Origin of the sequence: Cobetia sp. MMG027 (genome assembly GCF_027947415.1) — a bacterium.
In the GTDB taxonomy this organism is placed as follows: Bacteria; Pseudomonadota; Gammaproteobacteria; order Pseudomonadales; family Halomonadaceae; genus Cobetia; species Cobetia marina.
This window is the reverse complement of the sequence record NZ_JAQJIO010000002.1, coordinates 288358-451282: the sequence shown is the minus strand read 5'-3', so window position 1 is coordinate 451282 and position 162925 is coordinate 288358. Positions and strand designations below refer to the sequence as shown.

At 61.4% G+C, this 162925-nt stretch carries 154 protein-coding genes and 4 tRNA genes (1 of these 158 cut by a window edge); 47 read left to right on the top strand and 111 right to left on the bottom strand.

The features are described from left to right. From cysD to PJK54_RS04040, 5 genes are all read right to left on the bottom strand, one after another. On the bottom strand, positions 1–438 hold a 438-nt coding region (gene cysD, locus PJK54_RS04060; RefSeq protein ID WP_271302314.1), incomplete at its 3' end, for a sulfate adenylyltransferase subunit CysD. Positions 439–716: 278 nt separating this feature from the next. Then, entirely contained in the window at positions 717–1451 is a 735-nt protein-coding gene (locus PJK54_RS04055; protein WP_176493332.1) for a metallophosphoesterase, read from the bottom strand. Positions 1452–1727: 276 nt separating this feature from the next. Further along, positions 1728–2174 (bottom strand): DUF1249 domain-containing protein, encoded by a 447-nt coding sequence (locus PJK54_RS04050; RefSeq protein WP_077374279.1) that lies wholly within the window; start codon positions 2172–2174, stop codon positions 1728–1730. Between the two features lie 268 nt (positions 2175–2442). After that, entirely contained in the window at positions 2443–3081 is a 639-nt protein-coding gene (locus PJK54_RS04045; protein ID WP_271302313.1) for an NUDIX domain-containing protein, read from the bottom strand. A 152-nt stretch (positions 3082–3233) separates the two neighbouring features. Continuing rightward, the gene (locus tag PJK54_RS04040) at positions 3234–3923 is read right to left on the bottom strand and encodes a tetratricopeptide repeat protein (protein WP_077374285.1); all 690 of its coding nucleotides are present in this window, start codon (positions 3921–3923) and stop codon (positions 3234–3236) included. A gap of 243 nt (positions 3924–4166) precedes the next feature. Between PJK54_RS04040 and PJK54_RS04035 the strand changes: the two genes are divergently transcribed. Continuing rightward, complete coding sequence (locus tag PJK54_RS04035) at positions 4167–4706, top strand: GreA/GreB family elongation factor (protein WP_077374288.1); 540 nt, start codon at positions 4167–4169, stop codon at positions 4704–4706. Between the two features lie 45 nt (positions 4707–4751). Here the strand turns inward: PJK54_RS04035 and PJK54_RS04030 are convergent, their stop codons facing one another. Both PJK54_RS04030 and PJK54_RS04025 read right to left on the bottom strand, forming a co-directional pair. Continuing rightward, complete coding sequence (locus PJK54_RS04030) at positions 4752–5807, bottom strand: methyltransferase (protein WP_271302312.1); 1056 nt, start codon at positions 5805–5807, stop codon at positions 4752–4754. Between the two features lie 72 nt (positions 5808–5879). Continuing rightward, complete coding sequence (locus PJK54_RS04025; RefSeq protein ID WP_136938659.1) at positions 5880–6737, bottom strand: methyltransferase domain-containing protein; 858 nt, start codon at positions 6735–6737, stop codon at positions 5880–5882. Positions 6738–7063: 326 nt separating this feature from the next. Here PJK54_RS04025 and PJK54_RS04020 point away from each other — a divergent pair, with 326 nt between their 5' ends. Then, the gene (locus tag PJK54_RS04020; RefSeq protein ID WP_164850279.1) at positions 7064–8233 is read left to right on the top strand and encodes a glycosyltransferase; all 1170 of its coding nucleotides are present in this window, start codon (positions 7064–7066) and stop codon (positions 8231–8233) included. Positions 8234–9009: 776 nt separating this feature from the next. Further along, the gene (locus tag PJK54_RS04015) at positions 9010–9498 is read left to right on the top strand and encodes a hypothetical protein (protein WP_271302311.1); all 489 of its coding nucleotides are present in this window, start codon (positions 9010–9012) and stop codon (positions 9496–9498) included. Positions 9499–9544: 46 nt separating this feature from the next. Here PJK54_RS04015 and PJK54_RS04010 read toward each other — a convergent pair whose 3' ends face one another. Next, a complete protein-coding gene (locus PJK54_RS04010; protein WP_271302310.1) occupies positions 9545–9865 on the bottom strand; it encodes a hypothetical protein in 321 nt (106 codons plus the stop codon). A 702-nt stretch (positions 9866–10567) separates the two neighbouring features. Here PJK54_RS04010 and PJK54_RS04005 point away from each other — a divergent pair. Continuing rightward, positions 10568–11680, top strand: coding sequence for a hypothetical protein (locus PJK54_RS04005; RefSeq protein WP_271302309.1), 1113 nt, complete (start codon positions 10568–10570; stop codon positions 11678–11680). Between the two features lie 195 nt (positions 11681–11875). Here the strand turns inward: PJK54_RS04005 and PJK54_RS04000 are convergent, their stop codons facing one another. From PJK54_RS04000 to PJK54_RS03990, 3 genes are read right to left on the bottom strand one after another with little or no spacing between them, the layout of a single operon-like run. Then, the gene (locus PJK54_RS04000) at positions 11876–12097 is read right to left on the bottom strand and encodes a hypothetical protein (protein WP_271302308.1); all 222 of its coding nucleotides are present in this window, start codon (positions 12095–12097) and stop codon (positions 11876–11878) included. Between the two features lie 42 nt (positions 12098–12139). Then, on the bottom strand, positions 12140–14008 hold the full coding sequence (locus tag PJK54_RS03995; protein ID WP_271302307.1) for a hypothetical protein: 1869 nt from the start codon (positions 14006–14008) through the stop codon (positions 12140–12142). Between the two features lies 1 nt (position 14009). Beyond that, positions 14010–14411: a hypothetical protein gene (locus PJK54_RS03990; protein ID WP_271302306.1), complete on the bottom strand. Its 402-nt coding sequence runs from the start codon at positions 14409–14411 to the stop codon at positions 14010–14012. 60 nt (positions 14412–14471) lie between these two features. On the opposite strand from PJK54_RS03990, the gene PJK54_RS03985 reads away from it, so the two are divergent. After that, the gene (locus tag PJK54_RS03985; RefSeq protein WP_271302305.1) at positions 14472–15488 is read left to right on the top strand and encodes an acyltransferase family protein; all 1017 of its coding nucleotides are present in this window, start codon (positions 14472–14474) and stop codon (positions 15486–15488) included. Between the two features lie 6 nt (positions 15489–15494). Here PJK54_RS03985 and PJK54_RS03980 read toward each other — a convergent pair whose 3' ends face one another. The 18 genes from PJK54_RS03980 to PJK54_RS03895 form a co-directional block, all read right to left on the bottom strand. Next, complete coding sequence (locus PJK54_RS03980) at positions 15495–17165, bottom strand: LamG-like jellyroll fold domain-containing protein (protein WP_271302304.1); 1671 nt, start codon at positions 17163–17165, stop codon at positions 15495–15497. Further along, a complete protein-coding gene (locus PJK54_RS03975) occupies positions 17166–18323 on the bottom strand; it encodes a hypothetical protein (RefSeq protein ID WP_271302303.1) in 1158 nt (385 codons plus the stop codon). It lies immediately after the preceding gene. A gap of 76 nt (positions 18324–18399) precedes the next feature. Then, complete coding sequence (locus tag PJK54_RS03970) at positions 18400–21777, bottom strand: hypothetical protein (protein ID WP_271302302.1); 3378 nt, start codon at positions 21775–21777, stop codon at positions 18400–18402. Positions 21778–21805: 28 nt separating this feature from the next. Beyond that, positions 21806–22204, bottom strand: a complete 399-nt coding sequence (locus PJK54_RS03965) for a hypothetical protein (RefSeq protein ID WP_271302301.1) — start codon at positions 22202–22204, stop codon at positions 21806–21808. A 33-nt stretch (positions 22205–22237) separates the two neighbouring features. Next, complete coding sequence (locus tag PJK54_RS03960) at positions 22238–25723, bottom strand: hypothetical protein (RefSeq protein WP_271302300.1); 3486 nt, start codon at positions 25721–25723, stop codon at positions 22238–22240. A 62-nt stretch (positions 25724–25785) separates the two neighbouring features. Then, positions 25786–26226, bottom strand: a complete 441-nt coding sequence (locus PJK54_RS03955; protein ID WP_271302299.1) for a hypothetical protein — start codon at positions 26224–26226, stop codon at positions 25786–25788. Positions 26227–26743: 517 nt separating this feature from the next. Next, entirely contained in the window at positions 26744–27643 is a 900-nt protein-coding gene (locus tag PJK54_RS03950; RefSeq protein ID WP_271302298.1) for a DUF6731 family protein, read from the bottom strand. 67 nt (positions 27644–27710) lie between these two features. Beyond that, complete coding sequence (locus PJK54_RS03945) at positions 27711–28463, bottom strand: hypothetical protein (protein WP_271302297.1); 753 nt, start codon at positions 28461–28463, stop codon at positions 27711–27713. A 52-nt stretch (positions 28464–28515) separates the two neighbouring features. Further along, positions 28516–29010 (bottom strand): hypothetical protein, encoded by a 495-nt coding sequence (locus PJK54_RS03940; RefSeq protein ID WP_271302296.1) that lies wholly within the window; start codon positions 29008–29010, stop codon positions 28516–28518. Positions 29011–29031: 21 nt separating this feature from the next. Next, a complete protein-coding gene (locus PJK54_RS03935) occupies positions 29032–29640 on the bottom strand; it encodes a phage tail protein (RefSeq protein ID WP_271302295.1) in 609 nt (202 codons plus the stop codon). Positions 29641–29642: 2 nt separating this feature from the next. Further along, positions 29643–29960: a head-tail joining protein gene (locus tag PJK54_RS03930; protein WP_176493351.1), complete on the bottom strand. Its 318-nt coding sequence runs from the start codon at positions 29958–29960 to the stop codon at positions 29643–29645. Positions 29961–29964: 4 nt separating this feature from the next. Then, a complete protein-coding gene (locus PJK54_RS03925) occupies positions 29965–30960 on the bottom strand; it encodes a major capsid protein (protein WP_271302294.1) in 996 nt (331 codons plus the stop codon). A 99-nt stretch (positions 30961–31059) separates the two neighbouring features. Then, positions 31060–31476: a head decoration protein gene (locus PJK54_RS03920; protein ID WP_271302293.1), complete on the bottom strand. Its 417-nt coding sequence runs from the start codon at positions 31474–31476 to the stop codon at positions 31060–31062. 21 nt (positions 31477–31497) lie between these two features. Next, positions 31498–32556, bottom strand: a complete 1059-nt coding sequence (locus PJK54_RS03915) for a head maturation protease, ClpP-related (protein ID WP_271302292.1) — start codon at positions 32554–32556, stop codon at positions 31498–31500. Positions 32557–32565: 9 nt separating this feature from the next. Beyond that, positions 32566–34062, bottom strand: a complete 1497-nt coding sequence (locus PJK54_RS03910; protein ID WP_271302291.1) for a phage portal protein — start codon at positions 34060–34062, stop codon at positions 32566–32568. Position 34063: 1 nt separating this feature from the next. Next, the gene (locus PJK54_RS03905; protein ID WP_043336586.1) at positions 34064–34303 is read right to left on the bottom strand and encodes a head-tail joining protein; all 240 of its coding nucleotides are present in this window, start codon (positions 34301–34303) and stop codon (positions 34064–34066) included. A 32-nt stretch (positions 34304–34335) separates the two neighbouring features. Then, positions 34336–36399 carry a phage terminase large subunit family protein gene (locus PJK54_RS03900; protein ID WP_271302290.1) on the bottom strand — a complete coding sequence of 688 codons (2064 nt, stop codon included), beginning with the start codon at positions 36397–36399 and terminating at the stop codon, positions 34336–34338. Continuing rightward, positions 36392–36892: a DUF1441 family protein gene (locus PJK54_RS03895; protein ID WP_271302289.1), complete on the bottom strand. Its 501-nt coding sequence runs from the start codon at positions 36890–36892 to the stop codon at positions 36392–36394. The genes PJK54_RS03900 and PJK54_RS03895 overlap by 8 nt, the downstream gene beginning before the upstream one ends. Before the next feature lie 260 nt (positions 36893–37152). Here PJK54_RS03895 and PJK54_RS03890 point away from each other — a divergent pair, with 260 nt between their 5' ends. Next, positions 37153–37374: a DUF2188 domain-containing protein gene (locus PJK54_RS03890; protein WP_176493358.1), complete on the top strand. Its 222-nt coding sequence runs from the start codon at positions 37153–37155 to the stop codon at positions 37372–37374. Positions 37375–37526: 152 nt separating this feature from the next. Here PJK54_RS03890 and PJK54_RS17855 read toward each other — a convergent pair whose 3' ends face one another. After that, positions 37527–37853 (bottom strand): HNH endonuclease, encoded by a 327-nt coding sequence (locus tag PJK54_RS17855; RefSeq protein ID WP_442870665.1) that lies wholly within the window; start codon positions 37851–37853, stop codon positions 37527–37529. A gap of 141 nt (positions 37854–37994) precedes the next feature. Between PJK54_RS17855 and PJK54_RS17850 the strand changes: the two genes are divergently transcribed. After that, positions 37995–38204, top strand: coding sequence for a DUF2188 domain-containing protein (locus PJK54_RS17850; protein ID WP_442870664.1), 210 nt, complete (start codon positions 37995–37997; stop codon positions 38202–38204). Positions 38205–38250: 46 nt separating this feature from the next. Beyond that, complete coding sequence (locus PJK54_RS03885) at positions 38251–38442, top strand: DUF2188 domain-containing protein (protein ID WP_271302288.1); 192 nt, start codon at positions 38251–38253, stop codon at positions 38440–38442. A gap of 5 nt (positions 38443–38447) precedes the next feature. On the opposite strand, the gene PJK54_RS03880 is transcribed toward PJK54_RS03885, so the two are convergent. Beyond that, entirely contained in the window at positions 38448–38747 is a 300-nt protein-coding gene (locus PJK54_RS03880; protein WP_271302287.1) for a hypothetical protein, read from the bottom strand. 249 nt (positions 38748–38996) lie between these two features. On the opposite strand from PJK54_RS03880, the gene PJK54_RS03875 reads away from it, so the two are divergent. Continuing rightward, positions 38997–39179, top strand: coding sequence for a DUF2188 domain-containing protein (locus PJK54_RS03875; protein WP_271302286.1), 183 nt, complete (start codon positions 38997–38999; stop codon positions 39177–39179). A gap of 47 nt (positions 39180–39226) precedes the next feature. Here PJK54_RS03875 and PJK54_RS03870 read toward each other — a convergent pair whose 3' ends face one another. The 14 genes from PJK54_RS03870 to PJK54_RS03805 all read right to left on the bottom strand — a co-directional run bounded on the left by PJK54_RS03870 (position 39227) and on the right by PJK54_RS03805 (position 46727). Then, the gene (locus tag PJK54_RS03870) at positions 39227–39652 is read right to left on the bottom strand and encodes a hypothetical protein (protein ID WP_271302285.1); all 426 of its coding nucleotides are present in this window, start codon (positions 39650–39652) and stop codon (positions 39227–39229) included. Next, positions 39640–39993, bottom strand: a complete 354-nt coding sequence (locus tag PJK54_RS03865; RefSeq protein ID WP_131431534.1) for a phage holin, lambda family — start codon at positions 39991–39993, stop codon at positions 39640–39642. Before PJK54_RS03865 ends, PJK54_RS03870 begins: the two co-directional genes overlap by 13 nt. Before the next feature lie 44 nt (positions 39994–40037). Further along, positions 40038–40568 (bottom strand): glycoside hydrolase family 24 protein, encoded by a 531-nt coding sequence (locus PJK54_RS03860; protein WP_271302284.1) that lies wholly within the window; start codon positions 40566–40568, stop codon positions 40038–40040. A gap of 400 nt (positions 40569–40968) precedes the next feature. After that, positions 40969–41199: a hypothetical protein gene (locus tag PJK54_RS03855; protein ID WP_084208173.1), complete on the bottom strand. Its 231-nt coding sequence runs from the start codon at positions 41197–41199 to the stop codon at positions 40969–40971. A 544-nt stretch (positions 41200–41743) separates the two neighbouring features. Beyond that, positions 41744–42301 carry a hypothetical protein gene (locus PJK54_RS03850; RefSeq protein ID WP_271302283.1) on the bottom strand — a complete coding sequence of 186 codons (558 nt, stop codon included), beginning with the start codon at positions 42299–42301 and terminating at the stop codon, positions 41744–41746. Positions 42302–42336: 35 nt separating this feature from the next. Further along, a complete protein-coding gene (locus PJK54_RS03845) occupies positions 42337–42873 on the bottom strand; it encodes a VRR-NUC domain-containing protein (protein WP_271302282.1) in 537 nt (178 codons plus the stop codon). Next, positions 42870–43172, bottom strand: coding sequence for a hypothetical protein (locus PJK54_RS03840; protein ID WP_271302281.1), 303 nt, complete (start codon positions 43170–43172; stop codon positions 42870–42872). The genes PJK54_RS03845 and PJK54_RS03840 overlap by 4 nt, the downstream gene beginning before the upstream one ends. A 178-nt stretch (positions 43173–43350) precedes the next feature. Continuing rightward, a complete protein-coding gene (locus PJK54_RS03835) occupies positions 43351–43707 on the bottom strand; it encodes a hypothetical protein (RefSeq protein WP_271302280.1) in 357 nt (118 codons plus the stop codon). Next, positions 43700–44443 (bottom strand): replication protein P, encoded by a 744-nt coding sequence (locus tag PJK54_RS03830; RefSeq protein ID WP_271302279.1) that lies wholly within the window; start codon positions 44441–44443, stop codon positions 43700–43702. The genes PJK54_RS03835 and PJK54_RS03830 overlap by 8 nt, the downstream gene beginning before the upstream one ends. After that, the gene (locus PJK54_RS03825; protein ID WP_271302278.1) at positions 44385–45284 is read right to left on the bottom strand and encodes a DnaT-like ssDNA-binding domain-containing protein; all 900 of its coding nucleotides are present in this window, start codon (positions 45282–45284) and stop codon (positions 44385–44387) included. Before PJK54_RS03825 ends, PJK54_RS03830 begins: the two co-directional genes overlap by 59 nt. Then, a complete protein-coding gene (locus tag PJK54_RS03820) occupies positions 45281–45541 on the bottom strand; it encodes a hypothetical protein (protein WP_271302277.1) in 261 nt (86 codons plus the stop codon). The genes PJK54_RS03825 and PJK54_RS03820 overlap by 4 nt, the downstream gene beginning before the upstream one ends. Beyond that, a complete protein-coding gene (locus tag PJK54_RS03815; protein WP_271302276.1) occupies positions 45538–45858 on the bottom strand; it encodes a hypothetical protein in 321 nt (106 codons plus the stop codon). The genes PJK54_RS03820 and PJK54_RS03815 overlap by 4 nt, the downstream gene beginning before the upstream one ends. An 81-nt stretch (positions 45859–45939) precedes the next feature. After that, the gene (locus PJK54_RS03810) at positions 45940–46434 is read right to left on the bottom strand and encodes a phage regulatory CII family protein (RefSeq protein WP_271302275.1); all 495 of its coding nucleotides are present in this window, start codon (positions 46432–46434) and stop codon (positions 45940–45942) included. Between the two features lie 62 nt (positions 46435–46496). After that, positions 46497–46727, bottom strand: a complete 231-nt coding sequence (locus tag PJK54_RS03805) for a DNA-binding protein (protein ID WP_271302274.1) — start codon at positions 46725–46727, stop codon at positions 46497–46499. Between PJK54_RS03805 and PJK54_RS03800 the strand changes: the two genes are divergently transcribed. From PJK54_RS03800 to PJK54_RS03775, 6 genes are all read left to right on the top strand, one after another. Next, the gene (locus PJK54_RS03800) at positions 46728–47540 is read left to right on the top strand and encodes a LexA family transcriptional regulator (RefSeq protein ID WP_271302273.1); all 813 of its coding nucleotides are present in this window, start codon (positions 46728–46730) and stop codon (positions 47538–47540) included. A gap of 296 nt (positions 47541–47836) precedes the next feature. Continuing rightward, a complete protein-coding gene (locus tag PJK54_RS03795; protein ID WP_271302272.1) occupies positions 47837–48112 on the top strand; it encodes a hypothetical protein in 276 nt (91 codons plus the stop codon). A 1178-nt stretch (positions 48113–49290) separates the two neighbouring features. Then, positions 49291–49905 (top strand): hypothetical protein, encoded by a 615-nt coding sequence (locus PJK54_RS03790; RefSeq protein ID WP_271302271.1) that lies wholly within the window; start codon positions 49291–49293, stop codon positions 49903–49905. After that, positions 49902–50816: a DNA cytosine methyltransferase gene (locus tag PJK54_RS03785; RefSeq protein ID WP_271302270.1), complete on the top strand. Its 915-nt coding sequence runs from the start codon at positions 49902–49904 to the stop codon at positions 50814–50816. The genes PJK54_RS03790 and PJK54_RS03785 overlap by 4 nt, the downstream gene beginning before the upstream one ends. A gap of 184 nt (positions 50817–51000) precedes the next feature. Next, positions 51001–51150, top strand: coding sequence for a hypothetical protein (locus tag PJK54_RS03780; protein WP_160317839.1), 150 nt, complete (start codon positions 51001–51003; stop codon positions 51148–51150). 13 nt (positions 51151–51163) lie between these two features. After that, positions 51164–51397, top strand: coding sequence for a helix-turn-helix transcriptional regulator (locus tag PJK54_RS03775; RefSeq protein ID WP_271302269.1), 234 nt, complete (start codon positions 51164–51166; stop codon positions 51395–51397). Here PJK54_RS03775 and PJK54_RS03770 read toward each other — a convergent pair. From PJK54_RS03770 to trpB, 5 genes are all read right to left on the bottom strand, one after another. Next, positions 51366–52610 (bottom strand): tyrosine-type recombinase/integrase, encoded by a 1245-nt coding sequence (locus tag PJK54_RS03770; RefSeq protein WP_176493380.1) that lies wholly within the window; start codon positions 52608–52610, stop codon positions 51366–51368. The two genes, PJK54_RS03775 and PJK54_RS03770, sit on opposite strands and share 32 nt — an antisense overlap. Positions 52611–52771: 161 nt before the next feature. Further along, a tRNA-Arg gene (locus PJK54_RS03765) sits at positions 52772–52848 on the bottom strand. A gap of 96 nt (positions 52849–52944) precedes the next feature. Then, positions 52945–55320, bottom strand: coding sequence for an EAL domain-containing protein (locus PJK54_RS03760; protein WP_271302268.1), 2376 nt, complete (start codon positions 55318–55320; stop codon positions 52945–52947). 469 nt (positions 55321–55789) lie between these two features. Beyond that, positions 55790–56629 carry a tryptophan synthase subunit alpha gene (gene trpA / locus PJK54_RS03755; protein ID WP_084208158.1) on the bottom strand — a complete coding sequence of 280 codons (840 nt, stop codon included), beginning with the start codon at positions 56627–56629 and terminating at the stop codon, positions 55790–55792. Positions 56630–56754: 125 nt separating this feature from the next. After that, the gene (gene trpB / locus PJK54_RS03750; RefSeq protein WP_077374435.1) at positions 56755–57990 is read right to left on the bottom strand and encodes a tryptophan synthase subunit beta; all 1236 of its coding nucleotides are present in this window, start codon (positions 57988–57990) and stop codon (positions 56755–56757) included. 181 nt (positions 57991–58171) lie between these two features. On the opposite strand from trpB, the gene PJK54_RS03745 reads away from it, so the two are divergent. Beyond that, positions 58172–59140, top strand: coding sequence for a LysR family transcriptional regulator (locus PJK54_RS03745; protein ID WP_271302267.1), 969 nt, complete (start codon positions 58172–58174; stop codon positions 59138–59140). 117 nt (positions 59141–59257) lie between these two features. On the opposite strand, the gene purU is transcribed toward PJK54_RS03745, so the two are convergent. Then, positions 59258–60112 (bottom strand): formyltetrahydrofolate deformylase, encoded by an 855-nt coding sequence (gene purU, locus PJK54_RS03740; protein WP_077374535.1) that lies wholly within the window; start codon positions 60110–60112, stop codon positions 59258–59260. Positions 60113–60475: 363 nt separating this feature from the next. Between purU and PJK54_RS03735 the strand changes: the two genes are divergently transcribed. Then, positions 60476–62056, top strand: coding sequence for a ribonuclease J (locus PJK54_RS03735; RefSeq protein WP_084209644.1), 1581 nt, complete (start codon positions 60476–60478; stop codon positions 62054–62056). 214 nt (positions 62057–62270) lie between these two features. Here PJK54_RS03735 and PJK54_RS03730 read toward each other — a convergent pair whose 3' ends face one another. The 10 genes from PJK54_RS03730 to PJK54_RS03685 form a co-directional block, all read right to left on the bottom strand. Continuing rightward, positions 62271–62558 (bottom strand): H-NS family histone-like protein, encoded by a 288-nt coding sequence (locus tag PJK54_RS03730; protein WP_077374537.1) that lies wholly within the window; start codon positions 62556–62558, stop codon positions 62271–62273. A 238-nt stretch (positions 62559–62796) separates the two neighbouring features. Beyond that, positions 62797–63783, bottom strand: a complete 987-nt coding sequence (gene moaA, locus PJK54_RS03725) for a GTP 3',8-cyclase MoaA (RefSeq protein WP_176493384.1) — start codon at positions 63781–63783, stop codon at positions 62797–62799. Continuing rightward, positions 63783–64346, bottom strand: coding sequence for a molybdenum cofactor biosynthesis protein MoaE (locus PJK54_RS03720; RefSeq protein WP_077374541.1), 564 nt, complete (start codon positions 64344–64346; stop codon positions 63783–63785). Before PJK54_RS03720 ends, moaA begins: the two co-directional genes overlap by 1 nt. Position 64347: 1 nt before the next feature. Continuing rightward, positions 64348–65163, bottom strand: a complete 816-nt coding sequence (gene moaC / locus PJK54_RS03715; RefSeq protein ID WP_271302266.1) for a cyclic pyranopterin monophosphate synthase MoaC — start codon at positions 65161–65163, stop codon at positions 64348–64350. Between the two features lie 167 nt (positions 65164–65330). Next, positions 65331–66701 (bottom strand): molybdopterin molybdotransferase MoeA, encoded by a 1371-nt coding sequence (gene moeA / locus PJK54_RS03710; RefSeq protein WP_271302265.1) that lies wholly within the window; start codon positions 66699–66701, stop codon positions 65331–65333. A 35-nt stretch (positions 66702–66736) separates the two neighbouring features. After that, positions 66737–67360: a molybdopterin-guanine dinucleotide biosynthesis protein B gene (gene mobB / locus PJK54_RS03705; protein ID WP_271302322.1), complete on the bottom strand. Its 624-nt coding sequence runs from the start codon at positions 67358–67360 to the stop codon at positions 66737–66739. A 470-nt stretch (positions 67361–67830) separates the two neighbouring features. Continuing rightward, positions 67831–68580: a molybdenum cofactor guanylyltransferase MobA gene (gene mobA, locus PJK54_RS03700; RefSeq protein WP_271302264.1), complete on the bottom strand. Its 750-nt coding sequence runs from the start codon at positions 68578–68580 to the stop codon at positions 67831–67833. A 95-nt stretch (positions 68581–68675) separates the two neighbouring features. Then, on the bottom strand, positions 68676–69368 hold the full coding sequence (locus PJK54_RS03695) for an ABC transporter ATP-binding protein (protein WP_271302263.1): 693 nt from the start codon (positions 69366–69368) through the stop codon (positions 68676–68678). 188 nt (positions 69369–69556) lie between these two features. Then, complete coding sequence (locus PJK54_RS03690; RefSeq protein WP_205632739.1) at positions 69557–70231, bottom strand: ABC transporter permease; 675 nt, start codon at positions 70229–70231, stop codon at positions 69557–69559. 26 nt (positions 70232–70257) lie between these two features. Next, positions 70258–71187, bottom strand: a complete 930-nt coding sequence (locus PJK54_RS03685) for a substrate-binding domain-containing protein (protein ID WP_084208151.1) — start codon at positions 71185–71187, stop codon at positions 70258–70260. Between the two features lie 546 nt (positions 71188–71733). Here PJK54_RS03685 and PJK54_RS03680 point away from each other — a divergent pair. From PJK54_RS03680 to PJK54_RS03670, 3 genes are read left to right on the top strand one after another with little or no spacing between them, the layout of a single operon-like run. Further along, entirely contained in the window at positions 71734–73266 is a 1533-nt protein-coding gene (locus tag PJK54_RS03680; protein WP_271302262.1) for a sigma-54-dependent transcriptional regulator, read from the top strand. Next, a complete protein-coding gene (locus tag PJK54_RS03675) occupies positions 73263–75524 on the top strand; it encodes a cache domain-containing protein (RefSeq protein ID WP_271302261.1) in 2262 nt (753 codons plus the stop codon). Before PJK54_RS03680 ends, PJK54_RS03675 begins: the two co-directional genes overlap by 4 nt. A gap of 40 nt (positions 75525–75564) precedes the next feature. Then, positions 75565–76251: a helix-turn-helix domain-containing protein gene (locus PJK54_RS03670; RefSeq protein WP_271302260.1), complete on the top strand. Its 687-nt coding sequence runs from the start codon at positions 75565–75567 to the stop codon at positions 76249–76251. Positions 76252–76396: 145 nt separating this feature from the next. On the opposite strand, the gene PJK54_RS03665 is transcribed toward PJK54_RS03670, so the two are convergent. Together PJK54_RS03665 and upp are read right to left on the bottom strand one after the other, a co-directional pair. Beyond that, on the bottom strand, positions 76397–77677 hold the full coding sequence (locus tag PJK54_RS03665; protein ID WP_271302259.1) for a uracil-xanthine permease family protein: 1281 nt from the start codon (positions 77675–77677) through the stop codon (positions 76397–76399). Positions 77678–77799: 122 nt separating this feature from the next. Further along, positions 77800–78429 (bottom strand): uracil phosphoribosyltransferase, encoded by a 630-nt coding sequence (gene upp, locus PJK54_RS03660; RefSeq protein ID WP_077374565.1) that lies wholly within the window; start codon positions 78427–78429, stop codon positions 77800–77802. A gap of 466 nt (positions 78430–78895) precedes the next feature. Here upp and PJK54_RS03655 point away from each other — a divergent pair, with 466 nt between their 5' ends. Then, the gene (locus PJK54_RS03655; RefSeq protein ID WP_271302258.1) at positions 78896–79699 is read left to right on the top strand and encodes a sulfotransferase family protein; all 804 of its coding nucleotides are present in this window, start codon (positions 78896–78898) and stop codon (positions 79697–79699) included. A 339-nt stretch (positions 79700–80038) separates the two neighbouring features. On the opposite strand, the gene PJK54_RS03650 is transcribed toward PJK54_RS03655, so the two are convergent. Further along, positions 80039–80665, bottom strand: a complete 627-nt coding sequence (locus PJK54_RS03650) for a sulfotransferase family 2 domain-containing protein (RefSeq protein WP_271302257.1) — start codon at positions 80663–80665, stop codon at positions 80039–80041. A 166-nt stretch (positions 80666–80831) separates the two neighbouring features. Between PJK54_RS03650 and PJK54_RS03645 the strand changes: the two genes are divergently transcribed. Beyond that, positions 80832–81767, top strand: a complete 936-nt coding sequence (locus PJK54_RS03645) for a glycosyltransferase family 8 protein (RefSeq protein ID WP_271302256.1) — start codon at positions 80832–80834, stop codon at positions 81765–81767. 63 nt (positions 81768–81830) lie between these two features. Here PJK54_RS03645 and PJK54_RS03640 read toward each other — a convergent pair whose 3' ends face one another. The 6 genes from PJK54_RS03640 to PJK54_RS03615 form a co-directional block, all read right to left on the bottom strand. Then, positions 81831–83036: a glycosyltransferase family 4 protein gene (locus PJK54_RS03640; protein ID WP_271302255.1), complete on the bottom strand. Its 1206-nt coding sequence runs from the start codon at positions 83034–83036 to the stop codon at positions 81831–81833. Between the two features lie 21 nt (positions 83037–83057). Then, entirely contained in the window at positions 83058–83771 is a 714-nt protein-coding gene (gene ung / locus PJK54_RS03635) for a uracil-DNA glycosylase (RefSeq protein WP_141392391.1), read from the bottom strand. 1 nt (position 83772) lies between these two features. Further along, positions 83773–84270 carry a xanthine phosphoribosyltransferase gene (gpt, locus tag PJK54_RS03630; RefSeq protein WP_077374580.1) on the bottom strand — a complete coding sequence of 166 codons (498 nt, stop codon included), beginning with the start codon at positions 84268–84270 and terminating at the stop codon, positions 83773–83775. A gap of 171 nt (positions 84271–84441) precedes the next feature. After that, entirely contained in the window at positions 84442–84987 is a 546-nt protein-coding gene (locus tag PJK54_RS03625; RefSeq protein WP_077374582.1) for an adenine phosphoribosyltransferase, read from the bottom strand. Continuing rightward, positions 84987–86288 carry an NCS2 family permease gene (locus tag PJK54_RS03620; RefSeq protein ID WP_084208142.1) on the bottom strand — a complete coding sequence of 434 codons (1302 nt, stop codon included), beginning with the start codon at positions 86286–86288 and terminating at the stop codon, positions 84987–84989. The genes PJK54_RS03625 and PJK54_RS03620 overlap by 1 nt, the downstream gene beginning before the upstream one ends. A 300-nt stretch (positions 86289–86588) precedes the next feature. After that, positions 86589–87200: a riboflavin synthase subunit alpha gene (locus tag PJK54_RS03615; protein WP_136938677.1), complete on the bottom strand. Its 612-nt coding sequence runs from the start codon at positions 87198–87200 to the stop codon at positions 86589–86591. Between the two features lie 633 nt (positions 87201–87833). Between PJK54_RS03615 and PJK54_RS03610 the strand changes: the two genes are divergently transcribed. The 5 genes from PJK54_RS03610 (at position 87834) to PJK54_RS03590 (ending at position 92410) form a co-directional block, all read left to right on the top strand. Continuing rightward, positions 87834–88877: a methionine ABC transporter ATP-binding protein gene (locus tag PJK54_RS03610; RefSeq protein ID WP_077374589.1), complete on the top strand. Its 1044-nt coding sequence runs from the start codon at positions 87834–87836 to the stop codon at positions 88875–88877. Then, positions 88858–89511, top strand: a complete 654-nt coding sequence (locus PJK54_RS03605) for a methionine ABC transporter permease (protein WP_077374591.1) — start codon at positions 88858–88860, stop codon at positions 89509–89511. The genes PJK54_RS03610 and PJK54_RS03605 overlap by 20 nt, the downstream gene beginning before the upstream one ends. Positions 89512–89671: 160 nt before the next feature. Beyond that, positions 89672–90490 (top strand): MetQ/NlpA family ABC transporter substrate-binding protein, encoded by an 819-nt coding sequence (locus PJK54_RS03600; RefSeq protein ID WP_077375588.1) that lies wholly within the window; start codon positions 89672–89674, stop codon positions 90488–90490. Positions 90491–90694: 204 nt separating this feature from the next. Further along, positions 90695–91183 (top strand): GAF domain-containing protein, encoded by a 489-nt coding sequence (locus PJK54_RS03595; protein WP_077374593.1) that lies wholly within the window; start codon positions 90695–90697, stop codon positions 91181–91183. 195 nt (positions 91184–91378) lie between these two features. Continuing rightward, positions 91379–92410: an alpha/beta hydrolase gene (locus tag PJK54_RS03590; RefSeq protein WP_271302254.1), complete on the top strand. Its 1032-nt coding sequence runs from the start codon at positions 91379–91381 to the stop codon at positions 92408–92410. Positions 92411–92500: 90 nt separating this feature from the next. On the opposite strand, the gene PJK54_RS03585 is transcribed toward PJK54_RS03590, so the two are convergent. The 7 genes from PJK54_RS03585 to glpT form a co-directional block, all read right to left on the bottom strand. Beyond that, a tRNA-Val gene (locus PJK54_RS03585) sits at positions 92501–92577 on the bottom strand. A gap of 40 nt (positions 92578–92617) precedes the next feature. Continuing rightward, positions 92618–92694 (bottom strand) — tRNA-Val (locus PJK54_RS03580). A gap of 37 nt (positions 92695–92731) precedes the next feature. After that, positions 92732–92808, bottom strand: a tRNA-Val gene (locus tag PJK54_RS03575). A 286-nt stretch (positions 92809–93094) separates the two neighbouring features. After that, on the bottom strand, positions 93095–93817 hold the full coding sequence (locus PJK54_RS03570; protein WP_084208139.1) for an MIP/aquaporin family protein: 723 nt from the start codon (positions 93815–93817) through the stop codon (positions 93095–93097). A 198-nt stretch (positions 93818–94015) separates the two neighbouring features. After that, positions 94016–94738 carry an MIP/aquaporin family protein gene (locus PJK54_RS03565; protein WP_077374599.1) on the bottom strand — a complete coding sequence of 241 codons (723 nt, stop codon included), beginning with the start codon at positions 94736–94738 and terminating at the stop codon, positions 94016–94018. A gap of 1 nt (position 94739) precedes the next feature. After that, a complete protein-coding gene (gene glpK, locus PJK54_RS03560; RefSeq protein ID WP_271302253.1) occupies positions 94740–96233 on the bottom strand; it encodes a glycerol kinase GlpK in 1494 nt (497 codons plus the stop codon). An 88-nt stretch (positions 96234–96321) separates the two neighbouring features. Further along, positions 96322–97665, bottom strand: a complete 1344-nt coding sequence (gene glpT / locus PJK54_RS03555) for a glycerol-3-phosphate transporter (RefSeq protein WP_077374603.1) — start codon at positions 97663–97665, stop codon at positions 96322–96324. A 420-nt stretch (positions 97666–98085) separates the two neighbouring features. On the opposite strand from glpT, the gene PJK54_RS03550 reads away from it, so the two are divergent. After that, a complete protein-coding gene (locus PJK54_RS03550) occupies positions 98086–98868 on the top strand; it encodes a DeoR/GlpR family transcriptional regulator (protein ID WP_084208138.1) in 783 nt (260 codons plus the stop codon). 57 nt (positions 98869–98925) lie between these two features. Here PJK54_RS03550 and PJK54_RS03545 read toward each other — a convergent pair whose 3' ends face one another. After that, a complete protein-coding gene (locus tag PJK54_RS03545) occupies positions 98926–99333 on the bottom strand; it encodes a hypothetical protein (RefSeq protein WP_271302252.1) in 408 nt (135 codons plus the stop codon). A 97-nt stretch (positions 99334–99430) separates the two neighbouring features. Here PJK54_RS03545 and glpD point away from each other — a divergent pair, with 97 nt between their 5' ends. After that, a complete protein-coding gene (gene glpD / locus PJK54_RS03540; RefSeq protein ID WP_271302251.1) occupies positions 99431–100933 on the top strand; it encodes a glycerol-3-phosphate dehydrogenase in 1503 nt (500 codons plus the stop codon). 126 nt (positions 100934–101059) lie between these two features. On the opposite strand, the gene PJK54_RS03535 is transcribed toward glpD, so the two are convergent. Then, entirely contained in the window at positions 101060–102457 is a 1398-nt protein-coding gene (locus PJK54_RS03535) for a class II fumarate hydratase (protein ID WP_271302250.1), read from the bottom strand. A 440-nt stretch (positions 102458–102897) separates the two neighbouring features. On the opposite strand from PJK54_RS03535, the gene PJK54_RS03530 reads away from it, so the two are divergent. Together PJK54_RS03530 and nadB are read left to right on the top strand one after the other, a co-directional pair. Continuing rightward, entirely contained in the window at positions 102898–104166 is a 1269-nt protein-coding gene (locus PJK54_RS03530; protein WP_191237483.1) for an FUSC family protein, read from the top strand. Then, complete coding sequence (nadB, locus tag PJK54_RS03525; RefSeq protein WP_271302249.1) at positions 104163–105896, top strand: L-aspartate oxidase; 1734 nt, start codon at positions 104163–104165, stop codon at positions 105894–105896. Before PJK54_RS03530 ends, nadB begins: the two co-directional genes overlap by 4 nt. Here nadB and PJK54_RS03520 read toward each other — a convergent pair whose 3' ends face one another. Both PJK54_RS03520 and PJK54_RS03515 read right to left on the bottom strand, forming a co-directional pair. Beyond that, positions 105897–106694: a hypothetical protein gene (locus PJK54_RS03520; RefSeq protein ID WP_271302248.1), complete on the bottom strand. Its 798-nt coding sequence runs from the start codon at positions 106692–106694 to the stop codon at positions 105897–105899. It abuts the gene before it with no gap. Further along, positions 106654–106929, bottom strand: a complete 276-nt coding sequence (locus PJK54_RS03515; RefSeq protein WP_077374619.1) for an FAD assembly factor SdhE — start codon at positions 106927–106929, stop codon at positions 106654–106656. Before PJK54_RS03515 ends, PJK54_RS03520 begins: the two co-directional genes overlap by 41 nt. A gap of 268 nt (positions 106930–107197) precedes the next feature. Here PJK54_RS03515 and PJK54_RS03510 point away from each other — a divergent pair, with 268 nt between their 5' ends. From PJK54_RS03510 to lapB, 3 genes are all read left to right on the top strand, one after another. Then, the gene (locus tag PJK54_RS03510) at positions 107198–107494 is read left to right on the top strand and encodes an integration host factor subunit beta (protein WP_077374621.1); all 297 of its coding nucleotides are present in this window, start codon (positions 107198–107200) and stop codon (positions 107492–107494) included. A 119-nt stretch (positions 107495–107613) separates the two neighbouring features. Then, entirely contained in the window at positions 107614–107919 is a 306-nt protein-coding gene (locus PJK54_RS03505) for a lipopolysaccharide assembly protein LapA domain-containing protein (protein ID WP_077374623.1), read from the top strand. Then, positions 107920–109098 carry a lipopolysaccharide assembly protein LapB gene (gene lapB / locus PJK54_RS03500; RefSeq protein WP_084208132.1) on the top strand — a complete coding sequence of 393 codons (1179 nt, stop codon included), beginning with the start codon at positions 107920–107922 and terminating at the stop codon, positions 109096–109098. A gap of 169 nt (positions 109099–109267) precedes the next feature. Here lapB and PJK54_RS03495 read toward each other — a convergent pair whose 3' ends face one another. Further along, positions 109268–110725, bottom strand: a complete 1458-nt coding sequence (locus tag PJK54_RS03495; protein ID WP_077374627.1) for a sodium-dependent transporter — start codon at positions 110723–110725, stop codon at positions 109268–109270. A gap of 408 nt (positions 110726–111133) precedes the next feature. Here PJK54_RS03495 and PJK54_RS03490 point away from each other — a divergent pair, with 408 nt between their 5' ends. Both PJK54_RS03490 and PJK54_RS03485 read left to right on the top strand, forming a co-directional pair. Next, positions 111134–111787, top strand: coding sequence for a potassium channel family protein (locus PJK54_RS03490; RefSeq protein WP_077374629.1), 654 nt, complete (start codon positions 111134–111136; stop codon positions 111785–111787). Beyond that, on the top strand, positions 111784–113178 hold the full coding sequence (locus tag PJK54_RS03485) for a TrkH family potassium uptake protein (protein WP_271302247.1): 1395 nt from the start codon (positions 111784–111786) through the stop codon (positions 113176–113178). Before PJK54_RS03490 ends, PJK54_RS03485 begins: the two co-directional genes overlap by 4 nt. A 138-nt stretch (positions 113179–113316) precedes the next feature. Here the strand turns inward: PJK54_RS03485 and ihfA are convergent, their stop codons facing one another. The 15 genes from ihfA to galE form a co-directional block, all read right to left on the bottom strand. Next, a complete protein-coding gene (gene ihfA, locus PJK54_RS03480; protein ID WP_103751403.1) occupies positions 113317–113679 on the bottom strand; it encodes an integration host factor subunit alpha in 363 nt (120 codons plus the stop codon). 26 nt (positions 113680–113705) lie between these two features. Then, positions 113706–116090, bottom strand: a complete 2385-nt coding sequence (gene pheT / locus PJK54_RS03475) for a phenylalanine--tRNA ligase subunit beta (RefSeq protein WP_271302246.1) — start codon at positions 116088–116090, stop codon at positions 113706–113708. Positions 116091–116146: 56 nt separating this feature from the next. Next, complete coding sequence (pheS, locus tag PJK54_RS03470; protein WP_084208128.1) at positions 116147–117166, bottom strand: phenylalanine--tRNA ligase subunit alpha; 1020 nt, start codon at positions 117164–117166, stop codon at positions 116147–116149. Positions 117167–117524: 358 nt separating this feature from the next. Next, positions 117525–117878, bottom strand: coding sequence for a 50S ribosomal protein L20 (rplT, locus tag PJK54_RS03465; RefSeq protein WP_043335644.1), 354 nt, complete (start codon positions 117876–117878; stop codon positions 117525–117527). Between the two features lie 45 nt (positions 117879–117923). Beyond that, positions 117924–118118 carry a 50S ribosomal protein L35 gene (gene rpmI, locus PJK54_RS03460; protein WP_043335648.1) on the bottom strand — a complete coding sequence of 65 codons (195 nt, stop codon included), beginning with the start codon at positions 118116–118118 and terminating at the stop codon, positions 117924–117926. 100 nt (positions 118119–118218) lie between these two features. Continuing rightward, complete coding sequence (gene infC / locus PJK54_RS03455) at positions 118219–118758, bottom strand: translation initiation factor IF-3 (RefSeq protein WP_077374638.1); 540 nt, start codon at positions 118756–118758, stop codon at positions 118219–118221. Between the two features lie 34 nt (positions 118759–118792). Then, positions 118793–120691, bottom strand: a complete 1899-nt coding sequence (gene thrS / locus PJK54_RS03450; RefSeq protein WP_084208127.1) for a threonine--tRNA ligase — start codon at positions 120689–120691, stop codon at positions 118793–118795. 345 nt (positions 120692–121036) lie between these two features. Continuing rightward, positions 121037–121912: an OmpA family protein gene (locus PJK54_RS03445; protein ID WP_065392602.1), complete on the bottom strand. Its 876-nt coding sequence runs from the start codon at positions 121910–121912 to the stop codon at positions 121037–121039. Positions 121913–122190: 278 nt separating this feature from the next. Then, entirely contained in the window at positions 122191–123345 is a 1155-nt protein-coding gene (locus tag PJK54_RS03440; protein WP_271302245.1) for an amidohydrolase, read from the bottom strand. A gap of 111 nt (positions 123346–123456) precedes the next feature. Next, on the bottom strand, positions 123457–123969 hold the full coding sequence (locus PJK54_RS03435) for a DUF2489 domain-containing protein (RefSeq protein ID WP_077374644.1): 513 nt from the start codon (positions 123967–123969) through the stop codon (positions 123457–123459). A 155-nt stretch (positions 123970–124124) separates the two neighbouring features. After that, a complete protein-coding gene (locus PJK54_RS03430) occupies positions 124125–125267 on the bottom strand; it encodes a glycosyltransferase family 4 protein (RefSeq protein WP_077374646.1) in 1143 nt (380 codons plus the stop codon). Further along, positions 125264–126616, bottom strand: a complete 1353-nt coding sequence (locus PJK54_RS03425; RefSeq protein ID WP_271302244.1) for a UDP-glucose dehydrogenase family protein — start codon at positions 126614–126616, stop codon at positions 125264–125266. The genes PJK54_RS03430 and PJK54_RS03425 overlap by 4 nt, the downstream gene beginning before the upstream one ends. A gap of 1 nt (position 126617) precedes the next feature. Next, entirely contained in the window at positions 126618–128513 is a 1896-nt protein-coding gene (locus PJK54_RS03420) for a phosphoethanolamine transferase (protein ID WP_271302243.1), read from the bottom strand. A 25-nt stretch (positions 128514–128538) separates the two neighbouring features. Continuing rightward, positions 128539–129369: a 3'(2'),5'-bisphosphate nucleotidase CysQ gene (gene cysQ / locus PJK54_RS03415; protein WP_077374657.1), complete on the bottom strand. Its 831-nt coding sequence runs from the start codon at positions 129367–129369 to the stop codon at positions 128539–128541. Positions 129370–129536: 167 nt separating this feature from the next. Beyond that, on the bottom strand, positions 129537–130556 hold the full coding sequence (gene galE, locus PJK54_RS03410) for a UDP-glucose 4-epimerase GalE (RefSeq protein WP_084208121.1): 1020 nt from the start codon (positions 130554–130556) through the stop codon (positions 129537–129539). A gap of 526 nt (positions 130557–131082) precedes the next feature. On the opposite strand from galE, the gene PJK54_RS03405 reads away from it, so the two are divergent. Next, the gene (locus PJK54_RS03405) at positions 131083–132579 is read left to right on the top strand and encodes an SLC13 family permease (RefSeq protein ID WP_271302242.1); all 1497 of its coding nucleotides are present in this window, start codon (positions 131083–131085) and stop codon (positions 132577–132579) included. A gap of 144 nt (positions 132580–132723) precedes the next feature. On the opposite strand, the gene gltS is transcribed toward PJK54_RS03405, so the two are convergent. Further along, entirely contained in the window at positions 132724–133914 is a 1191-nt protein-coding gene (gene gltS, locus PJK54_RS03400) for a sodium/glutamate symporter (RefSeq protein ID WP_077374665.1), read from the bottom strand. 458 nt (positions 133915–134372) lie between these two features. Then, on the bottom strand, positions 134373–136097 hold the full coding sequence (gene leuA, locus PJK54_RS03395; RefSeq protein ID WP_271302241.1) for a 2-isopropylmalate synthase: 1725 nt from the start codon (positions 136095–136097) through the stop codon (positions 134373–134375). A 511-nt stretch (positions 136098–136608) separates the two neighbouring features. Between leuA and PJK54_RS03390 the strand changes: the two genes are divergently transcribed. After that, positions 136609–137094: an Lrp/AsnC family transcriptional regulator gene (locus PJK54_RS03390; protein WP_077374671.1), complete on the top strand. Its 486-nt coding sequence runs from the start codon at positions 136609–136611 to the stop codon at positions 137092–137094. Between the two features lie 170 nt (positions 137095–137264). On the opposite strand, the gene hppD is transcribed toward PJK54_RS03390, so the two are convergent. Together hppD and PJK54_RS03380 are read right to left on the bottom strand one after the other, a co-directional pair. Next, positions 137265–138347: a 4-hydroxyphenylpyruvate dioxygenase gene (gene hppD, locus PJK54_RS03385; RefSeq protein WP_271302240.1), complete on the bottom strand. Its 1083-nt coding sequence runs from the start codon at positions 138345–138347 to the stop codon at positions 137265–137267. A gap of 355 nt (positions 138348–138702) precedes the next feature. Continuing rightward, complete coding sequence (locus PJK54_RS03380; protein ID WP_077374677.1) at positions 138703–139308, bottom strand: LysE/ArgO family amino acid transporter; 606 nt, start codon at positions 139306–139308, stop codon at positions 138703–138705. A gap of 161 nt (positions 139309–139469) precedes the next feature. On the opposite strand from PJK54_RS03380, the gene PJK54_RS03375 reads away from it, so the two are divergent. Then, on the top strand, positions 139470–140408 hold the full coding sequence (locus PJK54_RS03375) for a LysR family transcriptional regulator ArgP (RefSeq protein WP_077374680.1): 939 nt from the start codon (positions 139470–139472) through the stop codon (positions 140406–140408). Positions 140409–140462: 54 nt separating this feature from the next. Here PJK54_RS03375 and argE read toward each other — a convergent pair whose 3' ends face one another. Together argE and PJK54_RS03365 are read right to left on the bottom strand one after the other, a co-directional pair. Further along, on the bottom strand, positions 140463–141701 hold the full coding sequence (argE, locus tag PJK54_RS03370; protein WP_308478074.1) for an acetylornithine deacetylase: 1239 nt from the start codon (positions 141699–141701) through the stop codon (positions 140463–140465). Positions 141702–141841: 140 nt separating this feature from the next. After that, positions 141842–142720, bottom strand: a complete 879-nt coding sequence (locus PJK54_RS03365; protein WP_271302239.1) for an EamA family transporter — start codon at positions 142718–142720, stop codon at positions 141842–141844. Positions 142721–142886: 166 nt separating this feature from the next. On the opposite strand from PJK54_RS03365, the gene PJK54_RS03360 reads away from it, so the two are divergent. Then, positions 142887–144263 carry an aminotransferase-like domain-containing protein gene (locus PJK54_RS03360; protein ID WP_271302238.1) on the top strand — a complete coding sequence of 459 codons (1377 nt, stop codon included), beginning with the start codon at positions 142887–142889 and terminating at the stop codon, positions 144261–144263. Positions 144264–144389: 126 nt separating this feature from the next. Here PJK54_RS03360 and fdhA read toward each other — a convergent pair whose 3' ends face one another. Further along, positions 144390–145598: a formaldehyde dehydrogenase, glutathione-independent gene (gene fdhA, locus PJK54_RS03355; RefSeq protein WP_084208117.1), complete on the bottom strand. Its 1209-nt coding sequence runs from the start codon at positions 145596–145598 to the stop codon at positions 144390–144392. A gap of 420 nt (positions 145599–146018) precedes the next feature. On the opposite strand from fdhA, the gene PJK54_RS03350 reads away from it, so the two are divergent. Further along, positions 146019–146396: a hypothetical protein gene (locus PJK54_RS03350; protein WP_077374692.1), complete on the top strand. Its 378-nt coding sequence runs from the start codon at positions 146019–146021 to the stop codon at positions 146394–146396. A gap of 450 nt (positions 146397–146846) precedes the next feature. Beyond that, a complete protein-coding gene (gene cfa, locus PJK54_RS03345; RefSeq protein WP_077374696.1) occupies positions 146847–148025 on the top strand; it encodes a cyclopropane fatty acyl phospholipid synthase in 1179 nt (392 codons plus the stop codon). Positions 148026–148124: 99 nt separating this feature from the next. On the opposite strand, the gene PJK54_RS03340 is transcribed toward cfa, so the two are convergent. Further along, complete coding sequence (locus PJK54_RS03340; protein WP_240499676.1) at positions 148125–148724, bottom strand: MarR family transcriptional regulator; 600 nt, start codon at positions 148722–148724, stop codon at positions 148125–148127. A 232-nt stretch (positions 148725–148956) separates the two neighbouring features. Beyond that, positions 148957–150516: a sigma-54-dependent transcriptional regulator gene (locus tag PJK54_RS03335; RefSeq protein WP_084208116.1), complete on the bottom strand. Its 1560-nt coding sequence runs from the start codon at positions 150514–150516 to the stop codon at positions 148957–148959. 461 nt (positions 150517–150977) lie between these two features. Here PJK54_RS03335 and phhA point away from each other — a divergent pair, with 461 nt between their 5' ends. The 3 genes from phhA (at position 150978) to PJK54_RS03320 (ending at position 153459) form a co-directional block, all read left to right on the top strand. Next, positions 150978–151859, top strand: coding sequence for a phenylalanine 4-monooxygenase (gene phhA / locus PJK54_RS03330; protein ID WP_271302237.1), 882 nt, complete (start codon positions 150978–150980; stop codon positions 151857–151859). Positions 151860–151925: 66 nt separating this feature from the next. Then, positions 151926–152264, top strand: coding sequence for a 4a-hydroxytetrahydrobiopterin dehydratase (locus PJK54_RS03325; protein ID WP_191237496.1), 339 nt, complete (start codon positions 151926–151928; stop codon positions 152262–152264). A gap of 1 nt (position 152265) precedes the next feature. Beyond that, complete coding sequence (locus PJK54_RS03320; protein ID WP_136938698.1) at positions 152266–153459, top strand: amino acid aminotransferase; 1194 nt, start codon at positions 152266–152268, stop codon at positions 153457–153459. Between the two features lie 116 nt (positions 153460–153575). Here PJK54_RS03320 and PJK54_RS03315 read toward each other — a convergent pair whose 3' ends face one another. The 4 genes from PJK54_RS03315 to PJK54_RS03300 form a co-directional block, all read right to left on the bottom strand. Further along, positions 153576–154829 (bottom strand): LysR family transcriptional regulator, encoded by a 1254-nt coding sequence (locus tag PJK54_RS03315; RefSeq protein WP_271302236.1) that lies wholly within the window; start codon positions 154827–154829, stop codon positions 153576–153578. 262 nt (positions 154830–155091) lie between these two features. Next, positions 155092–155475 carry a RidA family protein gene (locus PJK54_RS03310; protein ID WP_077374712.1) on the bottom strand — a complete coding sequence of 128 codons (384 nt, stop codon included), beginning with the start codon at positions 155473–155475 and terminating at the stop codon, positions 155092–155094. 160 nt (positions 155476–155635) lie between these two features. Continuing rightward, positions 155636–156895 carry a D-amino acid dehydrogenase gene (locus tag PJK54_RS03305; protein WP_141392336.1) on the bottom strand — a complete coding sequence of 420 codons (1260 nt, stop codon included), beginning with the start codon at positions 156893–156895 and terminating at the stop codon, positions 155636–155638. A gap of 321 nt (positions 156896–157216) precedes the next feature. Next, complete coding sequence (locus tag PJK54_RS03300; RefSeq protein WP_271302235.1) at positions 157217–158548, bottom strand: MATE family efflux transporter; 1332 nt, start codon at positions 158546–158548, stop codon at positions 157217–157219. A gap of 436 nt (positions 158549–158984) precedes the next feature. Between PJK54_RS03300 and PJK54_RS03295 the strand changes: the two genes are divergently transcribed. Then, positions 158985–159944 carry a LysR family transcriptional regulator gene (locus PJK54_RS03295; protein ID WP_077374722.1) on the top strand — a complete coding sequence of 320 codons (960 nt, stop codon included), beginning with the start codon at positions 158985–158987 and terminating at the stop codon, positions 159942–159944. A gap of 131 nt (positions 159945–160075) precedes the next feature. Here PJK54_RS03295 and PJK54_RS03290 read toward each other — a convergent pair whose 3' ends face one another. Next, positions 160076–161800: a putative bifunctional diguanylate cyclase/phosphodiesterase gene (locus PJK54_RS03290; RefSeq protein ID WP_139345447.1), complete on the bottom strand. Its 1725-nt coding sequence runs from the start codon at positions 161798–161800 to the stop codon at positions 160076–160078. Between the two features lie 500 nt (positions 161801–162300). Here PJK54_RS03290 and queC point away from each other — a divergent pair, with 500 nt between their 5' ends. Further along, positions 162301–162925, top strand: partial view of a 7-cyano-7-deazaguanine synthase QueC gene (gene queC, locus PJK54_RS03285; RefSeq protein WP_084208111.1) — the 5' portion only. Its footprint extends 119 nt past the window's final position; 625 of the gene's 744 nt are visible here — the first part of the coding sequence; the start codon lies at positions 162301–162303; its stop codon lies off the right edge, out of view.

Sequence of the window (162925 nt, the reverse complement as noted above, 5' to 3'; positions counted from 1 at the left end):
TTTCGCGCGTGAAGCTTCCTCGTCACGACGCGCACCGCCGAAGGCCGCATCGAAACCATGCTTGTCCAGCGCCTGCTTCAGCGACTGGGTCTTCATGATGTCAGTGTACTTGGCGCTGCCGTGCTCGAACGGGTTGATGTTCGCCTCGACGCCTTCCTGATTGATGTGCTCGATCAGTTCCATGCCGACTTCCGCGGCCATCTCATCGCGGAACTTGATCATCTCCTGGAATTTCCAGGTGGTGTTGACGTGCATCAGGGGAAACGGCGGCACGCCCGGCGCGAAGGCCTTGCGCGCCAGATGCAGCATCACGGCGGAGTCCTTGCCGATGGAGTAGAGCATGACCGGATTGGAGAACTCGGCCGCCACTTCACGAATGATGTGGATGGACTCGGCCTCGAGCTGCTTGAGGTGGGTCTGACGTTCGGGGGTAAGCATCGCGTGCGGCAACCTCGTGAGCGCTGGGAGTCGCCCTGGAAGGCGGCCCGTGACAATCAGTGGGCGTGCCCGCGGGTCGTGTCGATCGAGATGACTCTCACTCTCTCACCCCCCACGGAGCATGCTGGATACCGATACGGTACCCGCGCCGCCTTGATAACGTCAAAGAATCAGAAAATATCTTTTAAGATCAAAAATGAATACATGACCTCCGCTGCCCCGGGACACGTCAGCCCCACGCCGATGCCGAAACGCCGCGAGCGGGAGCGCGAAGGCGCTCACAGGCTGACACGCTCCACCCAGGTCTCGAGGCGCTCTCCGTCGAGATCCACGACCCTGAAGCCTGGCCGCGCCGCTTCATCGACGGCGAAATCATGGCTGAGCGGCGCGAACTGGTCTGACGTGGAGGGTACGCCATAGACGGCGACACTGCCCTGCCCGCTCGGGCGCCGGGTGGCGAAAGCCTGATGGATATGGCCGCACAGGATGGCCCGCACCTGCGAGTGATGACTCAGGGTGTCCCACAGGGCATCACGGTCGGCCAGGCCCAGCTGATCCATCCAGTCCGAGTCGATCGGCACTGGATGATGATGCATCGCCAGCAGCGTCGGCCTCGTATCCTCCTGGAGCGACAGCGACAGCGCCGCCAGCTGCTCGCGGCCAAGCTCGCCCCCCGCCTGTCCAGAGATGCGCGAGTCCAGACACAGCAGACGCCAGTCACCAAGATCAAGCTCTTGATGGAAAGGACGCAGCTCCTGCATGAAATCCGGGTGGTCATGATTGCCGGCGAACCAGAACCACGGACACCCCAGGGCATCGAACAGCTCCCCCGCCAGACGGTAGGAAGCAGGGCTCTCATCCTGGCTGACATCCCCGGTCACCAGCAGGATGTCGGGACGCAGGCTTGAGGCATGCGCCATCACGGCCTCCAGCTGGCGCAAGGGGAAGCCCAGTCGTGAGCGCGCGTCAGGGTCGGCACGCAGATGACAGTCACTTATCTGGATCAGTCGCATGGGTCTCTCGAACAGCGGAAAAAAGAACAGAACCGCGATGGCCGAGCCATCGCGGTTCTTTCAGGCAGTCAAGCGGACAGCCGGTCAGGCGTGGAATCTGCAACGCGAATTCTCTTTCTGATCATGACGCTGGCGCTGCCCTCACTCCCCCATCCCGGCGGGCCTCACGACAGCCTCGTCACGGCAGCCTCGTCACGAGAACCTCGTCACGGCAGCCTCGTCACGAGAACCTCGTCACGAGAACCTCGTCACGGCAGCCTCGTCATGGCAGCCTCGTCATGGCAACTCAGGCACATCGGCTTGCCCGAAAGCCTGAGCATGGCTCAACCACTCGCCGAGGAAACGATTGAGCTGAAGCTTTTCATCCGGCTGGTGCATGCGAGGGTTCGGATAGCGGTTGCGCCCCGAGAAATGCCGTTGACGCTGGAAGTCGGTGACTTCGGCCATGCGTACATCGTGATAGAGATGCACGCTCATCCGCGGGGAATCGATGATGTGATCCAGCACGCCAGTCTGGGCAACCGTGACCATGGTGGTATAGGGCGCGCACTCGACCACCTCGAGCAACAGGGTACCGAAGTGGCCCTGATTGCCCGCCAGGGGAAAGGCGAAGCTGTCCCCCGCCTCGGCCTTGCCGAGGATGCGCGTGAGGCGCAGATAATTGGACCCGCACTCGGCATGGAGTGCTTTTAGGTCGGCCACATAGGCTTTCTTGACCTGCATGGGCAAACTCCTTGCGAATCTCAGAACATTGGCGTGCTGTCTAGCAAGGCACACCCTGTATCGTGCATGGCATGATGCGGGCAAAGCGCGACAGATCAAGCGCCGTGAGAGCGCCCGGCAGCGGGGTTTCGGCGCTCGGCACTGACGCAGGCATTGATCGACTGCCGGCCTGCCGGTGGCAGCAAGCCTCTAGAATAGCAGTTCTGGTGGGCAGGTTGAGGAACCCTGCGTGAGCCAAGGGGGATTGCCAAGCAACGCCTTCGCTGTCTCAGGCGTGCATCACCCGCAGTGCAGCACGCTCCCGCAACAGCCACTGCATGGCCATGATCGCCATGGCATTGCCAAGCCTGCCCTGCTCCAGAAGCGACAGGGCCGCCTGGAAATCGAGCACATGCACGCGAATATCCTCGTTCTCTTCTGCCAGCCCATGCACCCCGCCCAGTCCGCTGCTGTCGCATAGCCCGATGAACAGGGTGACCTCTTCGGTGCAGGCGCCGGGGCTGGGGTAATAGCGGTAGAGCTCGATCAGCTCCTTCAACTCGCAACCGGCCTCCTCGACCGCCTCACGCCGCGCGACCTCCGCCGCGCTTTCCTGCTTGTCCACCAGGCCGGCGATGGGCTCCAGACTCCAGGGGGTGCGCTCGTCCTCGAGCATACCGGCCCGGATCTGCTCTACGAAGACCACACGATCCGTCACCGGGTCATAGGGCAGCACACCGACGGCATCATGGCGAACATGCACCTCGCGCTGGATCACACCACTCCAGCCACCGTTGAAACGCCGATGGCGAAGCTCGCGCTGCTCCAGGCGAAAGAAACCGTCCTGCAGCACCCTGGTCTCGACCCGTTCGACATCGTCATGCGCAAAGACCTGCTGCCCTGCCACGTGCTCTGGTGTATCGCTCATGCATCCTCCTTGGCTGAAGTCGTATTATCCCGACCTCGCCCTGCGCTGGCCAGCCCGCCCACTGGACGTGAAAGCGGCACTGTCCGAAGGAAGTGCCCCTCGTCCAGTGCCGCCGAACGGTCACCGTTGTCCTGAAGCCGCGTGCGCGACACTCACTCCAGTCGTGTGATCAGTGCCTTGATCTCGCGCTTCAGCTCCTGATCGGCCAGCTCACGATTGGGCCGAGCCGGGCCCTTGAGCGCGAGCCGTGCATGCTTGAGTGCCTCGGCCTTCCTGCCCTCGGAGGCCAGATAGTCGGCATAGTAGAAATTGGTATCCATGCCCTGAGGATTGACGGCCAGCCCCTGACGCAGCACCTCCCCCGCCTTGTCATCATCGCCAAAGCCGACCGGCCACCCCGGCGCCTTGTCATACAGCGCCCCGAGCGTCACGTAGGCAGAGGCATTGTCGCCCCGGGGGTCAAGCTTGATGGCCTGCTCAAGGGTGGCCTTGGCTTCCTTGGCCAGATCCAGCGCCCCCAGTCCCCCTCGCGCCTTGGCCCACGACGCCAGGATGATACCCTCCCAGGTCAGCACATGGGCGTTGTCCGGGTATTGGTCCGCCAGCGCGCGCACTTCCTTGCCCAAGGCCTCCATGCCGGTTTCCTGAGCGTCCCCGGAGGACTGATAGTTGACCTGGGCCCAGCGTTTCATGAGTCCGAAGACGGCATCATCTCCTTCGGCGGCCTGGACGCCGGTCATGCCGGCCAGCGTGATGCCCAGCGCCATGCCTCCTGAGAGCATCAGCTGGTAGACACGATGCGTGGCGCGACGAGTACGGCGTAGCGATGACGGGATTGGCATGGACAGCTCCCTGAAATTCATTATTGTTGGCGGGATGATACGGCAATGCCCCTTGAGACCTGCGCCCTGGCAGGCGTGCTGGCAAATTGCCGCAATGGCGATATCACGAGAACGTGAACGGCATGCCAAGACTGTAACGAACGTTTGAATCTGCCGCCAACCCCCCTTGGTCGCAGGCCTCAACGCAAGACAGCGCCCTTTGCGGGCGCTTGCCCTTCATTTTCGCAGGCTGTGGAGAAAGACATGCAAGGTCGTAACATGACGCGCTGGCGCGATCCCAAGACCGATCCGCGTCAGGAAAAGAAGAGCAACGTGATCACCCCGCAGGGCCACGCGAAGATGAAGGCGCTGGCCGACCACCTGAGGCGCGTCAGGCGACCGGAGCTATCGCGCAAGACGGGCGAGGCCGCCGCCATGGGGGATCGCAGCGAGAATGCGGATTACACCTACAACAAGAAGGCACTGAATCAGACCATCGCCAAGATCGCCTATCTGGAAAAGCGTCTGGATGAACTGACCATCGTCGACCGCCTGCCCGCGGATCTGGAGCGCGTGTATTTCGCGGCCTTCGTGACGCTGGAGGATGAACAGGGAGAGGAGATGGAGATACGCATCGTCGGCCCTGATGAGACCGACAACGCGCGCCGCTGGATCAGCGTCGATGCCCCCCTCGCCCGGGCACTACTGGGCAAGGGGCTGGATGATGACGTGAGCGTGGCAGCGCCGGGCGGCGAGACCACCTACATCATCACGGCCATCCGCTATCAGTCGCCGGAGGCGTAAGCGGCGGGCTGAGCATCAGGTCGCAGGGAATCAGGCCACAGAGGATCAGCGCGCCTTGCGTGCACGATAGACCTTGAACTGGCGCGTTTCGGCCAGCACCTCGAATTCGCCGAAGGCCGCCTGCAACAGATCCGGATAGGGCAGGAAGGCATTGGCCACCAGCGTCAGGGTACCGCCCGGCACCAGGTGATCCGGCGCCTGGCTGATCAGACGCGCCGCCGGTCCGTAATCGATATCGCGCTCATGATGGAACGGCGGATTGGCCACGATGGCCTCGAACCGCTCGCCCTCGAACGCCGCGAAGACATCGCTCAGGCGTACGTCCGCCTCAAGCCCGTTGAGCGCCAGACTGCGCCGGGTTGCCTCCACCGCGAAGGCACTGACATCGCCTGCCATCACGCGCGCACCGTGACGCGCCAGCCAGCAGCTGATGATGCCGTCACCCGCCCCGATATCCAGCGCCCGCTTGTAGCCACGGGTCGGCAGGTTCTCCAGCAGCAGCGCGGTACCCGGGTCCAGCTTGGCATTGCCATAGAGGCCCGGATGGCTGGTCAGGCGCAGCTCCAGCGCCTCGAATTCGCCCCAGCCTTCTGTCCATTTTCCAGCCACTGCCAGTGGCGATTCACTGCTGGCGGCCTGTTCGGCCGTCAACTCACGCGTGGCGGATGACCACAGCTGGCAACGACGCGCGGTATCGTCCTTGCGGGCCGTCATTCCCAGTGCCTTGAGGATGCGCTCAGCGCGCTTGATGCCACCGTTGACCTCGCCCACCACCTTGATCGGCGTACCTGCCGGCAATACATGGCACAGCGCCACCAGCCACCACTCGCCCAGCGCATGCGCCTTGGGCCAGAACAGCAAGGCACCCGCCGCCTCGCCAATCGTGGTATCCGCGCGGGCTTCGGCAAAGGCCACCGCATGGCTGACCCGGTGCCCGGCCTCCCGCGCGGCATTCACGATGCCGGTGTCATGCCCCCAGACACGCCGCTGGCGGTCCGATGACAGCCACCAGTCATCACGCGGTGCAGCGACCCACAGCCAATCACGGAAATCACTGTCCTGGCGTTCAAGCAACTGGCAGGCGGGGGTTTGAGCAGACATGAAGACTCCGAAAAGATAGGAAACGGCAGATGATGAACAGCAAGACGGCGCAGAAGCCTGCGCCGTGACACCTCAGGCAGGGCGCACCAGCTCATAGTGCAGATAGCGTCCGAGATGGACGAAGGGGGGCGTGCGCCAGTGCTGGCACTCGAGGGCCAGCAGTTTCTGCATGTCCCCCTCACTCAGCGGGTCGCGCGAGCGCAGATAATCATGGAAGACTCGCAGCCCTGTCAGCTCGCGCACCTCAAGCCCGGCCTCCTCGGCCCACTGGCGAATCTCGACATCACGCAGCGGCGAGATGGGCGTCAGACGCTTGCCCGTCCCCCATCCGGCCAACCGCCCGTCCAGCACCTTGTCGAAGTTGCCCTTGGTGACGTTGGAGAATGCCAGCGCGTCGCGATTGAAGACGCTCAATGACATCACGCCACCCGGTGCCAGCAGCTGTGCCAACAGCAGAAACCCTTCACGCGGGGAGACCAGCCACTCAAGAACGGCATGGCAGACCACCACCGGCCATTGTCGGTGGGTGGCGGCGGCGAACCCCTGCAGGTCACGTCCATCCCAGGTCAGGCGCTCTGTCAGGGTGGCCTGCGTCAGCGGGGCCGCATCCTCCTCTGGAGAGGACAGTCGCTGCATGGCGCGCTCACGCATCTCACCGGAAGGCTCGACCAGCGTCAGCTGATGGCCACGCGACAACCACCAGTGCGCCATCTGACCAAGTCCGGCCCCGATCTCGAGCACCTGGGTGGCCGGCAGATGGGCGAAACGCTCCTCCATCAACTGGCGAGTCAGCGCCAGACGCACCCTGCCACGCTCAGTGGTATAGAAGCCGCGCTCGAACTTTTCCGCCAGCCCATCGAAATGACGATCCGCCGTGGCACGACGGACACGGGATTCCCCTCGAACAGGCGGGTTGGAAGCATCAGACATGGCAGACAGGATCTCGAACGTGAAGGAATCGGAGGTCACGACTGGACGACAGTCGGCAGTGCAGACGCCGAAAGGCGCCGCGCGGGACAAGGCGGCAGGTAGGCTACTCCATCAAAGCCAGAATGCAAGCAGACTGCGGCGCAGAGCCCTGACATCCGGCCGGGAAGGCGGCATTCCCCCGCTCATTGAATCCACGTAACATGGCACCCTCCGCTCATCCCGCTCCCCTTGCCTCAGACCGAGCGCCGGATCCCCGGCAGTCTTCCGTCACTGGCACCGCTGGGAGTTGATGGCTCATCCCACATCTTTTCGGACAGATGGCCACCATGAAACAACGCGTCCTGCTTGTGGTACGCAAGCTCAACATCGGCGGGATCCAGCGAAACACCGTCAATCTGGCCAATGTCCTGTGCCGCGAAGGTCACGAGGTGCATGTGCTCGTGCTCAAGGGTGAACTCGAACTCATCCCGGACCCGGGCGTACATGTCCACCAGATCGACTTCGACAAGGCATTCCGCAAGACCGGCATTGGCCTGGTGTATGACCTCTTCACCCGCGCAGTGCTCAACCCTCTGATCAAGGGCTCTGGATTCGTCTGGCGCGGCTATTACGGTGGCGCCTACCTGCGGCGATTCATCCGTACCCTGGAAACACGCCATGGCCCCGTCGACCGGGTGATCATGCGCGGCCAGGGCGCCTTCGAGACGGTCTGGTCACTCAAGGACCCGCGCCTGTGGCAGGTCACCGTGTCCTGGCCCGGTGACATCCGCCAGGGCTGGCGTCAGAAATTCCTGCTCAAGCGCCTGTACGCCGACAAGCAGATCATCTGCAATACCGACAATGTCCGCGAGCAACTCGAGCGACTGCTCTCGCAACACGCTGTCACGCCTCGACGCCTCGCCACCATCGGCAACGTCTGCGATCTCGATGCCATCGCGCAGATGGCGGATGAGCCCGTGGAGCTGCCATCACGTCCCTATGTCGTGCAGGTATGTCGCCTGTCGGACGTGAAGCGTCAGGATGTCCTGATCAAGGCCTATCTCGCCGCGGATATCGAGGAAGACCTGGTCATCGTCGGCGATGGGCCCAAGCGCGAGAGTGTGGAGAACCTGATTCGCGAGCTCGGGGTGGGCGACCGGGTCCATCTCATCGGCAGCCGGGTCAATCCCTACCCGTGGATGAAGCATGCCCGTCTGTTCATTCTCAGCTCGCGCAGTGAAGCCTTCGGAATCGTGCTGGTGGAAAGCATGTGCTGCGGCACGCCATGCGTCGCGCCGGATGTCCCCGGTGGGGTCCGCAATGTGCTGATCCATGATCAGGCGCGGCTGATCTCCGAGAACAGCATTGAAGGCCTGGCAGCCAAGATCCGCGAAGGGCTCGAGAACCCGCCGTCACTCGCCGAGGATCCGGAGTTGATCGAACGTTTCCGCGACACCCGTATCATGCAGGAATTTCTGGCCCTGCCAACAGATGCCGAGGCAGCACATCGCGACTGAACACAACGCGATGGAATGACGAGATGCCCTGCCCCGCCCGGCACGACTGCCATTCTCCGGGCAACAGGTCAGGGCATCATAAATGACGTGCCATGCATGAGGCGCCGTGCTGCTCAAGCCGGGGTCCGGCTCACCCTGAAAGCTGCTGGCGCATGGGCGCGCAGGACGTGACCCGGAAGCCAGAGGGCAGGCAAGCGAGAGACAGCAGAAAGACACCCTGTACAGAGAGTGACGAGAGATTCAGGAAAGAATGACGCGGGGATGAATGAAGGGCTGGCGCCCCCTGCAGGAGTCGTATAATCCCGTTACCATGGGCTTTGCGCTCCATTTTCTCTTTTACCATACACAGCACCATACACGACAATTAGTACTGAATTGGACTTCAATAGTGCGTCCCTCGATAGTCCGACTGCGCACCGAGGTCAGGTCAGAACACAACGTATAGTCACACCTCGATCGTTACCACCGGCAAGTTCGGTGCTAGGCCGATGACCTGATCCCCTTCCACGTAGACCATGCTACCCACTTGGGCATCGCCCTGGCAGGTTCGTCCCCCGCCTCCTACCAGAGACACGCGCACGCGCGAGCCGCCCACACTAATCACCTCGCCTACTTGGCGAGGCGTAGTCGGCAGTAACGCCAGCAAACGTCGGTATGGATTGCTCATTATATCCCACTCCCCTGGACTCGAATTGATATCGCCCACAGAACCCACTGATCGAAGCGCTGCAGCCAAATAGACTGCCACACGCTCATCTCACCACTGGACAGCCAAGATGATGCGTAATGCCGGTCGTACGCTCTACATGACGCATGACACGCCGCTATACAAGGCATTCAACCAAGGCACGCAGATGAGTGACTTCCTTGCCCGCTACACGCTGTATAACCACATGACCACGCGACGGAAGAATCCGGTGGGCCATGATGAAGCTATTCAGCGCGCTTCGGACATGTTCGTGAACTATGACGTGCCGACCAGCCGAGGACTTCAGTACCTCAACGATGTGGGCGCGGTGATGTTCACCAAGTACTTCCTGCGTATCCAGCGAAGCCTGTTCCAGATATTCCGCGAACAGCCGGCACGTACGCTGTCTCTGATGGCAGCCGAGTCCATGCTGGGGAATGCGCCGACGGTGATGGATTCCACCCTACTCAGTAAGCTCACCGGCGGTGGCCCGCTGATGGCAGATGGTGCCTTGGGTTGGTTCCAGTCACTCGACGACATCTTCACGATCAACATGGCACTGCGACCGTTCAACTAATCAGGAGGGATAGAGAAGGGGGCCGATTGGCCCCCTTCCTTGTGGGTTACTTGAACTCGCACCGCGATGGCGGGTACGGGTGCTCATCCAAAGGTGCGTCTCTGTCGAGGTAGTCAGCTAGTTCCGCATCGTACTTCTTGAGTGCCGCTTGATAACGGGCCTCTGCCTGCTCTGCCGGTGTCCCGTACCTGTGTTCATGGATACGTTCCTTGATATGCAGGAACGTCCCCACGACTACGAAGATGACCGCTGCAATGACCAGTAGGCCGAACCACGCCATCGAAATGACGTAGCTCAACCAGATACCGAACATGCAGGTCAGAAGTGCCCCGATGATGATGGCTCCTGTTCCCAGTATCTCCTTCAAACTCCCTCCTAGCTAAAGATGCTCTTGCGCTTACCGTTCTTGCGGCCAAACGGGTTCGGGTTCGGCTCAGGCTTCTCGTGCTACTAGGTTCACCGTTCAGGCATTGTTCATATCTCGGCAATAGCGTGCAAATTGGAAACACACCTGACGACCTGGGCATATCCGCCTTAGATTATGCCACCTACCTCGGCATCGCCTTGGCAGGTACACACCCTGCCCCCTACCAGATCCACGCGAACGCGCGAGCCGCTGGCGCTGATCACCTCGCCTACTTGGCCCGGCGTGGTTGGTAGTAACGCCAGCAAACGGCGATATGGGTTGGCCATTCTACCTCACTCCTTCTATTTGACTCAGACCGATACCACTCGCAACGCGAGTAGATCGCCGTAGCAGCTCGTTGGCCTAGCGTACGCTCAAAGTGCCATCGATACACCAACTCAGGCATCATGCTCGTTCAGTATTCCAAGCCGTATCTCCATTCAGAGAAACCACCAATTGAATTTTAATACTCTTGGTATTCAGGATTAGATAGTCTATCCCGAGTAGCTATGGCAGAACATCTGGTCAAAAACAACGTTTTATTAACTATGCTACAATGCAGCAATTAACGCTCCTACAATTGAGCGATGGTTTATATTGATAACTTATAAACCTCTGGCATTAAAGTAGCATTTTTCAATATATTATACTACAGGACAAACCATGAACAAAAAACGTGACAACATAATAAAGTTACTATTAGTAGCAGGCATAGCATTTTCACTTATTATCCTATCATGCTACTTCTATATATTTCATAATGGACTTAGTGAATCGTCTAGTGACTGGGCAAATTTTGGCTCTCTCTTAGCTGGTGCTTTTACCTTTTGTGGATCACTTGCAACTATCGCAACATTGCTTCTTATTCATGAAGAAAACAAAAACAATAGTATTGTTATCAAGCATCAATCAGAAGCATTAGCTTTTGAGCAATATTTGAAACACAGAGAATTATTTTTTAGCCTTCTAACCGAAACAGCAAAAAACTTAGCAAGCGACATAGAAATATACAACATAGACGATCTATATAGAAAAATATTCCCAGATAACAATCCAACTGCGCGTCCAGTTTATGCTGTCGAGTTGGTAGAAGCTACAAAATGCAAAGCAGATGATTTAACCGACATAGTGGAACAATATAAGATTCTTAAGTCTTCTCTAGAAAACCACAGTTCTGACTCTGCTCACGCAGCACTAAGGATAATATCCATGCTTCATATCAACTGTCTAGCAGAACCAGGCAACGGAGACTTTGTTTTTGGTGATAAAAACCTAGGCCTGAATGTATATAGCTTAGAAAATAAAATACATGAGATACATAAAATACTTAACGCTCTTCTCTACTTTACTGGAAATCAACATAGGGACAGCATAGATCATCTTGCCAATAACACAATACTCAAGACATCCTTATTGAATGATTTCATAAGAACACATGAAAGAGATTGCATTTTTTATTTACACATTAAAGACAAAGAGCTAGAAGTATTGAATGAAATATATGTAGAACTTTCTAACAACACTACTGCTGCAGCGCTCTTTAAGGATACGAGATATAGAATTCAAACTGGCTTATCGAGTCAAAAAAATATCAACAAACTTATTAAAGAAATAAACTATTTTATAGCTGCCTATCACGCAGAGTACTTAAAAAACCATAAGAGACGGAATTTTTTAAGTAAAAAACAAGTGCTCTGCAACGATAAAGCCTATACTTTAATCAATAAGCTTGATGAAGTTCACCAAGACCAGCTTTCCTTAAGATACAAGGATTAACTAAAACAATGGAGAGGAAGGGCGAATCTCTTCCTCTTCATTAATAAACAAAGCACAATGCGCTATCACCTTTATTTACACTTGGGGATATTTCAGACAATTAAACACCTTAAAATATATATTATTTAATGCGACCAATACCGAATAAGCAGCAATCATACTAATACAATAAAAACTAGCAACATAGTGACAGCATCACACCTCGACCACTACCACCGGCAGGCTCGGAGCCACGCCAGTGATCTGGTCCCCCTCCACGTAGACCATGCCACCCACCTGGGCATCGCCCTGGCAGGTGCGCACCCCACACCCTACCAGATCCACGCAAACGCGCGAGCCGCTGACGCTGATCACCTCGCCTACCTGGCGCGGCGTGGTCGGCAGCAACGCCAGCAGGCGGCGATATGGATTGGCCATGCTATCCCCCTCCTTTGCTTGAACTGATACCACACGACGCCATCACAGATGGAATCTCTGCAGCTCGATAGACTGGCGCACGCTCAGGGCACGCCCCTGCAGGCTGGCGCTGACGCTCACGCCACGCGAGACACCACGCCAGCCATCGCACTCGATCATCATGCCAGGCAGCAGCAGGCCGCCCAGAGAGGCCGCCAGGGGCATCTGCAGGCTCTCGGTGCTCTGGCGTAGGGTAGCGGCCAGCTCAGCGATCCCACGCGACTGGGCCGGTGCCTGATCGGTGATCAGGGCATCCACTACGGTGGGTGCCAGCTGATCGCCTGCGGTGCCCTGCCGGATGATCTGGGCCTGGATGCCGCCGGTGTCGCCATGCAACCAAACGGCATTGCGGGCATCACCAGGCTGCTGATCGCTGCCCAGCTGGGTGATGATGTCACGCGGCACCGCCAGATCAGCCTCGCTCTCAACCCAGCGCCAGGGCGCTGCCTCGAAGCGTGACGCGACGATGATGGTCTGATCCTGCTGATGGGCCTGCACATAGCCGCCGGCCGCCTGAGCGATCCGCGAGATGGCGTCGATGGGCGCGAGGCTGTCATAGCTCCACGCGCCGGCGGGCACCACCCAGTCAGTCATGCGCCAATCCAGTGACCAGCCCTCTGGCAGCTCAGCACGGGCGAGCTGCGAGGCGGTGGCTTGGCTGTCCTCGGTGTGGCTGCGCGCGGTGGCGTAGGGCGCGCCCAGGTACGCCGCGAGCGAGCGGCCGCTGATGGTCACGCTATGGCTCTGCCAGCTCTCAGAGCGTCGCCAGCCATCCACCAAACACCGCCACTGCTCGCCATTGATCTCGGCCATCACCTCCACCGGCTGGCCATCGGTGCCGGTCACCAGCGCTTGAGCATCACGCCCTGCCAGGCCGGCCGAGAATGACCATGCCCAGCTGTCAGCGTCGATGCTGAGCGACATCTGGGTGACCGGCAGCTCCAGGCCATCGGAGAGGCGCACCAGGCGCGCGGAGTTTTGCACGATATAAAGCCTTTTGACGGGAATGGTCGGGGTAGGGATCTCGCACGTCAGACCGAACTGCAGCACCCACGGGGCGCTCGGCATGGCGTGGCAGAATTGCAGGGTCGTGCCACCCTCCACCGGCTCGAGCACCGGCGGCTCAGTCGGGTCTGGCGGCAAGTCGATGCCAGGCGGTGGCCGACGGGCCTGCTCCCAGGGCACGCGCCAATCGTCGCCAGTGGTGCGCCCCTGCTGATAAGGCACATCCATCGTCACCGGCTCGAGGGTGCGGGCCTCCTCATAGCGCGAGCGTCGGCGGGCATCATTGCGGGGCGGGTGCTGGTAGCCGCTCGAGCGCGCCGCGGCGATGCCCTGCCCCTTCTCCCATACCGGCCGAGATCCGCGGCGGACACGCGGCAGCTGCAGCCACTGGCTGCCACTGAGGGTGCCCAGGATGCGCTCGGCCTGCTCCCACCGCGAGCCACTGATGGCATCGGTGCGGGGGCGTGCCGACCACTGGCCACCCTGGCTGGCCGCAAGCGTCGCGCCCTGCTCGAAGGCTGACGCGGTGGCTCCATAGGGGCGAGCCGGCTGCTCCCAGCGGGTGCTGCCCTGGGCCTCGAGCGGGACCGCGTTCTCGAAACGGGCACCGGCACTATCTGATGGCCCACGAAAAACATTGATCTCGCGGGTCAGCGCGACATCGACCACCGCCGGCGCGCCCAGCGTGGCGACTACCTCGATCAGCAGCCCTTGACTGAGCGTGGCATCCAGCTCAGGGGTTGGCAGAGTAGTATTCACTGCCAGCGTGATCCGCTCTTCACCTTTGCCGCCGCTGAAATCCAACACCAGCTGAAGGGCATCGCCTGCCAACGGCTGCCCAGTGAAACGCAGATCGATTGGAGTCACATCAGGCCTCGGCGAAGATAATTCGACTGATTCGGGTAATGATGCCTCGGTAGATGGTGGTCGAGCTGATGGTCACGTCAGCGCCTGATCCCTCGATGCCGACATCCAGATCCATCACCCAGGCACCCTCGCCATCCACCAATCTCGCCCAGGTGGCCTCGCCATCAGCATCGGCCATGACCTCCTCAAAGGCCGCCCCCGTCAGGACGCCGTCAGAGAGATCGGCGGCGAATGGCTGGGGAACCTCCAGCGTGGCCAGTGCCACCTGATCGGTGACGGCAGCGCTGGATGTCGGGCGACTACCTGAGTACACAACGAACGATGCCGGCGAGTCGCCGGCATCGATGGCACTGGCGATGGCCGCCAGCCGCGCATTTTTCACTGCTGTTGAGAATTTAATCACTAAACATCTCCGGGTAACCTTCTCACAATTGATATAGGATACGAGGAAAGGAGCCCTCACATGCAATACGTGAAAGAACTAGATGGAATTAGAGCTGTCGCAATTCTCCTCGTTATGTTGTTCCATGCTGGTAGCCCCTTTGCCAAAGGTGGCTTTATAGGTGTTGATGTATTTTTCTTGATTAGTGGTTATCTGATAACTTCGATACTAATAAGCAATAGGCAACTGACTCAAAAAAAACATTATATTGAATTCATGGCTAATAGGTGCATTAGATTACTGCCTGCACTGATAGCCTGCATTCTACTATACTTGGTATTATCACAATTTATCTGGACAGACTATCAGCATCACATAAGGGACTCACTACTATCGTTACTATACATTACGAACTATACCTATCCAGCGTTTGATGCACCTTACTTTCTTAGGCACACTTGGTCATTAGCATTAGAATTTCAATTTTATTTGATATGGCCGCTTGCTGTTTACTTACTTACAAAAAGAAGTACGAAGGAATCTATACTCATACTAATGATCACTTACTCTGTGATTTCCATCTTGCGCTCTCAAGTTGCCTTAGATCACTGGGAAAATGCTTATTTTCATCTTGAAACAAGAAGTAGCGGTCTAATTCTTGGATCTATCATAGCCTTTTATATGAAGTCATACCCTGTCCCAGCTCTTCCTGCTTGGACTTCGTGGGCATCAATTATCGGCTTGTGCTATATATCATTCACTACTGAGTGGGGGGATGCTCAATATTTAACCACATCCCTTATGCTGGGCGAGATTTTGGGGGCAACACTACTTATAAGCTCTATTACAATAAAATCACCAAACCTCATATTATCAAATCCAACAATGATATACATAGGAAAAATATCCTATGGCCTATACCTCTATCATTATCCAGTGATGCTTTATTTAAGAAACCACTTTGACTGGCCTTATACACTGGCCTTGTCGCTTCCGATAGCATTTATTGCCGCAATAATTTCATATCACACAATAGAGAAATGGGCTAGCAATTGCCGAAAAAAACAAATGCTGCTACCCAGAAAAACACTAACGTGACTTTTATCAAGAAGGGTAAACATTGTCGGACACGACAGCGTTTTGCTGCAGGGTGTGATCGAAGGCCATCACATAGAACGCGCGGCGCGGGTCTAGGTCCGTGAAGCGGTATTTGCCCTCGGCATCGCTCCACGTCTCGCGCACGATGCGGCCAGTGGCGCGCTCATGCACCCGCACCCGCCGGCTGACGGGTTGGGCCTGGATGTCCAGCACGGTGCCGGCGATGACGCCCATGCGCCCCGGATCTGAGACACCGCCAGTCGGCGTGCCATTGGCACCACTGCCATCGACTTGATCAACGTGTGACATGTCTTCCCCTGCCGTTGCCTCCACCATCTGATCGCTCATGCCTCTGCTATCAATCGCGGACGGATTGGGCACCGGCACGGCGGCGGTGGTATACCCTTGCGGATTGGGGCGCGCGAGTGGCCGCATCGACTGCTTGGGCATCCTGGCCTCTGCCAGCATGCCGAAACGGGCCGTTAGCGCCAGCACCTCGCTCTCATTCAATAGCCGGTCATATGACGTGAACGCCCCAATAGCGCCAATAAATCCATCGGTACCATTGTCAGGATTTGCACCAATGGCAACTTGCGTGGCCTCAGAGTCTGAATTGCCAAACGCCGCATTGCTCTCTGACAGCACCCCATCCTCATAAATACTGACAATGCCATCCCCCACCAGCAGCACAAGAAAATGCGGCTTGCCATCGCGTTTTAGCCGGTGTTCGAGATAGGTGTTACGGTTGGCCCCCGCCCCCACCTCATAGAAGGTATAGAGGCGAGCAGACACATCAATGCGCCACGAGTAGTAATTACTGGCCACGTCCTCACCAGGACTCCCCAGCGTGATCAGATTAGAAAAGCCATCACGGCCGATATTGTCCATGCGATAGAGCATGGCAATGGTGTGGTTTTTGGTCTTGATCATGGCGGAGGTGCTGTCACTTCGCAGCATGGCCTCACCATCAAACGCCATGGCCGGCACGCCGCCCAGGGTGGTGGGTGTCGCCCCGATGATCTCAGCATCAATGCCCCCGACCTGATCCACCACCTTGCCACCTGCCACGATGCTCATGTCATACGCTGCGATCTCGCCCCCCAGTCCACCAATCGCCCAGCTCGAGCGGAAGTCACGCACCGCCAGGCTCATCGCTGCCTGATCTTGCTCGGGCCTGGTCAACGCCTGGTCATATCCGCGAACATCGACCACGCGCAGATCAGCCGCGAGAGCCTGAGAGATGGTCAGCGTTTCGAGTGGCATAGCAGTCGCCGGCCTCTCGATGCCTTCTCGCCCATCCAGTGCCACGCCGATACTTGCCCCGTCATGTGTGATAAACACGCTGTGATAGTAGCCAGGGTAAAAGCCTTGGACCTGCACGCGCTCGCCGGATACGACAATCCAGAAGCCATCGGCATCTGCCTCTAGCACGATGCCGCTGTCACCCAAGGCAAGACTAGCGCCACCCCCTGCTGACAGCATCCAGACCTCCAGCGTCCAGGGTGCCGTCAGATCCATCGGGAATGAGGCGCTAGCACCAGGCACGGCCAGATCAAGCTCTTTGCTCGCCTCGAGCATCTGGCTCGGCGTCCAGTCGCCCAACGCCTGCTGAGCGGTAGAGCCGACCAGCGCATCTACCAGATTGCCCTCTAGCGGGTAATGGTGTGTGAGTGCCATTTATACCTCCTGCCAGCGGTCCAGACGCCACGCCATCAACGTCTCTTTGCCGGCATTCCCGCGACTGGCCGCCAGGCGAAACATGACGGGAACGCCATCCATCTGGGGCAGATTGTCTATCACTGCCTTGTCGTACCCTGCCCCCGTATGGAGTGGCTGCAGCATCCCTGGCATCGAGCCACGCACGCCACCTGACTCAATGACCAGCATCTCGCCCTGCGCCACATAGAAACCATTATCCTGCGGATTCGGGTAGCTGATCAGGCTGCCGATGCGATCCCCGACACCCTCCAGCGCCCAGCCCACCGCACCAGGCAGCTGATGCCAGGCGCGCGCGATACTCATCTCGACGGATGAACCAAAATAGGGAAGCGCGCTATACGTCTCGTAAGTATCTGAGGTTGAGGACCATGTGCCATCCTGCAGCCCCGCGACCACACAATGATATGCATCGCCTGGGCGCACCGTCTTAATGTCACCCCAGACGAATACCCCGTGCTTACCCTGGCCGCCATAGCGGTTGAGATAGAACATCGTCAGACCATCCCCCAACAATGCCCAGTCTCGCGTCGTCTCCTTTGCGGAATACGGCCATTGCCGTGACGCGGCCACGGTATACGTGTCGATGTCGGTCATCTCTTCAATGAGGCTGACGCGCGCCTGACGGCCGGCGTTGCTGCTATGCCCTCCCCAGGTGCCATTCTCCACCATCAGCATCACCTCGGTGGCGCGCTCGCTGGTACGCGTGAACACAGCACGATGATTGTCAGCATCCTCTGCTGCGATCTCCCAGCCGCCCACGGGAGCCGTCTTGATCTCGATCAGCTCGCCGGTCGCCTCAGTGGCAGCGGGTGCGGCATCGAGCGCGAAGCGCACCCAGTCGCTGCCGATGGCGGTCACGCGATGCTCGCCATTGTAGCTGGCCTGGTCTGCTCCACTGATGGCAATCACCTGCCATTTGAGATAGCCGTGACCACTGCCCACGCTCGCGGTGGCTTTCTGGGTGGCGCTGTCATACGTCAGCGCGGCGATGGGCTTGGTATTGAATCCGGTCACCAGGCAGGCTTTCAGCAACTCGATCAGCGCACCATATTGGTCGCCATTCTCGGGGCTGCCGCCCATGTCACTGCTGAACCACTTCACCGGAAAATCGGCCATCGTAATGACTCCTGAAACGAATTCGCCCGGCAGGTGCCGGGCGTAGAGAATGAAACTTGAGAGCTGATGTGTGGCGTCAGGCGTTGGCGTTGCCACGGATCTGCAGTCGGAAAGAATCTTGCTGGCCGCTGGCCGGCCCCTGCAGGATCACGCGCGCCAGCCACATCGGGAAGGATGCGCCGATGGTCGAGAAGCGGATCACGTTACCATTCACCCAGCCAGCCCCGAATCCTCCTGCCTTGAGGGACCAGTAGGGCACGCCGTGATTGGGGTTGGTGGGAGCAGTGTCTTCATTGATATTGCCCACACCAATCTCACCCACCGTGCGGCCGATGATGCGGAAGTTGCTGGCGCTGGTGAAGATCAGCGCCCAGTCCTCGGTGATGGCCCCGCGGTTGGTGATGATCGGCGGGTAGGTGGTCACGTTGTACTCGGCCAGGGTGCCATCTGCGCCATCGTTGTCGTCTTTGCTCCAGTCTCGATCCCAGCTCGAGAGATCGAAGAAATCAGCCACGCGCGCTTGCAGATCACCGGCCACCATCGCGGCGCTGACCAGCGTATCGCCGGCGGGGTAGTCATGGCTCAGATTGCCCTTGAGCGTCAGCGCCCCCGATAGATCCACGTCCCCCACCAGCAGCATGTCCTCGACACGGTGCAGGGCGTACCAGGGTTCGGGGTGGGTGGCCGTGTCAGGCGCGGCGAGCTGCACGGTGCCGGCATCGAGGTCTGCACTGTACTGGGTGGCGGGCACCTCCTCGCCGGTGGCGTCCTCCACCACCAGACTGGCCAGCCGCGAGCGGCCGACCTCCAGCGTGGTGCCGCCACCAATCCCCAGCGGGAACGGGGCGCGGCCGGTGTGATGCACCACCACCACGCCGCCGGCACGATAGATGGGCACGCGGCCATCGCTGGGCAGGCGCACGGGGTCGATGCCGATCAGCTCAGCCTCGAGCGGCAGTGTGGTCAGAATGACGGCATTGAAACGGGCGGTGCTCGGGATCACCTGGGTGGGCCGCCAGATCATGCCGGCGTCATCCACGGCCGTGGCGTCGTACCAGGATTCGGCGCGCTCGGCAGCGCTCAGGCTGTCATTGCTGACCAGCTTGCCGAAGGTCACGCGTACCACCCCCGTCTCGAAGCTGGCAGAGCCTGCCATCTCGTCACCCTCGATCTCGCCAGAGAGTGCCGCCTGGCCGGTGATCGAGCGGCCGTCGAGCGTCGTGGCCTGGATCAGCAGACCACCCACCTGCAGCGGCGAGCCTGGCGTGCGGAAAAACGCCTCATCGAGCGTCCAGGTGCCGAAGGTGCTCACCAGCGTTTTGACGGTGATGGTGGCGCTGGTACCGCTCGGCCAGTCAGTGATGCGGGCATCACCGGTGCCATAGTCGATGGTCCCCGCGAGAACGCCGGCCCCGTTGCTGGTCACGCTGCGATAGAGACTGCCCTGGCGGTCGATGAACGTATCACCTCGGAAGATGAAACTGAGGGTGCCTGGCACGACGCTATCTTGCAGCAGGGGCATCAGCTCGACATCGAGCGGGGCGAGATCCTGGGTGATGGTGTGGGTGGTCGGGGCGGCGCTGTCCAGCTGACTGGTCAGCCAAACGCTCGAGCCGTTCTCGAAAACGTCGCGCTTCTCTTTGCTGCCCCACTCGCGGTGCGTGGCATCGCCATCGTCCCACTCGCTGACCTCGCGGATCTTCTCGACCTCGAAGGTCACCGCGCCGGTGGCATAGTCGATGCTGCCCTCCCAGCCGCCACTAAAACCACCCTGCCCATTATCGGTGATGGTGTAGGTGACATCGGCCTCGCCGCCATTCTGCTCGACAGTCTCCCAGGTGCCGGTGCGCGGGCTGCTGCGCGACTCACTCTCGCTGCTCGACCAGGTGCGCACCACCGACCAGGTGATGGCCACGCTACCAGGACGCACCGGCGCATCGCTGATGCTGAGGCTGACCAGGCCGGCCCCGTTGACAGACGGCAGGAATTGCTCGGTTTTCGGTGCCCCGTAGTCATATTCGATCTCGACCTGGGTGCTGGCATCTGGGAAGGCGTCGCCATTGAACTCGACATACGCCTCGCCTGGCTGGGGCGCGCCACTGCCGTCGGCATAGCCGTAGACCACGCGGCCGGTGGCTGCGCCGCTGAGGCTCCCCAGGCCATCATCGGTGGCCGTCTTCTCGCTGCCGCCAGAGATCCAGCGCACGGTAACACTGCCAGGCATCACGCCGGCGTGATCGAGCACGAACGTCATCCAGGGTTTGTCGATGGTGGCCTGGCCGGCGCGGTCCTCATAGTGGGCCGGCGTGCCCCAGCTGAACAGCACCGAACTGCCGACATCCGGCAGGCCGCCCAGCGTCACGCTGACAGATCCGGTGGCGTAGTCCACGCGCCCCGCCCCGCTGCCGCTGAGATCGCCATTGGCGTCATCGTCGCGCAGCTCATACCACTTGCCCAGCGAGCGATACGCGATCACCACGCTACCAGGTGCCGGCAGCGGGTCCAGGCGGCTGACATAAGTGAAGCCACGATTATTCAGCTCGATAGCGATCTGGGTGGTACTGGCGATCTGCGCCACCTCGAAGGTCGAGCCACCGCTGCTGACGCTGATAGTGGCCGTGCCGCCCACCTGTACATCGGTCACCGCCTGCTCGGTGGTGGTGGCCGGCACAAGCGGCGCATAGGTGCTGGCCACGGTGACGCTATTGGCCCCGAAGGTGGCCGGCTGGGTCAGGGTGCTGACGCCATAGTAACGGGCGGCATCGGTGCTCTGCCCTTCGCGGATCACGGTATCGGGGTTGAGGGTGCCAGGCTTGGGCTGCACGCCATAGACACGCTGGCGCAGTGCGGTGGATAGCCCCAGCGTCAGCACGCGACGCTCGAACGTCTGCACGTTGCTGCCGTTCTCATACTCAAACGTTCTGATCTCGTGGTCGATCTCTGAGATGCGCACATATTGGACCTCGCCGGCGGCATCGCCCTGCTCGGTCATCAGCGCCAGCACATCGCCCAGATCGGGCAGCGTGGCCTCTGGCATCTGAAACGTGATGATGCTGCGCTGGCCGGCCAGCTGATCGCCCAGCAGCGTCATGCGCGAGGTCGCGCCGGCGGTCACATAGCTCTCGACATAATCGCGGGACTCGGCACGCTCATCAGATGGCGAGCCGGTATCGAACATCACCACGCTGACATTCGGATCAGCCGGCACCTGGTCAATGATCGCGTGCGCCCCGAAATATTGGGCGGTGTTGTCGGTCAGCACGCCGGCCCCGACCTTGCGCAGCGAGGTGCGCCCCGCTGCGCGATCGAGGTCAGAGATGTCATCAAAGATGTCATTGCTCGCGCCATCGGTCACGGGGCGGCCAGTCAGCCGGCCACCGCCATCGGCGTTGTCGGTCATGCGCTCGGACTGCAGGATGCGGATGTCGCCGCTATGGATTGTTTCGTCGGCCATGTGGCTGGCTCCAGCAGGAAGGTGAGAATCAGGAAGTGATCAGGCGCAGCGTGATGGTGTAGGGGTGATCCGGCCCTTGGCCGCCAGCGGCGAGGCGATAGACCTCGGTGGCCGTGACCGCCTCACCACTGGCACGATCGAACACGCAATCGAAGGTTTGACCATCGCCCCAGATGAGCGTCATGGGCGTGCCGTCTGGCCGTGGCGTGGCCGCCAGCTCAGTGAGGGCCAACGCGGTGGCGCGGGTTACCCAGGCCCCGTTGCCGCTGGCGAGGGTGATGGGCCGCCCTGCCGCCTGCGCGGATTCCTCGATGATGAGTGCCCCCGTCAGCGTGGGCGTCTGCACTTGGCCGACGCTGTGGGACACCAGCTCATCGGTCCACTGGATGTCATCGGGCAGCACAATGCCCTCAAGGGTGATCGCCATGGCGTTCTCTCAATAGAAATGAAACGCCCGCCATCAGCGGCGGGCCGTCGTGCGTGAGGCTTGGGTCAATCTGTCAAGGAAGGCATCGGCCTCGCTCTCATCCACCCCGTTCAGCGTGACCTGCTGGCCGGCGATGTTGAGATCCACCGCCACGCGGCGTTGAGCCTGCACCGACTGGGTGAGCTGGCTGGTACGGTTCTGGGCGTCACGGTTGTTCTCGCGCTGGGTGGCCTCAGCCTCCTGCACGTTTCGCTGACGCTCAGCCTCATCTGCCAAAGCCTGCTGCTTCTCCTGCTCGCTCTGGGCCTGGATGTCCGCGAGGCGTAGGTCGTGGGCCTGCTCGGCCAGCCTCAGCGCCTCCTGGGCCTGACTGATGGTCTGGGCATCGCCCAGGGCGCGGGCCTTGTCCAGCGTCTGCTGCAGCTCGAGCTGCTGCTCCTGGTAGCGCAACGCCTCCACCTGGGTGCTGTCACCCTGCAGGCTGGCCAGCTCAGAGCGCAGGCTCGCCAGCGTGTCGCTCACGCTGTCAGAGAGCGAGTCCACCTGGCTGCGCACTGACTGGATGGCACCCTCGAGGCTCGATAGCGAGGCGTCATCGAGCAGATCGAACTGCCGGCGCAGATCCTCGCTCGACATCCTCAGCAGCTGGGTGGCGCTGACAGCCTGGCCGGAGTCGGCCGCCAGGTTGCGCAGACCAGCACCTGGGTCGCTGCTGGATACCTTGCCCAACGCCTCGACCAGCTCAGTGGCCGCAAGCTGCTGCTTGCGGAATTGCAGCTCGACTAGCCCGCTATTGGCCGCCACCTTGGCCATGTACTTTTGCACGCCCATGGGATCAGCCCGCGTCTTCCACACGGTGAAGGCGTTCCCCACGGATTCCTCGAGATCCGCGATCTTGTCGCGCAGCAGATCCACGGTGCCGGTGACGCCGCTGCTGCCGGTCATGGCTGATTTAAAGGCGGTGCCGGCGCGAGCGCTCAGCGCCTGGGTGGCGTTGGCCGCCTTGTTATAGATGGCAGCCAGGCCGCCGCCGATAGCGTTGGCGCGGGCCTCCACGTTGCTGACGGCCGACTGGGTGGCGGCGTCATCCTCGGCCTGGGCCTCTCTGCGCGCATTCTGGATGATGCGCAGATTCTTGATCGCCTCGGCCTGGGTGGCCGCCTCCTGGGCGCGCTGATCCTCGAGCGCGCTGGTGGTGTCGTCTATGCTGGCCTTGTACTCGGTCCAGACGCTGCGCAGCGTACCGGCCCCCGTCACGCCATCGGATACCAGGCCGGCCAGCGTCTCGCGGATCGCCTCGAGCGCTTCGTCACCCTCGAGCTGCGATAGCGCCTCACCGAACGCGGTGCGCAGCTGCTCGCCGGTCAGATCGCCCTGGCGCGCCAGCGTGTCGAATGCCTTGATTACATCCGCCTCGGCCTGGCTGATGCCGGTGGTCAGATCCTGCAGCGACAGCCCCAGAGTGTCAGCGGCTGCCTTGCCGGTGGCCTTGAGATGCTTCTCGAGCAGATCCGCCCCAGCGACACCGGACTCGACCAGCTCCTCGAGCAGCGCGCGGAATGCGGCCAGCCCTTCATCTGAGCTGATCGCGCCCTGGGCCTTCTCGAATGCGGCACCGACTTGCTCGGCACTGACCTGGCCGTTATTGGCGAGCCGGTCGAATGCGTCGATTGCCTCAGCCTCGACGTCCTCGATGCCGCTGCTCAGCTCCTCCAGCGAGGTGCCCAGATCCTCGGCCGCCTGGGCCGCCGCCTTGCCCTGGGCGCGGGTGGCGTCAGCCTGCCGGCGTTGAGTCTCGGCCAATGACAGCATCTTGCCATCGACCACATCGGCACCAGCGGCCAGCTTGTCGAGCTGATCAGCGGTAATGCCGGCCGCCTTGGCCTGATCCTCCACCGCGTCGGTGGAGTTATCAAAGGCGTTGGCCGCTGCCTTGCCGGCCTCCATGGCCTGATCAAAATAGCGCTTGGCGTCAGCGTTGAGATCCGCGAGCGTAGCCTCTGCCGCCTTGGCCTTGGCCTGGGCGTTGGCGACCTCTCGATCAGATGCAATGCCTACCTTATTCAGCAGCTCGAGCGACTTGGCATTGAGCTGCAGAATGCCGGTGCCCAGTGACGCGACACCGGCGGTCACACCGGCGGCGGCCGACTGGATCAAGCGAAACGATGCCACCAGGCCATTGCCCATCATCTGGCCGACATCGACCAGCAATTGCATCGAGGACGCGATCTGATCGCGGTTATCAATAAAGCTGCGCACCCAGTCGGTGCCGATCTTGATCAGCCCATTGATCGCGGTGGCCAGCTCATCCACCAGCCTGGGATTATCTTTCAGCGCGTCATCGAAGGCATCGGCGGCTTCTTCCACCGCCGGCGAGAGCTTGGAAAACAGTTGAGTAGCAATGCCCTGCAGACGGGTCTGCACCCCGTTGATCGCCTCCTCAGTCTTGAGCAGGTTGGCGATCTGCTCGGGCGACATGATCAGCCCCATCTCGCTGGCCTGATCACCCAGCTGGCGCAACAGTGCCGCGTTGTTTTCCAGCAGCGGCTGCAGACGCGAGGCGTTACTGGCCAGAGACTCGAGGAATGTGATCTGGCTCGCCTGGGGCAGATCCTGCATGGCGTCAGCCAGGCGCAGGAATATCTGATCAGGGGCAAGATTTATCAGATCCTTTGCCGCGACGCCCAGCCCCTCGAGCGCATCCATGGCGTCGCCGCCGCCATTCTCGTAAGCGTCCCCGATCTTGTCGGCCACATCCTGGAAGATGTCGCCAGCCTCGTCAGCATCCAGCCCCGCGCGCTCGAAGGCGTAGCGGTACTTTTGCAGGGCAACGATACCCACGCCGGTGCGCTTGCTGACGTTATCCAGCTCTCGCGCCAGATCCGCCTGCTCTGAGGTCATGCGCGCCGCAAAGCCCGCGACCAATGCACCACCCGCGACAGCGGCACCGGCGGCCGCCTTGCTCCAATCGTTGAGCGCCTGGCGGGCACGCTGCAGCCCCGTGCTGCCCTCCTCTGCCTGATCGCCTGCCTGGGCGGCTGAGCTGCCCATGCCGTTGAGCGCGTTCTGGGCCTCGCGGGCCTCACGCGCCAGGCGCAGCTGCTCCTCGGAGAGATTGCCAGTATCAATGCCGGCATCGGTCAGGCTCTGCCCCAGCTGCGCCGCCTGGGCCGCTTGCTGCTGGTAGGCGTCACCGGCGCGAGCGGCAACGGCGCGCGCTTCGTTGAGGCGATTTTGCTGCGCGATGCTGGCCTGGCCGCTGGCCTCGATCTCCTGCTCGAGCGCGCGCACCTTGTCGGTGGCCTTGTCCCACTCCTTTTGCGCCTTGCCGGTGGCAGTGGTGGCCTGCTGGAAGGCGCGCACCAGGGCGCGCTGATCCTCGAGCTGATCCAGCGTATCTCTCAGCGCAGCAGCCTCTGCCGAGAGGTTGCCGACACTATCGGCGGCCGCATCGGTGCTCGGAGAAATCAGGTTTTTGGCCTTGAGCACCAGCTCAGCGGCGAGATCCGATAGAGCCATAGTTTTCTCCAGGCGTAAAAAAACCCGCTGATAGCGGGTTTTTTTAATTTATAGTAATAAGTCTATTTTTTATTCATGGTCTTCTGCAAAGATAACTTATAAACATAAAGTGCACTAGACACCATTAGACCTGCAACGAGAGCACAAACAAGAGGTATTACTCTGTAATCAAAAAGCACACCGAATATAGAGAGTATCAACAATAAGCATGAAGTCCCTTTACTCGCTCCATCCAAGTCGTGCGTCACATCCGTCAAGTAGGATATTACCCATGTAAAGACAACACAGAACAAAGATAACAAAACACCTATTGAATAGAATAGATTAAGTGCATCTTCATCTATTCTTCTCCCGCTCATCACGACTATAGTAGCTGTAGCAATACCAAAAGAAATTTGACCATATGCTGAAATCCAAGCACGACTTCTTTCAACATATCTGCCAACACCCCAACCAATTGCTCTCAGAACAACGAAGCAAATCACGAGTACTACCAGCCCCATATTAACCTCTTATAAAAGTACAATGCTTGTTTATTACTAACGACATTATCTATCAAGCCTACATAATAACCACAAAAAACTCCCACATCAAAACAACATTAAAGCTACATCATAATTAAACTAATTATTCGATAAACCCTCCGTAAAGATAAAAGACTGTACACAAAGCACGAAGCCACAATTACTGGATATAAGTAACAGCTGCTAACTTGCTCAAAAAAGCCTAGAGCCCCTATGCTACACAAAATAAGAGAGGAATCCATGGCACTCGACAGATAATTCTTAAGATCATCTATATGCCCAGAACCCTTAAGCACTTGAAGCTTGCTGGTTCCTGAGATCAAAATTGACTTCATTGTAGAAATGAAAGCGGAGAAGATGCCACCTAAAGCTACTATCGAAGAATAAAAGCTTGATCCATCAGGCAGTTTTAACCCAAACTCATGCGAGACCAGGAGTATAAAAGCTACTACCAGAGATATTAACAGAGGCAGTTTGTACTCAGTGCTAATTTTCATTAACAGTCCTCTTCAGTACAAATATACTTAGCACTTACCCAAGCATAATATACTTTTTCGAGAGCTCCCCATCTATCACTCAGGGATGCTCTGAAGGTTAGTGGGTCAATATCCACATTAACCTCTTCTGTTAATTTAGCGCCTAAAAGATCAAGTACCTCTGATCTTGAGGTGTCAGAAAATCCTTTTGTTTCAAGCTTAGAAACTGGTTGCACCTTATCTGTATTCAAGGTCAAAACTTTTTTACATATTTCCTTAACTTTACCATTCAGAAAACCTCCCTTCTTCCTTCCGTCAACACTTATTGTTATATGTAAATCAGTAGCATCTAGACTAGACGTTAGCTCAAGAAGATCACGCAGCCCCAAAGTTCCTTTATCTACTTCAGAGAGCGAGGATGTATTGATTTTCATTTCAAAACTTGAAAGACATTTTTGCGATTGAAACTTCCTTTCAATTTTTTTATCTACACTCTGAACAGCCTCCACGTATTGCTTAGATATTTCTAGAAAATACTTCTCTAGTGACGAAATTCGCGGTCCAGTCTTAGAAGATTCTAGTAATAAAAAACCTGTTACCGGATCAAATATAGCTACGGAATCATCGCTAGGATTTGAACCTTGATAATCAATACCAGAAAGACCTTCGGCCTCACTAGCTTTTCCAATCGAATGGCTATTACTCAACTTTACGACATTAAAAAAAAGCAACTCATCGCTAGAATAAAGATCTAGGCTATTACTTCGACTTTCAATTTGTTCTATCCTATAATGCGCCCCACTTATAACTCTTAATCTATCAGACAGAGGCATGCTGGCGATTTCACCTAGCACACTACTGATGCATGCCTCCGTTTCAAGCTTAAACAGGTGCACACGCACTGTTTTTGATCTTCCCATAGTTCCCTCTATCTAGACAGGCAATCCATTCTTTCCATACGTTGCCTGCATGATAGAGAAACAAGCTTTATCTAGCCATGGCCACTTTGAAGTAGCGAGACACGCCGGCACCGACCTTGCTGGAATCGACCAACAGGCTGCCATCGAGCGCCAGCTCGCCAAAGTCGTCACCGATCAGCGCCAGGCCAGTGGTCGGGCTGAACTTGACGCGGTGCGCGGTGACGGTCACGGCGCGGCCGCTCTCGGCTTCGTTCAAGCCATCGAACACCAATTCGTATTCGTCACCGCTGCCGGTCATGGCCTCGATCACGTCCGCCTCGGCGCTGGTGTAGTCGATGGCCACGTCAGTGCCCTCGGTGATGCCGCCACCCTCGAGCACGTAGACGCCGGCACCGGTGATCTCGTAATCGACATCCTCGATGGCCACATCACCCGCGCCATCGGGGTCGATGGTGACGGTGACGCTCTCGCTGCGGTCGGGTGTCTTGCTGAGCGCCAGCAGGGTGCCAGGGTAGGCGGTGTGGCGCTCGTCAGTGACGGGGGCGCTCTGCACCTCGGAGCGAGTGCCGCGCAGCGCCATCGCCACATTGTCGGGGCGCAGCTCCAGCATGGTGATGCTCGAGCCAACGCTGCTGACGCGCTGGATCTCGTTAGCGTTGCCGCCACCCGCTTGGGTGTAGTCGGCCTGGGTCAGCGTGTCCGTCTCGACAGAGAACTCGAGGGCGGAACAGTTGCCGACTTGCTTGAGGCCGCCACCGCTTGAGCGGTTGCGCAGATACACCATGCCTTTGCCAAGGTAGCTATAGGTTTTCGTGGCCATGTTGTGGCTCTCCAAATATGCGGGGTGGTGGGTGTCGTGCAGTGATGCGCGGTCAGGTGTAGTGCTCGACGCACTCCATGGTCACTGGCATGGATGCCAGGGCGTAGCGGGAATCCTCGGCCAGTGCATACTCGGCCGCGCCCAGGGTCATGCCGTTGTGCTTGAGCACGCGCGTCAGATCATCGCTCTGATCCATCAGCAGGCACCGGCGCAGATCGGCCAGCCCTGCCTCGAGTGCCGTCTCGCCGGCGGTCGCATCGTCCTCAGTGCGCGGCAGTGCATCGACCACCAGCACCAGGCGCGCGTCAGTGCTGAGAATGGCGCGATCTTGCCGCGTGCTGCTGGGGCGCTCGGTATCGGACTGCAGCGCCAAAATCGGCACATGCTGGCGAGCACCCAGCGCCAGAATCCAGAATCCCCGCCAGACGCTCAGGCCGAGATCGGTGTGATAGCCATTGGCGCGCGTGATGCTGGCCAGCCTGGCCTGCAGTGCGCGCATGGCTTGCGTGGTGATCGGCAGCTCAGGCGCTGCCAGTGAGTCGGGCATGGTGACCTCTCAGAGAATGGGTCAGCTCAGGCGATCAAACTGCCTGATGAACTCATCAGCGGCATGCTGCATGGCCTGGGGTGCGACAGTCGCGCGCACGTCAGACCACACCTGGTACACGCTGGGGCCGTGCATCACGCGGTAATCGCTCGGCCCATCGCCGGTGCGCACTGCCGGTGCCCACTGGCCACTCCCAGCAAGTCGCACCCAGAATGCGCCCTCGATCCGCTTGGTGCCGCCGCCAGTCTTCACCCTGACGCCCTTCACGCCTGCCGCCTTGCGACCTGCTGCGATGCCCCGTGCTGGGTCACCCTTGAGGCCGCGCCGGCTGCTGGCCTTAACGGTGCGCATCTTGGCCCCGTAGCGCGTCAGCAGCACCGCGCGAGGATTGGCCGCAATCCGCGTCGAGAGATCCGTCGAGGTGGCGAAGGTGCGCACCTTGAGATTGTCATTCACATAGCCGGCAGAGAGCGCCACTTGCTGGCGTATCGCGGCGCTGCCCAGAGTGCGAGCACGCCGCGCGGCAGAATTGAGCGCGAGCTGCGCCGCCTTGGCCGCCGCCTTGGGTGCCAGGCGGTAGGCGTCAGCGACGCCCTCGAGGTCGCGCAGATCCAGGCTTGTCGCTGCCATTGTCAGTACCTCGAGGCTGTCCAGCGCTGCTCGAATCCGTCATCGCCAATTGGCTCGAGCAGCGTCCAACGGTCATCGGGTTTGCCGGTGTCGATCAGCGTGCCCCGATCCACCCGCCCCACCTCCTCAGTGAGCACACCGATCTCACACCGCGATTCCAGCACGATGCCGAAATCGTCAGTAATGGTGGCGTCACGGTCGATGATGATGCGGGTGGGAATGGGCGCGCCGCCACGCGGGGTAACGGTGGCGGGCACGCTTAGGCCGCCGACACCGAACAGCAGCCGGTTAGCTGCTGCCTCGATCTCGTCGATGCTCATTGGCTCAGGCCGTCTCGACCAAACGGATGCACGCGCCTGGGCGAGTGTTGAGAATGATCGGGTTAGATTGGGCCTCGATCTCCACGCCCTTGCCATGCGCGAGGCGGTCGGTGCTGGAGTAGAACGGCAGGCCGATAGTGTTCACAGCCTCGACGTAATCGGCCGGCGCATAGTGCGCGATGAACATATCCGGCACGCCCATCGGGATCACGACAGCCTCGCCAGTAGCGACAAAGGGCTGGCCGGCGACATTGCCCACGGCGCGCTCCCAGGTGATGCCACCGAACTCGAAGGCGTCGCGGCCATCGCCGCGCAGCTTCTCGCTCTGCTGATTGAGATACGCCTCGCGCACGTTCGGGTGGCTGATCAGCTTGCGCCAGTAGCTGCGCCCACAGAATGCATGCGCGCCGGTAAACGGCAGCATCTTGAGCGCGTCCTCGATGCCCTCGAGCACGTCCAGCGCCTTGCCCTGCACGCTGGTGCTGTCAGTGTTGAGCGCCATCTTTACGGTCTTTTGCTCGATGCCAAAGGCGCTATAGAGATCCGTCAGCACAGTCTTGCCGTCCGCGTCCAGAATCTTGCCTTTCAGCGCGCCCATGCGCTGCCACTCGAGGGTGGCGTCGATACGGCGCGCCATCCGGCCCAGCTTCGTATCGACCACCTGCTGCACGCCCTCGAGCTGGTCCTCGCTGCCGAAGGCGCGCACGTTCTGCACTTCATCCGCGAGGATGGTGTCAGTCACCGGCAGGTGAACGGCATTGAAGGTGACGCCGGTGCGCTTGTTGCGCTTGAGCGGGTCTGCCGGCGCGCCACGCTCGCCAGCCGGCACCAGCGCCAGGGTGTCGCCATCCTTCTCGACGGTGGCGGTGGTGGTGGCAATGCCGGTTTCTTCAAAGATGCCCAGCTGGCCCAGGCGGGACGGCACGTAATCGGCTTCATTGATCGAGGCCGTCAGGCTGCCGATAGAGAAGATGTCAGAGGAGAAAATATCAGCGGGCATGTCGCCCTCCTTGAGATGTCGGGTACGGTCGGGGTCGTGCGCTAGAAACGACAACGCCGCCCAGTGGGCGGCGCATCAGACGGTGTTGGTGCGGGTCAGTTATTCGGCTACGGGGTCTTCAACGGCGAGCACGCCCACTGGCAGCTCGACGCCGCGCAGGATAATGCCGGCATTGATCAGCCCTGCATTCATCGCGCCCAGCTGGCCATCATTCATGCCGTCAGCCCAGGTGATCGCGGTGCCATTCACCTCGCAATCGCGCACATGCGCGACAGCCGGCACCGGCCCCTCGCGGGCGTCTGCCGGTCCATAGAGGATGCCAGCAGCGATCTCGGTGCCATCGCTGGCAGTCGGGTCATGCGCCACGTAGGTGCCATCGTTGGCCATGGCCAGCACGGTGCCGGCCGCCAGTACGCCAGACGCGATCACAATGGCCTCGCGCGAGCGAGAGCCGGGAGCCTCGGACAGTACGTGCTCGCCGGTACGGGCCGGCTCGGTGTGTTGAATCGGGGTCATGATGCTCTCCAGGTGGTGCGGTTAGGATGCGCTGCGCGCGCGGCGGCGGGCATAGATGCCCTGGGTGTCGATGCCGGCACGCTGGCCACCCTCGGGCGAGTGGCTGGAATGCACGCCGGCGCTCGAGGCAGCAGCCACGTCGAAAACGTATTCGCGGGCGGTGTCGGTCTGCATGTCGCTGCTGACCAGCTTGGCCATCAGCTGGTGCTGGCCGGTGGTGGTGCAGGTGTCGATGATGGCGACCACGCGCTCGCGCTCAGCCGCGACAGCCTCGCGCTGCAGGGCAGCGGTATCAGGTGCCGGCGAGGTTGCCGGCTTATCACGCCAGGCGAGGATCTGATCGCCCAGCTCAGCGGCGCGGGCCTCGGCCTGGGCCGGCTCGATGTCGAAGGCCAGGGCATCGGCGGCGCTCATGGCGCTGGGTGCCGGTGCAGGCTGCGCCGGTGCGCGCTGCTGCTCGAGGTGATGCTGGGCAGAGCGGCCGGCAGCGGCCAGGGCGCGGGAGTAATCGCCAATCGAGGCGGCCGCCTTGAGGTCAGTATCCACGGCGTCGATCAGTCCCAGCGCCATGGCGTCCTCGCCGGTCATCCAGGTTTCTGCGCGCATCGCCTCCTGAATCTCGACGCGGCGCGGCTCGCCGGCACGCGCGACGAACAGCTCCAGGATGCCATTGCGGATAGTGTCGAGATCATCCGCGAGCTTGCGCATCTCGGTGGCGTTACCCATGGCGACGGTCCACGGGTCGTGGATCATCAGCAGCGAGCCGGTGGCCATCTCGCGGCGGTCGCCGCCCATGGCGATGGTCGCGGCGATAGAGGCCGCGATGCCCTCCACGCGGGTGGTCACCTGGGCCTTATGGCCGCGCAGATAGTTGGCGATAGCGATGCCATCAGCCACGTCGCCGCCTGGCGAGTTGATATGCACGGTCAGTGTCTCGACATCGCCCAGCGACGCGATGGCGTTGATAAACGCGCTGGCCGTGGTGCCGTCACCGCTCCACCAGTCGATGCCGATCTGGTCATTGATCCACACGTCAGCGTGACGGCCATCGGCGGCCGCCTGTACTTCAAACCATTTCATGATGATTCCTCATTGGTCGGGGTCGGCGTCAGGGTCTGGGTCGTTCGCCTGCGCGGTGCCGTTCTTGGCCACGCGGCGCGGATCGGAATCGAGCACCAGCCCCTGGTCATCTGCGCTCACGTTGCCGCGCGCGATCTCTTTATCGAGCTGATCGAGCGACCAGCCGCGCTCTGCTGCCGCCTCGCCGCGAGGCTTGAAGCCGGCGCGCACTTCCATCAGATCGGCGGTGACCTCCTTCACGGGGTCCACCCATTGCCACTTGGGCGCGATCCAGTCGATGGCCAGCAGATCCGCGCGACGGCGGGCGTAGTCGGGAATGACCAGCGCCCCGCTGCTGACGGCGGTATCGAGCCACTTGGCCGCGATGGGCCGGCACCACTTGTGGATCACCAGATCGGCCTGCAGCATCTCAGCCCGCCGGCGGAACTCCAGCAGCCCCGCGCGGATCGAGGAATAATTGACGCCCTGCAGATCGCCGGTCAGCTGCTCATGCGTCAGGCCGGCACCGCGCGCCACCGCGTGCATCTCGGTGCGCAGCCAGTTGGTGTAGCTGCTGCCAATATCGGGTGGGTCGGAGAATGTCACCTCCTCGCCATCCTCCAGGTAGTGGATGCCGCCAGGCTCGAAGGCGTCGATGCCCTCGCCACCCTCGCCATCCTCGACGTGGCTGCCGTGGGTGCCAAAGAATGGCCCTTCATCCTCGGGGTCGGCATCGGCCTTGCGCTTGACGAATGCCCCGAACAGCTGCGCCAGTTTCTGGCGCGCGAGGGTGGCATCCTGCATGGCGTCGATTTCATAGAGCCTGACGATCACGCTGGTCAGCTCAGGCACGCCGCGCAGCTGGCCAGGGCGGGTGCGCCGGAACAGGTGCAGCACCTGATCGGCCGGCACCGGCACGCGAGCATTGATCTGCGCGGTCAGCTTCTCGGCAGGGTGGTAGCGCCAGAGATGGTAGGCGCGGCGCTGGCCGATGCCGTCCATCTCGATGCCCATTTTGATCACGCGGCCGCTGAGGGTGGTGGAGTGGCTGGCGTCCAGGTGGTCGGCCTCGATCACCTGGATCTGCAGCGGCACGCTCAGGCCGTCGCTGATGCGGCGATAGCGGAAACGCCCCAGCACCTCGCCGGCCTCGAATTGGCTGCCAATCGCCAGCGCCTGCAGGCCATAGAAGCTATCGAGGCCATCGGCGTCGGCCTCGCCTGCCCAGCGGTCCCACAACGCCTGGATCTCAGGATCTGACCACTGGGGTCTGATGCCGGTGCCCACCAGGTTGGCCACGTAGCTCTCGCGCGCGCCGCTGGCGTATGCGTTATTGCGCACCGCATGGCGACTGCGCGACTTGAGCAGCGGCAGCGAGTGAGCAATGGCGGCATTGGGGCCGGTGGTGGTCACGCCCCGCCCTGCCATGCGTCGGCCCTGGCTGGCCCCTTCATAGGCGCTCGCCTTGATCCCCAGCCGCGAGGAGAGGCGGCGCATGCCCCGCGAGAGGGTGCTGATCACGCCCATATCACAGCCCCTTAGATGTCGTGGTGTAGCGGGTGCGGGATCTCAGCCGGCGGCCGATATGCGAGGCGCTGGCCACTTGTGCCGCGATGGTGCGCTCCAGCTCGCGCAGCTTGTCGATGTCGGCATCTGCATAGCTCAGCGTTTTGCCGTTGGCCGTGCGAAACGATGTCACCCGCTGGCCGGTGGCCAGATCGAGCACCGCCTGGCGAACGCGGGCGAGATCATCAGCGGTATATGCCATGGGGTAGGCTCCAAAGGTTGGCCGGCCACGCCCTATAGGCGCGACTTGACCACCCGCCGGCGTTTGCGCGCGGCCGGTGGCTTGGGTTGAGTGACGGCGGGAGTGGCGTCTGGCGACTGCGAGATCAGCGCGTTGTCATCCCAGGCGGCTGCCCAGGGCGGCGGTGCGTTCCAGTCGATGCGCTCGCCTTTCATCAGAATGAACAGCGCCAGGTTGTACACGCACAGATCAAACGCCTCATTGGGTCGCTTGCCTGGCTTGCGCCATTTGCCGCTCGCGGGGTCGCGGATCTCATACGTCAATTCGTCGTACCACCAGCGCCCCAGCCAGCTGGGTGTGTGCAGGTAGCCCGCGCCGGCGTTGTCGCGGTCCATCATCGCGGCAACGGCGTCTTTCAGCAGATCGGTGCCCAGCAGGTAGAGCGGCACGTCACCGCGCGCAGTGGATTGGCGCGACTTGCGGCCGGTGTTGTCCGGCCACGTCTTGCGCACCCGCGAGCTGCCGCGCGTGCTCGAGCCTTTGACCAGGAAGGCGCGCGACTGCAGGCCATCGCGGCGCAGCCGGCGGTGCCAGTCATATGCCTGGCTGGTCACGCTCTCCTCGCCCTCGCCCTCGCCGCCGGTATCCACCGCGATGGATGCCACCGGCATGCGGCGGCCGCTACCGTCCTCGAGCTTGTAGCTGCGCAGCAGAACGTCACGGGTCAGTAAATCCCAGTCCTCTGGCTGGGTGGCCGGCGAGATGGGGCGCGGCTCCTGGTCATTGTCGGGGCCGCGATCCTCCTTGATGTTGAAACGGTCGATCACCCAGCATTCACGGTGCGCACCCCAGCCCTGGATCTGCACGACAAAGCGGCGATCCTTGCCGCCCTGTACATCCACGGCAGCGGTCAGGAAGCGCACGCCCTGGGGTACGGTGCGCCGCTGGTAATCCTCGGAGCGATCAGCCAGCCGCTCGCTCGAGCGTTGCGTGGCTGCGCGCCGGCGCAGATAGGGCCGGCCCCAATCGGTATTTATCACCGCCTTGAGCGTTTCCTGGCTGTCAGTCTGCTGGTACGTCTCCTCGGCACGCCGGAGCTTTTCATTAAGCGACGCCCAGGACTGGAAGGCAGCCGCCGGCCCCTCCATCCAGAATGAGGCGATCCGCGATCTGCGCGGGGTGCCGATCATCTCGCCGGCCTCATCGAGCTGGGCACCCTCGGGCACCCAGCGGCCGGCCAGGTTGAGCTGACGCTTAGCAGCGGGGTCGATCTCGGTGCCGCAATGCGGGCAGAACACGCCCCCCGCCTGCCGCGAGAAATTGTCCATTACCGGCGGGAACCACTGCCGGCAGTGCGCCTCGGGGCACTGCCAGTACCAGAGCCGCCGGTCGCCGGCGTTGAACAGATCCAGAATGCCGGTGGTGGGCGGTGCCATATGCGGGGCATCGTCGGGACGCCGCCAGTCGGGGTCGGTGATCTCGCGCCCTGGCGAGGACTCGGCCAGCGTCATGCCGGTGGAGCCAAATGTCTGGGTTCGCTTGCTGGCGAGCAGGAACGCGCTACCCTCGCCATCCACGTCATCGGGCAGGCGGTCGAAATCGGTGATCAGGACAAACTGATAATCGCTCGAGGCAAGGACGTTCTTTGACGGCCATTTGATGCCCAGGTAGTTGCCGGCGCGGAATGTCTTGTCATGCACGTTGTTGTCGTGGCCGCGCGGACTCATGCGGCCGACCAGGCGAGGCGAGTTGACCAGCATGCGGTCAATGCGTTTCTTGCTGAACTCGCGCGCCTTCTCCTCACTGATCTGCACGATCAGGCCATCGCCTGGATCACACTCGATCTTGTAGGCGACATAACCATCCACCAGTGCATTGGTCTTGCCGGTACGCGCGGGGCCGACAAAGATCACGGCGTCATATAGCCGCGATCCCATGCAATCCAGCGGCTCGCGCATATAAGGGGTGGTGTCTGCGCTCCAATCGCGCACGGTGCCATCACCGCTGACCACCTTCATGACCTCGGCCGCTGACTCGCTGGGCTGGATGCGGCGAGGCGGCCGGATCAGCTCGGCCACGTCGCGCCGGATAGAGGCGGCACTGGCGGTGCTAGTCATCGTCGCTCTCTCCATCATCCGCGATTACTGCCTGGTACATCTGTTCGCGCAGCGCATCGGTCACCTGCTCCACCAGCTGGATGCTCTCGGGAGCCAGGCCGGCGTCGCGCTCCAGCATGTCGGCCAGCGAATCCAGGCCACTGGCCACCGCCTTGGCCAGCCGGCTCATCTCGCGGTGCGCATCTTCCACCGGCACCAGCAGGCGCAGCTGCTGCTCGAGCTTCACGCGCTCGGTTTCGGACTGATACCACGCCTTGCGATCCTGGGGCGGCAGATCATCGGGGTCAGTGCCGGCCGCCCCGATCATGTCGGAGTAGAGCGCGGGACCGACATCGGCCAGGGCATAGACGCTGGCCCCACCACGCTGGCCGGCCGGCACTACGCCGGCGGCGCGCAGCCGCTTGCGCACGGTGTCGCGGTGTAATCCGAAGGCGTCAGCAATGCGGGTGATATTCCAGTGGTACGCCTCTTGTAGTGCGCTGATGTCTGCCATGCGCTGGCCACCCTCTGCTGATCACGTCACTGCCGGAGCATCGGCACCATCGGCACCATCGGCACCTCGAAAGTCAGGAAACACGCGGGATTGCGTGCGGTGCTGCTGCCGACGCTAGAAACTCGAAAAATTGCCGAGATCCGCGAGTCTGCGCCCCCGTGGTTGCTGATCCAATAGTGGTAAGGACCCGGGATTTTTTGGCATTCAATTTATTCGTGGGCCAAATTAGATAAGGCATCACTACACAAGGAGGATTGAAGATGCCTACGAATGTTTGGGTAACTGTCCACCCCAATGGATGGGCAGTGAAGCGCGAGGGCTCTGAGAGAGCTACGCAAACCTTCGGTACACAGGCTGAAGCCATTGCGCACGGACGAGCTCTAGCTAAAAAAGATAAGGTCGAGTTCATTTTGCAGGGGCGTGATGGACAAATACGCGAGCGTGATAGTTACGGTAATGACCCGTATCCGCCGAAAGGCTGAGTAATTCCTACAATCGAGTCAAAGAGTCTTTCTCACACTCGTTACAAAGTTCATTTTTCAAATTCGCGGGTGTGAGAAAGAAACGTAACGGAACGGTGGCCGCCCCCAAAGGTGGTAGAGATTGCACCCCCTCCCCCCTCTCAGGGCCTGCCTCAATCTCCTGATCTGGCCGCCAGTGCCTCGCTTGCCGTCTTGGCTTGGTGGCAGACCTTGCAGATCGCCTCAAGGTTGTCAGCGGCGTCTGTGCCACCCTGAGCCTTACCCACAATATGATCGACTTCAGTGGCTGGCGTGATGCGATTCATGCGCACGCATGGCTGGCAGAGGTAGCGATCACGCTTGAGAATCGCGCTTCGCACTCGCCGCCATGGCCGTCCACCTCGGCCTTGCCCGCCTCGCTTGCTCTTGCCCCAGTTGATGGCGCGACCGACATGCGCCTCGCAATACCCGTGAGAGGCAGTCGTCTTGCCACCACACATGGGTGCCTTGCAGGGTCGCGGTGGTTTGATAGGCATACAAAGACCTCAACAGGAGAGTCGATAAGAATTTTTATACTTATTGATGCAACCAATTTGGTGCATCAAAATTGAAATAATATATCTGCAGAAAGAGAGATCGAGATGACGGCTCCTAGCAGCATTCGCGTGGTCGCTATCGGCAACCAGTGGGGCGTGAAGCGAGAGGGGAAAACGCTGTGTATCAGATGCTTTACAACACAATACGATGCGATTGATTACGCACGCGGCCTCGCGGCCCAGCTGAGAACCAAGCTCGTGATCGAAGCGAGAGGCGGAAACATTGTTGATAAATACTCATCATTACTACAGTAAGAACTACACATATAGCGAACACGGCTTTCGATCACAGGAGCCTCTTATGATGATCGAGATGTATTTCTATCAATGCTCTGATGGCTGGGCAGTGCGTCGTGAGTACGAAGATATCCCTCACAAGACGTTCAAGAATGAAGACGAAGCCCGCGAGTACGCTAAGACTCTCAGTCACATCAAAGGCTACAAGCTCTATGTCATCCGCGATGGTGGGAACGGGCGAGATCGTGTGCCCTAACAGAATCACTCATTCCCCACGTCTTCTGGTCCATCGGCCAGGCGCTCGAGGATCGAGGCCGTCGCCGTGCGGTCATCATTGAAGCGCCGGCGCTGTGACTCATAATCGGCCAGCAGGCTGAGCAAATCGCGGTTGGATGTCACTGGCCGATCAGGGGCAGGCAGTGGATTGAGCAAGTAGCTCGGCACCTCAGGTGTGCACTGCCACTCAGTGGGCATAACGACTGGCTTGCTCTCGAAGGCGCTGCAGCCACTCAGCAGCAGCGTCAGGCACAAGCCGGTCAGCCCAATCACCAGTCGGCGCATCGTCTCTCTCCATCCAGCGTGCAGCTACCCGGGCAGCCACATTTGATCGACCATTAAGGGCACGACGCATTTTACGAGATTTTAGTAAAATTATTCTTGTGCTTGCTAAAAAACATTTTATTCAGGATAAATAAGATGTATAAGCAAACGTCATTCGCTTAATTTTACGCAAAAATTCTCTTGCTTGACTTCAGCATTATGATTGCCAAGCAAACGTGAATATCCAAAAGTGCCCTCAAGGATTAAGACATGTCGCATACCATCATAGTGATTGCTAGAACTGGCACCTGGCTAGTAAAAAGCCATGAGAGGAAGTTCAATACGAGGCTATTTACTACCCAAAAAAGTGCTATAGATTTTGCTAGAGAGCTAGCGAAAGACATCAGAGCAGAGTTAGTCATTCAGGCTAAGGTTGGCAAAATTGGGCATTAGATGGATAGTCAAACAGAATGCCTAGCACTTCAGGTATGCACTGCCACTCAGTGGGCATCACCACCGGCTTGCTCTCGAAGGCGCTGCAGCCACTCAACAGCAGCGTCAGGCACAGGCCGGTCAGCCCAATCCCCAGTCGGCGCATCGTCTCTCTCCATCCGGCGTGCAGCTGCCCGGGCAGCCATGATAGAACGGTCATCTTGGGCGCGGCTGGCTTCGCGTGCCTCCAATGCGATGGACAATCGCTTCATCTGATTGCCGTAGTGCAGCGCCATCATCTCGAGTCCGCGGTTGACCGCCTTCTCGGTGGATAGCTCAGCATTGAGATCATTGGCATGCTGCTCGGCCTTGGTCGCCTCATAGGTCTTCATCGCACCCCAGCCCAGCACCACCGCCATCAGGATGACCTCGACCTTCACACCTGATATCAGCTTGCGGCCCCATGCCCACGCGGTCGTGATCAGTGCAGCCATCGTCCCAGCACCTTATCGAAGATGGCGTCAGACTTGGCACGCAGCCACTCGACACCGAGGAAAGCGATCGCAGCCCCGATGGCCACGGCCATGTCCTGATCCAAGCCGCCCCAGTCCAGCAGCGGCTTGAGCGCCAATGTCAGGCCACCCACCAGGGTCGCCTCTAGCAACGACTTGTAGAAGCGGCCACCGGCATGCAGGCCGCGCAGCAGCGCGATCACGAACGACAGGCCCGCTGCATAGAGGTTGGCTTGATACGGCTGCAGCCACTCCAGCAGCATCTGCCATGTCGATGGATCGCGGTGTGGCATATCGGCGGGCTCGTGGTCGTCGTCATGCATATGGCCTCCTGAGTCGGTAGGCCCTGCGTAGTTCGTCGTTATCGTTATGCGATGTGGCCGCCAGCACGCACGTACACGCCCAGCAGCTCATCGGTATCAAGCTCACGCTGCCCGTATCCTGCCCCGGGCAAGCTCGCCCAGATCCGCCGGCAAGCGTGGATGGCCTCAGCGATGCGCCCGTCATACACCAGCCCCAATGCCCGACACTGGCGGATCAACTGCTTGGCCGCCTCATCCTGAGAGGCCGGCGAAAAGTCCGGCAGGTGGAAGCGCTTGGCCAGGTCATCCCACGTCCCTACCAGGAACTGATACCGGCCAGCCGCCGTGCTGTGGATGTTGTACGACTTCAGCCATACCGACTGGCGGGGGTGATCATCGAAGCCATCGAAGGTCTTGCCACCCACCAGCACGTCATAGCCCTCGATCGAGCTGAAGCGCGGCGTGCCCTCGGCATAAGCGATGGTGTCGAGGAAGGCGGCAAGGTTGCTAGCATCGTCAGCCGTAGGATCAATAGACGTGTCAAAGCCCACCAACTCGATTTCATCGAACCAGTGAAGAGGAAGAGAAGCTGCCATGATAATCACCAAAAATAAATTAAAAAATCCTGCACTAGGCAGGATTTTTTAATTTATTCAAGAATAGGTTTGACGCGATTCTTGGAACTGCAATAGGTCTTGATCAATCCTAAATTCAGTATAAGCAGATTTAGCAAGCGGATAGCTCAACCCAAGTCCATTATATTCGAAAACCACTTGCTGAAACGTCAAACATTCTCTAGACATCGTTTCGTATATCGCCCCACCTAGCAAGGACAATTCCCCAGCTTGACCTCGCTCGATAAGTTCTTTGGTCAATTTCGTCATTTCTAAGATACCTCGATCACGTTTTTGTAATCGAAGTGTAATCAATGAAATAATAGGTTACAAACCCGAAGATCAACGCTCACCTTACTTACGCTTGCCTCATCTCAAAAACTCAATACCGATCATACGAGTAGCTGGGTCTGATCTTCCTGGAGAAGCGCCCATGAGCCAGTGCTTCCTTGGCCAGCCTCGCGTCCAAGCCCACATACCAAAACTCCTCAACCACCTGCTCCAGCCCCATCCCTATGTCGTCACAGAGTATGCACATAGCTTTTCCTAGCGCGCTAAAATCGCCCTTCTGGGCCTCATTTATTACCGTAGGGTTGATCGTATCGTCTTGCATAGCACTGCCCTCCATTAATCAATGCCGAAAGTATAGAGCATGTTAACGTCAAGCTAGCAAACGATAATAAAACGAAAAAGTTGTGCGATATTGAGACAAAAGCTAACCACGAGCGCTATTTTCTTGTTGCCCCCGCGTACCTTGAAATACACGAGGGGAGATTAGCTTCTCAAGTAACATCTGCACTCTCTGGCTTTTTTTAAGCAACTAAGAAAATGGTCTTCATTACATGCGCGCAGTGCAATTTCTCGCGTCAATCCCATATGCTCATAACGTTGCACTAACTCATCAAGGGTAAGCTGATGGATAGAGGCCTCACGATTCAATAAAGATCCTAAAGCTGCTAATTCACCTGCCCCGGCTTTCTCGATAAGCGTCGGATCTAGCTCATTCATAAACACACCAAATTTTTTGGGATGAGCTAGAACATAGACTGAATCACATGATGGAAGGAAACATTAGAATAAACGGTGATCCAGAGACGCAAGAATCACACAATAACTGAATCGTACTCTCTCGCGGCCACTTTTTCAACATATGGTAGTCAGGTAGCCATTTCGGCCTGATAAAGCACCATATGCAGTAGAGAATCACGACCACGCGCCGCTGCTTTCCGAAGCGAAGTAGATGACTTGAACGGCGTCACCTTCACCGCCCCGGGCACCCAGCCCAACCGTGCCAGTATCGCTACCTGAGCCGCCACGGCCTGCGATTGGGTCATCATGCGCGGCGACTGGCAATGCTGCACCGGCGGAATGGCATAGGCCGCCAGCAGTACCGCCATGCGCTGTCGATCGCTCAATCGTGACAGCAACGCCGCCGCCATCGTCCGCCACTGGCTTTCCTGCTGATAACGCTCTGCCGCCTTGCCGACGTGATCCACCAGCCCTGTGCATTCGCCACGGCCTTCTCCCATGCCGCCCACCGATGACACCTGATGCCATCCGGCATTCTGATGGCGCAGCCCGGTGCGATACTCGATCTCTTCCTCTAGCAGCTCATCCAGAGCATGCGCCAACGCCTGCTGACGCCTCACGCCCTCCGGCAGCTTATCGATCAGGCGAAAAGTCTCCGCCAGCCCCATATCCTCGATCCGCTGCATGCCCTGCCCTCCTGCTCCAAGTTACTACGTGAGCACTATGCCGTTGCCTTACGCCACTCACTGCCATGCGGCATCACCTCCGGCTCACCGGACACCACCGTCTCGGACCAGCTCGCGTAGGCCACCAGCACCGCCTTGGCCTCATCCACGCCCTTGGCCAGCACTGCCAGATAGCCATTGCCCTCCATCTTCTCCAGCCATTCGCGCTGGCTGGCCGAAAAATCGGCACTGTGAGGCGGTGCTGCTTTGAACTCGATATAGAGGCCGTGCCACCCGCCTCGCGCTGAGGCGACCACTAGATCACTGACACCGGCACGAACGCCCTGGGCCTTGAGGTCGGCAGCCGTTTTCTTATTGCGCTTGCCGCCATTGGGGACGTGATAGGTGACATCCTCGAGCAGCACCCCCACCTGCTTTCCGCGTCGCTGCTCGCCTTTGAGCCAACGGATCAGCACCTTTTGCTCGTTGCCCTCGCGGTCGATGCGTGGCGCCGACTTGCGGGCTTGGCCGGCGGTACGGCTCGGCGACTTGCGGGCCGTCACCTCGGCGGAAGGATGTGTTGCCCAGCTCATGACGATGCCCTCACCTGATTGGATTGCCAGCGGCGATAGTTGGTGATGATCCGACGCAGCATGTGCGCCGCCCTCGGCTCGTGGTCGATCTCAGCCCGACTCTTCACCCCACAGGCCGTGCGAATGAAGTCCACCGCGTCTTCCTCCTTGTGCGTACCATCCGGCATCACATTGGTATCGATGCCATGCCGGGCGCGGCGAGCCTGATCCAGATAGCGATGGAATCCCTCGGCCTGGCACAACATCGCGGCCTTGCGGGCCAGTGGACCGCCAGCGGGCTTGGGTGCGGTCTCTGTCACGCTTGCCCCCTCAGTCGCTCACCATTGGCATTGAATCGGGGAGCGCCCAGGGCAATGCAGCGCTTGCACGTCCCCAGGCAACCCGCTAGCTGATGGACGGTCACGCGCCTACCGCAGGCAAAGCAGCGGCGCAGGGCTGAGCGATTCGGCCGCCTGTAGCTGCCAGCGGGGCGATAGCTCACTGCAACACCCCCAACATATCCGGCTGACGTTTTACCGGCGCCAGGCGGATCAGGCGGTATTCATGCGCAGCACTGTCTCCACGTCGGCGGCTCTCCACGATCAATCCATGCTGGCGCCGTAGATCTCGCAGGCGTGCACTGATGGCTGCCTCACTATCCAGTCGATCGAAGCGCTTGCGGATCTCGGCAGCCAGCTCATGCAGCATCAGCCACGAGCGCGATTCACTGAGTGCCAGATAGGTACGGCCTAACTGACTTGCGGGATTGTCCAGCGTCGCACGCCGTGGCCGTGGGGTTCTGCCAACGCTGGCACCGGTAGTAGTTATGAGCGCCTGGTGTTCATGGTTATCCATGTGCTAACCCTCCCCGCATCATCTTCAGTGCCTGGGCAGGTGTAATGCCTGCCAGTTCACCCGCTGCTTTACGGGCCTTCTCCTCCCCCGCCATCGCGGCACTTTCTGCCGGCGACAGCTGGCCGTCATGTCCAATCGCCGCTTGCGGCTTGAGGTCATCACCCCGGGCGTATCGCTCTACCACCTGCTGGTAATACACCCGAAAGGCACGTTCGTGCTTATCCATTCGCTGATAGCTGGCAGACGCCATGCCGTGAAGATCCATGTGCTCGCCCGCAGCGGCGATGGCCTCATGCGGGTACGGCTTTCCGGTGAAGGCGTGGTCCTGCAATGCCTGCCAGGCGGTATCGAAGTCCGGCAACCCAAGGCCCTCGGGCGTCATCTGACATAGCTCGGCGAACTGCATGGCGCTATCAGGCGGGAAGGCGTTGCCACGCTGTTGAAGTGACTTGGCCGTGCGGGCTTTCTCGGCCTGCAAGCCACAGCGCAGATGCTGGGTGCTCAGGTGACTCAGGGCCGCCAGCCACTCACCTTCCACGTCACAGCTCACCCACTGGCCATTTTCTTCAGTGCCCCAGCCCATCTCACGGCAGCGGCGGTGCCAATGGGCGCCATGCAACTGGGCCAAGCGATCGAACAAGGCATCCACCGCCTTCTGGCTCACCCGTGGCAGGTCATCACATCCACTCGCCATCGATGACATCGCCGGACGGCGGCTGGCCTTCGGCTTGTTCACGGCGGCGCTGCTCAATGAGTGCACGCCCTTCAGCGGCTGAGAGTTTCGAGTTACGGATTGGACCAGTTGAGCGACGGCTTCCATGGGTGCCTCCAGCGTTGCGTGCATTGTTGTTCGATGAAGTGTTGGCGTTCTGGCTCATGCGGGCCTGACGGGCCGCTTCTCGCTTGCGGTTCTCACTCACCCAGCCCGCGAACTTGGCACACCAGGCATGATGCGAATGCCTCCGACCGGGCTGATCCGCGAAGTGCGCGGTGAAGTCCGCCAGCTCGCCCTGATCCCATGTCAGCGATGGATCACCCCGGCGCACTGTTTCCGTCTGCCAGTGGGTGGCATCCGGCTGCCAGTCCAACGTCATCGATACCTGACGGGCACCACCAGTCACTGACGGCTGGCCGTTGTCAGCCTGCTGGGCGGCATTGGCAAAGATGGGATGTTCAGCTTGGGGAGGTGCGGTGGCAGGCTCGGCAGGCGCCTCTTCCTCATCGCTGCCGCCCATCAGCGCCTCTAGCTCTTCCGGGGACGGCTCATCGGCGGCTTGTGGTTGCTCCTGGTCATCGCCCATGGCAAGGCGGTAGAAGTTCGAGGTCTGGCGTCCGGAGGCTGTCTTGCGGGCCACAACCGTCATGACCCCTTGCTCGACCAGCGCCTCAATCGCGCGCTGCACCGTACGCATCGAACAAGCCATCTCATCCGCCAGGCGACGAACGGACGGCCAGCACACGCCCTGCTCGTTCGCGTAATCGGCCATCAGCAACAGCAACAGACGCGGGCCCGCCTTGATCGACTCAGGCATCTCGGGCATCACTTCACGCGCCCAACTCATCGCATACAGGCTCATGCCTCACCTCCCGCCAACTTCAAGTGACGTGCCGCACGCGCCCGGTGCCACTTCTTGCCGCCCAACTCATCGCTCTTGTTACCTCTGCGGGCAGCGAGAATGGCATTGCACTTGTGCCAAGTGGCATAGGCTTCGTGGTACTCACGGGCCCGCACCGGCTGCTCATGGCGGATATCTTCTCGCTGAGCAACATGACGACTCGCGCGAGCCATCTCGGCTTCAATACGTGCCGTGCTCATGCTTGCCGTTATCGTCATGCCGTTACCTCGTCACCCTTGGCAGCCATCCCCAGCGACAAGCGCTCATAGCGTCCTGCCTCGCTCATGTGGTGGTCGATCGACAGGGATCGGCGGGCATCTTCCTTGGCCGTCTCCCCCTGCCCCTTGCCACACTCCAGCAGGGCCACCACAGCCAGGTGGTGCTGCATGCTCATGCGCAAATCGATCACGCCACCCACCCGCTCACGCTTCTCGATGGCCACCGCCAGTCGATAGGTCTCGGCCTTGAGGGACTCACAGCTCCAACCGCGATAGCTGGTCAACATCTGCTTGGCTTCACTCGTCTTGATCGTCATGCCATACTCCCTTGGCATAGTGAGATGCTTCCCCCGGAATGGTTTGGACGCCTTCGGGGGATTTTCGTATCTGATGCCCGGTTATCGGCTCACCACCTTCAGCGGCTTACGCATCGCCTGCAGCTGGCCCATCAGGGTGCTCATCTGCTGCTCGATGGCCTTGTGCTGCGCTTCAAGCTGCGCCGCCTCTTTGTCATCTATCTCGCCATCCGCAATCGCCGCCTGAATCAGCGCCGCCATCGCACCCTGGCCCTGCTGGGCATCCAGCACTGACGCGAACACGTCACCACGACTCACCTCGCCCTGCTCATAACGCGGCACCGCGACCATCCCCAAGTGATCGAGAAACGGGGCGATCAAACGCATCTGATGCTCGCGATCCACGTTCCAGAAGATCCCCACCACATCGATCAGACGCATCGGCATGGGGTCGTCCTCGGCCACTCGGCGATAAAGTGACTTCACCGACATGCCGATATCGCTTGCCAGCACCTTTGGGCAGCACTCGAAAACCACGTCATGCACCGCATCCAGATAGGTATCCATGTCACGCTCGGGGGCTGTATGGCTGTCCATGGTGAATCTCTCCGTGTTCATTCCGTTTAAGCCGATATGGGCGGCGGGCTATGCTGTGGCTGTCAGGCGGTGTTCTTGCTGGGCATGAAGCGGTTCCGAATGTCCGAAGCCTCAAACACAGCAGGTGAAAGCCTTGCGATGGCCTCTGCATGACTGGTTTCGCCGGTGTATTCCGTTCTTGGCAGGCAACCCCTCTCGATCCACTTGTAGACGGCACGAATTGAAACGCCGCATGCCTTGGAAACCGCCCCCACACCTCCTGCCTGCTCGACCAGTTCGCGCAAGGAGTTCATTTGTTTGCCTTTGAATATGTACCGAAAGTACATAATAGACATGTACTGAAAGTCAAAGCAAGTCCAATCATCATTGGACCCATGGTTCATACACTGTCTGAACGGGATGAGTTCGCCTCCCGCCTAAAGAAAGCACTTGCCGAACAGGGCATCCCTGATCGCGGCCAAGGCGTACATCTAAAAAATCTCACAGGCGTCACCCCCAAGGCCGCCAGCAAATGGCTCAATGCTGAGTCAATGCCGGGACAGTCCAAGCTAGTGCTGATCGCCAAGGGGCTAAACGTGCGTGCGGAATGGCTGAGGTTCGGAACCGGACCAATGAGAGAAAACAGCAAGAATGAGCTGGTTTTTCATGAAGCCGAGTTTGTGGATGGAGACGCCCCACTCCGAGAGGATGAAGTTGAAATCCCCTACTTTCGGGAAGTTGAGATGGCCGCGGGAGATGGCCGTACCCAGGTGATCGAAAATCACGGAGCGTATATGCGCTTCAGCCTGCCGCGCCTGGCCCGAGCAGGTGTAGATCCCAAGCAGGCCGCCTGCGCCACAGTCACGGGCGATTCAATGGAGCCAGCCATTTTCGACGGCTCCCCCATCGGTATCGACAAGAGTTGCCGTCACATCATCGACGGCAAGATCTACGCACTGGATCACGGCGGCATGCTGCGCGTGAAGCGACTCTATCGCCTGCCCTTGAACCGTATGCGCGTGGTCAGCGATAACCACATCGAGTATCCGGAAGAGGTCTATACCATAGGGGACCCCGACGCCCCGAAAATCATCGGCCGTGTCTTCTGGTGGGAAGTGTTTGCCTAACGAAACCCTCTCGCGCACGCGTAACCAGAGAGAGTGGTTCTAATAGGTAGGTTCTAGGTACGACGCTGGTGTCGCCCTCCCCCTGACACTGGCGTCACCCTCCCTCCTCCGCCTTCGTTTCTGCCTATCGGCTAAATTCCCTTCTAGATAATCAGCCGCTCCTCGGAGCGGTTTTTTTTGTACCCTAAATTCAAATATGTACTATTGGTACTTGACCAATACTGAACCACTAGTACATATTTGTTTCACATCGACACGGCACATCGCCGTCGTCACTGACTGGATTGGAGCAGCCCATGACCGACACGGCCCGCAAGCATCGTTCAGCCATCACCCTCGCCGTCATCGTCGGCGGTCTGGTCACGCTCGCCAGCCTCACCCAGCAGACTGATGGTCCGCGCCAGCTGTCCGCCAGCGAAGCCGAATACTGCGAGATGACCGCCATGTGGCAGGAAGACGCCAAGGCCGGTTTCGTCGAATCACAGCGCCGCGGCTGGCCGGACTTCCACGGCAATGCCGCCAGCCTCTGCTCCCCTCAGATTACGCATGGTCAGCAGCTCGCCAGTCGCTGATCGGACCTCGCCCCACGGCCAGCAGGTGGTGCCAGTGGGATTGCGAGCATAACCACCCGCAGGTAAGGCGCCGGTTCCTCCCTTGCGCTAGCGGCCTTACCCCCGACACCTGGGCAAGTGGTGTGACAGCTGGAGAGACAGCGCTTATCAGAGGGCACCGGCGCTACCGGTATCGCCTGATGAGCCCCGAACCGCCGGGCAATGCGGCTGCTCTTTAACAATCAGGCATGCCCAACCCGCCCGTAGCGCTAGACACGCGAGAGGCCGCTGGGAGTACGCCGCCCAGGGCTGTCGAAATACTGGGAATGGTACGGGGCTTTGCCAATGGCAGAGCCCACCTGAGAGTGCAATGGCAAGCCATCGCAAAGCGCGACCGCTTCCCGATGCTCTTTCCCTGCAGTGCCTGTGCATCCTCGCCATGTCCCTGGCGGGGTCTTTTGCTGGAACCACCATCTGCATCAGCCATAAACATGAGTGGTTTAATCAAACCCATTTTCCTTTACACTTGAAAATCCTGGAAATTGCAGGGTTCTGAAGGGGAACTGAATCTATGGGCGTTGAAGCAGTATGGATGGGCCTGGGTCTGGCCCTACTTTTTGTGCTGTTGACGTTCGGCTCTATGGGCCGACTACGTGAAGATGCTCGCCATTCCAAGGATACAGAAACAGCTGATTAGTTTTGTGCAAGCTGTCTGATTGTTAACCCACCTACACGGTGGGTTTTTTTGTGCTCATAGGCCAGCCGTTATCGGGAGCTGACCTATGCGCTCAATCATCACTCGGCAGGAGGTCTTCATGGCCCTCGGTCTTCGAACCCAAGTCACCATTGATGGAGTCACTGCGACAATGGCTGAACATGCAAAGCTACGTGGAATAAGCAGAGAAACACTCTTGTCACGCATGACTCGCCGAGGTCGGCATGACGCCCTTCTTCTACTAGAGCCAGCAACCAAGTCTCGCAAGCCGGTGCCACCACCTAGCCGGGCAGAGATCATCAACACCTTGATGCGCACACCCGCTGGCCTATTGGCGACCGCCAAGCGACTGGGCGACTACGCATCAATGACACAGACACCGCCATGATTCACCCACTACTCATCGCCGCCACTTGCCTGGCGGCTTTCTTTTGCCTGCTCGCCGATGGCTGGCTCGACACACTGCTCACCAAGGATGACTGACATGATCCGCGATCAACTGATGGAAAGCCTGCTGCACCTCCCCCACCCGTGGCCGCGCCCCGAGACGGAATGCAGCCTCCCGACCGATAACGGCCACGGCGATCTCGAGGGTTGGATCAAGGGCCCGACCAACAACGAATGGCACTACGCATGGATCGGCGCCTATGAGCGCCGAATCGTCATTACTCGGGAACAATGGGAAGAGATGCTGCTGGCCCGTGTGGAGCGTCTCGAGCAGCAGGCCGGCGATGAAGCTGGCCTGAAGCAACCGGATGAAATCGATCCAAATGAATGGCATGGGGATGACGACCTGCCCCCAATAGGAGCGGCGGTGAGTTTCGATACACCTGATGGCGATATTGCCGTGGCCACCGTCATCGGCCACGCGCTAGTAGGCGCCAACATCGTGATCGAGTCCGCTGGACGCGGTGTCGAGGTGCGGCACTGTTCAGAGCTTAGCCCCGCCCGCTCCGATCGGGAGAAGGCAATAGAGAGCATGAAGCAGATTACCAAGGCCGCCGCTGACGCTCATAAGCGCGAGCTGCACGGGGCACTGTCGGAAGAGTACCTATTGGGAGCGCTCTACGACGCAGGCCATCGCAAGGTGAAGTCATGAACGTCATCGACCTCTTCGCCGGTGCCGGTGGATTCAGCACCGGCGCCAGCATGGCCGGCTGCAACGTGGCCTGGGCTGCAAACCACTGGCCGGATGCTGTCGAGTGGCACAGCCGCAACCATCCAGACGCAGCGCACATCTGCCAGGACTTGCATCAGGCGGATTGGAGTCAGGTGCCCGCGCATGACCTGATGCTGGCGTCACCCTGCTGCCAAGGCCACAGCAAGGCGCGGGGCAAGGCCAGCGGTAACCCTCAGCACGATGCCAGCCGCTCGACTGCCTGGGCAGTGGTATCAGCTGCCGAGTATCACCGACCGCCAGCCATCCTCGTGGAGAACGTCCCCGAGTTCCTCGATTGGCAGCTCTACCGCCCCTGGGTGCTGGCCATGCAGGCACTGGGCTATGCCGTCAGCCCGCATGTAGTAGACGCCGCGGATCTCGGCGCCCCGCAGAATCGTATCCGCATGTTCCTGGTGCTCACCCAGTCCGCTCAACCGCTCAAGCTGAACCTGCCAACGCTCGATCACCTCCCGGCCGGCAGCTTCATCGACTTTGAGGCAGGCCGCTGGCAACCCATCGAGAAGCCCGGGCGAGCCGCCGCCACTCTCGAGCGTGTTCGCGCTGGCCGCGCCACCCACGGCGACCGCTTCCTGATCAGCTACTACGGCAACACCAAGACAGGGCGCTCACTGAATCGTCCCATCGGCACCATCACCACGCGCGATCGCTGGGCCATTGTCGATGGCGACCGCATGCGCATGCTCAGCCGGTGGGAGTGCCGATCGGCCATGAGCTTCCCCGACACCTATCAGCTACCGGACAACCACCGCCTCGCCGTGCATCTGCTCGGCAACGCGGTCTGCCCTACCCCGATCAGCCACATCATCAAGGCGCTGCAGCAAGCAGCATGAATGTGAGGAGTCTATGCGTCAGGTATCGCAAGCATCGTGGGAGCCGCCAGCGCATGGGCCATGCCCGCAATGCGGTGGCAGCGGCACATTTCGAGGCGTCTTCCATATCTCCCCATGCGCCCATTGTCACGGTACCGGGTACGCCGCAGAAGATGGTGAAGCACTGCCACTGGAAGACCTGATCGTGATGATCAGCCAACGACGAGATCACTGGCGCCGCAAGTACACCTTGGTGATGCAGGTGCCCGGTGTGCAAGACGCGATGGCCAATCATGCCGCCGCGCAAGAAGAGCAGGCCCTGGGCTACAGCTCGGGCCGTTATCAAGGTGACTAGACAGGAGATGATCATGACAGACACATCCACACACCAGCCGCTGCGCTTCCTCCGCACCCGTGAAGTCTGCGAGAAGATAGGCCGCAGCCGCTCATCACTCGAGAAGCTGCTTGTGAAAGATTCCAACTTCCCGCGCCCCATCAAGGATGGCATTGGCCGGGCATCGACCAACTATTGGTACGAGCATGAGGTTGAAGCATGGATGAGCCAATGGGCTACGCAGTTACGTCCCGCTGACGACGCTTGAACTTGTCCCGCTTGGCCTTGGTCATGCCGACTTCCAATGCCTCAAGGTAGTCGGCATACCACTGCATCATCTTCCGTCTCTGCTCAAGGTACGACGCCTGGTTGTACACGCCCTCCAACCCGATCGGCTTGTGCGCAAGCTGCATCTCCGTCCACTGTAACGGCCACCCATGCTCACTCAGCAGCGTCTTGGCCGTGTGGCGGGCTCCATGCCCCGTCATCCTCTCCTTATACCCTGCATTCGAGAAGCAGCGATTGATCGCAGCATCCGACAGGACAGGTAGCTTTGCTCCCTCCCCAGTGAATACATACCTCGATCGTCCAGAAAGAGGACGCATCTCTTCAAGCGCTTGCAGTGCTTGACGGCAAAGTGGCACGACATGATCGCGGCGCATCTTCATCTTCTCCGCGGGGATGTGCCACGACTTGCCCTTGATCTCGCTCCATTCCATCCATCGCACCATGCCTGGCCGCGATGCCGTCCATACGACCATCCAAGCAGCCAAGCGAGTAGACCGGCGGCTAGTCGTCATACGCAGCGCACGGAGAAAGTCTGGTAGATCTTCTTCCAGTAGATGAGGACGAGGCTTGGAGACTGGTGCCGGCGCCGCAACGTCCAGCAGGTTCGAAGCTGGGTTGTTCTCGCAATAGCCGTGAGCAATGGCGAAGTCGAAGATCCGGCGCAGAAAAGCCCGGGACTTCTCGGCAATATTGAAAGCCTTGCGGGCCTCAATGCCTTTCTGAACGCGCACGCAGTCAGCCCGTGACACATCAGCAACTGCCATATCTCCCAGTGCAGGCAACGCATCATTATCGAGCCAATGCCTCATCTTGGTCAGCGTCTTGGCCGATCTCCCCTGCATCTGCTTGTGCTCGTACCACTGCTCCGCGACAACCCCAAAGGTCCGGACACCACCGCCCCCTCTAAGGTGCTCCCGGGGATCAATGCCGTCGGCTACCAGCTCGGCAATCTGGATAGCTTGAGCTCGCGCTTTCTTGGCCTTGGTGTCCGGGTAACCCCCTACTCCCATGAACGACCACTTTTGCGTGATCGGGTGTTTGTAGCGAACCTCCCAGCGCTTGCGGCCAGTTGGCGATACGACGAAGTAGAGACGGTCCAGGCCATAGGACTCGCGATACTCACGCGCTTCTGGCTCGAGGGTAGACAACACGGTGTCTGCAAGCGGTCGCCGCTTGATAGCATCACGCTTCATGTATGGTGCCCATGTATGGTGGAACCTCACCATACACCACACCATACACGGGCCTCCAGAGTGGATACATGTATAAATATACAGTATTACGGACGCAATAAAGGTAAAACAAGGAGTTACGAGAATATAAGAGGAGGGTAAAGCAGGGAAAAAGAGGGGCTTGGCGCCCCCTGCAGGAGTCGAACCTGCGACCTGCCCCTTAGGAGGGGGCCGCTCTATCCAGCTGAGCTAAGGGGGCGTAGCGCTGCGCAGTATAAGCCATTGAAGTGGCAAGATAAACCCGTTCGGCCCGCGCGTGCCGCCCTCCTCACGCCAGGCAAGAGCATCATCGGCCTCATGCGCCGAGCACTCCGGCTTCGATCTCATCGAGCACGTCCTTCATGGGACGGGGGCGCCCCAACAGATAGCCCTGGACACGCTGACAGCCCAGCTGACGCAGCACCTCGAACTGCTCGGAGGTCTCCACTCCCTCGGCCACCACTTCCAGCGACAGGGCGCGCGCCATCACCAGCATCGCACGCACGATCTCGTTGGCATGGCAGACTTCCTGTCCGGGAGTCTCGCCAGGTGCAGGCGCTGCCAGCCCGTCGTCATCGATGAGACGCAGATCCTTGATGAAGCTGCGGTCGATCTTCAGTTCACTGAGCGGCATGCGGCGCAGGCGTGCAAGATTGGAGTAGCCGATCCCGAAATCGTCGATGGAGAACGTCAGCCCCAGCGCCGCCAGCTGGTCGACCTTCTCCAGCATGTCGGCCTCATCTTCCGCCGCCAGGCTCTCGGTGATCTCCATGCGCAACATGTCCGGCGCGAAGGCATGGCGCTTGAGCAGGGCTGCGACCTGCGGCACGAATTCCGCGCTGCGAAACTGTACCTGACTGACATTCACCGCGATCGGCAGCTGATGTCCGCGTGTCGCCATGTCTTCCAACACCGCACAGGCTTGCCCCAGCACCCAATGACCCAGCTCGACGATCAGCCCTGATTCTTCCGCGATCGGGATGAAGGTCGCGGGCGAGACATTCCCCAGCAGCGGGTCATTCCAACGCAGCAACGCCTCAAGACCACAGAGCCTGGGCAGCTGATGCTCAAGCGAGGCATCCGACTGCAGGGAGAATTGCGGTTGGAGATGGACTTCCAGATGCTGACGGGAAAGCGCACTGCGCAGGGATTGCTCCATCTGGGTGGCGGCGATGATGCGATTGCGCATGTCCGGTGAGAAGAAACACATGCGTGCACGCCCGGCCCCCTTGCTCTCATAGAGCGCGATGTCCGCCTCGTGCAGCAGATGGCCCCAATCGTCTCCCTCGTCTTCTGCCGCCCCGGAAAGCGTCTGATACCCCTCGTCCGCCTCATCCGGACGCGGATACAGCGTGATGCCCAGTGAGCCGGACAACTGATGCGCACGCCCTTCCAGCTCAACCGGTACCCGCAGACGTGCCAGCAATCCCTCGCCGACGTGCATCGCTCGGGCCCTGGCGTCCTCCATGCCACCGAAGCGAGGTGCCAGCAGCACGATGAACTCATCCCCGCCCTGGCGCGCGAGCACATCGCCCGGCTCCAGCAACTGCTCCAGTCGGGCGGCGATCTGGATCAGGGCACGATCTCCCGCGTCATGCCCCAGCACATCGTTCAGGCGCTTGAAATGATCCAGATCCAGGAACATCAACGCCCCGACGCGCGCTTCTTCCAGAGCGAGGTCCGCGAAGGCTGCGAGCTTGCGACGCAACAGCCGACGATTGGGCAGGCCCGTCAATGCATCATGCAGCGCCTGATAGGTGAGCTGCTCATCACGCCGATGGCGTTCGATCGCCAATCGAGCCACGTTGACGGCGACCTTCAGCAAGCCGAGATGGCTATCGTTGAAGACATCGCCGGACGTGGCATAGAAGGCGAAACTTCCCAGCGGATTGCCTGCATCATCGAGGATGGGCATGGAGAGACAGGCATCCAGTCCCAGCGCGTGGGGATGATGACGGAAGCCCTCCCAGGCGGGGTCCTCGCCGATGGCGGGGGTCAGCACCTGCTCACGCCGCCACATCGCCGTACCACAGGTGCCCACCCCCTCCCCGATACGCAGGCCGGAGGTGAACTGCATGAAGCTGGGAGGCAGGCTCGGCGCCTTCCCCCCGATGATTCGTGTACCTGCCTCATCCAGAAGCAGCAGCGAGGAACGCACGCGAGTCGCGACGGCCTCGATGGCCTGACACAGGTCCAGCAGGGTCTTGTCCAGCGGCTGGCCAGCCGTGACGGACTCAAGCAATCTGAGCTGGGAATGGCTGAGCTCCAGCGCCAGATGCGCCTGGGTCACATCGGTATGCACGCCGAGATAACCGGTCAGGGTGCCGTCGGCGGCCATGAGCGGTATGCAGCGCAGACGAAGGCGCAGCGGTCGTCCATTCGCATCGTGGTGGAGCAGCTCCTCGTCACTGGGCTCACCCAGCTCGCACTGCTGATGCATTCTGGCGATCACCGTCCTGTCGGAATCCTCACCCGTCAGAAATTCACTGAGCACCTGACCGGCCAGGTCTTCTGCCCGGTATCCCGTCAGCTCCTCGAAGGCCGGATTGACCCACTGCACACGCCCTTGAAGGTCGTATCCACACACTCCATTGGAAGTATGCTGCAACAGCTGATGCAAGCAATTGCTGCCTTCCAGGTCGTCAACCGAAGCAGCGGAGGTGGCCGCGGCGGAGGACGCTGATGGATTCATGGACATGTCGTTTCAATCTCCCTGCCGATGCTGCCTGAAGGTTCATGGCTTCTGGCACAGTCAGCATGTCGGTCGCACTCGATCTTTCCTTCCTGAAGTGCCGGCCGCCTTGGCGCCGACTCTCCTCTCATCCTGCTGGTCAAGTGTCACTTGTCCTTGAGTATAAGTAACCCTCAATCTGCGTTGAATGAAGGCGAAATCTCATGAAACCTCTGCCTCGAGCGCAAGGCAGGCACTGCCATGTCGAGCCTTCGCGGCAGGATGGTCTTCTCTGGCGTGGTGGGATCCGAGAGCGCGCGAGACCCTCCCGCGCAATGCTCGAAGGACAGCACAACGTGATGACACAGCCGGACGGATACGACCGAACGAAAACAGACGAACGAAAACAGCCACGCCCCGACCAGAGGTCGAGGCGTGGCTGTGTCACTACCCGAGGGGAAAGGCGAGCTGGCTACCCCTGAGCGAACCCTCAGTGGCGCGCCGTCTTCAGCGCATCCGCCAGTTCACGGGTCAAGGCATGTACCGCTTGGGTGCCCTGCTCCGGTGTCTCGGCGTTGGCCTGCAGATCGATCAGGGCCGAGCCGACCACGACTCCATCGGCGAAACGACCGATACGCGCCGCCTGCTCTGCGGTACGGATACCGAAACCGACCGCGACGGGAATCTCGGTGTGCTCCCGGATACGGCCCACTTCGGCCTCGACCTTCTCGGCCGTCGGTGCAGCGCCACCGGTCACGCCATTGCTGGAGACGTAGTAGAGGAAGCCTGAGGTATTGGCCAACACGCCCGGCAGGCGCGCGCTGTCAGTCGTCGGTGTCGCGAGGCGAATGAAGCTGATACCGGCGGCATTGGCCGGCTCACACAGCTCATCGTCGTGCTCCGGCGGCAGGTCGACCACGATCAGGCCATCGACACCGGCCTGGCTTGCCTGCTCAAGGAAGGTGGCCACACCGCGACGATAGATCGGATTGTAGTAACCCATCAGCACGATGGGCGTGTCCTGATCCTGCTTGCGGAATTCCGTGACCATCGCCAGGGTACGGTCCATCGTCTGGCCGGCCTTCAGGGCACGCTGGGTGGCATGCTGGATCGCCAGACCATCGGCCATCGGGTCGGTGAACGGCATGCCCAGCTCGATGACATCGGCACCGGCCTCAGCCATGCCGAGGAAGGTCGCGAGGCTGGCATCATAGCCGGGGTCACCCGCGGTGATGTAGGTCACCAGCGCTGCGCGATTCTCGCTGCGTACGGCAGCGAAACGGCGGTCAAGACGGCTGCTGGAAGTGGTGTCAGTAGCGGAAGTGCTCATCAATAGACTCCGAATTTGCTGACCTGCAGGCAGCGATTCACCTGCAGGCGAAGAAGACATGGGGCGGATGGACCCGGTCAGCGTCTGACCCCTCCATCGCCGGGCATTGCGCGACAGGCGCGGCGTTACTCGCCGTCAGGATTCAGGCCCAGCTCGTCCGCCAGATGATGGGTGACGGTGGCCATGTCCTTGTCACCGCGGCCGCTCAGATTGACCACCATCAGATGGTCCTTCGGCAGGCCCGGTGCACGCTTGATGACTTCCGCCAGCGCGTGGGAAGACTCCAGCGCCGGAATGATGCCTTCCAGGCGACACAGCATCTTGAAGGCGTCCAGTGCTTCCTGGTCGGTCGCGGCGACATACTCGGCACGCTTGATGTCGTGCAACCAGGCGTGTTCCGGGCCGATACCCGGATAGTCGAGCCCTGCGGAGATGGAGTGCGCATCACCGATCTGCCCCTCGTCATCCTGCAGCAGGAAGGTGCGGTTACCGTGCAGCACGCCCGGCAGGCCCCCCTTGAGACTGGCGGCGTGGCGCGGCGTGTCCAGACCTTCACCGGCAGCCTCGACCCCGATGATCTCGACGCTTTGCTCGTCCAGGAACGGATGGAACAACCCCATGGCGTTGGACCCCCCGCCGATGCAGGCGACCAGCGAGTCCGGCAGACGGCCTTCCTTCTCCTGCAGCTGGACGCGGGTTTCCTGACCGATGATGGACTGGAAGTCACGCACCAGCTGCGGATACGGATGTGGGCCCGCGACAGTACCGATGATGTAGAAGGTATCGTCGACGTTGGTGACCCAGTCACGCAGCGCCTCGTTCATGGCATCCTTCAGGGTGCCATCACCGGCGGTGACCGGGATCACCTTGGCGCCCAGCAACTGCATGCGCTGAACGTTGGGCTGCTGACGGTGAATGTCGGTGGAGCCCATGTAGATCACGCAGTCCAGACCGAAACGCGCCGCCACGGTGGCCGTCGCCACGCCGTGCATGCCGGCACCGGTCTCGGCGATGATGCGCTGCTTGCCCATGCGGCGTGCCAGCAGCACCTGGCCCAGCGCATTGTTGATCTTGTGAGCGCCGGTGTGCATCAGATCTTCCCGCTTGAGATAGACCTTGGCACCTCCGAGATGCTCGGTCAGACGCTCGGCGTAATACAGCGGGCTCTGACGCCCGACATAATCCGCGGAGAGACCGGCCAGTTCCTCGGCGAAGGCCGGATCCTGCTTGGCGGCTTCATACTCGCGCTGCAGGTGCAGAATCAGCGGCATCAGCGTCTCGGCGACGAATCGGCCGCCGAAGTCACCAAAGAAGCCCTTGGCATCCGGGCCTTGACGCAGGGTAGCAGTCGACTGGCTCATGCAAATCTCCTCGAAGTCATGTCAGTGGCGGGGCACGCTGGTGCGGCGTCTGCGTTCTTGGCCTGCGTGGTGCACCCGACAGTATGCTGACCATCCTAGCGCTCGGCACGCGGGATGAAAAACGATATATTCGCCAAGATGTGTGAGTTTATCTCACAGGACACTCAGCAGGAGACATCCGATGGCCCGCCTGACTCCGCCCGATTCATCCTCTCCCGCCTCTCTGGAGGCATTGCCCTCGCTGAATGCCTTGCGCGCCTTCGATGTGGCGGCTCGCTTCGAGAGCGCGTCGCGTGCCGCCGAGGCGCTGCACGTGACCCACGGCGCCGTCAGTCGTCAGATTCGCCAGCTTGAGGAAACGCTGGGGACACAGCTGTTCGACCGTGCTGGCCGCGGGCTGAAGCTGACGCCGGCGGGTCATGAGCTGGCGGCCGCCACACGCCATCACTTGAGCGGCCTGGCACGGATCTGTGCGGACCTTTCCCGCAGTGATGCCCGCGCGCCCTTCGTGCTCAGCTGCCCGGGCTCCTTCCTCGCCCGCTGGTTCATTCCGCGGCTGGGTGCCCTCAAGGCAGCCCTTCCGGAGCTTGAACTGCATCTGACTGCCAGTGACGACAACGAAGGCCTGCGCTCTGGCGTGGATGGCGTGCTGCGCTTTCAGACTCCCCCCTTCACCCAGGCTGAGCATCAGGAAACGCGAATTCTCGGCACGGAGCGCATCGGCCCGGTGCTGCGTCCGGACACTGACTGGCTGGGCGAGACCACCGCGACTCCCGCACCACAGACTCTGCTGACCTTGCCGCTGCTGCACACCCGCTCGCGCCCGCAGGCCTGGCCGGACTGGTGCTCACGCCAGGGCCTGTCCAGCGATCAACTGCACTACGCGCAAGGCTTCGAGCACCTCAACTATCTGCTGGAAGCGACGCTGGTGGGATTGGGCGTGGGCATCACGCCGGATTATCTGGTCGAGGAGGACCTGCGCAGCAGACGCCTGATCGCGCCGTGGGGCTTTGTCGAGACACGCGCCTGCCTGACGCTGACGCTGCCCGAGAGCGGTCGCACACGGGCACGACACCCTGATGCAAAAGCCCTCGCCGACTGGCTGGCACGGGAGCTGAATACTCCGCCTGTCACCTCTCGCAGCCCATGACAGGCACCAGCGCCACGCCGTCCTGCGGGCAGGTGCAGGAAACAAGAAGACCGGCACCCTTTCAGGTGCCGGTCTCGGTTCAGCCGCTTGGCTCAGGCAGTCAGCCCAGAGCGCGGATCAGGCAAAGACGATGGTCTTGTTGCCGTGGATCAGCACGCGGTCTTCCAGGTGCCAGCGCAGGCCACGCGACAGTACCTTCTGCTCCACGTCACGCCCGATGCGCACCAGGTCTTCCGCGGTGTGGCAATGGGTGACTCGATGGATGTCCTGCTCGATGATCGGGCCGGCATCCAGCTCCTCGGTCACGTAGTGACAGGTAGCGCCGATCAGCTTCACGCCGCGGCCGAAGGCCTGATGGTACGGCTTGGCACCGATGAAGGACGGCAGGAAGCTGTGGTGGATGTTGATCAGGCGGCCGGCATAGCGCTCGCAGAGGCTCGGCGGGATGATCTGCATGTAACGCGCCAACACGATGCTGTCGGCCTCGGCCTCTTCCACCAGTCGTTCGACCTCGGCAAATGCCGGCGCCTTGTCATTCTTGTCCACCGGCACATGGTGGAACGGAATGCCATGCCATTCGACCAGTGAGCGCATGTCTTCGTGATTGGAGATGACACAGGGGATATCGCATTCCAGATCCCCCGACTGCCAGCGGTGCAACAGGTCCACCAGGCAATGGGAATCCTTGGACACCATCAGCACGACCCGCTTGCGAGCGGCCGTGTCATGCACCCGCCACTCCATTCCGAACTCTTCCCCGATCGGCGCGAAGCGCTTGCTGAGTTCAGCGGCGCTGAGGCCGATGGACTCGGGATTGATCTCATAGCGCATGAAGAATCGACCCGCACCCAGATCGGAATGCTGATTGGCTTCGGTGATCCAACCGCCTTGCTCGGCGATGAAGGTAGAGACTCGGGCAACAATTCCCACCTGATCAGGGCAGGACACCACCAGGCGATAGGCGTGTGACATCGTATGTTCAACCATTGTGAAAGCGGGGAATGATATTCAGCCGGTAACGACTACCGACACGCTCGGGAGTCCGGCCATCGACGCCATGGCTCCCGGCAAAAGGTGCGCCATTGTAGCTGATCACACGCGACGAAGCAGCGCCCTTCAACGAGAGTGAATGAATTGTCAATTCGACCTCGGTTTCGCCCCTCGGGGTGGCCGGCGAGAAGTGCCGTCATTTGTGGCGCTTTGCGGGATTCCCGTATAGTTGAGTGACATTTTACTGATGGCATGACATCCATGTTGAAACCCCGCGTTCAAGTCCGTCAGAGACAACGTCCACCGCTGCATCTTCTGCCGCTGGGCGGCTGTGGCGAGATCGGCATGAATCTGACGCTATATGGTTACCAGGATCACTGGATCGCCGTGGATTGCGGCATGATGATTCGCCAGGATCTTCCTGAAGGCCCCTTGCAGGTACCCGACACCGAATCGCTGGCAAGCCTGGGCATCTGCCCGGAGATGCTGGTGATTACCCATGGTCACGAAGACCATATCGGTGCCGTTGCCTGGCTGTGGCCGAAATGGCGCTGTCCGATCATCGCCACACCACTGGCCGCGGGCCTGCTGCGGGCCAAGTTCGCGGAACGCGAACTCGAGACGTCCAGCCTGCAGATCATCGAGGTCGATGAAGGCTTCGAGTCCGGGCCCTTCGCCTTGCGCCTGCTGCCGTTGACCCACTCGATACCCGAGAGCTGCTCGCTGCTGATCGTCACGCCGGAATATCGCGTGATGCACACCGGTGACTGGAAGCTGGACCCGGAGCCGCTGATCGGTGAGCCCACTGACCCGGAGCGCTATCAGGCGCTGGCGCCGGTCGATCTCGTGGTCGGCGACTCCACCAATGCCCCTCTGCCCGGCCACTCACGCAGTGAGGGCGAGGTGGCACGTGCACTGGAGAAGACGCTGGCCGGCTGCCGTGGGCGGGTCGTGGTGACCTGCTTCGCGAGCAACCTGGCGCGCATCCTGGCACTGGGTCGTGCGGCGGCTCGCAATGGCCGTCGGGTCACGCTGCTGGGCCGCTCGATGGAACGCATGGTGCGGGTGGCACGCGGACTGGGCTATCTGGAAGATTTCCCGCCGCTGGTGCCGGTAAAGGACCTGGGCTATCTGCCGCCGGAAGAGGTGATGGTGATCGCGACCGGCAGCCAGGGCGAGCCACGCGCGGCACTCTCACGCCTGGCCAACTCGCGCCACCCTGATTTCGAGCTGGCGGCGGGCGACACGGTCATCTTCTCCTCCAAGGCCATTCCCGGCAATGAACTGGCGATCGGCAAGCTGCACAATGCCCTGACCCGCCTGGGCGTCGGCATCATGGAAGAGAAGCAGTTCCCGGATCTGCATGCCTCAGGCCATCCCGCCCAAGAGGAGCTGCGCACCTTCTACGGCTGGCTGAAACCCACGCGGTTGCTGCCGGTGCACGGCGAATACCGTCACCAGCTGGCGCACACCCAGGTAGCACAGTCCCTGGGCATCGAGGCACCGCTGATTCCCGTCAATGGTGACGTGATTCGTCTCGATGCTCAGGGGCTGTCCGTGGAAAAGCGTCTGACGTTGCAGGAGCGGATCATCGAGCACGACAAGGTGCGGCCACTTGACTCGATGGACCGTCGTGCACGAGCGCGTCTCGGACGCCATGGCAGCGTATCGCTCGCCTTGCCCCTGACGCTGCAGGAAGCCGGTTGGGTGCGTATCGGCCGCCTGATGCTGGACGTCAGTGGTACGGCCAGACTGGATGAAGACAGCTTCGCCGAGTGGCTCGATGACACCCTGGCCGGACTCGAGACCACCGACATCGACACCGTGAAACAGCAATTGAACAGCAGAATCAATCGCTGGCTACGCAATCATCTGCGTCACGAGCCGGTGCTCTTTCTGCATGTGATGACCATGGGTGACAGCTGAAGACGCCATGACAGGCAAGCCTGTCAGGCTACTGCGATTCCCCCGGCCTTTCACCTGCCTTGAAGCATGAAAAAGCCCGATCGGAAAAATACCGATCGGGCTTTTTCATGCCTGAATGCACGCTGGAACATCCATCAGCAGAGACGTCCCACTCTACCGTCATGACCGCCAGTGTGATCCACCTCATCCACTGGGGCCCCGTGCCGGGCAACGCTTACTGTGCTGACTTGTTCTTCGGCGGACGACCGCGACGCTTCGGCTGGTCACTGACCAGATCATCGACGGAAAGACCCGCTTCGATCATCGCATCACGAATCTCGGCAAGCTTGCGCTCCTTGGCGATTTCTTCTTCGCGACGCTGTTCATCTTCCTCGGCTTTCTGCTCAATGACTTCATTGATGACTTCAGAAAGCTTGTGCAGTTGTTCCATGGACAACTGGCGTGCCGCTGCACGTGCGACATTCTTGTTGCGAGCGATCTTTTCCAGGGATTCTGCGGTCATCTTGCTACCTCCACCATGCGGGCGAAACTGGAATCCAATGAGGGACACGATAGTTGATTGGATGTTGCAGCAAAGTATAAGCCTTAATTGAAAGCTGACAAGCCTTGTCAAAAGCAAGGCAGTGTTGCCACAGCACCGCCCAACAAGAACCCTGCTCGAAGGCAGGGTTCTTGTGAAGGTTTATCGTGTTGTCGAGTGGATATCCCAAGCCAGCCAAGAGATTCAGATGGCGATTTCGTCAGCCACCGGTCATGTTCATGAAGCGGACGATCTGGACATCACCATCGGTCGTGAAGTGGTGACGCTCCGGCTTGAGATGCATCGCCTCGATGATGGCCGCCTTGAGAGGTTCGATATTGCCGGGGTCGCGGCGCATGATGGCACGCAGATCCAGCGAGTGCTCATTGCCCAGACATAGCAGCAGACGCCCTTCTACCGTCACTCGAACACGATTGCAGGTCGAGCAGAAGTTGTGACTGTGCGGCGAGATGAAGCCTACGCGCGTTTCACTGTCTGCCATGCGGAAATACCGGGCCGGTCCCAGACTGTCTTCCAGCGTCGGTATGAGTGCGTGATGCTCCTCTATCCGCGCCTGCACTTCATCGCTGGAACAGAACGTCTCCTCACGTCCGTGATCGGACACCTGCCCAAGCGGCATTTCCTCGATGAAGCTGATATCCAGCCCTTCCTGGCGCGCGAAGTCGACCAGAGAAACGACCTCATGATCATTGCGCCCCTTGAGCACGACAGCATTGAGCTTGATGCGAAAGCCTTCTGCCCGCGCGGCCCGAATACCGGCGATCACCTTGTCGAGATCCCCCGTACGCGTCAGGGCCTTGAAGCGCTCAGAATCCAGAGAATCAAGACTGATGTTGAGGCGCTGCATGCCGGCGGCCTTGAGACGAGCGGCATGCTTGACCAGGCCCGCCCCATTGGTGGTCATGGAGAAATCCTTCAGCCCGTCAAGCGCGCCGATATCTTCCACCAGAGTACCGATATCGCGTCTGACCAATGGCTCACCACCGGTCAGGCGAATCTTTTCGACCCCAAGCTCCACGAAGGCGCGTGCCAGCAGGGCGATTTCCTCGAGACTCAATACCTCGTCTCGCGGTAGAAATGTCATCTCCTCGCTCATGCAATAGACACAGCGAAAGTCACAGCGATCCGTCACGGAGAGACGCACATAGCGAATGCGACGCCCGAAATCATCGACCAGGGTTTCCATCAACCATCTCCCAGGGTCTGAGGTGTCACAGGAGTCAGGGAATCCTGCTTGGCAGAGTGTGTCCGAGCGCCTTCTGCCGAAGAGTGCCAGCGCTCCAGAGCATCGCGGTCACTGGAGCGCTCCTGCACCCAGTAATCGCCAGAGGCGGTATGCTCCTTTTTCCAGAAAGGCGCACGCGACTTGAGGTTGTCCATCAGAAAGTCACAACCGGCAAAGGCGGCCTGACGATGCGCGCTCGCCACCAGCACCAGCACGATATTGTCCATGGGCGCCAGGCGCCCGATGCGATGGATGATACGCGCCCCTGTCAGCGCGAAACGTTCCTGCGCTTCCACCAGCAACGCCTGCAAGCTGCGTTCCGTCATGCCGGGATAATGCTCCAGTGTCAGTGCCTGGACATCGGGGCGTTCATTGAAATCACGCACCAGCCCGGTAAAGGTCACCACCGCACCGATATCCCCCCGAGCATGGGTGAGGGCCGCCTGCTCGGCGCGAATATCGAAATCCGCTGACTGGATGCTGACCGAAAAGGCCCGATCGGCAGTCGCAAGGGGTGTCGTCATCTCAGCCTCCCGTGACGGGCGGGAAGAAAGCGACTTCATCACCGGCCTTCAGAGGATGATCATCACGCACCATGTCCTGGTTCACGGCGCACAGCACGCGCGAGTCATTGAGCGCTTCCAGCTGCGGATCACGCAGTGCCAGGGTGCGCTTGAGCCCACCGACCGTGGCATCGGCCAGGGTGGCAGGGTTGAGCGAGAGTGACTCAAGGTCGAGACGCTCACGCAGCTCGGCCAGAAACAGGATGCGCAGATTGCCGTTCACCGCCGTGACAGGCGACACGTACTCGGATGCGACTGCCAGGGCGGCCGGCACTCCCGTCGGTGCCGGCGCCTCCTCCTGCATGGCCTCACGCTGCCAGTCACCGCTCTTGCCACCCGTCTTGGTTTCCAGCTGGATGTCGCCGATCACGATGCCCTTGTCCACCGCCTTGCACATGTCATACAGGGTCAGTGCTGCCACGGAGGCAGCCGTCAGCGCTTCCATCTCGACACCTGTGCGCCCGTTGAGGCGACAGAACACCTGTATCTCGACACAGCTGTTCACTTCATCCAGCGTGAAATCGACCGTGACCTTGGAGAGCATCAAGGCATGGCAGAGCGGGATCAGCTCATGGGTGCGCTTGGCTGCCTGGATGCCGGCGATACGCGCCGTGGCCAGCACATCTCCCTTGGGCAGGCCGCCCTCCGCCAACAGGGCCAGCGTGGCAGGCAGCATGTTGACCCGCGCACTGGCACGGGCCTCGCGCCGGGTTTCCTGCTTGTCCGCGACATCGACCATATGGGCTTCGCCGCGGGCGTTGAGATGGGTAAGGCTCATTAGCTGTCTCGTATCCGTATCAGGTCCGCCGGGGGTGGCGGTTACCTCTGTAAGCATGGGCGGTCGTCACGACAGCCCGGTAGATCCTGTTTCGTGGTCTGTCGGCGGCCCGAGGATGTCAGACGTCCCGCCGAACTCCGCGTTCGATCGCTCGGCCTGGCAGGCCATCATGACAGGCCACGCGTCCCCAGCCATTGCACCATGACCGGGTCGCCGGCCTGGAGGGAGGCGCAGCCTGCCGGGATCTCGATCAGACACTGCGCGGCCAGCATCGAAGTCAGAATCCCCGATCCCTGACGGCCAGTGGTAGTCACGACCTGACGCCCCTGGTCATCGAGCGTCACCCGGCCGCGATGATAATCGACTCGTTCAGGGCGTGAGCGCAGCGTCTCGCCTGCCACCATCTGCAGACGCGGTGACTGCCAGCATGCCAGGGTCCCCGGATGGTCTGCCGGTGCCGGGCTCAGCGGCCCCAGCCCCCCCAGCATGCGCAACGCCGGCAGCACGAACTGCAGATAGGTCACCATGGTGGCGACCGGATTGCCGGGCAGACCGAAGAACGGCACCTGCCGGCCTTCCTCTGCCGCCAGTACGCCAAAGGCCAGAGGGCGCCCGGGACGCATGGCAATCCGCCACAGCGCCAGCTGGCCACAGGCCTCCAGCGCGCTGCGCACATGATCTGCCTCGCCGACCGACACGCCGCCGGAAGTGATCACCAGATCCGCCCGCGCCGCGGCATCTCGCAGGGCAATGCTCAACGCCTCGCGCTGGTCACGCAGAATGCCGAGATCCAGCACCTCGACTCCCTCGGCATGCAAGGCAGCCGTGAGGCTGAAACGGTTGGCATCATAGATGCCGCCGGCCGGCAAGGGCTCTCCCGGCGCCGTCACTTCATCACCGGTCGAGAAGATCGCTACACGCAGCGGACGATGAACGGTGAGTTCGGCTAGTCCCAGCGATGCAAGTACCCCGATGGCCGCCGGCGACAGCCATTGCCCCGCCGAGATCACGTCACTGCCACGGGCGATATCCTCGCCGGCCTGACGCACATTCTGCCCTGCGCGAACGCTGCTGGCGCCGTCAATCACGACCTGCTCGGCAGTCTCGGCGTCACCCGCCTGGCTATCGGCATCAAGCATTGAATCAGGCGAGGCGTCGGGCGTGAAATAGTCGAGCTGCTCCTGCATGACCACACTGTCAGCACCCGCCGGCATGGCCGCACCGGTCGTGATGCGCAATGCCTCCCCCGGAGCCAGGGCACGCCCCGTCCAGGGGTGCCCTGCCAGCGAGCTGCCGATGACTCGGAGCTGGCATCGATCCCCCTCATCCAGCGCGCCGGCAGCCAGCGACGCGTGGGCCAGCGCGATACCGTCCATCGCGGCATTTGTCTGGGCAGGCACGTCCAATGGCGATATCACCGGCTCAGCCAGAACATGTCCGACGGCCTGGGCGAGTGGCACGCGCTGAGTGGGCCGTGTCGCCGCGAGCTTCGCCAGACTGCCTCCCAGCACTGCAAGCGCCTCGTCGACACTCAGCATCCGCTCACCGAATCTTGGGTCAAAGCACGACAGACTCAAGAGGCCACCTCCTGACGGGGCTGGCCGCCATTCAATCGCCATTGCACCGGCCAGGCCGCCACCCAGGCCGCCAAGACATCGATATCATCGAGATCCAGCCGCGTCAGATCTGCGGGAAGCGCCACCGGGAATTCGCCATCTAGCTCATCATCTGGCTCATCCATTGGACCTGGCACGGCAAGTGCCCGTATCCAGGGATCATGCAAGGCCCGCAGCGGCTTGCCGACGGCCGCGCGATGCAGCTCAAGCTTGGGCAATGGCCACTGCTTGAACCCCTCGACGAGAATCAGATCCACCGCCAGCCCATCGAGCTGCGCGACAAGCTGCTCCAGATCTGCCTCCTCTTGATCGGGCGTCTCCATCATCAGCGCAAAGCGCCGGGCAGAGGCAACCAGCATGGGAGTTGCCCCCGCCGAGCGCAGGCGATGACTGTCCTTGCCCGGCGTATCCACATCAAAGGCATGATGAGCGTGCTTGATGACGGCGACTCGCAGACCACGCTCACGCAAGGCCGGCAGCAACTGTTCCAGCAAGGTGGTCTTGCCCGTGCCGCTCCAGGCGGCGATGCCCAGCAGCGGACAGGCCGAGGCGGCAAGTCTCGCCGCCCAACCGGGTGACATCGTCCCGCCGCCGGTATCAGCGGAAGAGCAAGAATGAGAGACAGTGGACGCTTCGCGCCCCATGGCATCAGTGGGCAACTCGGGCATGACGATTCTCTTGAGGTTTCCGGCGTGCTCACGACGTGATGGCCGATACGATTCGATGATGCTGATGGCATCGACCCACATGTCGGGCCCTTTTCTCTCAGCGCCGCTCATGAGGAGCGTTGGCGACATGATGAAAAAAGGGTGGCCTGCCACAACAGGCTTGCCTGTAAATCTGCAAATCCAAGGCCAGGCATGCCTGCCGCGGCAGGACAATACGCCGCTGAATTCCAACATGTACGGCAGGTGAGCACTGACCGTGGATCATTATGACTCGCCTGGCCAGCGGAGTGGGGTCGGATGACACGCCTTGAATGCCCTGCGGCTCAGGCTCAGGCTCAGGCTCGGCAGCGGCCGCGCCGCAATGGCAATCGATGCGGGCAGTCTCAGCGGGGGCCGGATTCCATCGCTCTGCACTCATCCAGCGTATTGAGATTGGCGAAGTCTTCGGCCTTGCCCGCTTGCACCGTCAGCCAGACATGTTGCGCGAACCAGCGGTCGATCTTGCGCTCACCTGCCGCCAGGGCGGCTTCCAGTGATGGCAAAAGGCCACGGTGCAGGAGGCAGATGACGGGGTGATAGCGCTCGGCATCGGCGGCCACCGCCAGCAGCGCCGGCTCAGTCGAGGTGTCATCTCCCTGCACACGGTAGCCGGCCAGCCTGTCACCGTTGGCGTGATCTATCAGCGCCACGCTCAGGGTATCCACGAGGTCATTGGGCAGATGCGGCACGTCGCAGGCCACCACCATCACCCACTCGGTATGCGCGGCGGCCAGCGCACTGGCCATGCCCATCAGAGGGCCGTGATAGCCCGCCTCACGGTCTTCCACCAGCGGATGACCATAGGCGGCATATTCCTGATGCGAGCGATTGGCATTGATCAGCAGCTCACCGACCTGGGGCGTGAGGCGTGCCAGCACATGCGCGATCAAGGGCACCTCATTGAGCATGACCAGCCCCTTGTCGACACCGCCCATGCGCCGGGCCTGGCCGCCGGCCAGGATCACACCGGTGATGTTGGCCGGCGTCAGCGAGGCCGCCAGCTGTTCACCACTGGCCGGCAGAGGTGTCACGCCGGGATTGGTTTGGCCATCACGAGAGGGGCCGGAGTTGGCATCAGAGTGGGGTCTGGACATGCGAGAGGGTCTCGATGCAGGCGCGGCGGACGCGCGAGAAAATTCCTCTGATCACGCAAGACACGGGAACCGACGATACCTTCTCCGTGTCGGGCTCAACCAGGCATGCGCTCAGTGTGCAGGCTAGCTTCCGCCAACGTCCAGCGTGCCGTACAGCCATGACTCAGCGCGTTGTCCTGATGCGAGGACAGAATCACCGCGCAACCCGCCTGGGACATCTGCTCGAGACGGATGGCCAGCTGCTCCACGGCGGCCTGGTCGAGATTGGCCGCTGGCTCATCCAGCAGCAGGACGGGAGGACGCGACAGCCAAGCGCGCGCCAGTGCCAGACGTGCACGCTCGCCACCGGACAGCGAGCGTGCCGGCTGACGGGCATGCTCGCTCAGACCGCTCCACTCCAGCATGGCCTCGACCTGATCGCGCTGCTCGCCGGCAGAGCGCCGTTGCGGCTGCCAGCGCGCCGCCAGCACCAGGTTGCCGGCCACGCTGGTATCAAAGAGATAGGGTTGCTGGTGCAGATAGCGTATCTGGCCGGCGGCCCCCTTCTGCCAGCGAAGCTCTCCACCACTGGCAGGCTGCATGCCGGCCAGCACCCTGAGCAAGGTGGTCTTGCCACTGCCATTGTCTCCGCTCAGATGCACCCAGCCGCGCCCCTGGTCTGGCGTCCACTCCAGAGAGGGTACCTGCCACAGCAAGCGGCCAGGGCTCGTGGGAGCGTCAGGCAGACGATACTGCAGGTCACGCACCCACAGCAGGCTTTCCTCGGCGACAGCTCGGGGCTCTGGCACAGGCTCTGGCACAGACTCTGCCACGGGTGCTGGCATAGCGTCTGGCACAGCGTCTGACGACGAGGTCAGCACGGCCTCATGGGAAGATTCGCCCGGCGAGGAGGATGAGGGCGAAGAGTTGAGGGGGGACATCGAAACTCCAGACGACAATTCAGACTTGCGCGATGCGGTGATCCACGGCACGCCACTCAGACCTGTACGGCCAGCTGACCACGGCCACGCAGCAGCCCCAGCAGCAGATTGAGCACCAGGGCCAATACCAGCAGCACCATGCCCAGGGCGACCCCCTGAGCGTATTCTCCCTTGAGGGTCTCCAGGGCGATCGCGGTCGTGATGTTGCGGGTAAAGCCGGCAATGTTACCACCCACCATCATGGCGCAACCCACTTCCGCGATGATTCTACCAAACGCCGCCACCAACGCGGCCATCACCCCGAAGCGCGCCTCCATCACCAACCGCCACAACGCCGCAGGCCGGGATGCCCCCAATTGCAATGCGGTTTCCCAGGCACGCCTGTCCACGCCAGCCAGTGCTGCATGCAGCATCACCACCAATATCGGCAGCGCCAGCAGAATCTGGCCCAGAATCATCGCTGGCTGGGTGAACAGCAGATGCCAATCCCCCAGAGGGCCTGCCCGTGACAGCAGAATGAACAGCAGCAGCCCCACCACCACGGTGGGCACGGCCATCAGGGTATTCACCAGCGAGATCAACAGCCAGCGCCCCGGGAAGGCGCAACGCACCAGCACGAAGGCGATCAGCAGAGCCGGCGGTACAGCCACCAGCATGGCCATCAGCGAGACCCGGAAAGAGACGCCGATGATTTCCCAGAGTGCGGCGTCCATGCTCAGCAGGAGGCCCATGGCCTCCTGCGTGGTATGCCAGAGCGTCACGAACGCGGCGCCGCCTGCTGGGTGGCAGTCTCACCGCCGGCTGCCTGACCTGCACCACTGCCATCCGCTGTCTTCTGGGCATCGAAACCGGTTTCACCGTGGCTGGCATGGAACAGCGCCTGCCCCTTGAGACGGAAGTCATCGATCGCCTGCTGACCCTCACGGGAAATCAGCCACTGAGCCAGCGCACGGGCGCCTTCGGTGTTCAGACCTTCATGATTGGCCGGGTTGACCAGAATCACCTGGTAGGGATTGAACAGGCGCGCATCTCCCTCCACCAGCACGGAAAGGTCGAGCTTGTCCTGCATGGCAAGCCAGGTGCCGCGGTCACTCAGGGTGTAATCCTGCAGCTCGCTGGCCATGCTCAGCACCTTGCCCATCCCCTGCCCCACGGCCTTGTATGCCGAGAAATCGGGGACGACATCGGCGCTCGCCCACAGCGACAGCTCCTTCTTGTGAGTCCCGGAGTCATCACCGCGTGACACGAAGCCGGCATTGCTCTCGGCAATTCTGGCCAGGGCCGCGTCCACGTCGGACATGCCCTCGACATTCGCCGGATCCGCCTTGGGCCCCAGCAGCACGAAGTCGTTGTACATCACGCCATGTGGCTCGATGCCATACCCGGCATCGACGAACTTGCGCTCCGCGCCCGGCGCATGCGTCATCACCAGATCCACATCGCCATCCTGCCCCATGCGCAATGCCTTGCCGGTCCCTACGGCGATCACCTGGATAGTGACATCGTTGGCCTGTTCGTATGCCGGCAACAGATTGTCCAGCAGGCCGGAATTGTAGGTACTGGTGGTGGTCGCGAGGCGGATGATGTCATCCGCGGCCTGAGCGGGCTGCAGGCTCAGCGCACCGAGAGACAGACCGGCGATGGCACCCAGCAGATGGCGGGCGGAGAGGATGTGGCGATGCGGCATGAGGTAGCTCCCTGGCGTGTCATTATCGGGGTGATTCACGAGGGAGATGATCCTCCAGCGATGGCTGGCCATCTCCCCGCGGCAAGACATTGCAAGCAGCGTGCCCGCAAGGCCACGCTCTCGCCATTCATCTGCAGGCTTGTCCTGCACATGGCCCGCTGGCAATGCCTGGATGCCCGGGTGAGCGCCGGCGAGAATACTGACAGGATATCGCCGCCCTGCCACAGGCGGGTCATCTTGACCCACCCGTGAGCCTGCGCGGGACGACACGATACACTGTTCCTTCGCGCTGGCCACCCGCTCGCGGCCCTGACTCTCGCTGCTGCGATGGCCTCATGCGCGGGCCTCTGGACCTCGCTTCACCCGACACCGTGGTGACTGTGGCCGCGCCGGGCGAAAGCGAATGCCGAGAGAATCGCAAGATCGAGAGAATGGCTAGATAAAGTACCGTGCGCCGCGCGACAATGAGCGAACGAACGCCACCCTGACACGCCATACCCGTATGACCATCGCCCCGATGCACGCCACGCATGATAGAGGAACGCCATGACCGTCCACGCCACCTCTCCCGCACGGGAGGCGCGTCGCGCCACGCACGACCAGGCTTTGCCGACCGCATCGGTCCTGATCGTCGATGACGAGCCGGGCATGCGGCGTTACCTGGAAAAGGCGCTGGCATCCCGCTTCGCGATGATCGAAGCCGTCGAAAGCGTCGAGCAGGCCGAATCGCTGCGCTCGCGCCTGCATTTTGACCTCATCCTGCTCGACATCCGCCTGCCGGGACGTGATGGCCTTGAGTGGGAAGAAGCCCTGTCACCGTCATCGGTCAGCGACGTCATCTTCATGACGGCCTATGCCGATCTCGATACCGCCGTACGTGCCCTGCGCGCAGGTGCCAGTGATTTCATCATCAAGCCGTTCCGCCTCGAACAGCTGCACGCCGCGATAGACCGCTGCCTCGAACGCCGCCAGCTGGCACGCGAGAACTTCCTGCTGCGTCGCGACAATGCACGCCACCAGGGTGAGGAGGCCAGCCTGCAGGGCGAGACCCCCGGCATGCAGGAACTCGCGCAGATCATCGCGCGCGTCGCGCCGGCCCCCTCTCCCGTGCTGATACTCGGGGAATCCGGCACCGGCAAGGAGCTGGCGGCACGCGACCTGCACCGCCTCTCCGGACGGCGCGGTGCCTTCGTACCGGTCAACTGTGGCGCCATCAGTCCGGAACTTCTGGAGAGCGAGCTTTTCGGTCACCTCAAGGGGGCCTTCACCGGCGCCCACCGCGGACGTGATGGGCTGTTCAGCTTCGCCGATGGCGGCACCCTGTTCCTGGATGAAATCGGCGAGATGCCACTGACCATGCAGTCCAGGCTGTTGCGGGTACTGGAAACCCGACGCGTGCGCCCAGTGGGCGGTGAGCAGGAGCAGGCCGTCGATGTGCGCATCGTGGCCGCCACCCATCGCACGCTCGAGACGGAGGTCGCGGCGGGTCGCTTCCGGGAAGACCTCTACTACCGCTTGAACGTGCTCAGCTTGCGGCTGCCGGCACTGCGGGATCGCCCCGCGGACATTCCTGCCCTGGCCCTGCATTTCTCTCGACAGCTGTCGCGCGAACTGGGACTGCCCGAGGTCCCCTGGGATCACACCGACCTTGCACGCCTGTGTCGCTATGCCTGGCCCGGCAACGTGCGTGAATTGAAGAATGTCATCGAGCGCGCGCTGCTGCTGGGACGCCTGCCCGGCGATGCCCTCCCGGCCTCCGGCACCTCTCTCACGTCTGGCCATGCCGCGATGCCCGGCGCCTCGGATGCACCAGGCGACGCTGCCGCCCCCCATGCGGGGGGGGAGGCCGACAGCGAGGCTTCACACGGCTATCCGCTGGAGTGGTCGCTGGATCGTGTGGAACAAGCGCATCTGCGTGCAGTACTGGAGCATCACGCCAACAACAAGTCCGCTGCCGCACGTCAGCTGGGCATCTCGCGCAAGACGCTGGATCGCAAGCTGACCCACTGGCGCGCCGAGGCCGAGAGCGCCATGCCTGACCGCGACTCGTCTCACCGCTCGGCTGATGACCCTGCATGATCCAGCGCCTGCGCCATTACCTTGCCGGCTCGCTGCGCCGCCGCTTGCTGGTGCTGACGCTGGCCCCGCTGCTGCTGTTGCTGCTGGCGCTGGTCGGCCTGACCGCCTATTGGACCACCGCCTACACCGACCGCCAGCTGTACATGAACGTGCGCAGCGATCTCGATGTGGCAAGCCGCACGCTGCAACGTCAGCACCAGCGACTTCGTGACGGCCTGGAAACCCTGCGCCGCAACCTGCGCCAGTCCACCACGCTGCCAGGCCCGTCCTCACCATCGACCGAGACACTGGCGCCTCGTCTGAAGGCGTTGCGTGAGACCCTCAACGCCGATTGGCTCCGCTGGCTGCCAGCGGAGCAGCTCGGACAGACGCCCGGTGTCGCCGCCCTGGTTCCGCGCCTTCGCCAGGGCGAGAGTCTGGATGGCCTCGACATGCTCAGCGCCGATTCACTGGCATCTCTCGACCCCTTGCTGGCAGAGCGGGCCCGCCTGGCCCTGCGCCGGACACCTCATGCACAACCCAGCGCACGGCGTGAGGAAACGCGCGGCATGCTGTTGCGTGCGCTGGTGCCGATCATGGATTCACGCGGGACGCTCGTGGGCGTGCTTGATGCCGGGCGGCTGCTCAATCGTGACCCGAACCTGGTGGATGAGATCCGCGATCTCCTCTACGGCCCGGGGACGCTGCCGCTGGATGGCACAGGCACCATCACCCTGTTTCTGGACGATGTCCGAATTGCCACCAACGTGACTGACAGCACCGGTGAACGCGCACTCGGCACGCAGGCCTCGCTCGAAGTGACCCGTCAGGTCATCGGTGAGGGGCAGCGCTACGTCAATCGCGCCTTCGTGGTACGCGACTGGTTCGTTGCCGCCTATGCGCCTCTGGATTCTCTGGACGGCCAGCGGATCGGCATGATCTACGCGGGCTACCCCCAGGCACCCTATGTGCGACTCTACCGGGAGACATTGGTCCACATCAGCCTGGTACTGCTGGCGGTCAGCCTGTTGGGAGTTCTGCTGGTCTGGGGCGGGGTCGAGCGCCTGATGCGCCCCATTCGCCAGATACGCCATGTGGTGCATGCCGTTCGCGATGCGCCCTCCAGTGATGGATTGCGCATCGGGCCGCTTGCCTCGCTTGGGCCAGAACAGCGTCGTGGTGATGAGCTGGATGAGCTGGCGCAGGAATTCGATACCATGCTGGCGCGGCTGGAGGCGCACCGCAGCGAGATTCAGGCGGCCGCCAATACCCTGGAAGCCCAGGTCGAGGACCGCACGCGTGACTTGAGCGCACAGACGAACACGCTGCGCGAGCGCAGCCAGGCACTGGAGGAGCATGTCCGCCTGTTGCGCGAAGCACGCGCGAAGCTGTTGACCCGCGAGAAGCTGGCAGCACTCGGGGAACTCACGGCAGGCATCGGGCATGAGATCAACAATCCCGCCGCCGTCATCCTCGGGCATGTCGAGTTGATCGAAGTCATTCTCGGCGACCAGGCAGACCCCGTACGCGAGGAAATCGCGACCATCATCCATCAGGTGGAACGGATTCGCGCGCTGGTCGACAACCTGCGCCAATATGCACGTGACCCACATCAGGCGAGCCACGACGGCGCACAGGCAGAGCTGCCTGACCTGCCGGGCGAGACGCTCCCCACCACGCTGAGCCCCCCGAACCTCAGCCAGATTCATCCAGATGAGGCCATCCATAGCGTCGAAGTACTGGTACGCCATGCGCTGGATCATCACGGGCACAGATTGACGCATGAGCTCTCGGCGACACGTCAGATCGAGGCCGACCGCGCCCAGCTGACACAGGTGCTGGTCAACCTGCTCATCAATGCCATCGAGATGGCACCCGGACCGGACACGCTATGCATCACCAGCGCTGATCGCGACGCGACGCTCGCCGGTGTGGAGGAGGATCATTCGCCGGTGATGACAGGAGTCCCCGGCGGTGAGGTCGTGGCCGGCATCGAGATCCGGATCATCGATCACGGCAATGGCGTCCCGGAACACCTCAGGGAGCGCATCTTCATCCCTTTCTTCACCACGCGCGCCAACGGCTCCGGCATCGGTCTGTCGGTCTCGTCCGGGTTGATCACGCAACTGGGCGGACGACTGTGGCTGGAAGAGACGCCCGGGGGCGGCGCGACCTTCTGCCTGTGGCTGCCTTGTATCGCGCGGCGTCACCACGAAGACAACCAGGGCCGACACCTGCTCGAGACCCTGAGCGCCGGTGGCAGCAGCCGTGCCAGTTGATCCCCCTGCCCTGCCATCCACCGACCGGAGCCTTTGCCATATGCCATCGGCCAATTCGACTCCCTCTCCAGCCCGCCAGACCTCGACGGCATCCACCGATGAGCTACAAGCCCGTCACGCGAACACGTCGCCGACGCTTGGCCAGCGCCTGCGCATTCTGCGCACCCGCCACGGCCTGTCTCAACGCGAACTCGCCAAGCGCGCCAACGTGACCAACTCGACCATTTCCCAGGTCGAACAGGATGCCGTCAGCCCCTCTGTCAGCTCGCTCAACAAGATACTCGATGTCTTCCCCGTCTCGCTCAGTCACTTCTTCAGCGACGAGATCCCCGAGGCGCCTGCGCGAGTGCTGCGCCGTGAGGAGCATACACCATGCGAGGAAAGCCCCGCTGACACGCGACTGCGCAAGATTCCCGACTGGCCTGATGCCTCAGGGCAGCGTCGTCAGAAACCGCAGGTCACGCTGGGGAGGCTTGAAGACCATGACAGCGTCAGCCTGCAGGCAAGCCATGACAGCCTCTTGCTCGTCACCCGCGGGCGACTGCGCATCGAGCTGCCGGCAGAAGCACTCGATATCCACCTCAGATCCGGAGATGCCGTGCGGCTGCAGGCCGGAGAGCGCTACCGACTCCACCATGCCCAGGCGCAAGATGCTGATGGGTCTGAATCACTGGACGAGGAAAGCCTGACAGCCTGTCACTGGTCATGTATCGCCAGCGCGGGATAAACCGAAGGAGCCCCCTTTCTTCCCAGCGAGCCACGCATCAATCAAGAATGCCCCTCTTTCCTGTCAGTACCGCGACACGAAAGAGGGGCATTCATCAGAACCGCGATTCACCTGGGCATCCGCTCACTCGACAGGCCGTGAGGGTTCACTCCCCCTCTTTCGCCGGGGGCAGCACCAGATTGAGCACGATCCCCAGAATGGCCGCCAGGCTGACGCCCTGCAGCGTGAACTGGCCACCACCGACCTGCATGCCGCCAATCCCGAAGACCAGAATCAAGGACGCGATCACCAGATTGCGCGGCGCGGTAAGCGAGTCACCGGCACGCACCAGGGTGTTCATCCCCACCACGGCGATCGACCCGAACAGCAGGCACATGATGCCACCCATGACAGGGGTGGGAATCGTCTGCAGTACCGCCCCCACCTTGCCGATGAAGGCAAGCGAGATGGCCACGCAGGCCGCGACGGTCATGACACGCGGATTGAAATTGCGCGTCAGCATGACGGCGCCCGTCACTTCCGAGTATGTCGTGTTGGGCGGTCCACCGAACAATGAGGCCGCGCTGGTGGCCAGGCCATCTCCCAGCAGTGTCCGATGCAGTCCCGGCTTCTTCAGATAGTTCTGACGCGTCACGGAGCCGATGGCCACCATGTCACCGATATGCTCCACGGCCGGCGCGATGGCGACCGGAATCATGAACAGGATGGCGGAGAACTCGAAGGTAGGAGCGGTGAAGCTTGGCAAGGCCAGCCACGCCGCCTCCGCCACAGGCGACAGGTCGATCACCCCCATGGCCAGTCCCAGCAGATAGCCGGTGATGATCCCGCCGAGAATCGGGATGAGGCGCCACAGTCCGCGACCGAAGATCGACAGTATCAGGGTGACGGCAAGACTCACCAGCGAGAGGGTCAGTGCTTGTCCATGAGAAATGGTGTCACTGAATTCCCCCGTGGCCATCTGGACGGCGGTCGGTGCCAGCGCCAGTCCGATCACCATGATGACAGGCCCCACCACCACGGCAGGCAACAGGCGATGCACGATGCCGACGCCCTTGAGACGAATGCACTGCGCCAGCAGCACATAGACCAGTCCGGCAATGAACAATCCCCCCATGGTGGCGGGAATGCCGAAGTTGGCGACCGAACTCTGGATGGGAGCGATGAAGGCGAATGACGAGGCGAGAAAGACCGGCACGCTCGCCTTGGTGACGCTCTGGAAGACCAACGTCCCGACCCCTGCCGTGAACAGCGCGACGTTGGGATCAAGGCCAGTCAGCAACGGCACCAGCACCAGCGCACCGAAGGCCACGAAGAGCATCTGTGCTCCCGTGATCAGCGTCGCCAGCGTGAAAGGCTCCTTCTCAGGAATCTGGTGAGCATCGTGAGAGGCAGAGGAAGCGGAGTCCGGGGCTTGAGAAGACGACATGGCGGAAGATTCTATTCAATGAACTGACGAAGGAAGGCCTCAACCTGACTGCTCAGACAGGTAAGGCAGATACAAAAACGCCCCACGCAAGGCGTAGGGCGTCGAGAGCTCAGGCGAGGCGCTTAGCGCGTGCCGAAGATCTTGTCACCGGCGTCACCAAGACCCGGGACGATGTAGCCATTCTCATCAAGACGATCATCGACGGAAGCCGTGAAGATCTCGATGTCAGGATAGGACTCCTGCACCTTGGCGATGCCTTCCGGTGCCGCGACCAGCACGATCACCTTGATCTGCTGGCAGCCCTTGGCCTTCAGCATGTCCAGCGTGGCGATCATGGAACCGCCTGTCGCCAGCATCGGGTCGATGACGATCGCCAGACGCTCATCGAGATCTGAGACGAACTTCTCGAAGTACGGTACCGGCTCGAGGGTTTCCTCATCACGGTACAGTCCCACCACGCTGATGCGCGCGCTGGGAATCAGGTCCGTCACCCCTTCCAGCATGCCGAGACCGGCACGCAGGATCGGCACGATGGTCACTTTCTTGCCCTTGATGCTCTGGACGTCCAGCTCGTTGCCGCTCCAGGCGTCAATGGTGGTAGTTTCCAGCTCAAGGTCCTGGGTTGCCTCATAGGTCAACAGCTTGGCGACCTCACTGGCCAGCTCACGGAAGCTCTTGGTGCTGATGCCTGCTGCACGCATCAGGCCGAGCTTGTGCTGGACCAGTGGATGATTGATGGCATGGACGCTCATGGAAATACCTCTTGGGACAGAAGATGGTGCTCATGATTGCGCAGCACTACCCCGCCAGCGAGGGACGATGGCAGGCAGAGAGGCTGGCAAATTGGGCGTATTCTAGCGGATGCAGACCGACAAGTTAAGAGCCCTCCTTCCCCACCTTCGGTCACTGGAGCAGGATCTTGAATCAAGGGCAACATCATGCCGCAATAAAGCTTGATGTAGCTACCTGCTCATCCTTCACTGATTTACCTCTAATCAAGCATGTATTAAAACATATTCATGAGCGCACAGTATTCTATTCCAAGAATTGTCTCCTAAAGGAACAACGACCCCCTACAAAAATACGTATATCAATTACATTACATTTTGATCCTTGCATATCCACTTCAAGAGTAACGAATAGAGAGAAATATATTTGCATAACGCTTACCACATCAATATAATACAAGCCATAGAAATTAAACATGCGAACTAAAAAATGATCATAAAAAGTCTAGTAAAACACAATGTCAAAAAAAGCAAATATATAGAGCACTATATAAAAAGAGGTTATAACACACTACCTTCTTATTTCTCCAAACCCTTGAAGACAGATACATCTTTCATCTTCATAGCTGGCTGTGGACACAGCGGTACCACACTGCTGGCAGCAAAACTTAGCAATCATTCTGCTATACTGGGAATTGGCAGGGAAACTGGCATTCTCTCGCCAGGGCGTAACTCGATCACCTCTATCAAAGCAGTCCTACGTGAATGGAGCTATTTTGCGCAGGTAAATGGAAAGAGTCATGTTCTAGAAAAAACCCCAAAACACGTATATGCTTACAACCAAGTACAGGATATATTGCCAAACAATAAATTTATCATCATGATAAGAAACCCGCTGGATGCAATATCATCACTTTACAAGAGATTTAAAGATATCGAGTTCTGTATCGAAAGATGGATTTTTGATAACAACGAAGCACTAAAGCTACAAAATCATGATAATGTCTTATGTATTAAATATGAGGACTTGACCGACAGCCCGGAAAATACTTTAAGAAGAGCTACGACTTTCTTGGGACTTATCTATGAAGATAGAATTCTAGCGTCAGCAGAAAGCATCTATAATAAGAGCCCACAAAAAAGAAACATGAAAATAAGAGAAGAACAAGTCAGCCGTCCTATAAGACCGAACACAGGAGGATGGAAAAAGGTGTTTGACAAAGAGCAGGCCAACTACATCCTCTCAAAAGTAGAGCCTATTGCCTCCAAATTAGGTTACAACTCTAACGTATAGAGAATTCGGTAATGCGACATCCCAATACCTTAAACTTACGGCTATTAGGATGTCGCACTACCCACCCCTCTCTACCACCATCCTTCTAATCTTTTAGGCAATATTTTTAAAAGTTTTAAAACTCCTGAGACTTGCCTACAAATAATCAATAGAATACTCAATGCCAATCAACGGAAATATAGCACAATCCCAATACATTACCAACAGGCATACACAAAAATAAACCCATATTCAAAGAGCTATAAATATCACCTAGATATTGATATTACCAGAACAACTCACCAATTAATTAATTTGCTGTAAACACAATATTTAAACTTTAGAGCTAAATCTAAAAAATTAAAAATCGTAACCAAAATTCATGAAATCTTGTGCATAAAGAACCGACAATTTCTCGCGAGTCTCCTGCGACATCTCAGCCATATCCTCTGATTCCGAAGAAGTTAGCCTTCCCCTATTATGATGGGTGATACCGCAATTGAGTCCTAACTGGTCAGCAACGTATTTAAAATCTTTTTCTAGAGTTTCAAAATGCCCAAGAAAATCTACCATCAAGATATCATTGGCATCCATAACAAATGAGGACTGAGGCAAGAATAGTAAATGACTGCGAAATACCCCTTTCCAGAGCCCACGCTCTACAAAATCGTTGAAGTCAGCATACTCATTAATCACTTTGGCCACGATGCGATCTCTTTCTCCTTGATTACCACCAAATAGAATATAATTATAGGCAGAAAGTGCACGATCATAGGGATTTCGCACAAAGGAAAACTTGAAGTAATTATTGAATTTCTTGCTATCGGCTTTTTTATAAGTTTGCCAGGAAACGTGGTCTCGGCCTTTTTCACCCTTCTTCCCCAATGCGGCTAGAACCGAGGTCCCGGCGGCCTTGGGAATATGTATAAAGATGCATTTGTTGCGATCAAAGTGCTTACGATATGGAAACTCATGCTGTAACCACATAAATACCCTCTCCAAGGTGAGTTGCTAAGACCCTGATATCTTGTGGCATGAGTAAGCAAACAATGCGCAGCCTTTGTGTACCTGCTGGTGAAAGAGGAAGTTGTAGATAATGCGCCAGCGCAATGTTACAGTACAGAAAAATAGACTTACGGTGTGACCATCAGCCATGCTCCATATCTTTATATCGTGCGATGAAAACTATGCGCCTCATCTAGCCACGACCATCATGTCCATACTTGATAACTGTCAAAGGCCGGAAGAGCTAAGCTTCATCATTGGAGATGGAGGACTGTCGTCCGACACCATTTCCAGATTGCAAGAGATGATCGCGCCTTTCCAGTCAGAGCTCGTGCTCACCTATCTAGATGAGAGCAAGTTTGAAGGACTGGAGGTCAAACGTTACGGGCTTTCCATCTATTTCAGATTATATCTGAGTGAGGTCATCGACCCTTCCATTCAACATATCGTATGCATTGATTGCGATACTATCGTCGTGGACGATATCACGACGATCATGGATGACCTGCCGACTCAGGACTTCACGCTGGCCGCTGTGGAGAATATTGGCCGATCTCCTTATAAATCATTAGGCCTGGAGAAAGGCAAATACTTCAACTGCGGCTTGATGTTGATCAACATGCCTCGCTGGAAGGAATATAATATTGGCGAGAGGGCATTATATTTCTTGAGAAAACACCCCGAACTCTGTCTATACCCTGAACAATCCGCACTGAATAAAATTCTCGACGGCCAATGGACACAATTACCGTTGGTCTGGAATGCTCAACGTCCTGCTTACAAGATTCTTGAGAAAAGAATGGATGAACAGCATAGAGCAGAACATGAGTTCCTGGAGTCCATCAAGAAACCCAAGATGATTCACTACATGGGAAAAGGCAGCAAGCCTTGGGAGTATGGCTCACTGCATCCATTGAAGGATGTTTACTTTTATTATAGAGCCAAGACGCCATGGGCCTCTGGCAATATCGTCAACAACAAGACACTCAAGAAATCCATTCTGTCTTATATTGAATTGCAGAAGTTATACAAGTACCACAAGAGAAGATCCATGAGCCAGGAGTTGCTTGACGCTCATCGATAACGATTTCCTTGAATGGCATCTCTCGGAGATGCCATTCAATTCATCATCATGGCCGCCTCTTGATTACCGCTTGTCCACTACCTCGGCAATGAAGTCACCAATCCCCTGGCAGTACCGTTGCTGACAGAAATCTCGTGCGATGATATCGCGGGCGACCGTCCCCATCTCTCTCCGCTGCTCCGGGCTTTCCGCCCAACGCTGCAGGACATCGGCAATGGCGGCCGAGTCCAGGACATGCGCCTGCACGATGGCATCGCGCTCGGGTGAATAGACTCTGTCCGGCCCCTGGACGAAGTCTTCTCCATAACGGGCGAGCTCATCCTTCGGGCGTCCGGGTGTCAGCACCTCACCATTGAGGCCGGAGGTGATCTGCTCCGGCAATCCATCGACATTGCCGACGATCGCAGGCACTCCATGCGCCAGGGCTTCCTGCACCACATTGCCGAACGGCTCGCGCCAGGAAGGACAGATGAAGGCATCGAGGGAAGAATAGAATTCACTCATGTCACTGAGCAGGCCACAGAAGCGGACACTGTCTTCAAGCCCCCACTCGATGACCAATGACTTGAGAGCCGCCTCCAGCGTCCCCGTACCAGCGATCCAAAGCTCAGCATGGGGCACACTGACCTTGAGATCTCGCAGCGCCTCGATGGCAATCACTGGCGCCTTGAGGCCGGTCAGGCGTCCTGCAAAACCGATTCTGAATCGCGAAGCCGGATGCGTGGAGGCCTTCTCGGGCAGCACGATGGAATTGCGCACCACTTTGCAGGGCAAGGTGTCACGGATGCCGAGCGACAATTGCAACATGCGACTGGCGGCATGGGAGTTGCAGATGATGCCATCGAGCCTCGAGAGGTAATCCTCGACCTCGGGGGTAGGCTCCACGAACCAGGCAGCGCCATGCTCGTAATGGATGAGGCTGATGTGCTCAGGAAAATGCAGAGGATGGTGACGCAGCTTGTTCCACACCACGATTGCCTGCATCTCTTCATCATCGAGCAATCGCGCCTGGCAGTTATCCCGCAGCCAGGGGAGCTGACGCGGGATCTTGATACCGAGATAGCGCTTTATATCGTGCACGCGACCTGGAAAGTCCGCATAGACGGACTGCAGCATCGGATGAATCTCGGGGGTCTGCAACAGCACATGATGATCACGCTCATTGGCGGCCATGCGATAGAAATTGGTGAAGGTGCGCTCGGCCCCTCCCAGGTTCTTGAGACTGATCAGATGACCCGCGCGAGGTCCTTGCAATGTCGGATGCGTCAATGTGGTTTCTCGTCTTCACTCTCAGGTATCAAGCAGTGGCAGCTGCCAATCTATCGGCACATCGCCACGTGCCTCCAGCCAGGCATTGGCCTGTGAGAAGTGACGAGAACCGAAGAATCCGCGGTGCGCTGCGAGAGGCGACGGATGCGGAGCGTGGAGTACCAGATGCTTCTGGCGATCCACGGCCCCCGCCTTCTTCTGGGCATGACTGCCCCAGAGCAGGAAGACGACACCCTCGCAGTGCTGGTTGATCACGTCGATGGCGCGGTCGGTGAACTGCTCCCAACCTTGCTTCTGATGCGAGGCGGCCTTGCCCTGCTCGACCGTCAGCACGCTATTGAGCAGCAACACCCCTTGCTCCGCCCAGCTTTCGAGGAAGCCGTGATCCACGGGTTCGACCCCGACATCGGCAGCCAGTTCCTTGTAGATGTTCTTCAGTGAGGGCGGCGGGCGCACGCCGGGGCGTACCGAGAAGCACAGACCATGTGCCTGGTCCGGCCCGTGATAGGGGTCCTGCCCCAGGATCACGACCTTGACGTTGCTCAGCGGGGTCAGCCAGAAGGCGCGAAACCAGTCCTGCGAGTGCGGGTAGATCACCTTGCCGGCATCTTTCTCGGCGCGCAGGAAGGCCTTGAGCCGCTGCATGTACTCGGCATGGAATTCCTGCCCGAGATGCGCCTGCCAGTCGGCAGGCAGCACCTGGGAGCTACCGGAGGTGGCAGTCTCCAACGGCATGTCAGCTGTCGCTCTCTTGCTTCTTGAGCTGCTCGGAGATCGGTTCGACGTAGGCGATTCCCATGTCCCACGGGAACTGGATCCAGCAGTTCTGCGGCACTTCGGTGATGAAGTCATCGACCAGCGGACGGCCTTCCGGCTTGGCGTAGACGGTCACGAAATGAGCCTTGGGCAACATGTCGCGCACGGCACGTGCGGTGTTGCCGGTGTCGACGAGGTCATCGACCAGCAGCCAGCCGTCACCGTCATGATCGACGCCCTTGACCACTTCCAGCCCCCCCTGCTCCATGTGGTCGTGGTAGCTCTTGATGCACACGGTGTCGATATGGCGGATGCCCAGCTCACGGGCGATCAGGCCAGCCGGGATCAACCCACCACGGGTGATGGCGATGATGCCCTTGTAGTCACGACCGATCAGGTCATGACAGAGCGCGCGCACGTCGCGGTGCAGCTGGTCCCAGGAGACGATGAAATGGTCGTGATAGCGTTCGGAAGACATGTGGGTCACTCGCAATGACGGAACAGGAACAAAGCATGGTGGCTGGCGTGCCACCCTACAAGGGACAGATCGCGCCGGTGTGAAACGACACTGCCGGCGACGACGATATCGGATGTTGTCTGCAACGACGATGGCCCTGCCAGAAGACAGGGCCATCGTCGTTGCGCAGGCTTACTCGGCTTCGGTAAAGCTGCAGGCGGCGAAGACGCTGTGGCCTTCCTCGCGGATCTTGGCGGAACCTCCCAGCTCCGGCAGGTCGATGATCGCGGCGGTCTCCACCACGATACCGCCGGTGCGCTCGATCAGCTTGCAGGCCGCCAGCATGGTGCCACCGGTGGCGATCAGGTCATCCATCACCAGGATGCGATCGCCTTCACGGAAGGCATCGGAATGCAGTTCGACGGTGGACTCACCGTATTCCAGCGTGTAGGTCTCGCTGATGGTCTTGAACGGCAGCTTGCCCTTCTTGCGCACCGGCACGAAGCTGCAGCCCAGCTCATAGGCCAGCGGTGCACCGATGATGAAGCCGCGTGCATCGATGGCGGCGATGGCGTCGATCTCCATCTCCTGATAGCGGTGCACGAAGGAGTCGATCAGCTTGCGGAACGCGGCGGAATTCTGCAGTACCGGCGTGATGTCACGGAAGTTGACACCCGGCTGGGGCCAATCCGGCACGGTGCGGATGACAGACTTGATGTAGTCGCTGTAGATGCTCATTAAAGGGCTCCGTCGAGGAACAGGTATTTGCAGGCGAACAGGACGGCGAGAATCACCAGCCCCGGGCTCAGATCACGATAGCGGCCAGAGAACAGCTTGATCACGGCGTAGCTGATGAAGCCCAGTGCGATCCCGTTGGCAATCGAGTAGGTCAGTGGCATCACCAGGGTGGCGATCACCACTGGCGCGGCTTCGGTAATGTCATTCCAGTCGATGCGTGCCAGGCCACCTGTCATCAGGCAGGCGACATAGAGCAGCGCACCCGCGGTGGCAAAGGCGGGGATGGAGGTGGCCAGCGGTGACAGGAACAGGCTGACGAGAAACAGCCCCGCCACGACCACCGCGGTCAGTCCTGTGCGTCCGCCTGCCGCCACACCGGTGGCAGATTCGATATAGCTGGTGACATTCGAGGTCCCCATCACCGAACCGGCCATGGTCGCGCTGGAGTCTGCCATCAGGGCACGACCGAGACGCGGCAGGTGGCCACGCTCGTTGGTGAGTCCCGCCTGCTGGGATACGGCGATCAACGTGCCCGAGGTATCGAACAGATCGACGAACAGGAACGCGAAGATGATCGACACCATGCCCAGGTTGAAGGCACCGGCGATGTCGAGCTGTGCGAATGTCGGCAGCATGCTCGGCGGCATCGAGGCAAGGCCATGGAAGTCATTGTTGCCGGTCAGGGTCGCCAGCAGCGTCACCACCAGGATGCCGATCATCACGGCGCCGATCACCTTGCGGTAGGACAGCGCGACGATCAGGAAGAATGACAGCAGCGCATACAGGGCTGCCGGCGAGGACAGATCACCCAACGTGACCAGGGTGCCCGGTGCATCAACGACGATGCCGCTGCCCTGCAGCGCGATGATCGCCATGAAAAGGCCGATGCCCGCGGCGATGCCCGTCTTCAGTGAGGCCGGAATGGCGTTGATGATCCACTCCCGGATCTTGAAGGCGGAGAGCAGGAAGAAACTCACCCCGGACAGGAAGACCGCACCCAGCGCGATCTGCCAGGGAACGCCCATCTGCCCCGCCACCGTATAGGTGAAGAAGGCCGTCAGGCCCATGCCGGGTGCCAGCGCGATCGGGTAGTTGGCGTAGAGCCCCATGATCAGGCAGCCAAGGGCAGCTGCCAGACAGGTCGCCACGAAGACGGCGCCGTGATCCATGCCGGTGGAGGCCAGCATCGAGGGGGCAACGAAGATGATATAGGCCATCGCCAGGAAGGAAGTGAATCCGGCGATGACTTCGGTACGCACATTGGTACCGTGCTCCGAGAGCTTGAAGAGACGTTCCAGCATGAGGGAAACCCTTATCCTTGAGCAGTGCCTGTCCGGCAAGCCGCAGTGGTCGATGACGTTCGGGAACAGCGGATCAACACGAACTCACTCGGACAGGTATGCTGCACAGGGGGCAACCATGGCTTCCCCCTCGTTCAGCCTGCCTGAACCACGATGCCCTGCCGGTGGCAGGGCATCGAAAGGCGCAACATGGTACCCAAAGGTCTGCAGCGAATCGAGCATTGCAGGCATATTTCCTGACCGGTCAGACGGGTTCTGGCGTCCTGCCAGCGAATTGACCCCGCAGGAAGCCTGCAAGCCTCATGCCAGCCGTGAGGCCATGACTCGCTCCACCGTCTCGACGATGGCCTGGGTCTGGGGGTCCACCTCGAGATTGACCCGATCCCCCACCGCGCGCTCACCCATCAGGGTGCGCTCCAGAGTTTCCGGTATCAGATTGACGCAGAAACGCGTGCCCTGGACCTCCCCGATGGTCAGACTGACACCGTCAAGTCCCACATAGCCCTTGTCGAACAGGAAACGCATCAGCTCAGCGGGAGCCTGGAACCAGATCCGGCGATTGTCAGCCGTGGCTTCAATGGCATCGAGGGTGACCATCGCCATGACGTGACCGGACATGGAGTGGCCACCGATTTCATCCCCGAAGCGCGCTGCCCGCTCGATGTTGACCCGACTGCCCACCTTGAGCTCGCCGAGGTTGGTCAGTCGCAGTGTCTCACGCATCAGATCGAAACTGGCCAGCTGACCCTCGAGTGCCGTCACGGTCAGGCAGCAACCGTTGTGCGCCACTGACGCCCCAGTTTCCAGCCCCTGCTCCAACCCCTGCGGCAACCGGACCTGATGGGTACGAAACTCCGGACGCTCTTCAATGGCGACCACTTCCGCCATGCCTTGCACGATACCGGTGAACATGCGCTTCCTTATCCTTGCACTGCTTCCCGCAGAGCGGGAACCCATGAATATGATGACAGGCCATGACACCCGGGCACTGATGACACCACGAGATCCGACATGCCGATGGGAAATCCTAGCATGTCGGACTCGATGCCGGCAGCCATCACGCCTCCTTCACGCCTCCTTCACGCCATCGAGCGAAGAGAAGATGAGCAGGCCTGCTGTCAAGGGTTGGCCTTGCGCCACGGGGCTGGCAAGGCGTCCTGCGTGTAAGACATCTCTGACAGCGAGTATCGGCAAATTGCCATATCGAACGCCAGTTCGGATAAACCGTCAACGCCAGACCAAAGTCGTTGACACCCCGAGGGTGACTGATAGAATGCGCCTCAAATCTGTTTGGCGCCGATTTGTACCCGGATTGCGGGCGCCCACTTCGAGAGTCTGTCTCCCGGGGTGCAAGTTCTGCTAAAAGGGTGTGTCCAGCGTTGATGGCCACCCATCTTGGGTGGTCTTTTTTTCCTCTCTGGATCACTCTCCTCTTGCCAGGCGTGCCTTGCCCTTCTCAGCGCAGTGCACGACACACGCAGAACAGGCGGCTTGCCGCAGACCTTCGCCCGCATTCCGGTTGGTGCCTTAACCATTCGGACCCCCATGATCACACTCAAGAACGTCTCCAAGACTTACGGCAGTGGTGACAAGGCCGTGGTCGCGCTCAAGGATGCCAGTCTCACGGTTCCCCAGGGCGCCATTACCGGTGTCATCGGCCTGTCCGGTGCCGGAAAATCGACCCTGATTCGCTGCGTCAATCTGCTCGAACGCCCCACCGAGGGCAGTGTCGTGGTCGATGGTCAGGAGCTGACCGCACTCGACGACAGCGCCCTGCGTCGTGCTCGCCACCAGATCGGCATGATCTTCCAGCACTTCAACCTGCTGTCCTCGCGCACCGTCTTCGCCAACGTGGCCCTGCCGCTGGAACTGGCCGGAATCTCCAAGGCCGAGATCAGCCAGCGCGTCGAGCCACTGCTGGAACTGACCGGCCTGAGCGACAAGGCAAGCCAATATCCTGCCCAGCTGTCCGGCGGACAGAAGCAGCGCGTCGCCATCGCTCGCGCACTCGCCAGCCGCCCCAAGGTGCTGCTGTGCGATGAAGCCACCTCGGCGCTCGATCCCCAGACCACTGCCTCCATTCTCGAGCTGCTCAAGGACATCAATGCCAAGCTGGGCCTGACCATCCTGCTGATCACCCATGAAATGGAAGTGGTCAAGAGCATCTGTGATCAGGTCGCATTGATCAGCGGCGGCGAGCTGGTGGAAGTGGCAGCGGTCGGCGACTTCTTCACCGCCCCGCAGACCCGCCTGGGCCGCGAATTCCTCAATGAATTCCTGGAACTCGAACCGCCGCGCGCACTGGTCGAGCGCCTGGAGGCGACTCCCGGCCCGCACACCCATCCGGTGGTCCGTCTGGCCTTCAGTGGCGACGCCGTCTCCACGCCGCTGATCTCGCGCCTTGCGCGTGAGTGTCAGGTGGACGTCAGCATCCTGCAGGCCAAGGTGGAATCCATTCAGGACCGCACCCTGGGCCTGATGATCGCCGAACTGATGGGCGACAGCGCCCAGACCCAGCAGGCGCTGGACTATCTCGAATCCCACGATCTGAAAGTGGAGGTGCTCGGCCATGTCACCCGCACTGCTTGAACTCGTCCTGTCTTCCACCCTCGAGACCCTCTACATGGTCGCGGTGGCAGGCCTGATCTCCGCGGCACTCGGCATTCCGCTGGGCGTGGCACTCTACACCTCGCGCCCGGGCCAGATTCTCGCGCGCCCGGTGCTCAACAGCGTGCTGAGCATCATCACCAACATCGGCCGCTCGGTGCCCTTCATCATTTTGATGGTGGCGATCATCCCGCTGACGCGCCTGATCGCCGGCAGCTCGATCGGCACCAATGCCGCCATCGTGCCGCTGACCATCGCCTCGATTCCCTTCGTCGCCCGTCTGATCGAAGGCGCCTTGAATGAAGTCGGCCCGGGGCTGGTCGAGGCCGCTCAGGCCATGGGTGCCACGCCGATGCAGATCATCACCAAGGTCCTGCTGCCGGAAGCACGCGGCGGCATCATCAATGGTCTGACCATCACCGTGGTCACCTTGATCAGCTATTCCGCCATGGCCGGTACCGTCGGTGGCGGCGGCCTGGGGGATCTCGGCATCCGCTACGGCTACAACCGCTTCGACCCGATGGTGATGCTGGTGACCGTGGTCATCCTCGTCGTCATGGTGCAAGGCTTTCAGAGCCTGGGCGACCATCTGGTGCGCAAGTCGAACCACAAGTAAGCCTCGCTCCGTGAGCGGTGACTGATCCACCAGTGGCGATCGATCTACAAATCACATGGCTTTCGGTATCGTGACGGCTCATCACAATGAGCCGTCACTCATAACATCCCGCGGACCCCGCCGGTCACGTCGGATCACAAGGAGAACATCGATGCGCAACATGCTGACCACGCTTTCTTCCCCGCTGCGCCTTGCCGGTGCTGCCACCCTGCTCGGCGCCACCCTGCTGGCAGGCTGCGGCAACGACGCGTCCGACGAGAACACCCTCAAGATGGGTACCGTCGCAGGTCCGGAAACCGAGGTGATGAAGGTCGCGGCCGAGATCGCCAAGGAAAAGTACGACCTGAACGTCGAGATCACCGAGTTCACCGACTACGTGTCTCCCAACGCCGCTCTGGCCGATGGCTCGCTGGATGCCAACGCCTACCAGCACCAGCCGTACATGGAATCCATGGTGCGTGAGCGCGGCTACAAGTTCGCCAGCGCCGGCAAGACCTTCGTGTACCCGATCGGTGCCTATTCCGAGAAGTACGAAGACATCAGCGAACTGCCGGACGGCGCGACCATCGCACTGCCGAACGACCCGTCCAACGAAGGCCGCTCCCTGATCCTGATGCACGACCTGGGCATGATCGAGCTGACCGACAAGGACAACCTCGAAGCGACCCCGATCGACGTCGCCAAGAACCCGCATGACTATCAGTTCAAGGAAATCGAGGCTGCCCAGCTGCCGCGCATCCTGCCGGACGTCGACCTGGCCTTCATCAACAACACCTTCGCTCAGCCGGCTGGCCTGAAACCGGAAGACGCGCTGATCCGTGAAGGCGCCGAGTCCCCGTACGTCAACCTGATCGTCGTGCGCCAGGGCGATGAAGACAGCGAGAAGGTGCAGAAGCTGGTCAAGGCCTACCAGACACCGGAAGTCGAAGCCAAGGCCGAAGAGCTGTTCAAGGGCGCTGCGGTACCGGGCTGGAAATAAGCCTTCGAGCGCAAGCTGACAGCCGCATGACGCAAAGCGCCGACCCTGAGGTCGGCGCTTTTGCATCTGATTGATGAATCCCCCCATCACGTCCAGATGCCGACGCGGCGCAAGAGCGCGCGCGCAGGGCGTGCTTGAAACAGGCGACCCGCGACCGCATCCCTGCGTCACCGGCATCAACCCGCCATCCACTCAGGAGCCAACATGGCCACTCGTCCCGACTACTCACTGCTGGCCCGCCAGCTGGACGCCACGCTCGACACTCGCGACTGGCTGACCAACGCCTCCCAGACGGCTGCCTTCATCAACATGACGGTGGCGGACCTCAACTGGGCAGGCTTCTATGTGCAACGTCAGCCGCAGATCCTGCACCTGGGACCGTTCCAGGGCCAGCCGGCCTGCCACCCGATCCCCTTCACCAAGGGCGTGTGTGGCGCTGCCGCGACCCAGCGCACCACTCAGCGCATCGCGGATGTGCATGCCTTCCCGGGCCATATCGCCTGTGACGCCGCGTCGCGCAGCGAGCTGGTCATCCCCGTTCTCATCGAGCAGAACGGCCAGCAAGTGCTGTGGGGCGTGCTGGACCTGGATAGCCCCAGCCCCGAGCGCTTCGATGAAGAGGATCAAGCCGGCATCGAACGCCTGGTCGAGATCTTCATCGCCTCCAGCGATTTCGACAGCGTGCCCGCCTGATACGCCCATCAGGTGCTGACATCATGTCCTGCCGCCCGCCATGCCTCCTGCATGGCGGGCGGTCTGCGTTGCGGCGGGTCAGGCCTTTCTTGCATAGCCCTCACACAGCCCCTTGCAAAGCCCCTTGCACAGCCCCTTGCACAGCCCCTGGCGAGATGACACGTTAAGAGTTCTCTGACCCGACAGGAGCAGAACATGTCATCCCAGTCAACATCACATGACGCGTCTTCCTCAGCGCCTTCCTCATCTTCATCGACCGCTCATCCTGCCCCGCATGCGCAAGGCTCTCTCCAGAATCACGATGACGCCCACGCAGGGCTCGAGCAGGTCATCGCGCATCTCGAACGCCTCAAGGCCTTCACGGCACGTACCGGCAATGATCTGGGCGCCAAGCGCACCCTGCTGGAAGGCTACTTCGCCGCCGATGCCAGCATTCTCGACACCGGCGTGACGCCACGCCTCGAGATGCTGCCGGGAGGAAACGGCGAGCGCCTCTGTGAGGTATTGCCCGCACCAGACGGCGCACCGACACCTGCGCGTCGCCTGCTGTACGTGCATGGGGGTAGCTGGATCGCCGGCTCCCCCGCCGGTCATCGCCCGCTGGCCAGCCGCCTGGGCCGCGCGGCGCGCGCCGAGACCTACACGCTGGATTATCGCCTCGCCCCTGAGGCGCCCTTCCCGGCAGGCCTGGAAGACGTATTGGCCGCATGGCACTGGCTGTGCCGCGAGTTTCCGGATGACCACCTGCTGCTGGCCGGAGACAGCGCGGGCGGCAACCTCACGCTCTCGGCCCTCAACGCGCTCAAATCCAGAGGTGAACGCCTGCCGGACGCGGTGATCGCCTTCTCGCCCGCCACCGACCTCAGCTGGGGCAGCGCCTCGCTGTCGCGCAAGGCCGAGGTGGACCCGATCCTCGACCCCAATCTGCTGCCCTTCGTGAGCATGGCCTATGTGCAGGACGGTACCGACATGAGCGATCCACGCATCTCGCCGCTGGAGGGGAATCTGTTTGACCTGCCACCGACGCTGATCCAATGCGGCGAGGCGGAAATCCTGCTCGATGACAGTCGTCGCTACGCCGCGCAGGCACAGGATTGCGGCTCACCTGTCACGCTCAGCCTGTGGCCGGACATGCCGCATGTGTTCGTCGGCTTCGCACCGCTGCTCAGCGCTGCCAACGCCGCCCTCAAGGAAGCCGGTGACTTCCTCGACACCACGCTTGCCTGACAGCACGGCCAGCGCCAGCGCTTCTCGACAGGCGTGTCTGACGCGCACACGAAAACGCCCGACTCGATGAGCCGGGCGTTTTCTGGAATCTGGTAGGACCAGGCGGATTTGAACCGCCGACCTCCACGATGTCAACGTGGCGCTCTAACCAACTGAGCTATGGTCCTGGATGAGGCTGATGGATCACTGTCACTTGAAGTTTCTGCTTGGTAGGACCAGGCGGATTTGAACCGCCGACCTCCACGATGTCAACGTGGCGCTCTAACCAACTGAGCTATGGTCCTGTATCAAGTGGCGCGATGTTGCCATCGATGCCGATGCTGGTAGGACCAGGCGGATTTGAACCGCCGACCTCCACGATGTCAACGTGGCGCTCTAACCAACTGAGCTATGGTCCTGTGTCAGCAGCTGAATGAGGGAAGCGTTTGTGGTGCGAAGCGCTTTGCCCTGTCAGCGAGGACGTATTCTACTTATCTTCCGTTTTGATGCAACCCCCTGATGATAAAAAAATTTCTCGCCTGAGTAGCATCGCGATACTCGCCGTATGCGCCTTCTTTCAGGCGTCTCACCGGGGTCACCGATCCTCCCCCGAGAACGCGCGAGGCGGTGCCAGCCCATGCCGGCACCGCCTCACTTCTTTACGCCCTCAGCGCCGCGCAAGCGACATCACAAGGCAACGGGGCGTCAAAACAATACCCATCGCAGTCCCGCGGCCACAGCCGCCCCCAGCAAGGGGCCGGCGATCGGCACCCAGGCATACCCCCAGTCAGAACTGCCCTTGCCCGGAATCGGCAGAAGCCAATGCGCGACACGTGGCGCAAGATCGCGCGCCGGGTTCATCGCATTGCCGGTCGGGCCACCCAGTGACAGACCGATGGCCCATACCAGCGCCCCGATGAGATACGGCAATACCCGGTCAGTGATCAGCTCGCTGTTGACCATGCTGCCGATCGCGAAGACGAGTACCACCGTCGCGATCGCCTCACTGACGACATTCGCCAATCGGGAATCGACTGCCGGATCGGTACAGAAGACCGCACGCTTGCGCAGCGGGTCACGGGTCACCTTCCAGTGGGGGTAATACGCCGCCCACACCAGCACGGCCCCGGTGAAGCATCCCAGCATCTCCGCCAGCATCATCCTGGCCACCTCGAGCACGCTTGCATGCACGCCCAGCAGATACTTGGCGAGGGTGACCGCTGGATTGAGATCTCCGTAGGGAGAGCCTGTCGAGGTCGACACCAGCACCCCGACCATCACCGCAAAGCCCCAGCCGGCATTGATCATCAACCAGCTGGACCCGGCTCCCTTGGTCTTGCGCAGCATCGCATTGGCGACGACCCCGCCGCCCAGCAGGATCATGAGCGTGGTACCCAGAAATTCGCCCGTCATGACGTCAGTCCACATGCCAGATGACCTCCGTCACTTGTCCCCATCCACCACCCACTGTGTCTTCCAGCCCCGAGAGAGGTTGCGGCATCGCTCCCCCAGACAGGAATGTCGGCACACGGGCACAAAGACTTCGCCCCGTCGAGTGACGGGGCGAAGGAGGCGTTACATTGCCACAGCTGACGAGGTGGCTCCAGCCACTTGCGACAGAAGGGCTTACAGCAGCAGATTCCACATGCTGGCCGCGATCAATGCCCCCGCCAGCGGGCCGGCGATGGGCACCCAGGCATATCCCCACCCGGAGGCACCCTTGCCATGGATCGGCAGCAGCGAGTGCGCGATGCGAGGACCAAGATCACGTGCCGGATTGATGGCATAGCCCGTGGCGCCACCCAGCGACAGACCGATGGCCCACACCAGCATGCCGACCAGATATGGCAGCAGGCCGGCACTGATCTTGCCGGAGCCGACGATGGCGCCGATACCGAAGATCAGCACCACGGTGCCGATCACCTCACTGAGCATGTTGCCCAACCGGCACTCGACCGCGGGGTCAGTACAGAACACCGCACGCTTGAGGCCAGCATCGCCGGTACGCTTCCAATGCGGCAGATAGGCCAGCCACACCATCACCGCACCGGCGAAGCAGCCCAGCATCTGGGCGATGACATGACGCGCCACATCGATGAGGGTGGCATGCACCCCGAGCAGGTACTTGGCGAGGGTCACCGCCGGATTGAGGTCCGCCTGGGGCGAGCCGGTGGAAACGGCCACGAACACGCCGATCATCACCGCAAATCCCCAGCCGGTGGTGATCACGATCCACCCGGAGCCGTTGCCCTTGGTATCCGCGAGTACCACGTTGGCGACCACACCGCCGCCGAAGAGGATCAGGAACAGGCAACCGAGAAACTCGCCCGTCATGACGTCAGTCCACATGTCAGTGACCTCCGTCGCTCTTCACTCGCTCGACGGCTTCCAGCCAACCGGCATAGAGGCGCTCACGCTGCTCTTCCGCCATCTCCGGCGCGAAGGTGCGCTCGCAGTGCCACAGCTCGCTGATCTCCTCCAGGCTTTCATACCAACCGATATGCAGGCCGGCCAGATACGCCACACCCAGCGCCGTGGTTTCCAGCACGCGCGGGCGATCCACCTTCACGCCCAGCATGTCGGAGAGGAACTGCATCACCCAGTTGTTGCTGACCATGCCGCCATCCACGCGCAGATTCGCGCAATTGATGGTGACGTCATCCAGCATGCACTCCTGCAGATCTCGGGTCTGATAGCACACCGATTGCAGGCCGGCCGCGACGATGTCGGTGATGCCAGTACCTCGGGTCAGCCCCAGGATCGCGCCGCGTGCCTGCGGGTCCCAGTGTGGCGCTCCCAGGCCGGTGAAGGCCGGCACCATGTAGACGCCGTGGTCGGCGCTGGCCGCACGTGCCAGCGGCTCGGTCTCGGAGGCATCGGAGAACAGCTTCAGGCCATCACGCAGCCACTGCACGGTGGCGCCGGCCACGAAGATGCTGCCTTCCATGGCGAAGGTCGGCTTGCCGTTGAGGCGATAACCGACGGTGGTGAGCAGACGGTTCCTGGACAGCTCCATCTTCTCGCCGGTGTTCATGATCATGAAGCAGCCCGTGCCATAGGTGCTCTTGCTCATGCCCGGCGTGAAACAGGCCTGCCCGACCAGCGCCGCCTGCTGATCGCCTGCCACGCCACGGATCGGCATTGCCGCCCCGAACAGCTGCGGATCGGTGGTGCCGAAATCATCACTGGAATCCAGCACTTCCGGCAGCAGGCATTCCGGGATGCCGAACAGCGCCAGCAGCTCGCTGTCCCAGCACTGATCAACGATGTTGAACAGGCAGGTGCGCGAGGCATTGGTGGCATCGGTCACGTGACGGGCCCCACCGGTCAGCTTCCAGATCAGATAGCTGTCGACGGTTCCGAAGGCCAGTTCGCCCTGCTCGGCGCGCGCACGCACGCCTTCGACGTTCTCGAGAATCCAGCGCAGCTTGGTCGCGGAGAAGTACGGGTCGATCAGCAGGCCGGTCTTACGCTGAATCATCTCGCCATGGCCGGCATCGGAAAGCTCACGGCAGTACTCGTGGGTCCGGCGGTCCTGCCAGACGATGGCGTTGTAGACCGGTACGCCGGTCTTGCGATCCCAGACGATCGTGGTCTCACGCTGGTTGGTGATCCCGATGGCCGCGACCTGCTCGGCGCCGATATTGGTATTGATCAGCGCCTGATGCACGGTGCGCTTCACCGATCCCCAGATATCATCGACGTGATGCTCGACCCAGCCGCTGTTCGGAAAGTGTTGCGCAAATTCTTCTTGTGCCAGTCCGGTCACCGCGCCTTCACGATCGAAGAGGATGGCGCGCGAGCTGGTGGTTCCCTGGTCAATGGACAGAATGTGGTTGGTCATCGTCAATATCTCCCGGTAGTCCGTTACAAGATGGCCCGCCCATGCCACGCTCAGCGGGCCATTTGAATGATCATGTTTCCGCTGGGAATCAGCTGGCGGTGCGTGCCGACATGCGAGCGCTCTCGAAGATCGTCAATGACAACAGGACGACCGCCATCACGCACGAGCCAATCAACAACATGAAACCACCATCCCATCCATAGGCATCTACCGTATAGCCTACCAAGGCACTGGCAGCGACAGAGCCGCCCAAGTAACCGAACAGGCCGGTGAAGCCAGCCGCGGTCCCTGCCGCCTTCTTGGGTACCAGCTCAAGCGCCTGCAGACCGATCAGCATGACCGGGCCATAGATCAGGAAGCCGATGGCGACCAGACACAGCATGTCGATTCCCGGATTACCGGCAGGATTCAACCAATAGACAGTGGTGAAGACGGCGACCAGCGCCATGAAACACACCCCTGTCGCACCGCGGTTGCCCCGGAACAGCTTGTCGGACAACCAACCACACAGCAGCGTGCCGGGAATACCGGCCCACTCATACAGGAAATACGCCCAGGAGGACTTGTCGACGCTGAAGCTCTTGGCTTCCTGCAGGTAGGTCGGCGCCCAGTCGAGGACCCCGTAACGCAGCAGATACACGAAGACATTCGCCAGCGCGATGTACCAGAGCATGCGATTCTTGAACACGTACTTGACCAGGATCTCCCGCGTGGAGAATTCCTGCTCGTGGCTTTCATCGTATCCCGGCGGGTAGTCATTCTTGTGCTTCTCGATGGGAGGCAAGCCACAGCTCTGCGGCGTGTCTCGCATGGTCAGCAGGGCGAAGATCGCCACGAAGACGGCCAGCGCGGCGGGCACATAGAACGCGGACTGCCAGTCGTTGAACCAGGCCATGCCAAGAATGAACAGCGGACCGACAAGACCGCCGCCAACGTTATGGGCCACGTTCCACACCGAGACAATCTGGCCACGCTCGCTCTGTGACCACCAGTGCACCATGGTGCGACCGCAGGGCGGCCATCCCATGCCCTGCACCCACCCATTGAGGAACAGCAGCACGAACATGATGCCGATGCTGGAGGTTGCCCAGTCAGTGAAACCGAACAGGAACATGATGCCGGCAGACATCAGAAGACCGGCAGGAAGGAAGTAGCGCGGGTTGGAGCGGTCAGAGACAGCCCCCATCACGAACTTGGAGATGCCATAGGCGATCGACACGCCGGCAAAGGCCAGACCAAGATCACCACGGGAATAGCCCTGCTCCACCAGGGAAGGCATGGCCAGGGAGAAGTTCTTGCGTACCAGATAGTAGCCGGCATAGCCTAGAAAGATACCGAGAAAGATCTGCCATCTCAGTCGCTTATAGGTGTCGTCTACCTTGGCGTCGTGAAGCGGTGTGGCGTGCACCGCGGATTTGAATAAACCGTACATTCTGCTGCTCGCTCCTGATTTTACGACACCGACCTCTACACGGGCATAGCGACGCCTTGACAGACGCGCTTGGTGTTCGAATGCGAAAGTACAGGCTTCACATCGGTGTCACAATGCGAAAAGCACCGATATTCGCTAGACCTTTGTCTACACGAGCATGACAATCCTTGCTATTCAGTAAGTTATGCATGATTTCGTATAACTTCAACGGCTTGCACCCACCAGGTCAATCAGTGCTACCACTGGCGTCACCGCGAGCATGTATCAAAAAGAACATCAAACGAACATTCTGGATGGCACACCGCCCCGCCTCACCATCTACGGGGCACCTGGTCGAGCAGCAACCGCACGCAGGATCACGTTGCCTGCGCGACGGTTCAGAGCAGACGTCTTTTCACCGGACATGAGCAAGAGGACAGGATGATGCAGTCCAAGCGCCACCGCGCCATCGTCGAACTGATCACGCGTCAGGGCTATGCCTCCATCGAGCAGCTGGCGAGTCACTTCAAGGTCACGCCGCAGACCATTCGCCGTGACCTCAACCAGCTCTCGGAAGCCGGTGCCCTAAAGCGTGTCCATGGGGGGGCGGGACTTGAATCCAGCACGGTGAACACTGCCTACAGCACGCGCAAGACCCTGAACCTGGAAGCCAAGCGGCGCATCGCTCGCACCCTGGCCAACGAGATACCGGATCACGCCTCGCTGTTCATCAACATCGGCACCAGCAATGAGATGGTCGCCGAGGCGCTGTGTGATCATCACGGACTGGAAGTCATCACCAACAACCTCAACGTGGCAGCCATCCTCCAGCACAAGGAGGATTTCAATGTCATCGTCGCCGGTGGCATGGTGCGCTCTCGCGATGGCGGCATCATCGGCGAGGCCACCATCGACTTCATCAATCAGTTCAAGGTGGATTACGGCATCATCGGCATCAGCGGCATCGATGAAGATGGCTCGCTGCTGGAGTTCGACTATCAGGAAGTGCGTGTCGCCCAGGCGATCATCCACAACTCGCGCCAGGTATTCCTGATCGCGGATCACTCCAAGTTCCAGCGCAATGCCGTGGTGCGTCAGGGCAACCTGAGCCAACTGGATGCGCTGTTCACGGATATCCAGCCTCCGGAAAACATTCTGAGACTGATGCACCAGCATGAAGTGGCCTTGCATGTTGCGGTATCCGACGAGGCCGGGAACGCCTGATCCACGGCGCAGAGCGCCCAGCCACGCGGAACGCCTGTCGTCTCGCCACCTCCTTCCTCATCGTTGAGTCATTTCCCACGTCAAGCCGTGCGTCATGCCGTGGCGTGGGTCGCCGCTGTTCCTCTCTTCTTCTCTTCTTCTCTTCTTCTCTTTTTCTCTTCTTCTAGCCTGCTCCTCCTCGGCTCTCTTCTCATCCTCCTGCTCAGCAAGCTCCCCTTGCATCGGGCATCTCGCCTTGCGGTGCGCCGGCAGGCTGCAGAAAAGCCCGTCGGCCAGTGCCCCGAGCGCATGGGCGAAGAGGCAGATCTTCATCCGACTGTCATATCCCGCATCGACACTGTGAAAAATGTTCAGGCAGGACAACAGGTTGAACATGGTGCAATGCCGGGTCGCTTGTTCGAGCCCATTATGCGCACTTTCGAAAATCGATATGCCACAAGAATCACCTTGATGTTCGACTTTCACTAAGCTATGTTCACTTTCGAAACTTATCACGCGCACCGAACCGGTGCCGCCCCATCTCGATCTCCCCGGTAGCGCCGGGCACGTGCAGGAGCAGCCCATGTCCCGCGACAACGACGCACTTATCGACCTCTTCATCATCGGCGGTGGCATCAATGGTGCCGGTATCGCCAATGACGCCAGCGGGCGCGGCCTGAGCGTGGCACTGTGCGAGCAGAATGATCTGGCCAGCGCCACCTCTTCCGCCAGCAGCAAGCTGATCCATGGCGGCCTGCGCTACCTGGAACACTACGAGTTCCGGCTGGTACGTGAAGCCCTGCAGGAGCGTGAAGTGCTGCTCAAGAAGGCACCGCACATCATCTGGCCCCTGCGCTTCATCCTGCCGCACCAGCCACATCTTCGTCCGGCCTGGATGATCCGTGCCGGCCTGTTCCTGTATGACCACATCGGCAAGCGCGAGACCCTGCCAGCCTCCAAGGGGCTCAAGTTCGGTGAGCAGAGCCCCTTGGTCAGCGAGATCACCCAGGGCTTCGAATATTCCGACTGCTGGGTGGATGATGCGCGTCTGGTCATCACCAACGCGCTTCAAGCTCAGGAGCAAGGCGCGGAGATCATGACGCGCACTCGCTGCGTCGGGGCACGCGACGTGAACGGACATTGGGAGCTGACGCTGGAGAACATCGACAGCGGTGAGACCTTCACCCGCCACGCCCGCACATTGGTGAATGCCGCCGGGCCATGGGTGGAGTCCTTCATCAAGGGTGCCACCGAGCGCACGCCGCGCTACGGCATCCGCATGATCCAGGGTAGCCACCTGATCGTGCCGCGCCTCAATACCGATGATCGCGCCTTCATCCTGCAGAACAAGGACAAGCGCATCGTCTTCGTGCTGCCCTATCAGGAAGACTTCAGCCTGGTCGGCACCACGGACGTGCGCTACAAGGGCGACCCCTCCGAGGTGGCCTGCTCCAGCGATGAAACCGACTACATGCTCGAGGTGGTCAACCATCACTTCAAGCGCAAGCTGAGCCGCGATGACGTCATCTCCTCCTTCTCCGGCGTACGCCCGCTGTGCGATGACGAGTCAGCCGACCCGTCAGCGATGACCCGCGACTACACCTTGCACCTGGATGACAGCGGCGCGCCGATGCTGTCCATCTTCGGTGGCAAGATCACCACCTATCGCAAGCTGGCCGAATCCGCGCTGGAAGATCTGAAGCCACTGCTGCCCAACATGGGTGAGCCGTGGACCCACGAGAAGGCCTTGCCGGGGGGAGACATCGAGAGCCGCGCGGCCTTCACTCGCCAGCTGGTCCGCGACTTCCCGTTCCTGGGAGAGGCTCGCGCCAGACGCCTGGCTTCCAGCTATGGCAGCCTGTGCCTGCACTTCCTCGAGGGCAAGAAGAGCGAAGCCGAGCTTGGCGAAGACTTCGGTGCCGGCCTGAGCGCCGCCGAGATCGATTACCTGGTCGAGCGTGAGTGGGCACATGAGGTACAGGATGTGGTGTGGCGGCGTACCAAGCTGACCCTGCGCCTGAGCGATGAGCAGAAGGCCCGCATCGGTGAGTACCTCAAGGAACGCCTGATGGCGCACGCCGCCTGACGCATCGCTGATTCACCTGCATGCGACATCAGAAAGCCCGCCCTCCTGACTGGAGGGCGGGCTTTCTGTTTCTTGCCTGCTGTCTCTTGCCTGCTGACGCTTGCTGTCAGCCTTGCGGGGGCACGCTTACTGGATGCCGCCCTCGGTCAGCTTGGCCGGGTCCAGCAGGCGCTCCAGCGTCTCACGGTCGAGATCCGTCTCCTCCTCGGCCACCTCGAGGATCGGCCGGCCGGCCTGATAGGCCACCTTGGCGATACGCGCGGCCTCGTTGTAACCGATCACCGGATTGAGTGCCGTGACCAGAATCGGGTTCCTGGCCAGCGGCGCTTCGATGTTGTCCTGCCGCACCGTGAAGGTGGCAATGGCCTTGTCCGCCAGCAGGCGGCTGACATTGGCGCTCAGCGTGATCGAGGACAGCAGATTGTTGGCGATCAACGGCAGCATGACATTGAGCTGGAAGTTGCCGCTCTGACCGGCGATGCCGATGGTGGCATCGTTGCCCATCACCTGGGCAGCCACCTGGGCGGCGGCTTCCGGAATCACCGGATTGACCTTGCCCGGCATGATGGAGCTGCCCGGCTGCAAGGCCTCAAGCTCGATCTCGCCCAGCCCGGCCAGCGGCCCGGAGTTCATCCAGCGCAGGTCATTGCTGATCTTCATCATCGCCACGGCGTAGGTCCGCAGGTGACCGGAAAGTTCGACCGCGGAATCCTGACAAGACAGCGCCGCGAAGAAGCTGTCGGCCGGACGGAAGGCGTGCCCGGTCTGAAGCGATAGGCGCTTGGCCATGCGTTCGGCAAACTCGGGATGCGCGTTGATGCCACTGCCGACGGCCGTGCCACCCTGGGCGAGACGCTCGAGACGCGGCAGCGACTCCTCGATGCGCTCGATGGCCTGTGCCACCTGGGATTGCCATGCCCCCAGCTCCTGGCTCAGACGAATCGGCATCGCGTCCATCAGGTGAGTGCGGCCGGTCTTGACGACATCATCGACCTCCGCCGCCTTGCTCGCGATCACGTCATGCAGATGACGCAGCGCAGGCAGCAAGGTATCGGTGACGGCAATGACCGCCGACAGGTGAATCGCCGTCGGGATGACATCGTTGCTGGACTGCCCCATGTTGACGTGATCATTGGCGCCGACCTTGAGGTCGCTGTTCTCGCTTTCCAGCTGGGCATTGGCCAATTGCGTCAGCACTTCATTGACGTTCATGTTGGTCGAGGTGCCGGAACCGGTCTGGAAGACATCGACCGGGAACTGATCCGCATGCTCGCCATCGATGATCTGGCGCGCCGCCTTGACGATGGCACCGGCACGCGCCTCATCCAGCAACTCGAGGTCGAGATTGACCTCTGCCGCGGCAAGCTTGATGCGCGCCACCGCCTGGATGAACGGTGCCGGCAAAGGCTGGCCGCTGACCGGGAAGTTGTCCACCGCACGCTGGGTCTGCGCCCCGTAGAGTGCACTGACCGGCACCTCGAGTTCGCCCATGCTGTCCTGTTCGCGACGGGTCTGGCTGCTCATGCAATGACTCCCTGTGATGACACCAGGCAGCGGCTCGTGTGACTGGCGCTGCCGGTAGGCGTGAATGGATTGCCCCCATGATCACGTGGGGCCTTGGGGGAATCCAATCAAGCCACTTGATGGTAGTGATTATCAATAACAATCATCAGATTTCCGCGTTGCCCTTCACGAGCCGCCACTAACCTGCTGATGACAACGTGATTCTGGCATGCCAAGCGCTGTGACGAGCTCGTGGGGGTCGGTTACACTGTGCGGCGATTCGGTGGTCCGCCGCGCCCTGCCTGCGCCGGTGCACGGCGGCATCGCTCACGACATCCTCTTCCATTCTCTGTCGACGGAATCTCCTGGCACCCGATGTCCACTTCTCTGCTGCTGATGCCCGCCATGTCTGCGACCCGCCTGCTCACTCCCGGTCTTGTCATTCGCGAGGGGGAATCGGCATGAACTGGCTATCGCACAATCCCTACTTCACCTATCTGCACCGTCAGCGCCTGCATATCCTGCGGGTCACCGTCGCCCTGACGCTCTGTTTCAGCATCATCGAGCTGTTCGATCTGCCGCACAGCTCCTGGGCACTGGTCAGCACCGTGATGGTGATGGGCAATCTGCCCCACGTCGGCGGCGTGCTTGACAAGGGCTCGCAGCGCCTGCTCGGCACGCTGCTGGGGGGACTCTGGGGCCTGATCCTGATACTGGTCGCGGACCCGCTGCCCGGCGTGGTGCCCATCTGGAGCATGGTCGGCATCGCGCTGGCGCTCAATGCCACCTTCAGCAATCGCTATGGCTACAGCTCGCTGCTGTTCTGCGTCACCCTGCTGATGGTGGTGGGCGATGGCAATCATGATCTCGGTATCGCCCTGTGGCGCGTCTTCAACGTGGTACTGGGCACCTTGATCAGTATCGTGGTCAGCCTGGTCCTGCTGCCCCAGAAGGCGACGGATGTCTTCCGCTTCCTGCTGGCCGACAACCTCGACAAGCTGGCGCGGCTCTACCACAACCACACCAATGCAGAGCGTTCCAGCATCGAGGAAACGCTCAATCTGGTGCGCGCCACCTCCGCCCAGCTGGTCAAGCAGCGTGGACTGGTGGATGCCGTGGTGCGTGAGGGCCGGATCCAGCGCGGTGATATCGAGGAGATCCTGTCGTTCGAGCGGCGCATGATCTCGACCATCGAGCTGCTGCAGGAAACCCACTGGAACACGCGAGAAGGTCATGAGTTCATCGAAGGACTCGAGGGCCTGCGCGATGCCCAGCACCGACTGGCTCGTGCCCTCGGCACGCTGGCCTTCCAGGTGCGTACCGGCCAGCACATCGAGCTGACGGTCACCCCGTTCGACCTGCAGCGCTATGCCGAGGTACGCAATGTCGAGAGCCGCAAAGGACGTGCCCTGTTCAGTCCGGCAGGCTATCTGTGGCTGAATCGTGAACTCGCGCGCCTGACGGAAGCCCTCGGGGAGCGGCTGTCCCTGCTGGAACGTCTGCCCAGCGAGCGCCTGCAACGGCGCCTGCCGGGCCATGGCCTGATCAGTGATGCCCGCCGGATCTTCCTGCCGGAGGACCCGACCCCGGGCGAGACAGCCGTCCCCAAGGACTCTGACAGCGACGGCATGCCCCCGACACCCGAGGCGAAGTCACCTGACACCCGGGATGACGCCCATTCCCGCTCGCCCGCCGCCACGCCCGGTGACACGCCAAGGAAAGACGCATGAGCACAGCGCATGACATCACTGCCACCAGTGACCACGATGTCCTGATCGTGGGCGGCGGTGCGGCCGGCCTGACCCTTGCGCTCAGCCTGGCCAATCAGCCGTCATCCGCGTCGCGCTCGCGCCGCGTGACGCTGCTGCGTCCGGCGCGGGAGGCCCAGGGCGCCAGCCGCTGGGCTCAGGGCGGCATCGCGGCGGTACTGGCCCCGGAGGATGACGTGGAATCGCATGTCGCCGATACGCTGATCGCGGGGGACGGCCTGTGCAACGAGCGAGCGGTGCGCTTTACCGTCGGACATTCCCGCGAGGCCATCGAGTGGTTGATCGGGCTTGGCGTCCCCTTCACGCCAGCCGAAGCCGATGCCAGCTATCCCTATCACCTCACCCAGGAAGGCGGCCACGGCCGGCGACGCATCATCCATGCGGCCGACGCCACGGGGCGGGCGCTGCTGGATACGCTCAGTCAGCATGTCGAGTCACATCCTGCCATCGAGGTGCTCGATGACCTGCTCGCCGTGGACATCGAGGTGAAGGGGGCCCAGGTCGCGGGACTGCGGGTCATCGATGGCACCGGCCAGCAACGCTTGCTGACGGTGCGCGATCTGGTATTGGCCACGGGAGGTGCCAGCGGCCTGTTTGCGCATGCCACCAGCCCCAGCGCCAGCGTCGGGGATGGCATGGCGATGGCCGTGCGTGCCGGTGCCAGCCTGATGAATCTGGAGTTCCAGCAGTTTCACCCTACCTGTCTGTACGACCCGGCCGGAACACCGTTCCTGATCTCGGAAGCCGTGCGCGGCGAAGGTGGCCTGTTGAAGCGCCCCGATGGCCATCGCTTCATGCTGGATCACGACCCTCGCCTGGAGCTGGCACCACGCGACGTGGTGGCGCGCGCCATCCTCGCCGAGATGCGCGCTCACGGGCTGGATCACGTCCATCTCGATATCAGTGCGCTGGGATCCGCGGCCATCCATCATCACTTCCCGACCATTCTGGCGCATTGCCGGGAGCGTGGCATCGACATCACCCGAGCCCCGATTCCCGTGGTACCGGCAGCACATTACAGCTGCGGCGGAATCGCCACCGAATTGAATGGCGCGAGTGATCTGGCAGGACTGTGGGCCATCGGCGAAGTGGCCTGTACAGGGCTTCACGGGGCCAATCGCATGGCCAGCAACTCATTGCTGGAATGCCTGGTGCAGGCGCGCGCCTGCGGCGAGGCGCTCACCGAGGGCGAATCGGCGCCCGACACCTGGCCAGTGGCGCAGGCGCTCACAACGAGCATGCTGCCTGAACGAGGACAGCTGCCTCCCCGTCAGCAGGCACTATTGACTCAGCTGAAAGACAGACATGCGCTCTGGCAGCACGTGATGTGCCTGGAGAATCGCGAAGCGGATGAGTGGCTCACGGCGTTGCGGCGCCTGATGAGCCTGCAGGCGGGCATCGAGCGTAGCCAGCAGGGACTGGAAGCGGCACTGGATCAGATGGCGGCCTGGCTGGCCTGTGAGCCCCCTCATTCGTCAGAGCGCGCTCATTCCTCTGAACTCTCCCGGCAAGGCAGGCACTCAGGGGCCAGCGCAGGTGTCACTCACCTGGCCCTGTATCAGGCGCTGACTCTGGCGCCGCTGTTGTTGATCAGCGCTCACCAACGTCATGAATCACGCGGGCTCCACTTCGTGCGCGATTACCCCATGCCGGCACCGCGCGCGCGTGACAGCGTGATTCACCTCAGATGATCATTGGCGGCGATCAGTCGCGATACGGGCCATCAGCGGCTCGATGGCAGGCGGCTGTCGTGGCATGTCGTGGGCGAGAGGTGGCCACAGCAGCCACAGTCGCAGCCGATGCAGCTGGGCTGGAGGTACGCTGTCTGGCCATAGCCACAGAGTACGTGAGCGCTCACCGGGGCACGTGAGGCGCAGGCCCACCAGTCGCGGCGAACACCACAGGCGCGTGACGCCGACTCGCTGCCAGCCACCGGAGTTCGCGTCCGCCCACCACCAGCAAAGGCGCATCTCGGGGTGCCGCCTGCGCGTCTCGTCGAGTGATGCCGGTGAGCGAGGACTTTCCTCTTCGGCTTCGTCGTGCGCCAGTTCGCCCTCCTCACCTCCCTCACCTGTCTCTGTCTCTGCCTCTGGCATGGCGGCCAGCCCCGAGCGCTCCGCCCTTTCCCCCACGGGCTCCGCCCCGAGCGCCAGCCACCATACCTCCCGATGCCGGTCACGGCGATGCCACCACCACCAGGCTTCCACCCCCTGCAAGACCCCGCCTGTGGTCAGCATGGCCATGACGGCCGAATGGATGTTCAAAGGCGGCATCATGCCCCAGAAAGCACAATGCTCCGCCTCGAAAGGCAGAGCATCATGGGTGCGGCAGGCCCACCAGGCATCCAGGCCGGAAGGTCCTGCCAGGCGAGCGAACAGCCACGTCATCAGCACGAGGCTGCACGCCAGCAGTATCAGGCGCAGAATCGCCTGAGCATGCAGGGCCTGTTCAGAGGCCCTTGAACTGATCGCGTTCGCCATGTTCTGCATTGGCGATCACCATGTCGATCAGGCGCTGATAGTCCTCATTGCCACACGGATCCCGCTTCATCAGCCACACGAAGAGATCCTGATCCTCTTCCGCGAGCAGTTCCACGTAGAGGGCCTTGTCCTGCTCACTCAACGCATCGAAGCGCTGCTCGAGAAAAGGCAACAGCAGCAGATCGAGTTCCCACATGCCGCGGCGGGAGTGCCAGTGAAGGCGCTTGCGAATCATCTCATCCATTGCCCGAACCTCAGTCGTCACATCAATGCCGGCAGTATACCCGAGGGGGAGTCTGGCAGCATCCGTTGACCCTTTGCCACGACAGGAATTGGCAATCCATGTCGTGATGGGCAATGATGTTCGTAGTGCGTTGTTTTCTCAGGATTTGCCCATTATGCTGAGGAGATAACAATCACAAGGATGCGGGGGTCCGTCAGACGACAAGAGGTCATCTGACAGCCGCATCACGATCACCCTTCCCGCAAGGGTGCAGGCATGGAGAGATCCGATGACCAAGTCCGAGCTGATCGAACAGATAGCCATGCGACAGCCTGAGTTGTCGCTCAAGGATGTAGAAGCCGCCGTTCGCATCATCCTCGATGATGTCACTGATGCGCTGGCCCACGGGGGGCGCGTGGAGATTCGCGGGTTCGGCAGCTTCTCGCTGCACTACCGTGAGCCGCGTCTGGGACGCAACCCGAAGACCGGAGAGCCCGTCCAGCTGGACGGCAAGTTCGTCCCGCACTTCAAACCGGGCAAGGAACTGCGCGAACAGGTCGATGCCAGCCGCGCGCTCGGCTACTGAGCCCACAAGGCATCGGCCTGGCCTCAGGCCGCACGGCTGACGTCGAGACTCACGGCTTGCCCGGTGATACACTCGCCAGGCGATGATTCACGACTGCATTTCATGACAAGGAAACCGTTATGCGCTGGCTAAAAGGTCTCGTTCTGGCCGTGATCCTGCTGATCGTTCTGCTGGTCGGCATCCTGTTTGCCGTTCACAACCAGCAAACCGTGCCTCTCGACCTCATCTGGCTCGAGCTGCCGGCTGCCTCACTTTCCATGTGGCTGCTGTTTTCACTGGCCATCGGCGTCGTGCTCGGCATGATCGCCATGACCGGCATGTATCTGCGCCTGCGCACGCTGTTGACCCGCGCGCAGCGCCGCAACCAGCAGCAACGCAAGGAACTGGACCAGCTGCGCATCCAGGAGATCAAGGAAGTGGCATAAATGCCTGACCTGATACTGCTGGGACTGCTGATGGCCGCCATTGCCATCGGGTTCTGGCTGGGGCGACGTGATCGTCGCCCCACTACGCAAACTCCCGCCCCTGCCACCTTGTCCCGCGACTATTTCGTTGGCCTCAATCATCTGCTCAACGAGCAGCCTGATCGCGCCATCGAAACCTTCGTACAGGCCTTGGAAGTCAACAGCGACACGGTCGATACCCACATCGCGCTGGGTAACCTGTACCGCAGTCGCGGGGAGGTCGACCGCGCCGTCAAGATCCACCAGAATCTGCTGGCACGCCCGGCCCTCGACAGCGAGCAGGGCGAACGCGTACAGCTGGAACTGGCCCGCGACTTCATGCGCAGCGGTGTCTACGACCGCGCCGAGAAGCTGCTGGAAACCCTCCTCAAGCAGGCCCAGCACGATGACCATCGTCGCGCTGGCCGACGCCTCCTGATCGACCTGCTCGAGCGTGAGCGAGAATGGGAGGCTGCCCTCGAGGTCGCGCACCCCATCCTGCGTCAGGAAGGTGGCATCCGACGCGCCGCCGCCCACTGGCACTGCGAACTGGCGGCCCTCGATATCCTCGAAGGCAGTCAGGCGGTGGCGCGCAAGCGCCTCAAGCAGGCACTCTCCACGGATGAGAAGTGTGTGCGCGCCAACTGGATGCTGGCCGAGATCGAATACGAGCATGCCAACTACAAGCAGAGCATTCGCCTGCTGCAGCGCATTCCGCGTCAGGACACCGGTTTCACTCCCATCATTCTCGAACCGCTCGGCAAGGCATTCCACATGCTGGACGACGAAAGCGGACTGGTGCGCTATCTGCAGCAGGAAGTCGAGCGCGGCCCCTATACCACCACGGTGGTCAGTCTCGCCCAGTTGATCGAGCGCCGGGAAGGGGTCGAGGCCGCTGTCAGCTTCGCCAGCGAGCAATTGCATCGCCACCCCAGCCTGCGGGGCGTCGACTATCTGCTCGACCTGTACCTGCTGGATGCCGATGAGCGCGAGACCCAGCGCTTCAGCCTGCTCAAGCGCCATACCCAGCAGCTGATCGAGGCACGCCCTCGCCATCGCTGCCACCGCTGCGGATTCGAGGCCTCGATGCTGCTGTGGCAATGCCCGAAATGTCGCCACTGGGGTACCGTCAAGCCGATCACCGGACTGGAAGGCGAATGAGCCCCCGCATTCCGTGACTCGCTCATCTGGACCAGCCCGTCAGCTCAGCCCGTCAGCACAAGCACGTCAGACCAAGTGCGCCCGAGCAGGATGCAAGACGCCCCCGCCGCTTTCGCGACGGGGGCGTCTCGTCATTCCAGGGCCTGAAAGCCCTCGACTCTCTGGCTTGTCAGGCGACGCGAGGCCCACGCAGACGCGGTGACAGCGTCTCTCCTGCCCCGCAGGCCAGCACGATGGCCCCCAGGAAATACGGCCAGTCCTCTAGACTCAGGGCCGCCACGCCAAGCGCATCAATGAAGATCGCCACGATGCAGATCGGGCTGACATAGCGAATCATGAACAGCCAGATACGGTAGCCTCCCTCACTCAGATCCAGCTCATCGCGCAACATGCTGCTCTTGAAGACGAAGCCGGCCAGCAGCGCCATGGCAATGCCACCGATCGGCATCATCCAGCGCGAGGTCAGGTAATCCAGCCAGTCGAAGAAGTGCTTGCCGGCCAGGGTCCAGTCCGCGCCCAGATTGAAGGACAGCATCGCGAACATCGCGACCAGCCACAACACGCTTCCGGCTAGCCACGATGCCTTGGTGCGACTCATGTTGCGGTTCTCGCTCAGCCAGGCGACGGTGGCCTCGATCATCGAGATCGCGGACGTCAAGGCGGCAATGGAGAGCATGGCGAAGAACAGTACCCCGAACAGCTGACCGAAGGGCATCTGGTTGAAGGCCACCGGCAGGCTCATGAAGATCAGCCCCGGACCGGAGGACGGGTCCATGCCATTGGCGAAGATGATCGGGAAGATCGCGAGTCCCGCCATCAGCGCCACCAGCGTATCGGCGATCGCGACCGTGAAGGTGGTGCGAGCGATGGAGGTGCCTGACGGCAGATAGGAGCCGTAGGTCAGGATGGCGCCGGAGGCCAGCGACAGGGTGAAGAAGGCATGCCCCAGCGCGGCCAGCACGCCCTCACTGCTCAATCGGGAGACATCGAAGTCGAACAGGAAGTGGAAGCCTGCCGAGAAGTTGCCGGAGGTCAGGGCGTAACCGATCATGATCAACAGCATGATCACCATGCCCGGCATCATCCAGCGCACGCTCTTCTCGACCCCCTCCTGCACGCCACGCCCGACGATCAGCATGGTCACTACCGTCACCAGCGTCGCCCAGCCACCCAGTGCCCAGGGATTGGCGTTGCCAGCCTCGAAGATACCGCCCAGCTCAGCGACGCCATGTCCGGACAGCGACCCGCTGGCCATCTTCCACAGGTAGCTGAAGGACCACCCCGCGACCACGACATAGAACGACAGGATCATGAAGCCGGCCAGCATCGCCATCCAACCGAAGACCTTCCACAGCGGGCTGGCCCCCGCTTCCCGGGCCAGGTTGGCGATCGCCTCGATGGGGCTGCCGCGACCACGGCGCCCGAAGGCGATCTCCGCCATCATCACGGGTACGCCCACGGCGAGAATGCAGGCCAGATACACCAGCACGAAGGCGCCTCCGCCATATTCACCGGTGATATAGGGAAACTTCCAGATATTGCCCAGCCCTACCGCGGAACCGGTAGCTGCAAGGATGAACCCCCAGCGACTGATCCAGAGATTCTTGGGTTGCTGTCTTGCCGTCATGGAATACCTTACGAGTTATTGTTGTGAGCCAGTGGTGATCGACGCAACGCCTTGCCGTCTCGGGTGCTCACGCAGACCATTTTACTGATAAGAAGGATGTTCGTCCGCGATTCCTGTGGAAAATCCCCACACGCACCTCGCAAAACGTCTGCGATAGCGCCATTACCAAGCGACGCCATCCACTCTACATCAGCCACTGCTAATTGGTAACATTTGAAACGACCATCAGAGCAGGCGCTTGGCAAGGGAAATCCCTGTCGGACGAGGATCAGTGCGGAAGCCGACATCGACGAGTCACTGGAGTAAGCTCATCCATGAGCGCACCTGAAAGCGCTAGCGGCAGAGCCTCGGAATTCGCTGAGCTGACAGGTCTCTCGCCCTCTCAAGCAGCGCAGACAAGGAGTCGTCATGCATCGTCAATTCGCGGTGATCGGACTGGGGTATTTCGGCAGTACCGTCGCGCGGGAGCTCAGGCGCCACGACCATGAAGTGCTCGGCGTGGATCTCGATGAGAAACGTCTCAATGCCATGGCGGACCTGCTCAATCAGGCCGTCATTGCCGACCCGACCGATGAGCATGCCCTGCGTGAGCTTGGCCTCGAACAGTTCGACGCCGTGTTGATCGATCTGGCCGACTCGATGGAGCAGAGCCTGATCTGCGCGCTGCTGGCCAAGGAACTCGGTGCCAGGGAACTGTGGGTCAAGGCGACCTCGGATGCGCATCACAAGCTGCTCAGCCGTCTGGGCGTGGATCACATCGTGCACCCGGAGTACGACCTGGGCGTGCGGGTGGCGGAAAGCCTCGCCTATCACGCCATGGTCGACTTCATCCACCTGGGCGATCACCAGTTCGTGGTCGAGCTGGAGGTCAGCGAGCGTCTGTGCGATGACTGCCAACAGCTCGATCAGCTCCCCATCGATGAGGACATCAGCGTGATCGCCTTGCGCAAGGGCGCGACACTCGATCGCAAGCCTTCCGGCAGTACGCAGTTGTCCGCTGGCGATCATCTGGTACTGATCGGCGAACTGAGCGCGCTGCGCAAGCTGGGGGCGCATCTGTGAGGCAGCGCTACCGACGCTATCTTCGCCCCCTGACCCGTGGCCCACGCGGACCCATCATCCACCTGTCGCCTCCGGAGATCCTGCTGGGCGGCTTTCTGGGACTCAGCATGCTGGGGGCCTGCCTGCTGAAACTGCCAGGCATGCATCAGGAGGGCCTCAGCTGGCTGTCGGCACTGTTTACCGCCACCTCGGCGGTGACCGTCACCGGGCTTTCCGTCACCCCGCTCAGCGAGTTCACCTTCGCCGGGCAGGCCGTCGTGCTGGTATTGATCCAGCTGGGCGGGCTCGGTTTCATGACCATCGCCGCCCTGTCACTGGTGATGCTGGGGCAACGACTGCCGATGCATCAGACCAGCCTGCTGCGTGAAGCGCTCAACCGCAGCAGCTCACGCGAGATCGGCCGACTGCTCAGGGTCATCACCGCCTTTGCGGTGACATTTGAACTGGGCGGCGCTCTGCTGCTGGCGCTCGAATGGGTGCCACGCCATGGTTGGGGACGCGGCATGTGGCTGAGCCTCTTCCACTCGGTCTCGGCCTTCAACAATGCCGGCTTCACCCTGTGGCCGGACAGCCTGTTGCGCGAATCCCGCAACCCGCTGGTCGCGAGCGTCATCAGCCTGCTCTTCATGACGGGTGGCATCGGCTTTGCCGTGATCGGCGAACTGCGCGAGCGCAGGCGTGAGCATGGGTGGCGCGTGCTGCTGCACCCCTCACGCTTCTCCGTACAGACACGCCTGGTGCTGGAAGCCACCATCGCACTCAACCTGTTGAGCCTGGTGGTGATACTGGCGCTTGAATGGGGCAACCCCGATACCCTGGCAGGCATGCGTGATCATGGCGAACGCTTCATCTCGGCAGCCTTCATGGCAGTGACGCCCCGTACCGCCGGCTTCAGCATGTTCGATACCTCCGCGATGACACAGGCCTCGACCCTCTGGACCATGGCGATGATGTTCATCGGTGGCGGGAGTGGCTCGACGGCCAGTGGCATCAAGATCACCACCTTCGTGGTGCTGCTGCTGACCACTCGCGCCTTCCTGCGCCAGAGACACTCACCGACCCTGCATGGCCGCCGTATCGGAGACGAAACTGTCTTCAAGGCCATCGCCGTGGCCTTGGCCGGCATGCTGTTGATCTTCAGCATGCTGTTCGGGCTGACCATCACCGACCCCGACCACGACTTCCGGTCATTGGCCTTCGAGACGGTCTCGGCGTTCGGCACCGTGGGACTGAGCCTGGGGGTGACGCCGGAGCTTTCCGCTCCCGGACAGTGGTTGATCATCATCACCATGCTGCTGGGACGCACCGGCCCGCTGGCACTGGGTTACCTGCTGGCAACCCGCAGCCGTCCCGGCGTCAGCTATGCACGCACCGAACTCTCCATCGGCTAGGCAGCACGACTTGTCTGACGCACTTTCTCTCGCCCTGAACGACGAAAGCCCCGATGCAGGGCATCGGGGCTTTTCACTCGAACGACAGGAGCGGCGAAGCTGTCAATGGCTCAACGGCAACGGCTTCGACCAGCGACCTCAGTGATCATCGTCATCATGATGATCATCGTGGTCGTCATGCTCCTCAAGGCGCTGATGGGTATGGCCTTCGCCATCGTACTCATCCACCCGAGCCTTGAGTTTCTGGCCAGGACGGAAGGTCACCACGCGACGCGCGGAGATCGGAATCTCCTCGCCTGTCTTGGGATTGCGCCCCGGACGCTCGCGTTTGTCACGCAGATCGAAGTTGCCGAAACCGGACAGCTTCACCTGTTCGTTCTCACGCAGGCAGCCACGAATCTCATCGAAGAAGACTTCGACCATCGACTTGGCTTCGCGCTTGGACATGCCAAGCTCTGCATGGAGATGCTCGGCGAGTTCCGCCTTGGTCAACGCTCCCATGTCCGCTCCCTCGTTCAAGTGGCGACTCATGCTCTCAGCGCCGCCCCGAAACGTGTGTGGCCATCGGCGACGATCGCATCGACTAACTGATTGATTTCCTCATCATTCAGCGTGCGCGAAGGATGCTGCCAGGTCAAGCCCAGAGCGAGCGACTTGTGACCATCGGCTACTCCCTGGCCCTGATAGACGTCAAACAGGCGCAGATCCGTCAGCCATTCCCCGGCTTGCGAGCGGATGGCGTCGAGCAGCGACTGCACGTGCACGCCCTCTTCGACCACGAAGGCCAGGTCACGACGCACTTCCGGATACCTGGAGAGCGGTGCAAAGCGCGGCAGACGGCCCGCACAGGCAGCGGCCAGCGTGATCTCGAACACGAACACCTCGACCTTCAGGCCGAGTTCGGCACGCGCCGCCGGGTGCAAAGCCCCCATCCAGCCTGCCGGCTCGCCGTTGTAGAACAGCTGAGCGGACTGACCCGGATGAAGCGCCGGATGCTCGGCAGCCTCGAAACGCCAGGCATCCAGGTTGCCGCCCAGTGCCAGCAGTGCCTCGACATCGCCCTTGAGATCGAAGAAGTCGACCTTGTCACGACCGCCATTCCAGCCTTCCGGCAGACGTGCGCCGGTGATCAGGCCACCGATCATCGGTGTCTGCTCGAGGGAGTCCAGCTCACCACGGAACACAAGCCCGGTCTCGAACAGGCGCACGCGCGACTGCTGACGATTGAGGTTGTGACTCAGTGCCTTGACCAGCCCCGGCAGCAGCGAGCTGCGCATCACGGCCATGTCGCTGGAAATCGGGTTGGCCAGTACCGGCGCCACCCCTTGCGGGTCCAGCGTCTTCTGCAGCTCAGGGGCGACGAAGCTGTAGCTGATCGCTTCCTGATAGCCCCGCGCCACCAGCTGACGACGCAGACTGGTCAGCGGCTGGGTGGTCTCATTGGCCACGGCCGGTGCCAGGCGCGCGTTCGGGCGGCTGACCGGCAGATTGTTGTAGCCGTGGATGCGCGCCAGCTCCTCGATCAGGTCAGCCTCGATGCTGACATCGAAACGCCAGCTCGGCACCGTCACCTGCCACTGGCTCTCGCCATCGGCCACGACCTGCATGCCCAGACGCTCGAGGATCTCGACGATCTCGGCATCCGGCAATGCCATGCCCAGCGTGCGCTCGACACTGGCGCCGCTCAGGCTGACGACGGCGGCCTTGGGCAGCGCTGCGTCGCTTGCGACCTCGATGATCGGGCCCGGCTTGCCGCCGGTGATCTCGAGCAGCAGAGCCGTCGCCCGCTCGATGGCATCACGCTGCAGCTGCGCGTCCACACCCCGCTCGAAACGATGCGAGCTGTCGGTGTGCAGGCCATAGCTGCGCGCCTTGCCAGCCACGCTCAACGGCGCGAAGAAGGCCGACTCGAAGAAGATGTCGCGCGTCTCGCCGTTCACGCCACTGCCTTCGCCGCCCATCACGCCAGCGATGGCCAGCGGGCCCTTCTCGTCGGCGATGACCAGGGTGTCGTCACGTAGCGCGACTTCCTGACCGTCGAGCAGCGTCAGCGGCTCTTCAGCGGCCGCCATGCGCACCTCGATGCCACCGTTCAGGCGCGCCAGATCGAAGGCGTGCATCGGCTGACCGAGCTCCAGCAGCACGTAGTTGGTGACGTCGACGACGGGGTCGATGCTGCGGATACCACTGCGGCGCAGACGCTCCTCGAGCCACAGCGGGGTGGTCGCGGCGACATTGACGTCGCGCACCACACGCCCCAGATAGCGCGGGCAAGCCTGCGGCGCACTGACGGTGACCGGGAAGGTGTCGTCGATCTGGGCCGCGACCGGCTCGATGCTCGGTGCCGTGACGGCCAGACGGTTGAGCACACCGACTTCGCGCGCCAGACCCTTGACGCTCAGGCAGTCACCGCGGTTCGGAGTCAGATCGACCTCGATGGCGTTGTCGTCGAGGTTCAGGAAGTCACGGGCATCACGACCCACCGGCGCATCCGCGGCCAGCACCATGATGCCGTCGGAGGCTTCCGCCTCCAGCCCCAGCTCGGAGGCACCGCAGATCATGCCGCGGGATTCGACACCGCGCAGCTTGGCCTTGCGAATCTTGAAGTCACCCGGAAGCTTCGCGCCGACCTGGGCGAAGAGCACCTTCTGACCGGCGGCGACATTCGGCGCGCCACACACGACCTGCACCAGCTCACCACTGCCATCATCCACCTGACAGACGTTGAGGCGATCAGCCTCAGGATGCGGTTGCTTGTCCTTGACCTCGGCCACGACAACACCGGTGAACTCACCGGCGACGGGCTCGATACCATCGACTTCCAGGCCGGCCATGGTGACCTGATCGGCCAGCTGCTGGGTGTTCAGTTCCGGCGACACCCACTCACGCAGCCACTGTTCGGAAAATTTCATCTTGCTGTCCTGTTCCGTAAGTTCACGCCCTCACGGCGCGATACGTGAATGAGTGCCTAGCTGAACTGGCGAAGGAAACGCAGGTCATTCTCGAAGAACAACCGCAGGTCATTGACGCCATAACGCAGCATCGCCAGACGCTCCACGCCCATGCCGAAGGCGAAGCCGCGGAAGCGTTCGCTATCGATACCGGAGTGACGGAAGACTTCCGGATGCACCATGCCGCAGCCCATCACCTCGAGCCAGCCGGTGTGGGAGCAGACACGACAGCCGTCACCGGCACACATCACGCACTGGATGTCGACTTCGGCGGACGGCTCGGTGAACGGGAAGTAGGACGGACGGAAACGGACTTCCAGATCATCACGCTCGAAGAAGGCATGCAGAAACTCTTCGACAGTGCCCTTGAGGTCAGCGAAGCTGACGTTCTCATCTACCAGCAGCCCCTCGACCTGATGGAACATCGGGGTATGGGTCAGGTCAGAGTCGCAGCGATAGACACGCCCCGGGCAGACGATGCGCAGCGGCGGTTCGCTGGCCTTCATGCTGCGCACCTGCACCGGCGAAGTATGCGTACGCAGCAGACGCGTGGCGTCGAAGTAGAACGTATCGTGCATCGCACGCGCCGGGTGATGCGACGGGATGTTCAGCGCTTCGAAGTTGTGGTGGTCATCTTCGATCTCCGGGCCTTCGGCAACCCCGTAGCCGATGTGCGCGAAGAAGCTCTCGATGCGCTCAAGCGTGCGCGTCACCGGGTGCAGGCCACCCACTGGTTCGCCGCGTCCCGGCAAGGTGACGTCGACGCGTTCAGCAGCCAATCGTGCATTGAGCGCTGCCGTTTCCAGCGCGGTACGACGCGCTTCCAGCTCGCCGTTCAGCAGCTGCTTGGCTTCGTTGATGGTCTCACCGGCCTTGGGACGCTCTTCGGGGGACAGTTTGCCCAACCCCTTGAGCAGCGCGGTGATCTCGCCCTTCTTGCCCAGAAAGCGTACCCGCACCTCATCGAGGGTCTGGACGTCTCCGGCCGCCTGGATCGCGGTGCGTGCTTCGTCCACCAGGGTGGAAAGATGTTCCATCCGTTCAGCTCCGATCGCTTGAGTCACTGGCGCGGCAATGTCCGCCACCAATGGAAGTCGCGCCGACCCGAGGGTCGGCAGGGAGAGCGCTCCGCCTGCGGTGAGTCACACAGACGATCGCGCCCTTGCCAGGGACCGGCCCACAACGCGGCCAATCCCGTTCATGTCACTGCTGACCCACCGCCGATTCTCTGACGGCAGGCCAAACAAAAACAGGGGAAGAGCGGCTGCTCTTCCCCTGTGACGTAACACGTCATCTCGATACCGCCTGAGTTGCCCAATGCAAGCATTCGACAGTCACGGCCCGATTCGCCGCCTGAGCGGCTCGCCGGGTCTGGGCGACATCTGATCCGGTCACTTACTGAGCAGCCTTGGCCTTCTCGACGATGGCAGCAAAGGCAGCTTTTTCGTGAACCGCGATATCGGCGAGGACCTTGCGGTCGATCTCGATATTGGCCTTCTTCAGGCCAGCGATGAAGCGGCTGTAGGACATGCCATTGATGCGGGCCGCAGCGTTGATACGCGCGATCCACAGGGCACGGAACTGACGCTTGCGGACACGACGGTCACGGTAAGCGTACTGGCCGGCCTTGATGACAGCCTGCTTGGCTACGCGGAAGACGCGTGAACGCGCTCCGTAGTAACCCTTGGCCTGCTTCATGATCTTCTTGTGACGGCGACGTGCGACGACGCCACGCTTGACGCGGGACATAGCGTACTCCTGATATTAAGAAAGTTGGACCGAGGTAAGGACGGCTTACAGGTTCGGCAGCATGCGCTGGATCAGCGCCTTGTCTGCAGCGTGAACCTGCTTCATGCCACGCAGCTGACGCTTACGCTTGGTCGACTTCTTGGTCAGGATGTGGCTACGGAAGGACTGCTTGTGCTTGAAGCCGTTGGCAGTCTTCTTGAAGCGCTTGGCAGCGCCGCGGTTAGTCTTGATCTTCGGCATGAGTATTAACTCCGCTCGGTTTCTTGAGAAAATCCAAGGCCGACAAAAAGAGCCACGCCCGCAAGCGTGACCCTGATGTGTCCGTTCTACTGCCTGTGGATCACTTCTTTTTCGGCGCGAGAATCATGATCATCTGACGGCCTTCCATCTTCGGGAAGGACTCGACGGTCACGAGTTCACCGAGGTCGCCGGCGATACGTTCCATCAGCTTGCGGCCGATGTCCTGATGCGCCATTTCACGACCACGGAAGCGCAAGGTAACCTTGCCCTTGTCTCCGCCTTCGATGAAGCGAGTCAGGTTACGCAGCTTGACCTGATAATCACCTTCATCGGTACCAGGACGGAATTTGACTTCCTTGACCTGGATTTGCTTCTGCTTCTTCTTCTGAAGATTCTTCTGTTTCTTCTCATCGAAAAGAAACTTGCCGTAATCCATGATCTTGCAGACGATGGGATCGGCATTGGAAATCTGGACGAGGTCGAGCCCTGCCTCTTCGGCCTTGGTGAGCGCTTCTTTCGTCGGCACTACGCCGACCTGCTCTCCATCTGCGTCGATGAGGCGGACTTCGTCCGCACGAATACGGTCATTGATGGGAGCCCGCTTTTCCTGGGGGCGTCCGCGCTGATTATTCCGCTTGATCGTTGCGTCTCCGTTTGGCTGAAATTCGTTACTGTCAGACCTGTTCTTCCTTCAGGCGTTCCATGAATTCTGAAACTTTCATGGTGCCGAGGTCTTCACCGGAACGGGTTCTGACAGCTACTGCATCAGCTTCCACTTCCTTGTCGCCGACGACGATGAGGTAAGGAACCTTCTGCAGAGTATGCTCACGGATTTTAAAGCCGATCTTCTCGTTCCTCAAGTCTGCTTTGACACGGATGTCATGTTTCTCGAGGCGAGAGACCAGATCCTTGGCATATTCTGCCTGGGAATCCGTGATGTTCATCACGACAATCTGCTCCGGGGCGAGCCAGAAAGGCATCGCGCCAGCGTGGTGCTCGATCAGTATGCCGAGGAAGCGCTCGAAGGAGCCGAGAATCGCACGGTGCAACATGACCGGAGTGCGACGCTCACCGCTTTCATCGACAAACTGGGCACTGAGACGCTCAGGCAGATTGAAGTCGAGCTGTAGCGTACCACATTGCCAGACACGATTCAGGCAATCTCGCAGGGAGAATTCAATCTTTGGTCCATAGAAGGCGCCTTCGCCCGGCTGAAGCTCCCACGGCAGGCCGGTCGCATCCAGTGCCGCCTGCAGACCAGCCTCGGCCTTGTCCCAGGCTTCCGGCTCACCGATGAACGACTCGGGGCGTGTCGAGAGCTTGAGCTCGACATCCTCGAAGCCGAACTGACGATAGACTTCCAGCGTCAGTCGGATGAAGTCTTCCGCCTCGGACTGCACCTGATCATCGGTACAGAAGATGTGAGCATCATCCTGAGTGAAACCACGCACACGCATCAGGCCGTGCAGAGAGCCTGAAGGCTCGTTGCGATGACAGGAGCCGAACTCGGCCAGACGCAGCGGCAGGTCGCGGTAGCTCTTGAGCCCCTGATTGAAGACCTGGACGTGGCACGGGCAGTTCATCGGCTTGACGGCGTACTCACGCTTCTCGGACTCGGTGGTGAACATCAGCTCGTTGTAATGCCCCCAGTGCCCGGACTTCTTCCAGAGCGAAAGATCGACGACCTGAGGCGTCTTGATCTCCTGATAGCCGTTGGCTCGCTGGATCCGGCGCATGTACTGCTCGAGCACCTGATACATGGTCCAGCCATTCGGGTGCCAGAACACCATGCCCGGTGCCTCTTCCTGCATGTGGAAGAGATCCAGCTTCTTGGCCAGCTTGCGGTGGTCGCGCTTCTCGGCTTCCTCGAGACGCTTGAGGTAGGCCTTGAGCTGCTTCTTGTCCGGCCAGGCGGTGCCATAGATACGCGTCAGCATCGGCTTGGTGGAATCACCACGCCAGTAAGCACCTGCCAGCTTGAGCAGCTGGAAGTGCTTCAGGTGACGCGTGTTCGGCACGTGCGGACCACGGCACATGTCGGTGTATTCTTCATGGTGATACAGGCGGATGGTATCGCCCTCACCGATGCCTTCGATGATTTCCTGCTTGTACGGCTCTTCACGCTTCTCGAAAGCGGCCATGGCCTCGTCACGCGAGACGTACTCGCGGACCACGTCGTACTCGCTGTCGATCAGCTGCTTCATGCGCTTCTCGATGGACTCGAGGTCTTCCGGCGTCACGGAGCGACCGAAATCGATGTCGTAATAGAAACCGTCATCGATGACCGGACCGATGGCCATCTTGGCATCCGGATAGAGCTGCTTGACGGCATGACCGATCAAGTGGGCGCAGGAGTGACGGATCACGTCCAGGCCTTCGGCATCACGGGCCGTGAGAATGGCGACGTCAGCATCTTCGGTGATCATGTCGGCGGCATCGACTTCGACGCCGTTGATCTTGCCGGCGACACACGCCTTGGCAAGGCCGGGACCGATGGATTCGGCCAGCTGCATCACGGAAATCGGAGTATCGAAGGTACGCTGGCTGCCGTCAGGCAGGGTAACGATAGGCATGAAGGAATCCTTGCATTCAGTGGTGGCCCTTACCAAGGGTCACGTGAAGCGAATTTAGCCGAGCGCCTGGGGCGTCGGCTCGATGGGGTGGTACGGATCATGGACGGAACGGTTGCCGTCCCCGGCCTACGATGCCAGGGGAAGCTGCCGTGATGGCGCAGAGCGCTGACGCGCCGGCCACACATCACGGACGCACGGACCGATGGCCCATGATCGAGACAAGACCTTAGCAGCCCACTCAAATAGCGTAAAGACACACCCATGAGCTGGTACATGATCCTGAAGGGGGAAACGCAGACGGGGCGCCCGAAGGCACCCCGTCTGATTCAGCTTACCGCGATGGGCTTACTTGACTTCAGCAAGCTCGACGCGACGGTTTTCAGCACGACCTGCAGCGGTGTCGTTGCTGGCAACCGGCTGCTCTTCACCGTAACCCATGGTTTCCATGCGGTTGGAACCGACACCTTCAGAGGCCAGGTACGCCTTGACGGAGTCAGCACGCTTCTGGGAGAGCTGCTTGTTGTAGGAGTCAGAACCCACGGAATCAGTGTGACCTTCGATACGGACACGAACGTTCTCGTTGGACACCAGCTTGGCAGCCACACCGTTCAGCACTTGCTCAGCGCCGGAGGTCAGCTTGGCGGAGTCGAACTCGAAGTTCACGTCGCGCAGCACGAGGTCAGCGACACAGCCCAGGGCGTTGACCTTGGCACCTGCCGGAGTGTTCGGGCACTGGTCCTGGTAGTCCGGCACGCCGTCACCATCGGAATCCAGCGGGCAGCCTTTCGCGTCAACAGTGACGCCGGCCGGGGTACCCGGGCACTGGTCCTTGTAGTCAGCAACGCCGTCACCGTCGGTGTCCAGCGGGCAGCCTTTCGCATCGACTGCGACGCCTGCCGGAGTACCCGGGCATTCGTCACGATCGTTCGGCACGCCATCGCCGTCGTCGTCCATGGACTTCGGAGCGTCGTCAGCACACAGCAGTGCACCGGCAGTCGCGCCGCCCACGGCACCCAGAGAAGCGCCGGTGTCTTCGTCGCTGTCGCCAGAGACGCCGTAACCAATCCCCCCACCGATCAGGCCACCGGCCAGACCGCAGACGAACGGCTGGCTGTACCACGGCTTCTCAGCGGATGAGGACTGGGAAGCAGAGCTTGCACAGCCAGACAGGCCAACAACCAATGCAGACCCCAGAACCAGGCCAGTCGTAGATCTTTTCATGTAAGACTCCTTCTTTACACAGCGCTATTTGTAACGGGGTGTTACGCAGCGGCTCCGAGTATAAGAGCCGAACTCGTTACGGTGAAAGGAATTTTATATACCTCATCCCTTTAGAAGAAAGCACATCTGAGTGCGTCCTTCCAGCTCTGATCGGGTCTGTTTCCCTTGAAAACGGTACCGATCCTCATGCATACGTTGAAGGAAAACAGTGTTTTTTGCAACGTCGAAAAACTTTGACACTACCTGTATCATTTAAGAGACGCTGTAAAAGTCACGATTCATGCACCGTTCAGGTGGTGACGCACCAGTCCCTCGAAGAGCGCGACACCCGGCAAGATCAGGTCATCCGGGAAATCATAGCGGGGATGATGGAGTCCCGGGAGCGCTTCACCGGCCCCCAGCGTGAACATGGCGGCATGGCATTCTCGCCCCAGCACTCCGAAATCTTCCGACCAGCGATGTGCCTGATCCAGCTCATGACAGGGCTGCCCCACCTGCGCCGCCACGCCACGAATCACCGCGTTCGCCTCAGCTGAATTCCAGGTCGCCTCAAAGGCATCGCACCAGTCCACCTCGATGCCGAGATGGTCCTCTTCCGCCTCACTGCGGGCCAATGAGACCGCCGCCTCGGCGAGGGCCTTCATCATGTCGTTGCTTTCCGTGCGCAGGGTCGCCATCACCTCGGCATCCCCCGGCGCGGTACCGAAGGCGACCTCCCCCAGCCGCGCGTGCACCAGAGTGACCATGGCAAGCCCCGTCTCGTCCGCGAACTGCAGCGGCAGTCGAGAGAGTCCCTGCATGATGCGACACATGGCCATGGCGGGACTGCGCCCATTCTCGGGATGGGCTGCGTGGGCGCACAGTCCGGAAAGCCGCACGATCATGCCCCGCGAGGCACAGGTGAAGGCGTCATCACGGACGCTGACCTCTCCCAGCGGCCGCCCCGGCAGATTGTGGCAGGCATAGAGGAAATCCGGCTTGATGGTCTCGAATGCCTTGGTGCGTACCACCGCACGCGCGCCCTCTCCGGTCTCCTCGGCGGGCTGGAACAGCAATACCACCTCGCCCCTGGCTACCGGGCGCCTGGCCAGACGCTGCGCCACTCCCAGCAGCCACGTCATGTGCCCATCGTGACCACAGAGATGGCCGACATGCTGGTGACAGGATGACCAGTCTCCCCGTGGCACCTCATCGATGGGCAACGCATCGAGCTCACAGCGCAACATGACCCGCGGGCCGGGCGCGGCACCGCGGAAGATGGCCGCCAGACCATGCCCCCCCAATCCCGTGACCACCTCGGCGCCTGCCTCTTCCATCCAGCCGGCGATCAGGGCCGAGGTAGCTTCCTCCTGCCCGGACAGCTCCGGTGCCCGATGCAGCGCATGGCGCAGCTCGATCAGTTCAGTTCCCAGCAGCGGGAGCGTATTGTTCATGCCAGCCTCTCAATGGCCTGATACCACCCGAATTCACACGATGCCCTGCGGCTCGTGACCCGCGGGTCCGAAGCAAATGCTCTCCCCGCCCGTGCGCAGCACCCGATGCCGCTATAGCGCCTGACCCAGATCCGTCGGTGCCACGGGCCGTTCACGTCCCAGGTACTCGCGATACCACACCGGCATGCTTTCCAGCACGCATTGCGCTGCCTGCTGAAGAGGCTTGGCCATCTCTTCCTCGACGGCGATGCGCTCCTTGTCCTCTGCCAGCCGCTCACGCGGGCTCAGTGCCTTGCGTGCCGAGTGGGTATGCAGGTGGGACACTCGCCCGTGCAGGGTGCCAAAGGCCCCCAGGACGTCATCCTCTGCCAGCGAGGTATCCAGTATCTCGATCAACACCTTGCAGCGCAGCCCCCCTTCCACGAGGTCCACCTGGCCGGCCTGCATGGCACGGGCAATCGCTTCAAGACTCTCCAGGCAATTGGCGCGTGCACGCGTCAACTCCTCTGCACGCAACGCCTCGCGCTTCCTCACCTCACGGCGCAACTTGAGCGCATACGCCGTCAGACCGGCGATGATGATGAGTGCAATGACGATCAGAATGATGCTGGTACTCAGGGACATGCGATTCTCCTGCCGAAATCAAGTGACGAGTATAGGGACTGCGGACGGGACACCCAAGGCGGCGCGATGCCCCAGGGACCCCCGCGCGATGCCTGACAGAAAAAAAGCCCCGTATCCAGCGGAATACAGGGCTTTCTGATCAGCAGGTGATTCGCTCAGCGCCCCGCCATCAATGCCTCGAAACTGGCCTTGAGCTTGAGGTTCTGGGCCTGATGGGAGTAGCCCGTGGCAAGTGCGGCCAGGGTTCTGCTCAGCGCATCGGAGTCGCTCTCCAGCAGATGGGTACAGCGCTCGGCCCACTGCGTCGGGCTGGATTGCGCGGCCATCACCAGCGAGGGGTGATCGTCGAGCAACTCGGCCGAGCCGACACGCGCATTGAGCAGTACCGGCGTACCACAGGCCATGGCCTCCAGCGCGACACGTCCGAATTCCTCGATATGTGCCGGCAGAACGAACAGGTCCAGCGCACCATAGAGCGTTTCGACCTCGGCGATGGTCGAACGCCAGATCATGCGCTCAGCCACGCCGGCCACCTGTGCCTGCTGCTGGTAGGGCGCGGCATCATCCTTGCCCACCACCAGAAAACGATAGCGTCCGGGGCTGGCCTGCTCCATCAGCGCGGCCATGGCGACGAATCCGGCCACATTGCGCTTGGTGAAGTTCCCTGAGGTCACCAGCCCGATCAACTGCTCTTCCCCACTGACGCCAAGCGCCTCACGCTGGGCTTCACGGCCGGCACGTGCACGCTCGGGCGTGAACTGCACCGGGTCATAGCCCGGGTAGCTGATCTCGATCTTGTCCGGCGAGATCGCGTAGCGCTCGACGAGATCATCGCCCATCATGCGCGAATTGACCGCCACCTGACGGAACTTGCCACCGTTGAGCACGTGATCATGGATCGCGGCCACTTCATGATTCTCAGGCAGATCACGGCCATGGATGCACTGTGACGCCAGATGCACGCAGTTGTGCAGATAGACGGTATCCGGGCTCTCGCAATCCCCATGGCTGACCAGCAGGTCCGGCGTGTGGCGACGGGCCCATGCCTGAACCCGACGATTGAACCAGAAGCGCCGATAGGCCCCCTTGAACGGCCAGCGCCACAGACGCACCAGCTCCGCGCCATGCTCCCGCGCCAGCTCAGGCTTGCCACGTTCGGCGAGAATCACCACGCGATACCCCAGCGCGGTCAGGGCGTCCGCCTGCTCGAAGGCGTTGCGACTGGCACCGGTGCTCTTCTCGACCTGACGAATGGCAATCGCGGCCAGCTTTTCTGACCTCGCGAGACCCGCGCTCACGAGGCCTCCGGAGCTTGATGCATGGAATCACCACGGCCGACCGCGTAATACATCAGGCCGGCAGACTTCATGGCGGACGGCTCGAAGAGGTTGCGGCCATCCACCACCACCGGGAAGGCCAGCTGCTGCTTCAACCACTCGCCATCCAGCGTGCGGAATTCCTTCCACTCGGTGCAGATCACTAGCGCATCCGTGCCCTTGACCGCCTGGATGCGATCCGCCACCAGCACCAGGTCATCGCGCTCACCGTAGATACGACGGCATTCCTTCATCGCTTCCGGGTCATAGGCCTGCACCTTGGCACCCGCCGCCCACAGCGCTTCCATCAGCGTGCGGCTCGGCGCATCGCGCATGTCATCGGTGTTCGGCTTGAAGGCCAGCCCCCAGACGGCGATGGTCTTGCCGGCGAGATCCCCATCGAAGGCACGTGACAGCTTCTCGAACAGCGTGACCTTCTGGCGCTTGTTGACGGATTCCACTGCGGTGAGCAGCTCGGCCTCATAGCCTACCTGACTGGCGGTACGTGCCAGTGCCTGGACATCCTTCGGGAAGCAGGAGCCACCGTAGCCACAGCCCGGGTAGATGAAGTGGTAGCCGATGCGCGGGTCACTGCCGATCCCGCGACGCACTTCCTCGATATCCGCCCCGAGACGCTCGGCCAGATTGGAGATCTCGTTCATGAAGCTGATCTTGGTGGCCAGCATCGCGTTGGCGGCGTACTTGGTCAGCTCGGCGGCGCGCACATCCATGAACATCAGCTTTTCATGGTTGCGATTGTAGGGGGCATAGCATTCGCGCATGCGCTCGCGCACCGCCTCGGAATCGGTGCCGACCACGATGCGGGCACCGCGCGTGAAGTCCTCCAGCGCCGCGCCCTCCTTGAGGAATTCCGGGTTGGAGCAGACATCGAACGCAACGCTCACGCCGCGGTGCTTGAGCACCTCTGCCACGCGGGCATGCACGCGATCCGCGGTGCCCACCGGCACGGTGGACTTGTCGATGATGACCTTGTAGTCATCCATGTGCTCACCGATGGTGCCCGCCACGGCCAGCACGTACTTGAGATCGGCACTGCCGTCTTCATCCGGCGGCGTGCCCACGGCGATGAACTGCAGCACGCCGTGCGCGACGGCCTCGCGGGCGTCGGTGGTGAAGTTGAGACGCCCTGCCTCCACGTTGCGCGTCACCATGCTCTCGAGCCCCGGCTCGAAGATGGGGATCTCACCCTGCTTGAGGCGCTCGATCTTGGCAGCATCCACGTCCATGCAGATCACGTCATGGCCAACATCCGCCAGACAGGTGCCGGTGACCAGACCTACGTAACCTGTTCCGAAGACAGTGATTTTCATGTCAGTCCTTGGGTGTCTCTGAGGGTAGTGAAGGGGGTGACAGGGTGATCGGCGCGGAGGTTTCCCTCGCCGTCACGCCAGAAGATTGTGCACGAGCGGATGACGCGCCATCCGAAGCGCTGTCGAGCAAGCCATCTGGACTTTCCAGCAGACGCGTCGTGGCCTCCACGGCCTCTTCCAGTTCTTCGGCACCGGGGGCCAGCGGCCGGGCAAGGAAGTCCGACGGCAGATCCTCGAAGAAGTTCAGACGCCCCAGTTGATCCAGCACTGGATGGCGCTCGCGCGGCTGATAGCAGGCCGACCAGGGTGACAGACATGGCTTGTCCCCCGAGAAGTGGATTCCCATCCAGTCACTGGCCAGATAGGGAAGATCAAAACTGGCGAACGGCTGACGGGCATGCTCGCGCAGATGCACCATCTCACGCTCGGGATTGGGACCACGCCCCGCCTGCCAAAGCCACAGGGGAATGCGATAAGGCGCCTGGCTGGGGCGATCACCGCCATGCACGTAGGCATCGCTGAGCGGATCATGCTCAAGACCATGATCGGAAAGGTAGAGCACGCCGGCGTGGCGACCCTCGAGACGTTGGAAGACGCCCTCAAGCACCTGGTCCGTGAAGCGGATGCTGTCATCATAGGCATCGGTCAGCGGCGAGGTACTGTCTGGTGTCAGGAAGTAACGCAGCGAGTCGGGGTACTGCAGGCTGGCCGGCGGATGGCTGCCGTACAGATGCAGCACGATCAGTCGCGGCCCCTTGACCTTGCGCGCCAGTGCCTCATCGAGTGCATCCAGCAGTCCGTCGTCGTACTCCGTCATGATGGTTCTGGCGACGTCGGCACGCTGGGCGATGGCGGTGATCCAGGTGCGCTCGGAGGTGATATCGAGCCCCTGACGCGACAGCCACTCCGTATGCATGCCGGCCTGATTGGCCAGTGAAATCAGGTTGGCATCCAGATAGCGCGGCGAGAAGGTGCGCGGGTCCATCAGACTGGAAAGCATCGGCACCGCCAGCACCGTCTGCGGCGCCGGCGCGATGGCCTGGTCAAAGACCACCAGCTGATCACGACGGGCGTCGAGATTGGGCGTGGTCGGACGCGAATACCCGTAGAGCGACAGCTGATCACGCCGCTGGGACTCACCGATCACCAGCACGAAGACCGCATCATCCGGCACTTCAGGGCTGAGCGTGACCTTGCCGAAATCGTAGTCATCCGCCATCAGTGCCTTGAAACGCTCCTTTTCCCACCAGGCATGTGAGGTGGTGGCCAGGTTCCAGCCCGGCGATACCGACAGCGTGGTGATGGCCAGCGGCACGCTGGCACGCCCCCACTGCCAGCTACCAGCCAGCAGCATCAGCATCCAGAGCACGAAGGCGATTCCGCTGCGCCCCCCCAGCCGGGCGCGAGCCAACCCCGCCCCATGGCGATTGGCCAGTGACAGGGCCAGCAGAAAGAACCCCAGCGGCACGATGAGTGCCAGCGGGAACTTGAACAGCATCGCCATCGACTCGCTGCGACTGGTATCCAGCGAACTCAGCGCGAAGGCCAGGCCATAGCGCGAATCGTAATAGACGGCGCTGACCACACTGGCCGAGAGATTGACGCCCAGTGCGGCCATCAGGCCAAGTGCCGGCCAGCGCCAGCGTGGGCGATGGGCTGCCGCCAGCAGACACGGCCACAGCAGCAGGTTGCCGATAAGGATCAGACCACCCTCGAGCAGCCCGTGGTAGATCAATGGCACCAGACTGGCCAGCGATGACAGCAGCACGGCGCTGATCAGCCCACCGGCGACACCGCCATCGGCGCGTCTGGCAAAGAGAGCACGCCCCGCGCGGCGCAGCATGCCTTTGCCACCACCGGCCCCGGGCCGCTCATTGTCATGGGTTTCACGCATCATGAGTCATCTCGCTCAGGCGCAAGCGTCAGCACTCCAGCACCTGGCGCCAGCGGCCGTCAGACTGGCCACAGGCAATGAAGAAAGGATTTCTGAGGGTGTCACGCGCGTTGTAACGCAGGACATCCGGCTGACCATCGGTCAGGCTCTGCGCATCGAAGACACACCCGCCCGCCGCTTCCAGCACGGCCTGCGCCGCGGCGGTGTCCCACTCGCAGGTCGGGGCATAGCGCGGGTAGAGATCCGCGTCGCCTTCCGCGATACGACAGAATTTCAGCGAACTGCCGCAGCTGACGGTCTCGACCGGCGTCAGACGCTCGATCAGCGCCGCCGTCTGAGCATCGAGATGCGACTTGCTGGCCACGACTCTCAACACCTCGGGCTCCGGGCTGACGCGAATGGCCGTTCGTCCATTGGCGTCCTCGCGAAACGCGCCCACGCCATCAAGCCCGCTCCAGGTCGCCCTGAGCACCGGCGCATCCACCACGCCCAGCACGCTGCGCGTCCCCTGGATCAAGGCGACATTGACGGTGTATTCGCCACTGCCGTTGACGAACTCGCGGGTGCCATCCAGCGGGTCCACCAGCCAGAAGGTCTGCCAGTCACGGCGCGCCACGATATCCGCCTTGTCGCTTTCCTCGGAGAGCACCGGAATCTGCGGCGTCAGGCGGGCCAGCCCCTCCACCAGCACACGGTGTGCCGCAAGATCCGCGGCCGTCACCGGACTGTCATCGGCCTTGGCGCGTGTCTCGAGATCGCCGCCCTGCGCAACGGCGAGTATCGCCTGCCCCGCTTCACGGCAGAGCGTCTCGATGGCCGTCAGAAGTTCAAGATCAGGGGTGACATCAGACTGATTCATGGAAGTCTCGCAGATAATTCAAGGGAGTCAGCACGCGGCTTTCAGCTCGGGGCCATCATACGCAAAAGCGGCCGCGGATTCTGCCCACGGCCGCTTCCAGGAAGCCATTGATGACGGGGTGCGAGCTCACTCGCACGCCCATCTCAATCGGTGCTGCTATGCCTGCTTCAGTTGCTGCGATAGCCATTGGGGTTGCGTGACTGCCAACGCCAGCTGTCAGCCATCATGCGATCCAGCCCCAGCTCCGCCTTCCACTTCAATTCCTTGAAGGCCTTGTCCGGCTCCGCCCAGCATTCGGCGATATCACCGGAACGCCGCGGCGCGATGCGATAAGGCACCGGGCGACCGCTGGCCTTCTCGAAGGCCTTGACCATGTCCAGCACGCTATAGCCAGTGCCGGTGCCCAGGTTGTAGGTGTGGACGCCATCACGCGCATCACCGGCCAGATAGTCCAGCGCCTTGAGGTGGCCATCGGCCAGGTCGACGACGTGGATGTAGTCACGCACCCCGGTGCCATCCGGCGTCGGATAGTCATCACCGAACACGGCCAGCTCTTCAAGGCGACCCACCGCCACCTGGCTGATATAGGGCACCAGGTTGTTGGGGATGCCGTTGGGGTCCTCACCGATGGTACCGGACTCGTGGGCACCCACCGGATTGAAATAGCGCAGCAGCGCGATGCGCCAGCTGTCATCCGCCACGGACAGGTCACGCAGCACTTCCTCGACCATCAGCTTGGAGCGGCCGTAGGGGTTGGTCGCGGACGTCGGGAAGTCTTCACGGATCGGCGTGGACGCCGGATCGCCATACACGGTGGCGGAGGAAGAGAACACGATACGCTTGACGCCGGCCCGCGCCATGGCATCACACAGCACCAGGGTGCCATTGACGTTGTTGTCGTAGTAGGCCAGCGGCTTGGCGACGCTCTCGCCCACCGCCTTGAGCCCGGCGAAGTGGACCACGGCCTCGATATCATGACGCTCGAACAGGCTGTCGAGCAGCGCGCCGTTGCGGATATCCCCTTCGACGAACGGCACTTCGCGTCCGGCAAGCGTCGCCACACGCGCGAGGGAGGCTTCGCTGGCATTGGACAGGTTGTCCAGCACCAGCACCTGATGGCCGGCCTCCATGAGCGCCAATACCGTATGAGACCCGATGTAGCCTGCACCACCCGTGACCAGAATCATCCATCATCTTCCTTGTGAAAGTAACGCGACAGTGGGCCGCGCAGTTGACCTGCGCCGGCCCCGTTCATGGCTGCTAACCCTACCTTCCAGCCCTTGCGCTCACAAGTCCACAGCCAACGACAGCGTCTGTCGCCAGACAGCAACCTGACCCGTGCAGGATGGCGTCACGCAAGGCCTCGCACGCGACCTGAGCGCCTCGGATCGAGCGTCGCGCTTGCGCGGCGTCAAGGTTTCACCCACGGGAGTTTCGAAACAGGCAATGAAGGCTATTGAGCCGTGGCGCAATGCTGAGACAATGGCGCCGCCTGCCGGCCCGAAAGCCCCACCTGACCGACTCTCGGCGGCGATCGACCGACGCAGGCAGCATGACACGACGTGCATGACCTCCCGTTCAGGAACGAATGCATGCCGTGCAGTGAACAACGCCAACACGACAACGTGCCATCACCTACCATGACCCATACCAACAACACGATGACCAACATGATGAGGAAGCCTGTCGCCAGCGGGCTTCTCTGGAGTCGACATGCCTGAACAACCTACCGATCACGTCGTTGATCAATCCTCCACGCCGCCACAAGCGCCACTTGCGGCGCGTATCGGTCTGATACTCGGTCCGCTCCTGCTGCTGCTGACCTGGCTGACCCCTGCCCCGGGCGACATGCCGGACACCGCCTGGCTCTGCGTGGGTCTGGCGCTGTTGATGGCGACCTGGTGGGCCACCGAAGCATTGCCGATACCGGTGACATCGCTGTTGCCCATCGTGCTGGTGCCCGCACTCGGCATCGACGACATCAAGAGCACCACGGCAGCCTATGCCAATCCGACCATCTATCTGTTCCTCGGTGGCTTCCTGCTCGGGATCGCCATGCAGCGCTGGGACCTGCATCGCCGCGTGGCCCTGCATACGCTGAAGCTTGCCGGCCATTCACCCCGCCGTCAGATCGCCGGTTTCATGATCGCCACCGGCTTCATCAGCATGTGGGTATCCAATACCGCGACCAGCATCATGATGCTGCCCATCGGCATGTCAGTGGTCAGCCTGATGTCCAGTGGCCGGGATGAGCGCGACAGCGACGACCCGGAGCTGAAGCGCTACGCCGCCGCCCTGCTGCTGGCCATCGCCTACTCCGCCAGCCTTGGCGGTATCGCGACACTGATCGGTACGCCGCCGAATGCCCTGCTGGCGGGTTACCTGTCCAGTGACCAGGGCATCGAGATCGGCTTCGCCCAGTGGATGGTCGTCGGCCTGCCGGTGGCCATCGCGATGTGCACCATCACCTGGTGGTGGTTGACGCGCACGCCCTTCTCCTTCGCATCCGAGACTTCGGACAGTGGCGAGATGATAAAGCGTGAGCTCAAGGCACTGGGTGTCATGAGCAGCGCCGAGAAACGTGTCGGCATCGCCTTCCTGGTAGCCGCCCTGCTGTGGATGTTCCGCCCGCTGATCAATCAGAGCGGCCTTGAGTGGCTGTCGGATACCGGCATCGCCATGGCCATCGGCGTCGGGCTGTTCGCGATTCCCTCCGGCACCTCACGCGGTCGTCGCCTGCTGGTGTGGGAAGACGCGCGTGACCTGCCCTGGGGCGTATTGCTGCTGTTCGGGGGGGGACTGGCACTGGCGGGCGTCATCAAGAGCTCGGGTCTGGCGGAGTGGATCGCCGGACAGCTGTCGATGTTCAGCGTGCTGCCGCTCATCGGGCTCGTGGGCATCGTGGTACTGGTGATCATCTTCCTGACCGAGGTCACGTCCAATACCGCGACGGCCGCCGCCTTCCTGCCCCTGCTGGGCGCGCTTGCGCTGTCGCTGGACATCGACCCGCTGCTGATCACCGTGCCGGCGGCCATCGCGGCCAGCTGCGCCTTCATGATGCCGGTGGCCACGCCACCCAACGCCATCGTGTTCGCCACCGGGCACCTCAAGATCCAGACCATGATGCGCGCCGGCTTCTTCCTGAACCTGGCAGGCACCGTGGTGGTCACGCTGCTGGCCTATGGCCTGATCATGGCACTGTGGAGCTGATTCCCTGACAGCGTGACGTGACCCATCACTCGCGCCGCAAGGGGGATCCCCCGAAACGACAACGCCGGACTCCCATGGAGTCCGGCGTTGTCGTTCATGCCAGGCAGATTCTGCAACATCTCATCATGACACCTGCTGTCATGTTCAGAAGAAGCCGAGGAAGCCCTTGATGATCAGCGAGTTGGCGATATCGATCAGGAAGCCACCCACCACCGGCACGATGATGAAGGCCAGACGCGACGGCCCGTGGTGCTGCGTGACCGCCTGCATGTTGGCGATCGCCGTCGGCGTGGCGCCCATGCCGAAACCACAGTTACCCGCGACCAGCACCGCAGCGTCGTAGTTCTTGCCCATCAGGCGGAAGGTGACCTGGGTGGTGTAGAGGAACACCAGCGCGACCTGTGCCAGCAGGATGGCCAGAATCGGCAGTGCCAGATTGGCCAGATCCCAGAGCTTGAGCGTCATCAGTGCCAGTGCCAGGAAGATGGACAGACTGATGTTGCCCAGCACATCCACGGCATGGGTATTGAGGTGCTTGTCGCCGAAGGCGCGCACCACGTTGCCGATGACGATACAGCTGAACAGCACCCACACGAAGGTCGGCAGCGAGAAGGCCGTATCCGCCGTGAGAGCCTGCAGCTGCTGACCGCTGACGACCCCGAGCAGCAACATGAAGAGCGTTTTCAGAGCATTGGCGGTATTCAGCGGGTGCTGGACTTCCGTCTCGTCATACTCGGAATCGCTGACCTGGGCATTGATGTCCTGTCCTTCACGCTTCATGCGATTGATCAGGAAACGTGCCGTCGGCCCACCGATCAGCGACCCGAACACCAGCCCGAAGGTGGCACAGGCCATCGCGACTTCCATCGCGCCATTGATGCCATATTCATCGGCGAAGACGTTGGCCCAGGCAGCCCCTGTACCGTGACCACCGGACATGGTGATGGAACCGCCGAGCAGCCCCAGCACCGGGTCGAGGCCAAACAGGCTGGCAACACCGACACCCAGCAGGTTTTGCAGGATGAGCAGGCCGATGACCAGCACGAGGAACAGGATCAGCTTGCTGCCGCCGGCACGAATCATGCGGACGTCCGCCGACAGGCCGACCGAGCCGAAGAACAGCAACATGAAGGGGGTCTGGAGACCGGCGAAGAACTGGAACTCGTAGCCCAGGCCACGCAGGCCGGTGACGATGAGGGTGGCGATGAGACCGCCGACCACAGGTTCGGGGATGTTGAACTCGCGCAGCACGCGTACGCGCTCGACAATCAGATGACCGACGACGAGGACAAGCGCCGCCAGCAGCAGGGTAGTGATAGCATCAAGTTGAATCATGCGATACCGATGAGTAGTTGTGGGTTGTTCTAGCGGACCTCCTGAACGAGAGGTGCACCGGCGAATCCCGACCGACGAGGGGATGGGGACACATCCATTGTCTCGTCACTCAGGGGGGTTGCCCTTGCACCGCTTGGAATTGTTGTGCTCTCGAATCCGTTGTACCACCAGATCGTTATCATTTACGCGGATGCAGCGATGATACGCAGGGATGGCACCGGTGCAAGTCCGGATATTGACTCGTCAGACAACTTCCGACAAAAGTCTATATCCGCTCGCCATGCCAAGGCCGGGGTTATCAGCTACTGACATTGCGCTCACCCCTTGCCATGACTGGGCTGGGGAGTGATCGGCCTTCAGAAACGACGAAGCCCTCGCCGCAAGGGGCGAGGGCTTCGTGGACCGTCACTGCAAGCAGGATTTCCGCCTTTCGTGGACGCTCGTGTCGCTCATTGCCGTCAGACGGCGACGGGACCCGCCTCTTCGGCACGTTCCGCTTCACTGCGTGCACTGCTTTCCAGGCCGCGATTGACCGCCGACAGCACCGCCTTGAGTGACGCGCTCACGGTGTCACCATCCTCGGCCATGCCGCAGACGCGCTTGCCATCGAGATTGAGCATCACGAAGGCCACCGCCACGGCGTCACTGCCTTCCCCGAGCGCATGCTCGCCGTAGTCCACCACGCTGACGGTGGCACCGGTGTGGCGCTGCCAGGCATCCATGAAGGCGGAGATGGCACCGTTGCCTTCACCGGCCAGGGCAATCTGCTCACCCTTCTCGTCAATCAGTGTCGCGGTGAGCTGCTCGGCCCCCTCACGATCCAGTCGATAGCCCTTGAGACTCAGCGGTGCCTCGCGCTTGAAGCTGGCATCGAGAATCGCGCGGATCTGGTTGCTGGACAGCTCACCACTGACCTGCTCGCTGGCCTTCTGCACGTGCGGGGCGAGCTCGAGGCTCATCCAGCGCGGCAGGCTGATGCCGTGATCGCGTTCGAGCAGGAAGGCCATGCCGCCCTTGCCGGACTGGCTGTTGACGCGAATCACCGCCTGGAAGTCGCGGCCAAGATCCTGCGGGTCGATGGGCAGGTAGGCGACCTGCCACGGCTCGTCCGCCTGCTGCTTCTTGAGGCACTTGCGAATCGCGTCCTGATGGCTGCCGGAGAAGGCGGTGTAGACCAGCTCCCCGACCCACGGGTGGCGCGGATGCACCGGCAGATTGGTGCACTCGGTGTAGACCTGGATGATCTCGTCCGGATTGGAGAGATCCAGCTCCGGGTCGATCCCCTGGCTGTAGAGATTCATCGCCAGCGTGATCAGGTCCATGTTGCCGGTACGCTCACCATTGCCCAGCAGCGTGCCTTCGATGCGGTCGGCACCGGCCAGCAGACCAAGTTCGGCAGCGGCCGCGGCACCGCCACGGTCGTTGTGGGTGTGCAGCGAGATGATTGCGCACTCACGACGACTGAGGTGCTTGATGAAGTACTCGACCTGATCGGCGAAGTGATTGGCCGGGCCCACTTCCACCGTGGCCGGCAGGTTGAGGATGCAGCGATTTTCCGGCGTCGGCTGCCAGACATCCATCACCGCCTCACAGACCTCGACGGCGTAATCCATCTCGGTGGAGGTGAAGCTCTCCGGCGAGTACTGGAACACCCAGTGGGTGTCCGGGTAACGCGCAGCGTAGTCCTTGACCAGCTGCGCACCTTCGACGGCGATGGCCTTGATGCCCTCACGATCCATCTCGAACACCCGCTCGCGCTGAACGGTGGAGGTGGAGTTGTAGACGTGCACCACGGCATCGCGCGCCCCGACCAGTGACTCGAAGGTACGGGCGATCAAGTGCTCACGCGCCTGCACCAGCACCTGGATGCTGACACCTTCAGGCACCTGGTCTTCCTCGATCAACCAGCGCACGAAGTCGAAATCGAGCTGACTGGCGGACGGGAAACCGACTTCGATCTCCTTGAGGCCGATCTTGACCAGCAGCTTCCACATCAGCTTCTTCTGCTCGACCGTCATCGGCTCAAGCAGCGCCTGGTTGCCATCGCGCAGGTCGACACTGGCCCATAGCGGCGCCTGGGTCACGGTACGCGACGGCCATTGGCGGTCGGTCAGCGCGACAGGCGTGACGGGGCGATATTTGGTGTGGTCGAAGGCAGCACTTGCCGTGGATGCAGCAGTCATGGTCGTGTCCTTGGCGTGGTGGGCGTGGAAAGCAACGTTCGACATCCGGATGCGGATTCGATGGCACCTTTCCCGCTCAACAGTGTCCCAATCGGGGCGCCTGAGTAAATGTGAGATGACGAGGGCATCAAGGCCCTCGCATCCGAAAGCTTGCCGCCAGCGCGACAGGCAAGCAAGTCGGAGGTAGAGAACATGGCCGCTACCTGCGACAGGACGTGGCTCCGGATCACGGTTGCCAGCGCGGAAGGAGAGATCGCGGGATCACCGTCGAATGCCTCTCAGCGGCCTCGCATCGATCAGAAGCGAGCCGGGTTCCGCAGGAAGCGGGCTGGACAGGGTGGCCAGTCCGCCTGCTCGCACGACCCTGATGGTCGAACATCTGAATCGCTGAACAGTGATTACAGTATATGCTTCATATCGGGGCGCATGATTGCGAAAAACCCACTAAACCGCCATCTTGAAAGCATTTTATTTCATAATTCACACCTTCACCGCCAATGGATTGCGAAAAATGAGCCAGAACATTTCTCTCCCGACACTGGACCGCTTCGATCGACGGATTCTTGACGAACTCCAGCAGTCGGGACGCATCAGCAATCAGGAGCTCGCCGAGCGCATTGGCCTGTCACCGTCACCTTGCCTGCGCCGGGTACGTGCCCTGGAAGAAAGCGGCATGATCACGGGGTATCGGGCACAGGTCGATGCCCGCAAGCTGGGCCTGAGCCTGATGGCGCTGCTGCATATCTCGATGGACCGCCATACCCCGGAGCGCTTCGCCAACTTCGAGGAAACCATCGCGGCGCTGCCCCAGGTGATGGAGTGCCTGCTGATCACCGGTCAGGAAGCCGACTACCAGCTCAAGGTGGTCGTCAATGACATGGATGACTATCACGACCTGCTGCTCAAGCAGATCACCCGTATCGAGGGCGTCACCGGCGTGCATTCAAGCTTCGTGCTGCGTCAGGTGATCGACCATCAGCGCGTGCCGACGATGTGATGACGCCATGAAGGCCAGTTGACCAAACGACGACGCCCCGCCGAATCTCGGCGGGGCGTCGTCGTTTCAAGGCGGAAGGTTCATCAGGCGGAAGGTTCAGGCTGACGGCCTCGCTAGCCGGCCACTCCGGCGGGCCAGCTCTGGTGAGCGCCCGCTGCTCGCGATGAAGCTCACCGCTCGCCCTCCAGCACCCCGCGACGGATCTGGTCTTCCTCGATGGATTCGAACAGCGCCTTGAAATTGCCTTCACCGAAACCGTCATTGCCCTTGCGTTGGATGATCTCGAAGAAGATCGGCCCGATCACCGTCTCGGTGAAGATCTGCACCAGGATTCCTTCACCCGGTGCGCCATCCACCAGCAGACTCAAGGCCTTGAGATCCTCGACGTTCTCTTCATGGTTGGGCACCCGTGCATCGACCTTTTCATAATAGGGTTCGGGTGTGGTCAGGAACTTGACGCCATTGGCCTTGAGCGCCTTGACGGTGGCATAGATGTCATCCGTCGCCATCGCCAGATGCTGGATGCCTTCCCCGTTGTATTCCCGGATGAATTCCGCGATCTGGGAGTTGTCGTCGGCGGACTCGTTGATGGGGATGTGCATCTTGCCGCAGGGCGCTGTCATGGCTCGCGAGAAGAGCCCGGTCATCTTGCCCTCGATATCGAAATAACGGATCTCGCGGAAGTTGGCGATACGGGCATAGAAGTCCGCCCACACATCCATCTGGCCGCGTCCGACATTGTGCGTCAGATGATCCAGCGTATGCAGGCCGACGCTGTTGGCATTCTCCACCGCCCCCTCGATGGCGACGAAGTCGGTGTCGTAGATCGAGCGTTCCCGGTGATGATCCACGAAATACAGCACCGAGCCGCCGATGCCTTGCACCGCCGGGATACCGACCTCTCCCGGGCCGACAGGGTGCTCGACACTGCGTGCGCCGTGCGCCAGCGCGTAGCGATGCGCCTGCTCGGCATCTGCCACGCGCCAGGCCATCGCACAGGCACTCGGGCCATGAATCGCCGCGAAGCGTGCCGCGGGGCTGTTCGGCTCGGCGTTGAGCACCACATTGATGCCATGCTGCTGGAACAGGAACACCTGCTTGGAGCGATGACGCCGCGTCTCGGTAAAGCCAAGCTGGCAGAACAGCCCACGCAGGGCATCGATCCCGGCGGCATCCGGTGCCGTGAACTCGACGAACTCGAAGCCGTCCGTGCCGATGGGATTGTGCTGTTCGATACGCGCCGGTGCGTTCATGAGGTACTCCTGAGTCAGGCTGCCGACAAGGCAGGCAAGGTAGAGAAAGGCGGGCGACATCCTTCATGACAGGCGAACGCGCCGCACATCACCTGTGATGTCCCGATTCCGTTATCGGGAATCTATGCCTTGCCTGCCGCCCTGCCCATGCACCTTGCGCCCTCATTGGTGCCGTATCCTGCCTCCCCCCACGCCAGACATGTAACGAAACTCTGCCATAGTGCTGACGGCCATCTCGACACTGCTCACCCGGGGCGCTCTCACTGCCGCGAGCACCTGACACTGCGTCATGCTTTCTTTACACCTATCGGCGCGTCGCGCCTGCGACTGCCACATGCCCGTCTTGCGTTGGCCGCTAGAGCCAGGCGCCACTGCCCAGCTGCCAGGCGACGGCCAGCAGAATGGCCGCGATGAAGGCTTCGATGACCTGCCAGGCACGCGGACTGGTCAGGCGGGGTGCCAGCCAGCCAGCACAGGCCACCAGCCCGAAGAACCAGACCATCGAGGCCAGGCTGGCTCCGGCGATGAAGCCCGCCGGCGAGCTCTGTTGTGCCCCGATGGCACCCAGCATCACCAGGGTATCCAGATAGACCTGCGGATTGAGCAAGGTCACCGCCAGCGTCGCCATCAGCACCTTGCCAAGGCTCGCCTTGAGCGCCGTACTCGCCGTGAGCTGCCCACCACTGCGCATGCGCCCCAGCGCCTTGACGGCTTGCCAGAGCAGGAAGGCGACACCTCCCCAACGCGCGATGCTCATCAACATGGGGGATTGCTGCATCAAGGCCCCCAGCCCCAAGACCCCCGCCACGATCAGCAGCCAATCACACAGCGCACAGAGCCCCGCGACCCACCATTGATGTTCGCGCTTGAGCCCCTGACCCAGCACGAAGGCATTCTGGGCACCGATGGCGATGATCAGCCCGGCCCCGACACCTGCTCCATTGAACACTGACCACCACATGACACTGCCCTTCCCTTGCTTGACTCTCTGATTCAGCGCGTTGCGCCCCTGTCTGCCTTCGGCGCGCTTCCGGACTTCCCGGCGCTGCAGCCGCAGGCAGAGTACGCTAGGATGAATACATCATGGAAATTGATTCAGGGAATGGCTCATAAGGATTTCTGATGCTGGACTACAAACTGCTGGAGGCGCTGGCCGCCGTCATCGACCAGGCAGGTTTCGAGCGCGGGGCACGCGCGCTGGGCCTGACACAATCAGCGGTCTCGCAGCGCATCAAGCTGCTGGAGGCCCGTCTGGGTCAGCCGGTACTGGTGCGCACGCCACGCCTGGGGCCGACTCCGCTGGGGCGGCGTCTGCTCAATCATGTGCAGCAGGTGCGCCTGCTGGAGCATGACCTGCTGGATCAGATTCCCGCTCTCGGTGACAGCGAGCAGCGCCTGCGCATCGCCATCAATGCCGACTCGCTGGCCACCTGGTGGCCACAGGTCACCGGTGCCTTCTGTCAGACGCACGAGCTGCTGCTGGACATGCTGGTGGAAGATCAGGAGGTCGCCCTCAAGCGCATGCGCGATGGCGAGGTGGCGGGCTGCATCTGCTCGACCCCACGCCCGGTCCAGGGGGCTCGCTCACACCCGCTGGGCAGCATGCGGTATCGCGCATTGGCCAGCCCGGATTTCGTGCGCCGCCACATCGCCGGAGAGGATGGCGTCATCCCGTCACGTCTGCCTGCCGAGAAACTGCGCAGCATGCCCGCCATCGTCTATGGCCGGGATGACCGTCTGCAGCATCGGCTGCTGGCCGAGATGGGCTTCGACGAGCCTTTCCCGCATCACCTCTGTCCCTCCTCAGAAGGCTTCGTTCACCTGGCCTTGAGTGGCATGGGCTATGGGATGATTCCCGAGCAGCAGGCGCGCCACCTGCTGGACAGCGGTGAACTGGTCGATATCGCGCCGGACCACGCGCTGGACATCCCGCTCTACTGGCATCACTGGCGCCATGGCGGCAGCACCCTCGAACAGCTCACTGATCACCTGCTGCGTCACTGCAGCGCCATGCTGCTGCCCATACCGGAGCAGCAACCGCCACGCCCGGGGACCCTGTGATCCTGTGATCCTGTGAGCTTATGACCCTGTCCGCATCACGCCAGCCCCTCGCACTCAGCTCGTCTGCTGCTCACGCACCAGCTGAGCGAGAAAGCGATCACAGGCCGCCAGCTGGCGGATGTCGATGTACTCGTTGGCCTGATGGGCCACGCTGATGGAGCCGGGCCCGCAAACCACCGTCGGCCAGCCTTCGCGCTGGAACTGGCCCGCTTCGGTGGCATAGGTCACCGCCTGACTGGCACGCGCCTCCCCCAGCAGACGCTGACAGAGATGGATCGCCGGATCACGTTCGCCCTGCCCCAGCGCCGGCACCGTCTCCACCGTGCGCTCACTGTGGATCGCCACCTCGGGCGCCCGCTCGCGATAGGGCACGAGCAGACGCTCCGCGTAGGCATCGATCTCCGCCAGCATCGCCTCGACATCCTCGCCCGGCAGATGGCGCAACTCCCAATCGAAGATGCACTGCCCTGCGGTGATGTTGACGGCCGTGCCGCCTTCGATGCGCCCGACATGCAGGCTGGCATGCGGCACCTCGAAACGCTCGTCGAGATGCCCACAATCGATGCGCGCCTGCATGCGGTCCTCGATGAAGGTGACCATGCGTGCCGCCAGATGAATCGCGCTGACCCCCAGATTGACCTGACTGGAATGCGACGGCTTGCCGGTCACCGTGGTGCGGATGACCGTGATGCCCTTGTGGGCATCGACGACGCTCATCAAGGTCGGCTCCCCCACCAGCACCGCCGCCGGGCGCGGCAGGCGATCACGCAGACGCGCGATCATGCGCGGCGCGCCGAGACAGCCGATTTCTTCATCATACGAGAAGGCGAAAATCACAGGCCTTTCAAGCTTGCCATCACGCGCTGCACTCACCAGCGCCGGCACCGCCGCCATGCAGCAGGCGATGAAGCCCTTCATGTCGGATGAGCCCCGCCCATACAGGCGGCCATCGGCCTCGCGCAGCGTGAAGGGATCACTGTCCCAGGCCTGCCCCTCCACCGGCACCACATCGGTATGCCCGGACAGCACCACACCGCCCTCCACGTCAGGGCCGATCACCGCGAGCAGATTGGCCTTGTCACCGCCATCATCATGAATGATCTCGGCGCTGACACCGGCCACTTCCAGAGCATCACGCAGGCAATGGATCAACGCCAGATTCGAGTCACGTGACACGGTCGCGAAATGGATCAGATGCGCCAGCCATTCACGGCTGTTCGGCCAATCGGAGAAGTCGGCGTGCTGAGGCATCAGGCTGGCGGTATCGACGGCGCTGGTAGCGGAAGCGTGCATGGGGGCATTCCTGTTCGGGGACATCTGAGCGGAGAGCACCATGCGCAACGCGCTGGCCTCATGTGCTCACCGGTATAGCGCAGCGCACCTTTGACAACAAGCGCCAGGCCACGCCAGGCACCGGGCCAGGAGTGCCGCGATCAGCCACAGGCCGCAAGCGCCTTGCGACGCGGGGGATAGAGCACCAGCGCGATCCCGAACAGGAAGATGCTGCACGAGAGCCACTGTGCCAGCGACAACTGCTCATCAAAGATGGCGTAACCACTGAGCAACGCGAACACCGAGACCAGCAAGGTCATGGGGGCCAGTTGACTCATCGGATACTTGAGCAGCATCCGGTTCCAGACCCAGTAACCAAAGAGGGTCGTCGGATAGGCCTGGAACAGCACCGAGACCCAGGCATCCATCCCCCACTGTTGATAGGTGGCACTCAGCACCCCCCAGCCATTCATCGCGACGCTCAACGCCATCAGCGGTAGCGGCGCAAACAGCATGCCCCAGAGGTTGAAGGCGAAAGGTGTGCGCGTGCCGGAGCTGCGCAGAATCACGCCAGCCAGGGGCCAGCAGATCGCCGCCAGCAGGATGAAGGCAAGTCCCGCCAGGGTCACGTTGCCGTTGGTGGTGAAGACGGAGACCACCAGCCCCACCAGCGAGACCAGAATGCCTGCCGCCATGCGCGGCGAGATGATCTCCCGGTAGAGCAGCACGCCGACCAGCACCGTGGTCAGCACATCGGTCTGCAACAGGACCGCCGCCATGCCAGAGGACAGTCCGAAGGTGATCGAGCATGAGGCCATGCCCCAGATACCGGTACCGAACACCAGCCCGTAGGCCATCAGGTAGCGCCACGGCACCTGCGGCTTGCGGATGAAGAAGATGAGCGGAAAGGTGGCACACGTGAAGCGCGCCGCGGCGATCAGCAAGGGATCCATGTCACTGACCCCCAGCTTGATCATCGAGAAGTTGAAGCCCCAGATTGCCATCACGCTGGTGATGAGCAATAGATCGCGTCCCTGCATGGCGTGTCTCCTGATCGAGGTTCCCTTGACGACGGGCAATGACCGCCGCTGTCCGCGACCGTGGAACATCACGGTAATGACGTGCGGCATACGAGGGCCAGTCTCGCTTGCCGCACCATGGCCGTACAGATACAGTTTCTGGACATTCCACCAGTACAGTTCGCTCATGGCACGCTATCGACAGCTGGCAGAGAAGTGCATTCAGGATATTCAGGCCGGCAGACTCAGCACCGGGGATCGCATGCTGTCGCTGCGCCAGTTTGCTCGCCAGCACGGCATCAGCGTGTCGACGGCGGTCAGCTGTTATGCGGAGCTGGAATCGCAGGGCTGGCTGATGGCTCGCCCACAATCGGGATTCTTCATCGCCGAGCCCTCACGTGTCATGCCCGCGCCCACCTGGCAGTCCTTCGAAAGCCGAGTCATCACGCCCGCCACGCATCGCCATCGCACGCAGAGGCGGTGCGGGCCGCTGGGCACTGCGCATCTGGCGCTGGACAGGGCGACCCGGCAGGCACTGGATCGCAGCCTGCGCCGCGCCATGAAGCGGGCCGTGCATACCCTCACCCAGTATCCCGCCGCGCAAGGCGAACCCGCACTGTTGAGCGCCTTGGCGAGCCATTTCACCCAGGCCGGCTTTGCGCTGGGCAGTGAGGAGCTGGTCATCACTCACGGCTGCATGGATGCGGTCAGGACGGCGCTTGAGGTCTGCACGCAACCCGGCGACACGGTGGCAGTCAGCTCACCGTGCTACAACGGCCTGCTGGATCTGCTCTCGCAGCTGTCCCTCGACGTCATCGAGATTCCCTCGAGTGCACAAGGCATCGATCTCGATCAGTTCGAACAGCATCTCGCCAACGGTCAGCTGCAGGCCGGGCTGTTCTGCACCACTCACATGAATCCCCAGGGCATCACCCTCACTCCCGCGCAGAAACAGCGCCTGGCCAGGCTTGCCAATCACTACCGCGTGCCGGTGATCGAGGATGATGTCTATCTCGAGCTCACCCATCGCGAAGCGCCGCCACTGCCAACGGCCTGCCACGACGAAGGTGGCTTCGTCATCTGGTGTGGTTCGGTCTCCAAGACCCTGTCACCGAGCTACCGACTGGGCTGGTGTCGGCCCGGTCGATTCCTTCCGCCATATCTCAAGCGCGCGCTGGGTGTGCCGACGCTGGTACAGTGCGCCGTCGCGGACTTCATCGATTCCGGCGCCTATGCCAGTCACCTCAAACGTGTCCGTCACCAGCTCAGCCAGCACAAGGCCCACTACCTCAACTATCTGAGTCAGCATCTGCCCGAGGGCAGTCGCGTGACGCAACCACAAGGTGGCCTGGTGCTGTGGATCGAGGTGCCCGGCCTCGATGCCAGAGCCCTCGGCAAGGCCGCCGAGAAGGCACAGCTTGATATCCGGATCGGCCCCTGGTTTACCGAATCTGCGCGCTATCGCAATTGTCTGCGTCTCAATATCGGCCTTGCACCGGATGAGCGGATCGAGCAGGAACTCGCCCGCCTGATGACGTTGATCGCGAATCACTGCAAACGCTGAAGGTTGTCGTGCTCACATGCGCCTGTCAGACAATGCAGACGACGCTGCCACGCCCCGGTCAACAGGGCGTGGCAGCGTCGTCTATAGCGAAAGCCTCCTGTCACGAAGGGTCTCTCATGCCCGATATCAGGCAGCGCGCCCGTTGCGCACCATGGCATGGGGGTCGATGACGAATTTCTTGGCAGCCCCACCGTCGAAGTCCGCGTAGCCCTGCGGCGCTTCTTCCAGACTGATGACCTGCACGTTGACCGCATCGGCGATATTGACGCGCCCGAACAGGATCGCCTGCATCAGCGGGCGGTGATACTTCATGACCGGACACTGCCCCGTGTGCAACGAGTGAGACTTGGCCCAGCCCAGTCCGAAGCGCATGGAGAGCGCACCGACCTTGGCGGCCTCATCCTCGGCGCCCGGGTCTTCGGTGACATAGAGGCCGGGAATGCCGATCTGGCCGCCGGCACGCGTCAGCGCCATTGCCGAGTTGAGTACCGTCGCCGGCTGCTCACGCCCATGATCACACCCACAGCCATGCGCCTCGAAGCCGACGCAATCGACGAAACAATCCACTTCGCGCTCGCCGAGAATCGCCTCGACCTTGTCCTCCATCGAGCCTTCCTGACGCAGGTCGATGGTCTCGCAGCCGAAGCTCTCGGCCTGCTGCAAACGCTCGGGAATCATGTCCCCGACGATGACGCAGGCCGCCCCCAGCAGCTGGGCAGACACCGCCGCCGCCAGCCCGACCGGCCCGGCACCCGCGATGTAGACCGTGGCGCCCGGCCCGACCCCTGCAGTCACGCAGCCATGGAAGCCTGTCGGGAAGATGTCGGAGAGCAGCGTCAGATCACGGATCTTCTCCATCGCCTGATCGGCATCCGGGAACTTGAGCAGGTTGAAGTCGGCATAGGGCACCATGACGTAATCCGTCTGCCCGCCAGTCCAGCCGCCCATGTCGACATAGCCGTAGGCCGCGCCGGGACGCGCCGGATTGACGTTCAGACAGATCCCCGTCTTGCCTTCCTTGCAGTTGCGGCAGCGCCCGCAGGCGATGTTGAACGGGACCGAGACGATGTCGCCGACCTTGATGAATTCCACGTCGCGACCAGCCTCGACGACCAGTCCGGTGATCTCGTGGCCCAGCACCAGGCCCTGGGGTGCCGTGGTCCGGCCACGCACCATGTGCTGATCGCTACCACAGATATTGGTCGAGACGACCTTGAGAATGACGCCGTGTTCACACTTGCGATTTCCCAGCGCCAGGGTCGGATAGTCCAGTGATTCGACACTCACCTTCCCCGCTCCCTGGTAGACGACTCCGCGATTGGCATTGGCTGACATGACGTGCTCCTGCTGGCATGGGATTTGGTGCATGGACGGCGTCAGACAGGCACGCTGACGACATCTCCCGTCACTTGCCGATACGCCGACCACCCGCCCCCTGTCGGTGGCGTCCGACCTGAAGGGCCCCTGCAGACTAGGCCACTTGCCACGGGTGAGCTGTCCAGATGAGGCATCGACATGCCCATGCGAGACATGCCACGACCAAAGTGGCAGTGCGCATGACCGAGGTCGTCGCGCCTGACCGACAGGATGCGTCGATGCATCGCCACACTTGAAGCCAGTGACACTGCCCCCACGTCAATCAGCAGAGCACGATGGATAATCCATTTCGCCATGGCAATCGCTCGCGCCAGTCCCTCGCTCCGTGAGCGAAGTCTCGCTGCGAGCCATTGGCCTGATTCATTCCAAGGAGAGACCATGACCATGACATCCAACGCCCTGCGCACCGCTTGCATGACCGTCGCCATCGCCGGAACCGCCTTCATTGCGGGCTGTGGCAACACCAGCGTGATCGAGAAGCAGGACACGCGTTACGAGGTCAGCGCCGTCGATGAGGACCGTGACGATGCCATCGCTCAGGTCAAGGAACGCGCTCTGGAAGTCTGCGAGGAGCAGGATCGCGACAAGTACGACGTGCTTGATTCCCGTGTCTTCGGACCGCAGGACAGCATGTCCAAGGCAGCCGAAGGCAACGACCAGCTGGAAGGCGGCACCATCAATGAGGATACCGAGATGGCCGCCGCCACCCACGAAGGTGAAGGCTACAAGGTCGCCTGGACCATCCGCTGCCGCTGAGGCGCCTTCCCGTCAGCCAGCCCGAGCTGACAGCAAGGCCATGTGCATGAATGCAAGAGCGCATGAGCACAAGAGCGCATGAACGCAAGAAAGCCGCCCCTGAGGGCGGCTTTCTTGCGTTCATGCATCACGAACCCCCGGAGACGGACGGCCGTTCGGAACGCGCAACCTCGGGTTGCCGCCCACGACGGGATATTGCAGCGCCGCATTAGACGACTCTTGACTATGCTGAGACGAAAGCGCTCGCCAGTTCGGCGCCTGCCATCCCCCCAGGACAGCGCAGCACGCGGGAGCGGAGGCGAAGCTTTTGCGTACCAGACAGCCGTGACACCCGAGCATTGCCATGCGAGACGCTCGACTACCCAACGCCCGGGGCGGTCGATCACTGCCATTTGCCATGACGAATCCATCAGGACTCTACGCGCCCAGCGCCGTCAAGGAGGCTTTTCCATGAGTATCGAACAACGCCTGGCCCCCGTTGCACTACCCGAAAACCGTCAACGACAGATCGTCGAGCGCCTGCTCTCTGGCTCCGGGGTCAGTCTGAATGGCCCTGACCCCTGGGATATCTGCGTCCGCCATCCGGATCTGTTCCGGCGGGTGCTGAATCAGGGCAGTCTGGGGCTGGGTGAGGCTTACATGGAAGGCTGGTGGGATTGCGAACGGATCGACGAGATGATCCATCGCCTGCTCAAGCATGGGCTGGGGGAGCGAGCCCACACCTTTGGTGAGCGCATCGCCTACCGCCTCCAGGCAGGAGTCATCAATCTGCAGAGCCGTCGTCGTGCCGAGGTGGTGGGCAAGGTGCATTACGACTTCGGCAATGACCTCTTCACCCGCATGCTGGACCCGACCCTGTGCTACAGCTGCGGATACTGGAAGGGATTGCCGATCGCGCCGGAGAACCTGGAGCAGGCCCAGCAGGCCAAGCTGGATCTCGCCTGTCGCAAGCTCGGGCTGACACCCGGCATGCGCGTGCTGGACATCGGCTGTGGCTGGGGAAGCTTCGCCGCCTACGCCGCGCGCCACTATGGCGTGGAAGTCGTCGGCATCACCATTTCCGCCGAGCAGGCGGCGCTGGCGCGGGAACATTGCCATGGCCTGCCAGTGGAGATCCTGCTCAAGGATTACCGTGACGAGCAATTCCGTCACGAGGTCGGCACCTTCGATGCCATCGTGTCCATCGGCATGTTCGAGCACGTCGGCCACAAGAACTACGCGACCTACTTCACCCGTGTCGCGCAGCTGCTGCGCCCCGGCGGTCGCTTCGTGCTGCACACCATCGGCTCCAACCTGAGCGACATCTCCGCGGACCCCTGGGTCAATCGCTACATCTTCCCCAACGGCGTGCTGCCCAGTGCCAGTCAACTGATCCAGGCCAGCGAGCATCACCTGATTATGGAGGACTGGCAGAATTTCGGTGCCGACTACGACCCGACGCTGATGGCATGGCGTGCCAACCTCGATGCCAGATGGCATGAACTGGCCGACACCTACACGACGCGGGACAAGCGCATGTTCGAGTATTATCTGGGTGCCTGTGCCGGGGCCTTCCGCGCCCGCCAGCTTCAGCTCTGGCAGGTGGTCTTCACCCACGGCAATCCGGGGCGTTACGACGCACCACGCTGATCCGCTTGCGCCCTCCGTGCGCCTGGCACTCTCCAGCCGTGCCAGGCGTCCGGCAAGGCGACTCACCAGGGGACGACTTGCCCCTTGGTGACCCATGACTCATGACTCACGATGCGTCGCCGGTGACCGGGAGCGCGTCCCTCTGGCACCTGTCCGTGATGCCGGGGCATTGCCTGCCGACTCGGCCTGCGAGCGGGAGATGCTGTGCCTGGCATTGCGCTCCAGCGCCTGAAGCATGCCGGCCAGCTGATCCAGCGATTCATCCTCGAAGCCGACATATAGCTCCTCGCGAACTCGCGCGATGCGCTCACCCAATTGCACAAGGCATTCATGCCCCGCCTCGGTGAACCACAGGCAGCGAGCACGACGATCCGTGGCGTGGGGTTCGCGACGAATCAACTGCTGACACTCGAGCTGATTGAGCGTGCGCGTCAACGACGGCATCTCGATTCCCAGCTCGCTGGCCAGCATCTGCTGGGTACAGCCCTCGCCAAGCTTCTCCAGATGCACCATCACCGTCCAGCGGGCTTCCGTCATCCCCAATGGCTCGACCGCGGTCGTGATCGAGGTACGCCACAGGCGGTGGACACGCCCGAGCAGGCCTCCCAGGGAGGGCTTGATGGTCTCGTGAAGGGGTTGAGCATCATCACAGGCTTTCATCGCCTGTAGCGCCACTTCGTCGTCAGTGCCTTGTTGCATGATGATTCTCCGTCTCCACGCCACGGGGCTCACCCCCTGGATGAGCCCCGCGATGCCAACGTCAATTTAGCTTGCTAATGAATGGCGGAATCATACGCTTTATTAGCGGGCAAATCAAAACACGCGTGACGGGACGCGCTCGGCAGCATCCTGCCACTCCCCTTTCCGATGGCGCGCTGGCCTGTTTGCGTGCCTGAGCGCGTGCGTGAGCGTTCGCGTGATCCTCGCGCGGCTAGTCCGCCTCCGAGCCGATCCCATGGCGCTTGAGCTTGTTGGCAATGGTGGTGTGCGAGACACCAAGACGCTTGGCCAGCAGTCGGCTGGAGGGGAACTCCGGATAAAGACGCGCCAGCACGCGCCGCTCCACCTCGTCGTGGATATCGCCGAGGCTGCCTGCCAGATCGATGCTGTCCAGACCTTCATCGCGCACCTCGCCAATCAGGCGCAGATGCTGCGCCTCGATCACCTCGCCCTCGCACAGCGAGACCGCCTGGAACAGCACGTTTTCCAGCTGGCGCACGTTGCCGGGCCAGTGATAGCCGCGCAGGCGTGCCATCGCCTCCGGTGAGAGAGTGCGAACACGCGCTCCGATCTGGCGCACGGCACGTTCGAGAAAGTGATGTGCCAGCTCCTCCAGTCCATCCAGGCATTCCCTGAGTGGCGGAATCTGCACGCACAGCACATTGAGACGATGGAAGAGGTCGTGGCGGAAGCGCCCTTCGCTGCTCAGCGCCGGCAGGTCCTGCTGGGTCGCGCAGATGACGCGCACATCCAGAAAGGTCTCTTCATCGCTGCCGACACGCCTGAAGCCACCATCCTGCAGAAAGCGCAGCAGCTTGACCTGCATGCGCGGGCTCATCTCGCCGACCTCATCGAGGAAGATGGTGCCACCACTGGTCAGCTCCAGCAGACCCAGCTTGCCTTCCGGCCGTGCTCCCTCGAAGGCGCCCGGGGCATAACCGAACAGCTCCGTCTCGGCCATTGACTCCGGCAGGCCCGCACAGTTGAGCGCCATGAACGGTGCCTGCCCGCGTGGACTGGCCAGATGGCAGGCGCGCGCCAGCAATTCCTTGCCGGTGCCGGTCTCGCCCTCGATCAACAGCGGGGCATCCAGCGGCGCCATGCGCCTGGCCTCCTTGACCACGGCGGACAGCTGGCGGCTTGCCTGGAAGATGGCCTCGAACCCCCGCACCTCGGTACGCTGGATCTGATAGATACGCGAGCCCAGACGGTCCGCACGATGCAGGGTGACCACGGCCCCCGCCAGCGAGGCCACGTCCTCGTTCTCGGTATGCAGCGGCGCGATGTCGGCCAGGAAGGTTTCCTCTCCGACACGCAGGCGCAGGCCGTTGACGCGGGCATTGTTGCGCCGGATCAGCTCCGGCAGGTCGACATCCTGGATGTGACGCGTCAGTGCCAGCCCCGGCACCTCATCGATGCGGACGCCCAAGAGCTTGCCGGCCGCACGATTGGCCGCCACCACGCGTCCCTCCATGTCGATGGACATCACCGGATCAGACAGCGATGACAGCAGTGCATTGAGCTCCAGATGACGCCGTTCGGTGGGCATCAGGCTGACCCGGGTGACCTTGAAGACCCCGGGAATTTCCTCCAGTGCTGGCTTCAGGGTGGAGAGCTGCATGCGCAGCATGTTGGGAACATGCAGATAGATGGAATTGTTGGCCTCCCCACCGACCTCACCACGCAACACGTTGAGGCCGTAATCGGCAAAGGGGGCCAGGATGTCGCGCAGAATCCCGATCCGGTTCTGACAGGTCAGTTTGAGGCGCATGGCGTTCTCGGCATTGTCGTTGGCATATCGTCGCTGTCAGGGTGGCTCTGACGGCACGGCTCTGAGGGTCAGGCGCTTGAGGATCACAAGCGTGGAGGGGAAACGCTGATGACCCGAGGACATCATTCGAGCTACCGCAGGGCAATGCGGCACATCGATGACGTTAACGTAAGCGTTATCAAAAACCTCGTAAAGCATTCCTTACAATAGACGGTATTGCCGGCACGCAAAACTGCCCGAATGGCACTGATCGAGGCCATCAGCCGCACAGGTGTCAGGATTATGTGACAAGAGACGGGACATCGCACCGCTATCTGCCGCGCAAAAGCAGGCCGTGGCACTGGTCAAGGCTGTCCGACAAGGCCTAGCGTAGTCATCGACATGCAGGGACTGACATGTCCGCCATGATGACAATACGGCAGCCTGCCCACGCAGCGCCGCCATACCGTTCGGGAGGTTGCATGAACGCACCGCAGGGTCGTGACTGGCCACAGGCATCCCAGGTATCTGCGCCCGGCTCGCAGGCTCAGGCCAAGGGCACCCGCTACGTGGCGCATGAACCGGATAGCCGGGGCAGGATCCGTTACAGCGATCAGGAGCACGCCACCTGGCAGACGCTGATGACGCGCCAGCTGGCGCTGGTCGAGGGACGTGTCTGCCGCGAGTACCTGCAAGGGCTTGAACATCTTGACCTGCCCAGGGATCGCATCCCCCAGCTGGACGAGATCGACCGGGTGCTCGAGGCGGCCACCGGCTGGCGAACCGCACGAGTACCAGCCTTGATCCCCTTCACCCGCTTCTTCGAACTGCTCGCCGAGCGGCGCTTCCCGGTTGCCACCTTCATTCGCCGTCCCGAAGAACTCGATTACCTGCAGGAACCGGACATCTTCCACGAGATCTTCGGTCACTGCCCGATGCTTACCCACCCCGCCTTCGCGGAATTCACCGCCACCTACGGTCGACTCGGTCTCGCTGCCAGCAAGGAAGAGCGCGTCTACCTGGCCCGCCTCTACTGGATGACGGTGGAATTCGGCATGCTGCGCGAGGTTCAACCCGATGGCAGTAGTGCGCTGCGCCTCTACGGCGGCGGCATCATTTCCTCGCCACGCGAGACCTGCTATGCACTGGGCGAGCTCGAAGACAGTCTCGAGCGCCCCGAGCACCTGCCCTTCGATGCCGTCGAGGCACTGCGCACCCCGTATCGCATCGACATCCTGCAGCCGCTCTACTATGTCCTGGAATCGCTGGACGATCTGCATGAACTCGCCAGTCGCGACATCATGGCGCTGGTGCACGAGGCCATGGCGCTCGGTCTCAAGACGCCGCGCTTCGCACCACGCTGATCGCACCGGCGCCTTGCGCTTCTTTTCACCCGCCCCACCCTCGTTCCCCAAGCCGGAGATAGTGACATGACCGAACTCGCCAGACAGTCCTGTGAAGCCTGCAGTTTCGATGCCCCCAAGGTCAGCGACAGCGACATCGAGACGCTCAAGACCGCCATTCCCGAGTGGCAGTTGCTCAATCGCGATGGCATCATGCAATTGGAGCGATGCTTCACGTTCCGCAACTTCAAGCAGGCACTGGCATTCACCAATCGCGTAGGCGAGATTGCCGAGGACGTCGGGCATCACCCGGCACTTCTCACCGAGTGGGGCAAGGTCACCGTGACCTGGTGGTCCCACGAGATGAAGGGTCTGCACAAGAACGATTTCATCATGGCCGCCAGAACCGACGAGGTAGCGAAATAAGATGTTCGAGCAGATTGCGCGTGTACCCGGGGATGCCATCCTCGGCCTGATCGAAGCCTTCAACAAGGACACCAACCCGCAGAAGGTCGACCTCGGCGTGGGCGTCTATCGCGATGCCAACGGCAATACGCCGGTCATGCGTGCGGTCAAGCAGGCCGAGGACCGCCTGGTCGAGAGCGAAGTCACCAAGACCTACATCGGCTCCCACGGTGACCCGCGCTTCGGCAAGGTCGTGCTGCCGATGGTGCTGGGCGCCGAGTCGCCGGTGCTGGCTGCCAACCGTGCCAGCGCCACTCAGGCGCCCGGCGGTACCGGTGCCCTGCGTCTGGCGGCAGACTTCATCGCCAGCAACCTCAAGGGCCGTGATATCTGGCTGTCCACTCCGACCTGGCCGAATCACCTGGGCATCTTCGATGCCGCAGGCGTGACGCGTCACAGCTACCCGTATGTCGACGAGAACAATCGCCTCGACTTCGACGGCATGCTGGCGACCCTCAAGACGATTCCGGAAGGCGATGTGGTGGTGCTGCACGCCTGCTGCCACAACCCGACCGGGTTCGACCTGAGCCGCGAGCAGTGGGACCAGGTGCTGGAAGTCGTCCAGTCACGCAAGCTGCTGCCGCTGATCGACTTCGCCTATCAGGGCTTCGGTGATGGCCTGGAAGAAGATGCCTACGGCGTGCGCCTGCTGGCCGAGAATGTCGATGAGGCCATCATCACCAGCTCCTGCTCCAAGAACTTCGGCATCTACTGCGAACGTACCGGCTGCCTGATCCTGATCGCCAAGGACGAGGACAGCATGCTGGACGTGCGCTCCCAGGCCGCGATCACCGCGCGTGAGAACTACTCCAATCCGCCGGCACATGGCGGTGCGGTAGTCATCGACATTCTCGAGGACGAGACGCTGCGCGCGGAGTGGAAGAGCGAGCTGACCGAGATGCGCGAGCGCATCAATGGCCTGCGTCGTGAGTTCGTCGAAGCGCTCAAGCCGTATGGCCTGGATGAGCAGTTCGCCTTCATCGCCGAGCAGCGCGGCATGTTCTCCTACACCGGCCTGACACCGGAGCAGGTCGATCGCCTGCGTGACGAGTTCGGCATCTACATGGTGCGCTCTGGACGCGCCAACGTGGCCGGCTTCTCCAGCGAGAATCTGCCTTACGTCGCCAAAGCCATCGCGACCGTCGTCAAGGGCTGAGCCTGACCGAACGCTTCGTGCAAGATGAAAAACCCGCCGATTGGCGGGTTTTTCATTGCTGGGGCGAGACATTGTCAGGCGCCCTCAGTCGGCAGCCTTCGCTGTCACCGCGAACGTCATTCCTCGCGCTCGACAGGCAGCGTCGCAAGACTCGCTGCCACCGCCTCTTCCAGCAGGCTGACCAGCAAGGCCTGCACCTCATGCAGCGATTCATCGTCCTGCGTTGCCTGCCACTGCCACTTGAGCGCCTGATAGCGCTCGCTGCGCATCGAGAGCGGCATGCCGATCAGGTCGCCTCCGGCGTCCTCGAGTACCTGATGCGCCGACAGGGCATCGATGATGGTGGCAGCACTGCCTGAGCGCGCCAGACGCCCAGCGCTGGCAGGCGTGGCCACCTCCACCAGACTCGCCGGCGTCACGCGCTCTCGCTTGAGAAGTCCACGGACCAGCCGCCCCTGACTGCTGGTTTCCGGCAGCTCCACGAACGGCCGCTCATTGAGGCGTTCCACCGTCAGCGGCTTGTCGAGCAGTGGCCAGCGCGAAGGCCACAGCAATATCAGTGGCAGCTTGAGCGCAGTAGTCTGGCCTGCAGCGTCGCGCTGCTCGTCGGCAGCCTCGACGGGAGGCTGTGCCGCCGTTGTCGTGTCGTCCAGAGAGGACAGCAGATCATCCTGGCGAGTGATACCGACCTCCGACAATGCGGCATCGTCTCCCAGCTCCGGCATGCCTGAGGAGATGCCCTGCGCCGCAGGGATGCCGGCGCCCTCCTCGGCGCCCTCCACCAGCACGGTCTCCTCACGGGCCCGGGCGCGCAGACTCTGCTTGAGTTCGCGCGCGCGTGCGGCCGCTGTCCTGGCACGCTTGCCGCCCTGAGGCTCCTCCGGGGCTTCCAGCGTGACGGCCATGTGTATCCGCCCCTCGGCCAGCGCCGCGGCATGTGACGAGGCTTCCATCACCTCAAGGCTCGGCAGCCAATCACTCAACGACTCGCTGGCCGCGATGCGCTCAAGCCATCCGGTGCTGAAGGCTTCCAGAGACGGCGTCACTGCCAGTACCAGGCGCGGGCGCTTGCCACTGCCCGGCCCGAAGGCCAGTCGCCTGAGCTCGGACTGCGCGGTGAACATCCGGGCCAGTGACGGGGTCAGGCGTTCGGCTTCCGGCGTGGGCACCAGGCGGCCTCCTTCACGCAGGAACAACGAATAGCCCAGCGTCTGCTCAAGCTGCGCCAAGCCCCGCGAGACCACCGGCACGCTGATGCCAAGCTGCGCCGCGCCACCCTTCATCGATCCGCACTCGATCACCGCCCACAGCATTTCCAGCTGACGCAGCCGTATGCCGGGTTCACGTGTGCCTGTGTCTGACTGCGCCATGATGTTGCTCCTTGAAGGGGTTCGTCCGCGATGCTCCGAGAGTCAGCAGTGGGCGCCGGCTCATTTAGCCTTACGCTAATCATGCTGACGCCAAATGTCACGCTTCACCTGCCTTCAAGACGTCATGCCCCTGAAACGACACTCCCCCCGCTGATGAGTCAGCGAGGGGAGTGAGGGACAAGGCATCGATGCGCCAGTCATTCGTTCAGACCGGCCACTCGTTCAGGCCGGTCATTCCTTCAGACCGGCAATGGACGAGCCGTCACGAGAGTGCCAGTACGCCTTCTGCTTCAAACAGCACGCCCTTGGGCAGCTCCTTGACGCCGACGGCAGCACGCGCCGGATACGGCTGGCTGAAGTACTGCTCCATCAAGGTGTTGACCACGCCGAAATTGCTGAGATCGGTCAGGAACAGGTTGACCTTGACCAGCTGATCCAGGCTACCGCCAGCCGCTTCACACACCGCCTTGAGATTGCGGAACACCTGATCGGCCTGAGCCTCGAATCCGCCCTCCACCACGTCCATGGTGGCCGGGTCCAGCGGGATCTGGCCGGACAGGAACACCAGGTTGCCGGTACGCACCGCCTGGGAATAGGGACCGATGGCGGCAGGTGCGGCGTCAGTGGAGATGATCTGCTTGGTCATGCGGGCTTCCTTGTATCGAGTGCTGAAAGAGAGGTCTTGAAGCGTATGGGAGACGCGTCACCTGACAGCGTGCTCAGCGACTCCCTGATGACACGAGACGAGAAACGGGGGCGATCCGGGCCCGCCGACACCGGCAGGCCCTGACGACGGCACATGACATTCAGGCAGCGTAACGACCGAGGTTCAGCCCGTTCGGGTCGATGCCGGGCGTACGCCCGCCGACCAGGTCCGCCAGCAGGCTGGCGCTGCCACAGCTCATGGTCCAGCCGAGCGTGCCGTGTCCGGTGTTCAGCCACAGGTTGTCATACTTGGTGCCACCGATGATCGGCGTGGAATCCGGGGTCATCGGACGCAGGCCGGCCCAGAATTCCGCCTTGGCATAGTCGCCCGCTTCCGGGAAGACATCACGCACCACCATGTTGATGGTCGCACGGCGCTTCTCGAGCAGGGACAGGTCGAAGGACGCAAGCTCCGCCGTACCGCCCACGCGGATGCGATCATCGAAGCGCGTCAGCGCGACCTTGAAGGTCTCGTCCATCACCGTGGACTGCGGCGCGGCATCGGCATTGATGATCGGCACGGTCAGGCTGTAGCCCTTGACCGGGTAGATCGGCAGATCCAGATCCAGATCACGTGCCAGGAAGGGCGAGTAGCTGCCCAGGCACATCACATAGCTGTCGGCGCTCATCTCGCCGCGGTCGGTGATCACCTTCTCGATCCGGCTACCAGTACGCTGGATGCGCTGGATCGTGGTATTGAAGACGAACGTGACGCCCAGGGTGTCACGGCAGTAATCCGCCAGCCGGTTGGTGAACAGATGGCAATCACCGGTCTGATCGTCCGGCAGGTGCAACCCGGCGATGAACTTGCCCGGCACGCGCGCCAGGGCCGGCTCGACGGCGGCGCAGGCCTCGGCATCCAGCAGCTGGTGACGCACGCCACATCCGGCCAGTACCTTCATGTCCTTCTGCACGGCCTCGACCTGGGCCTCGTTGCGGAACAGCTGCAGCAGGCCCTTCTGACGGTCCTCGTAGCGCAGCCCTGTCTCTTCACGCAGCGAATTGATGCACAGACGACTGTATTCCGCGACGCGAACCATGCGCTCCTTGTTCACGGCATAACGGTCCGCATTGCAGTTGGCGAACATCTTGACCATGAACTTGGCCATCTGGGGGTCCATGCGCGGCTGGATCTTGAGAGGCGCGTGCTCCTGGAACATCCACTTGACGGCTTTCTGCGGAATGCCCGGAGCCGCCCAGGGAGAGGAAAAACCGAAGGACACCTGGCCGGCATTGCCGTAGCTGGTTTCCATCGCCGGGCTGGCCTGACGATCCACGACCGTGACCTCATGGCCCTGACGCGCCAGATAGTAGGCACTGGTCACGCCGACGACACCGCTTCCGAGCACAAGAATCTTCATGTTGTTCTACTCCGTGACTGCAACCGCGCTCGGCGGTGGAAGAAAGGGGGTTCCGTGCGCCGCGCACGAAACGTATCGCTTGATCCAGCCCCGAGCAGCAGCGCCGCCTTCAGTGGCTTGACCTCAATTACCCCAGTATAAGAGCGAAATCCGTCACGAATATTCTGTTATTGGCCTCCAATACAGATGATTGATAGCTAATTTTGCCAACCTGCCAGCAATTACGCACAAAAAAGCGGCCATTTTTAGAATGGCCGCTTTTGCACTACGTCAAGGACTCGTCCTGGCAGTCTCACCCTCTCGAACACACCCTCATCGGCATCACGCGGTGGCGCTCTCGACAGGCCCTCGGGAGGGCTTGCCCAGCCCGCCGATCGCCTGACGATAGAGACGCCAGGCCACGATACCGGCCAGCAGATTGCCGATGGCCGCCCCGATCGCGACGCCGCGCAGACCATCGAGCTCAGCGCCCAGCCACACGGCTGGCAGGAAGCACACGAAGAGACGCAGGAAGGACAGCAGCGTGGCCCGTAGCGGCCAACCCAGCGCATTGGCGGCCGAGACCACCAGCATGCAGATTCCCAGGAAGGCATAGCTTGGCAGCATCCAGGGGATCAGCAGGACCAGCGCCGCGCCGACCTCCTCATTGCCGACCAGCAACCGGGACAAGGGGACGGCGAGGAGCGCTACCACCACGCCCAGCACCAACTGCCAGATGATCACGATCCTGGCGACCAGATTCATCAGTCGGCGCACTTCCTGCCAGCGACCTGCGCCGTAGCACCGCCCCAACCAGGGGGGCAATGACATGGTGAGCGCCAGCACCACGATCAAGGAAAAGGTCTCGAGCCGGCAGGCGATCCCCCAGGCGGCCACCTGGGTCTGTCCCAGCGTCGCCACGATGGCCGTGACCAGCATGGCGGACACGGCCGGCATCATCTGCGAAAGGATGGCCGGTGCCGCGATCCCCGTCAGCTGACGCCAGGAGTCCCGCCATTCCTGAACCAACCCCTGCACCGCGATCCACTCTTCCTGCAACAGCTTGAAGGTCGTCACCATCAGGCCGATCACGAAGGCGATCAGCGTCGCCCAGGCAGCCCCCGCCAACCCGAACCCCGGCACGGGGCCGAGACCGAAGATCAGCAGAGGGTCCAGCCCCAGATTGAGCAGACTGGTCACCAGCATCATCACGCCGGGCAGCCGCGTGTTGCCGTGGGCACGAAACAGGCTGTAGAGCACATAGGCCATGGCGCCCACCCAGCTGGCCACCAGCCAGGGGCCCCAGTACGGCTCGATCAGCGAGAGCTCCTGGTCATTGGCGCCCAGCAGATGGAAGGCCGGCGCACGTATCAGCCATAGTCCTACCATCAACAGTGCCAGCAATCCGCCGGAGACCAGCACCACCACACTGCCGAGCCGCCGGGCACGAGCATCCTCCCCTGCCCCCAGCGTGCGTGACACGATGGCGGCAATGGCGATGCCCATGCCGACCTGGACCCCGATGATCAGGAAGGTCAGCGGGAAGGTGAAGGACTGAGCCGCCAGTGGCGCCGTTCCCAGGCGCGACACGAAGGCGGCATCCACCAGATTGAAGCCCAGCAATCCCATGATGCCGATGGTCATCGGCAGTGTGGAACGCCAGAGACGGGACATCAGCTCGCCGGTACTCGGACAGGATGAAGGCGAGGATGTCGAAGAAGTACGAGTTGAAGACATGCAATCACTCCCAGGATGCCAGGCATCGCTGGTCTGAAGAAGAGAACGAGGGCGCTTGAGCTACGCGACGACAGCGCTTGAACGTTGATTCTAGGGATTCCTCCGTCAGGCAGATACCGCCAGCCAGACATGTCTTTGATGCAGTAACGGCAACACGAAGGCGAGAAAATCCGTTGATGCGTAGTATTAGCGGAAACATTGGCCGTGCTAAGCTTCGCCTGTTGACGATGCTGACCCGCTGGGCGACCGGTCTGTCCCTACCGATTGTCCTGCCATCTGCGGGCGGCGTCCCTGTCTGCTGAAGCGCGCCGCAACCCTGAAGAGCAGGACGGCTGCGTGAGCCTTTTCCTGTTGCATCACGAGAGGTCATACCGTGGATAAAGCATCCCGCTTGTTGCTGTTTCTGGATGTCGTGGAAGCACAGAGCTTCTCCAAGGCAGCCGATCATCGTCAGGTCAACCGCTCGGTGGTTTCCAAGCAGATCAGTCGTCTGGAAGAAGAGTTGCAGATTCGTCTCTTCAACCGCTCGACCCGCTCGCTGGCCCTGACCGATGCCGGCCGCGAGATCCATCAGCATGCCTTGCGGCTGCGCGAAGTGCTGGAAGACACCGATGATGTCGCGGGCGCCTACCAGGATGGGCCACGAGGGGTGCTCAAGATCACCAGCCCCAGCCACTTCGGTCGCACCTACGTGGCTCAGGCGGTGCGCCTCTACATGGAGCGCTATCCGGATACCCAGGTGGAAGTCCGTCTGGAAGACCACCTGACCGACCTGATCGGTGGCGGCTATGATCTCGCCATCCGCATGTCGGAACTGGAAGACTCCAACTTGATCGCGCGCCCCCTGGCCGCGCATCGCCATCTGATCTGCGCATCGCCTGCCTTCATCGAACGCCACGGCATGCCGAAGACCCCCGCGGACCTCTCGGGGCTGCCGGCGGCCGTCTATTCACGGGATGGCTTCATTCTCGACCGCCTGCGGGTGTGCAGTGAAAGTGGCGTCGAGGAAAAGGTGGCGCTGGATTCTCGCCTCAAGGTCAATGATGCCGACGTGCTGATCGGAGCCATCAAGTCCGGTGCCTGCTATGGCATGATCTCCGCCATCAACATCAAGGATGAGGTACTGAATGGCGAGCTGGTCCCGCTGCTTACCGACGTGCCGATGAAGCCGCTGCCATCCATCCATCTGGTCTACCCGCATCGCCAGTATCTTCCCCAGAAGACGCGTCGCTTCAGTGATTGCCTGCAGGAAGTCGTCGGGACTCCGCCGGTGTGGGAGCAGCGCATTCCGGGCTTCGAGAACATGTACGGCTACGGCAAGACCTGCAGCTGAGCGCGTCACTTGCCTGTCTGGCGCCCGCTTCTGCTGCATGAAGCACCGAAGGTAAAACGAAAACGCCCGTCATGCAGTCGCATGACGGGCGTTTTCGTTTCCTGTGCCAGACAGGGCTTGCATCCGTCAGCTCAGGCGGCCCCGGGACAGGGGCGAATGCAGGGCTTGTTGCCAAGCCACTGCTTGAGCTCCGGCAGGCGCTTGGGCCGCGCGTAACGGAAGCCCTGCACCAGATGGCAACCCATCTCCACCAGCAGGCGTTCCTGCTCCACCGTCTCGACGCCCTCGGCCAGCACTTCCATGCCGAGGCTATCGGCCAACGAGATGGCATGCGAGACGATGGCGCGGTCACGCGCATCATGATCCAGGCTGCGGACGAACTGCTGGTCCACCTTGAGGCGACAGGCGCGTAGATCCCGGACATAGAGCAGCGAGGCAAAGCCGGTCCCGAAGTCATCGATGGCAAGCCTGACACCTCGGTCGATCAGACCGGTCAAGCGCTCGACGACGCGATCCAGATCCGGCACCCGTGAGGACTCGGTGATTTCCAGCTCCAGCCGCTCGGGGGCGAAGTCGTGCAAGGCGAGCGCCTGTGAGACTCGCTCGGGAAAGCCGGGGTCACGAAATTCCTGGGCCGAGACGTTGATCGCCACCGACAGCGGCTTGCCGTCCGGGGTCACCAGATCCCGCGTCGCCTTGAGAGCAGCATCCATGACACGAGCCCCGACGGTACCGATCAAGCCGTACTGCTCCGCCAGCGGAATGAAGCGCCCAGGCCCGATGGTCCCGAGCTCCGGATGGTCCCAGCGCACCAGCACCTCCACGCCGACCGCCTGACCACTGACCAGATCGAACTGGGGCTGGAAGGCAAGATCGAGCTCTTCGAGATGCTCGCGCAGGTCACTGGTCAGCCGGTAATCGTTGAGGTGACGCATGTGGGCACCGGGCGAGAAGACATGCCAGGCCCCGCAGACATCGATATCGTCCTGCTCGCCATGCAGCATGGCCAGTTCAGCCAGGTGCAGCAGCCGATGCGCGCGACGCGCGTGCTGAGGCGCCAGGCTGATGCCCACCCGCGCGGTGACGGGCAAGGACTTGCCATCCAGGCGCATCAGCGTGACCAGCTGCTCGCACAGCTCGCTGGCCCGCGCGATCAGGGCGACTTCATCGCCGGTGAAGAACAGCGCGAAGGCATTGCCCAGCGGACGACAGACCAGTGCATCGCGGTATTGCAACGACATCGCTTCCGCCACGCGCTCCAGCAGCGGGTCGATACGCTCCGCGCCATGCGCCGAGTTGATGATCTCCAGATGGGTCAGCGAGAGATAGATGATGCCGCCATCGACCGCCTCACCGGACAGCAGCTCGTCCACCTGGGCATTGAAGCGATCACGCGACAGCAGGTTGATCGGCTGCAGTCGACGCAGCGCGATCAGCACCTTGTCGTCCAGTCCGGCAGCGCGCGCTTCGGCCAGACCCGAGAACGGCGCCTTGAGGCGCACGCGGCGCTCACTGACCGGTTCAAGCCGCGGACGCGCCTCACCGAACAGCTCCTTCCAGCCACAGGTATAGGCGACGAGTCGTTCTTCATCGAACACCGCCATTCGCCAGGGAAGATTGGCCTGCTGCACCAGCAGCCAGTGGCCCAGCTCCCCGTCGATCCCCATCATCCACATCCCCGGCTGGCCGCTGAGCCCACAGGGCTCCGGCAGATGCGACAGGGTTCTCGGCAGTTCAGGCTGGTGTTCTGCCTGACGGGCACGGGGTGAGCTCCAGGCGAGCTGGCCGAAGCGGTCGAAGATCCACAGCGGCTCTTCGATGGAGGACAACAACTTGATCAGAATATCGAGAGGCACGCTCACCCCACTGCAGTCACAATGAATAAGGGTCTTGCTATCCCGCCCGCTGACGGTGCAACCGTTACCGCCATCGAGCCCACCTCCGGTCCTTCACATGCCATGTCTCACTTCAACGGCATGTCCTGCACTTTCACCATTACTGCAATCTTTCGCTAATACACTGAGTCTATGTCAGGGCATGGGGCAGGTACCAAGGCTATTTTCTCGCCCCATCAACGCTTGCGATGTCTCGACGCTTTTCCTGAGCCAATGCGGTACGCGCCTCCCGGCCATCCAGAATGTCCTGGTGGCCTCAAAGCGTCCTGGTGGCCTCAAAGCGTCCTGGTGGGCATCAAAGTGTCCTGGTGGCCTCAAAGCGTCCTGGTGGGCATCAAAGTGTCCTGGTGGCCTCAAAGCGTCCTGGTGGCATCAACACCGCGGGAAGAGTAGGATAGGCGCCCGTTTCGCCCGGACCGGATCCCGGGCGCCGAATCCATCGGTCAAAGAAATTCTCCGTCATGACTCTCAACGTCCCGAATTCCGCTGTATCCGCTCCTGCCTCCTCTGCAGAGCGCCCCCGCGCCGTCGTCATCTACTCCGGTGGCATGGACTCCTACACCGTCCTGCACCAGGCGCTGAAGGAGGGCTTCGAGGTACACGCCCTCTCCTTCCATTACGGCCAGCGCCACTCGCGTGAGCTCGACGTCGCACGCCAGGTCTGCGAGTCACTGGGCGTCGCCCACGAAGTCGTCGACATTCGCGCCATCCATGGACTGATCGACAACTCCGCGCTGACCAACAGTGACCAGGCGATGCCCAAGGCCGACTACGACGAGGACTCCATGACCTCGACCGTGGTGCCCAATCGCAACATGATCCTGCTGTCCCTGGCGATCGCCAAGGCCGTCAATATCGAGGCTGGCGTGTGCTTCTATGGTGCCCACGGCGGAGATCACGTGCTCTACCCGGATTGCCGTCCGGAATTCGTCGAGAAGATGAATGCCGTCGCCGCGATCGCCAACTTCTCGCCGGTGGAGATTCGCGCGCCCTTCCTGCACGCCAGCAAGGACGAGATTCTGGCCGCCGGCATCGCCATGCAGCTCGATTACGCCCAGACCTGGACCTGCTATGAAGGCCGTGAAC

Excerpts from the sequence above, each read along its gene's own strand:
- PJK54_RS04055 (WP_176493332.1), bottom strand. The coding sequence starts at position 1,451 with ATGCGACTGATCCAGATAAGTGACTGTCATCTGCGTGCCGACCCTGAC.
- PJK54_RS04050 (WP_077374279.1), bottom strand. The coding sequence starts at position 2,174 with ATGCAGGTCAAGAAAGCCTATGTGGCCGACCTAAAAGCACTCCATGCC.
- PJK54_RS04045 (WP_271302313.1), bottom strand. The coding sequence starts at position 3,081 with ATGAGCGATACACCAGAGCACGTGGCAGGGCAGCAGGTCTTTGCGCAT.
- PJK54_RS04040 (WP_077374285.1), bottom strand. The coding sequence starts at position 3,923 with ATGCCAATCCCGTCATCGCTACGCCGTACTCGTCGCGCCACGCATCGT.
- PJK54_RS04035 (WP_077374288.1), top strand. The coding sequence starts at position 4,167 with ATGCAAGGTCGTAACATGACGCGCTGGCGCGATCCCAAGACCGATCCG.
- PJK54_RS04030 (WP_271302312.1), bottom strand. The coding sequence starts at position 5,807 with ATGTCTGCTCAAACCCCCGCCTGCCAGTTGCTTGAACGCCAGGACAGT.
- PJK54_RS04025 (WP_136938659.1), bottom strand. The coding sequence starts at position 6,737 with ATGTCTGATGCTTCCAACCCGCCTGTTCGAGGGGAATCCCGTGTCCGT.
- PJK54_RS04020 (WP_164850279.1), top strand. The coding sequence starts at position 7,064 with ATGAAACAACGCGTCCTGCTTGTGGTACGCAAGCTCAACATCGGCGGG.
- PJK54_RS04015 (WP_271302311.1), top strand. The coding sequence starts at position 9,010 with ATGATGCGTAATGCCGGTCGTACGCTCTACATGACGCATGACACGCCG.
- PJK54_RS04005 (WP_271302309.1), top strand. The coding sequence starts at position 10,568 with ATGAACAAAAAACGTGACAACATAATAAAGTTACTATTAGTAGCAGGC.
- PJK54_RS04000 (WP_271302308.1), bottom strand. The coding sequence starts at position 12,097 with ATGGCCAATCCATATCGCCGCCTGCTGGCGTTGCTGCCGACCACGCCG.
- PJK54_RS03985 (WP_271302305.1), top strand. The coding sequence starts at position 14,472 with ATGCAATACGTGAAAGAACTAGATGGAATTAGAGCTGTCGCAATTCTC.
- PJK54_RS03980 (WP_271302304.1), bottom strand. The coding sequence starts at position 17,165 with ATGGCACTCACACACCATTACCCGCTAGAGGGCAATCTGGTAGATGCG.
- PJK54_RS03975 (WP_271302303.1), bottom strand. The coding sequence starts at position 18,323 with ATGGCCGATTTTCCGGTGAAGTGGTTCAGCAGTGACATGGGCGGCAGC.
- PJK54_RS03970 (WP_271302302.1), bottom strand. The coding sequence starts at position 21,777 with ATGGCCGACGAAACAATCCATAGCGGCGACATCCGCATCCTGCAGTCC.
- PJK54_RS03965 (WP_271302301.1), bottom strand. The coding sequence starts at position 22,204 with ATGGCGATCACCCTTGAGGGCATTGTGCTGCCCGATGACATCCAGTGG.
- PJK54_RS03960 (WP_271302300.1), bottom strand. The coding sequence starts at position 25,723 with ATGGCTCTATCGGATCTCGCCGCTGAGCTGGTGCTCAAGGCCAAAAAC.
- PJK54_RS03955 (WP_271302299.1), bottom strand. The coding sequence starts at position 26,226 with ATGGGGCTGGTAGTACTCGTGATTTGCTTCGTTGTTCTGAGAGCAATT.
- PJK54_RS03950 (WP_271302298.1), bottom strand. The coding sequence starts at position 27,643 with ATGGGAAGATCAAAAACAGTGCGTGTGCACCTGTTTAAGCTTGAAACG.
- PJK54_RS03945 (WP_271302297.1), bottom strand. The coding sequence starts at position 28,463 with ATGGCCACGAAAACCTATAGCTACCTTGGCAAAGGCATGGTGTATCTG.
- PJK54_RS03940 (WP_271302296.1), bottom strand. The coding sequence starts at position 29,010 with ATGCCCGACTCACTGGCAGCGCCTGAGCTGCCGATCACCACGCAAGCC.
- PJK54_RS03935 (WP_271302295.1), bottom strand. The coding sequence starts at position 29,640 with ATGGCAGCGACAAGCCTGGATCTGCGCGACCTCGAGGGCGTCGCTGAC.
- PJK54_RS03930 (WP_176493351.1), bottom strand. The coding sequence starts at position 29,960 with ATGAGCATCGACGAGATCGAGGCAGCAGCTAACCGGCTGCTGTTCGGT.
- PJK54_RS03925 (WP_271302294.1), bottom strand. The coding sequence starts at position 30,960 with ATGCCCGCTGATATTTTCTCCTCTGACATCTTCTCTATCGGCAGCCTG.
- PJK54_RS03920 (WP_271302293.1), bottom strand. The coding sequence starts at position 31,476 with ATGACCCCGATTCAACACACCGAGCCGGCCCGTACCGGCGAGCACGTA.
- PJK54_RS03915 (WP_271302292.1), bottom strand. The coding sequence starts at position 32,556 with ATGAAATGGTTTGAAGTACAGGCGGCCGCCGATGGCCGTCACGCTGAC.
- PJK54_RS03910 (WP_271302291.1), bottom strand. The coding sequence starts at position 34,062 with ATGGGCGTGATCAGCACCCTCTCGCGGGGCATGCGCCGCCTCTCCTCG.
- PJK54_RS03905 (WP_043336586.1), bottom strand. The coding sequence starts at position 34,303 with ATGGCATATACCGCTGATGATCTCGCCCGCGTTCGCCAGGCGGTGCTC.
- PJK54_RS03900 (WP_271302290.1), bottom strand. The coding sequence starts at position 36,399 with ATGACTAGCACCGCCAGTGCCGCCTCTATCCGGCGCGACGTGGCCGAG.
- PJK54_RS03895 (WP_271302289.1), bottom strand. The coding sequence starts at position 36,892 with ATGGCAGACATCAGCGCACTACAAGAGGCGTACCACTGGAATATCACC.
- PJK54_RS03890 (WP_176493358.1), top strand. The coding sequence starts at position 37,153 with ATGCCTACGAATGTTTGGGTAACTGTCCACCCCAATGGATGGGCAGTG.
- PJK54_RS17855 (WP_442870665.1), bottom strand. The coding sequence starts at position 37,853 with ATGTGTGGTGGCAAGACGACTGCCTCTCACGGGTATTGCGAGGCGCAT.
- PJK54_RS17850 (WP_442870664.1), top strand. The coding sequence starts at position 37,995 with ATGACGGCTCCTAGCAGCATTCGCGTGGTCGCTATCGGCAACCAGTGG.
- PJK54_RS03885 (WP_271302288.1), top strand. The coding sequence starts at position 38,251 with ATGATGATCGAGATGTATTTCTATCAATGCTCTGATGGCTGGGCAGTG.
- PJK54_RS03880 (WP_271302287.1), bottom strand. The coding sequence starts at position 38,747 with ATGCGCCGACTGGTGATTGGGCTGACCGGCTTGTGCCTGACGCTGCTG.
- PJK54_RS03875 (WP_271302286.1), top strand. The coding sequence starts at position 38,997 with ATGTCGCATACCATCATAGTGATTGCTAGAACTGGCACCTGGCTAGTA.
- PJK54_RS03870 (WP_271302285.1), bottom strand. The coding sequence starts at position 39,652 with ATGGCTGCACTGATCACGACCGCGTGGGCATGGGGCCGCAAGCTGATA.
- PJK54_RS03865 (WP_131431534.1), bottom strand. The coding sequence starts at position 39,993 with ATGCATGACGACGACCACGAGCCCGCCGATATGCCACACCGCGATCCA.
- PJK54_RS03860 (WP_271302284.1), bottom strand. The coding sequence starts at position 40,568 with ATGGCAGCTTCTCTTCCTCTTCACTGGTTCGATGAAATCGAGTTGGTG.
- PJK54_RS03855 (WP_084208173.1), bottom strand. The coding sequence starts at position 41,199 with ATGCAAGACGATACGATCAACCCTACGGTAATAAATGAGGCCCAGAAG.
- PJK54_RS03850 (WP_271302283.1), bottom strand. The coding sequence starts at position 42,301 with ATGCAGCGGATCGAGGATATGGGGCTGGCGGAGACTTTTCGCCTGATC.
- PJK54_RS03845 (WP_271302282.1), bottom strand. The coding sequence starts at position 42,873 with ATGAGCTGGGCAACACATCCTTCCGCCGAGGTGACGGCCCGCAAGTCG.
- PJK54_RS03835 (WP_271302280.1), bottom strand. The coding sequence starts at position 43,707 with ATGGATAACCATGAACACCAGGCGCTCATAACTACTACCGGTGCCAGC.
- PJK54_RS03825 (WP_271302278.1), bottom strand. The coding sequence starts at position 45,284 with ATGAGCCTGTATGCGATGAGTTGGGCGCGTGAAGTGATGCCCGAGATG.
- PJK54_RS03820 (WP_271302277.1), bottom strand. The coding sequence starts at position 45,541 with ATGACGATAACGGCAAGCATGAGCACGGCACGTATTGAAGCCGAGATG.
- PJK54_RS03815 (WP_271302276.1), bottom strand. The coding sequence starts at position 45,858 with ATGACGATCAAGACGAGTGAAGCCAAGCAGATGTTGACCAGCTATCGC.
- PJK54_RS03810 (WP_271302275.1), bottom strand. The coding sequence starts at position 46,434 with ATGGACAGCCATACAGCCCCCGAGCGTGACATGGATACCTATCTGGAT.
- PJK54_RS03805 (WP_271302274.1), bottom strand. The coding sequence starts at position 46,727 with ATGAACTCCTTGCGCGAACTGGTCGAGCAGGCAGGAGGTGTGGGGGCG.
- PJK54_RS03795 (WP_271302272.1), top strand. The coding sequence starts at position 47,837 with ATGACCGACACGGCCCGCAAGCATCGTTCAGCCATCACCCTCGCCGTC.
- PJK54_RS03790 (WP_271302271.1), top strand. The coding sequence starts at position 49,291 with ATGATCCGCGATCAACTGATGGAAAGCCTGCTGCACCTCCCCCACCCG.
- PJK54_RS03785 (WP_271302270.1), top strand. The coding sequence starts at position 49,902 with ATGAACGTCATCGACCTCTTCGCCGGTGCCGGTGGATTCAGCACCGGC.
- PJK54_RS03775 (WP_271302269.1), top strand. The coding sequence starts at position 51,164 with ATGACAGACACATCCACACACCAGCCGCTGCGCTTCCTCCGCACCCGT.
- PJK54_RS03770 (WP_176493380.1), bottom strand. The coding sequence starts at position 52,610 with ATGAAGCGTGATGCTATCAAGCGGCGACCGCTTGCAGACACCGTGTTG.
- PJK54_RS03760 (WP_271302268.1), bottom strand. The coding sequence starts at position 55,320 with ATGAATCCATCAGCGTCCTCCGCCGCGGCCACCTCCGCTGCTTCGGTT.
- trpA (WP_084208158.1), bottom strand. The coding sequence starts at position 56,629 with ATGAGCACTTCCGCTACTGACACCACTTCCAGCAGCCGTCTTGACCGC.
- trpB (WP_077374435.1), bottom strand. The coding sequence starts at position 57,990 with ATGAGCCAGTCGACTGCTACCCTGCGTCAAGGCCCGGATGCCAAGGGC.
- PJK54_RS03745 (WP_271302267.1), top strand. The coding sequence starts at position 58,172 with ATGGCCCGCCTGACTCCGCCCGATTCATCCTCTCCCGCCTCTCTGGAG.
- purU (WP_077374535.1), bottom strand. The coding sequence starts at position 60,112 with ATGTCACACGCCTATCGCCTGGTGGTGTCCTGCCCTGATCAGGTGGGA.
- PJK54_RS03735 (WP_084209644.1), top strand. The coding sequence starts at position 60,476 with ATGAATCTGACGCTATATGGTTACCAGGATCACTGGATCGCCGTGGAT.
- PJK54_RS03730 (WP_077374537.1), bottom strand. The coding sequence starts at position 62,558 with ATGACCGCAGAATCCCTGGAAAAGATCGCTCGCAACAAGAATGTCGCA.
- moaA (WP_176493384.1), bottom strand. The coding sequence starts at position 63,783 with ATGGAAACCCTGGTCGATGATTTCGGGCGTCGCATTCGCTATGTGCGT.
- PJK54_RS03720 (WP_077374541.1), bottom strand. The coding sequence starts at position 64,346 with ATGACGACACCCCTTGCGACTGCCGATCGGGCCTTTTCGGTCAGCATC.
- moaC (WP_271302266.1), bottom strand. The coding sequence starts at position 65,163 with ATGAGCCTTACCCATCTCAACGCCCGCGGCGAAGCCCATATGGTCGAT.
- moeA (WP_271302265.1), bottom strand. The coding sequence starts at position 66,701 with ATGCTGAGTGTCGACGAGGCGCTTGCAGTGCTGGGAGGCAGTCTGGCG.
- mobB (WP_271302322.1), bottom strand. The coding sequence starts at position 67,360 with ATGTCACCCGGTTGGGCGGCGAGACTTGCCGCCTCGGCCTGTCCGCTG.
- mobA (WP_271302264.1), bottom strand. The coding sequence starts at position 68,580 with ATGTCCAGACCCCACTCTGATGCCAACTCCGGCCCCTCTCGTGATGGC.
- PJK54_RS03690 (WP_205632739.1), bottom strand. The coding sequence starts at position 70,231 with ATGGGCCTCCTGCTGAGCATGGACGCCGCACTCTGGGAAATCATCGGC.
- PJK54_RS03685 (WP_084208151.1), bottom strand. The coding sequence starts at position 71,187 with ATGCCGCATCGCCACATCCTCTCCGCCCGCCATCTGCTGGGTGCCATC.
- PJK54_RS03680 (WP_271302262.1), top strand. The coding sequence starts at position 71,734 with ATGACCGTCCACGCCACCTCTCCCGCACGGGAGGCGCGTCGCGCCACG.
- PJK54_RS03675 (WP_271302261.1), top strand. The coding sequence starts at position 73,263 with ATGATCCAGCGCCTGCGCCATTACCTTGCCGGCTCGCTGCGCCGCCGC.
- PJK54_RS03670 (WP_271302260.1), top strand. The coding sequence starts at position 75,565 with ATGCCATCGGCCAATTCGACTCCCTCTCCAGCCCGCCAGACCTCGACG.
- PJK54_RS03665 (WP_271302259.1), bottom strand. The coding sequence starts at position 77,677 with ATGTCGTCTTCTCAAGCCCCGGACTCCGCTTCCTCTGCCTCTCACGAT.
- upp (WP_077374565.1), bottom strand. The coding sequence starts at position 78,429 with ATGAGCGTCCATGCCATCAATCATCCACTGGTCCAGCACAAGCTCGGC.
- PJK54_RS03655 (WP_271302258.1), top strand. The coding sequence starts at position 78,896 with ATGATCATAAAAAGTCTAGTAAAACACAATGTCAAAAAAAGCAAATAT.
- PJK54_RS03650 (WP_271302257.1), bottom strand. The coding sequence starts at position 80,665 with ATGTGGTTACAGCATGAGTTTCCATATCGTAAGCACTTTGATCGCAAC.
- PJK54_RS03645 (WP_271302256.1), top strand. The coding sequence starts at position 80,832 with ATGCTCCATATCTTTATATCGTGCGATGAAAACTATGCGCCTCATCTA.
- ung (WP_141392391.1), bottom strand. The coding sequence starts at position 83,771 with ATGCCGTTGGAGACTGCCACCTCCGGTAGCTCCCAGGTGCTGCCTGCC.
- gpt (WP_077374580.1), bottom strand. The coding sequence starts at position 84,270 with ATGTCTTCCGAACGCTATCACGACCATTTCATCGTCTCCTGGGACCAG.
- PJK54_RS03625 (WP_077374582.1), bottom strand. The coding sequence starts at position 84,987 with ATGAGCATCTACAGCGACTACATCAAGTCTGTCATCCGCACCGTGCCG.
- PJK54_RS03620 (WP_084208142.1), bottom strand. The coding sequence starts at position 86,288 with ATGCTGGAACGTCTCTTCAAGCTCTCGGAGCACGGTACCAATGTGCGT.
- PJK54_RS03615 (WP_136938677.1), bottom strand. The coding sequence starts at position 87,200 with ATGTTCACCGGTATCGTGCAAGGCATGGCGGAAGTGGTCGCCATTGAA.
- PJK54_RS03610 (WP_077374589.1), top strand. The coding sequence starts at position 87,834 with ATGATCACACTCAAGAACGTCTCCAAGACTTACGGCAGTGGTGACAAG.
- PJK54_RS03605 (WP_077374591.1), top strand. The coding sequence starts at position 88,858 with ATGTCACCCGCACTGCTTGAACTCGTCCTGTCTTCCACCCTCGAGACC.
- PJK54_RS03600 (WP_077375588.1), top strand. The coding sequence starts at position 89,672 with ATGCTGACCACGCTTTCTTCCCCGCTGCGCCTTGCCGGTGCTGCCACC.
- PJK54_RS03595 (WP_077374593.1), top strand. The coding sequence starts at position 90,695 with ATGGCCACTCGTCCCGACTACTCACTGCTGGCCCGCCAGCTGGACGCC.
- PJK54_RS03590 (WP_271302254.1), top strand. The coding sequence starts at position 91,379 with ATGTCATCCCAGTCAACATCACATGACGCGTCTTCCTCAGCGCCTTCC.
- PJK54_RS03570 (WP_084208139.1), bottom strand. The coding sequence starts at position 93,817 with ATGTGGACTGACGTCATGACGGGCGAATTTCTGGGTACCACGCTCATG.
- PJK54_RS03565 (WP_077374599.1), bottom strand. The coding sequence starts at position 94,738 with ATGTGGACTGACGTCATGACGGGCGAGTTTCTCGGTTGCCTGTTCCTG.
- glpK (WP_271302253.1), bottom strand. The coding sequence starts at position 96,233 with ATGACCAACCACATTCTGTCCATTGACCAGGGAACCACCAGCTCGCGC.
- glpT (WP_077374603.1), bottom strand. The coding sequence starts at position 97,665 with ATGTACGGTTTATTCAAATCCGCGGTGCACGCCACACCGCTTCACGAC.
- PJK54_RS03550 (WP_084208138.1), top strand. The coding sequence starts at position 98,086 with ATGATGCAGTCCAAGCGCCACCGCGCCATCGTCGAACTGATCACGCGT.
- glpD (WP_271302251.1), top strand. The coding sequence starts at position 99,431 with ATGTCCCGCGACAACGACGCACTTATCGACCTCTTCATCATCGGCGGT.
- PJK54_RS03535 (WP_271302250.1), bottom strand. The coding sequence starts at position 102,457 with ATGAGCAGCCAGACCCGTCGCGAACAGGACAGCATGGGCGAACTCGAG.
- PJK54_RS03530 (WP_191237483.1), top strand. The coding sequence starts at position 102,898 with ATGAACTGGCTATCGCACAATCCCTACTTCACCTATCTGCACCGTCAG.
- nadB (WP_271302249.1), top strand. The coding sequence starts at position 104,163 with ATGAGCACAGCGCATGACATCACTGCCACCAGTGACCACGATGTCCTG.
- PJK54_RS03520 (WP_271302248.1), bottom strand. The coding sequence starts at position 106,694 with ATGCAGAACATGGCGAACGCGATCAGTTCAAGGGCCTCTGAACAGGCC.
- PJK54_RS03515 (WP_077374619.1), bottom strand. The coding sequence starts at position 106,929 with ATGGATGAGATGATTCGCAAGCGCCTTCACTGGCACTCCCGCCGCGGC.
- PJK54_RS03510 (WP_077374621.1), top strand. The coding sequence starts at position 107,198 with ATGACCAAGTCCGAGCTGATCGAACAGATAGCCATGCGACAGCCTGAG.
- PJK54_RS03505 (WP_077374623.1), top strand. The coding sequence starts at position 107,614 with ATGCGCTGGCTAAAAGGTCTCGTTCTGGCCGTGATCCTGCTGATCGTT.
- lapB (WP_084208132.1), top strand. The coding sequence starts at position 107,920 with ATGCCTGACCTGATACTGCTGGGACTGCTGATGGCCGCCATTGCCATC.
- PJK54_RS03495 (WP_077374627.1), bottom strand. The coding sequence starts at position 110,725 with ATGACGGCAAGACAGCAACCCAAGAATCTCTGGATCAGTCGCTGGGGG.
- PJK54_RS03490 (WP_077374629.1), top strand. The coding sequence starts at position 111,134 with ATGCATCGTCAATTCGCGGTGATCGGACTGGGGTATTTCGGCAGTACC.
- ihfA (WP_103751403.1), bottom strand. The coding sequence starts at position 113,679 with ATGGGAGCGTTGACCAAGGCGGAACTCGCCGAGCATCTCCATGCAGAG.
- pheT (WP_271302246.1), bottom strand. The coding sequence starts at position 116,090 with ATGAAATTTTCCGAACAGTGGCTGCGTGAGTGGGTGTCGCCGGAACTG.
- pheS (WP_084208128.1), bottom strand. The coding sequence starts at position 117,166 with ATGGAACATCTTTCCACCCTGGTGGACGAAGCACGCACCGCGATCCAG.
- rplT (WP_043335644.1), bottom strand. The coding sequence starts at position 117,878 with ATGTCCCGCGTCAAGCGTGGCGTCGTCGCACGTCGCCGTCACAAGAAG.
- rpmI (WP_043335648.1), bottom strand. The coding sequence starts at position 118,118 with ATGCCGAAGATCAAGACTAACCGCGGCGCTGCCAAGCGCTTCAAGAAG.
- thrS (WP_084208127.1), bottom strand. The coding sequence starts at position 120,691 with ATGCCTATCGTTACCCTGCCTGACGGCAGCCAGCGTACCTTCGATACT.
- PJK54_RS03445 (WP_065392602.1), bottom strand. The coding sequence starts at position 121,912 with ATGAAAAGATCTACGACTGGCCTGGTTCTGGGGTCTGCATTGGTTGTT.
- PJK54_RS03440 (WP_271302245.1), bottom strand. The coding sequence starts at position 123,345 with ATGAACAATACGCTCCCGCTGCTGGGAACTGAACTGATCGAGCTGCGC.
- PJK54_RS03435 (WP_077374644.1), bottom strand. The coding sequence starts at position 123,969 with ATGTCCCTGAGTACCAGCATCATTCTGATCGTCATTGCACTCATCATC.
- PJK54_RS03425 (WP_271302244.1), bottom strand. The coding sequence starts at position 126,616 with ATGAAAATCACTGTCTTCGGAACAGGTTACGTAGGTCTGGTCACCGGC.
- PJK54_RS03420 (WP_271302243.1), bottom strand. The coding sequence starts at position 128,513 with ATGATGCGTGAAACCCATGACAATGAGCGGCCCGGGGCCGGTGGTGGC.
- cysQ (WP_077374657.1), bottom strand. The coding sequence starts at position 129,369 with ATGAATCAGTCTGATGTCACCCCTGATCTTGAACTTCTGACGGCCATC.
- galE (WP_084208121.1), bottom strand. The coding sequence starts at position 130,556 with ATGATTCTGGTCACGGGTGGTGCAGGCTACATCGGGTCTCATACGGTA.
- PJK54_RS03405 (WP_271302242.1), top strand. The coding sequence starts at position 131,083 with ATGCCTGAACAACCTACCGATCACGTCGTTGATCAATCCTCCACGCCG.
- gltS (WP_077374665.1), bottom strand. The coding sequence starts at position 133,914 with ATGATTCAACTTGATGCTATCACTACCCTGCTGCTGGCGGCGCTTGTC.
- leuA (WP_271302241.1), bottom strand. The coding sequence starts at position 136,097 with ATGACTGCTGCATCCACGGCAAGTGCTGCCTTCGACCACACCAAATAT.
- PJK54_RS03390 (WP_077374671.1), top strand. The coding sequence starts at position 136,609 with ATGAGCCAGAACATTTCTCTCCCGACACTGGACCGCTTCGATCGACGG.
- hppD (WP_271302240.1), bottom strand. The coding sequence starts at position 138,347 with ATGAACGCACCGGCGCGTATCGAACAGCACAATCCCATCGGCACGGAC.
- PJK54_RS03380 (WP_077374677.1), bottom strand. The coding sequence starts at position 139,308 with ATGTGGTGGTCAGTGTTCAATGGAGCAGGTGTCGGGGCCGGGCTGATC.
- PJK54_RS03375 (WP_077374680.1), top strand. The coding sequence starts at position 139,470 with ATGCTGGACTACAAACTGCTGGAGGCGCTGGCCGCCGTCATCGACCAG.
- argE (WP_308478074.1), bottom strand. The coding sequence starts at position 141,701 with ATGCACGCTTCCGCTACCAGCGCCGTCGATACCGCCAGCCTGATGCCT.
- PJK54_RS03365 (WP_271302239.1), bottom strand. The coding sequence starts at position 142,720 with ATGCAGGGACGCGATCTATTGCTCATCACCAGCGTGATGGCAATCTGG.
- PJK54_RS03360 (WP_271302238.1), top strand. The coding sequence starts at position 142,887 with ATGGCACGCTATCGACAGCTGGCAGAGAAGTGCATTCAGGATATTCAG.
- fdhA (WP_084208117.1), bottom strand. The coding sequence starts at position 145,598 with ATGTCAGCCAATGCCAATCGCGGAGTCGTCTACCAGGGAGCGGGGAAG.
- PJK54_RS03350 (WP_077374692.1), top strand. The coding sequence starts at position 146,019 with ATGACCATGACATCCAACGCCCTGCGCACCGCTTGCATGACCGTCGCC.
- cfa (WP_077374696.1), top strand. The coding sequence starts at position 146,847 with ATGAGTATCGAACAACGCCTGGCCCCCGTTGCACTACCCGAAAACCGT.
- PJK54_RS03340 (WP_240499676.1), bottom strand. The coding sequence starts at position 148,724 with ATGCAACAAGGCACTGACGACGAAGTGGCGCTACAGGCGATGAAAGCC.
- PJK54_RS03335 (WP_084208116.1), bottom strand. The coding sequence starts at position 150,516 with ATGCGCCTCAAACTGACCTGTCAGAACCGGATCGGGATTCTGCGCGAC.
- phhA (WP_271302237.1), top strand. The coding sequence starts at position 150,978 with ATGAACGCACCGCAGGGTCGTGACTGGCCACAGGCATCCCAGGTATCT.
- PJK54_RS03325 (WP_191237496.1), top strand. The coding sequence starts at position 151,926 with ATGACCGAACTCGCCAGACAGTCCTGTGAAGCCTGCAGTTTCGATGCC.
- PJK54_RS03320 (WP_136938698.1), top strand. The coding sequence starts at position 152,266 with ATGTTCGAGCAGATTGCGCGTGTACCCGGGGATGCCATCCTCGGCCTG.
- PJK54_RS03315 (WP_271302236.1), bottom strand. The coding sequence starts at position 154,829 with ATGGCGCAGTCAGACACAGGCACACGTGAACCCGGCATACGGCTGCGT.
- PJK54_RS03310 (WP_077374712.1), bottom strand. The coding sequence starts at position 155,475 with ATGACCAAGCAGATCATCTCCACTGACGCCGCACCTGCCGCCATCGGT.
- PJK54_RS03305 (WP_141392336.1), bottom strand. The coding sequence starts at position 156,895 with ATGAAGATTCTTGTGCTCGGAAGCGGTGTCGTCGGCGTGACCAGTGCC.
- PJK54_RS03300 (WP_271302235.1), bottom strand. The coding sequence starts at position 158,548 with ATGTCCCGTCTCTGGCGTTCCACACTGCCGATGACCATCGGCATCATG.